At 51.4% G+C, this 230686-nt stretch carries 228 protein-coding genes, 2 tRNA genes, 1 other RNA gene, 5 pseudogenes and 1 other annotated feature (1 of these 237 running past the window's edge); of the genes and pseudogenes, 123 read left to right on the top strand and 113 right to left on the bottom strand.

Translation table 11 applies throughout. The features are described 5' to 3' along the window. The 3 genes in view from potC to potA are tightly spaced (each overlapping or abutting the next) and all read right to left on the bottom strand, a layout consistent with a single transcriptional unit that may run on beyond the window. Positions 1-508, bottom strand: partial view of a spermidine/putrescine ABC transporter permease PotC gene (gene potC, locus AC534G_RS15150; RefSeq protein WP_006684943.1) — the 5' portion only. The gene continues 272 nt to the left of window position 1, outside the view; 508 of the gene's 780 nt are visible here — the first part of the coding sequence; the start codon lies at positions 506-508; the stop codon falls past the left edge of the window. Next, on the bottom strand, positions 505-1362 hold the full coding sequence (gene potB / locus AC534G_RS15145; protein ID WP_038639863.1) for a spermidine/putrescine ABC transporter permease PotB: 858 nt from the start codon (positions 1360-1362) through the stop codon (positions 505-507). The genes potC and potB overlap by 4 nt, the downstream gene beginning before the upstream one ends. Continuing rightward, positions 1346-2482: a spermidine/putrescine ABC transporter ATP-binding protein PotA gene (gene potA, locus AC534G_RS15140; protein ID WP_110498321.1), complete on the bottom strand. Its 1137-nt coding sequence runs from the start codon at positions 2480-2482 to the stop codon at positions 1346-1348. The genes potB and potA overlap by 17 nt, the downstream gene beginning before the upstream one ends. A gap of 250 nt (positions 2483-2732) precedes the next feature. Here potA and pepT point away from each other — a divergent pair, with 250 nt between their 5' ends. Further along, positions 2733-3959 carry a peptidase T gene (pepT, locus tag AC534G_RS15135; protein ID WP_038639867.1) on the top strand — a complete coding sequence of 409 codons (1227 nt, stop codon included), beginning with the start codon at positions 2733-2735 and terminating at the stop codon, positions 3957-3959. Between the two features lie 96 nt (positions 3960-4055). Here the strand turns inward: pepT and roxA are convergent, their stop codons facing one another. The 4 genes from roxA to AC534G_RS15115 all read right to left on the bottom strand — a co-directional run bounded on the left by roxA (position 4056) and on the right by AC534G_RS15115 (position 8152). Continuing rightward, the gene (roxA, locus tag AC534G_RS15130; RefSeq protein WP_038639870.1) at positions 4056-5177 is read right to left on the bottom strand and encodes a [50S ribosomal protein L16]-arginine 3-hydroxylase; all 1122 of its coding nucleotides are present in this window, start codon (positions 5175-5177) and stop codon (positions 4056-4058) included. 91 nt (positions 5178-5268) lie between these two features. Continuing rightward, complete coding sequence (gene phoQ / locus AC534G_RS15125; protein ID WP_069323350.1) at positions 5269-6732, bottom strand: two-component system sensor histidine kinase PhoQ; 1464 nt, start codon at positions 6730-6732, stop codon at positions 5269-5271. Continuing rightward, the gene (gene phoP, locus AC534G_RS15120; RefSeq protein WP_042309337.1) at positions 6732-7403 is read right to left on the bottom strand and encodes a two-component system response regulator PhoP; all 672 of its coding nucleotides are present in this window, start codon (positions 7401-7403) and stop codon (positions 6732-6734) included. Before phoP ends, phoQ begins: the two co-directional genes overlap by 1 nt. Before the next feature lie 512 nt (positions 7404-7915). Then, complete coding sequence (locus AC534G_RS15115; protein ID WP_110498319.1) at positions 7916-8152, bottom strand: DinI-like family protein; 237 nt, start codon at positions 8150-8152, stop codon at positions 7916-7918. A gap of 584 nt (positions 8153-8736) precedes the next feature. Between AC534G_RS15115 and AC534G_RS15110 the strand changes: the two genes are divergently transcribed. The 5 genes from AC534G_RS15110 to AC534G_RS15090 are packed head-to-tail and all read left to right on the top strand — an operon-like array spanning position 8737 to position 12888. Further along, positions 8737-9393: a thermostable hemolysin gene (locus AC534G_RS15110; RefSeq protein WP_110498317.1), complete on the top strand. Its 657-nt coding sequence runs from the start codon at positions 8737-8739 to the stop codon at positions 9391-9393. Continuing rightward, positions 9374-10816: an AMP-dependent synthetase/ligase gene (locus AC534G_RS15105; protein WP_110498315.1), complete on the top strand. Its 1443-nt coding sequence runs from the start codon at positions 9374-9376 to the stop codon at positions 10814-10816. Before AC534G_RS15110 ends, AC534G_RS15105 begins: the two co-directional genes overlap by 20 nt. Continuing rightward, the gene (locus AC534G_RS15100) at positions 10813-11478 is read left to right on the top strand and encodes an iron-containing redox enzyme family protein (RefSeq protein WP_110498313.1); all 666 of its coding nucleotides are present in this window, start codon (positions 10813-10815) and stop codon (positions 11476-11478) included. The genes AC534G_RS15105 and AC534G_RS15100 overlap by 4 nt, the downstream gene beginning before the upstream one ends. Continuing rightward, positions 11465-12271, top strand: coding sequence for an SDR family oxidoreductase (locus AC534G_RS15095; protein ID WP_110498311.1), 807 nt, complete (start codon positions 11465-11467; stop codon positions 12269-12271). The genes AC534G_RS15100 and AC534G_RS15095 overlap by 14 nt, the downstream gene beginning before the upstream one ends. Next, positions 12268-12888, top strand: a complete 621-nt coding sequence (locus tag AC534G_RS15090; RefSeq protein ID WP_110498309.1) for a tetratricopeptide repeat protein — start codon at positions 12268-12270, stop codon at positions 12886-12888. The genes AC534G_RS15095 and AC534G_RS15090 overlap by 4 nt, the downstream gene beginning before the upstream one ends. A 354-nt stretch (positions 12889-13242) precedes the next feature. Here the strand turns inward: AC534G_RS15090 and AC534G_RS15085 are convergent, their stop codons facing one another. Then, complete coding sequence (locus AC534G_RS15085) at positions 13243-13338, bottom strand: hypothetical protein (RefSeq protein ID WP_260454528.1); 96 nt, start codon at positions 13336-13338, stop codon at positions 13243-13245. A gap of 106 nt (positions 13339-13444) precedes the next feature. Here AC534G_RS15085 and AC534G_RS15080 point away from each other — a divergent pair, with 106 nt between their 5' ends. The 3 genes and pseudogenes from AC534G_RS15080 (at position 13445) to AC534G_RS15070 (ending at position 14759) form a co-directional block, all read left to right on the top strand. After that, complete coding sequence (locus AC534G_RS15080) at positions 13445-13603, top strand: hypothetical protein (protein WP_233593778.1); 159 nt, start codon at positions 13445-13447, stop codon at positions 13601-13603. Between the two features lie 207 nt (positions 13604-13810). Continuing rightward, positions 13811-14301: pseudogene (locus AC534G_RS15075) on the top strand (hypothetical protein). 119 nt (positions 14302-14420) lie between these two features. Further along, the gene (locus AC534G_RS15070) at positions 14421-14759 is read left to right on the top strand and encodes a hypothetical protein (RefSeq protein WP_110498305.1); all 339 of its coding nucleotides are present in this window, start codon (positions 14421-14423) and stop codon (positions 14757-14759) included. A 345-nt stretch (positions 14760-15104) separates the two neighbouring features. Here the strand turns inward: AC534G_RS15070 and AC534G_RS15065 are convergent. The 7 genes and pseudogenes from AC534G_RS15065 to rluE all read right to left on the bottom strand — a co-directional run bounded on the left by AC534G_RS15065 (position 15105) and on the right by rluE (position 20734). Then, positions 15105-15357: pseudogene (locus AC534G_RS15065) on the bottom strand (DinI-like family protein). A 78-nt stretch (positions 15358-15435) separates the two neighbouring features. Next, on the bottom strand, positions 15436-16092 hold the full coding sequence (locus AC534G_RS15060; RefSeq protein WP_162620729.1) for a class I SAM-dependent methyltransferase: 657 nt from the start codon (positions 16090-16092) through the stop codon (positions 15436-15438). Positions 16093-16429: 337 nt separating this feature from the next. Further along, on the bottom strand, positions 16430-17800 hold the full coding sequence (gene purB / locus AC534G_RS15055) for an adenylosuccinate lyase (protein ID WP_110498301.1): 1371 nt from the start codon (positions 17798-17800) through the stop codon (positions 16430-16432). 3 nt (positions 17801-17803) lie between these two features. Next, positions 17804-18445, bottom strand: a complete 642-nt coding sequence (hflD, locus tag AC534G_RS15050) for a high frequency lysogenization protein HflD (RefSeq protein WP_032940122.1) — start codon at positions 18443-18445, stop codon at positions 17804-17806. A gap of 34 nt (positions 18446-18479) precedes the next feature. Continuing rightward, the gene (gene mnmA, locus AC534G_RS15045; RefSeq protein WP_162620728.1) at positions 18480-19586 is read right to left on the bottom strand and encodes a tRNA 2-thiouridine(34) synthase MnmA; all 1107 of its coding nucleotides are present in this window, start codon (positions 19584-19586) and stop codon (positions 18480-18482) included. A 53-nt stretch (positions 19587-19639) separates the two neighbouring features. After that, positions 19640-20101 carry an NUDIX hydrolase gene (locus tag AC534G_RS15040; RefSeq protein ID WP_038639907.1) on the bottom strand — a complete coding sequence of 154 codons (462 nt, stop codon included), beginning with the start codon at positions 20099-20101 and terminating at the stop codon, positions 19640-19642. 9 nt (positions 20102-20110) lie between these two features. Beyond that, complete coding sequence (rluE, locus tag AC534G_RS15035) at positions 20111-20734, bottom strand: 23S rRNA pseudouridine(2457) synthase RluE (RefSeq protein ID WP_110498297.1); 624 nt, start codon at positions 20732-20734, stop codon at positions 20111-20113. Between the two features lie 201 nt (positions 20735-20935). Here rluE and icd point away from each other — a divergent pair, with 201 nt between their 5' ends. Continuing rightward, positions 20936-22186, top strand: coding sequence for an NADP-dependent isocitrate dehydrogenase (icd, locus tag AC534G_RS15030; protein WP_110498295.1), 1251 nt, complete (start codon positions 20936-20938; stop codon positions 22184-22186). Between the two features lie 98 nt (positions 22187-22284). Here icd and AC534G_RS15025 read toward each other — a convergent pair. Beyond that, positions 22285-22440 (bottom strand): annotated as a pseudogene (locus AC534G_RS15025) (integrase); the annotation flags it as partial. Between the two features lie 38 nt (positions 22441-22478). Between AC534G_RS15025 and AC534G_RS15020 the strand changes: the two are divergent. The 10 genes from AC534G_RS15020 (at position 22479) to AC534G_RS14975 (ending at position 30262) form a co-directional block, all read left to right on the top strand. Continuing rightward, positions 22479-23207 carry a MerR family transcriptional regulator gene (locus AC534G_RS15020; protein ID WP_038639917.1) on the top strand — a complete coding sequence of 243 codons (729 nt, stop codon included), beginning with the start codon at positions 22479-22481 and terminating at the stop codon, positions 23205-23207. A 204-nt stretch (positions 23208-23411) separates the two neighbouring features. Further along, positions 23412-23846 carry a nuclear transport factor 2 family protein gene (locus AC534G_RS15015; RefSeq protein ID WP_038639921.1) on the top strand — a complete coding sequence of 145 codons (435 nt, stop codon included), beginning with the start codon at positions 23412-23414 and terminating at the stop codon, positions 23844-23846. Beyond that, on the top strand, positions 23843-24562 hold the full coding sequence (locus AC534G_RS15010) for an SDR family NAD(P)-dependent oxidoreductase (protein ID WP_069324322.1): 720 nt from the start codon (positions 23843-23845) through the stop codon (positions 24560-24562). Before AC534G_RS15015 ends, AC534G_RS15010 begins: the two co-directional genes overlap by 4 nt. Next, positions 24559-25815, top strand: coding sequence for an NAD(P)/FAD-dependent oxidoreductase (locus tag AC534G_RS15005; RefSeq protein ID WP_110498293.1), 1257 nt, complete (start codon positions 24559-24561; stop codon positions 25813-25815). The genes AC534G_RS15010 and AC534G_RS15005 overlap by 4 nt, the downstream gene beginning before the upstream one ends. A gap of 1 nt (position 25816) precedes the next feature. After that, positions 25817-26539, top strand: a complete 723-nt coding sequence (locus AC534G_RS15000) for a DUF1365 domain-containing protein (RefSeq protein ID WP_110498291.1) — start codon at positions 25817-25819, stop codon at positions 26537-26539. After that, on the top strand, positions 26536-27756 hold the full coding sequence (locus AC534G_RS14995) for an SAM-dependent methyltransferase (RefSeq protein WP_110498289.1): 1221 nt from the start codon (positions 26536-26538) through the stop codon (positions 27754-27756). Before AC534G_RS15000 ends, AC534G_RS14995 begins: the two co-directional genes overlap by 4 nt. Continuing rightward, complete coding sequence (locus AC534G_RS14990; RefSeq protein WP_110498287.1) at positions 27753-28235, top strand: DUF2878 domain-containing protein; 483 nt, start codon at positions 27753-27755, stop codon at positions 28233-28235. The genes AC534G_RS14995 and AC534G_RS14990 overlap by 4 nt, the downstream gene beginning before the upstream one ends. After that, a complete protein-coding gene (locus tag AC534G_RS14985) occupies positions 28235-28762 on the top strand; it encodes a hypothetical protein (protein ID WP_110498285.1) in 528 nt (175 codons plus the stop codon). The genes AC534G_RS14990 and AC534G_RS14985 overlap by 1 nt, the downstream gene beginning before the upstream one ends. Next, complete coding sequence (locus AC534G_RS14980; protein WP_042308962.1) at positions 28759-29289, top strand: DUF3833 domain-containing protein; 531 nt, start codon at positions 28759-28761, stop codon at positions 29287-29289. The genes AC534G_RS14985 and AC534G_RS14980 overlap by 4 nt, the downstream gene beginning before the upstream one ends. Before the next feature lie 13 nt (positions 29290-29302). After that, positions 29303-30262, top strand: coding sequence for a YbgA family protein (locus AC534G_RS14975; protein WP_110498283.1), 960 nt, complete (start codon positions 29303-29305; stop codon positions 30260-30262). A 130-nt stretch (positions 30263-30392) separates the two neighbouring features. On the opposite strand, the gene yibB is transcribed toward AC534G_RS14975, so the two are convergent. The 4 genes from yibB to AC534G_RS14955 all read right to left on the bottom strand — a co-directional run bounded on the left by yibB (position 30393) and on the right by AC534G_RS14955 (position 32841). After that, positions 30393-31250 carry a protein YibB gene (gene yibB, locus AC534G_RS14970; protein ID WP_110498281.1) on the bottom strand — a complete coding sequence of 286 codons (858 nt, stop codon included), beginning with the start codon at positions 31248-31250 and terminating at the stop codon, positions 30393-30395. A gap of 185 nt (positions 31251-31435) precedes the next feature. Next, entirely contained in the window at positions 31436-31678 is a 243-nt protein-coding gene (locus AC534G_RS14965) for a DinI-like family protein (protein WP_110498280.1), read from the bottom strand. 200 nt (positions 31679-31878) lie between these two features. Beyond that, positions 31879-32418 (bottom strand): cytochrome b, encoded by a 540-nt coding sequence (locus tag AC534G_RS14960; RefSeq protein ID WP_110498278.1) that lies wholly within the window; start codon positions 32416-32418, stop codon positions 31879-31881. 144 nt (positions 32419-32562) lie between these two features. Next, positions 32563-32841 (bottom strand): hypothetical protein, encoded by a 279-nt coding sequence (locus AC534G_RS14955; RefSeq protein ID WP_110498276.1) that lies wholly within the window; start codon positions 32839-32841, stop codon positions 32563-32565. A gap of 237 nt (positions 32842-33078) precedes the next feature. Between AC534G_RS14955 and AC534G_RS14950 the strand changes: the two are divergent. Then, a pseudogene (locus AC534G_RS14950) lies at positions 33079-33605 on the top strand (CSS-motif domain-containing protein); the annotation flags it as partial. Positions 33606-33762: 157 nt separating this feature from the next. Further along, positions 33763-33969 carry a hypothetical protein gene (locus AC534G_RS14945; RefSeq protein WP_038639967.1) on the top strand — a complete coding sequence of 69 codons (207 nt, stop codon included), beginning with the start codon at positions 33763-33765 and terminating at the stop codon, positions 33967-33969. A 128-nt stretch (positions 33970-34097) separates the two neighbouring features. On the opposite strand, the gene AC534G_RS14940 is transcribed toward AC534G_RS14945, so the two are convergent. Then, positions 34098-34388 (bottom strand): Bor family protein, encoded by a 291-nt coding sequence (locus AC534G_RS14940; protein ID WP_110498832.1) that lies wholly within the window; start codon positions 34386-34388, stop codon positions 34098-34100. Positions 34389-34721: 333 nt separating this feature from the next. Continuing rightward, entirely contained in the window at positions 34722-36809 is a 2088-nt protein-coding gene (locus AC534G_RS14935) for a TonB-dependent receptor (protein ID WP_110498274.1), read from the bottom strand. 428 nt (positions 36810-37237) lie between these two features. Here AC534G_RS14935 and AC534G_RS14930 point away from each other — a divergent pair, with 428 nt between their 5' ends. The 10 genes from AC534G_RS14930 (at position 37238) to AC534G_RS14885 (ending at position 45063) form a co-directional block, all read left to right on the top strand. Further along, on the top strand, positions 37238-38824 hold the full coding sequence (locus tag AC534G_RS14930; protein WP_110498272.1) for an ABC transporter substrate-binding protein: 1587 nt from the start codon (positions 37238-37240) through the stop codon (positions 38822-38824). Then, entirely contained in the window at positions 38824-39798 is a 975-nt protein-coding gene (locus tag AC534G_RS14925) for an ABC transporter permease (protein ID WP_085049564.1), read from the top strand. Before AC534G_RS14930 ends, AC534G_RS14925 begins: the two co-directional genes overlap by 1 nt. After that, complete coding sequence (locus AC534G_RS14920) at positions 39788-40600, top strand: ABC transporter permease (RefSeq protein ID WP_069324310.1); 813 nt, start codon at positions 39788-39790, stop codon at positions 40598-40600. The genes AC534G_RS14925 and AC534G_RS14920 overlap by 11 nt, the downstream gene beginning before the upstream one ends. Then, positions 40594-41388, top strand: a complete 795-nt coding sequence (locus tag AC534G_RS14915; protein ID WP_110498270.1) for an ATP-binding cassette domain-containing protein — start codon at positions 40594-40596, stop codon at positions 41386-41388. Before AC534G_RS14920 ends, AC534G_RS14915 begins: the two co-directional genes overlap by 7 nt. After that, on the top strand, positions 41372-41962 hold the full coding sequence (locus AC534G_RS14910) for an ATP-binding cassette domain-containing protein (protein ID WP_110498268.1): 591 nt from the start codon (positions 41372-41374) through the stop codon (positions 41960-41962). The genes AC534G_RS14915 and AC534G_RS14910 overlap by 17 nt, the downstream gene beginning before the upstream one ends. A 127-nt stretch (positions 41963-42089) precedes the next feature. Beyond that, a complete protein-coding gene (gene zinT, locus AC534G_RS14905) occupies positions 42090-42701 on the top strand; it encodes a metal-binding protein ZinT (RefSeq protein ID WP_233593786.1) in 612 nt (203 codons plus the stop codon). Positions 42702-42839: 138 nt separating this feature from the next. Next, complete coding sequence (leuE, locus tag AC534G_RS14900) at positions 42840-43478, top strand: leucine efflux protein LeuE (protein WP_110498831.1); 639 nt, start codon at positions 42840-42842, stop codon at positions 43476-43478. A gap of 173 nt (positions 43479-43651) precedes the next feature. Further along, positions 43652-44014, top strand: a complete 363-nt coding sequence (yeaR, locus tag AC534G_RS14895; RefSeq protein WP_110498266.1) for a DUF1971 domain-containing protein YeaR — start codon at positions 43652-43654, stop codon at positions 44012-44014. 3 nt (positions 44015-44017) lie between these two features. Then, entirely contained in the window at positions 44018-44200 is a 183-nt protein-coding gene (locus AC534G_RS14890) for a DUF1869 domain-containing protein (protein ID WP_003832433.1), read from the top strand. Positions 44201-44418: 218 nt separating this feature from the next. Continuing rightward, positions 44419-45063: a hypothetical protein gene (locus tag AC534G_RS14885; RefSeq protein ID WP_038640005.1), complete on the top strand. Its 645-nt coding sequence runs from the start codon at positions 44419-44421 to the stop codon at positions 45061-45063. A 52-nt stretch (positions 45064-45115) separates the two neighbouring features. Here the strand turns inward: AC534G_RS14885 and fdhF are convergent, their stop codons facing one another. Beyond that, entirely contained in the window at positions 45116-47263 is a 2148-nt protein-coding gene (gene fdhF, locus AC534G_RS14880; RefSeq protein WP_110498264.1) for a formate dehydrogenase subunit alpha, read from the bottom strand. Positions 47264-47626: 363 nt separating this feature from the next. Here fdhF and AC534G_RS14875 point away from each other — a divergent pair, with 363 nt between their 5' ends. Further along, positions 47627-47875, top strand: coding sequence for a GlsB/YeaQ/YmgE family stress response membrane protein (locus tag AC534G_RS14875; protein WP_005120370.1), 249 nt, complete (start codon positions 47627-47629; stop codon positions 47873-47875). 48 nt (positions 47876-47923) lie between these two features. Here AC534G_RS14875 and yoaJ read toward each other — a convergent pair whose 3' ends face one another. The 3 genes from yoaJ to AC534G_RS14860 are packed head-to-tail and all read right to left on the bottom strand — an operon-like array spanning position 47924 to position 49172. Then, on the bottom strand, positions 47924-47998 hold the full coding sequence (gene yoaJ / locus AC534G_RS14870) for a protein YoaJ (protein ID WP_099530266.1): 75 nt from the start codon (positions 47996-47998) through the stop codon (positions 47924-47926). Positions 47999-48000: 2 nt separating this feature from the next. After that, positions 48001-48099 (bottom strand): YoaK family small membrane protein, encoded by a 99-nt coding sequence (locus tag AC534G_RS14865; protein WP_038640017.1) that lies wholly within the window; start codon positions 48097-48099, stop codon positions 48001-48003. Positions 48100-48146: 47 nt separating this feature from the next. Next, entirely contained in the window at positions 48147-49172 is a 1026-nt protein-coding gene (locus AC534G_RS14860; RefSeq protein WP_038640019.1) for a sensor domain-containing diguanylate cyclase, read from the bottom strand. A 186-nt stretch (positions 49173-49358) separates the two neighbouring features. Here AC534G_RS14860 and AC534G_RS14855 point away from each other — a divergent pair, with 186 nt between their 5' ends. Further along, a complete protein-coding gene (locus AC534G_RS14855) occupies positions 49359-49610 on the top strand; it encodes a putative hemolysin (protein ID WP_069324304.1) in 252 nt (83 codons plus the stop codon). 7 nt (positions 49611-49617) lie between these two features. Here AC534G_RS14855 and AC534G_RS14850 read toward each other — a convergent pair whose 3' ends face one another. Beyond that, complete coding sequence (locus AC534G_RS14850; RefSeq protein ID WP_038640022.1) at positions 49618-49965, bottom strand: DUF488 domain-containing protein; 348 nt, start codon at positions 49963-49965, stop codon at positions 49618-49620. A 198-nt stretch (positions 49966-50163) separates the two neighbouring features. Between AC534G_RS14850 and AC534G_RS14845 the strand changes: the two genes are divergently transcribed. Beyond that, entirely contained in the window at positions 50164-50871 is a 708-nt protein-coding gene (locus AC534G_RS14845; protein ID WP_085049526.1) for a CTP synthase C-terminal region-related (seleno)protein, read from the top strand. A gap of 37 nt (positions 50872-50908) precedes the next feature. On the opposite strand, the gene AC534G_RS14840 is transcribed toward AC534G_RS14845, so the two are convergent. Then, positions 50909-52096: a CynX/NimT family MFS transporter gene (locus tag AC534G_RS14840; RefSeq protein WP_110498262.1), complete on the bottom strand. Its 1188-nt coding sequence runs from the start codon at positions 52094-52096 to the stop codon at positions 50909-50911. 99 nt (positions 52097-52195) lie between these two features. On the opposite strand from AC534G_RS14840, the pseudogene AC534G_RS14835 reads away from it, so the two are divergent. Beyond that, positions 52196-52988 (top strand): annotated as a pseudogene (locus AC534G_RS14835) (AraC family transcriptional regulator); the annotation flags it as partial. Here AC534G_RS14835 and AC534G_RS14830 read toward each other — a convergent pair. The 5 genes from AC534G_RS14830 to yeaG all read right to left on the bottom strand — a co-directional run bounded on the left by AC534G_RS14830 (position 52971) and on the right by yeaG (position 59167). Then, positions 52971-53417 (bottom strand): DUF441 domain-containing protein, encoded by a 447-nt coding sequence (locus AC534G_RS14830; protein ID WP_110498260.1) that lies wholly within the window; start codon positions 53415-53417, stop codon positions 52971-52973. The pseudogene AC534G_RS14835 and the gene AC534G_RS14830 overlap by 18 nt on opposite strands. 136 nt (positions 53418-53553) lie before the next feature. Further along, the gene (locus AC534G_RS14825) at positions 53554-54057 is read right to left on the bottom strand and encodes a YbaK/prolyl-tRNA synthetase associated domain-containing protein (RefSeq protein WP_038640035.1); all 504 of its coding nucleotides are present in this window, start codon (positions 54055-54057) and stop codon (positions 53554-53556) included. Positions 54058-54101: 44 nt separating this feature from the next. After that, entirely contained in the window at positions 54102-55592 is a 1491-nt protein-coding gene (dgcJ, locus tag AC534G_RS14820) for a diguanylate cyclase DgcJ (RefSeq protein WP_038640038.1), read from the bottom strand. A gap of 154 nt (positions 55593-55746) precedes the next feature. Then, positions 55747-57030 (bottom strand): YeaH/YhbH family protein, encoded by a 1284-nt coding sequence (locus tag AC534G_RS14815; protein ID WP_038640041.1) that lies wholly within the window; start codon positions 57028-57030, stop codon positions 55747-55749. A gap of 202 nt (positions 57031-57232) precedes the next feature. Then, a complete protein-coding gene (yeaG, locus tag AC534G_RS14810) occupies positions 57233-59167 on the bottom strand; it encodes a protein kinase YeaG (RefSeq protein ID WP_038640044.1) in 1935 nt (644 codons plus the stop codon). A gap of 433 nt (positions 59168-59600) precedes the next feature. Here yeaG and AC534G_RS14805 point away from each other — a divergent pair, with 433 nt between their 5' ends. From AC534G_RS14805 to AC534G_RS14790, 4 genes are all read left to right on the top strand, one after another. Further along, positions 59601-60347: a MipA/OmpV family protein gene (locus AC534G_RS14805; RefSeq protein ID WP_038640047.1), complete on the top strand. Its 747-nt coding sequence runs from the start codon at positions 59601-59603 to the stop codon at positions 60345-60347. Positions 60348-60920: 573 nt separating this feature from the next. Continuing rightward, entirely contained in the window at positions 60921-61163 is a 243-nt protein-coding gene (locus AC534G_RS14800) for a hypothetical protein (protein ID WP_110498258.1), read from the top strand. A 10-nt stretch (positions 61164-61173) separates the two neighbouring features. Next, positions 61174-61524, top strand: a complete 351-nt coding sequence (locus AC534G_RS14795) for a hypothetical protein (protein WP_069324299.1) — start codon at positions 61174-61176, stop codon at positions 61522-61524. Between the two features lie 180 nt (positions 61525-61704). Further along, positions 61705-62559, top strand: a complete 855-nt coding sequence (locus AC534G_RS14790; RefSeq protein WP_110498256.1) for an aldo/keto reductase — start codon at positions 61705-61707, stop codon at positions 62557-62559. A 62-nt stretch (positions 62560-62621) separates the two neighbouring features. Here the strand turns inward: AC534G_RS14790 and AC534G_RS14785 are convergent, their stop codons facing one another. Continuing rightward, on the bottom strand, positions 62622-63506 hold the full coding sequence (locus tag AC534G_RS14785) for a D-hexose-6-phosphate mutarotase (protein WP_087857699.1): 885 nt from the start codon (positions 63504-63506) through the stop codon (positions 62622-62624). Between the two features lie 72 nt (positions 63507-63578). Continuing rightward, positions 63579-64574 (bottom strand): glyceraldehyde-3-phosphate dehydrogenase, encoded by a 996-nt coding sequence (gene gapA, locus AC534G_RS14780; protein WP_003030697.1) that lies wholly within the window; start codon positions 64572-64574, stop codon positions 63579-63581. A 341-nt stretch (positions 64575-64915) separates the two neighbouring features. Here gapA and msrB point away from each other — a divergent pair, with 341 nt between their 5' ends. Continuing rightward, complete coding sequence (gene msrB, locus AC534G_RS14775; RefSeq protein WP_006684886.1) at positions 64916-65329, top strand: peptide-methionine (R)-S-oxide reductase MsrB; 414 nt, start codon at positions 64916-64918, stop codon at positions 65327-65329. 42 nt (positions 65330-65371) lie between these two features. Next, entirely contained in the window at positions 65372-65647 is a 276-nt protein-coding gene (locus tag AC534G_RS14770) for a YeaC family protein (protein ID WP_003030693.1), read from the top strand. A gap of 43 nt (positions 65648-65690) precedes the next feature. Here the strand turns inward: AC534G_RS14770 and yajD are convergent, their stop codons facing one another. Both yajD and chiD read right to left on the bottom strand, forming a co-directional pair. Then, positions 65691-66035 (bottom strand): HNH nuclease YajD, encoded by a 345-nt coding sequence (yajD, locus tag AC534G_RS14765; RefSeq protein ID WP_110498254.1) that lies wholly within the window; start codon positions 66033-66035, stop codon positions 65691-65693. 94 nt (positions 66036-66129) lie between these two features. After that, positions 66130-67383 (bottom strand): chitinase ChiD, encoded by a 1254-nt coding sequence (gene chiD, locus AC534G_RS14760; protein WP_110498252.1) that lies wholly within the window; start codon positions 67381-67383, stop codon positions 66130-66132. A gap of 295 nt (positions 67384-67678) precedes the next feature. On the opposite strand from chiD, the gene AC534G_RS14755 reads away from it, so the two are divergent. The 8 genes from AC534G_RS14755 (at position 67679) to AC534G_RS14720 (ending at position 76417) form a co-directional block, all read left to right on the top strand. Beyond that, positions 67679-68755, top strand: a complete 1077-nt coding sequence (locus AC534G_RS14755) for a zinc-binding dehydrogenase (RefSeq protein ID WP_110498250.1) — start codon at positions 67679-67681, stop codon at positions 68753-68755. Between the two features lie 26 nt (positions 68756-68781). Then, positions 68782-70161 carry an MFS transporter gene (locus AC534G_RS14750; RefSeq protein WP_110498248.1) on the top strand — a complete coding sequence of 460 codons (1380 nt, stop codon included), beginning with the start codon at positions 68782-68784 and terminating at the stop codon, positions 70159-70161. 17 nt (positions 70162-70178) lie between these two features. Then, complete coding sequence (locus AC534G_RS14745; protein WP_069324293.1) at positions 70179-71222, top strand: NAD(P)-dependent alcohol dehydrogenase; 1044 nt, start codon at positions 70179-70181, stop codon at positions 71220-71222. A 20-nt stretch (positions 71223-71242) separates the two neighbouring features. Then, positions 71243-72079 carry a ketose-bisphosphate aldolase gene (locus AC534G_RS14740; protein ID WP_038640077.1) on the top strand — a complete coding sequence of 279 codons (837 nt, stop codon included), beginning with the start codon at positions 71243-71245 and terminating at the stop codon, positions 72077-72079. A 4-nt stretch (positions 72080-72083) separates the two neighbouring features. Beyond that, entirely contained in the window at positions 72084-73031 is a 948-nt protein-coding gene (locus tag AC534G_RS14735; RefSeq protein ID WP_496594418.1) for a carbohydrate kinase family protein, read from the top strand. A gap of 9 nt (positions 73032-73040) precedes the next feature. Then, entirely contained in the window at positions 73041-74024 is a 984-nt protein-coding gene (ydjG, locus tag AC534G_RS14730; RefSeq protein ID WP_110498246.1) for an NADH-dependent methylglyoxal reductase, read from the top strand. 135 nt (positions 74025-74159) lie between these two features. Continuing rightward, complete coding sequence (locus tag AC534G_RS14725) at positions 74160-74918, top strand: DeoR/GlpR family DNA-binding transcription regulator (protein ID WP_003030679.1); 759 nt, start codon at positions 74160-74162, stop codon at positions 74916-74918. A gap of 140 nt (positions 74919-75058) precedes the next feature. After that, positions 75059-76417 carry an MFS transporter gene (locus AC534G_RS14720; protein WP_110498244.1) on the top strand — a complete coding sequence of 453 codons (1359 nt, stop codon included), beginning with the start codon at positions 75059-75061 and terminating at the stop codon, positions 76415-76417. Positions 76418-76454: 37 nt separating this feature from the next. On the opposite strand, the gene pncA is transcribed toward AC534G_RS14720, so the two are convergent. From pncA to sppA, 3 genes are read right to left on the bottom strand one after another with little or no spacing between them, the layout of a single operon-like run. Next, complete coding sequence (gene pncA, locus AC534G_RS14715) at positions 76455-77093, bottom strand: bifunctional nicotinamidase/pyrazinamidase (RefSeq protein WP_369708910.1); 639 nt, start codon at positions 77091-77093, stop codon at positions 76455-76457. Positions 77094-77107: 14 nt separating this feature from the next. Next, positions 77108-78124 (bottom strand): asparaginase, encoded by a 1017-nt coding sequence (gene ansA, locus AC534G_RS14710; RefSeq protein ID WP_038640081.1) that lies wholly within the window; start codon positions 78122-78124, stop codon positions 77108-77110. A 57-nt stretch (positions 78125-78181) separates the two neighbouring features. Next, on the bottom strand, positions 78182-80038 hold the full coding sequence (gene sppA, locus AC534G_RS14705) for a signal peptide peptidase SppA (protein ID WP_087856720.1): 1857 nt from the start codon (positions 80036-80038) through the stop codon (positions 78182-78184). Positions 80039-80212: 174 nt separating this feature from the next. Between sppA and AC534G_RS14700 the strand changes: the two genes are divergently transcribed. The 3 genes from AC534G_RS14700 (at position 80213) to topB (ending at position 83875) form a co-directional block, all read left to right on the top strand. Beyond that, positions 80213-80764, top strand: coding sequence for an NAD(P)H nitroreductase (locus AC534G_RS14700; RefSeq protein WP_038640085.1), 552 nt, complete (start codon positions 80213-80215; stop codon positions 80762-80764). Between the two features lie 116 nt (positions 80765-80880). After that, positions 80881-81924 (top strand): selenide, water dikinase SelD, encoded by a 1044-nt coding sequence (gene selD, locus AC534G_RS14695; protein ID WP_085049511.1) that lies wholly within the window; start codon positions 80881-80883, stop codon positions 81922-81924. Between the two features lie 4 nt (positions 81925-81928). Continuing rightward, entirely contained in the window at positions 81929-83875 is a 1947-nt protein-coding gene (gene topB / locus AC534G_RS14690; protein WP_038640087.1) for a DNA topoisomerase III, read from the top strand. Positions 83876-83964: 89 nt separating this feature from the next. Here topB and gdhA read toward each other — a convergent pair whose 3' ends face one another. Further along, positions 83965-85308 carry an NADP-specific glutamate dehydrogenase gene (gene gdhA / locus AC534G_RS14685; protein WP_038640089.1) on the bottom strand — a complete coding sequence of 448 codons (1344 nt, stop codon included), beginning with the start codon at positions 85306-85308 and terminating at the stop codon, positions 83965-83967. A 252-nt stretch (positions 85309-85560) separates the two neighbouring features. Between gdhA and AC534G_RS14680 the strand changes: the two genes are divergently transcribed. Then, entirely contained in the window at positions 85561-85821 is a 261-nt protein-coding gene (locus AC534G_RS14680) for a YnjH family protein (protein WP_170973239.1), read from the top strand. Here the strand turns inward: AC534G_RS14680 and AC534G_RS14675 are convergent. Continuing rightward, positions 85781-86194, bottom strand: a complete 414-nt coding sequence (locus AC534G_RS14675; protein ID WP_162620741.1) for a pyrimidine (deoxy)nucleoside triphosphate diphosphatase — start codon at positions 86192-86194, stop codon at positions 85781-85783. The two genes, AC534G_RS14680 and AC534G_RS14675, sit on opposite strands and share 41 nt — an antisense overlap. Positions 86195-86273: 79 nt before the next feature. Between AC534G_RS14675 and AC534G_RS14670 the strand changes: the two genes are divergently transcribed. Further along, positions 86274-86843, top strand: a complete 570-nt coding sequence (locus AC534G_RS14670) for a carboxymuconolactone decarboxylase family protein (protein WP_069324284.1) — start codon at positions 86274-86276, stop codon at positions 86841-86843. After that, a complete protein-coding gene (locus AC534G_RS14665; protein ID WP_110498240.1) occupies positions 86836-87459 on the top strand; it encodes a CDP-alcohol phosphatidyltransferase family protein in 624 nt (207 codons plus the stop codon). The genes AC534G_RS14670 and AC534G_RS14665 overlap by 8 nt, the downstream gene beginning before the upstream one ends. 44 nt (positions 87460-87503) lie before the next feature. Here AC534G_RS14665 and AC534G_RS14660 read toward each other — a convergent pair whose 3' ends face one another. The 7 genes from AC534G_RS14660 to xthA form a co-directional block, all read right to left on the bottom strand. Beyond that, positions 87504-88811, bottom strand: coding sequence for a sulfurtransferase (locus tag AC534G_RS14660; RefSeq protein WP_110498830.1), 1308 nt, complete (start codon positions 88809-88811; stop codon positions 87504-87506). A gap of 87 nt (positions 88812-88898) precedes the next feature. Then, entirely contained in the window at positions 88899-89531 is a 633-nt protein-coding gene (locus AC534G_RS14655) for an ATP-binding cassette domain-containing protein (RefSeq protein ID WP_110498238.1), read from the bottom strand. Further along, positions 89531-91066: an ABC transporter permease family protein gene (locus tag AC534G_RS14650; protein ID WP_110498236.1), complete on the bottom strand. Its 1536-nt coding sequence runs from the start codon at positions 91064-91066 to the stop codon at positions 89531-89533. Before AC534G_RS14650 ends, AC534G_RS14655 begins: the two co-directional genes overlap by 1 nt. Further along, positions 91039-92208, bottom strand: a complete 1170-nt coding sequence (locus AC534G_RS14645; protein WP_110498234.1) for an ABC transporter substrate-binding protein — start codon at positions 92206-92208, stop codon at positions 91039-91041. The genes AC534G_RS14650 and AC534G_RS14645 overlap by 28 nt, the downstream gene beginning before the upstream one ends. Positions 92209-92239: 31 nt before the next feature. Continuing rightward, entirely contained in the window at positions 92240-92950 is a 711-nt protein-coding gene (locus AC534G_RS14640) for a TVP38/TMEM64 family protein (protein WP_110498232.1), read from the bottom strand. Further along, a complete protein-coding gene (locus AC534G_RS14635; protein WP_199981173.1) occupies positions 92947-93603 on the bottom strand; it encodes a TVP38/TMEM64 family protein in 657 nt (218 codons plus the stop codon). Before AC534G_RS14635 ends, AC534G_RS14640 begins: the two co-directional genes overlap by 4 nt. Before the next feature lie 223 nt (positions 93604-93826). Further along, on the bottom strand, positions 93827-94633 hold the full coding sequence (gene xthA, locus AC534G_RS14630; RefSeq protein WP_043016615.1) for an exodeoxyribonuclease III: 807 nt from the start codon (positions 94631-94633) through the stop codon (positions 93827-93829). A 444-nt stretch (positions 94634-95077) separates the two neighbouring features. Here xthA and astC point away from each other — a divergent pair, with 444 nt between their 5' ends. The 7 genes from astC to ves all read left to right on the top strand — a co-directional run bounded on the left by astC (position 95078) and on the right by ves (position 102808). Further along, the gene (gene astC, locus AC534G_RS14625) at positions 95078-96298 is read left to right on the top strand and encodes a succinylornithine/acetylornithine transaminase (RefSeq protein ID WP_038640138.1); all 1221 of its coding nucleotides are present in this window, start codon (positions 95078-95080) and stop codon (positions 96296-96298) included. Continuing rightward, a complete protein-coding gene (gene astA / locus AC534G_RS14620; protein WP_038640139.1) occupies positions 96295-97329 on the top strand; it encodes an arginine N-succinyltransferase in 1035 nt (344 codons plus the stop codon). The genes astC and astA overlap by 4 nt, the downstream gene beginning before the upstream one ends. Continuing rightward, on the top strand, positions 97326-98804 hold the full coding sequence (gene astD, locus AC534G_RS14615) for a succinylglutamate-semialdehyde dehydrogenase (protein WP_110498228.1): 1479 nt from the start codon (positions 97326-97328) through the stop codon (positions 98802-98804). The genes astA and astD overlap by 4 nt, the downstream gene beginning before the upstream one ends. Next, positions 98801-100144, top strand: a complete 1344-nt coding sequence (gene astB / locus AC534G_RS14610) for an N-succinylarginine dihydrolase (protein WP_110498226.1) — start codon at positions 98801-98803, stop codon at positions 100142-100144. The genes astD and astB overlap by 4 nt, the downstream gene beginning before the upstream one ends. After that, positions 100137-101102, top strand: coding sequence for a succinylglutamate desuccinylase (astE, locus tag AC534G_RS14605; protein ID WP_199981171.1), 966 nt, complete (start codon positions 100137-100139; stop codon positions 101100-101102). Before astB ends, astE begins: the two co-directional genes overlap by 8 nt. 348 nt (positions 101103-101450) lie before the next feature. After that, positions 101451-101936, top strand: a complete 486-nt coding sequence (spy, locus tag AC534G_RS14600) for an ATP-independent periplasmic protein-refolding chaperone Spy (RefSeq protein ID WP_085049500.1) — start codon at positions 101451-101453, stop codon at positions 101934-101936. 296 nt (positions 101937-102232) lie between these two features. Then, positions 102233-102808, top strand: a complete 576-nt coding sequence (ves, locus tag AC534G_RS14595; RefSeq protein WP_069324272.1) for an environmental stress-induced protein Ves — start codon at positions 102233-102235, stop codon at positions 102806-102808. Here the strand turns inward: ves and cho are convergent. Beyond that, positions 102768-103655, bottom strand: a complete 888-nt coding sequence (gene cho, locus AC534G_RS14590) for an excinuclease Cho (protein ID WP_110498222.1) — start codon at positions 103653-103655, stop codon at positions 102768-102770. The genes ves and cho overlap by 41 nt on opposite strands. A 126-nt stretch (positions 103656-103781) precedes the next feature. Then, the gene (gene nadE, locus AC534G_RS14585) at positions 103782-104612 is read right to left on the bottom strand and encodes an NAD(+) synthase (protein WP_038640152.1); all 831 of its coding nucleotides are present in this window, start codon (positions 104610-104612) and stop codon (positions 103782-103784) included. Positions 104613-104811: 199 nt separating this feature from the next. On the opposite strand from nadE, the gene osmE reads away from it, so the two are divergent. From osmE to chbG, 7 genes are all read left to right on the top strand, one after another. Next, positions 104812-105150 carry an osmotically-inducible lipoprotein OsmE gene (osmE, locus tag AC534G_RS14580; RefSeq protein ID WP_006684842.1) on the top strand — a complete coding sequence of 113 codons (339 nt, stop codon included), beginning with the start codon at positions 104812-104814 and terminating at the stop codon, positions 105148-105150. A 301-nt stretch (positions 105151-105451) separates the two neighbouring features. Beyond that, positions 105452-105772 carry a PTS N,N'-diacetylchitobiose transporter subunit IIB gene (gene chbB, locus AC534G_RS14575; protein WP_003030620.1) on the top strand — a complete coding sequence of 107 codons (321 nt, stop codon included), beginning with the start codon at positions 105452-105454 and terminating at the stop codon, positions 105770-105772. A gap of 87 nt (positions 105773-105859) precedes the next feature. Then, the gene (gene chbC / locus AC534G_RS14570; RefSeq protein ID WP_110498220.1) at positions 105860-107218 is read left to right on the top strand and encodes a PTS N,N'-diacetylchitobiose transporter subunit IIC; all 1359 of its coding nucleotides are present in this window, start codon (positions 105860-105862) and stop codon (positions 107216-107218) included. Between the two features lie 54 nt (positions 107219-107272). Next, positions 107273-107620 (top strand): PTS N,N'-diacetylchitobiose transporter subunit IIA, encoded by a 348-nt coding sequence (gene chbA / locus AC534G_RS14565; protein WP_038640158.1) that lies wholly within the window; start codon positions 107273-107275, stop codon positions 107618-107620. 13 nt (positions 107621-107633) lie between these two features. Further along, positions 107634-108473: a transcriptional regulator ChbR gene (gene chbR, locus AC534G_RS14560; RefSeq protein ID WP_003030617.1), complete on the top strand. Its 840-nt coding sequence runs from the start codon at positions 107634-107636 to the stop codon at positions 108471-108473. Between the two features lie 124 nt (positions 108474-108597). After that, on the top strand, positions 108598-109953 hold the full coding sequence (locus AC534G_RS14555) for a 6-phospho-beta-glucosidase (protein ID WP_038640160.1): 1356 nt from the start codon (positions 108598-108600) through the stop codon (positions 109951-109953). 12 nt (positions 109954-109965) lie between these two features. Beyond that, the gene (chbG, locus tag AC534G_RS14550) at positions 109966-110724 is read left to right on the top strand and encodes a chitin disaccharide deacetylase (protein WP_038640162.1); all 759 of its coding nucleotides are present in this window, start codon (positions 109966-109968) and stop codon (positions 110722-110724) included. A 37-nt stretch (positions 110725-110761) separates the two neighbouring features. Here the strand turns inward: chbG and katE are convergent, their stop codons facing one another. After that, positions 110762-113020, bottom strand: a complete 2259-nt coding sequence (gene katE, locus AC534G_RS14545; protein ID WP_110498218.1) for a catalase HPII — start codon at positions 113018-113020, stop codon at positions 110762-110764. A gap of 213 nt (positions 113021-113233) precedes the next feature. Between katE and cedA the strand changes: the two genes are divergently transcribed. Next, positions 113234-113476 carry a cell division activator CedA gene (gene cedA, locus AC534G_RS14540; protein ID WP_230592298.1) on the top strand — a complete coding sequence of 81 codons (243 nt, stop codon included), beginning with the start codon at positions 113234-113236 and terminating at the stop codon, positions 113474-113476. A 64-nt stretch (positions 113477-113540) separates the two neighbouring features. Here the strand turns inward: cedA and tcyP are convergent, their stop codons facing one another. From tcyP to hxpB, 4 genes are all read right to left on the bottom strand, one after another. Beyond that, complete coding sequence (gene tcyP / locus AC534G_RS14535; protein ID WP_006684833.1) at positions 113541-114932, bottom strand: cystine/sulfocysteine:cation symporter; 1392 nt, start codon at positions 114930-114932, stop codon at positions 113541-113543. Positions 114933-115067: 135 nt separating this feature from the next. Continuing rightward, positions 115068-115667: a metal-dependent hydrolase gene (locus AC534G_RS14530; RefSeq protein ID WP_087050648.1), complete on the bottom strand. Its 600-nt coding sequence runs from the start codon at positions 115665-115667 to the stop codon at positions 115068-115070. Between the two features lie 83 nt (positions 115668-115750). Beyond that, a complete protein-coding gene (gene kduD, locus AC534G_RS14525) occupies positions 115751-116512 on the bottom strand; it encodes a 2-dehydro-3-deoxy-D-gluconate 5-dehydrogenase KduD (RefSeq protein ID WP_069324270.1) in 762 nt (253 codons plus the stop codon). Between the two features lie 138 nt (positions 116513-116650). Beyond that, positions 116651-117319: a hexitol phosphatase HxpB gene (gene hxpB / locus AC534G_RS14520; RefSeq protein ID WP_110498216.1), complete on the bottom strand. Its 669-nt coding sequence runs from the start codon at positions 117317-117319 to the stop codon at positions 116651-116653. A 167-nt stretch (positions 117320-117486) separates the two neighbouring features. Between hxpB and AC534G_RS14515 the strand changes: the two genes are divergently transcribed. After that, positions 117487-118023: a YniB family protein gene (locus AC534G_RS14515; RefSeq protein WP_087856703.1), complete on the top strand. Its 537-nt coding sequence runs from the start codon at positions 117487-117489 to the stop codon at positions 118021-118023. A gap of 56 nt (positions 118024-118079) precedes the next feature. Here the strand turns inward: AC534G_RS14515 and AC534G_RS14510 are convergent, their stop codons facing one another. Together AC534G_RS14510 and pfkB are read right to left on the bottom strand one after the other, a co-directional pair. After that, positions 118080-118940: a fructosamine kinase family protein gene (locus tag AC534G_RS14510; RefSeq protein ID WP_069324267.1), complete on the bottom strand. Its 861-nt coding sequence runs from the start codon at positions 118938-118940 to the stop codon at positions 118080-118082. Between the two features lie 270 nt (positions 118941-119210). Then, positions 119211-120140, bottom strand: coding sequence for a 6-phosphofructokinase II (gene pfkB / locus AC534G_RS14505; RefSeq protein WP_061381454.1), 930 nt, complete (start codon positions 120138-120140; stop codon positions 119211-119213). A gap of 287 nt (positions 120141-120427) precedes the next feature. On the opposite strand from pfkB, the gene AC534G_RS14500 reads away from it, so the two are divergent. After that, positions 120428-121186, top strand: a complete 759-nt coding sequence (locus AC534G_RS14500; RefSeq protein ID WP_038640176.1) for a DUF481 domain-containing protein — start codon at positions 120428-120430, stop codon at positions 121184-121186. Positions 121187-121351: 165 nt separating this feature from the next. On the opposite strand, the gene yniD is transcribed toward AC534G_RS14500, so the two are convergent. Further along, positions 121352-121459, bottom strand: coding sequence for a small membrane protein YniD (gene yniD / locus AC534G_RS14495; RefSeq protein WP_087856702.1), 108 nt, complete (start codon positions 121457-121459; stop codon positions 121352-121354). Positions 121460-121761: 302 nt separating this feature from the next. Here yniD and thrS point away from each other — a divergent pair, with 302 nt between their 5' ends. The 14 genes from thrS to selO all read left to right on the top strand — a co-directional run bounded on the left by thrS (position 121762) and on the right by selO (position 134616). Further along, a complete protein-coding gene (gene thrS, locus AC534G_RS14490; protein ID WP_032939806.1) occupies positions 121762-123690 on the top strand; it encodes a threonine--tRNA ligase in 1929 nt (642 codons plus the stop codon). Positions 123691-123693: 3 nt separating this feature from the next. Continuing rightward, positions 123694-124236 (top strand): translation initiation factor IF-3, encoded by a 543-nt coding sequence (gene infC / locus AC534G_RS14485; RefSeq protein WP_048997935.1) that lies wholly within the window; start codon positions 123694-123696, stop codon positions 124234-124236. Positions 124237-124332: 96 nt separating this feature from the next. Continuing rightward, positions 124333-124530 carry a 50S ribosomal protein L35 gene (gene rpmI / locus AC534G_RS14480; RefSeq protein ID WP_003030583.1) on the top strand — a complete coding sequence of 66 codons (198 nt, stop codon included), beginning with the start codon at positions 124333-124335 and terminating at the stop codon, positions 124528-124530. A gap of 54 nt (positions 124531-124584) precedes the next feature. Further along, a complete protein-coding gene (gene rplT, locus AC534G_RS14475; RefSeq protein ID WP_003030578.1) occupies positions 124585-124941 on the top strand; it encodes a 50S ribosomal protein L20 in 357 nt (118 codons plus the stop codon). A 119-nt stretch (positions 124942-125060) separates the two neighbouring features. Further along, positions 125061-125185, top strand: a sequence feature (Phe leader region). Beyond that, positions 125066-125110, top strand: coding sequence for a pheST operon leader peptide PheM (gene pheM, locus AC534G_RS14470; protein ID WP_001386830.1), 45 nt, complete (start codon positions 125066-125068; stop codon positions 125108-125110). It overlaps the preceding feature by 45 nt. Positions 125186-125350: 165 nt before the next feature. Continuing rightward, the gene (gene pheS / locus AC534G_RS14465; protein WP_003832580.1) at positions 125351-126334 is read left to right on the top strand and encodes a phenylalanine--tRNA ligase subunit alpha; all 984 of its coding nucleotides are present in this window, start codon (positions 125351-125353) and stop codon (positions 126332-126334) included. Between the two features lie 15 nt (positions 126335-126349). Further along, positions 126350-128737, top strand: coding sequence for a phenylalanine--tRNA ligase subunit beta (pheT, locus tag AC534G_RS14460; protein WP_110498214.1), 2388 nt, complete (start codon positions 126350-126352; stop codon positions 128735-128737). 4 nt (positions 128738-128741) lie between these two features. Beyond that, a complete protein-coding gene (gene ihfA, locus AC534G_RS14455) occupies positions 128742-129041 on the top strand; it encodes an integration host factor subunit alpha (protein ID WP_003030571.1) in 300 nt (99 codons plus the stop codon). A 155-nt stretch (positions 129042-129196) separates the two neighbouring features. Beyond that, positions 129197-130177, top strand: a complete 981-nt coding sequence (btuC, locus tag AC534G_RS14450) for a vitamin B12 ABC transporter permease BtuC (RefSeq protein WP_110498212.1) — start codon at positions 129197-129199, stop codon at positions 130175-130177. Between the two features lie 60 nt (positions 130178-130237). Then, complete coding sequence (locus AC534G_RS14445; RefSeq protein WP_038640185.1) at positions 130238-130789, top strand: glutathione peroxidase; 552 nt, start codon at positions 130238-130240, stop codon at positions 130787-130789. Beyond that, positions 130789-131538, top strand: coding sequence for a vitamin B12 ABC transporter ATP-binding protein BtuD (gene btuD, locus AC534G_RS14440; RefSeq protein WP_038640187.1), 750 nt, complete (start codon positions 130789-130791; stop codon positions 131536-131538). Before AC534G_RS14445 ends, btuD begins: the two co-directional genes overlap by 1 nt. A gap of 77 nt (positions 131539-131615) precedes the next feature. Next, on the top strand, positions 131616-132080 hold the full coding sequence (locus AC534G_RS14435) for an NlpC/P60 family protein (protein ID WP_038640189.1): 465 nt from the start codon (positions 131616-131618) through the stop codon (positions 132078-132080). A 318-nt stretch (positions 132081-132398) separates the two neighbouring features. Continuing rightward, positions 132399-133112 carry an EAL domain-containing protein gene (locus tag AC534G_RS14430; RefSeq protein WP_087856700.1) on the top strand — a complete coding sequence of 238 codons (714 nt, stop codon included), beginning with the start codon at positions 132399-132401 and terminating at the stop codon, positions 133110-133112. A 61-nt stretch (positions 133113-133173) separates the two neighbouring features. Further along, on the top strand, positions 133174-134616 hold the full coding sequence (gene selO / locus AC534G_RS14425) for a protein adenylyltransferase SelO (RefSeq protein WP_110498210.1): 1443 nt from the start codon (positions 133174-133176) through the stop codon (positions 134614-134616). Here selO and AC534G_RS14420 read toward each other — a convergent pair. The 8 genes from AC534G_RS14420 to ppsR form a co-directional block, all read right to left on the bottom strand. Then, on the bottom strand, positions 134613-135392 hold the full coding sequence (locus tag AC534G_RS14420; RefSeq protein WP_110498208.1) for a heme ABC transporter ATP-binding protein: 780 nt from the start codon (positions 135390-135392) through the stop codon (positions 134613-134615). The genes selO and AC534G_RS14420 overlap by 4 nt on opposite strands. Continuing rightward, positions 135385-136377: a FecCD family ABC transporter permease gene (locus tag AC534G_RS14415; RefSeq protein ID WP_110498206.1), complete on the bottom strand. Its 993-nt coding sequence runs from the start codon at positions 136375-136377 to the stop codon at positions 135385-135387. The genes AC534G_RS14420 and AC534G_RS14415 overlap by 8 nt, the downstream gene beginning before the upstream one ends. Then, positions 136377-137198 carry a heme/hemin ABC transporter substrate-binding protein gene (locus AC534G_RS14410; protein ID WP_110498204.1) on the bottom strand — a complete coding sequence of 274 codons (822 nt, stop codon included), beginning with the start codon at positions 137196-137198 and terminating at the stop codon, positions 136377-136379. Before AC534G_RS14410 ends, AC534G_RS14415 begins: the two co-directional genes overlap by 1 nt. Further along, the gene (locus AC534G_RS14405) at positions 137195-138226 is read right to left on the bottom strand and encodes a hemin-degrading factor (protein WP_110498202.1); all 1032 of its coding nucleotides are present in this window, start codon (positions 138224-138226) and stop codon (positions 137195-137197) included. Before AC534G_RS14405 ends, AC534G_RS14410 begins: the two co-directional genes overlap by 4 nt. 47 nt (positions 138227-138273) lie before the next feature. Continuing rightward, entirely contained in the window at positions 138274-140259 is a 1986-nt protein-coding gene (locus tag AC534G_RS14400) for a TonB-dependent hemoglobin/transferrin/lactoferrin family receptor (protein WP_199981168.1), read from the bottom strand. 74 nt (positions 140260-140333) lie between these two features. Then, entirely contained in the window at positions 140334-140522 is a 189-nt protein-coding gene (hemP, locus tag AC534G_RS14395; RefSeq protein WP_038640207.1) for a hemin uptake protein HemP, read from the bottom strand. Between the two features lie 170 nt (positions 140523-140692). Further along, the gene (gene aroH, locus AC534G_RS14390; protein ID WP_087856695.1) at positions 140693-141739 is read right to left on the bottom strand and encodes a 3-deoxy-7-phosphoheptulonate synthase AroH; all 1047 of its coding nucleotides are present in this window, start codon (positions 141737-141739) and stop codon (positions 140693-140695) included. Between the two features lie 126 nt (positions 141740-141865). Beyond that, positions 141866-142699, bottom strand: a complete 834-nt coding sequence (ppsR, locus tag AC534G_RS14385) for a posphoenolpyruvate synthetase regulatory kinase/phosphorylase PpsR (protein WP_038640212.1) — start codon at positions 142697-142699, stop codon at positions 141866-141868. A 328-nt stretch (positions 142700-143027) separates the two neighbouring features. On the opposite strand from ppsR, the gene ppsA reads away from it, so the two are divergent. After that, positions 143028-145406 (top strand): phosphoenolpyruvate synthase, encoded by a 2379-nt coding sequence (ppsA, locus tag AC534G_RS14380; RefSeq protein ID WP_110498198.1) that lies wholly within the window; start codon positions 143028-143030, stop codon positions 145404-145406. Between the two features lie 67 nt (positions 145407-145473). Here the strand turns inward: ppsA and fadK are convergent, their stop codons facing one another. The 5 genes from fadK to AC534G_RS14355 all read right to left on the bottom strand — a co-directional run bounded on the left by fadK (position 145474) and on the right by AC534G_RS14355 (position 150549). After that, the gene (fadK, locus tag AC534G_RS14375; protein ID WP_038640218.1) at positions 145474-147111 is read right to left on the bottom strand and encodes a medium-chain fatty-acid--CoA ligase; all 1638 of its coding nucleotides are present in this window, start codon (positions 147109-147111) and stop codon (positions 145474-145476) included. A gap of 81 nt (positions 147112-147192) precedes the next feature. Then, entirely contained in the window at positions 147193-147486 is a 294-nt protein-coding gene (locus AC534G_RS14370) for a ferredoxin family protein (RefSeq protein WP_110498196.1), read from the bottom strand. Next, on the bottom strand, positions 147483-148772 hold the full coding sequence (locus tag AC534G_RS14365) for an FAD-dependent oxidoreductase (RefSeq protein ID WP_110498193.1): 1290 nt from the start codon (positions 148770-148772) through the stop codon (positions 147483-147485). The genes AC534G_RS14370 and AC534G_RS14365 overlap by 4 nt, the downstream gene beginning before the upstream one ends. 55 nt (positions 148773-148827) lie before the next feature. Beyond that, entirely contained in the window at positions 148828-149763 is a 936-nt protein-coding gene (locus AC534G_RS14360; RefSeq protein WP_110498191.1) for an electron transfer flavoprotein subunit alpha, read from the bottom strand. Positions 149764-149784: 21 nt separating this feature from the next. Continuing rightward, on the bottom strand, positions 149785-150549 hold the full coding sequence (locus AC534G_RS14355) for an electron transfer flavoprotein (RefSeq protein WP_085049448.1): 765 nt from the start codon (positions 150547-150549) through the stop codon (positions 149785-149787). A 474-nt stretch (positions 150550-151023) separates the two neighbouring features. Here AC534G_RS14355 and AC534G_RS14350 point away from each other — a divergent pair, with 474 nt between their 5' ends. Continuing rightward, positions 151024-151914 carry an AraC family transcriptional regulator gene (locus AC534G_RS14350; protein WP_085049447.1) on the top strand — a complete coding sequence of 297 codons (891 nt, stop codon included), beginning with the start codon at positions 151024-151026 and terminating at the stop codon, positions 151912-151914. Between the two features lie 54 nt (positions 151915-151968). Here the strand turns inward: AC534G_RS14350 and AC534G_RS14345 are convergent, their stop codons facing one another. The 9 genes from AC534G_RS14345 to ydiK form a co-directional block, all read right to left on the bottom strand. After that, complete coding sequence (locus AC534G_RS14345; RefSeq protein ID WP_038640230.1) at positions 151969-153120, bottom strand: acyl-CoA dehydrogenase; 1152 nt, start codon at positions 153118-153120, stop codon at positions 151969-151971. 13 nt (positions 153121-153133) lie between these two features. Next, positions 153134-154729, bottom strand: coding sequence for an acyl CoA:acetate/3-ketoacid CoA transferase (locus tag AC534G_RS14340; RefSeq protein WP_110498189.1), 1596 nt, complete (start codon positions 154727-154729; stop codon positions 153134-153136). 157 nt (positions 154730-154886) lie between these two features. Continuing rightward, positions 154887-155645 carry a type I 3-dehydroquinate dehydratase gene (gene aroD, locus AC534G_RS14335; protein ID WP_110498187.1) on the bottom strand — a complete coding sequence of 253 codons (759 nt, stop codon included), beginning with the start codon at positions 155643-155645 and terminating at the stop codon, positions 154887-154889. 36 nt (positions 155646-155681) lie between these two features. After that, positions 155682-156548 carry a quinate/shikimate dehydrogenase gene (gene ydiB / locus AC534G_RS14330; RefSeq protein WP_069324249.1) on the bottom strand — a complete coding sequence of 289 codons (867 nt, stop codon included), beginning with the start codon at positions 156546-156548 and terminating at the stop codon, positions 155682-155684. A 21-nt stretch (positions 156549-156569) separates the two neighbouring features. After that, positions 156570-157805 (bottom strand): MFS transporter, encoded by a 1236-nt coding sequence (locus AC534G_RS14325; protein WP_038640238.1) that lies wholly within the window; start codon positions 157803-157805, stop codon positions 156570-156572. Positions 157806-158043: 238 nt separating this feature from the next. Further along, on the bottom strand, positions 158044-159264 hold the full coding sequence (locus tag AC534G_RS14320; protein WP_038640240.1) for an MFS transporter: 1221 nt from the start codon (positions 159262-159264) through the stop codon (positions 158044-158046). Positions 159265-159312: 48 nt separating this feature from the next. After that, the gene (locus tag AC534G_RS14315; protein ID WP_038640241.1) at positions 159313-159669 is read right to left on the bottom strand and encodes a YdiL family protein; all 357 of its coding nucleotides are present in this window, start codon (positions 159667-159669) and stop codon (positions 159313-159315) included. 158 nt (positions 159670-159827) lie between these two features. Further along, an RNA gene (rprA, locus tag AC534G_RS14310) (antisense sRNA RprA) lies at positions 159828-159935 on the bottom strand. Between the two features lie 184 nt (positions 159936-160119). Continuing rightward, the gene (ydiK, locus tag AC534G_RS14305; protein ID WP_069324246.1) at positions 160120-161220 is read right to left on the bottom strand and encodes an AI-2E family transporter YdiK; all 1101 of its coding nucleotides are present in this window, start codon (positions 161218-161220) and stop codon (positions 160120-160122) included. Between the two features lie 213 nt (positions 161221-161433). On the opposite strand from ydiK, the gene ydiJ reads away from it, so the two are divergent. The 3 genes from ydiJ to AC534G_RS14290 all read left to right on the top strand — a co-directional run bounded on the left by ydiJ (position 161434) and on the right by AC534G_RS14290 (position 165163). Beyond that, positions 161434-164490 carry a D-2-hydroxyglutarate dehydrogenase YdiJ gene (gene ydiJ / locus AC534G_RS14300; protein WP_110498183.1) on the top strand — a complete coding sequence of 1019 codons (3057 nt, stop codon included), beginning with the start codon at positions 161434-161436 and terminating at the stop codon, positions 164488-164490. Beyond that, positions 164487-164897, top strand: coding sequence for a 1,4-dihydroxy-2-naphthoyl-CoA hydrolase (menI, locus tag AC534G_RS14295; protein ID WP_110498181.1), 411 nt, complete (start codon positions 164487-164489; stop codon positions 164895-164897). Before ydiJ ends, menI begins: the two co-directional genes overlap by 4 nt. Positions 164898-164974: 77 nt before the next feature. Further along, positions 164975-165163: a YdiH family protein gene (locus AC534G_RS14290; RefSeq protein ID WP_029139522.1), complete on the top strand. Its 189-nt coding sequence runs from the start codon at positions 164975-164977 to the stop codon at positions 165161-165163. Positions 165164-165230: 67 nt separating this feature from the next. Here AC534G_RS14290 and AC534G_RS14285 read toward each other — a convergent pair whose 3' ends face one another. Then, entirely contained in the window at positions 165231-166082 is an 852-nt protein-coding gene (locus AC534G_RS14285) for a Vmh family MBL fold metallo-hydrolase (RefSeq protein ID WP_087856676.1), read from the bottom strand. 122 nt (positions 166083-166204) lie between these two features. Here AC534G_RS14285 and AC534G_RS14280 point away from each other — a divergent pair, with 122 nt between their 5' ends. Next, entirely contained in the window at positions 166205-167092 is an 888-nt protein-coding gene (locus tag AC534G_RS14280; protein WP_110498179.1) for a LysR family transcriptional regulator, read from the top strand. 541 nt (positions 167093-167633) lie between these two features. Here the strand turns inward: AC534G_RS14280 and AC534G_RS14275 are convergent. Beyond that, entirely contained in the window at positions 167634-168080 is a 447-nt protein-coding gene (locus AC534G_RS14275) for a DUF3828 domain-containing protein (protein ID WP_069324241.1), read from the bottom strand. 1 nt (position 168081) lies between these two features. Beyond that, positions 168082-168444 (bottom strand): CHAP domain-containing protein, encoded by a 363-nt coding sequence (locus AC534G_RS14270; protein ID WP_110498178.1) that lies wholly within the window; start codon positions 168442-168444, stop codon positions 168082-168084. Positions 168445-169127: 683 nt separating this feature from the next. On the opposite strand from AC534G_RS14270, the gene sufA reads away from it, so the two are divergent. The 7 genes from sufA to ldtE all read left to right on the top strand — a co-directional run bounded on the left by sufA (position 169128) and on the right by ldtE (position 175775). After that, positions 169128-169496, top strand: a complete 369-nt coding sequence (gene sufA, locus AC534G_RS14265) for a Fe-S cluster assembly scaffold SufA (protein ID WP_110498176.1) — start codon at positions 169128-169130, stop codon at positions 169494-169496. Between the two features lie 8 nt (positions 169497-169504). Beyond that, positions 169505-170992 (top strand): Fe-S cluster assembly protein SufB, encoded by a 1488-nt coding sequence (gene sufB, locus AC534G_RS14260; RefSeq protein ID WP_038640262.1) that lies wholly within the window; start codon positions 169505-169507, stop codon positions 170990-170992. A 16-nt stretch (positions 170993-171008) separates the two neighbouring features. Then, entirely contained in the window at positions 171009-171755 is a 747-nt protein-coding gene (gene sufC / locus AC534G_RS14255) for a Fe-S cluster assembly ATPase SufC (RefSeq protein WP_038640264.1), read from the top strand. Further along, on the top strand, positions 171730-173001 hold the full coding sequence (sufD, locus tag AC534G_RS14250; RefSeq protein WP_110498174.1) for a Fe-S cluster assembly protein SufD: 1272 nt from the start codon (positions 171730-171732) through the stop codon (positions 172999-173001). The genes sufC and sufD overlap by 26 nt, the downstream gene beginning before the upstream one ends. After that, the gene (gene sufS, locus AC534G_RS14245) at positions 172998-174218 is read left to right on the top strand and encodes a cysteine desulfurase SufS (protein ID WP_110498172.1); all 1221 of its coding nucleotides are present in this window, start codon (positions 172998-173000) and stop codon (positions 174216-174218) included. The genes sufD and sufS overlap by 4 nt, the downstream gene beginning before the upstream one ends. A gap of 12 nt (positions 174219-174230) precedes the next feature. Then, positions 174231-174647: a cysteine desulfuration protein SufE gene (sufE, locus tag AC534G_RS14240; protein ID WP_038640268.1), complete on the top strand. Its 417-nt coding sequence runs from the start codon at positions 174231-174233 to the stop codon at positions 174645-174647. A 123-nt stretch (positions 174648-174770) separates the two neighbouring features. Further along, on the top strand, positions 174771-175775 hold the full coding sequence (ldtE, locus tag AC534G_RS14235; RefSeq protein ID WP_038640270.1) for a L,D-transpeptidase LdtE: 1005 nt from the start codon (positions 174771-174773) through the stop codon (positions 175773-175775). Between the two features lie 68 nt (positions 175776-175843). On the opposite strand, the gene lpp is transcribed toward ldtE, so the two are convergent. The 3 genes from lpp to ynhH all read right to left on the bottom strand — a co-directional run bounded on the left by lpp (position 175844) and on the right by ynhH (position 178004). Further along, positions 175844-176080 (bottom strand): murein lipoprotein Lpp, encoded by a 237-nt coding sequence (gene lpp, locus AC534G_RS14230; protein WP_003029373.1) that lies wholly within the window; start codon positions 176078-176080, stop codon positions 175844-175846. A gap of 309 nt (positions 176081-176389) precedes the next feature. Further along, a complete protein-coding gene (gene pykF / locus AC534G_RS14225; protein ID WP_006684766.1) occupies positions 176390-177802 on the bottom strand; it encodes a pyruvate kinase PykF in 1413 nt (470 codons plus the stop codon). A gap of 7 nt (positions 177803-177809) precedes the next feature. Next, positions 177810-178004 (bottom strand): protein YnhH, encoded by a 195-nt coding sequence (ynhH, locus tag AC534G_RS14220; RefSeq protein ID WP_247672768.1) that lies wholly within the window; start codon positions 178002-178004, stop codon positions 177810-177812. A 375-nt stretch (positions 178005-178379) separates the two neighbouring features. On the opposite strand from ynhH, the gene AC534G_RS14215 reads away from it, so the two are divergent. Genes AC534G_RS14215 through AC534G_RS14205 form a run of 3 tightly spaced genes read left to right on the top strand, consistent with a single transcriptional unit; the run spans position 178380 to position 180897 of the window. Beyond that, positions 178380-179402 carry a methionine ABC transporter ATP-binding protein gene (locus tag AC534G_RS14215; protein WP_038640275.1) on the top strand — a complete coding sequence of 341 codons (1023 nt, stop codon included), beginning with the start codon at positions 178380-178382 and terminating at the stop codon, positions 179400-179402. Continuing rightward, positions 179395-180063 carry a methionine ABC transporter permease gene (locus AC534G_RS14210; protein WP_069324235.1) on the top strand — a complete coding sequence of 223 codons (669 nt, stop codon included), beginning with the start codon at positions 179395-179397 and terminating at the stop codon, positions 180061-180063. Before AC534G_RS14215 ends, AC534G_RS14210 begins: the two co-directional genes overlap by 8 nt. A gap of 21 nt (positions 180064-180084) precedes the next feature. Further along, positions 180085-180897, top strand: coding sequence for a MetQ/NlpA family ABC transporter substrate-binding protein (locus AC534G_RS14205; protein ID WP_003029358.1), 813 nt, complete (start codon positions 180085-180087; stop codon positions 180895-180897). 78 nt (positions 180898-180975) lie between these two features. On the opposite strand, the gene ttrA is transcribed toward AC534G_RS14205, so the two are convergent. The 3 genes from ttrA to ttrB are packed head-to-tail and all read right to left on the bottom strand — an operon-like array spanning position 180976 to position 185791. Beyond that, positions 180976-184041, bottom strand: a complete 3066-nt coding sequence (ttrA, locus tag AC534G_RS14200; protein ID WP_110498170.1) for a tetrathionate reductase subunit TtrA — start codon at positions 184039-184041, stop codon at positions 180976-180978. After that, positions 184034-185056, bottom strand: a complete 1023-nt coding sequence (gene ttrC / locus AC534G_RS14195) for a tetrathionate reductase subunit TtrC (protein ID WP_110498168.1) — start codon at positions 185054-185056, stop codon at positions 184034-184036. Before ttrC ends, ttrA begins: the two co-directional genes overlap by 8 nt. Then, positions 185057-185791: a tetrathionate reductase subunit TtrB gene (gene ttrB / locus AC534G_RS14190; RefSeq protein WP_038640285.1), complete on the bottom strand. Its 735-nt coding sequence runs from the start codon at positions 185789-185791 to the stop codon at positions 185057-185059. Positions 185792-186018: 227 nt separating this feature from the next. Here ttrB and ttrS point away from each other — a divergent pair, with 227 nt between their 5' ends. The 9 genes from ttrS to ydhT all read left to right on the top strand — a co-directional run bounded on the left by ttrS (position 186019) and on the right by ydhT (position 194941). Continuing rightward, positions 186019-187752, top strand: coding sequence for a tetrathionate respiration histidine kinase TtrS (gene ttrS, locus AC534G_RS14185; protein WP_496594607.1), 1734 nt, complete (start codon positions 186019-186021; stop codon positions 187750-187752). After that, the gene (gene ttrR / locus AC534G_RS14180; RefSeq protein WP_038640289.1) at positions 187727-188311 is read left to right on the top strand and encodes a tetrathionate respiration response regulator TtrR; all 585 of its coding nucleotides are present in this window, start codon (positions 187727-187729) and stop codon (positions 188309-188311) included. The genes ttrS and ttrR overlap by 26 nt, the downstream gene beginning before the upstream one ends. A 92-nt stretch (positions 188312-188403) precedes the next feature. After that, on the top strand, positions 188404-188613 hold the full coding sequence (fumD, locus tag AC534G_RS14175; RefSeq protein WP_038640291.1) for a fumarate hydratase FumD: 210 nt from the start codon (positions 188404-188406) through the stop codon (positions 188611-188613). Between the two features lie 478 nt (positions 188614-189091). Then, positions 189092-189718, top strand: a complete 627-nt coding sequence (locus tag AC534G_RS14170; RefSeq protein WP_038640293.1) for a ferredoxin-like protein — start codon at positions 189092-189094, stop codon at positions 189716-189718. A gap of 113 nt (positions 189719-189831) precedes the next feature. Beyond that, positions 189832-191934, top strand: coding sequence for an aldehyde ferredoxin oxidoreductase (locus AC534G_RS14165; protein WP_038640295.1), 2103 nt, complete (start codon positions 189832-189834; stop codon positions 191932-191934). A gap of 10 nt (positions 191935-191944) precedes the next feature. Further along, entirely contained in the window at positions 191945-192610 is a 666-nt protein-coding gene (locus AC534G_RS14160) for a YdhW family putative oxidoreductase system protein (protein ID WP_038640298.1), read from the top strand. A gap of 64 nt (positions 192611-192674) precedes the next feature. Next, the gene (locus AC534G_RS14155; protein WP_042308731.1) at positions 192675-193343 is read left to right on the top strand and encodes a 4Fe-4S dicluster domain-containing protein; all 669 of its coding nucleotides are present in this window, start codon (positions 192675-192677) and stop codon (positions 193341-193343) included. After that, complete coding sequence (gene phsC / locus AC534G_RS14150) at positions 193340-194125, top strand: thiosulfate reductase cytochrome B subunit (protein WP_038640300.1); 786 nt, start codon at positions 193340-193342, stop codon at positions 194123-194125. Before AC534G_RS14155 ends, phsC begins: the two co-directional genes overlap by 4 nt. A 3-nt stretch (positions 194126-194128) precedes the next feature. Then, positions 194129-194941, top strand: coding sequence for a protein YdhT (ydhT, locus tag AC534G_RS14145; protein ID WP_110498166.1), 813 nt, complete (start codon positions 194129-194131; stop codon positions 194939-194941). Positions 194942-194950: 9 nt separating this feature from the next. Here ydhT and AC534G_RS14140 read toward each other — a convergent pair whose 3' ends face one another. From AC534G_RS14140 to AC534G_RS14125, 4 genes are read right to left on the bottom strand one after another with little or no spacing between them, the layout of a single operon-like run. Then, positions 194951-195628, bottom strand: a complete 678-nt coding sequence (locus AC534G_RS14140) for an amino acid ABC transporter permease (RefSeq protein WP_038640304.1) — start codon at positions 195626-195628, stop codon at positions 194951-194953. Further along, positions 195618-196403: an amino acid ABC transporter permease gene (locus tag AC534G_RS14135; RefSeq protein WP_038640306.1), complete on the bottom strand. Its 786-nt coding sequence runs from the start codon at positions 196401-196403 to the stop codon at positions 195618-195620. Before AC534G_RS14135 ends, AC534G_RS14140 begins: the two co-directional genes overlap by 11 nt. After that, positions 196403-197221: an amino acid ABC transporter ATP-binding protein gene (locus AC534G_RS14130; protein ID WP_110498164.1), complete on the bottom strand. Its 819-nt coding sequence runs from the start codon at positions 197219-197221 to the stop codon at positions 196403-196405. The genes AC534G_RS14135 and AC534G_RS14130 overlap by 1 nt, the downstream gene beginning before the upstream one ends. Position 197222: 1 nt before the next feature. Next, the gene (locus tag AC534G_RS14125; RefSeq protein ID WP_110498162.1) at positions 197223-198056 is read right to left on the bottom strand and encodes an ABC transporter substrate-binding protein; all 834 of its coding nucleotides are present in this window, start codon (positions 198054-198056) and stop codon (positions 197223-197225) included. A gap of 212 nt (positions 198057-198268) precedes the next feature. Here AC534G_RS14125 and AC534G_RS14120 point away from each other — a divergent pair, with 212 nt between their 5' ends. Continuing rightward, positions 198269-199162, top strand: a complete 894-nt coding sequence (locus AC534G_RS14120; protein WP_110498160.1) for a LysR family transcriptional regulator — start codon at positions 198269-198271, stop codon at positions 199160-199162. Between the two features lie 61 nt (positions 199163-199223). Here the strand turns inward: AC534G_RS14120 and AC534G_RS14115 are convergent, their stop codons facing one another. Then, entirely contained in the window at positions 199224-199364 is a 141-nt protein-coding gene (locus tag AC534G_RS14115; protein WP_003832695.1) for a hypothetical protein, read from the bottom strand. Positions 199365-199696: 332 nt separating this feature from the next. Here AC534G_RS14115 and AC534G_RS14110 point away from each other — a divergent pair, with 332 nt between their 5' ends. After that, complete coding sequence (locus tag AC534G_RS14110) at positions 199697-201178, top strand: APC family permease (protein ID WP_042308718.1); 1482 nt, start codon at positions 199697-199699, stop codon at positions 201176-201178. A 19-nt stretch (positions 201179-201197) separates the two neighbouring features. Here the strand turns inward: AC534G_RS14110 and AC534G_RS14105 are convergent, their stop codons facing one another. Beyond that, complete coding sequence (locus AC534G_RS14105; RefSeq protein ID WP_038640317.1) at positions 201198-201896, bottom strand: cache domain-containing protein; 699 nt, start codon at positions 201894-201896, stop codon at positions 201198-201200. 24 nt (positions 201897-201920) lie between these two features. Then, complete coding sequence (locus AC534G_RS14100; RefSeq protein WP_110498158.1) at positions 201921-202646, bottom strand: FadR/GntR family transcriptional regulator; 726 nt, start codon at positions 202644-202646, stop codon at positions 201921-201923. A 313-nt stretch (positions 202647-202959) separates the two neighbouring features. Here AC534G_RS14100 and AC534G_RS14095 point away from each other — a divergent pair, with 313 nt between their 5' ends. From AC534G_RS14095 to AC534G_RS14080, 4 genes are all read left to right on the top strand, one after another. Next, positions 202960-204387, top strand: a complete 1428-nt coding sequence (locus AC534G_RS14095) for a gamma-aminobutyraldehyde dehydrogenase (RefSeq protein ID WP_038640325.1) — start codon at positions 202960-202962, stop codon at positions 204385-204387. Positions 204388-204398: 11 nt separating this feature from the next. Further along, the gene (locus AC534G_RS14090) at positions 204399-204872 is read left to right on the top strand and encodes an ester cyclase (RefSeq protein ID WP_110498156.1); all 474 of its coding nucleotides are present in this window, start codon (positions 204399-204401) and stop codon (positions 204870-204872) included. An 82-nt stretch (positions 204873-204954) separates the two neighbouring features. Further along, complete coding sequence (locus AC534G_RS14085) at positions 204955-206847, top strand: flavin monoamine oxidase family protein (RefSeq protein ID WP_110498154.1); 1893 nt, start codon at positions 204955-204957, stop codon at positions 206845-206847. A 3-nt stretch (positions 206848-206850) separates the two neighbouring features. Beyond that, positions 206851-208059, top strand: coding sequence for a cytochrome c (locus AC534G_RS14080; RefSeq protein WP_110498152.1), 1209 nt, complete (start codon positions 206851-206853; stop codon positions 208057-208059). Between the two features lie 43 nt (positions 208060-208102). Here the strand turns inward: AC534G_RS14080 and pdxR are convergent, their stop codons facing one another. Further along, a complete protein-coding gene (pdxR, locus tag AC534G_RS14075; RefSeq protein ID WP_110498146.1) occupies positions 208103-209578 on the bottom strand; it encodes a MocR-like pyridoxine biosynthesis transcription factor PdxR in 1476 nt (491 codons plus the stop codon). Positions 209579-209684: 106 nt separating this feature from the next. On the opposite strand from pdxR, the gene puuE reads away from it, so the two are divergent. From puuE to AC534G_RS14055, 4 genes are all read left to right on the top strand, one after another. After that, a complete protein-coding gene (gene puuE, locus AC534G_RS14070) occupies positions 209685-210947 on the top strand; it encodes a 4-aminobutyrate transaminase (protein ID WP_110498144.1) in 1263 nt (420 codons plus the stop codon). A gap of 176 nt (positions 210948-211123) precedes the next feature. Beyond that, entirely contained in the window at positions 211124-212179 is a 1056-nt protein-coding gene (locus AC534G_RS14065) for an ABC transporter substrate-binding protein (protein ID WP_110498142.1), read from the top strand. Then, on the top strand, positions 212166-213170 hold the full coding sequence (locus AC534G_RS14060) for a FecCD family ABC transporter permease (RefSeq protein WP_069324216.1): 1005 nt from the start codon (positions 212166-212168) through the stop codon (positions 213168-213170). Before AC534G_RS14065 ends, AC534G_RS14060 begins: the two co-directional genes overlap by 14 nt. Next, positions 213167-213919: an ABC transporter ATP-binding protein gene (locus AC534G_RS14055; protein WP_110498140.1), complete on the top strand. Its 753-nt coding sequence runs from the start codon at positions 213167-213169 to the stop codon at positions 213917-213919. The genes AC534G_RS14060 and AC534G_RS14055 overlap by 4 nt, the downstream gene beginning before the upstream one ends. On the opposite strand, the gene AC534G_RS14050 is transcribed toward AC534G_RS14055, so the two are convergent. From AC534G_RS14050 to AC534G_RS13985, 14 genes are all read right to left on the bottom strand, one after another. Beyond that, positions 213906-214628, bottom strand: coding sequence for a substrate-binding domain-containing protein (locus tag AC534G_RS14050; protein WP_110498138.1), 723 nt, complete (start codon positions 214626-214628; stop codon positions 213906-213908). The genes AC534G_RS14055 and AC534G_RS14050 overlap by 14 nt on opposite strands. A gap of 4 nt (positions 214629-214632) precedes the next feature. Beyond that, on the bottom strand, positions 214633-216240 hold the full coding sequence (locus AC534G_RS14045) for an FAD-NAD(P)-binding protein (RefSeq protein ID WP_199981165.1): 1608 nt from the start codon (positions 216238-216240) through the stop codon (positions 214633-214635). 215 nt (positions 216241-216455) lie between these two features. Further along, a tRNA-Val gene (locus AC534G_RS14040) sits at positions 216456-216532 on the bottom strand. 4 nt (positions 216533-216536) lie between these two features. Continuing rightward, a tRNA-Val gene (locus AC534G_RS14035) sits at positions 216537-216613 on the bottom strand. 403 nt (positions 216614-217016) lie between these two features. Further along, positions 217017-218021, bottom strand: a complete 1005-nt coding sequence (gene trpS, locus AC534G_RS14030) for a tryptophan--tRNA ligase (protein WP_110498134.1) — start codon at positions 218019-218021, stop codon at positions 217017-217019. A 218-nt stretch (positions 218022-218239) separates the two neighbouring features. Beyond that, positions 218240-220024 carry a diguanylate cyclase gene (locus tag AC534G_RS14025; protein ID WP_110498132.1) on the bottom strand — a complete coding sequence of 595 codons (1785 nt, stop codon included), beginning with the start codon at positions 220022-220024 and terminating at the stop codon, positions 218240-218242. Positions 220025-220142: 118 nt separating this feature from the next. Continuing rightward, on the bottom strand, positions 220143-221252 hold the full coding sequence (locus AC534G_RS14020) for an AI-2E family transporter (protein ID WP_069324210.1): 1110 nt from the start codon (positions 221250-221252) through the stop codon (positions 220143-220145). 236 nt (positions 221253-221488) lie between these two features. Next, the gene (locus tag AC534G_RS14015; RefSeq protein ID WP_038640345.1) at positions 221489-223417 is read right to left on the bottom strand and encodes a putative bifunctional diguanylate cyclase/phosphodiesterase; all 1929 of its coding nucleotides are present in this window, start codon (positions 223415-223417) and stop codon (positions 221489-221491) included. A 17-nt stretch (positions 223418-223434) separates the two neighbouring features. Then, positions 223435-223929 carry a putative pterin-binding protein gene (locus AC534G_RS14010; protein WP_038640347.1) on the bottom strand — a complete coding sequence of 165 codons (495 nt, stop codon included), beginning with the start codon at positions 223927-223929 and terminating at the stop codon, positions 223435-223437. Between the two features lie 399 nt (positions 223930-224328). Continuing rightward, on the bottom strand, positions 224329-224970 hold the full coding sequence (locus AC534G_RS14005; protein WP_110498130.1) for a helix-turn-helix transcriptional regulator: 642 nt from the start codon (positions 224968-224970) through the stop codon (positions 224329-224331). Positions 224971-225094: 124 nt separating this feature from the next. Next, positions 225095-226063 carry a threo-3-hydroxy-L-aspartate ammonia-lyase gene (locus AC534G_RS14000; protein ID WP_038640351.1) on the bottom strand — a complete coding sequence of 323 codons (969 nt, stop codon included), beginning with the start codon at positions 226061-226063 and terminating at the stop codon, positions 225095-225097. 27 nt (positions 226064-226090) lie between these two features. Further along, a complete protein-coding gene (locus AC534G_RS13995; RefSeq protein WP_085049410.1) occupies positions 226091-226486 on the bottom strand; it encodes a RidA family protein in 396 nt (131 codons plus the stop codon). 225 nt (positions 226487-226711) lie between these two features. Beyond that, positions 226712-227020 (bottom strand): monooxygenase, encoded by a 309-nt coding sequence (locus AC534G_RS13990; protein WP_038640354.1) that lies wholly within the window; start codon positions 227018-227020, stop codon positions 226712-226714. A gap of 39 nt (positions 227021-227059) precedes the next feature. After that, a complete protein-coding gene (locus tag AC534G_RS13985) occupies positions 227060-227851 on the bottom strand; it encodes a PhzF family phenazine biosynthesis protein (RefSeq protein WP_038640355.1) in 792 nt (263 codons plus the stop codon). 134 nt (positions 227852-227985) lie between these two features. Here AC534G_RS13985 and AC534G_RS13980 point away from each other — a divergent pair, with 134 nt between their 5' ends. Continuing rightward, the gene (locus AC534G_RS13980; RefSeq protein ID WP_496594417.1) at positions 227986-228684 is read left to right on the top strand and encodes an RluA family pseudouridine synthase; all 699 of its coding nucleotides are present in this window, start codon (positions 227986-227988) and stop codon (positions 228682-228684) included. A gap of 528 nt (positions 228685-229212) precedes the next feature. Here the strand turns inward: AC534G_RS13980 and mdtK are convergent. After that, entirely contained in the window at positions 229213-230586 is a 1374-nt protein-coding gene (gene mdtK / locus AC534G_RS13975; protein WP_496594416.1) for an MdtK family multidrug efflux MATE transporter, read from the bottom strand. Positions 230587-230686 lie beyond the last annotated feature (100 nt).

The raw sequence follows: 230686 nt of genomic DNA, 5'->3' as shown, positions 1-230686 counted from the left end.
CTTCACTGGCGCCCAAATCTTTTGCCGCTTCCAGCATTCGCACATCAAAGCCTTTCAGACGTGAGTAGACCGTCACCACCACAAAAGGCAGACAGAAGGTAATATGCGAAAACAGCAGCGACCAGAAGCCGAGCTGAATGCCAATCAGCATAAACAACACCAGCAGTGAAATCGCCATTACGATATCGGGCGACATCATCACCACAAACAGCATGCCGCTGACAAAGGGTTTCCCGCGAAAACGGTAGCGATAAAGCGCGACCGCGGTGAGTGAACCGATCAGCGTGGCAAACGTTGCGGAGAGCACTGCCATCGTCAGGGAGTGTTGCGCCGCCTGCAGCAGGCTGTCGTTGTTCACCAGCAGACCGTACCACTTGGTAGTAAAACCTTGCCAGTTGATGCCAAAGCGCGAGCTGTTAAAGGAGTTCACAATCAAAATAATGATTGGAATGTACAGATACGCGTAGATAGCGGTCATAAAACCGCCACGAAGCAGTCGACCGATCATTCGAGTTCTACCTTCTTGTTCAGCAAGCGGGAGGCGCGCCAGTAGACCAGCAGCATCAGCCCCATCACGATAGTCAGCGTTATGCTGGTAGCTGCGCCAAACGGCCAGTCGCGAATGTTCAGGAACTGCACTTTAATCACGTTACCAATCAACAGGTTTTTCGCCCCGCCCATTAAATCGGAAACGTAAAACAGCCCCATTGCTGGCAGCATAACCAGCAGACATCCGGCGATAATTCCCGGCATCGTCAGCGGAATAATGATGCGGGTAAAGGTCTGAAGTTTGCTGGCGCCTAAATCGCGTGCGGCTTCCAGCAGCGGTTTATCGAGCTTCTCAATGCTGGAGTAGAGCGGCATCACCATAAACGGTAGCAGGATGTACACCAGGCCGATAATCACCGCGCTGGGGGTAAACATGATGCGAATGGGGGTATCAATAATGCCGAGCCACAACAGAAACTCGTTGAGATAGCCTTTGGTACTGAGGAAAATTTTGAGTCCGTAGATACGAATAAGCGAGTTGGTCCAGAACGGAACAATCAGCAGGAACAGCAGCAGCGGGCGCACTTTTTCCGGCAGCTTTACCAAAAACCAGGCAAACGGATAGCCAAGTACCAGACAGGCGAGCGTGGCAATCAACGCCATATTGAGGGAGTGAACCAGTACCTCAAAATAGAGCGGATCCAGCAGGCGAGTATAGTTTTCCAGCGTAAAGACCATTTTGACGAAATTAGCGTCGTCACGGGTCAAAAAGCTGGTGCCGATGATCATCAGGTTGGGCAGAAAGACAAATAACACAAGCCAACCGACAATGGTGACGATCACCACACTCTGGAATTTACTTGTGTTCTTCATCAGCCAGTACGACCTCCCAGCTTTCTACCCAGTTAATCGCCATTTTCTGGTCGAGCGAGTGGTCGAAGTCAGGATCGTCTTCATTGAAGAATTCACTGACCATCACCATCTTGCCATTTTCCAGTTCCACAACCGACTCCAGCGTCATGCCTTTGTAGTTGCGTTCACGCACGTAGCCGATAAGACCTTCAATATGATTATCGTCGTTGATCTCATCAACGCGCAGATCTTCCGGACGCAATAATACGTGCAGTTTTTGCCCAGACACCACCGCAAAGTTGACGTAAATGTTGCACTCGCGACCTTCCACATTAGCACGAACGCGCTGATCGTCCAGACGCTCAATGACCGTCGCGTTAAACATATTGATTTCGCCGATAAACCCGGCGACAAACAGATTTTTCGGCTCTTCGTAGATTTCGCGCGGCGTACCGTCTTGCTCAATCTTGCCATCGCGCATCACCACGATACGGTCTGACATGGTCAGCGCTTCTTCCTGGTCGTGCGTGACAAAAACAAAAGTGATACCAAGCTTACGTTGCAGCGCTTTCAGTTCGTTCTGCATCTGTTTGCGCAGTTTGTAATCCAGCGCAGAGAGGGATTCATCTAACAGGAGCAAACGAGGTTTGTTGACCACTGCACGGGCAATCGCCACGCGCTGTTGCTGTCCACCAGAAAGTTGATGTGGCTTTCGTTGGGCGAATTCTTCCAGTTGTACCATGCGCAGGGCTTCGGTAACACGAGGAGGGATATCAGCAGCGGGTGTTTTCTGCATGCGTAAACCGAAGGCCACATTTTCAAACACGGTCATGTGGGGAAATAACGCATAGCTTTGGAAGACGGTGTTCACGTAGCGATTTTCCGCCGGAACGTGAGTGATGTCCTGGTTGTCCAATATGATATGACCGGAATCAACCGTTTCCAGACCGGCAATCAGGCGAAGAACGGTTGTTTTACCGCAGCCAGAGGGGCCGAGCAGCGTGAGAAACTCGCCGTTTTTGATGGTCAAATCCAGGCTGGAAATCACCTCTTTACCATCGAAACTTTTGCGAATTCCCGCTAATTGCACCAGTGGAGAAAGCGAACGCGGTTGTTTATTCAATTTTTTACTCTGTCCCATGTAAACGCACCGGATGGCTGACCGATGCGGGGTTTGTGGTTAACCACCTTGATGACTCTTAATGAGGGCCGTTATTCTACGGCAAACCATGGTAATCGCCAATCCTTGTTGCGAATTACTGACTTAGCCCTATAGTCAGAGTGGATGTCATGGCGAAATATTCTTACTTGCGGGGATAAAAGTGACCTGACGCAATATTTGTCTTTTGTTGCTTATTGATAATGTTGTCACAAAAAGTGAGGGTGACTGCATGGATAAACTACTTGAGCGTTTTTTACACTACGTGTCGCTGGACACCCAATCCAAATCGGGCGTGCGGCAAGTACCCAGCACCGAAGGACAGTGGAAGTTATTACAACTGCTCAAACAACAGCTCGAAGAGATGGGGCTGGTCAATATTTCACTCAGCGAAAAGGGGACGCTGATGGCAACGTTGCCTGCTAACGTTGCTGGCAATATTCCCGCTATCGGTTTTATTTCCCATGTGGATACCTCACCGGATTGCAGTGGTAAAAACGTTAATCCACAAATTGTTGAAAACTACCGCGGGGGCGATATCGCGTTAGGTATTGGCGATGAAGTTCTGTCGCCGGTGATGTTCCCGGTACTGCATCAGCTTTTGGGCCAGACGCTAATCACTACAGACGGCAAAACATTGCTGGGCGCCGATGATAAAGCGGGTATCGCAGAAATCATGACCGCGCTGGCTGTGCTGATCCAAAAAGATATTCCGCATGGTGATATCCGCGTGGCTTTTACGCCGGACGAAGAGGTTGGCAAAGGGGCGAAGCATTTCGACGTTGCGGCATTCGATGCGCAGTGGGCCTATACCGTTGACGGCGGTGGCGTGGGGGAGCTGGAGTTTGAAAACTTCAACGCCGCGTCGGTTAATATCAAGATCGTGGGCAACAATGTGCATCCGGGCACCGCAAAAGGGGTGATGGTGAATGCGCTGTCGCTGGCTGCGCGTATTCACGCGGAGGTTCCGGCCGATGAAAGCCCGGAAACGACGGAAGGCTATGAAGGCTTTTATCACCTGGCGAGCATGAAAGGGACGGTTGATCGGGCGGATATGCACTACATCATCCGTGATTTTGACCGCAAGCAGTTTGAAGCGCGTAAACGCAAGATCATGGATATCGCCAAGAAGGTTGGCAAAGGGTTACACCCGGACTGCTACATCGAGCTGGTGATCGAAGACAGCTATTACAATATGCGCGAAAAAGTGATTGAGCATCCGCACGTGCTGGATATTGCCCAGAAGGCGATGCGCGATTGCGATATTGAACCTGTGCTGAAGCCTATTCGTGGCGGAACCGACGGCGCGCAGCTGTCGTTTATGGGGTTACCGTGTCCGAATCTGTTCACCGGCGGCTACAACTATCATGGCAAACATGAATTTGTGACTCTGGAAGGGATGGAAAAAGCGGTGCAGGTCATTGTACGTATTGCGGAGCTGGCGGCGAAACAAAAATAAATGTAGATGCCGGATGGCGCTTCGCTTATCCGGCCTACAAATATCTCATCCCGTAGGCCGGATAAGCGAAGCGCCATCCGGCGCAGTCACAATGATTTACCCTTCGAAGAACCAATACCCGCTGTTAACCAGTGCGGCCAGCATGGCAAGGAAGGATGGATCTTCCAGTGCATCCTCAAAATTCTCGGCCGTCAGTACGATATGACTGGCAAGGGCTTCAAGGGCAGGACGATGCGGCGAGTCAATTTTCTCACCATTGGCGTAGATATCGTCGCCGATGCGCAATACACGCAATCCACCCAGACGCACTAATACATCCCCTTGCTTCAGGGCATCGTAGATTTCGTCAGGCTGATACGGTGGCTCTGGCGGGGCAATATCCAGTTCATGACGAGACTGAGAAATAAACTCACCAAACCATTGTTGGAAATGTTCAGGTTGATTAATCAGCCCCAGCATCATTTCGCGCAGCTTGTCCATCTCCTGCGGCAGAACGTCAGCCGGATGATCGCGGGGCGGAAGATCCGGATCGCTGTAATACGTGCTGCCCAGTTCACGCTGCAAAACGTAATCGGCAAATCCGCTAATCAGTTCGCGAGTGTTTGGCGCACGGAAGCCCACCGAATAGTTCATGGCGTTTTCCAGCGCGTAGCCTTCGTGTGGGAACCCTGGCGGAATATACAGAATATCGCCGGGTTCCAGCTCTTCATCAATGATGGCTTCAAACGGGTCGACCTGCAGCAGATCCGGGTGAGGACAGTGCTGCTTCAACTGTAGTTTTTCGCCCACACGCCAGCGGCGGCGTCCGGTTCCCTGAATAATAAACACATCGTACTGATCCAGATGCGGGCCAACGCCGCCGCCGGGTACGGAGAAGGAGATCATCAGATCGTCAATACGCCAGTCCGGCAGCTCGCGAAACGGACGCATCAGCGCCGCGGTTGGCTCATGCCAGTGATTGACCGCCTGCACCAGCAGCGACCAGTTGTTTTCGCCAAGATGGTCATAGCTTTCGAACGGACCGTGGCTAACCTGCCATTTACCGTCCTGGTGGCTGACGAGTCGGCTGTCGACTTCGCTTTCCATCGCCAGTCCAGCCAGTTCGTCAGGAGAGAGTGGATCAATAAAGTTGTTAAACCCGCGTTTTAAGACCACCGGGCGTTTTTGCCAGTGGCGTTCCAGAAAATCGGGCCAGTTAAGTGTGAGTTGGTATTCCATAATGAGCATCCGCAGGCTGGTATCTGCAACCGATTATAACGGATACTTAACCTCAAGCGTGAAGTCAGTACATATTTATTACATGCGACGATTACTCGTCTTTCTGCCCCGGCTGCTGGCGACCAAAAATAACTTCCATGCGCGCGCCGCCCAACAGGCTGTCACCTGCAATAATCTGCCCGTCATACTGTTCGGTGATTTCACGCGCTACCGCCAACCCGACACCTTGTCCTGGTCGTAGCGTATCGACACGTTGTCCGCGGTCAAACACCACTTCCCGTTTGCTATGCGGAATGCCGGGGCCATCATCTTCAACCAGAATATGCAGTTGATCCTCTGATAGTCGCGCTGAAATCTCGACGAACTCCAGACAATATTTACAGGCGTTATCCAGCACGTTACCCATCACTTCGACAAAATCGTTCTGCTCGCCTACAAAGCTGATTTCAGGTGAGATGTCGAGATTAATGTTAACGCCTTTACGCTGATACACCTTATTCAGCGCCGAAGTAAGTTTATCCAGCAACGGCGCGACCGGATGCAGTTCCCGGCTGAGCAGGGCGCTGCTGCCACGCATGCTGGCGCGATGCAGGTAATAGCCTATCTGCTGGGAAATACGACTGATTTGCTCGAGCATGATGGGCTCCGCGTCGCTTACGTTCATTTTTTCGTTACGCATCGAGCGCATCGTACTTTGCAATACGGCCAGCGGTGTCTTCAGGCTATGCGTGAGATCGGTTAACGTGGTGCGGTATTTGTCGTAGCGCTCACGTTCGCTTTTCAACAGCCGGTTGAGGTTGCGGACCAGACTGGTCAGTTCACGCGTGGTGGCGGGATTCAGCATCTCACGATGATGTTCTTCAAGCTCACGAACTTCACGCGCCAGCGATTCAATAGGCCGCAGGCTCCACCAGGCGGCCACCCATAACAGTGGGATGACCAACAACAGATTAGCGACCAGCACATAAATAAACCAGCTCCAGACCATATACGAGCGCTTTAACTCAATAGGAATGGTATCGACAACCACAATGGTCAATTGGGGCATTCTGGCGGTGGCTGGGTAGACATTTACCGCTACCGAGTGGGTCATTTCAGCGTCGTCGTCGTCTTCTCTGACTTCTTTTAACTGCTGCTGTGCGGAGTGATCTGCACCCAGCAACGTGCTGGTGGCGTCGACATTGGCCTCAATCTCATGAAAACCGTTCGTTTTAAGCCAGTCCGGTTGAATACTCTGGGTCAGCCACGGGACGTTGCGCTGCGCCCACAGCAACTTGCCGTTTTCATCATAAATCAGCGACATTGTGGGGCTTTGCATGTCGAGATTTTCGGGCAACTCGACATTAATTTTACCGTTATCCCATTTCGCCAGGGTATAGAACAGATTACTTTCGCCGCGCAACAGGCGAAACGTGGTCTTATCAAAGCTGACGCTATATCCCACCAGGGCAACGATGCCGTAGGCCAGTGAGAGCACCAACACCACGCCAGCGGTTGCCAGTAAAAAACGTAGCCGTAGCGATAACGGGAAAAAATGACGCAATAGTTTATTCATTAGCGCAATTCAAAAAGATATCCCTGGCCACGCACGGTGGTGATGACGTCGTCAGGATATTGCGCCTGTATTTTTTTGCGCAGACGTCCCATCAGAACATCAATAGTATGACTTTCACGCAGCTCGGCATCCGGATAAAGCTGCAGCATGAGCGAATCTTTACTGACCACTTTGCCGTTATTGCGGATGAGTGTTTCCATTATGGTGTATTCGAACGCCGTGAGCTTGATAACCTCATCATTGACGGATAACTCGCGGCGAGAGAGGTCCACCTGAAAAGGTGGAAGGGAGATAATCTGCGATGCCAGACCGCTGTTGCGACGCATCAATGCCTGCATGCGTGCAGCCACTTCTTCAATGTGAAACGGTTTGGTGACGTAATCGTCGGCGCCGGCGCTGAGCACTTCCACCTTGTCCTGCCAGCCTTCACGGGCGGTTAATACCAGAATGGGGAGTGAAACATCATTGCTGCGCCAGCGGCGGATCAACGACAAGCCATCTTCATCAGGGAGTCCTAAATCAACGATCGCGATATCCGGCAGATGTTCATTAAGGTAATAGTCTGCTTCCTTAGCGTCCTCTGCATCATCCACCTGATGCCCTAAATCCTGTAACTGAACCTTGAGGTGGTGGCGTAGTAAAGCATTATCCTCGACAACCAGTACGCGCATCATCGTTACTCCCTATATGAACGGTATGAATAGTTTAACGCTGATTATGTGGATTGAAAGCAGCGCTATGAAATTAAATAACTTTTCTCATGCTCCCCTGCCCGTGGGGGCGTCCTGGGGGCTATTAGTGCCTGGTACCCATGAAGTCAAAGTGGGTCGGGATAGTTTTTAGATAGCTGGAGTCGCGACACTTCTTCATGAGGAGCATGAAATATAAACTGGCTTCGGTTTGCGGGCTTAAGCATTTCTGATAAAACTGCCATCTGTTTATTGACTGTTGAGGACACTCGGCCTTGCCCGGCAAGATTCGGCATTGCCGGGTTAATAATTGTCCCAGCCAATAACTCTTTTCGGTAATGCAAAATATCGGCATGCTCAGTATCTACCAGACGGGTATTTTCTCTGATTACACGTAGTAACGTATTTACGACCGAAGTAAGCGATAGCAGTGTTGCACCAGATACCTCTACTCGATCTAAAAAATGGCAGCAGGAGCCACCAGCTTAAGGGGGTTAACTAACCAACCACTCATCTGTGCTTCCACAGGTACCCAGGAGAATTGATTCAATTTTCTTTATGTCGTCCTTGTCACCGCCAAGAACGCTGAAACCGTCAGCCCCAGCTCCACGAATGCTCTGGCTACAGTTTTCATCCTGATGCCCCAATCTTTTCAGCAACTTTTTTTCCAATGCTGATACCGTGCCATTTGGAAATTCTTTAGTGTGATCAATGGCTAATTCAACTCTCATAACTGCCTCCAATGCAGGTGCTGTATTTTTGAACAGTATGCCTGTAAGTGGAAATGATCAACGATTTAAGAGCACAAATTGTTAATTTTTGTCAGGATCATAAAAGTGGAAATTCGCTGTAGCGGATTGAATTGGCGATATATTATTAAGCTGCAGTTTTTTTCTACTGGCAAAGCCTAAACAAATTAACCCTGACCAGCGTCTCATCGAACAGCGCAGGTTGAGCCATGAGGTAACACCTTAACCGCCTTTTAGTATCAGCATAGAGTCTGGATCGCGTCATGAGCAGACGTTTTACGTTTCTATTGAGATGGACAAATCCCGGATGCTACTTCCCCCTGAACCAGGATGTTAAAGTTTCGTTAATCATTTTCTTTCAGCTCGACATAACGCCTTATAATTAAAGGCAGCGAAATTATGACTACCCATTTACGTAATGTATTTCCACATCAGGACATTGCGTTTTTTCGGGTCCTACACATTTTTGTCGCGATATTGGATTTAAATTACCTGGCTCATGCTCAACTTAATGTTGACATAATGTTAACTCGCCATACTGGTAAGACTCTAAAAGAGGTCTTCCTATGCGAATCTTATCTCCTTATACGTTGCTCTGGCTTCCTGGTGAACATGAACAGAATGATATTTCAGTGTTTATTCGTGAAAGTTATTCTCAGTTTTATCATGCTTCTCTTCCACGCTGCATGCCATGGTTACTTGGAATGTTCGATGCCAACGGAGAATTAAAAGCAGCCTGTGGCGTCCAGCCGGCCTCAATGGGCAAGATATACCTCGAACGCTATCTTGATGTCCCAGTTGAAGTCGTGCTGTCTGCACGATTGTCACATCCCGTTTCACGCAACTCGATTATTGAAATTGGTAATTTTGCCGCGAGCGACGGGGCAAGCGCCCGAATAATGTATGCGGCTCTATGCCTGCTTCTCAATCAATACAACTATTCGTGGATTGTCTTTACCGGAACTAAAAAAATACGCAATACCTTTTTCCGCCTGAATCTGCAACCAGTCGCATTGATGCCTGCTGACCCGACAAGGCTTGGCGAAGCTGCGCGTGAATGGGGGAGCTATTACGAACATGACCCGCAAATTATGGCGGGGGAGTTACATGGTGGGCAAACCACACTGAGTCAGACCAGCCTGTTGCTGGGAATGTTTGCTGATCCGCCTTCTGCTCCCTGGATAACCCCTTCCGGAGGATCTTATGCTTCTGAACACGCTTGAGAAACAGGCTGCGCTTCAGCCAAATGCCATCGCCCAGCAGGGCGATTCTCGCTCGTGGAGCTGGCAGCAATATCATGAAGCCGTTAAGGCAGTAGCCGAACAATTATCTTCCCTCAAGGTAAAACGGCTGGCACTTGAAATGGAAAACAGCCCGGAATGGGCCATCATCGATCTGGCATGCCTGGTAAGTGGAGTGGTGATCATCCCTGTCCCCTCCTTTTTCAGCGGGCAACAAAAAGCCTGGGTACGATCATCAGCCTCTGTGGATGCACAAATCGGTGGAGAAATCCTGGCGGATTGGCAGGAACACGATTTTGTACTCGGAAGGCTGCAAATCCGTGCAGTAGAGGAGCCCGTGACTCTGCCTGCAGGAACGGCAAAGATAACGTATACCTCCGGTACAACCGGAGAGCCAAAAGGCGTCTGTCTGAGTCTGGATGGTATGGAATGGATGGCTCAAACCTTAGCGACCGCATTGCACCCCCTGAATCTGGAAAAACACCTGGTGACACTGCCCCTCAGTATCCTGCTGGAGAATCTGTGCGGCGTTTACATCCCTCTGCTACTTGGCGCTGAGACGGTGATTCTGCCACCCTCCCGGATTGGGTTTGAAGGTTCCAGCCGCTTTAATCCCGCCCAGTTTCTTCTGGCGCTGACCACCTGGTGTCCACAAAGTCTGGTGCTGGTACCGGAGTTGCTACGTGTGTTACTGCAACTGCACAAGCAGGTACCGGGCAGTACGCAATCTTTACGGTTTGTCGCCGCAGGCGGCGGCAAGGTTCCGGCTTCGTTGCTGACAATGGCGATAACGAGTGGTTTACCAGTATATGAAGGGTATGGCCTCTCCGAATGTGGCTCTGTCGTTGCTCTAAATCTGCCCGACGCCATAAAAGAGAACAGCGTTGGTCGGCCGTTACCGGGTATCCGGCTCCATGTTGATGACCAGCAGCAATTGTGTGTCACCAGCCCGGCCAACGCTCTGGGCTATCTGGGAGACGCGCCTGCCTCACCCACGGTTGCCACCGGCGATCTTGGCAGTGTCGATGAACACGGCTTTGTTCGTATTCAGGGACGCCTGAAGAATGTGCAGATAAATGCCTTTGGTCGTAATTTTTCACCTGAATGGCCTGAGGCAGAGGCCATGACCTGTCCGGCTGTACGCCGGATAGTGATTTTTGGAGAAGGCTTAAGGCATAACGTTGCACTTGTAGATGCCTTCGACGGGCAACAGATGCAGGCCCGCGAGCAGCTGCTGGCCCTTTCCGCACGCCTGCCTGATTATGCGCAGTTCCATCGCTTATTATTCACTTCAGCTATATCAGAGCCAGGCATGCTCACTACAAATGGCCGCCCACGCCGGGAACTCATCCGGCAATCCCTCTGGCAACACATTCTCACCTGTAGTGAAAAGGAGTCATCATGAGCTTTTATAACAAGTTACAACAACAGACTGAGGAGGAACGCCGGAGTTTACTCTCCTCACCTGTCATCGCGCGCTGTCAGGCTGGTGACATCTCGCACGACCTGTATATCGCTTTTCTGACACAGGCTTACTATCACGTCAGCCATACCGTCCCCCTGTTGATGAGTGCGGGTAGCCGCTTGCCAGCCTCACATGAAGCCGTTCGGGGCGCAATTGCTGAATATATTGACGAAGAGTACGGGCATCAGGAGTGGATCCTGAACGATATTCAGGCTTGCGGCGGTGATGCGCAAAGCGTTCGCAATGGCACCCCAGGGATACCGATAGAAATGATGGTTGCCTGGCTCTACTACCGTATTGAACGGGTCAACCCTATGAGTATTTTTGGCATGGTACAGGTACTGGAGGGAACCAGCGTGTCTATTGCTACCGCGATTGCAGCCCAGGTGGAACGGACACTGGGGCTGTCAGAACAGGCGACAACCTACCTGCGTTCACACGGTGAACTTGATCAGGGGCATCTTAAATTTTTCGCCTCACTTATGGACACCGTAACTGATGAAGCCGATCAGGCAGCCATTATCTATGCCGCTCGTCGCGTCTATCACCTGTATACAGAGATGCTTAACCAACTGGGGCAGACCACGTATGAACCTGCATGATAAAACCGTTTTGCTGACCGGCGCCAGCGGTGGTATAGGACAAGAGCTGGCGCAAAGGCTGGCGCACAAAGGAGCCAGACTCTACCTGGTTGGACGAAATGCGCAGGCGATGACGCTTTTGAAAGAGATGCTTCCCAATCCGGAACGGCATCATATTGCGCTGATGAGCAGTTATACTGATGACGAAATCGTCGCGCTGGCCAGCAGATTCAAAGATGAGAACAAACTGGATATCCTGATCAACAATGCCGGAACCAGCCGTTTTGCACTGTTTGAACAACAGTCTTTTGACGATATTCGGGAACAGATTAGAACCAATATCGAAATCCCCACCCTGTTGACCCGCGCCTTGCTGGATAAGTTTAATCCGCAGGGCATCATCCTGAACATTGGTTCGATATTTGGTGAAATTGGCCACCCAGCCTGGAGCGTGTATAGCGCCACCAAAGCGGCTACGCACCGTTTGTCGGAAGCGCTGGGGCGCGAGTTAAAGGGGAATGGTATCAGCGTACTGTATGCTGCGCCGCGTGCCACCGAAACGGCGCTCAACAGTGACGAGGTTTACGCGCTTAACCGCAAACTGGGTAATAGCAGTGATTCCCCGCAAGTTGTCGCCATACGTCTGGTACATCTCCTTGAGACAGAGCAGAAACTCTACCGCTTCGGCGCGATGGAACGTCTGTTCGTTAAAATCAATGCCTGGTTTCCCGGTTTAGTGGACAAAGCGCTGGGTAAAAAATTACCAGTAATCCAGTCCTTTACCCAGGGCACATTCAAAGGTGAAGACAAATGAAAATTGTGAAAACGTTGCTCCTGACAGCAGCTTTTCCCGCCTCTGCCATGGCGACTACCACGTTGGAAAACCTCCAGCACGACTGGTCCGTTTGTCAGTATCGGACCCTTGAAGCAAAAAAAGAGAGCTGCTTTACCACACTGAGTCAACGGGCCCATAGTGCGAGCCTGGCGAAAAATAATGCTGATGCGGCATTGCTTATCTGGTCGGCGATTATCGACAGTAGCTGGGCTGGGGCTAAAGGAGGGCTGGGTGCATTGAGTCTGGTCAAACAGGCCCGTAGCGATCTGGAAAAAGCGAACAGTATTGACCCCAATGCTTTACAAGGATCAGCTTGGACCAGCCTTGGGGCGCTATATTATCAGGTTCCCGGCTGGCCGATTGGATTTGGTGATAAAAACAAAGCCGAAGAAATGCTGAAAAAAGCACTGGCGATAAATCCTGATGGCATCGATCCAAACTATTTTTACGGTGACTTTTTGCTGAAAGAGAAAAAGACTGACGAAGGGAAACGCTATCTCGAAAAGGCTCTTAAAGCACCTGCTCGCCAGGGGCGTGAAATTGCCGACCAGGGACGCCATCGCGATATAGCAAAAGACCTGGAAAGTATTCAGTAAAATATTCAACCCCCTGCGTTGTTATAACGCCTGGGGTTGTTAGTTTGTAAATCCGTGTCACCTTTCCTCAGTTGGCGAAATCTCCGTGTTCGTACTGGTGCCTCAAGGTAGTTTCTTACATAAATTGAGAGTCTGCCCTTGAACAAAGTGGGGGGATGGACAGTGTGGTAATTCGCTTTGTTTCATTGCGCCCGCTCCTGCATCAGTGCGCCATGTTTGCGAATGCTGCGAACGGCTTCACGAAGTTTTTCCAAGTTGGCCAGTTACACTTTTGTGCGGCGAATTTCATTTGAGATACCGCGTACCGTTGGTATCAGCAGAGCATCAGGATGGCTGGCGAAAGCGAGGATTTCCTCAACAATTTCGGTGACAGATTTTTCTGGTACTGGTGGAGTTGACGTCCTGATAACCTTCGTATCGGTACATAACCCGAAGATGAGACACTCTCATTACCGTCACCATGCGTCCGCGTTCGTTGCGGTATTTCATCCCTGGAATCAGTTCATCACTGCGCTCGACTGTTTCCGCCAGTACTTTGTGCTTCATCGCATTTTTCATGCGGTCTGCAGAACTCGACAGGGAACTGGATGCAGCATTTGCCAATAGCGCCTCAAATGAGGGTGAAAAAACGGAAGTAACCGAACAGGAAGACGATCGCCCACTTCTGGATGATCATGAAATTGAGATTGCCCACGCGCTGAATGACCTGCTTTAGGGACGTACTGACATTATGGGTAAGGAAGAAGCGGAAGGCGTTGTGGCATGTACTGGTCATATTATTACTGACATTCTTCCTCTGCTGATCATCGATATTGCCACCACTGAATTTTGTCTGTCGCCCAATTTCAGCGACGAAGAAGTTCACGATGTCGCAACGACGATTCTTGATAGCTGGTCTGATGATGCTGCCGTACGTCAGAAAATCGCCCTCGATGCGATCGTGGAATATCGTCGTCCGGAATCTGGATGGATTAAATCCCTGCTCACCACATGGGGCGAAGGTGTGGGAGGAAAAACTACGCCCCGTATGCCGCGAGGGCACGCGTGCTGGAATCTGTTAAGGAACGGAACTGGTCAGATAAGGCGTTAGAGCGCTTCACTGTAGCGTTGAACCAGGCTCGTGAAGAGGGTTACCGCGGACAGCAGGCAATGAACAGAGCGCACAATATTCTCTGGCCACAGTCAACTGCCAGTGTAATTGACGAATCCCTGCATAATGATGATGTTGATTTTGTTGAACAATGCGTACTGCAGGCACTGGATATAAACGATCCGGTTTATGTCGTTGGTCTTCAGTATTACACCACCCGAAAAAAAATCTCAGACATAACCCGGGAACTGCAGGCGATTGCGCCATGGTTAACCGACGGGGAGGCGAGAAAGCGCGTGCGATGGTGCCTGGAAATATTCTGAGCAAAAACATTCCTTGCGGTTCGTAACCAGAATCACGAAAAGCACATTAAATATTGGCATGGGGTATCAGCAGAGTTTACAGTTGATGTCATAATTTTTACCAAGCAATTGGGGAAAAAATGGCACGCCGAGTTGAATTGCGGGGCATAGCTAATGCTCTTAATGAGAGCTTTGTGAGCCGTAACAACGGTTTTAAAGGATACTGGACTATTGGTCAGTTAAAGTTATTAGCTATCAATAACAACCTGACTACGATGGATTTTTTACTTACTCCCCCTAAAAGCGCCCCGAACTTTAATCTGATACATTATGTTGAACTCCACTATGCAGTCATGCTTGAACGCTTGTTAAGAAAACAACAAATTCCTGATAATTGGGTAAGTGAAGCTAGTATTAGACTCGATTTCAATGTTAATGCTAAAAACGAGCAGTTGAATAAATGCTCAACCTCAGGTTAACCTTTTCAGTGCTGTTGTCAGATAATTGATGATACTGGTCGTGGTTACTCTTCCGTTGTTTATGGCCGGAGCCAAGTTCACTCATCCGTGAAAGAACTAAAACGACTCAAATACTAACTACATAAAAATCTTCTGAACTTCCGCTCTTCGCTCAAAGCAGACTGTCAGATTTGATTGTGTGCTGCTAGTGAAAACCGTCAACTCAACTCTGAGCTAATACATCTAAATGCTCATAACCGCTAACCTCTTAATACAAACCATCTATGGAATATCTAACCTGATTTGAAGTCCTGGGAGCGGAGTTACTTGTTTTCTTCAAAGCCCACGTACGTGGGCACTAGTGCTTCAATCCTGAACCAGCCACATATCAGCCTCTTCAAACATTTCCTGAACAGTGCGGCTTATCAGTTCCTTCTCATGCTTGCTGGCGTCAGTGTTGATCGCCGGCAGTGTCATCAGCGATTTAACCCGAACATCAGCATCGGGAAAGATCCGGTAAACCCTCTTGGTCAGTTCGCCCAGAATGATATCTTTTGCACTGGGCAGCCCATCAAAATTCCCTTTTATCATAAACGAGTTCTATGAACTTATAAGTTATGTGAGAATGGCTGAGTCTAATGTTTGTTCGATGATGTGAGTTGCTGTAACCATATATGTTCAGGATGTGGCCTGGATACTATTTTTTCCCTGAAGCGGAAAACATCACAACAGTACCTTTGACCTTGGTTTTAACATCCTCGAAATGCTCTGAAAGCATTTGTTTTAACCCTTCTTTGGAATCTTCGGTGTTTGAAAAGATGCCTTTCTGATTGTATATGCTCATCAGTTTTTGACCGAAAGTATTATGCACAACGCCGTCACCAACAATTGTGGCTCCATAGAGAGTTCCGTCGTCCGTTAAGGCCTGTGCCGCATTGCGTATTACACAGGTTTTTGTCGATATATTTCCAGGCAGGCAGTGAAGAAGGTAAAACATTGAAATGGAATCAAATTGATCATGTAATGCCGCGGGATAAGGTTCAAAAACATCATGACAAATTTTATGTTGAATTTTTGACTTCCCAGCCCTTGTTGATGCTGCGTTCAGGCTGGCTTCGTTCAAATCCATTAGAGATATCAGACTACTCTCAGGTGCGTGAGTAAGGTAAAACCCAGTTCCAACACCAATATCCAGATGGTTGTTACCTAAATGTTCCAAAAAGTGTGGAAGAAGGTATTCCTTTGTAGGACATCCCCATGCAAGCCGATTTGATACACTCAAAACCCACCAGTCATAAAGTTTTAGTGTGAGTGGTGTGTAAATTTTAGCTCCATCATCTGTGTTTTTTTTCATTAATTTCACCTTGTTATAGTTTTGAAAGTGAATTAAATCAATAATAGCGATGAATTACAAGGGGTTAAATGATGCCACGATGTAATGATATTGAAATAGCTTGGCATGCTTTGATACAGCAAGAACCGAATGGCCGGAAGAGCGGTTTAAACATTCTGCTGGTTGCAATTTCAGAACGTGCATAAATTAGCGGCAGCTTAGACCACCATCGATTGTTACTTTTTGGGGGGCATTATTTGGGGCGAAAAAAGCCGGAAGGCGCTGACGCTTATCCGGCTTCAATATAACATCATCTGGAGGCCGGAACTGACGAAACCGCCGTCCGGCACAAACCAGATTACTTCAGTTCATCAACCATGGTGATGGCGCGACCAATATAGTTGGCTGGTGTCATCGCTTTCAGGCGAGTTTTCTCGTCTTCCGGCAGGGCCAGGCCATCGATAAACTGTTTCATACCTTCGGCGTCAACGCGCTTACCGCGCGTCAGCTCTTTCAGCTTCTCGTACGGTTTTTCAATGCCATAGCGACGCATTACGGTCTGAATAGGTTCGGCCAGCACTTCCCAGTTATGGTCCAGTTCATCAAGCAGATGCTCGCGATTGACTTCCAGTTTGCTCACGCCCTTCAGCGTGGACTGATACGCGATCAGCGCATAGCCAATACCGACACCCAGGTTGCGCAGAACGGTAGAGTCCGTCAGGTCGCGCTGCCAGCGGGAAACCGGCAGTTTGCTCGCCAGGTGTTGCAAAACCGCGTTAGACAGACCCAGGTTACCTTCGGAGTTTTCGAAATCGATTGGGTTAACCTTGTGCGGCATGGTGGAGGAACCGATCTCACCGGCGATAGTTTTCTGTTTGAAATGGTTCAGCGCCACGTAACCCCAGACATCGCGGTCAAAGTCAATCAGGATAGTGTTGAAACGGGCGATGCAATCAAACAGCTCGGCAATGTAGTCGTGCGGTTCAATCTGCGTGGTGTAAGGGTTCCACTGGATGCCCAGCGACGTAACAAACTCTTCGCTGAACTGATGCCAGTCTACTTCCGGATAAGCGGCGATGTGGGCGTTATAGTTACCGACGGCGCCGTTGATTTTACCGAGAATGTCGACCTGGTTAAGCTGGCGGTACTGGCGCTCCATACGGTAGGCCACGTTCGCCATTTCTTTGCCCAGCGTAGACGGGGTGGCGGGTTGACCGTGGGTACGGGAGAGCAGAGGGATATCGCGATACTGTACGGACAGATCTTTCACTGCGTCGATAAGCTTACGCCAGTACGGCAGGACCACTTCGTCGCGAGCGGTTTTCAGCATCAGCGCGTGAGACAGGTTGTTGATGTCTTCTGACGTACACGCGAAGTGAATAAACTCGGAAACGGCATGCAGTTCCGGGATATCAGCCACTTTTTCTTTCAGGAAATACTCAACTGCCTTCACATCATGGTTGGTCGTACGCTCAATGGTTTTGATGCGCGCAGCATCTTCTTCATTGAAGTTAGCGACGATCGCATCAAGGAAACCGATTGCGTCGGCAGCAAAAGCAGGAACTTCCTTGATCGCTGCGTGCGCGGCCAGTTTTTGCAGCCAGCGTACTTCAACCTGTACACGGAATTTCAGCAAACCGTATTCGCTGAAAATCCCGCGCAGCGCGCTGACTTTATCGCCGTAGCGTCCATCGACAGGGGAAACGGCGGTCAGTGAGGATAATTCCATAGATCACAACTCCGGGGTTAAATGAGCAAGAATTTGTTTTGCCTGAGTCGTCAGGCGATTACGAGAAAACATGAGTTGCAGACGGCCTCCACCAACCTGATGCCAGAGCACGGCTGCACGAATGCCAGCCAGTAGCGAAGCGCGTACTTTGGCCTGAACCTGCGGGCTCTGAAGGATGGCAGGAGAACCCGTAACCTGAATACGCGGGCCGAGTGGGCTGATGACGTCAACATAAATGCCGGCCATTGCGCTCATCAGCGTTTCTGACTGCAAATCAAAATGGTCCAACTGGCGCTGCAAGCCGTTGATACGGTCTCCCAGCGTGTCCATAGCGCCTTTGGCAGCTGACAGCTTACGCTCCAGTACCATCAGGCTTAACGTGTAGCGGGTGAGTTCCGCATTCAGCCCCTGACGACTGCTGGCGTTGAGCACGCCGAGCAACGTTTCAAGGCCAAGTCGCAGGTTAGCTTCACTCCCGCCAAAAACCCCAAGCGTAGAGCTGGGGTTCATGTCGATGATACTGTTGAGCGAAACGTGTAACGCATCGGCATCACAATGCCCCTGGTGCGCCAGTTCTTGCACCAGGCGTGCCGACTGGCATATACCTGCCAGGGCGAGGGTGATGTCATAATAGTTCTTTGCCACGTTCACTGCTTCCTTGTATCAAATGTGTAAATAATTAGACCGGCAAAGGCAGGCGTTGTTCGATAATTCCGCCGCCGAGGCAGACTTCGCCATTGTAAAAGACAGCCGACTGACCCGGCGTTACCGCCGCGACAGGTTCGTCGAAAATGACTTCAATACGTTCAGCATCCAGCGCTTTAACGGTGCACGGAATGTCGGTCTGACGATAACGGGTTTTCACCGTGCAGCGCATGGTGCCGGTGAACGGTTCGCGATCGACCCAATGCAGCTGTTGCGCCACCAGACCAACGGACATCAGACGTGGGTGTTCGTGACCCTGAGCGACAACCAGAATGTTGTTCTCAACATCTTTATCCACCACATACCATGGATCTTCCGTCCCTTCTTTTGTACCGCCAATGCCCAGACCTTTACGTTGGCCCAGAGTGTGGTACATCAGCCCCTGGTGCTGGCCAATTTCTTCACCGTCAACGGTGATGATTTTACCTGGCTGAGCGGGCAGGTAGCGACCAAGAAATTCGCGGAACTTGCGTTCGCCGATGAAGCAGATACCGGTGGAGTCTTTTTTCCTGGCCGTAATTAGTCCGAGATCTTCGGCAATTTTACGCACCTGTGGTTTTTCCAGTTCGCCAACCGGGAACAGGCTTTGCGCGATTTGCTCATGGCCGAGCGTGTAGAGGAAATAGCTCTGGTCTTTATTGCCATCGAGCCCTCGCAGCAGGCGGCTTTTTCCGTCGACATCCGCGCGGCGTACGTAGTGACCGGTGGCGATGTAATCGGCACCTAAATCTTCTGCGGCAAACTCAAGGAAGGCTTTAAATTTGATTTCTTTATTGCACAGAATATCCGGGTTCGGCGTACGACCCGCTTTGTACTCTTCCAGGAACAGTTCAAAGACGTTGTCCCAGTATTCTGCAGCAAAGTTAACGGTATGCAGTTCAATGCCGAGTTTGTCGCAAACAGCCTGCGCATCCGCGAGGTCGGCAGCCGCTGTGCAATATTCCTCACCATCGTCCTCTTCCCAGTTCTTCATGAACAGGCCTTCTACCTGATAACCCTGTTGTTGCAACAACCAGGCAGATACGGAAGAATCGACACCGCCGGACATGCCGACGATCACTTTTTTTGGGCTTTCAGACATAGGAATACTCACGACATTGAACTTCAAGGCGGCATATTCTAGCACGCAGCCCTTTACTTGACACCCTCTGTAAACGGCCAGTTAAATTCGCCGATCGTTGCCAGCGGATAGCGCTCTCCACTCTGGTAACAGAGAATGCTCTCGGCAACCAGCGGCGAACGCAGATTTGGCGCTGAAAGAATCTCTTCTGCGCTGACCCAGCGACAGCAATCTATATCACTGTCATGAGGTTCAGTAGCGCACATATTGGCAAGTTCGATAGAAAACAGAAAACGCAAAAAGGGCGTTTTGTCTGGCGCAATCCATTGATGCATTCGAATGAAATGCTGCGGTTGTGCGTTGATGCCTGTCTCTTCCCATAGCTCACGAGCGGCGGCCTGCACCAGAGTTTCGTCCGCTTCCAGGTGCCCGGCAGGTTGATTCCACAAAGCTTTGCCGTTGATGGTTTCCTCAACCACTAAAAATTTATCTTCTGCATGCACAATGCAGGCGACCGTGACGTGTGGTTTGAACATACAGCTTCCTTATACAGTTGCATCCCGCCATTCGCCGTTAGCGAGATTTTCCAGTGTGTAATCGCCCATGGCATAGCGTATGAGGCGCAGCGTAGGAAACCCAACATGCGCCGTCATCCGACGTACCTGACGGTTGCGGCCTTCATATAAGGTGACTTTTAGCCAACTGGTGAGAATATTCTTCCGTTCACGAATGGGCGGGTTTCTCGGCCACAGCCAGGCAGGTTCTTCTACCATTTGAATTCCTGCGGGCAGTGTAGGGCCATCGTTGAGCGTTACGCCAGTACGCAGGGCTTCCAGCGCCTCGGGCGTAGGTTCTCCCTCAACCTGAACATAATAAATTTTCCCCGTGCGCTTGCCGGGCTGCGTTAACCGCGCCTGTAATGCGCCATCGTTGGTCAGCACTAAAAGCCCTTCACTGTCCCGATCCAAACGACCCGCAGCATACACGCCTTGCACGGGAATAAAATCTTTTAACGTTTTGCGTCCGGCTTCGTCAGTAAATTGTGGCAAAACATCGTAGGGTTTATTGAACAAAACCACGCGTTTTGGCTGGTTTTCTTTACGCTGTTTAGTGACTTGTCGTGAGCTGAATCGCTTAACTTGGTGATTTCTAAAAGAAGTTTTTTGCATGGTATTTTCAGATTATATCAATTGCCGCATTATAGCCTAAGAACGAGTGTCTTTCATGGCGACGAACAATAGGGTAGTATTGACACGCTCATTACAAATCATTAACAAAAAATTGCTCTAACGCAGTCGTGCAGCAGGACGCCAATGCACATGCAGCGCGATGACAGACGAGCAAACCAGAAGCGCTCGAAGGAGAGGTGAATGGAAAGCAAAGTAGTTGTTCCGGCGGAAGGTAAGAAGATCACCCTGCAAAACGGCAAACTCAACGTTCCTGAAAATCCGATTATCCCGTTCATTGAAGGCGACGGTATCGGCGTTGATGTAACCCCACCGATGATCAAAGTTGTCGATGCTGCTGTCAAGAAAGCCTATAAAGGCGAGCGTAAAATCTCCTGGATGGAAATCTACACCGGCGAGAAATCCACTCAGGTTTATGGTCAGGACGTCTGGCTGCCTGCTGAAACCCTTGATCTAATTCGTGAGTATCGTGTTGCCATCAAAGGCCCTCTGACCACGCCAGTTGGCGGCGGTATTCGCTCTCTGAACGTTGCTCTGCGTCAGGAACTTGACCTGTATGTCTGCCTGCGCCCGGTGCGTTATTACCAGGGTACGCCAAGCCCGGTAAAACACCCTGAACTGACCGACATGGTTATCTTCCGTGAAAACTCCGAAGATATCTATGCGGGTATCGAGTGGAAAGCGGACTCCGCAGACGCAGAGAAAGTGATTAAATTCCTGCGCGAAGAAATGGGCGTGAAGAAAATTCGCTTCCCGGAACATTGCGGCATTGGTATCAAGCCGTGTTCTGAAGAAGGGACTAAGCGTCTGGTTCGTGCGGCGATTGAATACGCCATCGCGAACGATCGCGATTCTGTGACCCTGGTACATAAAGGTAACATCATGAAGTTCACTGAAGGCGCGTTCAAAGACTGGGGTTACCAGTTAGCGCGTGACGAATTCGGTGGTGAATTGATCGATGGCGGCCCGTGGGTGAAAATCAAGAACCCGAAATCCGGCAAAGAAATCGTGGTTAAGGACGTTATCGCCGATGCGTTCCTGCAACAAATCCTGCTGCGCCCTGCTGAGTATGATGTGATTGCGTGTATGAACCTGAACGGCGACTACATCTCTGATGCGCTGGCAGCACAGGTGGGTGGTATTGGTATCGCGCCGGGCGCGAACATCGGTGACGAATGTGCGCTGTTCGAAGCGACTCATGGTACTGCGCCGAAGTACGCAGGCCAGGATAAAGTGAACCCAGGTTCCATCATTCTGTCTGCTGAAATGATGTTGCGCCACATGGGGTGGGTTGAAGCGGCTGACCTGATTGTTAAAGGTATGGAAGGCGCGATCAACGCTAAGACCGTAACTTATGATTTCGAACGTCTGATGGACGGCGCTAAGCTGCTGAAATGTTCAGAGTTTGGTGACGCGATCATCGAAAACATGTAATCCAGATTCTGGGTTGTGTGAGAACGGGAGCCGAGAGGTTCCCGTTTTTTATGCCTGCAACATTGTTCCCCAAAACGTTTCCCCAAAACCAGGCGTGCTCACCCTGTTTTTACTTCGACAACTGTCCAATCCTTACCCCTGTCGTCGTGATATTTGTCTGTCATTTCTCTTGATTTATGTTCCAATAATTTCTGGATATCAATCCCTTGTGTTTTATATCTTCTTTCTGAAAGTGATTGTTGCTCGTGGTTCGTAGTATATTGAAAGTATTCTTGGTTATTCGGTGCTCTGTATGTCCTATTCCATCGGTGAATTTGCGCGGCTTTGTGGAATAACCGCCACAACGCTGCGCGCCTGGCAACGTCGTTATGGACTTCTCAAACCACAGCGTACGGAGGGTGGGCACCGGTTGTATAGCGATGACGATATCCAACAGGCGCTTAAAATTCTCGATTGGGTGAAAAAAGGCGTACCGATAAGCCAGGTTAAACCGTTGCTGTCCCGCCCTGGTGCCCGGCGAACGAATAACTGGCTCGCTCTGCAAGAGAGTATGCTGCAGCGCCTGAACGAAGGGAAAATAGAATCTCTGCGCCAGCTTATTTATGATGCCGGCCGCGAATATCCCCGCCCTGAACTGGTGAGCGAGGTGCTGCGCCCTCTGCGAAGCCAGGTATCAGCTAACGTGCCGGCTATCATGACGCTGCGTGAAATCCTCGATGGTATTATTATTTCTTACACCTCGTTTTGCCTGGAAGGGGATAAGCGTGCGCCGGGCGATAACTACCTGATTACAGGCTGGCATCTTACCGACCCCTGCGAGATCTGGCTTGAAGCGCTTGGTCGCACTGGACAGGGACATCGCATTGATGTGCTTCCTGTACCGCCCGCGATGCTTGCGCCTGAAATTTTCCCCGATCGCAAATGGCTGTTGGTGACGTCCGGCAAACTCACCGTAGCGCGCAAAAAACAGATAGACCTCTGGCAACAGCAGGTCAACTCCCTCGAAGTGATCCCGCTTTAATCCTCTGTCATTACCTTTCTTGTGTGTTGATTGGCCACTACCTTAGTGGCTTACGAATAAATTCTCTCAAAAATAATAAATTTTAATTTGTTGAATTAAATGAATTTATAATTATTTTTTAGTATAAACTTGGACAAATTAAAGTCTTTGTGTAAGTTTTAATTATACCGCCTACGTAATGTGGTTCACACAAGGGTAAGAGCTATGCGCGCACCGCCATCCGTTATCGACAGGTTTGTGGATTACTACGCCAGTTTGGATCGCCAGCCCGTCCCCGCGCTTGCCGGGTTGTACGACGTGCACGCGGTACTTGTCGATCCCTTCGGGGAACATAACGGGCTGTTTGCCATTCAGCGCTATTTCTCGCATCTCCTGGCGAATGTGAACGCCTGCCGTTTTGCCATTGACCCTCCACTGTGTGAGACCGGGCGGTTTGCCGTGACGTGGACAATGTACTGGTCACATCCGCGTATTGCTGGCGGAGAAATACGATCTTTGCCGGGATGTTCAATGGTCGAGACACATGGCGAGAAGATTTTTCGCCAGCGTGATTATTACGATGCCGGTGAGATGCTCTATGAGCATCTACCGCTGTTGGGTTGGGCCGTTCGCCACGTTAAAAGGAGGGTGCGCGCATGATGACTGTCCTCATTACTGGCGCAAGTTCTGGGATTGGCGCCGGGCTTGCAAAATCATGGGCCGATGACGGCTGTCACGTGATTGCCTGTGGCCGCAATCCCGAAAGGCTGGAACAACTGCGCCAATCCCACGCTAACATCACAGTACGCCTGTTCGATATGACAGACAGGGACGCCTGTCGCCAGGCGTTGGCGGACTGCAAACCCGAACTGGTTATTCTCTGTGCCGGAACTTGCGAATATCTCGACCACGGCTGGATAGATGCAGGGAAGGTTGAACGGGTGATGGCGGCGAATTATCAGGGCCCCATCAACTGCCTGGCAGCGCTTCAGCCGCAGTTAACTTCCGGTAACCGCGTGGTGCTGGTCAGTTCGATGGCGCACTGGCTGCCGTTCCCACGGGCGGAAGCCTATGGTGCGTCTAAAGCCGCGCTAACCTGGTTTGCCAATAGTTTGCGTCTGGACTGGGAGCCAAAAGGTATTGCCGTGACCGTCGTTTCGCCAGGATTTGTTGATACCCCGCTTACCCGTAAAAACGATTTTCCTATGCCCGGGCAGGTGAGTGTAGAGCAGGCGGTGAAGGCTATTCGCCGTGGCCTGGCGAAAGGAAAAAATAGTATTGCCTTCCCGACAGGTTTTGGCGTGTTGCTGCGTCTGTTGGCCGGGCTGCCTGAGAGTCTCCAGCGCGCGTTGCTGCGCAGGATGGTGCGTTCATGAAAATTGCTATCATTGGCAGTGGTATTGCCGGATTAACCTGCGCCTGGCGTCTGGCCGGACATCATCAGGTGACGCTTTTTGAAGCGGCGTCGACCCCGGGCGGTCATACTGCGACGGTAGATATAGCGACTCCACAGGGGAATTTCGCGATTGATAGCGGCTTTATCGTCTACAACGACCGAACTTATCCGCGTTTTATGGGCTTGCTGAGTGAACTCGGTATCCAGGGGCAAAAAACGCAGATGAGTTTTTCGGTGCATAATACGCAAAGCGGTATGGAGTACAGCGGTCATACGCTGACTTCCTTGTTCGCCCAACGTCAGAACCTGCTCAAACCCGCATTTTGGGGAATGCTGAAAGAGATTGTCCGTTTTAATCGTCTGGCGAAACGGGCATTGAATGATGTCGATGCAAACGCCACGCTACAGACCTTTCTCGACCAGCACCACTTCAGCGCGTTCTTTGCGCGTCATTATATTCTGCCGATGGGCGCAGCCATCTGGTCATCTTCGCTACAGGAGATGCGCCGTTTTCCGTTGCCGCTGTTCTTACGCTTCTTTGAACACCACGGCCTGCTGGATATCTGGCATCGTCCGCAGTGGTACGTGGTGCCAGGCGGATCGCGCGAGTACATTCGCGTTATGCTGGCGAAGCTGGGTGAGCGTCTGGCATTGCACCTCAATGCGCCTGTTCAGCAGGTTATTCGTCACGATAGCGGCGTCAAAATCCAGTTGGCAGGATCAGTACAGACGTTTGATCAGGTGATCTTCGCTTGTCATTCTTCGCAGGCTCTGGTCGTGCTTGGTGATGCCACCCCCGCAGAACGCGACGTGCTGGGCGCAATTAGCTGGCAGCGTAACGAGGTCGTATTGCACAGCGATCGCCGCTGGTTACCGGTACGCGAACGCGCGTGGGCAAGCTGGAATTACCGTCTGAGTGGGCAAGATCGCGCCAGCGCCTGCGTCACCTATAACATGAATATTCTCCAGGGATTACCCGAAGGAAGCCCGCTATTCTGCGTGACCCTCAACCCGGACACCCCTATTGACGAGCGATTCGTCTGGCGACGCTTTGTCTACGAGCACCCATTGTTTAATCCCGACAGCTGGCGCGCGCAGGCGCGCCGCACTGAGATCAACGGCCTGCGTCGGACCTGGTTCTGCGGGGCTTATTGGTACAACGGCTTTCATGAGGATGGCGTGCGCAGCGCGCTCGATGTAGTACAAGGCATTGCCGCAGGAGAGGGGGGCTAAGATGAACAGCTGCCTGTACCACGGTGTTTTGCGCCATCGCCGCCTCCAGCCAGCAACACACCAGTTTAGTTATCAGGTGTTTATGGCGTGGCTCGATTTAGATGAACTCGCACAGCTTCCGGGCGTGGGCGTGAAACGCAATCGCTTCGCCGCGGCCGCTTTTCATGATGCGGATTACCCGCTGGGGACACCGTTAAGAGAGAGCGTGTTGAATAAGCTTGCCTGCCTGACGGGCGAACATCCCGGGGGGCGTGTAATGCTTCTGACACAACTGCGCTATTTCGGTTTTCATTTTAACCCGGTCAATTTTTACTACTGCTATGACCGTTCACAGCGTCTGCGCTGGGTACTGGCGGAAGTCCGCAATACGCCATGGAATGAGCGACATTACTACGCTGTAGACGCACAGGAAAAGCGTCCGTTGGAAAAAGCGTTCCATGTATCGCCGTTTAACCCGATGGATATGGTCTATCACTGGCGATTTAACCCGCCGGGTAAAACGCTGCATATGCATATCGAAAACCACCAGGCAGAGAAGATTTTTGATGCCAGCCTGATGCTCAAACGCGAGCCGTTGACGCAGGCGAGTTTACGCGCGTTGCTGCTACGACTGCCGTTAATGACGCTGAAAACGGTGTTCGCGATTTACTGGCAGGCGCTACGCCTGTGGCTCAAGCGAGTCCCTCTCTACAACCATCCCGTCAGCAGGAGTGAACGATCATGACCGATCCCGTCTTTGCGCTTGAACCTGATGTTCCGCGCAACCTGCGTGTGGCGCGTTGGCTTCTTTTCCGCATGCTGAGCGGCCTTCGCCAGGGTTCAGTCACGGTGCGGGAAGGGGAGCAGACCTTACACTTTGGTGATGTTTCAGCTGAATTACGCGCTGAAGTACATATTCTCTCGCCCACGGTGTACTGGCGGGTGCTGAAAGGCGGAAGTCTTGCAGCGGCTGAGGCCTGGATGGACGGAGAGTGGGAAACGCAACAGCTCACGCCGTTACTGCAAATATTTGCGCTTAACAGCACCCTACTGGGACGCCTGGAAAGCGGTTTTCGCCTGCTTGGCCGACCCGCCGAGCGTTTGCGTCACTGGACGCGTCGCAACCATCGACAACAAGCAAGAGAAAACATTGCCGCGCATTACGATCTCGGTAATGCATTTTACGCGCACTTTCTTGATGAGGATTTACTCTATTCCAGCGCCTTATTCACCTGCCCCGAGCAGTCTTTAGCGCAGGCTCAGCAGGCCAAAATGGCGCGGCTTTGCGAACAACTGGCACTGACCGCGAATGACCACCTGCTGGAGATTGGTACTGGTTGGGGGGCGATGGCGGAATACGCCGCCCGCCACTACGGTTGCCGTGTAACCACCACGACCCTGTCTCAGGAACAGTTTGCCTGGGCGAAAGCGCGGATTGCCCGCGCAGGTTTACAGGAGAGAGTCAACGTCCTGCTGTGCGACTACCGCGACCTGACCGGGGAATTCGACAAACTGGTGTCGGTTGAAATGATCGAAGCGGTTGGTCAGCGTTATCTGCCGACGTTTTTCCGTACCTGCCAGGCGCGACTGCGTCGTGGGGGAAAACTGGCGATTCAGGCCATTACCATTCAGGATCAGCGCTATCGCGAATACAGCAAAAGCGTTGATTTTATTCAGCGCTATATCTTTCCAGGGGGCTTTTTACCCAGTATCACCGCGATGAGCGGCCTGATGACAAAGCATACTGACTTTGTGGTTCGTAATCTGTTCGATATGGGGCCCGACTACGCCCGGACGCTTGCGCACTGGCGACAAGGATTTGTTCACGCCTGGCATGACATTGAAAAACTGGGATTTGATGAGCGTTTTCGTCGTATGTGGCTGTACTACTTCGGCTACTGCGAAGCCGGTTTTAACGCCCGCACGATCAGCGTGGTGCAACTGACGGCGGAACGTCCATGAACCGCCATTTACAGGTCTTTATCCTGGCTGTCGGGTTCGAGCTGTACTGGCTCATCGTGGTGTTATTTCGTGAGCGCGGCCTGGCGTTATGGCTTGGGCTGGCTATTCTGGCCTGCTTCTTGCTGCCGTCTGCGCAACGTCTGTACGCGTTAATGCTGGCAGCGGTGGGTAGTGGTCTGGATGCGCTGTGGGCGTTGACGGGGTTGATTAATTTTCACGGCGAAGCATTGTTGCCGTTATGGATGGTTGCGCTTTGGCTCATGTTCGCTGTCCTGTGGACGCACCTTACCTGCTCGACTACCTTGCCGGGATGGCTGCTGGCCATAATGGCCACCGGTGGTGGGCCGATCGCCTATGTGATAGGAGAGCGTTTGGGGGCCATTACTTTTCTGGAACCAACATTTATTGTTGCTGGCTTAATGGCGGCGGGCTGGCTGGTGTTGATGCTGTTTTTTCATATTTTCATGGGGAAACACTAATGAAACCTGCCTTATTGATACTGCTGGGCGTCATGGCGACGGCGCCTTTTGCCGGTGCCGCTGACTGGTTAAGCTGGCGGAAAGTCGGCGATGCGACGCTCTCCTGGGGACCATTCACGATCTATACCTCACAACTGCGCACGCCGGATGGGCGCTATCGCGGGCTGAAAGAGGATCAAGCACTGATTATCACCTATCAGCGCTATATTGAACGGCAAGAACTGGTTAATGCCACCCGCGATCAATGGCGAGCGCAGGGGATTCTCGTGCGGGAAGCGCAGAGTGAGTCCTGGCTTCGCATGTTGAGTGAGATATGGCCAGACGTCGCGCCAGGTACGCAACTGGCTTTTGTATTGCAAGATAAGCAGGGGAAGTTTTGGTATCGCGCTTCAGCGGCTCAAAGGCACTTTATCCCGCTTGGCCCACCGCAGTCGGCGGCGTTCAGCGAAAACTTTCTCTCTGTCTGGCTGGGTTCCCGCACGCAATATCCTGAGCTGCGTCAGCAGCTTACTGGAGGTAAAAAATGAAACGTTTATTGGCCCTGAGCCTGCCCTTGCTGATGCAGGTGGCTGGTTGTAGCGCTGAAATTGCCGACTATCGGCAACAGCAGCCGACGCTGGATATCTTTCAGTATTTTCAGGGAGAAACGCAAGCATGGGGGATGATTCAGGACCGCAGCGGTAAACAGCTTCGTCGCTTCCATGTCGATATTAACGGCGATGTGGTGGGAGACACATTGACCCTCAACGAACGCTTTGTGTACGACGATGGAGAGAAACAGCAGCGGGTATGGCATATCCGTAAAGTTAGCGCCGATCGTTACGAAGGTACTGCCGGTGACATTGAAGGCGTGGCGAAGGGGCAAGCAGCGGGCAACGCGTTCAACTGGCATTACAGCATGAATGTGAAAGCCAGCGGCAGAACCTGGTTGCTGAATTTTGACGACTGGATGTACATGCAGGATGCTAACCATCTGTTTAATAAAACGGAGATGAAGAAATTTGGCCTCACCGTCGGTACGGTGACGCTTTTCTTCTCCCGTAAAACGCGATAGTGAGGAAGAGGTCATGAAAATGCAACCCATCGTTGGGATCAGCGGCTGTTTAACGGGATCTGCCGTCCGCTTTGACGGCGGGCATAAACGGGCAGAATTTGCGATGGAGAAACTAGCCCAGTGGGTGACTTTCCAGCCTGTTTGCCCGGAGATGGCGATAGGTTTGCCTGTCCCTCGGCCAGCGCTGCGCCTGGTGCAAACGACTGTCGGGGATATTCGCATGCGTTTTAGTCACGCACCTCACGAAGACGTGACCGACGAAATGGCTGACTTCTGCCAGCGGTATCTGGCAGGGCTGGACACACTGTCCGGTTTTATCGTCTGTGCAAAATCCCCCAGTTGTGGCATGGAACGTGTGCGCTTATATGACGATAAAGGCAATCGCGGGCGTAAAGACGGGGTGGGACTGTTTACCGCCGCGCTGATGGAGAAATATCCGTGGCTACCGGTAGAAGAAGACGGGCGACTGCACGATCCGGTCCTACGCGAAAACTTCGTCGAAAGGGTTTTCGCGCTACATGAGCTCAATATGCTGCGCAAAAATGGCCTGACACGGCGGGCTCTACTGGATTTTCATAGCCGTTATAAATTGCAATTGCTGGCTCACCATCAGGCCGGATACAGGCAAATTGGCCCATTTGTCGCATCACTGCATGAATGGGAGGATCTGGAGGCTTTCTTTGCGGTCTACCGGGATAATTTAGTGACAATTCTGAAGAAACCCGCCTCACGTAAAAACCACACAAACGTGCTTATGCACATTCAGGGGTACTTCCGTAATCAATTAACAATGCGTCAGCGCGGCGAGTTGCGCGAGGTGATCCTTCATTACCGCGCAGGACTACTGCCCATCCTGGCCCCGATGACGTTGCTGAAACATTATCTGGCGGAATACCCGGACGATTATCTGCTGACGCAGAATTACTTTGATCCCTACCCGCAAGAATTAGCATTGCGACTGAATGTTAATTGATCATGACTGATAAACAGAACCGAGCAGAGTGATAATTTATGTCGTGTTCGAAATCTTTAATTACCGCTCTTCGCTCATAGTAGACGTCAGCTTTACCTTTATCGGTATTGTGTATGTCTACAATTTAATCTTATTTCCCGATAAGTGTTACTTTTAACCTTCGTGAAAAAGAAACAAAATCATTCCTGCCATACAGTTTAAACAAATTGAACCATTGGTTTTTACCGAGATGATTTAGTTTGATTAATTGAGGTTTATAATGGTAGCACATTATAAAAATACCCTGATCATCATCCACAATATTGTTTTTAAGCGTTGTCATTTGGCACTGACAAACCAATTCATAAAATTCTTTCCATTTATTTTGTGTTGCAACAATGGCACCGCCAATAATATAAGAGCGATTATTAATCATGTGATCGAAAACCTGATGAAGCGTTTTGACAGTTAACCCTTTTTTTACTGTGAATAAGTTAACTTTGTTGACGTCAAAACGATAATTCCAGCGAGATAATCCATCTATTACTTGCGCATTACGACAGTAACCAAAATCAACCCATGCAACCATATTATTATTTACAAGGTTTAACTCTATTGCCTTATTTACAAAATATGTCTTCAGGTTGCAAACTAGTACGTAGTCTGAGGACCAGTATTCAGGGTTTATTAGTTGGCGAGTTTCAAGCTTATTTCTAAACTCATCATTTCTCTGGATCTGAGAAATCCTGTTTTTAATGTGTTGGAATTTTTTATTAATATCTAAGGGGATTACAACAGTACGTTTACCATTTCTAATTTTTTCTATTTTTGGTTTAAGATCGCAGGATGTAAATATAACCATGTCATTATCTAACTCAGACAAGTTTTTAAAATAATTGATGTAGGTATCAGATGTTCTCTCTAGATGAGGGGAGAAACCTTTATCACTCGTCCAGTTCCCGCGTCCTATATCGAAAAATGCTGTAACGATGGTAATAGATGAATTCATTTCTATGTAGTCCGTTTTTCAATCCAATAACCATTTGATTATGGGAAATATATTTTTGATATCTGTAATAATACGGTATTCTAACAGTATCAATATGAAGCAGGAAGCATAATGTGCTATGTAAAATGATAAATAATTGTTACCAACCGCGCAGATTGTACTTCTCCGGCAGTGAATTAAGGCGTTTAATCTGAAAGCAGCCACATATCGGCTTCTTCAAACATTTCCTGAACAGTGCGACTAATCTGTTCTTTCTCGTGCTTACTGGCGTCAGTGTTGATCGCTGGTAGAGTCAGCATCGGTTTAACCCGGACATCAGCATCTGGAAAGATTCGCTGTACTCTCTTTCTCAATTCGCCCAGAATGATCTCTTTTGCGCTTGGCAGACCATCAAAATTCCTTTTGTCATAAACGAGTTCCACGAACATTGTTACTTGCCTTTATCTGTATAAACATACAGTGCTTATACTGTGTTTTTATCTGATATACAAGGGGCGACGTCAATACGAATTGACGTCGCCTGGTGATGATAATGTAATGAGGAGAGAGAAAGAAACATAAGCATTATGATGACTCATAAATAAACTAATGCTTTCTTGGTGTTTTAGTGCCTATGTTTCTAAGATTATTATTTCAGGTGTTTATGCTCAGGCATCATTCGCAACAGGGTATTGTCCTTCTGTATGGCGTGATGAAATAATGCCGCGCCAGCATGGGCTGCAATCAGGAAATACCCTACATTTGCCAAAGTTTCATGAATAGTTTTTACGATGGCCTTTATTTCACCGTTGCTATGAAAGAAAGCGGGAATGTTTAGCCCTAAAAAATACCAACTCTTTCCGCCGTAAGCCATCGTTAAGATACCTAATAACGGTAGCGCCAGAAAAGAGACATAGAGCATGATGTGCATTAACTTAGCAGCTATTCTCTGCCAACGGGGGGGCGTAGGTATGATAGCTGGATCGTCATACTTATGTTTGAGAATTAAACGTATTATCATTAAACACCAGACAAATACCCCAGCATTATAGTGTGTTTCTTTCATCAACAGATAGGGAGTGCTGCCTTTGGGAAACCAGCCGCGAAATTCCATTGCGGCATAGGTTATCGCGATTAGCACCAAAGTTAGCCAGTGCAAGTAAATCTGAAGTCTTGAGAATCTGTTCATTATTTTTCCTCGAATGATGCGCCACCACAACCGTATCGTATTAAGCTTAACAAATCCTTATCTTCATTAAGAGATTAGGATTTGGTTATTTCTACTTCGGGTAACTCGATCATATGGTTGATTGGTGTGTTCACTGTGAGTTTGTCACGATTCATTTTTCGACGAGATTTTGTACGGGAAAACGTGTAGAGCATTGGCTGCTAATGGGTAAACGCCGAGGCTTTCAGTTCTGGCTTTGATTTCCTCAAAAGGAAGTGAAGGAGACGGTTCCCGTCCTCCCCAAAGATTGATCCCTTCCGGAATGTTGTCTCTGCCGTATTCCTCGGCTATCTCAATCGTTTTGCCATTATTAAGTTCGATGACGACGCTTTTTCCATCGACAGGGATCAGATTTCCGTCATTATCAGTAATAAATATTTTCATTTGCTCGCCTCCTGGTTATGCCTTCATATGATAGCGCATTAAATGCGCTGCAATACTGCTATTGCACTGAAAATACTCAATGATTATTTACTATTAATCAATACGTTATGATGTGATTTAGAAAATGTGATTGGTTTCATGGCGATTTATGTTGCGGTCTACCATGCTCAGTAGAGACAAACTTGACTCAGTCAATGCCTGCTTTAACGGGTTCATTTTTCGCCACAGGATATAAGAATGCGCAAAGTACCGTTAACGATACTTGCTGCGATATGTCTGTTCGTAATCGGCGTTTTTATTCTCAACATGCTGCTTTGGTATTCCTCATCGATGGAAGCTCTTGGGGAAGCACGATATGCCGCGAAAAATATGGATAACATACTTAATGAAGCTTTCCAGGCAACGGATACAGCTAAGCGCATCGCTGAAAAGAAATGCGATCTGGAGAGCCAATATCAGCTCGGAACTGAAGCCGCGCTTCGGCCTCATCTACGAACGTTGATTATTATTCGGCAAGGGAAGGTTTGGTGCACCTCACTGCCTGGTAATCGGATCCTGCTGAAGCAAATACCGTCATACCTGATACAAATTTGCTGTTGGCCCCAGCACAAAATACGGTGAATGAGATACCTGTTCTGCTTTATTAAACTCATTTTCAAACAAGTAGCATCATTATCACAATAAGTGGTGTGCATATCCGGGGCGCATTGAATGTCCCATTTAAAGGACTGTCCTATTCGTTGCGGGTGGGCGACAAAGTACTTGATTCATTGATGGAAGTGAGAATAGGGTTGAATTGGCCGTAGAAATCCTGTGTTTTTCTTTATCGTGAGATAAATCTCAGATCGCGCTATTCAAAAAATATATCCTTAGTCATGTGGTGGTTATTTGCATTTTTACATACAGCAAACGGATAACAGCATGACTGATATAGCATTTACCAGGGCACGCGATTCAAATCGTGGAGTGAAAGTAGTACATAAGAAAAAATTGGATGTGCGCAGTAACGGTAAGTACACAAACCGCGACCAACTAGCAATCGCCGCTGTTCTGTTTTTAGGCGGTATCGCCGGAGCTATTGTTTTGGCAATGTACTTAATGATGCAGGAGGGCGTTTTTCTGTACTGATTGTTTAATTTTTCTTATGTTTTATTAAGGCGTGTATTGAGTCGCTACTACCATCTCTCAGTAATGTTCAATATTATTAACCATCAATTAAGTTAAGCAGGTATTCCTGAAAATACCTGCTTAAAATATCACTTAGAACAATACACTCTGGCTTCACGAGGGGTATAGATGCCAATCGTGATGATGCGCAAGAAAACATCCATACCCGACTCCTGAACTTCTGTGCGAACAACCTTGTCTGCACCGCCGCAAACAGAAGCTGCATCGATGGTTTGTGACTGGCCAATACCATTAATAAAAAAATTCTGTCTGGTTTCCTGTGTGGATTTTTCTGCAATACCATTGTTAATTTTAAAGGTTTGCTGAGCGCAACCGGATAAAGCTGTTGCAGCAATAATCGCAATCATTAACTTTTTCATTTTTACCATTCTCAGGTGTTGGAAAGTGAGAAAATGATCTTCTTTAATGTCGCTGGTACATATCCGACCAGCGTTTATTCATGACAGTATTGTGCTGGCTGTTTATCTATTATTTAGTTAGATAAATTTTTTGTTTATGCTTTGTAGGTCATTGTTGATAACTTACGGTATCAACTCACATTATTATTAATATCAACATTAAGCACGCACAAAAATATGGGTGTGTTAATGTTGTTTAGACGAGAATATCTAATTCATATACGCGAGGAAGATATCAGTTGCATATTGGAACAGGACTATCAGAGATAGTCCTGCCAATAAAACATTTTAAAATTAGAACTGATAGTTTAACGAAACCCAGTAGTTACGACCTGGATTTACGTAGCCGGTAGTGGATTGTGCAGTCTGATAGTAGTCACCTGCGTAGGTGCTATTGCGACCAACCTGATACAGTTTAACTTCGCTGAAGTCTTTATCCAGTACGTTATTGACTGCCGTATTCAGCGTCAGGTCTTTGGTCAGCTTATAAGACATTCCCATATCGAGAACGGTCCAGGCTTTTAAATTCGCGCCTTTGTCGTCATACACTGCCTTTTGTACCGCGCTGAGGTTCTCATAATTTTCGGTAAAGCGTGGCGCCTTACCGCGATAACGGGCGCTCAACCAGGCGTTCATATCTTCTGTAGCCTGCCAGTTCAGGCGGGCGTTAGCCATATGTTTGGGGGTATAGCTCAACGGTGCGCCTTTATTATCACCATCTTTTTGCTTGCTCTGTGTGTAGGTATAGTTAAGAGATAAACTCAGTACGTCCGACCAGAGAGGGAAGGTGCTGGCGAATTCAATACCATCGGTCCTTGCCTTACCGCTATTGGTATAGCTGTTGGTATTATCATCGATAGAATACGAGACAATTTTATTTTTATATTCGGTATAGAAGCCGGTAACGTTGGCGTTCAGTCCGGCCTCGTTTTCATAATATAGCCCGGTTTCGTAGCTGATACTTTCTTCCGGCTTGAGGTCAGGGTTACCGACAGTATTAACAGTTCCTTGCGCAGTTACGCCGCTAATGCCGTTATGCAACTGGCTGAGTGAGGGCGCTTTATAACCTGTAGTAACACCGCCTTTGAGCGTCCACTCATCGGAGACATCCCAAACCATATAGGCGCGAGGACTCAGGTGGCCGCCAAAGACATCATTATGCTCATAACGGGTACCTGCGGTTAACGCCAGTGAGTCTAGAATATGCCATTCATCTTCCGCATAGGCAGCCCACGTTTTTTGGTGGAACGTCTCGCCGGTATTGGCCAGTACGACACCGTCTTTCATTCGCGCATCCCAGTATTCCCCACCAAGGGTTAACAGGTGTGAGTCACCTAATGGCGTCAGCAGCACCGAGTCCAGAATGACGTTAGTGTTCTTCAGTTCTCGCGCATCACCGGCGCGGCCCGCGTTTTCCGGCGTGAGCGCGGAGGAGACCAGTTGTCGGCCTTTGTTCTCGGTTTCATTCCAGCCGAGGGAAGATTTCCAGGTGCCGAACGTTAAAGCGGTATCGTGGCCGAGAGTCACTTTGTTGCGCTCATAGCGCAGCGTTTTATCATAACCTCCCGTCAGGTTGCCCAACTGTCCATCGTCATTGTCATAGCGCTGTCTGGCAGAGTCGAGATCTAACCACAACGTGTTGTTCTCATTGGTTTTCCAGTCCAGGCGCGTGCCGATATTATAGTTCTCAGATTCAGTTGGATAGGGTACGCGAGTAGAGGCGGTATCGCTCAAAGAGGTGACGCTTGAGCCCTGGCGCTGCGTTGTGCTCCCGCGAACCTGCATATCCAGCACGCCTGCGATTAACGGACCGCTGGACCAAAAGTTGGCCACCGTACTGTTACCCCATTTATTACTCTCTTGCAGGTTAACGCCGGTATTGATGGAGGTGCTCCATTTATCGGTACTTTTTTTGGTAATGATGTTCACCACGCCACCGATTGCGTCGGAGCCATACAGCGTCGACATTGGGCCGCGGATCACTTCGATATGATCGATTGCCACCAGCGGAGGCATAAAGCTGGTATTCATGGCAGAGAAGCCGTTTGGCGTTACATCGCTGCTGCCATTTTGACGAATACCGTCAATCAGTATCAGGGTATAGCTCGCAGGCATGCCACGGATGCTGATCTCCAGACCACCGGTTTTACCGGTGCTGCTTTCGACATCCACGCCCTCTACTGAACGCAGGGCTTCACCTAAATCATTATATTTATTGGTTTGTAACTCTTGCTGCGAAATCACGGAAACACTGGCTGCTGCATTGGTAATTTTCTTTTCGTAACCGGAGGCGGTGACTACCATGACATCTTCGGCAAAAACCAGGGGGCTGGTAAAACCCATACAGGACAGAACGACAGAGGCAATCGGTTTTAAACGCATAGTCAAACTTCCTTTGTTAAAATTCAAAGGCAGTAAGATAATTGATGAAAATGATAATACAAATAATTATCATTATAGATTTACATAACTTGTCATTTCTGGTGTTTTTCTTGAATAAATAGACATAAATTGTCATTGATTTAGCGTAAGGGAATGGTGGTTAAGCCAATAGTCTTAATGGTAATTATTAGAATCGAATTAATATGTTATTGAATGAATGGTTAAATTTTAAACAATTTCTGGGGTTCACATCGTACTCATAACGGAGTATCAGAAAAAAGTATGATAATTTTAGAAAATCGTCATACTTTTCTGCGCCGCATCATTTTTTTCGCCAATTCTCTTCGCCATAATCCCTTTCCCAGGAGACTGCTTAACGACAAGGCATCGTTAAGCGGCATAAACATAACGCAAATCTGGATAAAATAATGATCAAAGGCAAGCTGGCACTCCTGATGTGTGCATTGACTCTCGCATTAACCTCACCACTCCTCGCCGCGCAGAATGCGGGCGCAGGTCAGACGTTAAAACTGGCGATTGGACCGGAGCCAACGGAAGGGTTTGACCCAATGTTGGGCTGGAGTCATGGCAGCTATTTGCTTTTGCATGCGCCGTTATTAAAACAAAATGCAGATATGAGCTGGGGAAACCTGCTGACGGAGAAGGTGGTGACCAGTGCTGACGGCAAAACCTGGACGCTGACGTTAAAACCTGGCCTTAAATTTTCTGATGGGTCGCCGCTAACCGCTGAAGATGTTGTGTTCACTTATAACAAAGCAGCAAAAAGTGGTGGAAAAATTGACATGGGGAACTTCGCTCATGCCAGTTTGAAAGATAACCGCACGGTCGAAGTGACGCTGAGCAGCCCGCAGAGCACCTTTGTGAATGTGCTGGGATCTTTAGGGATTGTTCCGGCAAAGCTTTATAACGAAAAAACATTCGCCAAACATCCGATTGGCGCAGGTCCTTATCGGTTGGTGAGTTTCCAGCCTGGGCAGCAGCTGATTGTGGAGGCTAATCCCTGGTATGCCGGTAAGAAAAATGATTTCAGTAAGCTGGTGTTTGTTTTCCTTGATGAAGATAACGCTTATGCCGCAGCACGCAGTGGGCAACTGGGATTAGTACGTATTGCGCCTTCGATGGCGGTTGCCCCTCAGCAGCAGAATTTGAAACTGTGGGTGCGTGACAGCGTGGAGAATCGGGGCATTGTGTTCCCGATGATTCCTGCAGGTGAAAAAGACGCCAATGGTTATCCGATTGGTAACGATATTACAGCCGATGTCGCGATCAGACGCGCCATCAATTACGCCATTGATCGTAAGCAGCTCGCCGATCAGGTTATGGAAGGTCATGCGATCCCCGCCTATAGCGCGGTTCAGGGCCTGCCATGGCAGGGGCAGTCAGTCGCGTTCAAAGATGGCGACAGCGAAAAAGCACGGACGATTCTGGAAGACGCCGGCTGGAAAGTGGGTAAAGACGGTGTACGAGTGAAAGATGGCAAAGAGGCGCGCCTGACTTTATGGTATGCCAGCGGTGACAGTACGCGTCGGGATTTAGCCGAAGCCGTACGTGCGATGCTGGAGCCTGTGGGTATCCAGGTATCATTGCAATCCGGAAGCTGGGAAACCGTTGAGCGTCATATGCATGCCAACCCGACGCTGTTTGGCTGGGGAAGCCTGGATCCCATGGAGCTGTTCCATCATTACAGCAATCAGGCTGCGGGCGTGGAGTATTATAACCCCGGTTACTACAGTAATTCTGTCGTTGAAGAGCATCTCAAACAGGCTATTGATGCACCGGACTGGCAAAAAGCGCTGCCTTTCTGGCAACAGGTTGAGTGGGATGGCAAGCAAGGCGCTGGTGTACAGGGCGATGCCGCATGGGCATGGTTATTGAATATTCAGCACACTTACCTGGCAAATCCATGTATTGACTTAGGCAAAGGCGCACCGGAAATTCACGGGAGCTGGTCACTGCTCAATAATCTGGATGAATGGACCTGGACCTGCCGTTGATGAAGTCTGTAGTGGGCCATTTTCTCCGGCTGATGGTGTTATTAGTGCTGGTTGCGGCTGGCACTTTTGTGCTGCTCAGCTTTTCTCCGGTCGATCCGATTCGTGCTTATATTGGCAACGATCTCCTGCACGTGCCACCGGAACAATATGCACGTATCGCCGCACGCTGGGGATTGGATCAGCCGCTGTGGGAGCGTTTTGGTAACTGGTTTATACGGGTATTGCAGGGCGATCTCGGCTACTCGATGTTGTTTAATGCGCCGGTTGCCAGCGTGATCAAGGAGCGCTTTGCTACCTCGTTTGCGCTGCTTAGCGGCGCATGGCTGCTCTCCGGTATAGTGGGGACGGCAATGGGATTTGTCGCCGGACGCTACCTGAATCGCTGGCCGGATAAAGCAATTTGTCGCCTCAGCTATCTGCTTTCCTCGTTACCGACCTTCTGGATTGGCATGCTGCTGCTGGCGTTATTTGCCGTTCGTTGGCCGGTATTCCCGGTCTGCTGTGCGTGGGAGCCGGGCAACAACAGCGATATGGCGACACTAACCGAGCGTCTGCGCCATCTGGTGCTTCCCGTTTGCGCGCTAAGTTTACTGGGGCTGGGGCAGATTACGCTTCATACGCGGGAAAGTATCGCCAGCGTAATGAAGAGCGAATTTGTCCGTTTTGCGCGCTCTCAGGGCGACAAAGGTTGGTCACTGTTACGCCATCAGGTTCTGCGCCACGCTATCACGCCCGCGCTGTGCCTGCAGTTCGCCTCGCTGGGAGAACTGTTGGGGGGCGCGCTGCTGGCAGAAAAGGTCTTTGCTTATCCCGGACTTGGGCAGGCGACCATTGATGCCGGCTTGCGGGGCGATCTACCGTTACTGATGGGGATCGTCTTGTTTAGCACCGTGCTGGTTTTTATTGGCAATTCACTTTCTACCTGGTTTGTTCACGTGTTGAACCGTGCTCTGGAGCGACCCGATGCTCTATAATCCGACGCCGACGCTTATTCGTCTGGTGCTCTCTTTTAGTTGTCTGCTATTCATTGCGGTTTATGGCGCGGCCACGCTGGATAACCCGTTGAATGTGAATCTGCTTGCCCGTCATCTGCCCCCTGATGCGCTGTACTGGTTTGGCACCGATAACCTCGGTCGCGATCTGTGGGTGCGTTGCTTTCAGGGGGCGTTAACCAGTCTGCAAATTGGTATTGGCGCAGCCTTGTGCAGCGGCTTCATTGCGTTAATGATGGCGGCGTTGTCGCGCCTGCATCCACGTCTGGACGTGCTTATGCGTCTGATAACTGATGCCATGCTGTCGATGCCGCATCTGCTGCTGCTTATTTTGATTTGTTTTACGCTGGGCGGTGGGAAAAGTGGGGTGATCATGGCAGTAGCGCTAACCCACTGGCCGCGCCTCGCACTGATTCTGCGTGCAGAGGCCGAGCGCGTTGCCCATAGCGATTATCTGACGCTGACATGGCGTCTGGGACATGGTCATTTTTACTGCTGGCGACATCACTATCTACCGGCATTGTTACCCCAATGGCTCACGGGGACATTGCTGATGTTCCCCCATGCGGTGCTGCACAGCGCGGCGTTGAGTTTCCTCGGTTTTGGACTGGCGCCGCATGAACCGTCGCTGGGGCTGCTGCTGGCGGATGCGCTGAGGTTTATCAGTCATGGGGACTGGTGGTTAGTGCTGTTTCCGGGGCTGATGTTATTCAGCCTGGTGATGTTATTCGATCAGCTCGCGAGGGCAGTGCATCGTTTATGGTTGCGAGGTGACATATGTTGAGTTTAAGACAGGTCTCGCTGGACGTGGCGCGTTATCGTTGGTTCGGGGCGAGAAAATGGTCTCCGCTGTTGCAGAATATCTCTTTCGACGTTGCGCCCGGTCAGATGGTGGCCTTAGTTGGGGGAAGTGGTGAAGGGAAAAGTCTGCTCCTGCAATGTCTGCTCGATCTGTTACCGGAAAATTTGCGTCTGCACGGCGCCATAACCCTTGATGGCAAAATGCTGAACAGTCATGACATCCGCGAATGTCGGGGCAATACCTTCAGCTATGTCCCGCAAGGCGTTCAGGCCCTGAACCCGCTGCTCTCAATTGAAAAGCATTTGCGCAGAGCAAGTCAGCTCTCCGGCCAAACCTGGAATGCCGGAAAAATAGAAAAATTGCTCCAGCGCAGTCAACTGGAAACCAGCGTATTAGATGCCTTCCCGCGTCAGCTTTCAGGCGGTATGGCGAAACGTGTTCTGGCCTGTCACGCGTCGCTGAGTCAGGCCCGCTATATTCTGGCTGACGAAATTACCGCCTGGCTTGATGCGCCATTGGCTAATCAACTGCTTGAGCAGTTGCGTAGTTTATGTGAGCAAGGGGCTGGTGTTTTATGGGTGACGCACGATCTCACGCTGGCGGCCCAGCATGCGGATCGCATCGTCGCGCTGTATCAGGGAAGCGTGTCGGATAACGTTAGTCGTGAACAGCTGTTGCGCGGGGAAATTAGCGAGCATCTGCAACGTCAATGGCGGGCTCTGCCTGAGAGAAATCAATTATTTGGAGTGCGCGATGCTGTGCTGTCGTGATGTCGTGATTCGCCAGGGAGGGAAGGTGCTGTGGCAAAACCTTTCTTTCTCTTTGTACCCCGGTGAACGTATTGGGATTTGTGCGCCCAGCGGAACCGGCAAAACGACGTTGGGGCGCGTGCTGGCGGGCTGGCAAAAGCCGACCTCGGGCGACATTCTTATCGATGACCAGCCGCTACCGATGCATCAATATTGCCCGGTGCAACTGGTACCGCAGCATCCGGATTTAACTTTTAACCCACGGCGTAGCACCGGCGATGCGGTTTATGACGCCTGGCGGCCCGGCGCGGAACTCCTTATCCGTCTGCATATCAAGCCGGAGTGGCTAACCCGTCGCCCCGGACAGCTTTCTGGTGGTGAACTGGCGCGAATCGCCATACTTCGCGCGCTGGACCCGCGGACCCGTTTTCTTATTGCCGATGAGATTACCGCCCAGCTCGATCCTTCCATTCAAAGAGATATCTGGGGGCTGCTGCTCGAAGAATGCCAGCGTCGATCGTTAGGCATGCTGATTATCAGCCATCAGCAGGCGCTGCTTGATCAGATTTGCACGCGAGCGCTACTCACGCCGTGATTTTCCCCGTTCCGGTAAGTGACGACGTTGAACAAATGGTTATGTTATATTATAACATATCACTCGCAAACGAATTGAGGGTGAAATTTTGGCTATTCATTTTAAAAAACTGGCAATCGCTCTGGGGATGATTTTGGTCAGTGGTCAGGTTTTGGCTCACGGTCACCATTCACATGGTGTTCCGATGAGTGAAACAGAACAAAAGGCGTCAGAAGGCGTGTTTGATGATGATCAGGTACAGAACAGAGCGCTGACTGACTGGGATGGCATGTGGCAATCTGTCTATCCGTATCTGGTCAGTGGCGAACTTGATCCGGTATTCAAAAAGAAAGCGGAGAAAGATAAAAGCAAAACGGCAGAACAGATTAAAGATTATTACCGTCAAGGCTATGCAACTAACGTAGACACCATCGGCATTGAAAATGGTGTGATGGAATTTCATACCGGTAATCAGGTTACATCATGCAAATACGATTATGCCGGATATAAAATCTTGCACTATAAATCAGGCAAGAAAGGTGTACGTTATTTGTTTGAGTGTAAAGCTGCTGATAGCAAAGCGCCTAAATACGTCCAGTTCAGCGATCATATCATTGCTCCGCGCAAGTCAAGCCACTTCCATATTTTTATGGGAAATACCTCGCAGGCAGCCTTGCTCGAAGAAATGGAGAACTGGCCTACCTACTATCCTTATCAGTTGAAAGGCGAAGAGGTGGTGGATGAGATGCTGCACCATTAATCCGGCCTAAGTTAACGGTACATACCCGCCGCCGGTGGCGGGTATTTTAATTAACAACCTTCTCTTTCCATCCCCTTGCGCATTCGTTAGCATATTGTCTTGCAGCAAGTGCATGTGTTTTTTCAGGAAGAGGTTAACGTGTTTGCAGAGTATGGAGTTCTGAATTACTGGACATATCTGGTGGGGGCTATTTTTATCGTGCTGGTTCCCGGGCCAAATACGATATTTGTGTTGAAGAATAGCGTTGGTCGGGGAGTGAAGGGCGGTTATCTCGCCGCAAGCGGTGTGTTTATCGGTGATGCTGTGTTGATGTTTTTGGCCTATGCCGGTGTTGCCGCCTTGATCAAAACCACGCCTGTTTTATTTAATATCGTTCGTTATCTCGGCGCTTTTTATCTGCTGTATCTCGGTGCGAAGATCCTGTACGCCACACTGAAATCAAAGGCAAGCGACGTCGCGGCTGAGGAAGTCCCGTTTGGCGCCATTTTTAAGCGCGCCTTAATTCTAAGCCTGACTAATCCGAAAGCAATTCTGTTTTATGTTTCGTTCTTCGTGCAGTTCATTGATGTCAATGCGCCGCACTCAGGGCTGTCATTCTTTATTCTGGCTATAACGCTTGAGATAGTGAGCTTTTTCTACCTGAGTTTCCTTATTTTTTCCGGCGCGTTTGTGACCCAGTACATTCGTACCAAGAAGAAGTTGGCTAAGGTGGGTAACTCCCTTATCGGTCTGATTTTCGTTGGTTTTGCTGCCCGTCTGGCGACGCTTCAGTCGTAATCATTGGCCCGCTGAATATGGCGGGCTTCAATATTAAGCTTTTCTTCCCCACACATATCAGCTAATGGTTATAACCAATAAATGGTATTTTAAATGTATATTTTGAGGCGTACTCTGTACACAGCAGCGGTTCAATAAGACTCGCTGGTTGTCGACTGGAAAAGGGAAGAAAAATGCTTCAAATTCCACAGAATCATATCCATACACGCTCAACTCCGTTCTGGAACAAACAAACTGCACCTGCCGGAATTTTCGAACGCCACCTAGATAAAGGCACCCGTGCCGGGGTTTATCCTCGACTGTCAGTTATGCAGGGGGCGGTCAAATATCTCGGCTACGCAGATGAACACAGCCCAGAGCCAGTAGAGGTGATGGTTATTGAGGCCGGTCAGTTTGGCGTTTTTCCGCCGGAAAAATGGCATAACATCGAAGTGATGACCGACGACACTTACTTTAATATCGATTTTTTCGTTGCCCCGGAAGTACTGATGGAGAGTGTAAATCAACGAAAAGTCGTGCGCACTGGCAAGGAGTAAATCATGGGCAAAGCAACCTATACCGTCACAGTAACCAATAACAGCAACGGTGTGTCTGTTGATTACGAGACCGAAGCGCCGATGACATTATTGGTTCCGGATGTCGCGGCAGAAGTGGTCAAAGACCTGGTCAATACCGTCCGTTCATACGATACCGAAAATGAGCATGAAGTCTGCGGATGGTAGGGCTTTCACTTCTGATACCGTTTGAACTGATTGATTCTTAACTTGAAAACCGCACTGCATTTTGATAACGCAGGGCGGTTTTTTATTTGCGCCGGATAGATCGCAGTCCGGAAAAAGATTTCTTAAGAATACCTTAAGAAATTCGCATCGTTTGCTAATAGTTGAACATTCATAGGGGTTATGATCGTGAAATAGTAACAATACAGAACTTCGCGCTTATGAAATTGAATACCCGACTTACATTATCCGCATTCATTCTTGGACTGGTCCTCGTCGCGATCCCGTTCACCGCAAACTGGCATCTTCCTCTGCTCAATGGCGCGGTTGTCACATGGATTGAAAATGGCCAGGCGCTATGGTTATTGTTTGGTGCTGTATTTACTTTCTGCTACATCCGGCCTTTATCGCGTCCTGCAGGCGAGAAGCAATTTTGGCTTTGGGCGGCGGTATGGTGGCTGGTATTACTGGGCCGAAGCACCAGTTGGGGCCGTGATTACTTCCCGGAGCATCCTAAACTGCTGTTCAGAGCTATCTCAGTCGTGTTAATTGCGATGATTATTCTGCCGGTCCTGCTGTCGAAGCACCTACGCCAGGATATTGCCCGGCGCTTGCGTAATGAACCGCTACCGCTGTGGCTACTGGCGATCACCGTCTGCGCATTTTTGATTTCCGATACAGTGGAGCATCATCGCCTGCTGGCGCCTGTCTTTTTGCATAACGCCAGTTACGGCGATTTGATTGAAGAATTATACGAACTGCCGTTTATGGTGGGATTGTTTCTGATGAACCTCGGTTTTATGCAGCGGGATAAACAGCATGAGCCTGCCGCTATTTGCTTCAGTGAACCGCATCTGGCGAAGTAGTTGGAAAAGGCCTGAGTCTGGAAGGCCAGACTCAGGCGGTCAGGACGATAATTTACGCAATGGCCTCACACAAGCGTGATTTCATTTCGCTGTACGTTTGTGCGGCATACTTCTCCGCCCATCCCTGATCGGTAATGTGCTCAATTTTGACAGCACAATATTTGGTTTCCGGCGTTTTCGAGATCGGATCAAGGTTATCCTGTGTTAGCTCATTACACGCGCCAATCCACCATTGATAGGTCATATACACTGTGCCGGCATTAATACGCTCGGAGACATCCGCACGGCTGATGACCTTGCCTCGGCGCGAGCTTACCCACACCAGGTCACGATGACGGATACCCAGTTTTTCTGCATCATCGGTGTTGATTTGAACATACCCTGGCTCATCAGCCAGCGCCTGTAATGCCGCGCAGTTGCCGGTCATGGAGCGGCAGGAGTAGTGTCCGACCTCGCGCACGGTACACAACACCAGCGGATAGTTCTCATCAGGGACTTCAGCAGGAGCGCGCCACGGAGCGGCAAACAGTTTGCCTTTGCCATTCGCGGTATCAAACTGGCTGTGTGCGTAAAGATACGGTGTACCCGGGTGATCAAGATCCGGACAAGGCCACTGAACATGGCCCATCTCACCCATTTTCTCATAGGTCACGCCATAAAATAGCGGGCACAGTTCGCGCATCTCATCCCAGATTTGCTGATTATTTTGATACTGCATCGGATAGCCCATTTCGCTGGCCAACAGACTGATAATTTCCCAGTCACGTTTAACATCCCCGTGGGGTTCAATCGCTTTCTCAAAACGCTGGAAACCACGATCGGCGCAGGTAAAGACACCACCGTGTTCGCCCCATGATGTTGCAGGCAACAGGACGTCGGCCATCTCTGCCGTTTTGGTCATGAAGATATCCTGCACGACGATAAAATCGAGCGCGTTAAATCCTTCCCGGACCAGCCCCAAATCAGCCTCGGTTTGCAGCGGATCCTCACCCATGATGTAGTAGGCTTTTATTTTGCCCTCAATCGCCAGATGCGGAACTTCGGTGATGCGCGTTCCGACCTTGTCATCCATCTGAGTAACGTCAATCCCCCAGGCGGTGGCGAATTTCTCCCTGACGGCAAAATCGGTCACGTCCTGATACCCCGGAAACTGGTTAGGCAGTACGCCCATATCACATGCGCCCTGCACGTTATTTTGCCCGCGTACCGGGCCAACGCCGACGTTTGGACGTCCCAGATTCCCGGTCAGTAAGGCCAGGCTCGACAGTCCACGCACCACATCAACGGCCTGGCCAAACTGCGTGACGCCCATCCCCCACATCACGGTTGCCGATGGCGCCGCGGCAAATGTACGCATCGCCTGACGAACCTGTTGTGCAGGGACGCCGGTTAAATGTTCTACGGCTTCAGGGGCATAGTCCTTAACGGTTTCCCAGTATGTTTCCAGACCTTCGGCATGTTTATGCACGTACTCGCGATCGTAAAGCTGCTCTTCAATAAGCACATGGCCAAAAGCGTTGACCAACGCCATGTTGCAGCCATTTTTTAACTGCAAATGCTGATCGGCGATACGGGCGGTTTCAATACGGCGAGGGTCGCAAACAATGATTTTCGCGCCGTTCTGACGAGCTTTAATCACCCGACGGGCCACTATGGGGTGTGAGTCCGCGCAGTTATAACCAAAGATGAGCAGGCATTTTGAGTTTTCAATCTCGCTGATGGAGTTGCTCATTGCGCCATTGCCCAGCGTTTCCTGGAGACCCGCAACGGAAGGGCCGTGACAGACGCGGGCACAGCAGTCGACATTGTTGGTGTTGAGCACCCCACGGGCGAATTTTTGCATCACGTAGTTGGTCTCATTGCCTGTTCCCCGGGAGGAACCTGTCGTCATGATGGCGCGAGGACCATAGGTATTTTTGATTTCAGATAAGCGTTTAGCGGTGTAACGAATGGCCTCATCCCAGCTAACGGGAGTGAATTTTCCACCTTTTTCATAACGGATCATCGGGCGAGTCAGACGGGGAGTCAGAAGGCGGGTGTCGTTCAGAAAGTCCCAACCATAATAGCCTTTCAGGCATAACTGATTTTGGTTCGTTACACCCTCAGCGGCTTCGGCGCGGATGATTTTGTTATTTTCAACAACAAGCTTGAGCTTGCACCCGGCCCCACAGTATGGGCATACACTGGTGATTTTTTTCATCAATAACAGACCTGTTAAATGCTGAAATAGCGCGAATTGTAGACGAAGCCACGTGAATAGATATCACGGGCTACAATGTGTCGTAGTGACGGGTTGTTAAAGCATAAAGCATGCCAAAAATGAAAACCCAGCATTGGCAAGGGGTGCTGCCCAGAGAGCAGAGAGGAATGACTGTCGATTCGTCACTATTGACGAGAAGCGTCATAAATATCACCGTTTTGTCGTTGGTCTAACTCTATGAAACATCAGAAAAAGATGAAAATTACAGGTGATGCCGATCACAAATTATAATTTTTCAGCGCTATGCTATGCTTTTATACAACGAGTCAATCATTAACTTAGAAAACATAAGTGAGGAAAATAATGGGCATTATTTCATGGGTGATTTTCGGTCTTATCGCGGGGATTTTGGCAAAATGGATTATGCCGGGTAAAGATGGCGGCGGATTCTTTATGACCATTATCCTGGGGGTTGTTGGTGCGGTGGTTGGCGGCTGGATCAGTACCTTCTTTGGCTTTGGCAAAGTTGATGGTTTCAACTTCGGCAGTTTCGTCGTAGCGGTTATCGGCGCGATCGTGGTGCTGTTTATCTACAGAAAGATCAAAAGCTAACTCAATATACAGAGAGGAAAGGCCACTGATATGTGGCCTTTTTATTAGTTACCACCAGCCCAGTTCCGTTCCCAGAACCACGATGATAGCCACGCCAATCATTATGAGCGTTGTTTTTTTCATCGTTATGCACCCGGCGCAGCGTAGCCGCCAACAAAAAACCAGGATAAGAAAACGACAGCGGAAATAAAAATAATGACGGGGAAAATAATACCGAGTCGCATAGGATTATCTGCCAGAGTTATTTAAAGACGAGCCAGCATAGCAGGGCTTAATGTACGACAAAAGTGGTTTTATCCTGTCGCTTTTTATCTTTGTACATTGCGCTGTCTGCCATGTGGAGCGCACAGTTTACATCGGTCTCATGCGGATCAATTTCCACCACGCCCAGGCTGGCGCCAGGATAAAACAGATGGACGCTGCCCAAGTGATAGTCGCCGCAAATGCGCTGTTGCAGCTGATTTTTCACCTTTTGCAGGCGCTCACACCGATCGCTTTCATCTTCCGGCGACAGGCTAACGACTAAAAATTCGTCGCCGCCCAGTCGACCAAGGATATCATTGTCGCTGCATTCGTGGAGCAGGCGCTGTCCGATCTGGATCAGGAACTGGTCGCCAACTTCATGACCAAAGCGGTCATTAATCAGTTTGAAATCATCCAAATCAATATAGGCAACGACGACCTTCTGCCGGAGATGTCGGGCAAGCGAAAATAGGGTTTCAACATTTTCAAAAATCGAGCGCCGGTTCGGTAACCCGGTCAGCGCATCGGTGTAGGAATACGCAATCAGCGCGGCGTTGGCTTCGCGTAACTGAGCGACCAGCGACTCTTTTTGAATAGACTGGGCGATCAGGCCGGCAAACAAATTCAGCACCTGTTCACCTCGCTCGCTCAATGCCTGCTGGCGGCGACTGGTGGCGCAGAGCGTACCGTAAAACGTTCCGTCCGGAAGATGAACAGGCGTGCTGAGAAACGTAGTGATTTCCAGCGCGCGGGCTGCGCTGCATTCCGGCCAGCGTGCGGGCACGTTGTCGCTATACAGACAGTTATCTTCGATGGCGCGTTTGCATAGCGTCTCATCCCACGGGACGGACAGCCCTTCCGGGATCTGCATTTGTTTGCTATTGCGCGCGTACAAAATATGCTGCAGGCGAGCATCTAAATCGACCTTGGTTAAATAGGTTGATTCCATCTCTGTCACCACCTCCAGCATCTCCAGAAGTTGCCGAACCAGACTCTCAACAGACTGCTCCGTGGCTAAGGATTGTGAGACTCTGGCGAGGATCATGTCCGACATGAGGTGTAAATACTCCTGAGTAATGACAAGGCTGGCGTTGCCCGCATGATAGAACATCAAGGTGAAAGATGAAACACGTGCTCCCGGTTAAAATGTAAACATAAAATTGAAGCCCGGTGGTAAAACATGGAGATATATGAGGAGTCGGGGTAATCTTGCCGGATAACGTTCTTAGCAGGAGTTGATATGAAACTGGCGTCTGTTATTTTGCCCGGCATGCTGGTGCTTGCAGGGTGTAGTGCCCCACAACCGGAAGCGCCAATGCCACCGAAAATTGGCATGGCGAATCCGGCATCGGTGTATTGCGAACAAAAGGGCGGCTCGCTGATTACGGTGCAGACTCCGCAAGGGGTAAGGTCTGACTGCAAACTCCCCGGAGGGGAAGTAATAGATGAATGGGAACTCTGGCGTAGAGATCATCCGGCAGCGGGGAAGTGATCCGCTGTTAGCATTGACGTAGCCATTCAGCCAGCACCAGCGCGTGGTTTTGCTGAGTATTCTTCGCCGCATACAGTAGCGTTAAGGTTTGCTGCCGGGCAATCTCTGCGAGGCGCTTCCCTTCCTGCTGCTGTTGGGCCAGTTCGCTACGGTACTGCTGGGAGAAGTGAGAAAAATCAATCAGCTCTGCGTGGAATGCTTTACGTAAATCTGATGACGGCGTCAGCGCTTTATTCCATTCATTGAAAGCAAGGTCGGTCTTTTTTATCCCCCGTGGCCATAACCGATCGACCAGAACGCGATAACCATCGCTTGTTTCTGCCGGGTCATACACGCGTTTACACTGAATATTCATCTTTTCATCCGCTCCATTAAGCCGCCGCGTTGGTATTTAGCATCATTTTTATGACGGTTAAATAAGATCCTAAAACGTGACCATTATAGCATTTTGCCAGCCTGGACTCCCAATTTAAGGGATTGTGATACCGATGAAAAGTCGGTAGGCTGAGGCTCCTTATGTTGTCCTTTATTGTCTGGACATAAGGAAACCTTAATGGACATTTCCCCGATAAAAGATACGCTTCGCATTGCGCTGGTGGGCGATTACAACCCAGATATAGTGGCGCACCAGGCGATTCCCCTTGCCATTGATGATGCTGCTGCCGTGCTGGAGTTGGTGGCTGATTATGACTGGCTAACCACTTCCGATATCAATAGCCGTGAAGACCTGATTGGCTATGATGCCATCTGGGTCGTGCCAGGCAGCCCCTATCGACACCCGGAAGGGGCGCTGATTGCGATACGCTACGCACGCGAGAACAGCATTCCATTTTTAGGCACCTGTGGTGGTTTCCAACACGCCATACTGGAGTATGCCCGAAACGTACTGGGCTGGAGTGATGCCGCGCATGCTGAAACGGATACCGCTGGGCGAATGGTGATCGCGCCGTTGACCTGCTCGTTGGTTGAAAAAACGGATGATATTGAGCTCCGGGCCAATACGCTGATTGCGAAAGCCTATGGACGCGATGCTATCACGGAGGGGTATCACTGCAACTATGGAGTGTCGGACGCTTTTGCCACCGAGCTTGAGAGCGGCGATCTCCGGGTGACCGGTTGGGATGACGCCGGGGATATTCGCGCCATTGAACTGGTAACGCATCCTTTCTTTGTTGGCACACTCTTTCAGCATGAACGTGGCGCGCTGGCGGGAAAACCCGTGCCGTTAGTCCAGGCGATGCTCCGCGCCGCGCGGGGATAAAATGCCGGGCAGGAGGTTAGCTAACCTGCCCGCTACATTATGCGTTCGCGATCTCCCGATCGCGCCCAGCGCACAGACCAAACACGGCCATCAGCATCGCTAACGCGGCGACACCCGCTAATGGAATCAGCCAGCTACCGTTGAGGTCGTGAATTTTACCCATCAAGGGCGGCCCGCAGGCGGCCAGTAAATAGCCGACAGACTGCGCCATTCCGGACAACGCCGCGGCCTGATGTGCGGAACTTGCGCGCAGGCCAATGAAGGTCAAGCCGAGGATCATGGTCGCACCTGAGCCAAAGCCAAACAGAATGGTCCACAGTAAAGCCTGGTCGGGCATTATGGCGAATCCCGCCGCGCCAATGGCGCACATTACTGAAACCAGGGCGGCGATGGCACGCTGATCCTTAAATCTGTTCAGGACGAGGGGAATCAATAACCCTGGCGCGGCGGTCGCCAGTTGCAGCAAACCGTGCAACGAACCGGCCTGCGCCTCGCTGTAGCCGTGGCTGATTAAAATGGCGGGTAACCAGCCGATGATCACGTAATAGATAAGCGAGTTGATTCCCAGAAACAGGGTCACCTGCCAGGCGAGGCTGGAGCGCCAGATAGCACGGGAATGTAATGCGCGTGAGTTACTCAAGCTGGCATTGCCCGTCTGACGACATTGGGGTAACCAGATAACCAGCGCCAGCAGCGGAAAAATCATCAGTACCATCAGTGCGCCGCGCCAGCCAAATCCATTTAACGCCAGCGGAACAACCATGGCTGAACCCAGCGCCGCCGCTGCGCCCATGGTCAGCGAGTAAGCGCCAGTAAGTTTTGCCACATGCTGGGCATAATCACGCTTAATCAGCCCTGGCAACAGGACATTTCCCAGGGCGATTCCGCACCCGATGATAGCGGTGCCGCTAAACAGCAATTCCGGTGAGGGCAGCGAGCGTATCGTAATACCTGCGCAAATCAGCAGCATAGCGGCAAACAGGCTGCGTTCGATGCCCCAGCGGCGCGCAACGGCAGCGGCCAGAGGGGATACCAGCGCGAAGGCCAGCAGCGGAAGGGTGGTCAACAGTCCCGTTTGGGCGGTACTCAGATCGTAGTCGGCACGAATTGCATCTAACAGCGGGGCGGCGCCGGTAAAGGTAACGCGCAGCGTGGTGGCAATCATCAGGATACCCGCGATCAGCAAAGCAGCGTTTTTACCGCGGGAGGAAGGCGTATTTATCATTTTTTTCTCATCTTGTCAGGCGAGGCGATACCTTAGCGTTTTTACGCCATGAGTGAATCAAGCTAAAATGACAGTTTATCGCTAAAATCGGACATTCTTATGTTGGGACTAAGATTGGATGGGTATGAACCTGACCTTCACCATGATGCCGCGGTGGCGTTCTGCATTCAGGCCCGGGAAGATGAACTCTTTAGTCCGCTGCATCAGCATCGTAAGGGGCAGTTGATTCTGGCTTTGCATGGCGCGATTACCTGCGAGGTCGAAAATGCCATGTGGATGGTGCCTCCCCAATATGCGGTGTGGATCCCTGGTGAAATTCCGCACAGTAACCATGTAACCGTAGGCGCACAATTGTGTTTCTTGTTTATTGAACCTCATGCCGTCGTGATGCCTGAGCGTTGTTGTACGCTAAAGATATCTCCCTTGTGCCGGGAGCTCATTCTCTCGCTGGCGTCGAAAACGGACGACCAACGACTGGAACCGTCAACTCAGCGACTGACGCAGGTGTTGTTTGATGAACTCCCGCAGCAACCGCAGGAGCAACTGCAGTTACCGGTTTCCGATCATCCGAAAATCCGCAGAATGGTCGCGACAATGGCGCGAGAGCCTGCCCAATGGCAGACGCTGGGGCAGTGGGCCGACGTATTTGCGATGAGTGAGCGCAACCTTGCCCGGCTGGTCGTCAAGGAAACGGGATTGAGCTTTCGCCGCTGGCGTCATCAGCTGCAGTTGATTCTGGCGCTGCAGGCGCTGATCGATGGTCATAATGTGCAGCAGGTCGCGCAAATGCTCGGTTATGATTCAACCACCGCATTTATCACGATGTTCAAAAAAGGCCTGGGGCAGACCCCAGGCCGTTATCTGAGCTGACTTGCTACTGCTTCCCAACAATCAACGAGACCAGACCTGCCGCAATAAGCGGCCCCACCGGTACGCCGCGAAACAGCGCCACGCCCAGCACCGTACCGACCAGTAAACCGGCCACAAGCTGGGGCTGGCTGCCCATCAACGTGACGCCGCGCCCGCCAAGCCAGGAGACAACCACGCCGACGGCAATCGCGACCAGTGATTTCCAGTTTACAAAGGAGTGAATGAGCGTGGAGGGCGGTAGCGTTCCGCTGGCGATCGGTGCCATTACGCCGACAGTCAGAATAATAATCCCGATGGTCAGTCCCTGTTTTTCAATCCACGGAAAGAACGTATTCAGAGGGGTTACACGGACGATGATCAGCACCAGAATTGAAACAGCGACAGTGGTGTTGTGGCTGACAAAGCCCAGAGCTGCCAGTCCGAGGAGGATCAGCAGAGTGACATCAAACATCGTAGTTTCCTTGCCAAAAGAAAAAATAAGCCTGCTTACTGTACGCGTAAACGCGTGACGGAACAGGCTTTATTTAATAATTATGATTTTTTTGAGCTAATGCACGATGCGGCGTTATTTGCTGCTAACTCGGCTGTTATTGAACGCGGCGGAACGAAATTAATTCCGGTTGTGCAATTCGCAGGTAATCAGCAGTATCCATGATCACGGATTTTTCCAGCATTCCGGCATTGAACGCAATTTCAGTAAAACGTTCAAACAACAGCGGATCGGCGACCAGTTTGAGATTCGGATGGAAACTAAATGGTGGGATGGCGCCAAATACGCAACCCGTCAGTTCATCGACTTCCGCCGGGCTGGCGAGCGACGCTCTCAACCCGCCGATATGGCCGGCCAACAGGCTCAGGTCGGCCTGCTGGTCGGCAGAGAGAATCGCCAGAACATGCTGATTAACGCCGTTACCCTTTACTTTACAGACCAGCGCTTTTGCGCCCTGGCCCAGTGCAGTACCGCGAATTTCAGAGACCGCTTCACATTTGCCGACGGCTTCATGGCTAACCACGCGATACGTCGCGCCTTGTTCTGATAATAACGAAATTAAACGCTGATGCGTTGCGTTACCTTTGTTCACTTCCGTCATGACTTGCTCCTGGTACAACAATGAAAATCCTGGCTGAAAAATGATTACGCATCGGTGCGTTTTTTCTGTTTGTTCAGATAGAGTTGGGCATCCGATGCTTTGTAAGCATCATCAATGGTGTCGTTTGGCTGCATATTATAAATCCCGGCAGAGAAGCTGATTGATATATCTTGCGCAATAATTTGTAAGTTGTAGCGAATCCGTTCCAGCACGCGGTGCGTTAATTCACTGGGATGATTGATGAGGATAATGCAAAATTCATCCCCGCCGAGTCGGATGGCATAGTCGCTTTTGCGAATCGAGGTTTGAATGGCTTTAGCCAGAAGGGTGATAATGCGATCGCCTTCCTTATGCCCCAATGTGTCATTAATCACTTTAAGCTTATCGCAATCAATGGCGATAAAGGTCACGAGGGTTCCCGTGTTCACCAACTGCTGCAAACGCTGTTCGAGCATCGGCGTCAAAATTTTACGGTTATAGAGTCCAGTCATCGCATCGCTGATATTTTCCCGCGTGACGTTGTGATACAACCGAAAATGAGTTCTGACCATATTCAGCAGCAATATCGTTGCCAGAAGATAAAAGGCGAATATTTTCCATGATGAGACAATAAAGTACATAAAATCAAGAGATAACGTGACGCGTATGCCGCCAGGGATGTCCTTCTCGTAGTGAACGTAGCGGAATAAATGGGTCTCACTTTGGTGAACAATAATCTCTTTTCCTGAGCTGATATCCGAGAGCGTCACGTTAAGAAAACGCCAGACGAGAGGGCGATCGCTGGTATAAAAGATATTTTTTAAATTTTCTTTGTTAATATCCACCATCACCACGCCTTTTAGCTTACCGGCATAGTAGACCGGCGTTAAAAAGCTCATCACCTTTTTCTCGGTCAGGTTATCCTCATAAATACTGGAGATCACCGTACGACCAGTGAAAATACCGTCAATATCATTCTGATCGATTCCCAGCGAGCCTTTTTGCAAAAATGTCCAGTTGTGTATTGCAAATTTCCGTGAGTCGATCAGGTCATAGAAATAGACGTAGTTATTTTTCAGATCGACGTAGTAGCGAAATTTATACTCCAGCGTCCCTAATCCCTGCCCATAATCCTTTTGCAGGCGATTGACGTTCACCGCCCGGTCAAAAGAGGGTAACAGGAATACGTCTTCAAGTTGCCCGCTACATTTCGTAGAGGTGGTCTGCAACGTACCGTGTAGTGGCAGATAATTATGCGCTGTGAGATTGAGCCCATGTGTACCGTTAACGCTATCGAAAGCATCGCAGAACGCTTTTTGTTGTTCGACAGATGCGGGTTCCTTAGGGGATGAAAATGTGCGCATCAGATGGGCTGCAATACTCTGATTGGTGTACTTATCATAGAGAAAGGAGGAGTCGGCTTTCTCATTGATATAGCGCATATAGGCATTCATTGCCTTATCGCTGGCAATGAGTTCATAAACTAAAAAAGAAGATGTCAAAACAACAACGCTGACTGAGATAAAGAGCCTGAGCGCTTTATGATGCAACTTCATAATGAATTACAGCCCATAGGTTAGAGATGCGATTTTACCACATGCTCCACATTCGCTCTAACGAAGCGGCGGGATAAACCATTGCAAAATGTCACGATCATGATACAGGGTAATGTAATCAGCCGAAGCCTGAGCCTCGGCCGAAAGTGGTTACTTAATTATTGCTGGTGGTACTTTGCTTATGAAACAGTTCGCGGAATACCGGATAAATATCATCCTGATCGCGGATATGCTGCATCGCAAAATTTTCAAAGGTTGATTGCAGATGTTCATATTCACGCCATAAGGTCTGGTGCGCGCGGCGGGTAATTTCGATATAGCTGTAATATCGCACTACCGGCAACAGTTTTTTCGCCAGAATCTCATGACACAACGGTGAATCATCCGCCCAGTTATCACCATCCGACGCCTGCGCGGCATAGATATTCCACTGAGCAGGGTCGTAGCGGTCTTTCACCACTTCATCCATTAACTTCAGCGCGCTGGAGACAATAGTTCCCCCGGTTTCCTGAGAGTAGAAGAACTCATGCTCATCTACCTCTTTCGCCTGGGTGTGGTGGCGAATATAAACCACTTCCACGTTCTTATAGGTGCGGCTTAAGAACAGGTACAGCAGAATATAAAAACGCTTTGCCATATCTTTGGTCGACTGATCCATCGAACCGGAGACGTCCATCAGACAGAACATCACCGCCTGGCTGGAAGGATCGGGCCGTTTTTCATAATTCTTGTAGCGTAAGTCAAAGGTGTCGATAAACGGCACGCGTTCGATTTTTGCCCGTAGTTCGGCAATTTCTTTGCGTAACCGTTCTTCTTCCAGCAACTGAGCCGGTTCACTTTTCGCGATGGTCTCAAGATCTGCTTCGAGCGCATGCAGTTCGCGACGCTTACCTGCCGTCATTGCCGTGCGACGCGCCAGTGAATTTTGCAGGGAGCGCACCACGCTGATGTTGGCCGGCACACCGTTAGAGGTAAAACCAGCCCGGTGCGTTTTGTACTCCGTTAGCTGACGCTGCTGATTCTGTTTAAGGTTTGGCAGTGCTAAATCTTCGAAAAGCAGATCGAGATATTCATCTTTAGAAATCTGGAAGACGAATTCATCCTGACCCTCGCCATCCTGACTCGCCTGGCCTTGTCCGCTTCCCGAACCGCCGCCTCCGCCCTGTGGACGTTCAATACGGTCATTCTGCACAAAATGGTCATTACCCGGATGCACACGATGGCGCAAGCCACCGCGCCCCTGATGGAACATCGGTTCGCTAATATCATCAGTCGGAATAGAGACAGATTCGCCGCTATCTACATCAGTCACCGAACGCTTGTTAATGGCCTCGGAGATCGACTGTTTAATTTGCGATTTATAACGGCGTAAGAAGCGCTGGCGGTTTACCGTGCTCTTGTTTTTGCCGTTAAGACGCCGGTCAATAAACCAGGTCATAAGCCCCCCGTACTGCATTTGCCAACTTACGCTTCATCCTTCAAGTTGTCTCCGCGTTGGCTGCATTCGCTCACCCAGTCACGTACTTATGTACGCTCCTGGGAATTCACTCATTTGCCGCCTTGATACCTCTTGAATGATTTCGCGTACAGAAGAAATTTTGGCCCGGTAAACGGATAAATTTTCCGGGCCATTTATGCTCTTAAGACGATTTACGTACGCGCAAATACCATTCGCACAGTAAACGCACCTGTTTACGCGTGTAGCCTTTTTCCATCATACGGTCGACAAAATCGTCGTGCTTTTTCTGCTCGTCAGTCGAGGTTTTGGCGTTGAACGAAATAACCGGCAGCAACTCCTCGGTATTGGAGAACATTTTCTTCTCAATCACCGTGCGCAGTTTTTCGTAACTGGTCCAGTTTGGATTGCGACCGCTGTTATTCGCTCTGGCGCGCAGAACAAAGTTGACGATCTCGTTACGGAAGTCTTTCGGGTTACTGATACCCGCTGGCTTCTCAATTTTTTCCAGCTCTGCGTTCAGCGACTCGCGATCGAACAGTTGACCGGTATCCGGGTCGCGGTACTCCTGATCCTGAATCCAGAAATCCGCGTAGGTGACGTAACGGTCGAAAATGTTCTGTCCGTATTCGGAATAGGATTCGAGATAAGCTGTCTGAATCTCTTTGCCAATAAATTCAGCATATTTAGGGATCAGGTAGCCTTTCAGGAACTCAAGATAACGTTCTGCCTGCTCCTGAGGGAACTGTTCACGCTCGATTTGCTGTTCCAGGACGTAGAACAGATGCACCGGGTTCGCTGCGACTTCGGCATGATCAAAGTTAAAGACGCGAGAGAGGATCTTAAACGCGAAACGCGTGGACAGACCGTTCATTCCCTCATCGACCCCGGCGTAATCCCGATACTCTTGATAGGATTTCGCTTTTGGATCGGTATCTTTCAGACTTTCGCCATCGTAAACGCGCATCTTCGAGTAAATGCTCGAATTCTCAGGTTCTTTCAGACGAGAAAGAATGGTGAAACGGGAGAGCGTTTCCAGCGTGCCTGGCGCGCAAGGCGCATGGGTCAGCTCACTGTGATTAAGCAATTTCTCGTAAATTTTGATCTCTTCGGAGATCCGCAAGCAATAAGGCACTTTGACAATGTAAACACGGTCAAGGAACGCCTCATTGTTTTTGTTGTTGCGGAACGTCACCCATTCAGACTCGTTCGAGTGGGCAAGAATAATTCCGTTAAACGGCAGGGCAGAGATACCTTCCGTCCCGTTGTAGTTTCCTTCCTGGGTGGCGGTCAGCAGAGGATGCAGCACTTTAATCGGTGCTTTAAACATCTCTACGAACTCCATAATCCCCTGGTTAGCGCGGCACAACGCCCCCGAGTAACCGTAGGCATCAGGATCGTTCTGGGCGTGGTGTTCGAGTTTACGAATATCCACTTTCCCGACCAGCGCAGAGATATCCTGGTTGTTTTCATCGCCAGGTTCCGTTTTGGCGATAGCGATCTGCTCCAGAATAGACGGCCAGACTTTGACGACGCGGAATTTTGTAATGTCCCCGCCAAATTCGTGCAGGCGTTTCGCCGCCCATGGCGACATGATCGTCCCGAGGTAGCGACGCGGGATCCCATACTCTTTTTCCAGGATCTGCGCATCTTCCTGTGGATTAAACAGGCACAACGGATGATCGTTAACCGGGCTACGTTCGCCATTGGCGCTCAGGACATAAATCGGAACTCTCTGCATCAGCGACTTGAGTCGCTCAGCGAGAGATGATTTCCCCCCTCCCACAGGCCCCAACAGATACAGAATCTGTTTCTTCTCTTCTAACCCCTGAGCCGCATGTTTCAAATAAGAAACAATCTGCTCAATGGCGTCTTCCATGCCGTAAAACTCTTCGAAAGCGGGATAGCGTGCAATTACCCGATTCGAAAAGAGTCGAGAAAGACGAGGTTCGTGGGCAGTGTCAACCATGACAGGCTCACCAATAGCCATTAATAGCCGCTCTGCCGCGTTGGCATAAGCACTGCGATCTTGCCGACAAGTGGTAAGAAACTCCTGCAGCGTGAACTCTTCGTCCTTGGCAGCTTCGTAACGCTGGCGATAGTGATCGAATATATTCATGGTATGCCGTCCTTTCGTTTTTTAGCACATGTTAAGAGCCGTTCATATGAATAGTAGAGGCCCCTGAAGAGGTAAACTGAACGACGTCGCTGCTGAAGAAATAAGCAACTCTCATGCCATTTTGATGGTCAGGAGATCAACGTATTCGGTGATACACCTTCTAAAATTAAGCGTAGATGGCATTTGCAAAACTTGCCTGGGTGCGCAAATGAATTTCAATGGCATATCAATAACTCATCAGCAAAAAAAGCACATCTTATGTAAAGAAATGGGGCGGGATTCATGTGGTGTTCACTATCCTGCAAGCAAAATGTCATCACTCGCTGAGAAATTAGGGGGTTACATTCCTGGACTAATACGTAAAATAGTTGGGCTGAAGCGTATTGGCGGTTACACTTTGACCGCTACACATTTGAATAAGGAATTATGGATTGTGACCAAACTCAAACTTCTGGCACTTGGCGTGCTTGCCGCAACCGCAGTTAGCACCGCACACGCGGAAAGTCAGTGGACTGTTGGTGCAGGTGTCGGCGTGATTAACAGCCCGTACAAACAGTATGACCGCGATGTTTATCCCGTTCCGGTTGTCACCTATGAAGGCGATAACGTCTGGTTCCACGGTCTGGGTGGCGGCTACTATCTGTGGAATGATACGGCAGATAAGCTGTCCATCATGGCGTACTATGATCCGACGCATTTCAAGCCGGGTGACAGCGACAGCCATGCTTTGCGCCAACTCGACAAGCGTAAAAGCAGTCTGATGGCTGGCCTCTCGTATGTACATAACACCCAGTATGGTTTCCTGCGTACCGCTCTGGCGGGTGATACCCTGGATAATAGCAATGGCTTTATCTGGGATCTGGCCTGGCTCTACCGTTACACTAACGGTGCGCTGACTTTGACGCCGGGTATCGGTGTGCAGTACAGCAGCGAAAACTACAACGACTATTATTATGGCGTGTCCAATCACGAGTCTCGCCGCAGTGGTCTGAAAAGCTACAGCGCTGACGATGGATGGGATCCATACCTGGAGTTGACTGCAAGCTATAACTTCCTTGGCAACTGGAACGTATACGGCACTGGCCGTTATGTGCGTTTGAGTGATGAAGTGAAGGATAGCCCGATGGTCGATAAATCCTGGTCTGGCATCTTCTCGGTGGGTGTGACCTACAAGTTCTGATGCTATTGCGTGTCAAATACAAGCCTGCAGAGATGCGGGCTTTTTTATGCTTCGTGGGGATGAATATTGATCTAAAACATGAGATTGCATTTTTATAGTAGTTTTATGTTTCGCCTGGCCGCAACGATTATTTAACCAGGTATTTCTTTTGCCGTTACTAAAAATAAACCTCTCATTTGATTAGCCTGATAGCTATTGTTTTTTTTCATGAGGTAATATCGTCATGCCTTAATGATTTATTGTTGTAGTCTGTCGTTTTCTAGGTTCATAATTTATTGATAATACTGTGGTTTATTGTGTCGCGATGCGCGGGGCATTTATTCTCAAGTGGCATAAAGATAACTGATAACTATTTTGGCTTATTTCGAATGTTAACTTTCAGGTGAAAAAATAAAAAATTAATCATTTGTATTTATTTTACATCCTTTAGGTATTTGTCTGAAAAAAATTTAAATTGACATTAAATATCCTATTGCCGATATTCATTAAACTTTAAAAGTAGTGATAGCAACTCTCGTGGTAAGGCCTTAAATATGCCACGGGGATATCTTGAGTAAAAACCTGGTATAAATAATGAAAAAGTTAATCATGATAGCTGTGATGGGCGGGGTCGTGGCTGGATGCACCAGCGAGGCTTCACGCATGAGTGCATGCGAAAACAAAGGGATCAGCCGCGATGCCTGCTACATCGCCGAACAAAACCGTCAGGCGACAATCAATGCTGCGGCTGAAAAACAGGCCCTGGAAAACGCGCAAAATCTGTATAGCTCTGATGGCACCCATTCCGACCATCACCACAAACACGATAAATACTAAGGTTTAACTCATGAAGAAATTGATTATTATCGCTGCGCTGGTGGCTTCATCTGCTGCGCCTGCTTATGCTATCAGCGAAGCATATCGTCAGCAATTACAGCATGAACACAAAACTCAGGTCAGCGACGCTAATGCCCCGGTGCACGCCAGCAAAACCACATCCGTGCATGTGAATAAGCTGGGCGTGGACTTTACACGTGGCGCTGATGGTATTGCATATATTAATGGCAACCCTGCGGCAAATGATGAAAACAATGCCGATGCACAAACTTACAGTGCGGGTTTGATTTCCGTCATCGTCTATAAAAACGGAAAAATTAACGCCATGAAAGAGGGCAAATATTTAGGTCGGTTGAAATAAGCGCTGGTTAGTGAAAATTTTGCATTATTTAGGTCCGGGATCTGCATCAGATCCCGGGCCTTTGACTTTAATCGCATTAACGGGCGACACGCCAAACTATGATGGTGCAATTTGTGCACCATAACAGGACATATGTCTGTTGTTTTGCTTTACTGTGGTGCATTAACACAGGAGGGTGCGATGACAGCGAAACAGGTGATGTTTACGGAGCAGGTATCGCTTCCTGCGATTGGGCAGGGAACATGGTACATGGGCGAGGATTCAGGCCGACGTCGGGATGAAGTCGCCGCGTTACGGGCTGGGCTGGATCTTGGCCTGCGATTGATTGATACGGCCGAAATGTACGCAGATGGTGCAGCGGAAGAGGTGGTTGGCGAGGCGCTGGCAGGTCGGCGTGAAAGCGCTTTTTTAGTCTCGAAGGTTTACCCATGGAATGCCGCGGGCAAGAAAGCGATTGCCGCCTGCGAAGCCAGCCTGCGTCGTTTGAAAACCGATTATCTGGATCTCTATTTGTTGCACTGGACGGGAGACTTTTCATTTGCTGACACCGTCGACGCTATGGAAACGCTTATTGCGCAGGGCAAAATCCGCCGCTGGGGCGTCTCTAATCTTGATTACGATGATATGCAGGCATTATGGCAGGTTGCGGGTGGACGACACTGTGCAACTAATCAGGTGCTCTATCATTTAGCATCGCGCGGCATTGAATATGATTTACTGCCATGGTGCCAGCAACAGCAGATGCCGGTTATGGCCTACAGTCCGCTGGCTCAGGCAGGGCGGCTCCGGGGGGACTTGCTTTCTAACCCAGTGGTCAATGACATTGCGCGCGCCCACAATGCCAGCGCTGCGCAGATTTTACTGGCATGGGTTATTCGTCTTCCGGGGGTGATAGCCATTCCGAAAGCCGCGAATGTGACGCATGTCGAACAGAATGCCGCGGCACTGGAGATAACGCTCTCTGCCGATGAGCTGAAGCAGTTAGATAAGGCATATCCGGCGCCAAAAGGTAAAACGGCGCTGGATATGGCCTGATTTGCCGCATGGCGCGCTGAGTTGCCTGATGGCGCAAACACTATCAGGCAACTGACACGATCTTAGCGCTTAGCAACACGAATCGTTTGTGCCAGACGAGACGGTTTTTCTTCGGTGGTTTTCTGCGGTGCCGTGGCGTAAGCCGTTTCTACGCAAACAAACGTTTTGTAGCCGTCATCCGGCATGTCGCCCATGCTGACAGACAGCGCCGGGCCTGGGTTCCAGCCCACGACATTCAGATGGTGGTGGTGGATGACGTCAATATTGCGATTCAGCGCATCATCATGAATGACGCTGCACGCTTCCGGATTCAGATAGACACGATCGGTACGGTCCGGGAAGGTCTGGATACCATCAGCCAGTACGTCTTCTTTGGCATCATTCACTTTATCGATCAGACGATCGCCAAGACCGCTGACTTTCACCGCCGCAATATCACCCACATTGAAATAGGTATGCAGCGCGGAGGTGGTTTCAAACTCACCGTGCGCTTCCAGCTCCATCTCGCAGGTGGCGCCCACTTTGAAACGGGCCAGCAGGCAGAACTCGTGCGGCCAAAGCTGACGCGTTTCAGCGCTGCTTTGCAGTTCGAACGTCAGTACGACACCTTTCTCGTCTTCGTTATGCGCCTTCAGCGTCCAGGGCAGGTTACGGGCAAAACCATGAGACGGCAGGCCTGGCTGAGCGGCAGGGCCAAACCACGGCCAGCAAATCGGTACGCCGCCACGCAGCGCAACACCGGTTTTAAACGGCGTATTGTTACTTAACCACAGGACTTCTTCTTCACCGTTTGGTTTCCAGGAAAGAAGATGTGCGCCCTGCAGCGCAAAAGAGGCTTTAACCTGCGGGTGATCGACAACAATGACCTCAAGCTCATCAAGCTGACGGCGGGAGAGTACCGGGGCAATTTGTTCGACTACCGGAAGTGCAAAAATTTTATTAATCATTACGCAATCCTTTCTTCAGGCAAAAAAAAGAGCGACCGTAGTCGCTCTTACAGATTACTGTTTCATCTCAACTTATTTGGAGATGTGAGCAATCAGATCCAGAACTTTGTTGGAGTAGCCGGTTTCGTTGTCGTACCAGGATACCAGTTTCACGAAGTTGTCGTTCAGTGCGATACCTGCTTTAGCATCGAACACGGAAGTGCAAACTTCACCGTTGAAATCGGTAGATACTACGTCGTCTTCGGTGTAACCCAGAACGCCTTTCATCGGGCCTTCGGAAGCAGCTTTGATTGCTTTCTTAATTTCTTCGTAAGAAGCAGCTTTTTCCAGACGAACGGTCAGGTCAACAACGGATACGTTCGGGGTAGGAACGCGGAACGCCATACCAGTCAGTTTGCCGTTCAGTTCTGGCAGTACTTTACCTACAGCTTTAGCAGCGCCGGTAGAGGACGGGATGATGTTCTGGGATGCGCCGCGGCCGCCGCGCCAGTCTTTGTGAGACGGGCCGTCAACGGTTTTCTGAGTAGCGGTGGTCGCGTGAACAGTAGTCATCAGACCTTCGATGATGCCGAAGTTGTCGTTGATAACTTTAGCCAGCGGAGCCAGGCAGTTAGTGGTGCAGGAAGCGTTAGAAACGATGTCCTGACCTTCGTATTTGTCAAAGTTAGCGCCTTTAACAAACATCGGAGTGTTATCTTTGGACGGACCAGTCAGAACCACTTTTTTCGCGCCAGCAGTGATGTGCTTACGAGCGGTTTCATCTGTCAGGAACAGGCCAGTAGCTTCAGCTACTACGTCAACACCAACTTCGTCCCATTTCAGGTTAGCCGGATCACGTTCAGCGGTAACACGGATTTTTTTACCGTTTACGATCAGATGACCGTCTTTCACTTCAACGGTACCGTTGAAACGGCCGTGAGTGGAGTCATATTTCAGCATGTAAGCCATGTAGTCAGCGTCTAACAGGTCGTTGATTGCAACGATCTCGATGTCAGAGCGTTCTTGAGCAGCACGGAAAACAATGCGACCGATACGGCCAAAACCGTTGATACCTACTTTGATAGTCATATATTCCACCAGCTATTTGTTAGTGAATAAAAGGTTGCCTGTAAAATTACAAAAACCTTACGCAGCGTCAAGCGGAATCGTGTCAATCATTGCGACAAATCAATCTGCTGCCTAAGCTTTGCGCAACTGACTCGCCTCACTCTTCCTTTGGGCTTGAAACCACATGGGGTCGGCGGCCCGAATTTTAAAGGGCAATCAAGATAAAAACGTGATTCTGATCACGAATTGCAGGCTGCCATTTCGCAAGGATCAAGTTTAGAACAAAAGTTCGCACTCCGGTGTTAATGTTTTGTTAGAATCTGTCTCGCGATGTGAGTTTAGATAAAGCGAGATGTGAGCAAATGGCTAATCAACCTTCTCCAGAAGAACTGAAAAAAAATTTAACAGAAATGCAGTTCTACGTGACGCAGAATCACGGGACAGAACCGCCATTTACCGGGCGTTTGCTGCATAACAAGCGTGACGGCATCTACCACTGTTTGATCTGCGATAAACCGCTATTTCGTTCCGAGACAAAATATGACTCTGGCTGCGGCTGGCCCAGTTTTTACGAGCCGGTCAGCGAAGAGGCTATCCGTTACATAAAAGATACCTCGCATGGTATGCAGCGCATTGAAATCCGCTGTGGGAACTGTGATGCGCACCTGGGACACGTCTTCCCGGATGGCCCAAAACCTACCGGTGAGCGCTACTGTGTCAACTCAGCCTCTTTGAACTTTACCGATGGCGAAAACGGTGAACAAATTAAAGGCTGAAGAAACGATTCAGCAAATTATTCTACGGAGAGAGGATTTAACATGAATCTTGATGAGATGATCAACAGCATGACGCCGGAAGTTTATCAGCGCTTATCTACCGCCGTTGAACTCGGAAAATGGCCGGATGGCGTGGCGCTAACGGCAGAACAAAAAGAGAACAGCTTACAACTGGTGATGTTATGGCAGGCGCGCAACAACATTGATGCGCAACATATGACGATTGATACCAATGGTGAGATGGTGATGAAGAGCAAGCAGCAGCTAAAGGTTGAATTTGGTATTACGCCTGAGCCTATAGCAACCTTCAAATCCTGATAATCCTGGCCCGGCAGTTATGATGTCGGGCCCGCAGTCGCTGTTATTTTTTGTTCATCATCGCCTTCAGATCGGCAAACGGATTATATTTCGCTTCGCCAACAGCCATCTGCGCATCTTCTCCGGCAATCACCGTTGAACCATACTGGTCCGCTTCCGTATATTTAGAATGCTCATGATCGTGACAATACAGGCACAACATTTCCCAGTTGCTACCATCTTCCGGGTTATTGGAGTGATCGTGATCGATATGGTGTACCGTCAACTCGCGCAAATTTGAATAGACAAACTCGCGGGAACAGCGTCCGCAGACCCAGGGGAAGAGCTTAAGCGCTTTTTCCCGGTAACCAACTTCCAGACGAGCGTAATTTTTAGGGATAAAAGCCATAAAAGCTCATGCCTCCAATAGAAAATGAATAGCTGCGCCAAAGATTGGCGCAGCGTAATTCGGTAATCATAACCTATTGTGTCAGGCGTTGGGATCAGTGTTTGATGCCCAATGAATCGGCTAACTGTTTAGCCAGTTGATTGTTGTCATCCGCACCGTATTCCCAGAACATGGCGCCTCCCAGCCCCTTACTCTTGATGTAGTCGGCTTTAATCGCCACCGAGCGCGGGTTTTCATAGGAGAGGGCAAAGAGCGCTTTCCCGTCTGCTGACTGTACCGACAGCCACGGTACTTTCGCCTCATCATCCCAATGCTGGCTAAAGCGCCTCTGCGGATCGTTGATCAGCTTCGCCACGATATCGTTGTACTTCACATAGGTATCTTTGCTCAGATCGACGCCCAATGATTTGAACAACGCAATTTGTGCTGCTTCGAAATAGGGCTGGGTGGCAGGGTTCTTCTGCGCGTCAGGTTTGCTCCAGTCAATTCCCGGTTCAACGGCGCGTTTTGGTACGCGTCCATAAAAACCAATACCCAGATTCATCTGGCTCGGTTTTAACCCGGCGGCGAGATAGTTATTGACCACAAAATCCGCACTGTACTTATCTGCGGCGACGACGGTCGGCCATTTCGTCGAATCATACAGGTTGGAGTTGAAATATTGAGTGCCGTAGGCCATGTCATAGGTCATCAAATTGATGTAGTCGAGTGATGGCGCAATGGCTTTTACATCCACCCAGCTTTTCGGACTTTCCGCATTCGCGCCCACGGCAATGGTCAGTAGCTTTTTATGCCCTAATGCTGCCCGCAGCTCTTTTAACAGCGCGGTAAAGTTAGCGCGATCGGCTGGTTGGCTTTCGACCAGTCCCCATGCGCCATTGACCGGATATTCCCAGTCGAGGTCGATGCCATCCAGATCGTATTTCTCAATGATTTCCTGCGCAGACTGAATGAATACCGCTCGTGTTTCTTTAGTTGCTGCCGCGCCTGAGAATCCACGCGCCCCCCAACCCCCGACAGAAAGCAGAACTTTCAGATTCGGATTCTGCTTACGCAGCTCCGGGATTTTCTGCAAATCAGCCTGCACTTTCTCTGAAAGCCAAATCTGATGCAGCTTGCTGGCGTCTTTTAGGGCGTCATTGGTTTCGTCTTTCTCGTTGTTGTAGACAAGACCAAACGAATAGTTGAGGTGGGTTATCTGGCGCACATCCAGTTTATTGATATCGCCGCCTGGACCGGCAGTGACATCGCCACCGCCATTAAAGTAGCCAACTGACATCAGTGAATTGGCGGAAACAACGCTGGCGCAGAGCAGGGGGAATGCTGCCAACAAAGGCAATAGTTTCATCGGTGTTCCTCTTTGACATTTAAACAAGTAAACACGCCACGGAAAGGCGTGGCGAAAAAAACAGCTCTTACAGATTAACCGTTTCATAACAGAAAAAATGCGAAGGGGTTCACGGCGTACAGGCGAAGCGGCCTCCACGTTTCTGTAGGTTTCAGTACATCTTTGCACTTATTTGTGATCTGAGTTGTGAAATGCAGATCTTAATCTGTGTTTTAAAGATTTTGTGTTGACCTCAAAAATTACATGGATAAGTATGATGACCACTGATGCAAAACTAAACACAAAGGAAAATTCAATGAAAGCACTGGCAAGATTTGGCAAGGCCTTTGGTGGCTACAAGATGATTGATGTTCCGGAGCCGGTATGTGGTCCGGATGACGTTGTGATTGAAATCAGGGCAGCTGCTATCTGTGGCGCAGATATGAAGCACTATAACGTTGACAGTGGTTCCGACCAGTTTAATTCGATTCGTGGTCACGAATTTGCCGGTCGAATTGTCCAGGTCGGCGACAAGGTTAAGGACTGGAAAGTGGGTCAGCGCGTGGTTTCTGACAACAGCGGGCACGTTTGCGGCGTCTGTCCTGCCTGCGAACAAGGTAATTTTCTTTGTTGTACAGAAAAGGTGAATTTAGGCCTGGACAACAATACCTGGGGCGGTGGGTTTTCGAAATATTGTCTGGTTCCTGGGGAAATCCTCAAAATTCACCGCCATGCGCTGTGGGAAATCCCGCCTGGTGTTGATTATGAAGAGGCGGCAGTCCTGGACCCCATCTGTAATGCCTACAAATCTATCGCCCAACAGTCCAAATTTCTCCCAGGTCAGGACGTGGTGGTTTTCGGTACTGGCCCGCTAGGTCTCTTTTCCGTGCAAATGGCACGCATTATGGGGGCCGTTAATATCGTCATGGTCGGGCTGGAAGAGGATGTCGCGGTGCGCTTTCCTATCGCCAAAGAGTTGGGGGCGACGGCGGTCGTCAACGGTTCGAACGAAGATGTGGTCGCCCGTTGTCAGGAAATCTGCGGCAAAGACAATCTGGGATTAGTTATCGAATGTTCCGGCGCCAATATTGCCCTGAAACAAGCTATTGAAATGCTGCGTCCCAACGGTGAAGTTGTCCGCGTAGGGATGGGTTTCAAACCACTCGACTTCTCCATTAATGATATTACCGCGTGGAACAAAAGCATTATTGGTCATATGGCTTACGACTCCACTTCCTGGCGTAACGCCATTCGTCTGCTTGCGAGCGGTGCGATTAAAGTCAAACCGATGATCACTCACCGTATCGGCTTATCGCAATGGCGCGAAGGTTTTGACGCCATGGTCGATAAAACCGCGATTAAAGTCATCATGACTTACGACTTTGATGAATAACATGTTTATTAAAGGGACGTTATCGCATGGAACAGATTGCAAAACCGCACTGCGGCGCCAGGCTGGACAGGCTGCCTGACTGCCGCTGGCATACGTCGATGTTCGCTATGGTAGCCTTCGGATTACTGGTTTGCTGGAGTAATGCCGTTGGCGGATTAATTCTCGCGCAGCTAAAAGAACTTGGTTGGACCGATAATTCTACCACCGCCACGTTTTCCGCCATTACTACGGCGGGTATGTTTCTTGGTGCACTGGGTGGCGGAATTATCGGTGATAAAACCGGGCGTAAAAACGCGTTTATCCTGTATGAAGCGATTCATATTATTTCCATGGTAATTGGCGCGTTTTCACCCAATATGACCTTTCTGATCGCCTGTCGTTTTGTCATGGGGGGGGGGTTAGGCGCGTTGCTGGTAACCCTTTTTGCCGGGTTTACCGAATATATGCCAGGACGGAATCGTGGCACCTGGTCCAGTCGGGTCTCGTTTATCGGCAACTGGTCTTATCCCCTCTGTTCACTGATTGCGATGGGGTTAACGCCACTGATCAGCGCGGAATGGAACTGGCGCGTACAGTTGTTGATTCCGGCTGTGCTGTCGCTCATTGCAACCGTTATTGCATGGCGCAGTTTCCCGGAGTCGCCCCGCTGGCTGGAGTCTCGCGGACGCTATCAGGAAGCTGAACAGGTGATGCGGGCCATTGAAGACGGTGTCATTCGACAGACAGGTAAGCCACTACCGCCGGTCGTGACAGAAGATGATGACAAACAACCGCGTTCAGTGCCGTACTCCGCCTTATTAACGGGAGTTTTATTAAAGCGGGTGATTCTGGGCTCCTTTGTTCTGATTGCCATGAACGTTGTGCAGTACACCTTAATTAACTGGTTACCGACAATATTTATGACTCAGGGGATTAATCTGAAAGACTCCATAGTCTTAAATACCATGAGTATGTTCGGTGCGCCGTTTGGGATTTTCATCGCCATGCTGGTAATGGATAAAATTCCGAGGAAAACGATGGGGGTGGGGTTATTAGTGTTAATTGCCGTGCTGGGTTATATCTATTCGCTGCAAACCAGCATGTTGCTAATCACATTAATTGGTTTCTTCCTGATTACCTTTGTGTATATGTACGTTTGCTATGCCTCCGCGGTATATGTTCCAGAGATATGGCCGACTGAAGCGAAGCTGCGCGGGTCTGGGCTTGCTAACGCGATAGGGCGTATCAGCGGTATCGCCGCTCCTTATGCGGTCGCTGTATTACTTAATAGTTATGGCGTGACGGGCGTATTTGTACTGCTGGGCGCAGTCTCAATTATTGTCGCTGTTGCTATTGCCACCATTGGAATTGAAACAAAAGGCGTCTCTGTCGAGAGTCTCGGTATTGATGCCGTTACCAGCAAATAATATTGACGGGAAATAAAATGAAAAATTCAAAAGCGATATTAAAAACGCCGGGCACGATGAAAATCATTGCCGCCGATATTCCGGTACCTAAAGAGCATGAAGTGCTAATTAAAGTTGAATATGTTGGTATTTGCGGTTCAGATGTTCACGGTTTTGAATCGGGCCCCTTTATTCCGCCGAAAGATCCCAATCAGGAAATAGGTCTTGGGCATGAATGCGCCGGTACGGTGGTGGCAGTGGGAAGTCGCGTTAGTAAATTTAAACCGGGCGACCGGGTCAACATTGAACCCGGCGTGCCGTGTGGCCACTGCCGCTACTGTCTGGAAGGGAAATACAACATCTGTCCTGACGTCGATTTTATGGCCACACAGCCAAATTATCGCGGTGCGCTAACGTACTATCTGTGCCACCCGGAAAGCTTTACTTACAAGCTGCCGGACAATATGGACACCATGGAAGGCGCTCTGGTAGAGCCTGCGGCGGTAGGGATGCATGCCGCAATGCTGGCGGACGTTAAGCCGGGCAAGAAAATCGTCATTCTGGGGGCTGGCTGTATTGGTTTAATGACCCTGCAAGCCTGTAAATGTTTGGGGGCTACCGACATCGCTGTTGTTGATGTCCTGGATAAACGTCTGGCGATGGCCGGGCAGCTTGGCGCGACGGTCGTGATTAACGGTGCGAAGGAGGACACCGTTGCCTGCTGCCAACAGTTTTCCGGCGATATGGGGGCTGACATTGTTTTCGAAACTGCCGGTTCGGCCATCACGGTTAAGCAGGCGCCATATCTGGTAATGCGCGGTGGGAAAATCATGATCGTGGGCACGGTGCCTGGCGATTCAGCGATTAACTTCCTCAAAATTAATCGTGAAGTATCAATACAAACTGTTTTCCGCTATGCCAATCGCTACCCGGTCACCATTGAAGCCATCTCCTCCGGGCGTTTCGATGTAAAGTCGATGGTGACGCATATTTATGATTATGCAGATGTTCAGCGCGCGTTTGACGAATCCGTCAATAACAAACGCGAGATTATTAAAGGCGTTATTAAAATTAACCATTAATTTAAATAGGGAGAAACACCATGCTGGCAGATATTAAATATTGGGAAAACGATGCTCAGAATAAACATTATGCGATTGCTCACTTTAACGTGTGGAATGCGGAAATGCTAATGGGGGTCATTGATGCGGCAGAAGAGGCTAAATCGCCGGTAATTATCTCTTTTGGCACCGGATTTGTGGGGAATACCTCGTTTGAAGATTTTTCGCACATGATGGTTTCGATGGCGAAAAAGGCCTCGGTACCGGTTATTACTCATTGGGATCACGGACGTAGCATGGAGATTATTCACAACGCCTGGGTTCATGGCATGAACTCTCTGATGCGCGATGCCTCCGCCTTTGATTTTGAAGAGAATATTCGTCTGACCAAAGAGGCTGTGGACTTCTTTCATCCGTTAGGCATTCCGGTCGAAGCGGAGCTGGGCCACGTGGGCAATGAGACGGTCTACGAAGAGGCGCTGGCGGGTTATCACTATACCGACCCGAGCCAGGCGGCGGAATTTGTCGAGCGTACCGGCTGTGACTCTCTGGCGGTGGCGATTGGCAACCAGCATGGCGTATATACCTCCGAGCCGAAACTCAATTTCGAGGTGGTTGAGCGCGTACGCCGAGCGGTTTCTGTTCCGCTGGTGCTGCACGGGGCATCCGGCATTAGCGATGCGGATATTAAAAAAGCCATCTCATTAGGCATCTCTAAAATCAATATTCATACCGAACTGTGTCAGGCGGCAATGGTGGCGGTGCAGGAGAACCAGAACCAGCCATTCCTGCATGTTGAACGTGAAGTTCGTAAAGCAGTAAAAGAGCGAGCGTTGGAAAAAATCAAACTGTTTGGCTCTGACGGTAAAGCGGAATGATAATATGGATAATATCGAGGTTATTTGTATAGGGGCGGCAATTGTTGATATCCCCTTACAGCCAGTGAGTAAAAATATTTTTGATGTAGATTCTTATCCGTTAGAACGTATTACGATGACCATCGGGGGCGACGCGATTAATGAAGCGACTATTATTTCTCGCCTTGGGCATCGTACTGCGTTAATTAGTCGGGTAGGGGATGATGCGGCAGGTCATTTTATTCTCGACCACTGTCGTCGGGAGAACATTGATATTCAAAGTCTGAAACAGCATGCGGATATTGATACTTCTATTAACGTGGGTTTGGTTACAGCTGATGGCGAACGCACCTTTGTCACCAACCGCAATGGTAGCCTGTGGAAGCTGAATATAAACGATGTTGATTTTGACCGCTTCTCTCAGGCAAAGCTGCTGTCGCTGGCGAGTATTTTTAACAGCCCGCTACTCGACGGCGAAGCATTAACGACGATCTTCACTCAGGCGAAAGCACATCGGTTAATTATTTGTGCCGATATGATTAAGCCACGACTTAATGAAACGCTGAACGATATTCGCCAGGCTTTGAGCTACGTAGACTATCTGTTTCCTAATTTTGAGGAAGCAAAACAGCTTACCGGCAAAGAGACGCTGGATGAAATTGCCGACAGTTTCCTGAGCTGTGGCGTAAAAACGGTAGTGATTAAGACCGGTAAAAGAGGCTGCTTTATCAAGCGTACCGATATGAAAATGGAGGTCCCGGCGGTTTCAGGAATTACCGCTATCGACACCATCGGCGCGGGAGATAATTTTGCCTCGGGATTTATCTCCGCGTTACTTGAAGGCAAGTCGCTGCGCGAGTGTGCACTGTTTGCTAACGCAACGGCAGCAATATCGGTACTGAGCGTGGGCGCCACAACGGGCGTAAAAAACAGAAAGCTGGTTGAACAACTTCTTGATGAATATGAAGGGTAATAACGGCAGATGAAAAAGATTCCTTTAGGCAGTACGGATATTATGCTTTCCCGCATGGGATTAGGGACATGGGCCATTGGCGGCGGTCCGGCATGGAACGGCGATCTCGATCTACAGGTTTGTATCGATACCATTGTCGAGGCGCATCGCTGCGGTATTAATCTGATTGATACCGCTCCTGGCTACAACTTTGGTAATAGTGAAATCATTGTTGGGCAGGCGCTGAAAAAGTTACCGCGTAAAGATATCGTGGTTGAAACTAAATGCGGCATCGTCTGGGAGCGGACAGGCAGCCTTTTTAACAAAGTGGGCGATCGCCAGTTGTATAAAAACCTCACGCCCGAGTCGATTCGTGAAGAGGTCGATGCCAGTTTGCAAAGGTTGGGTATAGAAAGCATTGATATCTATATGACCCACTGGCAATCGGTCGAACCCTGTTTTACACCGATTGCGGAAACCGTAGACACGCTGAACGCACTTAAGAAAGAAGGCAAGATTCGATCTATCGGTGCCGCCAACGTGGATGCAGGGCATATCAGGGAGTATCTCAAACACGGTGAGCTGGATATCATCCAGGCTAAGTACAGCATCCTTGATCGCGGACTGGAAGCTGAATTGTTGCCGTTATGTCAGCAGCATGGCATCGTCGTGCAGGTTTATTCACCGCTCGAACAGGGTTTACTGACTGGAACAATCGCGCGGGATTATATTCCTGGCGGCGCACGGGCCAACAAAGTCTGGTTCCAACGGGAAAATATGCTGCGGGTGATTGATATGCTCGAGCAATGGCGGCCATTGTGTGAAAAATACCGTTGCACGATCCCCGCGCTGGCGTTGGCGTGGATTTTGAAGCAAAGCGATTTAATCACCTTACTGAGCGGAGCGACCGCGCCTGAACAGGTTCGCGAAAACGTCGAGGCGCTGACCGTTGCCCTGACTGATGGCGATTCGTTATTGATGAGACAAATGGCAGAAGCGTTGGATATAAAATAACCCAGCTGGCAATGACCTCTGTTTCTGTGTAAAAGAGTACTAAATCTGTGATTCAGACATGTTCTTTTGAAAATAAACATAGCCTGTGAGATACTAGGGTCTTATTATTACTTTGCAGGAAACAGAGGTGTCATCGTGGCGGCAAAAGACAGGATTCAGGCCATTAAGCAAATGGTGGCTAATGATAAGAAAGTGGTGGTATCTAATTTAAGTTCCATCTTTCAGGTAACTGAGGAAACAATTCGCCGCGATCTCGAGAAGCTGGAAGATGAAGGTTTTTTGACCCGAACATATGGTGGTGCGGTACTTAATACCACCGCGTTGTCTGACAATATTCATTTTTATAAACGTGCAAAGTCTTTTTTTGAAGAGAAGCAGATCATTGCTCGTAATGCATTACCGTTTATTAAAAATAAGACCACAATGGCCGCTGACTCCAGCAGTACGGCGATGGAATTATTAAAGCTGTTAAAGGAAAGAAACGATCTGACGCTGCTAACCAACTCGGCTGAAGCATTTCATGAACTGGCGCAGTCAGAAATTAACGTCGTTTCTACTGGCGGCGAGCTGAATAAGAATACGTTGTCGTTGCAGGGAAGGATCACCAAGGAGATCATCAGTCGCTATCATGTTGATATTATGGTGATGAGCTGCAAAGGCCTGGATATGCAAAGTGGGGCGCTTGACTCTAACGAAGCAGAAGCGGAAATCAAAAAAACCATGATCCGCCAGGCGACTGAGGTGGCCCTGTTGGTTGATCACTCAAAGTTTGATCGTAAAGCTTTCGTCCAGCTCGTGGACTTTAGCCATATTAACTACCTTATAACCAATAAGGCACCGGGTGCAGAGTGGATTGCGTTTTGTAAAGAGAATAATATTCAACTCGTTTATTAATTTTAACGTTACTCGTGTCGATATTATTTTAGTTTGCACCTGGATAATGCCATAAAAATCTAATGATGATGGATGGCGCGGCAAAATTACTACTGCCGCGATCGCCATACTTTCTATTTAGTTGAATTTGAGGCATCCAGATGGAACAATGTGACCCTATCGGTGCAAGATTAGATCGTTTACCCTTATCGCGATTTCATTTTCGTATTTTTGGCATTATAAGTTTTAGTTTATTAGTCACCGGTTTCCTCAGTTATTCCGGGAATGTGGTATTGGCAAAATTAGTCAGTACCGGTTGGTCTAACAATTATCTCAACGCAGCATTTACCTCGGCGCTGATGTTTGGCTATTTTGTCGGTTCGCTAACCGGGGGCTTTATTGGTGATTATCTCGGTCGACGCAAGGCATTCCGCATTAATTTGCTGATTGTTGGGGTCTCTGCTTGCGCGGCAACGTTTGTGCCCAACATGTACTGGCTTATTTTTTTCCGTTGCCTGATGGGGATCGGGATGGGGGCGCTGATTATGGTGGGCTATGCTTCATTTACCGAATTTATTCCGCCTGCAGTACGTGGAAAGTGGTCTGCCCGCCTGTCATTTGTTGGTAACTGGTCGCCGATGCTGTCCGCGGCTGTTGGCGTCGTGGTTATTGCCTGGTTAAGCTGGCGGGTGATGTTTCTGCTCGGTGGCGCGACAATGCTGTTGGCCTGGTATCTGTCCGGAAAGTACTTTATCGAATCTCCCCGTTGGCTGGCTGGTAAGGGACAGAGAAGTGAAGCTGAAAAACACCTGGTACTGGTGGAGTCGCAGATTGAGACAGAGAAAAATATCACCTTACCCTCCTGTCAGAGCCATTGCCTGGTGGTGCACTCTGGCGTGGAAAGTGGTTCATTTTGGCTACTGTTCAAGGGGCCGATGTTGCGCTGTACGCTGGTGGCGATCACTGTGCTTATCGCGATGAATATTTCGCTCTATACCATCACGGTATGGATCCCAACGATTTTTGTTAATTCGGGAATCGATGTGACGAAGTCTATCTTTATGACCGCGATAATTATGATTGGCGCGCCCGTTGGAATATTTATTGCTGCGATGATTATCGATCGTTTTCCACGGAGGCTGTTTGGTTCATTCTTACTCGTTATTATCGCGCTGCTCGGATATTTCTATTCGATTCAAACCGAAGAGTGGGCCATTTTGAGCTACGGGTTGGTGATGATTTTTTTTCTGTATATGTATGTTTGCTTTGCCTCTGCGGTATATGTCCCGGAGTTATGGCCGACACATCTGAGATTGCGTGGTTCGGGTTTCGTGAATGCGGTGGGCAGGATTGTCGCGGTATTTACGCCTTATGGCGTCGCTATTCTGTTGACACGCTACGGCTCGACCACTGTCTTTATCGTGCTGGGCGTTATGCTGGTGCTCTGCGCACTGATTCTGTTGTGCTTTGGCATCGAAACACGCAAAGTTTCTCTGGAAGAGATTTCAACCCTGGCCTGAAATAACGTGCCGACAGGAGCGATCCTGTCGGCGTCGCTTACGGTTGGGTTTCCAGCCAGTCATCCAGCGTATACAACGTCGCACCCGCCGCCGCCATTTCCATAAAGGCGTTTGCACTGTCCTGGGGGGAAATATTGACGCCACGACAACCGTCGGTAATGACGCTGACGGCGTAACCCAGATCGAGCGCATCCAGAACGGTAAATTTTACGCAATAATCGGTCGCCAGCCCCATGATGATGAGCTCGGCAACGCGATGTTCGAGCAGCCATGCGTTCAGTGCGGTTGCCTGACGACGACCATTATCAAAAAACGCACTATAACTGTCGACCAGCGGGTTTTCGCCCTTAGTGAAGGTTTGCGCTATCGCGCGCTGGTTCAGCAAAGGATGCAGGGCTGCCCCTTCGCTGTTTTGCACGCAATGGTCGGGCCAGAACGTCTGCGCCAGGCCGTCCAGTTGCCCCTGACTGTAAGGTTCAACCTGGTGCTGGCTGGCAAAACTACCGTGATTAGCCGGATGCCAGTCCAGACTGGCGACGACGGTGTCGCCGCGCGGGGCGCACCAGTCGATCAGGCGGTTAGCAATATCGATGGTGCTGTCGCCTTGCGGGACGGCGAGGGCGCCGCCGGCACAAAAGTCGTTCTGTAAATCGACCAACAGTAAGGCTCGGGCCATGGGCATTAACTCCTTTATTCGTCTGGCGTGAGCTCGCCACGCAGATTTTGCGACATGGCTTGACGAATGCTCTGCGTGTCCAGCCCCTGACTCAGCAAATAGTGCAGTTTGGTCAGCGTTGCTTCGACCGTCATATCCGCGCCGCCGATAACGCCAGCATGCGCCAGCGCGTTCCCCGTCGCATAACCGCCCATGTTCACCTTGCCGGACATACACTGCGTAAGGTTAACCACCACTATGCCGCGTGAGCTGGCATCTTCAAGCTCTTGCAGAAACTCTTTATTTTGCGGCGCATTGCCCACGCCGTAAGAGCGTAAAATTAACGCTTTAACCGGCTGGCGCAAGAAGTTGCGTACCACATCCGCAGAAATCCCAGGATAAATAGTCACCACGCCAATCGGTTGTGGCGTGATAGGGTGAACAATCAGTTCGCCCGTACCGTGTGGCGCAGGTGGTGTTCCCAGTCGACGGATATGGATACCCGCTTCCAGTAGAGGGGAAAGATTGGGTGAGGCAAAGGCGTCAAAACCATCGGCATGCGCTTTGGTGGTACGGTTGCCGCGAAACAGTCGATTATTGAAGAACAGGGTCACTTCGTTAATCGGATAATTCGCTGCAACGTAGAGCGCATTCAGCAAATTAATTTGTCCGTCGGAGCGTAATTCTGCCAGTGGTATTTGTGACCCTGTCACAATCACCGGCTTGCCGAGATTCTCCAGCATGAAAGAGAGTGCCGAAGCGGTAAACGCCATGGTGTCGGTACCGTGGAGAATGACAAAACCATCGTAATCGTCATAGTGCGATTTAATGTCTTCCGCAATATGCTGCCAGTCTTCCGGCGTCATATCGGAAGAATCCATCAGCGGATCGTATTCATGGATGGTGAAGTCTGGCATCTCAGGGCGGTGGAATTCTGGCATCAATGCCAGCTGGCGCTGAAGATGACCAGAAACGGGGATATAACCCTGTTCTGAGCGCTGCATACCAATGGTACCGCCGGTATAGGCAACGTAAATCGATTTCTTTTGCATGGATGTTTCTTCTGTCCCAAAGAAAAACCCCTCTTCATCCCGAAGAGGGGTCAACAGTTAACGAACGTTGGCGCAGGTCAGGCAAAACGCATAGCGGTTTTGCGGATCGTTAAACGCGGCCAGCTTATCGCTTTCAGCTTTTACCGTACTTGCCGCAGAAGCCAGCGGAGCCGGAAGCATTGCCTGAATGGCAGCGGGCAGCATGGCGCGAACCGAACCTGACATACTGTCCATGACCATATCCACGAATGTGGGTTCGTCCTGGTAATACTCAATGTGCCATTGTTTCAGTTTGGCCAGTTCAGCCGCTTTCGCGACGGCGTCGTCAAAATCCCCCAGACTGTCGACCAGACCGTTGGCTTTCGCATCCTGGCCGGTCCAGACGTGGCCCTGAGCGATTTTGTCAATCTGCTCTGGCGTTGTCTTACGTGCATTCGCGACCAGCGTGATAAAGCGCTTATAGCCGTTCTCGATGCTCAGTTGCATCATTTGCTGTACTTCAGGCGGTAACGCTTTAGTGATGGAAATGTCCGCCAGCGGGGAGGTGGCTACGCCGTCGGTATGTACGCCTATGGAATCCAGACTGTTTTCCACGGTGTTGATCACGCCAAAGATCCCGATTGAACCGGTCAGTGTGCTGGGGTTAGCCACAATGTAACTGGCTGGCGTGGAGATCCAGTAACCGCCTGATGCCGCCATACCGCCCATCGACACGACGACCGGTTTGCCCGCTGCTTTGGCCGCAGCCAGTTCAGCGCGGATCACTTCGGAGGCGCTGACGCTGCCGCCAGGACTGTTCACTCGCAGAACAATGGCTTTCACCTTCGGATCAAGACGCGCTTCGCGGATTTGTGCGGCAGTGGTGTCGCCGCCCACATTCCCTGGGGTTTCTTCACCGTCCATAATCGCGCCATTCGCGAAGATGACGCCAATGCTCTCTCCGGTATCCGCTGGGGTTTTCAGCGAATAATCGTAGTAGCTGACGGCGCGGAAGTTTTTATCCGCTTTGCTCCAGCCGAACTGTTTGGTCAGCATTTTTTCGACTTCAGCGCTGGAGGCGAGTGCATCCACCAGTTTGTTGTCGAGCGCGTATTTTGCGGTATCACCCTCGACTTTTGTCAAACCGTCCAGCATCGCTTGCGCGCCGGGGAACACCTGCTGGGCTGGGATCTGACGGTTTGCGGCTACCGTATCGAGATAGTTCTGCCACAGCTCGCCGATCCAGCGGCTATCGGCCTCGCGCGCGGCAGGGGACATATCATCGCGGATGAAGGGTTCTACCGCAGACTTATAGGTACCGACGCGGAACACGTGCGTTGAGACTTTCAGTTTATCCAGCAGGGACTTGTAGTACAGACCGTTAGTGGCAAAACCGTGCAGATCAACGGAACCCTGCGGAGAAAGGTAAATTTTGTTGGCAAAACTGGCGAGGTAATATTGCCCCTGGCTGAAGTTATCGCCCACGGCAAAGACCGGTTTGCCGCTGTCGCGGAATTCCCGCAGCGCTTTACCGATGTACTGCATTGAAGGCTGGTCGGCCCCGGCAAAGTTTTTCAAATCCATCACGATGCCGGTGATGTTGCGGTCATCTTTCGCCTGGCGAATGGTATTCACGATATCAAACAGGGAGTTTTCCTGCAGTCGGTCAGAACTGGCGCCAAACAGTTGACGACCAATGGCGCTCAAGCGACTGGTGCTTGAAGGCTTGTCGACAATCACGCCCGAGATATCCAACAGCAGCGCGCCACGTTCAGCATGTTCACTGGTGTTGCTGCTACTGACCTGCATCCAGATCCCCACGCCAACAAGCACCAAGAAGATAAAGAACAGGTTAAGCACAAATTCACGGACGAAATTGAGTAATCGCCATGTCCATTTAAAAAATCCGGCAATAAATCGCCACAGGGTTCGCATGTATTCTCCCTACCGATTAACAACACGCCACCCGGTTATCCCGAAAAAGGCGTTAAGATGTGGCTATCGTAATGACCCAACGGGCACTTGTCAGCAGGAATCACCGCCTGTGCTGTAACAAAATCCGCTCACGTGTTAATTTTGTGAATAAATCTCATTGTTGGAGTTAAACAAATGGATGCACTCGAATTACTCATCACCCGTCGTAGCGCTTCTCGTCTTGTCGAACCGGCACCGGCGGGAGAGCAACTGCAAAACATTCTGCGGGCGGGAATGCGCGCGCCAGACCACAAAACGCTGCAACCGTGGCAGTTCTTTGTCATTGAGGGCGAAGGGCGCGAGCGCTTTAGCGCCGTGCTTGAAAAAGGCGCTATTGCCGCAGGCAGCGACGAGAAAGCTCAGGAAAAAGCGCGGACGGCGCCGTTTCGCGCCCCGCTGATCATTACCGTCGTCGCGAAATGTGAAGAAAACGACAAGGTTCCGCTGTGGGAACAGGAAATGTCTGCCGGTTGCGCGGTAATGGCCATGCAGATGGCCGCTGTTGCTCAGGGCTTTGGCGGTATCTGGCGTAGCGGCGCATTAACGGAAAGCGCGGAAGTTCGCGAAGCGTTTGATTGTCGTCCGCAGGATAAGATCGTCGGTTTTCTCTATCTGGGTACGCCGCAGCTAAAAGCGTCCACGACCATTAGCCTGGCCGATCCGAGCGCTTTTGTTCGTTATTTCTGATATCAACGGCAAAACTGTCTGGATTATGAGCAAAGACACCTGAATTCAGACAGTCACTCTTACCACATCATGGAATGAGCGCTACCATATCCGAATTGCAATGACAGGAGATGTCCATGAGCGAGCAAGCTATTCGTTTAACGCAATACAGCCACGGAGCCGGTTGCGGTTGTAAAATTTCCCCTAAAGTGCTGGAAACCATCCTGCACAGCGAGCAGGCGAAGTTCGTTGATCCAAACTTACTCGTGGGTAATGAAACCCGCGATGACGCCGCTGTCTACGATTTGGGTAATGGCACCAGCGTTATCAGCACGACCGATTTCTTTATGCCGATTGTCGATAATCCGTTTGATTTTGGCCGTATTGCCGCCACCAACGCCATCAGCGATATTTTTGCTATGGGCGGCAAACCGATTATGGCAATTGCTATTCTGGGCTGGCCGCTGGATAAGCTGGCGCCGGAAATCGCCCGTGAAGTGACCGAAGGCGGACGCTTTGCCTGCCGTCAGGCGGGTATCGCGCTGGCGGGCGGTCACTCTATCGATGCCCCGGAGCCTATCTTCGGTCTTGCGGTTACCGGCGTTGTGCCGACTGAACGCGTGAAGAAAAACAGCACCGCCGAGGCGGGATGCAAGCTGTTCCTGACCAAACCTCTGGGCATTGGCGTCCTGACAACCGCAGAGAAAAAATCGCTGCTGAAGCCGGAGCACAAAGGGCTGGCGACGGAAGTGATGTGTCGGATGAACATTGCTGGTGCGGCATTTGCCGATATCGAGGGCGTGAAAGCCATGACCGACGTTACCGGTTTTGGTCTGCTGGGACATCTGAGCGAGATGTGTCAGGGCGCAGGCATTCAGGCGCAGATTGTCTACCAGGATATTCCTAAGCTTCCTGGTGTTGAAGAGTACATCGCGCAGGGCGCGGTGCCGGGCGGTACCCAGCGTAACTTTGCCAGCTACGGACACCTGATGGGTGAAATGCCGCAGCCGGTTCGCGACCTGCTCTGCGATCCGCAAACTTCCGGCGGTTTGCTGCTGGCGGTAACGCCACAAGCGGAAGCCGAAGTGAAAGCGGCAGCGGCGCAGTTTGGTATCGATCTCACTGCGATTGGTGAGTTAGTGGAAGCTCGTGGCGGTCGCGCCATGGTTGAGATCCGTTAACTCGATGCGGTTGTTTATTGCCGAAAAACCGAGTCTGGCGCGCGCTATCGCCGATGTGCTGCCAAAGCCGCATCGCAAAGGTGACGGCTTTATTGAATGCGGAAATGGACAAGTGGTGACCTGGTGTATTGGTCACCTGCTTGAACAGGCGCAGCCAGACGCCTACGACAGCCGTTATGCGCGCTGGAGTCTGGTTGATCTGCCGATTGTCCCGGAAAAGTGGCAACTGCAGCCACGTCCTTCGGTGACCAAACAGCTCAACGTTATCAAGCGCTTTTTACATGAAGCCAGCGAAGTTATTCACGCGGGAGACCCCGATCGTGAAGGACAACTGCTGGTGGATGAAGTGCTGGATTACCTGCAACTGGCTCCCGAAAAGCGCCAGCAGGTGCAACGTTGTCTGATTAACGACCTCAATCCGCAGGCCGTCGAACGGGCTATTGAGCGTCTGCGGGCCAACAGTGAGTTCATCCCGCTGTGCGTGTCGGCCCTGGCGCGGGCGCGGGCCGACTGGCTGTACGGCATCAATATGACCCGCGCTTACACCATTCTTGGGCGTAATGCGGGCTATCAAGGGGTACTCTCGGTCGGGCGCGTACAGACGCCGGTGCTCGGCCTGGTTGTGCGTCGCGATGAAGAGATTGAAAACTTCGTCGCCAAAGATTTCTTTGAAGTGAAAGCGCATATCGTGACGCCCGCCGATGAGCGGTTTACCGCTATCTGGCAGCCCAGCGAAGCATGTGAGCCGTATCAGGACGAAGAAGGGCGCTTGCTCAATCGTACGCTGGCCGAACACGTGGTGAACCGTATTAGCGGGCAGCCGGCGCTCGTTACCAGCTATAACGATAAACGGGAATCAGAATCCGCGCCGCTGCCGTTTTCGCTGTCGGCGTTGCAGATTGAAGCGGCGAAACGCTTTGGTTTGAGCGCGCAGAACGTTCTGGATATCTGCCAGAAACTGTATGAAACCCATAAACTGATTACCTATCCGCGTTCGGATAGCCGTTATCTGCCGGAAGAACATTTTGCCGGACGTCATGCGGTAATGAACGCAATTAGCGTTCATGCGCCGGATCTGCTTCCGCAACCCGCGGTGGATCCCGATACGCGAAACCGCTGCTGGGACGATAAAAAGGTGGATGCCCACCACGCCATCATTCCTACCGCGCGCAGTTCGTCCATCAACCTGAATGACAACGAAGCGAAAATTTACAACCTGATTGCCCGTCAGTATCTGATGCAGTTTTGTGCGGATGCGGTATTCCGCAAGTGCGTTATTGAGCTGGATATTGCCAAAGGCAAGTTTGTCGCCAAAGCGCGTTTTCTGGCGGAGGCCGGATGGCGCACGCTGCTTGGCAATAAGGAGCGTGATGAAGATAACGACGGGACGCCGTTGCCGGTGGTGGCTAAAGACGATGAATTGCTGTGCGAAAAAGGCGAAGTGGTTGAACGTCAGACTCAGCCGCCACGCCATTTTACCGATGCGACGTTGCTGTCAGCGATGACCGGGATTGCGCGCTTTGTGCAGGATAAAGATCTGAAAAAGATCCTGCGCGCCACGGATGGATTGGGTACGGAAGCGACGCGCGCCGGGATTATCGAGCTGCTGTTTAAACGCGGATTCCTGGTGAAAAAAGGGCGCTATATCCATTCGACCGATGCCGGAAAAGCGTTGTTTCACTCGCTGCCGGAAATGGCGACGCGTCCGGATATGACCGCGCACTGGGAATCTATTCTGACCCAAATCAGCGAAAAACAGTGTCGTTATCAGGATTTCATGCAGCCGCTGGTGGGAACGCTGTATCAGCTCATCGATCAGGCGCGCAGTACGCCGGTACGGCGCTTCCGGGGAATTGTCGCGCCGGGTGGCAGTGGTGGCGATAAGAAAAAGAGCGCGCCGCGTAAACGCCCGGCGAAAAAAAGCCCGCCATCCGAAGAGGCAGGCGTGTAAGTCTGTAGGCCTGATAAGCGTAGCGCCATCAGGCTTTGCCGGATGCGGCACCCGTGCCTTATCCGGCCTACGGTTCTACAGAGACAATATTAAATCACACCCTGGCCCAGCATCGCGTCGGCAACCTTCACGAAGCCCGCGATATTGGCGCCACGTACGTAGTTGGTTTGTTTGCTTTCGCCGCCGTATTCAACGCAGGCATGGTGAATATCCAGCATGATGTGGTGCAGGCGCGCGTCCACTTTCTCCGCTTTCCAGCCCAGACGTGCGGCGTTTTGCGCCATTTCCAGACCGGAGGTCGCTACGCCACCGGCGTTGGCGGCTTTACCCGGCGCGAACAGAACACCCGCTTCGAGGAACAGGTCGGTGGCTTCGATGGTGGTCGGCATGTTTGCCCCTTCGGCGACAGCTTTCACGCCGTTGGCGATCAGTACGCGCGCCGCGTCGACATCAAGTTCGTTCTGGGTGGCGCACGGCAGGGCGATATCGACCGGAACCGACCACGGCTGCTTGCCTTCGAGATAGGTCAGGCCAAACTCCCGGGCGTAATCCGCCACGCGACCGTCACGGCTGTCTTTGATCGCGCACAGACGCGCCAGTTTTTCTTTGGTAAATCCACTTTCGTCGACCACTGTGCCGCTGGAGTCGGAAGCGGTCACCACCCGGGCGCCAAATTCCATGGCTTTCTCAATGGCGAATTGTGCAACGTTACCGGAGCCAGAGACCGCCACGCGCATGCCTTCAAAGCTGAGGCCATGACGTTTAAGCATCGCTTCGGTGAAGTACACCAGACCATAGCCGGTCGCTTCCGGGCGGATCAGGCTGCCGCCGAAAGAGAGACCTTTACCGGTAAAGACGCAGGCGCTGTTGTTGGACAGTTTTTTCATCATCCCGGCCATAAAGCCGACTTCACGACCACCCACGCCGATATCGCCCGCCGGAACGTCGGTATCGGGACCTAAATGGCGGAACAGCTCGGTCATCAGCGCCTGGCAGAAACGCATCACTTCACCTTCGCTTTTACCTTTCGGGTCGAAGTCACTCCCGCCTTTACCCCCGCCCATCGGCAGCGTGGTGAGGGCATTTTTAAAGGTCTGCTCGAAACCGAGGAATTTCAGGATCGACAGGTTTACGGAAGGGTGGAAACGCATACCGCCTTTGTATGGGCCAATGGCAGAGCTAAACTGCACGCGCCACGCACGGTTAACCTGTACCTGATTACGATCGTCGAGCCAGACTACGCGGAACTGGATCACGCGCTCCGGCTCAACCAGACGCTCCAGCAGCGACATCTGGCGATAACGTGGGTTTTGCTCAAGGAAGGGCCACAGCGTCGTCATCACTTCACGAACGGCTTGCGCGAACTCGGTTTGGTTTGGGTCGCGCTTTTGTACATGGTTAAGAAACGACTCCAGAGAACATGTCTGATCCATAGATATAAAAACCTCTTATGTATTGATATGGTTATATTTTTGATATTTGTGTTAAGTGTTTTGCAGTTTTTGACTATACCACCAGCAGCGTGACGGGACGCAAGAAAAAATTAACCCCGCTAAGTAAATTAATATCGCGGCGTGGGTCATAACCAAAAACGATGACGGGCGGGACTAAAGTTTCTGCCGATTTATACCGTTATACTGAGCATAACTGTCAGTCACAAAGGAAAGAATATGCGCCGTTTAATCATGGCAGGAGCGTTGGTACTGGTGTCCAGCGCGACGCTGGCAAATCAGCTTTATCGCCCGGATGTGCAGGTGAATGTGCCGCCGGAAGTGTTCAGTTCCAGCGGGCAGCGAGCGCAGCCTTGTAGTCAGTGCTGTATTTATCAGGATCAAAACTATTCCGAAGGGGCGGTGATCAAAGCGGATGGTGTGCTGCTTCAGTGCCAACGCGATGATAAAACGATCAGCACGAATCCGCTGGTCTGGCGGCGCGTAAAAGAATAAAGGCTTCTAACAGCGGGATATCGGCAGGTGCCAGCGGATAACGCCGCGCCTCTTCGGGTGAACACCAGACCATATCCTGGTGTTCATACGCATTCAGTTCTCCCTGAAAAGACGGTACATGCCAGGCATGTAAATGAATCAGCCGGCCTGAAACCTCACGTTGATGGCTGGCGATATAGCGCCCAACGACTGCGTCGATGCCTAATTCTTCACGCAGTTCACGCACCAGAGCCTGAGACTGACTTTCGCCCGACTCAACTTTACCGCCAGCAAATTCCCACATGCCTGGCTGATCCGCATCCGGCGAACGCTGAGCCAGTAAAATTTTGCCATCACGTTCAATGATAGCGGCGACCACGTCGAGGGTTTTCATCATATTCATCAAGATCTAACAGCAGAAAATGACATACTATATTTATCTTTGAGTTATCTAAAGTATTCAGGAGTCATCGTTGAACGATCCTCACTCGTGGGTAAGTCCGTTAACGCGTATTCCCTCCAGTTTGCAACCGCTCGTCGCGACGCAGAAAAAACATTATGGCGATGTGCTGCATCCCACGCGTTGGTGGGGGCGGATGCCGTTTCTGTTCTGGCTGGTGGCGCTGTTTGTCGGGTTTCTGGAGCGTAAAAAGGCGCGCTTAACGCCGGTGATGCGCGCATTGTTAATGACCCGCGTTTCTCAGGTATGTCATTGCGCCTTCTGTGTTGATGCCAACAGCTTACGGCTGGCGGAACGCTGTGGCGCGCTGGATAAAGTCTTGCAGGTCGCCAACTGGCAAGAATCAGCGCTGTTTAACGCAGAAGAGCGCATAGCGCTGGCCTATGCGGATGCGGTGACCGCCACGCCACCGCAGGTAGACGATGCGCTGAAAACGCAAATGAAGCAGCATTTTACCGATGACGTCATTACTGAAATGACCGCGCTGATTGCGTTTCAAAATCTCTCGGCGCGTTTTAATGCCGCCCTCGATATTCCTGCGCAAGGATTGTGCGACAGTTTTAAAGGACGCCCACATGCTTGACCGTCATCTTCATCCACGGTTAAAACCGCTGTTGCATCGCTGTGTGGGCATTATTGATAAACCTGCGATTACCCCGGATGGCCTGACGCTGGTTGGTTTTACTATTGGCGTGTTGGCCCTGCCATTTCTGGCGTTAGGCTGGTATCTGGCGGCGCTGGTGGTCATTGTGCTTAATCGCTTGTTTGACGGGCTGGACGGGGCGCTGGCGCGGCGCAGAGGGCTAACCGACGCGGGAGGATTTCTCGATATCTCACTCGATTTTCTGTTTTACGCCTTAGTACCGTTTGGTTTTATTCTTGCCGCACCTGCGCAGAATGCACTGGCTGGGGGCTGGCTGTTGTTTGCGTTTATTGGCACTGGCAGCAGCTTCCTCGCCTTCGCGGCCCTGGCAGCGAAACACGATATTGATAACCCAGGCTACGCGCATAAATCGTTTTATTATCTGGGGGGGCTAACCGAAGGCACTGAGACTATTTTGCTGTTTGTTTTGGGCTGTTTGTTCCCGGATTCTTTTGCCGTGCTGGCGTGGGGCTTTGGCGCGCTGTGCTGGATGACGACGTTCACTCGGATCTGGAGCGGATATCTGACGCTGAAAGCGGTTCAGCGTCAGGTGTAATGTCTTGTGTTGCCGGATGCGCTTATCCGGCAATGGTGACCATTTTACTTGCTGCTGTCCGGACCCCGTTCACCGCTGGCGACCGGGTTTTTCGGATTGCTGCTCCACTCATACCAGCCACCGTCGTAAACAGAGACGTTTTTCCAGCCCATCGCGCGGGCATACATAAACGTTTCTGAAGCACGCCAGCCGGTGCCGCAGTAGAAAGAAACCTGCTGGTCTGGCGTGATATTCCACTGTTTCCACATGGCGGCGATATCATCCGCGCTGCGCATGGTGCCGTCCGGGTTATGAAAATCTTCCATATGCGTGGAATCACTCCCCGCGTGGCCCCAGCGTGCGCCTGCGATCTCACCTTTTGGCTTGATGTAGCTATAGCCGCTGGTGGTACCAATAAACTCAGGCCACGAGCGGATGCTGACCAGCGACGCATCCTGGCGATGCAGCAGGCCGCGAGCCTGTTCCGTATTCAGCATCAGTTGTGGTTGGGCAGGGATAGCAACGCCAAAATCAGGAGCCGCTTTCACCGTCGGCGGCGTTCCGCGTTCCACCGGTAAACCTGAATCTGACCAGGTTTGCCACCCGCCGTCGAGCAGACGCACATCTTTCACGCCTGCATACAACATGATTTGCGCCACGCGCGCGGCGGCATAGACATCACGACCGTATAAAATCACCGTGGTGTCGTGGCGAATACCATGTTTTGCCAGCATGGCTTTGAGTTGCGCGTCGGAAACTTTATTCCACAGTGGTTCGCTCTCGACTTCGTTGGTATCAATGTATCCTGCACCGGGAATATGACTGAGCAGATACAGCTTCGGCGCGCCCCAGGCGGCTTCAATCACTTTCCAGTCACCCGAAGGTTTGGCGGTCACTTCTTTTCCCTGCTGCAGGTCGTGCAGCCACTGCGGGTAAACCAGTTGTTCGAAGTGCGGCAGACGTTGCAGGCGGCCAGGATCCGCAAGGGCGTCGCTGAGGGTTGAAATATGGCTAAAACCGACTTTCTGCAGGCGGGATTTAACGGCCTGCATCTCGCTATCGCTACCATACAACGCCACCGGCGCATCGGTTTTTAGCTGATGCGCCTTCACCCAGGCATTGAGTTGTTCATCATTCATTTTGTCGAGCCAGGCGGCAGACAGATTCAGTGCGGAGGGTTCGTGTCCGGAAGGACCATTGAGCGATTGTGGCCAGCCGTTGTAAAAAGCGCTCTGACGGGTATCGATCGCCGCGCCTTGCTTTTGCTGTAACTGGTTGAGGGTGAGCGTCTGTGCTGTTTCAGCAGCCCAGGAAGAAGCGCAAGCGAGCCCTAAAGCCAGTGCCAGCGCGGTCATTTGAGAAACACGTTTCATCGAATAGCCCGACGTTGAAAAAAGAAGACGACATTCTGTGCCGCCGGTTAAGTAAAAACCTTGCGTTAACGCAGCATATCGCCACATTCACGCCCAGTTTTCCATCTGTAATACACGGCCTGCTGACGGGACATCCTGCGCGTCATGCGTAACTTGTACCACCGGAATATTCAGCTTGCGCACCTCGGTAAAGACCCACTGGCGAAAGGTATCGCGTAGCGACGCATCCAGTCTGCTAAAGGGTTCATCGAGCAGCAACGCCTGAGGCTGAGCCAGCAGGGCGCGCAGCAGGGCGACACGCGATCGTTGGCCGCCGGAGAGCGAGGCCGGATCGCGATGATAAAATCCAGCCAGGTCCGCGCGCGTAAGGGCGTTTTCAACAGTATGGCGTCTGGCGGATCCTTGCAGGCTGGCGGGTAAGGCTAGCAGTAAATTCTGCCCAACGCTGAAATGGTCAAACAACAACGCATCCTGGAACAGAATGCCAATCTGGCGCTGCGCGGTGGGCAGCATGTCTATACGCCGTTCGTTGAGCCACAGTTCGCCTGAAGCCTGAAACTGAGGAGACAATGCGCCGACCATCCACGAAAAAAGCGAAGACTTACCGCTACCGGAAGGTCCCATAATAGTGACAATGTCACTTTTGCTAACCTGGAAGTTCACATCTTTCAGTAGCGTTGTCGCGCCCCGGTACACTGAAAGGCTTTGAACGATGAGCATTAACGGAGTCCTTGTCGAAAGCGGCCGAGCCACGCGGCGAAAAGCGCCGCCAGTACGAAAACGAATAGCGGTAACAGAAGCTGCCATAGCGCCTGTGTCGCTAAAACAGCCGTGCTGCCGCCGCTGCTTAATGCCACCGCCTCGGTGGTCAGGGTGGGATAGCGTCCGGCCCCTAACCATAGCGTTGGCATATATTGGGCAATACTGACCGAGAACCCAACCGCGAAGGCGACCAGTGCCGGGCGTAACAGCAATGGGCATTTTACCCGCCAAAATATGCGACCTCGTGTCCAGCCCAGCGTTTGTGCAATCAAAATCAATCGTGGGTCAATGCGTTGCCACGCCGGTTTGAGCACAAACAGCATCCACGGCATCACCCACAGCAGGTGGCCCCAGATGATGGTCGTCATCAGCCCATCTTGCCCGGTATATAACGCCAACAGATACTGTCCGGTGACCAGCGGCAGCGCGGGCAGGATAATGGGCAGCCAGATCCAACGGTGTCCGGTTTGCGGTCCCCATTCCAGCCACGCAAAGAGCATCAGTAACCCCAGCACGCTGGAGATGAGCCCCAGTTGCAGACTATTGCTGAGCGCCTCACTGTTGAGCGATGAAGAGTTGGCGGAAAGCGTCAGCACCAGGGTGCATACTACTCCGCTGATGGGCAAAAGTTGTACCAGCGGCTGTGCGATTGTTGTGGACGAAAAACGCAGGCGTATTCCGTTTACTGCCGGAATTGTGCGCCGCCAGCCACGCCAGAACAGATAGCCCACCAGCGCGAAGATAAATAGCAACAACACCAGCAGCAGGCTGGCGAGTGCGCCTTTGGCCTGTTGTTCGGCATCGCCCTGGCTGAGCCATTGCCAGCTCAGCACAGCAAGCGTGGGCGGGTTGCCGGGGCCAAGGACGATGGCCACATCCACAACGGAGAGTGACCAGGCCACGACGGCCAGCATGGCTTTGCCTAACGCAGGAGCGATGGAGGGCAGTACCAGCCATTTCAGGCATTGCAAACGGCTGTAACCCAGCGAATCCAGGACGATAACCTGCTGTGAAAGTTGTTTTTCACTCAGCAGGGCTGAGAGGATCCACAACAAAAAGGCGCTCTCTTTCACCGCCAGCGTTATGCCAAGCCCAACCCCATAGCGGTCCGGTTGCGAGTTGAGAAAGGGCAGCCACTGCCAGAGCATGCCGCCTTCGGCAAAAATCAACAGCATGCTGGTCGCGAATGCGACGTGCGGGATCGCCAGCAGCAAGGGCAGGCGCGTGCACAATCGCGCCCAACCAGCGCCAGGCCACAAAAAGAGGATCGCCAACAGCGTAATGGTCAGGGCACCCAGAGCCGCGAGGCTTACGGAAACCACTGTTGCCAGCAACGCCTGCGAGAGTTGAGGATCGTCAAAGAGCGCCAGCCAGTGCGTGGTGCGAAGCGCTGGGGCTAGCAGAGAGAACGTTGCTGGCACCAGCGGCAGATAAACTGCCGTCATGATGCCCCACAGCAACAGAATTAATGCGTACCGTAGCGGCGTAGCCATTCTTGTTCCAGTGCATTTATCCAGGCAGCATGTGGTTCCGGCAGTACGGCAGGGAGTCCTTGCGGGGTGTACGCCAGCAGTGCGTTACGCTGTTCGTTGGGCAGTTTTTGCGGATCAAGTACCGAAGGGTCTCCCCAGATAGCAGGGTCAGCTTTACGCAACTGCGCTTCGGGAGAAAGCAGGAAGTTTGCCACGACTTTTGCTCCGGCGCTGGCGCGAGCATTCGCCGGAATAGTGACAAAATGCACGTTGCCGATCATGCCCTGTGAGAAACCAAAACTATAGCTGGTTTTAGGCAATTCGCCGCTGGCCATTTTTTGCTGCGCGTGGGCTGGGTTAAAGGTCAATGATAAGCGCAACGTACCGGTATTCAGCAACGCATCCATCCGCGCAGGCGTGGGAGGAAAATCTTTGCCTTCACGCCATAGTGAAGGGTGTAGAGCGTCAAGATAATGCCATAACGGAGCGGTAACGTTGGCGAATGTGGCGGCATCGGGCGCAACTTTCAATGCTTGCGGTTCCATGGTGAGCATAATCAACAACTGCTCGAGAAAAGCCGTTCCGGTAAAGTCTGGCGGGCGCGGGTAGGTAACTGTGCCAGGGTGTGCCTGCGCAAATTCAAGCAATGTCTGCGGGGATTGCGGCGGCTGGGTGGTGAGATCGCGCCGGGCAATGAAGGTTAGCTGTGCGCCGCCCCATGGCGATTCTGCCCCTTCCGTGGGGATGGCAAAATCTTCACTGACCGGTTTCCGGGTATCAACATAGCGCCAGTTAGGTAACGCCTGCGCCCACTGGGTTTGCAGCAGACCCGCTTCTTTTAATGTGCGGAAGTTTTCACCGTTTACCCACAATAAGTCGACAGATCCGCCGGTTGTTCGCCCGGACGCCGCCTCGGTCTGGATGCGTTTAACGGCGTCGGCGGCATCCGCCAGCCGCACAATTTTCAGGTTAATGGCATAGTGCGTTTTCATCTCGCCGCTAACCCAGTCGAGATACTGATTAACGGCGTTATCGCCACCCCAGGCGTTGAACCATACCGTCTGACCGCGGGCGTCATTTTTGATTTGCTGCCAGCTGGCGTCCTGGGAAAAAGCCGCCAGCGGGCAGAGCAGCAAACTCAGGCACAATAAGCAGTAACGCATAATATCTCCATTGCTAAAAATGGCGTATGTCTCAGGTTTTTTTCCGTTGACGCTCCAGGTAAAGGCTTCTTGCTACTGAAATCACCACGCTCAGGGCAAACAGGATGAACAGGCCGGTAACAAACCAAAATGTACCGCCGGTTAACAGGCTACCGGCCCACGAATAGACAATCGTGGCGGGTAACTGACCGAGGCCGGTGGCGAGGAGAAAGTGGCGAAAACGAATCGAGGTCAGGCCCGCGGCATAGCTTACCGGGTCGAAGGGCACAAAAGGCAACAGGCGACAGATGAGAATAGTGTGCTTGCCATAACGTTCGAAAAAAGCGTCCATGTTGTTCAGCACCGTTTTCCCGGTCAACTTTTCCACCGCACTGCGACCCAAAACGCGGGCAATAAAAAAGCACAGCGCTGCGCCGACCATCGCGCTGCTCCAGGACAGTACACCGCCCCAAAACGTGCCAAACAGCGAGGCATTGGCAAACGTAATCACAAAGGCGGGAAGCGGCGCGACGATGGCCTGTAAGATCATCAGGAAGAACGATACAACCGCCGCCTGGGTCCCATACGAACGAATGAAGTTCTCGAGCGCGTGTTGATCCAGCGTAGTAAACGCCGCCAGGCTGCCCCGGAGAAAATCACTGACGCCAGGTATCCACGCCCATGCCATCAGCGCGAGCAGCAGCACAACTATCAATCCTGCCCGGTAATAGTGGGTTAATCGCGCTTTGTTCAGCTTTGTCATTTACCTGCACACTCGTGGCTGGACGACGGATTGATATGTTTATATCTGGCCCAGGCTTTTGCCGCCTGAATAAGAATGAATAACGCCAGGCCCGCAACGCTGAGTTTGCCGATAAATGCCAGAGTCATGCCTTCGCTGGCCAGTTCGTGCGACATCAGCGTATAGATAAAGATGCCGGGCAAGGTGGTTACCGCAGATATCACCGTAAATGACCAGAACGGAATCGCCGTCAGTCCATAGGCGTAATTTTGAATATTATAGGGGAACAATGGTACGAGTCGGGTCAGGATCAGAAAGTCCAATCCGCTATGGGCAATGCCTTTTTCGATAGCCTGAAAAGTCGCCGTGTGCCCGACGTATTTCAGCAGTAGTTCCCGACCAAGCCAGCGAGCCAGCAAAAACGACAGCGCCGAGGCGACGGTTGCCGCCACTAACGAGACAAGCGTCCCTGCCACAGGGCCAAACAGCACACCGCCGACGATCACCAGAATACTGCCGGGGATCAGACACAGCGCAGCGATGATAAACAGCAAGATGTAAAGCGTATAGCCGAACATACCGCTTTGGCGGATGACGTTTTGTAAATGCTGGAAATTGGTTATCAGGTCGGTCAGGCCGAAATAATGGAAAACTCCCGCCAGAATGCAGAACAGGACTGTGACAATCAGCAGTCGATATTCTGCGTTATGCGAACTTCTTTTTCATGGGGGTTCTCCTGTAAAACCGAGTGTAACGCAGCGTTTTCGTCAGCGAAAAGTGCGCGCGAAGATATAATAAATTCCCGGACACAACAATGTATTACCGTCGATTTATTGATTTTACACAGAATAAACAGACTCTCCAGGCGAGGCCCGGAGAGTGAATAATCGCAGGAGGTCAGACGCGGAATTTAGCCCATACAGGCGCATGATCGGACGGTTTTTCCATGCTGCGGATCTCATAGTCTATGCCGGTTTCTTCACAGCGCTCCGCCAGTGGGTTGCTCGCTAACAGCAGATCGATACGCAGGCCACGGTTATCATCAAAGCCTTTGGAGCGGTAATCAAACCACGAGAACTGGTCATTTTTTTCAGGATAAGCATGACGATAGGTGTCCACCAGGCCCCAGCCCAGCAGGCGCTCCATCCACTCACGCTCTTCCGGCAGGAAGGAACATTTACCGGTACGCAGCCAGCGTTTACGGTTTTCCTCGCCAATGCCGATATCGAGATCGGTTGGGCTGATGTTCATATCGCCCATGATCAAGACCGGATTGTCGCGTTTCAGTTCAGTCTCCAGATAGTTTTGTAGATTCTGGTAAAACGCGGCCTTGGCCGGAAATTTGGTTTCGTGGTCACGGCTTTCGCCCTGCGGGAAATAGCCGTTGATCACGGTAATGCTGCCCAGAGGGGATGGGATTTCCGCCATGATGATACGGCGCTGCGCTTCTTCGCCATCGCCCGGGAAGCCACGACGCACCGCGATTGGCGTTTCTTTCGTTAACAGCGCCACGCCGTAATGACCTTTCTGACCGTGATAAAAGACGTTGTAACCCAGCTTTGCAACCTCTTCGAGAGGGAACATGTCATCGTGGACTTTTGTCTCCTGTAAGCCAATCACATCCGGTTGGTGTTTTTCGACAATGGCTGCCAGTTGATGAGGACGGGCACGCAGGCCGTTGATATTAAAAGAGACAAATTTCATAGTCGCTGCCGTTTTGCAAGATGAATAGTGCAAGGATGGTAGCAGAATTTCCGCTGGCTGACTGCTTCTTGTCACCTGATTCCAACAATGATTGCCAATGGTGTTAACGATGGAGCAAAAACTGCACCGTTTTGGCGCGAAGCGCGTCAGAACAGAGCAATAATTTCCGATAAATTTCGTATACGATCACAATTCCAGAATTATATTTGGCAACTGAATAAAACTGCGGTTTTTCCTCTATTTAGTCGCCTGGTGCGCAAACATATTCACTTTATATGCACATTAAGTGAATATCGCCACGTTGTAACCTGTTGATATTCCGTCACCGACCTTTGTTTATGCACTTTTTTTGCTGGCTGGCACGAACCCTGCAATCTACATTTACACCGCAAATACTATATTTATTAACATATAAATAACCTTTTATTTACCGTTGAGGTCGCTATGTCTCTGTCAATTACGCGTGAAAATTTTGATGAATGGATGATGCCCGTATATGCCCCGGCTCCTTTTATTCCGGTGCGTGGTGAAGGTTCACGTCTGTGGGATCAGCAGGGTAAAGAGTATATCGATTTCGCGGGAGGCATTGCGGTTAACGCGCTGGGGCACGCCCATCCGGCATTGCGCGAGGCATTAAACGACCAGGCGAGCAAATTCTGGCACACGGGAAATGGCTACACCAACGAGCCGGTGCTGCGTCTGGCGAAAAAGCTGATTGACGCCACCTTCGCCGAGCGTGTTTTCTTCTGTAACTCCGGCGCGGAGGCTAACGAAGCGGCATTAAAGCTGGCGCGTAAATATGCTCACGATCGTTTTGGCAGCCAGAAGAGCGGCATCGTGGCGTTTAAAAATGCTTTCCATGGCCGCACGCTGTTCACCGTCAGCGCCGGAGGGCAGCCCGCTTATTCACAAGATTTCGCGCCGCTGCCGCCGGATATCCGCCATGCCATCTACAACGATCTCGACTCAGCCCGCCAACTGATTGATGACACCACCTGTGCGGTCATCGTTGAACCGGTGCAGGGTGAAGGTGGCGTCGTACCGGCAACAAATGACTTCTTACAGGGTCTGCGTGAATTATGCGATCGCCACAATGCGCTGCTGATTTTTGACGAAGTCCAGACAGGTGTGGGTCGTACCGGCGAACTGTATGCCTATATGCACTATGGCGTTACGCCAGACCTGCTGACGACAGCCAAAGCGTTGGGCGGCGGTTTCCCCATCGGCGCGTTATTGGCGACAGCAGACTGTGCCAGCGTGATGACGGTTGGTACGCACGGTACAACATACGGCGGAAACCCGCTGGCCACGGCGGTGGCGGGCAAACTGCTGGAGATTGTTAACACCCCGGATATGCTCAACGGTGTTAAGCAGCGTCACGACTGGTTTGTGGAGCGTATTAACGCTATTAACGAACGTTTTGGACTGTTTAGTGAAATTCGTGGGCTCGGCCTGCTGATCGGCTGCGTACTGAACGCGGAATTTGCCGGGAAAGCGAAACTCATCTCGCAAGAGGCGGCCAATGCCGGAGTGATGGTGCTGATCGCCGGCGCTAACGTGGTGCGCTTTGCGCCAGCGTTAAACGTCAGCGAAGAAGAGGTTGCTAGCGGACTGGATCGCTTTGCGCTGGCCTGCGAACGCATTAAAGCAGGAGGTTCATCATGATGGTGATTCGTCCTATTGAACGCGCTGATATCACCGCGCTGATGCAACTGGCCGGTAAGACCGGCGGTGGGTTGACTTCGCTACCGGCTAATGAAGCCACGCTGATGGCGCGTATCGAACGCTCGCTACAAACCTGGCGCGGTGAGTTGCCGAAAAGTGAGCAAGGCTATGTTTTTGTACTGGAAGACAGCGCCAGCGGAACCGTGGCAGGGATTTGCGCCATCGAGGTGGCGGTAGGGCTTAACGATCCCTGGTACAACTATCGGGTTGGCACGCTGGTGCACGCCTCGAAAGAGCTGAACGTATATAACGCGCTGCCGACGCTGTTTCTGAGTAACGATCACACGGGCAGCAGCGAGCTTTGCTCTCTGTTTCTCGATCCCGACTGGCGTAAAGAGGGCAACGGCTATTTGTTGTCTAAATCGCGCTTTATGTTTATGGCGGCATTTCGTGACCGGTTTAATGAAAAGGTCGTGGCCGAGATGCGCGGCGTAATCGATGAGCACGGTTACTCTCCCTTCTGGGAAAGCCTCGGCAAACGCTTTTTCTCCATGGAATTCAGCCGGGCGGATTTTCTCTGCGGCACCGGACAAAAAGCCTTTATTGCTGAACTGATGCCCAAGCATCCTATTTATACCCATTTTCTGTCTGAGGAAGCGCAAAGCGTAATTGGTCAGGTACATCCGCAAACCGCTCCGGCGCGGGCGGTGCTGGAGAAAGAAGGATTTCGCTACCGTAACTATGTCGACATTTTCGATGGCGGGCCGACGCTGGAATGCGATATCGACCGCGTTCGCGCTATCCGTAAAAGCAGGCTGGTGGAAGTGGCGGAAGGTCAGCCAGCGATCGGCGATTACCCGGCCTGTCTGGTCGCTAATGAAAACTATCAAAACTTCCGCGTCATGTTGGTTCGCGCTGACCCGGATACCCAACGTCTGGTACTGACGGCGGCGCAACTGGACGCCCTGAAATGCCACGCGGGCGACCATGTACGTTTTGTGCGTCTTTGTGCAGAGGAGAAAACAGCATGACATTATGGATAAACGGCGACTGGGTGACGGGGCTTGGCGAGCGTCGGGTGAAAACGAATCCGGTAAGCGGTGATGTGCTGTGGCAAGGTAATGATGCCGACGCGACTCAGGTGATGCAGGCGTGCCGTGCTGCGCGCACCGCCTTTGCCGGTTGGGCTAAACACCCCTTTAGCACGCGTCAGGCTATTGTCGAAAAATTTGCTTCATTGCTGGAAAGCAATAAAGCCGAGCTAACGCAGATTATCGCCCGGGAAACCGGCAAGCCGCGCTGGGAAGCCGCCACTGAACTGACGGCGATGATCAATAAAATTGCTATTTCCGTGAAAGCTTACCATGCCCGTACCGGGGAGCAGCACAGTGAACTACCGGATGGCGCGGCGACGTTGCGCCATCGGCCGCACGGCGTGCTGGCGGTATTTGGCCCGTATAACTTCCCTGGCCATTTGCCCAATGGCCATATTGTTCCGGCTCTGCTGGCGGGCAACACGTTGATTTTCAAGCCCAGCGAGCTGACGCCGTGGACCGGTGAAGCCGTGACAAAGCTGTGGGAACAGGCGGGATTGCCGCCGGGCGTGCTGAATCTGGTGCAGGGCGGACGCGAAACGGGGCAGGCGCTGAGCGCGTTGGATGATCTGGATGGTCTGCTGTTTACCGGCAGTGCCAATACCGGTTATCAGCTGCATCGACAGTTATCCGGCCAGCCGGAAAAAATCCTTGCGCTGGAGATGGGCGGCAACAACCCGCTGATCATTGAGAACCCGGAAGATATTGATGCGGCAGTACATCTGACCATTCAATCCGCATTTGTTACCGCCGGGCAGCGTTGTACCTGCGCCCGTCGCCTGTTGATTAAAAACGGCGCGCAGGGAGACGCGTTCCTCGCGCGTCTGGTGGAAGTCAGCCAACGACTAATGCCAGCTCACTGGGATGCGGAACCGCAGCCGTTTTTAGGCGGGCTGATTTCTGAACAGGCCGCACAGCACGTTTGTGATGCCTGGCAACGTCTGGCGTCGTTGGGGGGGCGCACGCTGCTGGCGCCACGCATGGTGAAAGCCGGAACGTCGCTGCTGACCCCCGGTATTATTGAACTGACCGACGTGGCAAACGTACCCGATGAAGAGGTTTTTGGTCCACTGCTCGGCATCTGGCGCTATGACAGCTTTGATGACGCGATTCGTATGGCGAACAACACCCGCTTTGGGTTGTCATGCGGGCTGGTTTCACCCGATCGCAGCCAGTTTGATCAACTCCTGCTGGAGGCGCGGGCCGGGATTGTTAACTGGAATAAACCGTTAACCGGCGCGGCAAGCACCGCACCGTTTGGTGGTGTGGGCGCGTCCGGTAACCATCGCGCCAGCGCGTGGTATGCCGCAGATTATTGCGCCTGGCCGATGGCGAGCCTGGAATCTCCGGCCTTAACCCTGCCGTCGGCGCTCAGCCCCGGTCTGGATTTCTCTTGCGGGGATAAACGATGAAAGCGCGTGAGGTCAATTTCGATGGTCTGGTGGGACTCACCCACCACTATGCGGGACTGTCATTTGGTAATGAGGCTTCGACCAGCCACCGTTTTCAGGTGTCGAACCCTCGTCTGGCGGCAAAGCAGGGTTTGTTAAAAATGAAAGCGCTGGCTGATGCGGGATTCCCTCAGGCGGTGATCCCGCCTCATGAACGTCCCTATATCCCGGCGCTGCGTCAGTTGGGCTTTTGCGGCAGTGATGAGCAGATTCTGGACAAGGTGGCGCGTCAGGCGCCGCACTGGCTCTCCAGCGCCAGCTCCGCATCACCTATGTGGGTGGCGAATGCGGCAACGGTCTGTCCTTCGGCAGATTCACTGGACGGGAAAGTGCATTTAACGGTGGCGAATCTGAATAATAAGTTCCACCGTTCGCTGGAAGCGCCGACGACCGAAGCGTTGTTACGCTCGATTTTTCGTGATGAAAATACCTTTGCGATTCACGGCGCATTGCCTCAGGTTGCGTTATTCGGTGATGAAGGGGCGGCAAACCATAACCGCCTTGGTGGGGATTATGGCGATCCCTGCGTACAACTGTTTATTTACGGTCGTGAAGAGGGGAATGCGTCACAGCCGAGGCGCTATCCGGCGAGACAATCTCGTGAAGCCAGCGAGGCTGTAGCCCGACTGAATCAGGTCAATCCGCATCAGCTTGTTTTTGCTCAGCAAAACCCGGACGTTATCGATCTTGGCGTGTTTCATAACGATGTGATTGCGGTGTCGAATCGTCAGGTGCTGTTTTGTCATCAGCAGGCGTTTGTCAGACAGCAAACGTTGTTAGAGCAACTACGCCGTCAGGTGGACGGTTTTACCGCGCTGGAAGTCCCGGCCGCGGAGGTGTCGGTGCAGGATGCGGTAACAACCTATTTGTTTAACAGCCAATTACTGAGTCGTGACGACGGTTCGATGATGCTGGTTTTACCGCAGGAGTGTCGGGAGCATGCGGGCGTGTGGCGATATCTGAGCCGCTTGCTTGCAGATGACAATCCGATCGATGACCTGCGGGTCTTTGATTTGCGCGAAAGCATGTCCAACGGCGGCGGCCCTGCCTGTTTACGCCTGCGAGTGGTGCTTACCCCACAGGAGCTGCAGGCCGTGAATCCGGCGGTTATCATGAACGACACGCTGTTCAATACGCTGAATAACTGGGTTGACCGCTACTATCGCGATCGCCTTGTCGCAACGGACCTCGCGGATCCGCAGTTGTTGCGCGAAGGGCGTGAAGCGTTGGATACGCTGACGCAATTGCTCAATCTCGGCTCTGTTTATCCCTTCCAGCAGGAGAGAACGAGCCATGGATAATTTTCTGGCCCTGACGCTCGCAGGTAGCGCACCTGCGAAAACGCAGGGCACAATTCACGGTTTTGTCTGGCAATGGCTTGGTCACGGGGTACTGGAACTGACACCAACTGCGCCGGTTGAACAGTCGCTGGTGCTTTCTGCGGGAATTCATGGCAATGAAACCGCGCCGGTAGAAATACTTGATTCATTGCTGACCAGGCTGTTTAACGGTGAGCTGGCGCTAACATGGCGGCTGCTGGTCATTCTTGGTAACCCGCAGGCGCTGGCCGCGGGAAAACGTTATTGTCATAGCGATCTGAACCGGATGTTTGGTGGCCGGTGGCAGAGTTTTGCCAAGAGTGAAGAAACGCAAAGAGCCCATGAGCTTGAACTGTGTCTGGCAGATTTTTACTCGCGCGCGAAAGAGCCTGTGCGCTGGCATCTGGATCTTCACACCGCCATTCGCGGCTCACAGCATTTGCGCTTTGGCGTGTTGCCACAACGCAATGTTGCCTGGGACGAAAACTTTCTGGGTTGGCTGGGGGATGCGGGGCTGGAGGCATTGGTTTTCCATCAGACCCCAGGCGGTACGTTCACCCATTTTAGCGCTGAACATTTTGGCGCGCTGGCCTGTACGCTGGAACTGGGTAAAGCGCTGCCGTTCGGGCAAAACGATCTGACCCAGTTTGCACACACAGCAGATGCGATGGCGCAGCTGCTGCGGGGCGAGCGAGTGCCTACGGTAGAAACATCTCCGTTGCGCTACCGTGTGGTCTCGCAGATTACGCGGCGTAGCGACGATTTTATTCTCCACATGGATAACCAGACGCTCAATTTTACCCCCTTTACCGAGGGAACGTTACTGGCGCAGGACGGAAATGAACGTTTTATCGTCACCCATGACGTTGAATACGTTCTTTTTCCGAACCCAAATGTGGCCTGTGGTTTACGTGCCGGATTGATGCTCGAAAGATTTTGATAAATATAACCGCCCTCAGATTGATTTCTGAGGGCTTATTTTTACGTGCGCTTTAGATTTATTACAGATTATTCCTGGTAAGTTGCTTTCTTAATAATCACAGTTCAGGTATAGTTCTTCATAATCCTTTCAAAATCATCTTGTTGTAATTTTTCATTTCAACTCTGCGCAATTTATTCTTTTTTTCTCCATAATTGATGAATGTTTGTTTTTTACACTTTCATTGTTTTACCGTTGCTCTGATTAATTGACGCTTAAGCCGGTAAAGTTAATCTCGTCAACACGACATCACATTGCATAAGAATCGCATGAATGTCGTAAAAATAACTGAAAGAAAGGATAGAAATTATGCGTAAACTGACTGCTCTGTTTGTTGCCTCTACCCTGGCGCTGGGCGCTGCAAACCTGGCCCATGCTGCTGACACCACAACAACTGCGCCAGCGGATGCCAAACCAATGATGCATCACAACGGGAAGTTCGCCCCGCATCACGACATGATGTTCAAAGACCTGAACCTGACCGACGCGCAGAAACAGCAGATTCGCGAAATTATGAAAGGCCAGCGCGATCAAATGAAGCGTCCGCCGCTGGAAGAACGCCGCGCCATGCACGATATCATCGCCAGCGATAGCTTCGATAAAGCGAAAGCCGAAGCGCAAATTGCGAAGATGGAAGAACAGCGTAAAGCCAACATGCTGGCGCACATGGAAACGCAGAACAAGATTTACAACATTCTGACGCCGGAACAGAAAAAGCAGTTTAATGCCAATTTTGAGAAGCGTCTGACAGAACGTCCGGCGCAGAAAGGTAAAATGCCAGAAGCTGCCGAGTAATCGCCAGTCGTCTACACTAAATCAGTCATGCTGTGTCGGCGTTCAGCGCCGCACAGTGTGCAACAAACTCAAGACCGCCGCTCTTGTCCACAACACGTTTAACGATGTGGGCAGGATCGGCGGTTTTTTCTTTCCCGCCAGGAGAAGCGTTAATTTTTTTGCAAAATACCCTATTCAGCACTAAGGCAAATCAACCCTGTTGCCGATAACGATACTCTGCAGGGTAAATATCACAATGATGATTTATGGCTGGCTGTTCACGGCAGGTTGCCGTGCTACGCCTTTCTGGAGGGGTGATGGAATATTTCGATATCCGCAAAATGCCGGTCAGTCTGTGGCGCAATGGGGCGGGAGAAACGCGAGAGATTTGCTGTTTTCCGCCAGCAACACGCGATTTTCACTGGCGGGCGAGTATCGCCTCTCTTGCAGCAAACGGAGAGTTTTCTCTTTTCCCGGGCGTAGAACGCGTTATTACCTTGCTGGAAGGAGGTGAAGTGACCCTGGAAGAGGCGAACATCTTCACTCACACCCTGAAGCAGCATCAACCTTTTACTTTTGCTGGTGACAAGGTAGTAAAAGCAAAGCTGACGGAAGGGCGGATGTCGATGGATTTTAATATCATGACCCGACGAGATGTTTGCCAGGCGAAAGTCAGAGTTGCCGATCGCACTTTTACGACCTTTGGTTCTCGTGGCGGCGTCGTGTTTGTTATCAGTGGCGCCTGGCAATTGGGTGAGAAGCTGCTGACGGCCGATCAGGGCGCGAGCTGGCACGACGGTAAACACACCCTGCGCCTGTTGGAGCGCGAGGGAAAACTGCTGTTCAGCGAGATTAACTGGATGCCGGGATACTCTCCGGATTCAGTTCAATAATGTCATATTTGCCAGACAGAACAGGCCGGCAGAGAATTTTGTAGCCATCATGGTCAAAGCCAGCCGGCATTCTCGCCAGGCTTGTCGCCTCATCCAGCGTTGCAACGGCGCCCAGCCAAAACCAGTTATTGATGATATGGTACTGAGTCATTTCAGCGCGGGTTTCTTGCAGCGCAATGGCATTGTTCCACGGCCAGCAGATGACGCGCACTCTTTCCAGCGCTTCCAGCAGGCGCGAATGATGCGCCTGCGGGCTCTCTTTCCCACAGCACGCTCCGGCGCAGCGCTTTAGCGCTGAGCGAAAGCAGGCGCGCCCGCGACTCAGGGGTTCCAGCCCCAACAGGCCGTAGCACAGTTGCTGTTCATCGGCGATGCTTTGCAATGTTTGTAGCGCGGCACGGCGATTGGCAAACAAACCAAACAGATTGGGGGCATGGGAGAAATCAATATCTCGTGCGTAAACAACCTGAACAGTCTGGTCGGTAAGCTGCAGGGCGCAAAGCTGACGATTGCGTCGCAACCGTTTATTAAACAGAGGCTGCTGCTCTTTGATAAGCCGCGCTTCTAACAGTAGGGCGCCAATTTCTCCAGCCGTACAAATCCAGCTAATGCGTTTGGACTGGCGCAGCATTGCCGCTTCGTCCGTGGTACGCAGGTGTGACAACACGCGGCTGCGAATATTGACGCTTTTGCCTATATAAAGCGGCAGGGTGTCGCTTTCGCTATGAAACAGATAGACGCCGGGCACCGCGGGAAGCGCACTCAAAAATGGGCGCAGATGCTCGGGGTATTCATAAATTGCTGCTGCCTCTAATGTCAGGCGAGGGGCTGATTGACGCCGTACCACTTTTCACTCCGCTGCTGGTTATCCATCCAGTATAACAGCTGAGGGGCGATTAAAAAAGCGGCATGATCAGGCTGCTAAGGCCGGAGAGCAGCAATAGGGGCGCTACCCGGCCTTAGGCAGAAAAAATTATGCTTTTTTCCAGAAATCATCAAACACGGTGATGGGTGGGCGACGTTTGTGCTCAGTCTTCAGATACCAACCTTCGATTTTTTTAGCTATTTCAGCATCCAGCGTTTTTCCTTCCAGATAATCGTCGATGTTGTCATAGCTCACGCCCAATGCGGCTTCATCCGGCAGAGAGGGGCGATCGTCTTCAAGGTCTGCGGTGGGAGCTTTCTTATATAAATGCTCCGGGCAACCCAGCGCAGCAAGCAGTTGTTTACCCTGGCGCTTGTTCAGACGGAATATTGGGTTGATGTCAGTACCGCCATCGCCATATTTAGTGAAGAAACCGGTGATCGCTTCTGCTGCATGATCGGTACCCACGACAACGCCGCTGGTCATGCCCGCGATACTGTATTGCGCCTTCATACGTTCACGGGCTTTTTCGTTGCCGCGCACAAAATCACTCAGCTCAATTCCCGCCTCACGCAAAGCCTGCTCGCTGGCCAGCACTGCGCCTTTAATATTGACGGTGAGTACGCGGTCCGGTTGTATAAAGGCGATGGCATCCTGGCAGTCCTGCTCGTCAGCCTGAACGCCATACGGTAAACGCACCGCAATAAATTGTAGCGCGTCATTCCCCGTTTCCTGGCGGAGCTCGGAAACGGCCATTTGGCAGAGTTTTCCGGCGAGGGTAGAGTCTTGTCCGCCGCTAATGCCCAACACCAGTGATTTCAGAAAGGGGTAGGTTTGCAGGTATGATTTCAGGAAATCTACGCTGCGACGAATTTCCTCTTCTGCATTAATGTGCGGTTTTGCGCCAAGCGCTTTGATTATCTCTTGCTGCAGAGTCATGCAACCCCCTGTGAAAAATAAAATGATATGTTAAAGCTAACGCGTTGAGGCCCAAACGACAAGGGATGCAGGCCTGATATAACATCATTTTGTTTTAATAGAATTTTCCGAAACGGCCTAAGTATCATCTGATTGCTTGAAAAATGCGTTGTTGTGCTCCAGGCTTACATAACACGCTGAAAAACAAGAGGACGAAAAAATGAACAAGAATCTAACAGGAATTCTGGGTGCAGCGGCTGTTTTGACTATGCTGGCGGGGTGTACGGCCTATGATCGTACCAAAGACCAATTTGTTCAGCCCGTAGTGAAAGATGTGAAGAAAGGGATGAGCAGGGCGCAGGTCGCGCAGATTGCCGGTAAGCCTTCTTCAGAAGTGAGCATGATCCATGCGCGCGGGACCTGTCAGACCTACATCCTGGGTCAACGAGATGGTAAAGCTGAAACCTATTTCGTTGCTTTAGACGATACCGGTCATGTGATTAACTCTGGCTACCAGACCTGCGCAGAGTACGACACCGACCCGCAGGCAGCGAAGTAGTAACAACTGTTTATTGCCTGAGCACTCTGAACAACCGGCCATCGCGCCGGTTTTTTTGTGCCGCACGATCTTATTTATTGCCGCGAATTATTTGCATAAAATGTGAGGGGGGTCATAACGACAGGTCAAGGAGAGACAATTTAGTTGGTCAAGGAAATACCATCAACCGGTACAATCCCGTATACTCGTTTCAGCCACCTAAAAAAGTAATTTAGCTGACGCAGGTTACCCAGAGCATGGATGCAGGTTATGGCTTGCGGAGTGTCTGGTTGACAGATAATCGCACATGAGGATCGTTTTAATGGAAAAGAAACACATTTATCTGTTTTGTTCTGCGGGCATGTCGACTTCATTGTTGGTATCGAAGATGCGTGCTCAGGCCGAAAAATACGAAGTGCCGGTTATTATTGAAGCGTTTCCTGAAACGCTGGCCGGAGAAAAAGGCCCGGCGGCCGATGTTGTGTTATTAGGTCCGCAAATTGCTTATATGTTGCCCGAAATTCAGCGTTTGTTACCCAACAAGCCTGTGGAAGTGATTGACTCGCTGCTGTATGGCAAAGTCGATGGTTTAGGCGTGCTTAAGGCTGCTGTTGCAGCAATTAAAAAAGCCGCAGCAAATTAATTATTTTATTTTAATTTTTCCCGTCAAAGAGTTATTTCATTAACATTCACCGCAATTATTAATTGCGGTATTTAAGGGTATTTTTCTATGAGTAACGCTATTGCTTCACTTGAAAAGGTACTCCTTCCTTTTGCTGTAAAAATTGGAAAGCAGCCGCACGTTAATGCAATCAAAAACGGTTTTATTCGTTTAATGCCGTTAACCCTCGCAGGGGCAATGTTTGTATTAATTAATAACGTTTTCCTGAGCTTTGGGGAGGGGTCGTTTTTTTATTCGATGGGCATTCGACTTGATGCTTCAACTATTGAAACGCTGAATAGCTTGAAAGGCATTGGTGGAAACGTCTATAACGGTACGCTGGGTATCATGTCATTGATGGCGCCGTTCTTTATCGGCATGGCGCTGGCGGAAGAACGCAAGGTCGACTCACTGGCTGCCGGGTTGTTATCTGTCGCCGCATTTATGACCGTCACACCGTACAGCGTGGGTGAAGCCTATGCGGTTGGCGCTAACTGGCTGGGCGGCGCGAATATTATTTCCGGTATTATTATCGGCCTGGTGGTCGCGGAAATGTTCACTTTTGTGGTCCATCGTAATTGGGTGATCAAATTACCTGATAGCGTACCGACATCCGTATCGCGTTCCTTCTCTGCGCTGATTCCTGGCTTTCTTATTCTCTCCATTATGGGGATCATCGCCTGGGCGCTGAACATCTGGGGTACCAACTTCCATCAGATCATTATGGATTCCATTTCAACGCCGCTGGCATCGCTGGGTAGCGTAGTGGGTTGGGCCTATGTGATTTTTGTTCCGCTGCTGTGGTTCTTTGGTATTCACGGTTCTTTGGCGCTGACCGCGCTGGACAGCGGAATCATGACGCCATGGGCGCTGGAAAATATCTCTATCTACCAACAGTTTGGTTCCGTAGACGCTGCGCTGGAAGCCGGTAAGACGTTCCACGTCTGGGCGAAACCGATGCTCGACTCCTATATTTTCCTTGGGGGTAGCGGGGCAACGCTGGGTCTGATTATCGCTATCTTCCTGGCATCGCGTCGTCCTGACTATCGTCAGGTTGCTAAGCTGGCACTGCCGTCAGGCCTCTTCCAGATTAACGAACCTATCCTGTTCGGTCTGCCGATCATCATGAACCCGGTTATGTTTATTCCGTTCATTCTGGTTCAGCCGATTCTGGCGGCGATTACGCTGGCAGCTTACTACTCAGGCATTATTCCACCGATTACCAACATCGCACCGTGGACTATGCCAACCGGTTTGGGCGCGTTCTTTAACACCAACGGTAGCGTCGCCGCTCTGCTGGTCGCGCTGTTCAACCTCGGTATTGCAACGCTGGTTTACCTGCCGTTCGTGGTAGTAGCCAACAAAGCTCAGAACGTTATTGATCAAGAAGAAAGCGAAGAAGATATCGCTAACGCATTGAAATTCTAAATTTAATCCGGCGTGGCTTCGCGGTCATGCCGGACTGAACCAGAGGATAAAAGTATGTTGGATATCGAGAATATCGTCGACACGCAGTCAGAAGCAGAAGAACTTGAAGAAGTGGTGATGGGGCTCATCATTAATTCTGGTCAGGCGCGTAGCCTGGCATACGGCGCGCTCAAAATGGCCAAGCAGGGGGATTTTGAAGCAGCGAAGACCATGATGGACCAGTCTCGCCTGGCGCTGAACGAAGCGCACCTCGTGCAAACAAAACTGATTGAAGGCGATCAGGGCGAAGGTAAAATGAAAGTCAGCCTGGTGCTGGTCCACGCACAGGATCATCTGATGACCTCGATGCTGGCGCGCGAGCTGGTCACTGAACTGATTGAACTTCACGAGAAGCTGAAATAGCGAGGAGTGCAAAATGCAGCTACAGATTAACGCACCGGAAATCAAAACCGTCTATGAACAGCAGCTGTTTAATGGCAAAAATTTCCATGTGTTCATCTATAACAAAACTGAGAGCATCAGTGGGCTGCATCAACATGACTACTATGAATTTACGCTGGTTTTAACCGGACGCTATTATCAGGAAATCAACGGTAAACGCGTATTGCTTGAGCGCGGGGACTTTGTTTTTATCCCGTTGGGATCGCATCACCAGAGTTTCTATGATTTCGGTGCGACAAGGATCCTCAACGTCGGTATCAGTAAACGTTTTTTTGAACAGCACTACCACCCGCTGCTGCCGTTTTGTTTCGTTGCATCGCAGGTCTATCGGGCGAATAACTCGTTTCTTACCTACATTGAAACGGTTATTGCATCACTGAACTTTCGTGAGAGCGGACTCGATGAATTTGTAGAAGTGGTCACCTTCTATATTATTAATCGGCTGCGCCATCATCGCGAAGAGCAGGTGCTGGATGATATTCCTCAGTGGCTCAAAACCACCGTCGAGACCATGCATGATAAACGGCAGTTTAGCGAGAATGCGCTGGAAAATATGGTACACCTGTCCGCGAAATCCCAGGAGTATCTGACCCGCGCGACCCAGCGTTATTACAGCAAAACGCCGATGCAGATCATTAATGAAATTCGCATTAATTTTGCTAAAAAACAGCTGGAAATGACTAACTATTCTGTAACGGATATTGCTTATGAGTCTGGTTACAGTAGTCCAAGCCTGTTTATTAAAACATTTAAAAAGCTGACGTCGTTTACGCCAAATAGCTATCGTAAGAAATTAACTGAATTTAATCAGTAGATATTATTTTCCAATAACTCATTTTTTATAGCTTGCCCTAAATAGCGTCGGGACAGCCACGCTATACCTGACAAACGGGTTGAGCATAATACATGTCAGTGTTTTGACACTGAAGGGAGAACGTATGAGCCAGAAATTAAAAGTCGTCACTATCGGTGGCGGGAGCAGCTACACCCCTGAGTTACTTGAAGGCTTTATTAAGCGCTATCATGAATTACCGGTTTCTGAATTGTGGCTGGTTGATGTAGAGGGTGGTAAAGAGAAGCTGGACATTATTTTTGACCTTTGCCAGCGGATGATCGACAAAGCTGGCGTTCCGATGAAGTTGTATAAAACGCTGGATCGCCGCGAAGCGTTGAAAGATGCTGATTTCGTTACCACCCAACTGCGTGTAGGACAACTTAAAGCCCGTGAGAAGGATGAGCGTATCCCGCTGAGCCACGGTTATCTGGGACAGGAAACGAACGGTGCGGGCGGTCTGTTCAAAGGTTTGCGTACCATTCCGGTTATTTTTGACATTGTAAAAGATGTGGAAGAACTGTGCCCGAATGCGTGGGTGATTAACTTTACTAACCCGGCAGGGATGGTGACTGAAGCGGTCTATCGCCATACGAATTTTAAGAAATTCATCGGCGTGTGTAATATTCCCGTCGGCATGAAAATGTTCATTAGCGATGTGCTGGCGCTGAAAGAGAGCGATGATTTATCTATCGATCTGTTCGGTCTGAACCATATGGTCTTTATCAAAGATGTGCTGGTGAACGGCGTGTCACGTTTTGATGAACTGCTGGACGGCGTCGCATCGGGCGAGTTGAAAGCGTCTACCGTGAAGAACATCTTTGACCTGCCGTTTAGTGAAGGACTGATTCGTTCGCTGAAACTACTGCCGTGCTCTTACTTGCTCTACTACTTCAAGCCAAAAGAGATGCTGGCGATTGAGATGGGCGAATACTATAAGGGCGGGGCACGCGCTCAGGTGGTACAGAAAGTTGAGAAACAACTTTTTGATCTCTATAAAAATCCTGAGCTGAACGTTAAGCCGAAGGAGCTGGAACAGCGCGGTGGCGCTTATTACTCCGACGCGGCCTGTGAAGTGATCAACGCTATCTACAACGATAAGCAGACCGAACATTATGTCAACATTCCGCACCATGGGCATGTCGATAACATTCCTGCGGACTGGGCGGTAGAAATGACCTGCACGTTGGGACGCAACGGCGCCACGCCACACCCACGTATTACTCATTTTGATGAGAAAGTCCTCGGTCTTATCTATACCATTAAAGGCTTTGAAGTGGCGGCGAGCAATGCGGCATTGAGCGGAGAGCTAAATGATGTGCTGCTGGCGCTGAACCTTAGCCCGCTGGTGCATTCTGACCGCGACGCTGAAGTCCTGGCGCGTGAATTGATTCTGGCGCATGAACAATGGCTGCCAAATTTCGCCGGGTGCATCGAGAAACTGAAAAGCGAACAACACTAACTGAGGTCGGCTATGGAACGCGTACTGATTGTGAATGCGGATGATTTTGGCCTGAGTAAAGGCCAAAACTACGGCATTGTTGAAGCCTGCCGCAATGGCGTGGTCACCTCGACGACGGCGTTGGTAAATGGCGCGGCGATTGACCATGCGGTACAACTGAGTCGTGACATACCTGCACTTGCCGTCGGGATGCACTTTGTTCTGACGCTGGGCAGACCGTTGACGCCAATGCCAGGCCTTACGCGTGACGGATTGCTGGGGAAATGGATCTGGCAAATGGCAGAAGAAGATGCTTTGCCGCTGGATGAAATTTCGCAAGAGCTGGCCGCGCAGTATCAGCGTTTTATAGACCTGTTTGGGCGGGAACCGACGCATCTGGATAGCCATCACCATGTGCATATGTTCCCGCAGATTTTCCCCATTGTCGCGAGCTTTGCAGCCGAACGAGGGATTGCATTGCGTATCGATCGTCAGGCGGTGTGCCAGTCGTCTGATTTACCCGACACGTTGCGTTCTTCCCAGGGATTCAGCAGCGAGTTTTATGGCGAAGCGATTTCTGAGGCGCTGTTTTTACAAACGCTGGATGCCTCAGCAGACCGGGGAGAGTCCTCACTGGAAGTCATGTGCCATCCAGCCTTTATCGATGACACTATTCGTCAAAGTGCCTACTGTTACCCCCGCTTAACTGAGCTTGACGTACTGACGTCTTCGTCACTGAAATATGCTATTGCGGAGCGCGGTTATCGTCTTGGCAGTTTTCTGAACGTGTAATTCCTGAGTTTGCGGCGCAATTATGCGCCGCATTTTTTTAGGCAGGGATCGCGTCGATTTTTCCGGCTCGCGACCAGACACGATGCGCAGTCATCAGTGTCAGTAAGGTATCCATAAACTGTGCGTCTGCACTGTCCGCTTCTACCACGCCTTCCTCACTCTGATTTGTGATATTCAATGCAGCTTTAAACTGGCGAGCATCTCCAGCCAGGGCGATAGGTTTCAGGTGCTTATACGCTTCCAGTAAGTAATATTTCGCATCGCCATTCATGGCGATATCCGCGATATTCCCACCCGGAACGATAACCGCATCGACCGTCAGCGACGGCGAGCCGGCAAAGGTACCCGCGATCGTCAGGACGGAGCCATCGTCGGCAACCACATTACCCATTCTGGAATAGAGCAACCTGGCATGAACGCCTTTCGACTGCAGGGCCTGCATAATGGTGAGCAGATCGTCTGCCTTTACCTGATCATTGAGCAGAATGGCGACCACGCGGCCTTTGATATCACCTTTTGATCCCGCATATAAACTAAGCGAAGGCGCATTGGTTAACCCGTTGACGTCCGGTGGAGGGGAGATCTGGGTTTGCTCTTCGGTCAGTTCAAAACCGAGGTTGCTGGCCACGGACTGCGCCAGAGTGGTATCAATATGCGCCAAATGATCGACCACTCTTTCGCGAATATAAGGCCGGGTCACTTTGCTGAGTTCGAAACTGAATCCGCCAATAATATGCTGTTGCTCTATTGGCGTCTGGCTTAGCCAGAACAGGCGAGGGTGGGCATAGTATTCGCCGAAAGAGGGGCTACGCTCACGAATTTTATTCCCGTCAATGCGCTCCTGATACGACTCAAATCCACCACGTTTTGGCCCGGGCGGCGTTTCTCGTGGCCAGTTGTCATTGATGGAGTTAGGTTCATAGTTGGCGGGATTGGTATCAATATCCATGCGATGCATGCCGTCGCGCTGGAAGTTATGATACGGGCAGGTAGGGCGATTGATCGGGATTTCATGGAAGTTGGGTCCCCCCAGACGGCTGATCTGTGTGTCCGTATAGGAGAACAGTCTGCCCTGTAACAGAGGGTCATTGGTAAAATCGATGCCCGGAACGATGTGACCGGGATGAAATGCCGCCTGTTCGTTTTCCGCGAAGAAATTGTCCGGGTTGCGGTTTAGTACCATTTTACCGACGCGCTGAACCGGAACCAGCTCTTCCGGGATGAGTTTTGTCGGGTCGAGCAGGTCAAAATCGAATTTAAACTCATCTTCCTCCGGAATTAACTGCAGGCCAAGTTCGTATTCCGGGTAATCGCCGGCTTCAATTGCCTCCCACAGATCGCGGCGATGGAAATCAGGATCGCGACCCGTCAGTTTCTGTGCTTCATCCCATACCAAAGAAGCTTTGCCAGCCAGCGGTTTCCAGTGGAAGCGGACGAAAGTGGCTTTCCCCTGCGCATTAATCAGCCGAAAAGTATGGATGCCAAAACCTTCCATCGTGCGATAACTGCGCGGGATCCCCCGGTCAGACATCGCCCACATCACGTTGTGCAGGGTTTCAGGCTGCAATGAGACATAATCCCAGAAGGTATCATGCGCGCTTTGGCCCTGTGGGATGGCCCAATGTGGCTCCGGTTTTACGGCGTGGACGAAATCCGGGAATTTATGTGCATCCTGAATAAAAAAGATCGGCGTATTATTCCCTACCAGATCAAAGATGCCCTCTTCAGTATAAAATTTTGTCGCAAATCCCCGAATATCCCTGACCGTATCCGCTGAGCCTGCGCCGCCCTGGACTGTTGAGAAACGGACAAAAACGGGTGTTATCTTGTTTTCTGCGGACAAGAAATCGGCTTTTGTCGTTGCGCTTAAATCGGTATAGGACTGAAAGTAACCGTGCGCGGCTGACCCTCGGGCGTGAACGATACGTTCTGGTATACGTTCGTGATCAAAATGGGTGATTTTTTCTCGCAGGATAAAATCTTCCAGTAATGTTGGCCCGCGATTTCCGGCGCGCAGCGAGTTTTGATCGTCTGCAATGCGTACGCCCTGATTGGTGGTCAGGGCAAATTCTTCGCTTCCTTTGCGAAAACTGTCCAGCGCGTTGAGTTTGTCACTTCTGATGTCAGGCGCTTTTAAGCTGCCGGACGTGGTGGGTTGCATGCCCGGAGGCGTGGGTTCAGGCGTTGGACGATGTGAACCGTCTGCTGGCGCCAGGGAATCAAGACCGGGTTTGGACTCGCTGGCATCATGAACCGGCGCAGTGTGATGGAGCGGATGCTTATCTTTCTGTGACATTAAACTCGTCTCCTGTATTCATCGCTGAAAGGGTCGTTGTTGCTGTCAAAAGCTTTAACTATAGACCACTCACTCAGCCCTGCAGGAATATACCGGGGAAGTAAAGCGCGATGAGACAGGCAAACCGCGCACGCAAGGCAGGACGCGGGAGGGGAAAATCGGCTAAGATAGCGGTTTTCTGATTTTTAGAATTTGTCTTTAGTGAAACAACTGATTATGAAACCTCTTCGCCAACAAAATCGTCCGGTTATTAGCTACGTGCCCCGCGTGGAGCCTGCTCCGCCAGAGCATGCGGTTAAAATGGATGCGTTTCGTGACGTATGGATACTGCGCGGTAAATATGTCGCTTTTGTCTTAATGGGGGAGTCGTTTCAGCGTTCGCCTGCATTTACGGTTCCGGAATCAGCGCAACGCTGGGCTAATCAGATTCGCCAGGAAAATGAACTGAGCGATTAACTGGATATAAAAAAACCGCCGGAGCATGACACGCCGGCGGTTTTTTGTTTATCAGCAAACAGGCTTAGCGATGCGCCAGTTCGGCGTTATCATCGCTGTCCAGAATCGTTTTGTCGGTCTGCTTCAGCCACTGGCTGGTCAGCGTACCGGCAGTCATGGAGCCGCTAACGTTCAGCGCCGTACGACCCATATCAATCAGCGGTTCAACGGAGATCAGCAGCGCGACCAGCGTTACCGGCAGACCCATGGCAGGCAGAACGATCAGCGCGGCAAAGGTCGCGCCACCGCCCACACCCGCAACGCCTGCGGAACTCACGGTCACGATACCTACCAGCGTGGCAATCCACATGGGATCCAGCGGGTTAATACCGACAGTTGGTGCGACCATCACCGCCAGCATGGCCGGGTACAGGCCGGCACAGCCGTTCTGACCAATCGTGGCGCCAAAAGAGGCGGCAAAACTGGCAATGGATTCAGGTACGCCCAGACGACGGGTTTGTGCTTCAACGTTCAGCGGGATGGACGCGGCGCTGGAACGGCTGGTGAAAGCGAAAGTCAGGACAGGCCAGACTTTGCGGAAGTATTTCAGCGGGCTAACGCCGTTAACTCCCAGCAGGATCCCGTGTACCACAAACATAATGCCCAGACCAAGATACGAAGCGACGACGAAGCTGCCAAGCTTGATGATGTCCTGCAGGTTGGAGCCTGCAACCACTTTAGTCATCAGCGCCAGAACACCGTACGGTGTTAACTGCATAACCAGACGAACCAGCTTCATCACCCAGCTTTGCAGGGTATCGATAGCGACCAGAACACGCTCGCCTTTTGGGGCGTCATCTTTCAGCAGTTTCAGTGCGGCTACACCGAGGAATGCTGCGAAGATAACCACGCTGATAATTGACGTCGGGTTCGCTCCGGTCAGATCGGCAAACGGGTTTTTCGGGATGAACGACAGCACCAGTTGCGGAACGCTGAGGTCGGCTACTTTGCCAACATAATTGGTTTCAATGGCATTCAGGCGCGCGGTTTCAGCCCCGCCTTGTACCAGACCTTCGGCGGTCAGGCCGAACAGGTTGGTCACCAGAACACCTACCAGCGCGGCAATCAGCGTGGTAAACAGCAGCGTGCCGATGGTCAGGAAGCTAATTTTACCTAACTGAGAGGCGTTGTGCAGACGCGCAACGGCACTGAGAATAGAGGCAAAGACCAGCGGCATAACAATCATTTGCAGCAACTGGACGTAACCGTTGCCGACAATGTTGAACCACTGTACGGAATCTTTAAGAACCTGGCTGTCGGAGCCATAAATGGTGTGCAGCGCGAGGCCGAACACCACACCCATGACCAGACCGACCAGTACTTTTTTTGCCAGACTCCACTGTTTGTGACGGGCTTGCGCCAGCACGAACAGCAGCACTACGAACACGATAATGTTCGCGATTAATGGAAAGTTCATCCCCGTTCTCCTGATCTTATTATGCGGATCACCGTACGATGGTGATTCAGTTGGCGCAAGATTAGCAGAACTGTGACATGCCTCTTATATTCAAATGGAATTGTTTATGCCAAAAATGACATTTCGGCTGATTTATTAGTCAACCTGGTGCGTTATGAAACGATTAAACTGCATTTGTAGCGTATTTATCATTTGCGATGACCAGCGTACTGCACTGTTTTCTTGTACGGTCTGTGGCATCCAGATGGCCCAGGCAAACAGCGCCATACACAGGAATCGCTCCAGTTGATTCCCTTTTTGCGGTACAAGGATCGGCAGGCGAAAGCGCCAGCGACAGGGCCAAAGCAGGGGGACGCCTGCCGGGGTCAGCATGTCGGCCAGAATGTGGCTGAGATAACCGAGAACCATGCCCTGTAAGGCATCAGCTGGAATTATCCAGGTATCAGGGACTTTCAGGTAAAACGTGGCCAGCAGGGCAAAGACTGCCAGCAGGCTATGCGTAAACCCGCGATGGCCAAATGCGCGGGCAATGGGTTTCGATATCCACTTCAGACGCTGTCCGAGCAGAGATTTTGGATGATCGATATCCGGTAGCAGACATGTCAAAATGGCTGAAGGAACAATATGCCACCAGTCACCCTGCGCAAGAACGGGCGTTAGTTCGGCATTTTTGGCAAATACCGCACAGGCAATAGAAAAAAGAAGGTGGCCTTCCGCCGTCATGATAAAACCCAATAAACTGTCGATTCATACAGTATAGGGGTTTTATACAGTAGGCGGAAGAGGTGACGTTGTAACCCTTTGTCACAAGTGCGACATTACCGCGCCAGCCAACCACCATCCACGGCCAGCGTATAACCATGAATATAGTCAGAGGCTGAACTTGCGAGGAAAACGACCGGGCCTTTCAGATCGTCTGGCTTTCCCCAGCGTCCGGCTGGAATACGATCGATAATCTCCTGATTGCGCTCGCTGTCTTCACGTAGTTGCTGCGTGTTATTGGTCGCCATATAGCCGGGCGCAATAGCGTTGACATTAATACCTTGTGCGGCCCATTCATTAGCCAGCAGGCGGGTGATACCCAGTACACCGCTTTTCGATGCGGTATAGGAAGGAACGCGGATCCCGCCCTGAAATGAGAGCATTGAGGCAATATTAATTATTTTCCCACCGTTACCCTGCGCCACAAACTGGCGCGCCACGGCCTGCGACAGAAAGAACACGGATTTGAGATTCAGGTTCATCACGTCATCCCAGTCTTTTTCGCTGAAGTCCAGCGCATCCTGGCGACGTATGGTGCCCGCATTATTGACCAGAATATCGATCCGACCAAATGCCTCCACCGTTTGTGTCACAATGCTGGCGAGTACGTCCTGTTGGCTGAGATCGGCCTGAATCGCCATAAAGCGTCGACCGAGCGCGTTAATTTTCTCTGCGGTATCATGCGGGGTTTTACGATTCACTCCGACCACATCACAGCCAGCTTCAGCCAGCGCCAGTGCCATACCTTGTCCAAGGCCGGTATCACATCCGGTGACGATGGCAACTTTACCTGCGAGACGAAAAGCATCCTGAATCATATTCACCTCAATTATTCATTCCATTCACACTTTACCATGCGGAAAGAATAGGAGAGGCTGAGCAGAAATACAATGAAAATGAAACGCTGTTTTAAAAAATAATCTCACGGGCAATGATTCGCATTGCCCGTGAGAGGATTAGCCGCGCAGATGAACGGCTGTAAGCTCGGTGAGCGAGGACAGTTTTACGTCGGCCAGTACATAGCGAGGATCGTCCTGATGTTCATGTGCAGGCACCACGATAGAGCGCATGCGAGCCGCTTTCGAGGCGATCATGCCGTTGACTGAATCTTCCAGGGCAACGCAACTCAAAGGATCAATGCCCAGTTTCGCTGCGCAATCGAGATACACCTGCGGGTGCGGTTTGCTGTAGGGAAGTTTCTCTGCGGAGGCCAGTGCATCGAAGCTGTCGCGCAGATCAAACATGGTCAGCACTTTTTCCAGCATATGCAACGGTGATGCGGATGCCAGCCCGACCAAAAGTCCCTGCGATTTGCACAACGCCACGGCTTCACGTACGCCAGGCAGCAGCGGTCTTGTTTCTTCAACTAACGCAATAGCCCGCGTGATGATACGTTCAGTCACTTCCTGACGTGTGGGGCCATTCCACGGTTGCTGCGCAAACCACAAATCAACCACCATGTCGATGCGTAAGCCAAGGGTATCGGGAAGCTCATGGCGGCGAGTGATATCAACGCCTAAACTTGCCATCACATCCAGTTCGGCCTGATCCCAGAGCGGTTCTGAATCGACCAGTAATCCATCCATATCGAAAATTGCAGCAAGAATTTGACGCGGGGTTGACATCACAACCTCTCCTTTAGGGTGATAAAAGGGATTTCGAGCCAGTCATAACAGGCTCTGAGCGTTCATTATGGCTAATTCTCTATTATACCGCCTTTAAAGATCAGGCGAAAACGGTTATCAACGGGTAAACTTAGGCCAAAATGACACGTCTTTATCAAGGGGAACTCATGACGTATCAACAAGCTGGACGCATTGCCGTCTTGAAAAGGCTGGTGGGATGGGTGATTTTCATTCCCGCGCTGATTTCAACACTGGTTTCTGTACTGAAGTTTATGTATGCGCACAGCGAAAAGCAGGAGGGGATTAATGCGGTGATGCTCGATTTTGCCCATGTAATGATCGACATGATGCGGGTGAACACCCCCTTTCTTAACGTATTTTGGTATAACTCGCCGACACCCGATTTTCAAAGTGGACTCAATTTCGTTTTTTGGCTGATTTTCATCCTGATTTTTGTCGGCTTAGCGTTGCAGGATTCAGGTGCAAGAATGAGCCGTCAGGCGCGTTTTTTACGCGAAGGTGTTGAGGATCAACTGATTCTGGAACAGGCCAAAGGCAGTGAAGGGTTATCACGCGCACAAATTGAATCACGTATCGTGGTACCGCACCATACGATCTTTTTACAAATTTTTCCGCTGTATATATTGCCGGTGATCGTTATCGTCATCGGCTACTTCTTCTTCTCATTACTGGGCTTTTTGTAAGCGTTGAAACATCAGGCCTGCCGCATTGTGTAACGTCAGGCCTGATAAGCGCGTTGTTAAGCCGCCAGTAACCTATCCATCGCTTTCTGCGCCACAACCAGATGCTGCCCTCCGAACAGAATAGCCCGATTCAGCAGCGTATAGAGCTGGTAGACAGGCTGTCTGTCAAGAAAATCCAGGGGGAGCGGCGAGACGGACTGATAACCATCATAAATTTGCGGCGGCTGCTCGGTATGTAACGGCAGCATTGCCAGATCGCACTCTCTGTCTCCCCAGTAGCAGGCAGGGTCGAAGATGTAAGGACCGTTCGGGCCGAGCGCGCAGTTTCCCGACCACAAATCCCCATGCAGGAGAGACGGCTGCGGCTGATGGGACGAGAGGCGTTGCTGAACATGCTCGACAATGGCGTCAATATTGCCAAACGCAATACCTTTTTCAGCGGCGAGTTCCAGTTGCCAGCCAATGCGCTGCTCGGCAAAAAAAGTTGACCAGCGACGTTGCCAGGCATTGGGTTGCGGCGTGGTCGAGAGCGCATTGTCGAAGTCGAGTCCGAACTGCGGCTGATCGCTCCATTCATGCAAATGCGCAAGCTGTTGGCCGAGGATAAATGCATTGTGCGCGTCAAGCGGACGGGGAGGGAGGAAGTCCATCACCAGGAAACTGTAATCTCTGTCTGCGCCTACCGCCCAAACTTTAGGTACAGATACGGTTTGACTGCGGGAAAGTAGCTCCAGTTGATCGGCTTCCGCCGTAAAGCCGGTCAACAGCTCTCTTTCATCGCATTTGACGAAAAAATCGCGCCCCGCATAGCGTAAATGCCATGCGGCGTGGATCTCTCCGCCGGGCAGTTCATTACGCAGTTCGATTTCGCCTTCACCTAATTGCTCGCTTAAAAGACGACTGATAGCCTGCCACATGATGTCTCTCCCCATGTTGTCTGCCAGATCATAAGGTTAGCGCAAGAATGCGGTTAAAAAACACGAACTGACGCACACCACGGACGCGTCATCGCTGGAAAGGCACTTAATGTTTGTCGTTCTTCTTCATCTCGCACAGTTGTGGAGACGTCTGTTTGCACATGATTCACTTCTTTGTAATCACGTGATTTTTTATCATAGACGTATAACAACCATGCCGACAGTTTTACCGGAAAATCCCCCTTCCTGGTAAGAAGGGGGACGGTGGCATTACTGCGCAAGGTATGCATATATTTTTTGCGTATCGTCCAAAGCGCACAGACGCGTCCCCTGATTCAGGGTTGCTGCGCTACCGGCGGCAACCCCGAAACGAACAATATCGTCAAAAGGTGCGTTCTCAGCCAGTTTAAGCGTCATGGCGCCGACCATGCTGTCGCCTGCGCCTACGGTACTTTGACTTTTCACCGGTGGTGGAACCACCTGGACGCAGGTGTCGCGATCAACGCCCAGCGCCCCTTGTGGCCCAAGAGAGACCACGACGCGGTGTGCTTTACCCGATTGCACAATCTCCTGCGCGGCTTTACGCACGTCATCAGGTTGGGTGAGTTCGCGGTTCACCAGCGCGCTCAGTTCTTTAAGGTTGGGTTTGACCAGTTCGATATTGCCGATGGCTAACGCCGCCGTTAGCGCCTCGCCTGAGCTATCGACGATGCAGCGAATACCCTGTTTTTGTGCTGAGGTAACGAGTCGGGTCAGCTTCTCAAGTTGTACGCCAGGCGGCAAACTGCCGCTAATCACCAGCAGCGCGCCGGACTCAATTTCCAGCACCTGATCCTGAAGTTGATAGAACTCATCATCGGTCAGCGCAGCCCCGGGCATAACGAAGCGATACTGCTCACCGCTGGACTCAACGTGGACGTGCAGATTTTGGCGGGTCCAGTCTTTGGCTTCGACTGTAGAGACGGGAACATTTTCGTCGGCGAGCAATGCAACAAGATGCTCTCCCGTGGCCCCGCCCGCGGGGAAGATAGCCGTCGCAGTACCGCCAAGATGCGCTATTGCACGAGCGACGTTGATGCCGCCGCCACCGGGTTCAAAAACCGGCGAGGTACAGCGAAGTTTACCCTCAGGGTAGATTTGCGGAGTAATTGTTGCGCTATCGAGAGAGGGCGCAAGTGTTAACGTATAGATACGTACCATCTTTACCTCCTGTTAGGCTGCCTTCAGTCTGGCACTTAACATCCCGAAAGTGAAGTAATTAACAACATGATTTTTCATATCTTTATTTAAAATTATCGGGTCAAAGTTATATAAATAAAATATCGATTTAAGAACGCTCTTATTCAAAAAATGAAATAAGAATTTATTGCTATGTTATTCGAGTCTTTTTATAATTTGTTACCTTTCAAGGGTCTTTTGTCATTGATCCATATGAAAGTTTCCGAGACCGTTATGGTCTCTTTTTTTGTTGTACGGACTCTTAATAAATGAAGCTTTTGAAGACAGTGCCCACAGCATTCATGCTGATGGGAGGCCTGCTTGCGTCAATGCATGCTGCCGCCGATGATTCCGTTTTTACTGTCATGGATGATCCTTCCAGCGCGAAAAAACCCTTTGAAGGTAACCTGAACGCGGGATATCTCGCCCAGTCAGGCAACACAAAAAGTTCTTCTTTAACTGCAGACACCAACATGACCTGGTATGGTCAAACTACGGCGTGGTCTCTGTGGGGAAATGCCAGCAACACCTCCTCAAATGATGAGCGTTCATCAGAGAAATATGCCGTAGGGGGCCGTAGTCGTTACAACATGACCGACTATGACTATCTCTTTGGGCAGGCAAGCTGGTTGACCGACCGCTACAACGGTTATCGCGAGCGTGACGTACTGACCGCAGGTTACGGTCGTCAGTTCCTTAATGGACCGGTGCACAGCTTCCGTTTTGAATTCGGTCCTGGTGTTCGTTATGACGAGCACACTGATGGCACCACCGAAACGCAGCCGTTGGGCTATGCGTCCGGGGCGTATGCGTGGCAGATGACGGATAACACCAAATTTACTCAGGGTGTATCGGTATTCGGTGCTGACGATACGACACTCAACTCTGAAACGGCTTTGAACGTTGCCATCAATGAACACTTCGGGTTAAAGGTGGCTTACAACGTGACCTGGAACTCTGAACCGCCGGCAACGGCGCCGGAGCATACCGATCGTCGAACGACTGTTTCGCTCGGTTATCGTATGTAATGACAAGCCGGGTCAAATAATTGGCCCGGTTTTCCCAGTTAAAGTTAAGTTTATTTAATATTTACTCTACGTTTTATTTTTACCACGTACCAATAACGCGCTATTTTTCAGGTAAATTCTATTTAATAGATAAATAAACGGAACCGTACTGCCGGTGCCAATAATTTAACCCCAGATCATTGCGGCCCAACGCAGCATCAGCATGGCCGCACAAATAACAAGCAGAATCACAACTATTTTCCAGTGTTTCTTCGCAAAGCGATTTGTTGGCATAGTTCTTTCCCGCTCATATTCGATGACTTTCGGCAAGTGTAACAAAGACGTCAGGGTGTCAGTGAATTGATTTACATCATACAGTGCGCGTTGATTGCTGCTTTGATCGGCTCGTAACACCGTGTACACTGTCAACGGTGTTATCAAAAAAAGGGCGTAGGTCCAGCGTCGCCACCAAGGCAACCCGTGACATATTTCGCAGAGTGAAGCGGGAATCAGCCCACACCTTTTTGATAATTTTAAATATTGAATCTTTGTATGTGCTCTTACGTGTGGGGCACCACTGCAAATAAGGATATAACATGCCTGTTATTACTCTTCCTGATGGCAGCCAACGCCATTACGACCACGCTGTAAGCCCCATGGATGTTGCGCTGGACATCGGTCCAGGTCTGGCGAAAGCCACGATTGCTGGCCGTGTTAACGGTGAGCTGGTAGATGCTTCCGATCTGATTGAACATGATGCGAAGCTCTCCATCATCACCGCGAAGGATGAAGAAGGTCTGGAGATCATTCGTCACTCCTGTGCGCACCTGTTAGGGCACGCGATCAAACAACTCTGGCCGCACACCAAAATGGCGATCGGACCGGTTGTTGACAACGGTTTTTACTACGATATCGATCTTGACCGTACGTTAACCCAGGAAGACGTCGACGCGCTCGAGAAGCGGATGCACGAGCTCGCTGAGAAAAACTACGATGTCATTAAGAAGAAAGTCAGCTGGTACGAAGCGCGTGAAACCTTCGTGAAGCGTGGCGAGACCTATAAAGTCTCTATTCTTGATGAAAACATTGCCCATGATGACAAGCCTGGCTTGTACCATCATGAAGAATATGTCGATATGTGCCGTGGCCCGCACGTGCCGAACATGCGTTTCTGCCATCACTTCAAACTGATGAAGACCGCTGGGGCATACTGGCGTGGCGACAGCAATAATAAGATGCTGCAGCGTATTTATGGTACTGCATGGGCAGATAAAAAAGCCCTCAACGCCTACCTGCAACGTCTGGAAGAAGCCGCCAAACGCGATCACCGTAAAATCGGTAAACAGCTTGACCTGTATCATATGCAGGAAGAAGCGCCGGGTATGGTGTTCTGGCACAATGATGGCTGGACTATCTTCCGTGAACTGGAAGTCTTCGTTCGTTCGAAACTGAAAGAATATCAGTATCAGGAAGTTAAAGGTCCGTTCATGATGGACCGCGTGCTGTGGGAAAAAACAGGTCACTGGGATAACTACAAAGATGCGATGTTCACGACGTCTTCAGAGAACCGTGAATACTGCATTAAGCCCATGAACTGCCCGGGCCACGTACAGATCTTTAATCAGGGTCTGAAATCTTATCGCGATCTGCCGCTGCGTATGGCTGAGTTTGGTAGCTGCCACCGTAACGAGCCGTCAGGCGCGCTGCACGGTCTGATGCGCGTTCGTGGCTTCACTCAGGATGATGCGCATATCTTCTGTACTGAAGAACAGATCCGTGATGAAGTTAACGCTTGTATTCGTATGGTCTACGATATGTACAGCACCTTTGGCTTCGAGAAGATCGTCGTCAAACTGTCCACTCGCCCCGAAAAACGTATCGGTAGCGATGAAATGTGGGACCGTGCTGAAGCTGACCTGGCCGTTGCGTTGGAAGAAAACAACATCCCGTTTGAGTTCCAACTGGGTGAGGGCGCATTCTACGGTCCGAAAATTGAATTTACCCTGTATGACTGCCTCGATCGTGCATGGCAGTGCGGTACTGTACAGCTGGACTTCTCTCTGCCGTCCCGTTTAAGCGCCTCTTATGTTGGCGAAAACAACGAGCGTCAGGTGCCGGTTATGATTCACCGCGCAATTCTTGGGTCGATGGAACGTTTCATCGGTATTCTGACCGAAGAGTTTGCTGGCTTCTTCCCGACCTGGCTTGCGCCGGTTCAGGTTGTGGTCATGAACATTACCGATTCTCAGTCTGAATACGTTAACGAATTAACGCAGAAACTACAAAATGCGGGCATTCGTGTAAAAGCAGACTTGAGAAATGAGAAGATTGGCTTTAAAATCCGCGAGCACACTTTACGTCGTGTCCCTTACATGTTGGTCTGTGGCGACAAAGAGGTTGAAGCAGGCAAAGTTGCCGTGCGCACCCGTCGTGGCAAAGACTTGGGCAGCCTGGACGTAAATGAAGTGATTGAGAAGCTGCAACAAGAGATTCGCAGCCGCAGTCTTCAACAACTGGAGGAATAAGGTATTAAAGGCGGAAAACGAGTTCAAACGGCACGTCCGAATCGTATTAATGGCGAGATTCGCGCCCTGGAAGTTCGCTTAACAGGTCTGGAAGGCGAAGCTTTGGGTATTGTGAGTCTGAGAGAAGCAATCGAAAAAGCTGAAGAAGCTGGAGTAGATTTAGTTGAAATCAGCCCTAACGCCGAACCGCCAGTTTGTCGTATTATGGACTACGGCAAGTTCCTTTATGAAAAGAGTAAGTCTTCTAAGGAACAGAAGAAAAAGCAAAAAGTTATCCAGGTTAAGGAAATTAAATTCCGTCCTGGCACCGACGATGGCGATTACCAGGTAAAACTCCGCAGCCTGGTACGCTTTCTGGAAGATGGCGATAAGGCTAAGATCACGCTGCGTTTTCGCGGCCGTGAGATGGCCCACCAACAGATCGGTATGGAAGTGCTCAACCGCGTCCGTGACGATCTGAGTGAACTGGCAGTAGTCGAATCCTTCCCTACGAAGATCGAAGGCCGTCAGATGATCATGGTGCTCGCTCCTAAGAAGAAACAGTAAGGCCTTCAAGTAGCAATGTCTGTGGAGCCTGCGGGTTCCACAGCTGTTGTTCGCCTACGTTTCGTTTATTAACAATGCGAAGTGGAAGTTATTAAAATGCCAAAAATTAAGACCGTACGCGGTGCTGCTAAGCGCTTCAAAAAAACCGGTGGTGGTGGATTTAAGCGTAAGCACGCAAACCTGCGTCATATTCTGACCAAAAAATCTACTAAGCGTAAACGTCACCTGCGTCCAAAAGGCCTGGTTTCTAAAGGCGATCTGGGTCTGGTTATCGCGTGCCTGCCGTACGCATAAGCCGTTAACGTTTAATTAATTTTTTACTAAGAATATAGATACAGGAGAGCACATATGGCTCGCGTAAAACGTGGTGTAGTTGCCCGTGCACGTCACAAGAAAATTTTGAAACAAGCTAAAGGCTACTACGGTGCGCGTTCTCGCGTATACCGCGTTGCCTTCCAGGCTGTTATCAAAGCTGGTCAGTACGCTTATCGTGACCGTCGTCAGAAAAAGCGTCAGTTCCGTCAACTGTGGATTGCGCGTATCAACGCAGCAGCACGTCAGAACGGTATTTCTTACAGCAAATTCATCAACGGCCTGAAAAAAGCCTCTGTTGAAATCGACCGTAAGATCCTGGCTGACATCGCAGTATTCGACAAAGTAGCGTTCACCGCTCTGGTCGAAAAAGCGAAAGCAGCTCTGGCATAAGCCGGTGAAAAGAGGGAGCCTGGCTCCCTCTCTTTTATTGTAGCGCAATCAATTAGTTGACATTTTACCCGTAAGCCTTTTCAATAAAGGTTGTCCGGTTTTTACCACATAAGGTAATGCAAGCATGAATGCTGCTATTTTCCGCTTCTTCTTTTACTTTAGCACCTGAATCCAGGAGGCTTGCGCGTGAAAGAAGAAACGGAAAACAGCGCCTAAAAGCCTCCCTGGTGGAGGCTTTTTTTATACGCGTCATCCTTCAAGTTGTCTCTGTGTTGGCTGCATTCGCTCACCTCAGTCACGTACTGATGTACGCTCCTGAGGATTTGCTCTTTTGCCGCCTTGATACAACTTGAATGATTTTGCGTATAGACGAGCGACTAGTGAATATCGCCACATAACGAGGAAAACCATGTCACATCTCGCAGAGCTGGTTGCCAGTGCAACGGCCGCCATTAACCAGGCTTCAGATGTTGCCGCGTTAGACAATGTCCGCGTCGAATATTTGGGCAAGAAAGGGCACTTGACCCTTCAAATGACAACCCTGCGCGAGCTGCCGCCAGAAGAGCGTCCGGCAGCAGGTGCGGTGATAAACGAAGCCAAAGAGCAGGTACAGCAAGCGCTGAACGCACGTAAAGCCGAATTAGAAAGTGCTGCGCTGAATGCCCGTCTGGCTGAAGAAACGATCGATATCTCTCTGCCGGGACGTCGTATCGAAAATGGCGGTCTGCATCCGGTAACACGTACTATCGATCGTATTGAAAGCTTCTTCGGTGAGCTGGGCTTTACCGTGGCGACCGGTCCGGAAATCGAAGATGACTATCATAACTTCGACGCACTGAATATTCCTGGCCATCACCCGGCGCGTGCTGATCACGACACTTTCTGGTTTGACGCGACCCGTCTGCTGCGTACGCAGACTTCCGGCGTGCAGATCCGCACCATGAAAGAAAAACAGCCGCCGATCCGTATCATCGCCCCTGGGCGCGTATACCGTAACGATTACGATCAGACGCACACCCCAATGTTCCATCAGATGGAAGGGCTGATTGTTGATACCAACATCAACTTCACCAACCTGAAAGGTACGCTGCACGATTTCCTGCGCAACTTCTTTGAAGAAGATCTGCAGGTTCGCTTCCGTCCTTCTTACTTCCCATTCACCGAACCTTCTGCGGAAGTTGATGTGATGGGCAAAAACGGCAAATGGCTGGAAGTGCTGGGCTGCGGGATGGTTCACCCGAACGTGCTGCGCAACGTGGGTATCGATCCGGAAATCTACTCCGGCTTTGCATTCGGTATGGGTATGGAGCGTCTGACCATGCTGCGTTATGGCGTGACCGATCTGCGTTCTTTCTTCGAAAACGATCTGCGTTTCCTCAAACAGTTTAAATAAAGGCAGGATAAAACAATGAAATTCAGTGAACTGTGGTTACGCGAATGGGTAAACCCGGCGATTGATAGCGATGCGCTGTCAAACCAAATCACGATGGCGGGTCTGGAAGTTGACGGTGTGGAACCTGTTTCGGGCGCGTTCAACGGCGTTGTGGTGGGTGAAGTGGTTGAGTGCGCTCAGCACCCGAACGCTGACAAACTGCGCGTTACCAAAGTGAATGTAGGCGGTGACCGCCTGTTGGATATCGTCTGTGGCGCGCCGAACTGCCGTCAGGGCCTGAAAGTGGCGGTGGCAACCGTGGGCGCCGTACTGCCAGGCGACTTTAAAATTAAAGCAGCGAAACTGCGCGGTGAACCGTCTGAAGGCATGCTGTGCTCGTTCTCCGAGCTGGGTATTTCCGACGACCATAGCGGCATTATCGAACTGCCCGCCGATGCGCCAATTGGCGCCGATATCCGCGAATACCTGAAGCTTGACGACAACACTATCGAAATCAGCGTTACGCCGAACCGCGCCGACTGCCTGGGTATCATCGGCGTGGCACGTGATGTTGCCGTACTGAACCAGGCTCCGCTGGTTGAACCGGAAATGGCGCCAGTAGCCGCAACCATTAGCGATGTCCTGCCGATTCAGGTCGACGCGGTGGAAGCCTGCCCACGCTATCTGGGGCGCGTGGTGAAAGGCATCAACGTTAAAGCGCCAACCCCGCTGTGGATGAAAGAAAAACTGCGTCGCTGCGGCATCCGCTCTATCGATGCCGTGGTTGACGTAACGAACTATGTGCTGCTCGAACTGGGTCAGCCGATGCACGCGTTCGACAAAGACCGCATTGAAGGCGGGATTGTTGTCCGGATGGCAAAAGAGGGGGAAACCCTGGTTCTGCTGGACGGCAGCGAAGCTAAACTAAATGCGGATACGCTGGTGATTGCCGACCATAACAAAGCGCTGGCCATGGGCGGCATCTTTGGTGGCGAACATTCCGGCGTGAATGATGAAACGCAAAACGTCCTGCTGGAATGCGCGTTCTTCAGTCCGCTGTCTATTACCGGTCGCGCGCGTCGTCATGGCCTGCACACCGATGCTTCTCACCGCTATGAGCGTGGTGTCGATCCTGCGCTGCAGTACAAAGCGATGGAGCGCGCTACCCGTTTGCTGATTGATATCTGCGGCGGTGAAGCCGGTCCAATTATTGATGTAACCAACGAAGCGACGCTGCCAAAACGCGCGACCATTACGCTGCGCCGCAGCAAACTGGATCGTCTGATCGGACACCATATTGCTGATGACCAGGTGAGTGATATTCTGCGTCGTCTGGGTTGTGACGTCACGGAAGGTCAGGATGAGTGGAAAGCGGTAGCGCCGAGCTGGCGTTTCGATATGGAAATCGAAGAAGACCTGGTCGAAGAAGTTGCCCGCGTTTACGGTTATGACAATATCCCGAATACGCCAATTCAGGCAGGTCTGATCATGGGTACGCATCGTGAAGCGGATTTATCGCTGAAACGTGTAAAAACCATGCTGAATGACAAAGGCTACCAGGAAGTTATCACCTACAGCTTTGTCGACCCGAAAATTCAGGCATTGCTGCATCCGGGTGAAGAATCGCTGCTGCTGCCAAGCCCAATTTCTGTTGATATGTCGGCAATGCGCTTATCGCTGTGGACCGGTTTGCTGTCAACGGTGGTGTATAACCAGAACCGTCAGCAGAACCGTGTGCGTATTTTTGAAACGGGTTTACGTTTCGTACCGGATACGCAGGCCAACCTCGGGATCCGTCAGGATCTGATGCTGGCAGGCGTGATCTGCGGTAATCGTCATGATGAACACTGGAATCTGGCAAAAGAGACCGTTGATTTCTATGATTTGAAAGGCGATCTGGAAGCGGTTCTCGACTTGACCGGCAAACTGGCGGACATTCAGTTCAAAGCTGAAGCGAATCCAGCACTGCATCCGGGTCAGTCTGCGGCGATTTATCTGAAAGGTGAACGTATTGGTTTCATTGGGGTTGTTCATCCTGAGCTGGAACGTAAACTGGATCTGAACGGTCGCACTCTGGTGTTTGAACTGGAGTGGAACAAGCTCGCAGACCGCGTGGTGCCTCAGGCGCGTGAAGTTTCTCGCTTCCCAGCGAACCGTCGCGACATCGCAGTCGTTGTGGCAGAAAACGTTCCCGCTGCGGATATTTTATCCGAGTGTAAGAAAGTTGGCGTAAATCAGGTAGTTGGCGTAAACTTATTTGACGTGTACCGCGGTAAGGGTGTTGCGGAGGGCTATAAGAGCCTCGCTATCAGCCTGATCCTTCAGGATACCAGCCGTACACTTGAAGAAGAGGAGATTGCCGCTACCGTCGCCAAATGTGTAGAGGCATTAAAAGAGCGATTCCAGGCATCATTGAGGGATTGAACCTATGGCGCTTACAAAAGCTGAAATGTCAGAATATCTGTTTGATAAGCTTGGGCTTAGCAAGCGGGATGCCAAAGAACTGGTCGAGCTGTTTTTCGAAGAGATTCGTCGTGCTCTGGAAAATGGTGAGCAGGTAAAACTCTCTGGTTTTGGTAACTTCGATCTGCGTGATAAGAATCAACGTCCGGGACGTAACCCGAAAACGGGCGAAGATATTCCCATTACAGCACGGCGCGTGGTGACCTTCAGACCCGGACAGAAGTTAAAAAGTCGGGTTGAAAACGCAACGCCCAAAGAAGAGTGATTTAACGATTCGTTAAACCACTTGCGTTGCCATCAAAGCGGCAGCGTAAAGCATGACGTATATAACTAAAAAGGCCGCTCTGCGGCCTTTTTCCTTTTCACTACCGAAACAGCACCGTAGAATCACCCCCATCTCTTTTCAGCAGAATGGAAAACATGCTGACTTTCGCCCATCAACAGCAGCGACGAAACGTGCGCTGGATACTGTCACTGTCAGTGCTGATGTTACTGGCAACGATTTTAAGCCTGTGCGCAGGAGAACAGTGGATCGCTCCTGGCGACTGGTTCAGCGCCCGCGGCGATCTGTTCGTCTGGCAAATCCGCTTTCCACGTACCCTCGCCGTTTTGCTGGTAGGCGCTGCGTTGGCTTTATCCGGTGCGGTAATGCAGGCCCTCTTTGAAAATCCACTCGCGGAACCGGGTCTACTGGGCGTGTCTAACGGCGCAGGTGTAGGACTTATTGCTGCTGTGCTGCTCGGCCAGGGGCAGCTTCCCGGCTGGGCGTTGGGCTTATGTGCCATCGCCGGGGCGCTGATTATTACTCTCATTCTGTTACGCTTTGCCAGTCGTCATTTGTCTACCAGTCGCTTGCTGCTGGCGGGAGTGGCGCTGGGCATTATCTGTAGCGCGTTGATGACGTGGGCCATCTATTTTTCCACCTCTTTTGACTTACGACAACTGATGTACTGGATGATGGGGGGCTTTGGCGGCGTCGACTGGCATCAGGCCTGGCTGATGGTGGCGTTGATCCCCGTACTGATATGGATCTGCTGTCAGTCTCAGCCGATGAATATGCTGGCGCTGGGGGAAACTTCTGCGCGCCAACTGGGGTTACCATTATGGTTCTGGCGCAATCTGCTGGTGGTCGCCACAGGATGGATGGTCGGCGTAAGCGTGGCTCTGGCGGGTGCGATTGGTTTTATTGGATTGGTTATCCCCCACATTTTGCGGTTGTGTGGTTTAACCGATCACCGTGTTCTCCTGCCTGGCTGCGCGTTGGCTGGCGCAATCGCATTATTGTTTGCTGATGTTGTCGCGCGTTTGGTGTTGGCTTCGGCTGAACTGCCCATCGGCGTGGTGACGGCTACCATGGGAGCACCGGTATTTATCTGGCTATTGTTGAAAGCCGCGCGCTAGAAAGCGTTGGTTCGGTCTATGATTAAAAACTGAAAATCAACCTGTTGTTCTGGAGATGCTATGCAAGACACTATCCTCAATACCGAAGTGACGACCATTGACGGCGAGGCGACTACGCTGCAACCGTATTCTGGCAATGTACTGTTAATCGTCAACGTTGCTTCGAAATGTGGACTGACGCCGCAATACGAACAACTGGAGAACCTGCAGAAAGCCTGGCATCAACAGGGCTTCAATGTGCTTGGTTTTCCCTGCAATCAGTTTCTGGGCCAGGAACCGGGCAGCGAAGACGAAATCAAAACGTACTGCAGTATGACCTGGGGCGTTACTTTCCCGATGTTCAGCAAGATTGACGTCAACGGCGAGGGGCGTCATCCGCTGTATCAGAAGCTGATTGATGCCGCGCCAACGGCTGTGGCGCCAGCAGACAGTGGATTCTATGAACGTATGGCCAGTAAAGGCCGGGCGCCGCTCTACCCGGACGATATCCTGTGGAACTTTGAGAAGTTTTTAGTGGGACGGGATGGGCAAGTACTGCAACGATTCTCTCCGGATATGACGCCTGAGGATCCGATGCTGGTGCAAAGCATCAAGAAGGCGCTGGCAAACTAATGTCTCGATTGATGCAGCTACAGGATGTAGCGGAATCGACCCGGCTCGGCCCGCTTTCTGGTGAAATAAAAGCAGGGGAAATCCTGCATTTGGTGGGGCCTAACGGTGCGGGGAAAAGTACGCTGTTGGCGCGTATGGCGGGTTTGACGACCGGGGAGGGCAGCATCACCTTCGGCGACATGCCGCTTGAAGAGTGGCCGGCAGCAAAGCTGGCGCAATATCGTGCTTATCTTGCGCAACAGCAAAACCCGCCTTTTGCCATGCCGGTCTGGCATTTTCTGACGCTGCATCAACCCGACAAAGCGCGTGCCGATCTGTTACAGGAGGTCGCCGATGCGCTTGGTCTGGGGGATAAGCTGGGGCGTGGCGTTAATCAACTCTCCGGCGGTGAGTGGCAGCGTGTGCGCCTGGCGGCCGTTATTTTGCAAATTTGCCCGCAAGCTAATCCATTCGGTCAGCTTTTACTGTTGGATGAGCCGATGAACAGCCTGGACGTCGCGCAACAAAACGCCCTGGACAGGTTGTTGGGCCAACTGTGTTTGCAGGGAATAGCGATTGTGATGAGCAGCCATGACCTCAATCATACCTTGCGCCATGCGCATAAAGCCTGGTTGCTCAAACGTGGGAAGCTGCTTGCCAGTGGCTCACGTGATACGGTCCTGACACCAGCTAATCTGTCTGCGGCTTACGGCGTGAACTTCCGTCGTTTGGATATCGAAGGCCACAGAATGCTCATATCAACCACTTAAGTTAAATGGGTTCTTGAAAATCCTGTAATTTCCACGCTAAATTGGCATAAAAATAAAATCCAGAGGATTCGTCCTGAATGCGCTTTTGGCTCCTTTTCATCACAGCATTGTTTTTGGCGGGCTGCAGCAGCCATCGTGCTCCTGCGCCAAATGCCCATTTGTCGGATTCTATCGCCGTTATCGCCGGTCTTAATGACCAGCTACAAACCTGGCATGGTACACCTTATCGTTATGGTGGTATGAGCCGTAGCGGGGTGGATTGCTCAGGGTTTGTTTTGATGACGATGCGGGATAAATTCGATCTACAGCTCCCGCGCGATACGCGCATGCAATCAAAGATTGGTACCGAAATCGATAAAGATGATTTGCTGCCAGGCGATCTGGTTTTCTTTAAAACCGGATCCGGAGAAAGTGGTCTGCATGTCGGCATTTACGACACCAATAATCAATTTATTCATGCCTCAACCAGCCGCGGAGTGATGCGCTCGTCACTGGATAATGTCTACTGGCGTAAAAACTTCTGGCAGGCTCGACGTATTTAACCCTCACAACTGACGAGGCTGCTAACGACTGTGCAGCCTCGACATTTTCATTTGAATGCTAACTGTTATTACTGCTTCCAGCCGATCAATAACCCTGTGTGCTAAGAGTGTATCTTGCTAAAAATATGATTTATGCCGGGATATTAAAAAGTGCAAAGCTGGATATTCGCTTATAATCACGATAAGCTAAAAAAAAGGATTCGATTTACTGGCTATAAAGGGACAAATGAAAGAGCCTCTACTTGCATCAGCAGTAACGTATTTCTCCATCCTTTGCTACAGGATGCCGGATAACACCTATGCAGAGGGGCTGGTACGATGATTGTTTCACTGGATAATCTTTATCAATCGGAGTTGTCTTTTCTTCCTGCGAGAAGTGAAAAAGGCGATCTTGAATTCGTAGATATCATCACCAGTTTTGCCAGCCTGCAGGGGGATGTGCGTATACCAACCGAGCTGGTCTTACCTCGGATGTCGGACGATGAACAATGTCGTTTATTTACAGAGAAACTGGAATTAATCGAAACGTGCCAACATTTTTTTATTCAGCGAAAAGTCTCAGTCTGGATTAATTTAACCCCGGCAGTTGCTCATACTTTATTATCAGACGCTGAATATGCTTCACAAATTGAACGATTTTCATTTCTGGAACTGGCTATTAATGAAAGCTATCCAGAGTTAAACAAGGGTAAAGACAATCCAACGCTGACTGCACTTGCGGCAAGATTTCCATTAATTCTGCAAAATTATGGCGCTGGCGGCATATCAACGCGGGCAATTTTTGATGGCCTGTTCAAACGTGTGGTGTTGGATAAAAACTTTGTTCAACAAAGGATTGCACATATTTCATTTGAACCATTTATGCGCGCTATCCAGGCGCAAATATCACCCTGCTGTGAGTCAATCATCATTAGCGGTATTGATACGCAAGAAATGTTGGCACGAGTACTTCCCCTCGGTTTCAGCGCCATGCAGGGAGGATTGTGGCCTGCGGTACCGCCCGCGCAGATAATTTCGTTATCGAGGATATAACCCTTTTATTTGCTGGTGTTTAACAGGCTATTAACAGTCTACACTAGAGACAGGAGGCCCTATGACCCTGTCTTTTACCACCCGCTGGCGTGATGAATTACCAGCAACCTATACAGCACTCTCGCCTACGCCCCTGAAAAACGCGCATCTTATCTGGCATAACGATGCTCTGGCTGAGCAATTGGCTATTCCTGCGGCGCTGTTTACTATTCCAGAGGGTTCAGGGGTTTGGGGAGGCGAATCCTTGCTTCCCGGGATGTCGCCTTTAGCGCAAGTTTATAGCGGACATCAGTTCGGCGTTTGGGCCGGTCAGCTTGGTGACGGACGTGGGATCCTGCTGGGCGAACAACAGCTTGCTGATGGCTCGACGCTTGACTGGCACCTGAAGGGTGCCGGACTGACGCCTTATTCCCGCATGGGGGATGGGCGCGCCGTGCTGCGTTCAACCATTCGCGAAAGCCTGGCTAGCGAGGCGATGCACTATCTGGGAATACCCACCACGCGGGCATTGTCGATTGTCACCAGCGACACGCCGGTATATCGCGAAACGGTAGAGCATGGGGCGATGCTCATTCGCGTGGCGCAAAGCCATATGCGCTTTGGCCATTTTGAACACTTTTACTATCGTCGCGAGCCGGAGAAAGTCCGTCAACTTGCAGACTTCGCGATTCGTCATTACTGGGCGCATTGGCAGGAAGAAGCCGATAAATATCAGCTGTGGTTTAGCGATATTGTCACGCGTACCGCAAGCTTAATCGCCGACTGGCAGGCGGTAGGGTTTGCGCATGGCGTTATGAATACGGACAACATGTCTATTCTGGGGCTGACGATGGATTACGGTCCGTATGGTTTTCTTGATGACTACGTGCCGGATTTTATCTGTAACCACTCCGATCATCAGGGACGATACAGTTTCGATAATCAACCTGCAGCCGCGCTGTGGAACCTGCAACGTCTGGCACAAACCCTGTCGCCATTTATCCCGGTCGAGGCGCTCAATGATGCGCTGGACAATTACCAACTGGCGCTGTTAACGCGTTACGGTCAACGGATGCGGCAAAAGCTCGGCTTCTTTAGCGAGCAGAAAAACGATAACGAGCTGCTGAGTGAACTGTTTAGCCTGATGGCGCGAGAAAGAAGCGACTATACGCGAACGTTTCGCATGCTCAGTCTGACGGAACAACACAGTGCGCTATCTCCGCTACGCGATGAGTTTGTGGATCGTGCGGCGTTTGACGACTGGTTCACACGGTATCGCTCGCGCCTGGAACAGGACAGCGTTGTTGACGATGTCAGACAAACGCAGATGAAGGCGGCAAACCCGGCGATGGTTTTACGCAACTGGCTGGCGCAACGGGCGATTAGTCAGGCGGAGCAGGGAGATTACGCCGAGCTACATCGGCTGCACCAGGCGTTGCGTACCCCGTTTGTCGATCGCGATGATGACTATGTCAGCCGGCCGCCTGACTGGGGCAAACGGCTGGAAGTGAGCTGTTCAAGCTAAGGCGCCAGAAACACCTGGGGGGACACGTTGGCCGGATGATGGCCAACGTGAACCTCAGCACCGTACCAGCGCATCAGATCATCGGCCCGTAACACGGTCTCCGGCGTCCCTTGCGACGCCAGCCTGCCATTATGCAGTAACACTATTCTGTCAGCCCATAAAGCAGCCAGATTCAAATCGTGAAGCACAATACACACATGCAGCTCTCCTGAAGCGACAAGCGTTTTCAGTAACCGCAGCAGATGTTGCTGGTGGTAAAGATCCAGCGCCGAGGTGGGTTCATCAAGAAATAACCAGCCGCGAGGCGCTCCGTCGCACCAGAGTTGTGCCAGGGCGCGGGCTAACTGCACGCGCTGTTGCTCGCCGCCGGAAAGCGTGGCGTATTGCCGACCTGCCAACGGCGCGCATCCGGTCATCTCCATCACCTGCGCGATAAGGCGAGGTTCCGAACGCTGGGTCCAGGGCGCACGGCCCATCGCGATAACGGCCTCTACCGGCCAGTCAAATCCCAGTTGCGTTTGCTGACGCATCACCGCCCGATGGCGCGACAGCGTCTGCGTATGCCACTCATCCAGCGCTTTGCCCGCCAGCATGCAGCGCCCGGCAACCGGTATGAGAAAACCGGTCAACAGGCGCAGCAGGGTAGATTTCCCCGCACCGTTTGGGCCGATGAGCGCCACCAGTTCACCTTTTGCGAGGGCAAGCGATACATCAGCAATCACCGACCTGCCCGCCACGCGATAGTGAAGTCCTTCAGCAACGAAATGTTCAGCCATGCGATCCTCGCTGACGAAAAATAAGCCATAAAAACCACGGGGCGCCGAGCAGACTGGTTAACAGACCGACCGGCATTTCCGCTGGCGCAACTGAAGTGCGGGCCAGCGTGTCGGCAATCAGTAATAAAAACGCGCCCGCCAGCACGGAACCGGGGATAACGGCCCGATGGTCTGCGCCGAGCCACATACGTATTAAATGCGGGATAACCAGCCCGATAAAGCCAATTACGCCGCTTACTGCCACCGCTGCGGCTACCAGCAAGGCGCTGCAAAGCAGCAAAATACGCTGGATTGTACGCACATTCACGCCAAGATAATGCGCCTCTTCCTCGCCCAGTTGCAGCAGGTTCAGGGCCGAAGCCAGACGCCAGACGATCAGCACCGTCGGGATAGCCAGCGAGGTAACTGCCAGGAGCGCGGACCATTGCGCAGCGCCCAGACTTCCCATCCCCCACAGCGACAGCTGGCGCAGTTGCGCATCATTACTGACCCACGACAGAACGCCAACAGCCGCCCCGCAGAGCGCGTTGATCGCAATACCGACCAGCAGCAGCCGCGAGAGTGAACCGTCGCGCTGTTGGCTGAGGATAAAAATCACCACGGTTGCCGCCAGTGCACCGACAAATGCAGCCAACATTGGCGCATACAGCATCAGTAGCGCGGGCAAAGAGACAGGCAGTACCACCCACAGGGCGACGGCGCAGGCCGCACCGCTGCTAATTCCGAGTAATCCCGGGTCGGCAAGTGGGTTGCGAAACAGTCCCTGCATCACACAACCGGATAGCGCCAGAGAACCGCCAATCACCAGCGCCAGCAGAACACGGGGCAGGCGAATAGTGAGCCAGATTTGACGCAGAGTTTCATTGTCATCACGCCAGAGCAGACTTACCGGCAGGCGCAACGCGCCAAAACCGGTAGCCAAAATTGTCATTACGACCAGCATTAGCGCCATGACCCACAAAGAACAAGTGATTCGTCGGGACATCAGGGCAATTGCTCTGCTTTCGCGCGTAGCTGCAAAATGGCCTGCGGCGTGCGGATACTGAAGCCAAGCAGTGCCATATCATCAACCTGCAATACCTGTTTATTCCGTCCCGCAGGTGTTTGCGCCAGCCCCGGCAGCGCCCACAGGCTCGCCTCGCCACCCATTGCCCTAACACTTTCCCGTGAAATCACCACCAGGTCCGGCTGGCTGGCAATCACACCTTCTTGTGAAAGAGGTTGATAACGGTTAACCCCCTGCATCGCGTTGCGCAAACCGGCGGCGCGAATAGCGGCATCGGCTCCGGTTTGCTGGCCTGCAGCCATGGCGGTCATCCCACCATGATTAAGAATAAACAGGACGCGTTTGTTAAGTTCAGATGACGGGAGCGCCGCCAGCTCCTGACGTAAGGTTGCACGCAACGTTTCGCCATCGGCCTCCCGGTGAGTCGCCTCGGCAATGACGCGAATTTTTCCATCAATCGCGTTAAGGTCGTTGTTTGCCGGGATCGTAACAACCCTGACATTGCTCTGCTCGACCTGTTTTAGCGCCAGAGAAGGCTGCGCCTGCGCACTGGCAAGGACCAGCGTCGGACGGGTGGCAAGGATCCCTTCGGCGTTAAGCTGGCGTAAATAGCCGACGTCAGCCAGGGCGTTTGCGGCTTCAGGCCACTGGCTGGTACTGTCTCGCGCCACAAGCGTTGACTGGGCCCCCAGCGCGTACACAATTTCGGTGACGTCGCCCCCCAGAGTAACGACTCTTTCCTCGGGGACCGCCAGCGCAGTAACGGGCAGCAACGCAATCAGGAGCAGCAATTTGTTCATGCGGCCAGCCCTTTCGGCGTCAGTGCGTCAATTTGCGCGCGCCATTGCGTTTGCTCCGGTTCGCCTTCCGTACGTTGACCATACAGTTGGGCAATCTGTGTGCCATCGGCCGCAAACAGTTCCAGACTGGTAACGTGTCCATCGGCGGTTGGTTTGCGCGTTACCCACGTTTCAGCCACGCTTTCTTCCAGCAGATGTAATGTAAATGCTGGATTGAATATATTCAGCCAGCCTTTCATCGGTACCAGTTTTTCTATCACGCCGGTAAAAATTTGTACGCAGCCGCGATTACCCACAAACACCATAATTTCATTGCCATCCTGACGCGCGGTATTGAGTAACTGCGCCAGTGCGCCATTGGTTACTTTACAGGCCAGGTCATCGCCTACCAGATTAAACGCCTGTTGGCGAGTGAGATCGTGGCGTTTCAGCAGACCGAAGAACTGGTGGACATCGGTCATGGCTCGCCACTCTTGATCCACGGCCTGTGCATCAACGGTGACGGTAGCAGGAGCAGGGTTTTTAGCGGATTGCAGTGCCAGTGGCGGGTTTTCAGTGAAGATGAAACGGCTCAGTAACGCTGCCCATTCTTCAACGAGGGTATTTTGTGTGGCATAGACCTTCAGTAATGCATCACCCTGATGGTCGAAAAACTGAATGCTCTGACGCTCGCCGTGAGCGGTTGTTTCTCTGATATGAAAGGCGCTTGCCCATTGATTCAGGAACAGACGCAGATCGAGGGCGCGTGGATTGAGTACCAGCCCGGCATGCCCGCTCAGGTGCTGGTTGGTAAATGCGCCGACCTGCTCATGCACCGCATATTCGTTGCGGCAAATACATTTGGTTTCGCCTACGGCTTCCAGCGCGCCGAGGATTTCGCGGACTTCGCCACGTAAGCGCCAGGCGTCATGACCGACGCGCGCGAAGGTCAGTTCTGCCTCGCTGATGTGCATCATAGCCGCGATGTCACGTGCGTATTTGCCAGGGTTTTCTTTTTTCAGTTCCAGCCAGCGTGTGTGGTGATTTATTGTCTCTTCCTTCCAGATTGCTGCCCCGGCGAACCGGGGAAAAGTGATTACCACTGATAACTCACGAAAATTTTGCCATTGCGGCCATCCTGCGGAATGCCCTGCGGCGACCAGTACTCTTTGTCGAAAGCGTTGCCCAGGACCAGTGTGGTGGTCATGCCTTTTAGCGCCTGTTGCCCCTGATAGCTCACGTAGAAGTCGTTTACCGCATAGCCGGGTTGTTTGGCGTAGCTGCTGCTGATGTGCGTTGAGCGGTCAGCAAATGTACCTATCCAGCCAACGGAGAAACCGCTGTGTGCAACCGGCACGTTCAGTTTGCTGGTGACGGTGTCCGGGTTAATGCTGGAAATGTACTCGCCCGTGTCAGTATCTTTACCCCGCGTGCGGTTATAGGCCATATCGAGGCTGAACAGATCGGCGGTGTATTTCGCCATCATGTCCCAGCCCCAGATTTTGGCGTTGGGTACGTTATAGGACATGGTCGTCGCAGCGGCAAAATCGACGCTGGTGGAGATGTAATCTTTGGCTTTGGTGTCGAAATAGCTGGCTTTAAATTCGAGCGCATCGCTCGCCATCAACAGATCGTCAAAGCGCAGGCCAAATCCGTATTCCTGTGTTTCGTTGGTTTCCGGACGCAGGTTCGGGTTTGGCACCCAGTAATTGGTGTAAAAACGGCCAATCGAGAAGTGTTTCGCGTCGTTATACATCTCGCCCATGGTTGGAGCACGGAAGGCCTGAGCGTATGAACCGAAAAGCATCAGCCAGTCGGCAGGCGCAACGGTGAGTCCAGCGCGGGACGACCATTTATCGGCATCGACATCTTCATAACCGTCGCTGCTACCGCGATAAGAGTCATACCGTGTCCCCCCCAGCAGCGTAACCGGCAGGTCGCGCAGGGTGATTTCATCCTGTAGCCAGCCGGAGCTAAAATCGATTTTTGCCTCCGGGAAACCGGTGGTTGCGCCGCCCGGTTGTTGTTCCTGACGATAGTATTCACCGCCGTAGGTCAGTAAGTGAGAAGCAAATGAATCGGTAAACAGGCGGCTACGGTTGTCGACTTTCCCGCCTTTGGTGGTCTGCTTGCGAAATTCGCCGGTGCTGTCCGTGTTTTGTGCATTAATGCGCGCTTCGGACCAGTAGATGCGGGCATCCGCGTTTAGCCAGTCATTATCCGCCGGGGCGAGGGAGTAGGTCAGTTGCGCATCGCGCTGGATGGTTGAGCGATCGGTCATCGGATTGCTGGTGGTATCCGCCGCGCTGGTTTGTGGATTTTTAGGTTCCCGGGCATCATTGTTGTAATAACGCAGCGAGCCGGCCAGCGTCTGGGCGCTGTCAATTTTCCAACTGCCTTTCGCCAGCATATTGTTAATCGCTTCATCGTTCGGGGCGGTAGTGCCGTCGCTCTGGCGCAAATTACCGCGATCGCGACTGGACCAGGCCAGCAGCCCGTCGAGGGTATCGGTGCGGCCAAATGCGCTGGCGCCCATACCGAGGCTGTGATCGCCGGTAGCCGCGGTACCGAACACGCGATAACCGCTATTCTGACCCGCCTCCAGTAAGTCTTTAGCATCCGCAGTGTCATAGGCGATTACGCCGCCCAGCGCGCCGCTGCCATACAACAGTGCGGAAGGGCCGCGCACCACTTCAATCCGCTTGATTAGCGCCGGATCGAGGAAGGTACTGTTCAGGTGCCCGGTATCGGTTCCCTGGCGAACGCCATCCACCAGCACCAGAACGCCGCGACGGTCATAGCCGCGCAGATTGACGTCCTGACCATTTGTCCGCCCCGTACCGTCAAGGGTCAGGCCCGGAACCTTTCGTAACAGGTCGGCTGCCGAGCTGGCTGTCTGGTTTTCAGGTGCAGTAGCGTCGATAACGCTGACCATCATCGGCGCTTCAAAGGCGCTACGGGGATTACCGGTGGCGGTGACGGTCATATCCTCTACTGCCGCCCAGGCAACGACGGGAAGATTACTGACAATCGCCAACGCCAGGAGCGACGGGCGCAAGGATGCGGTGTGCAGGTGGGGCATAGCAACTCTCCATTAGAAAATCGAAAAGCGCTGGCTGCCTGGGTATCACCTGGGTGGCTGGCGAAAAGTGTCGTTTATTTAGTCAGAATGAGTTTTCCAGCATGGGTCTGGCGCAGCAGGTAGTGCTGGCCATCGTGCTCTATAATCACGCGTCCTTCTTTGCCCAGCAAACTTTTACTGTCAATGCGACGCTCGGTTGCGGCGACGGCAGGCGGTGTTTTTTCTTTTGCAGGCGTAGCTGTTGTGTTATCCATACGTGACATAGAGTTTAAAAATAGCAATCAATGTAACAATGATAATCATTATCATCAAACTGCAAATGTGCGGCAAGCGTTTTTGTGAAATAATTGTGACGGGAACAGTTTTTGCACAACAATGAAGGGAAAAACAAAGAATTACCACCGGGCAACGTGGTGTTACCCGGTATACAGCGTTAAAAACGGCTATCAACCGCCGAGGCGAGTTTGTCCACCAGTAGTTCAGTATCTTCCCAGTTCAGGCACGGGTCGGTAATCGACTGACCGTAAACCAGCGGCTGACCGCTGACGATTTTTTGCGTGCCTTCACGCAGGAAACTTTCCGCCATGATCCCGGCAATCGCCGTCGAACCGTTGCGAATTTGCTGGCATACGTCATCACACACTTCCAACTGACGGCGATGCTGCTTCTGGCAATTACCATGGCTGAAATCGACGACCAGATGCTCAGGCAGGGAAAATTCGTGCAAGGTATCGCAGGCGGCGGCAATATCTTCAGCAAAATAATTCGGCTTTTTACCGCCGCGCATAATGATATGCCCGTATGGATTACCGCTGGTCTGATAAATGGTCATCTGGCCGGTTTTATCCGGGGAGAGGAACATATGGCTGGCGCGGGAGGCGCGAATCGCATCGACGGCGATACGGGTATTACCATCCGTCCCGTTCTTAAACCCAACCGGGCAGGAAAGAGCAGACGCCATTTCGCGGTGGATCTGGCTTTCGGTGGTGCGCGCGCCAATGGCGCCCCAACTGATTAAATCAGCAATAAACTGGCCGGTCACCATGTCGAGAAATTCAGTCGCCGTGGGGACGCCCAGTTCGTTGACCTGCAGCAGCAGTTTACGCGCCAGCTCAATGCCGTGGTTCACACGGTAGCTGCCGTTCAGGTCCGGGTCGGAAATTAAGCCTTTCCAGCCCACGACGGTGCGTGGCTTTTCAAAATAGGTACGCATCACGATTTCCAGACGCGTCTGGTGCTTTTCGCGCAGCGCCTGCAGGCGCGTCGCGTATTCCACGGCGGCATCGAGATCGTGAATTGAGCAAGGGCCTACGATCACCAGCAAACGGGGATCTTCGCCATTCAATATTTTTTCTATCCGGCGTCGGGAGTCCGTAACATGACGGGCGACGGAGGACGAAACAGGATGCCGCTGCGCAAGCTCTGCTGGAGTGACCAGGTTGTCAATACGCGCAGTACGGAGTTCATCGGTTCTGTTCATTACTTGTCTCAGAAATTTGTTGCTTCAACGGCAGGACTACCGGGAAGTGATGTGCATCACAATATCACACTCATCCGGCCTGGTGGCGAGCATAATAACAAAAAATTGAACCAATGCACTAGCATTCTAGTACATGCGGCGATTCAGCCCCATAATGTCGAGGATCTTGGTAGCAATCTCTTCTACCGAATAGTTGGTACTGTTTAACCATGGGATCTGATTTTTCCGGTACAGCGCTTCCACTTCGGCAACTTCCATCCGACACTGGCGTAGCGAGGCGTAACGGCTGTTCTCTCGTCGCTCTTCGCGGATCGCCGCCAGGCGTTCGGGGTCGATGGTCAGACCGAACAGTTTATGCTGCAGCGGCTTCAGGGATGTGGGCAGCACCAGATTATCCATATCATCGGCAATAAAGGGGTAGTTGGCCGCGCGGATACCAAACTGCATGGCCAGATACAAACTGGTCGGGGTTTTGCCGCAACGGGAAACACCGAGCAGGATCACCTGCGCCTGATCGAGGTTGCGCAACGAAATACCATCGTCATGGGCAAGGGTGTAATCAATAGCGGCAATACGCGCATCGTACTTGTTGAGGTTGCCGGGATTCAGGCCGTGGGTACGATGGGCAATCGGCGTTGGGTCGAGCTTCATCTCTTGCTGCAATGGAGCGACCAGCGCCTGTACGATATCCTGACAAAACCCCTCGCTTTGCAGAATGATCGAGCGGATTTCCGGCAAGACGATGGAGTAAAACACCAGAGGACGCACGCCGGTTTGTTGGTAAATGGCGTCAATCTGGTCTTTAACCGCGCGCGCGCGGCTCTCGTTTTCAACAAACGGCAGCGTAATGCTGTTGATAGTGACCGGAAATTGCGACATTACCGCGTGGCCCAATACCTCGGCGGTGATGGCCGTACCATCAGAAATATAAAAAACGTGACGATCAACAGCATTATCCATTTTGCGCATCCTGGGGCAGACATAATTCTCTGAAAGCATAAATTAAAATTCGCCAGAAGCGAATATTGCGCCATCACTTTTATAAAGTGAAACGCTATTTTTATATTTAATGAAAAGTGCATTTCATTTTTCGGAACAAATGTTTATACCGGTAGTTTTTGTGGTGATCCCGTGTCGCTCGCGGGTTTGCGCAAATGCGGAAACAATCTTAAAAAATAAAAAATAAAGTTGCTTGAACGATTCACCGTTTTTTTCGCCGCGGTAAATATGCAAAGATAAATACGCAAAATTGAGTTTCCTAACCTCGTTCATATATAAGGATTGTTCGATGTCCAACAATGGCTCGTCACCGCTGGTGCTTTGGTATAACCAACTCGGCATGAATGATGTAGACAGAGTTGGGGGCAAAAATGCCTCCCTGGGTGAAATGATTACTAACCTTTCCGGTATGGGAGTTTCCGTACCGAATGGTTTTGCAACAACCGCCGATGCGTTTAACCAGTTTCTGGACCAAAGCGGTGTAAACCAGCGCATTTATGAGCTGCTGGATAAAACGGATATTGATGATGTTACCGAGCTTGCGAAAGCCGGGGCACAAATCCGCCAGTGGATTATCGACACTCCTTTCCAGCCGGAGCTGGAAAATGCCGTCCGCGATGCCTACGCGCAGCTGTCAGCAGACGATGCCCAGGCATCTTTTGCCGTGCGTTCTTCCGCCACCGCAGAAGATATGCCAGATGCGTCATTTGCTGGTCAGCAGGAAACCTTCCTTAACGTCCAGGGCTTCGATGCTGTCCTGGTCGCTATCAAACACGTATTTGCTTCGTTGTTTAACGACCGCGCGATCTCTTACCGTGTTCACCAGGGCTATGACCACCGTGGCGTGGCGCTTTCTGCTGGCGTCCAGCGGATGGTGCGCTCTGACCTTGCGTCCTCAGGCGTTATGTTCTCCATCGATACCGAATCCGGTTTCGACCAGGTAGTGTTTATCACTTCCGCATGGGGTCTGGGCGAGATGGTGGTGCAGGGTGCCGTTAACCCGGATGAGTTCTACGTGCACAAACCGACTCTGGCGGCTAACCGTCCGGCGATCGTTCGTCGCACCATGGGATCGAAAAAAATCCGTATGGTCTACGCGCCAACCCAGGAACACGGTAAGCAGGTGACCATTGAGGATGTGCCGCAGGAACAACGCGATATTTTCTCTCTGACCAATGATGAAGTGCAGGAACTGGCGAAGCAGGCGGTACAGATCGAGAAGCACTACGGTCGTCCGATGGACATCGAATGGGCGAAAGACGGTCATACCGGCAAGCTGTTCATTGTTCAGGCTCGTCCGGAAACCGTGCGTTCTCGCGGGCAGGTGATGGAGCGGTATACGCTGCACGCCCAGGGTAAAATTATTGCTGAAGGTCGCGCCATCGGTCACCGCATTGGCGCCGGCCCGGTCAAAGTTATTCACGACATCAGCGAAATGAACCGTATTGAACCCGGCGACGTACTGGTGACTGATATGACCGACCCGGACTGGGAACCGATCATGAAGAAAGCGGCGGCGATTGTGACCAACCGTGGCGGTCGTACCTGCCATGCGGCGATCATTGCCCGTGAACTGGGGATCCCTGCCGTGGTTGGCTGCGGCGATGCCACCGAGCGCATGAAGGATGGTGAGAAGGTCACTGTCTCCTGTGCCGAAGGCGACACCGGTTATGTTTACGCTGAGATGCTTGATTTCAGCGTGAAGAGCTCCAGCGTGGAGACCATGCCGGATCTGCCGTTGAAGGTGATGATGAACGTCGGCAACCCGGACCGGGCTTTTGACTTTGCCTGCCTGCCAAACGAAGGTGTCGGCCTTGCGCGTCTGGAATTTATTATCAACCGCATGATCGGCGTGCACCCTCGTGCGCTGCTGGAGTTTGATGACCAGACGCCTGAGCTACAAAATGAAATCCGCGGCATGATGAAAGGTTTCGACTCTCCGCGTGAATTCTACGTTGGTCGTCTGACGGAAGGGATCGCGACGCTGGGTGCGGCGTTTTATCCGAAACGCGTCATCGTGCGTATGTCGGACTTTAAGTCCAACGAATATGCTAACCTGGTCGGCGGTGAGCGTTATGAGCCGCACGAAGAGAACCCGATGCTGGGCTTCCGCGGGGCGGGCCGTTACGTTTCAGACAGCTTCCGCGACTGTTTCGCACTGGAATGTGACGCGGTGAAACGTGTCCGTAACGATATGGGTCTGACTAACGTTGAAGTGATGGTACCGTTTGTACGTACCGTTGCCCAGGCGAAAGCGGTGGTTGAAGAGCTGGCGCGCCAGGGGCTGAAACGCGGCGAGAATGGCCTGAAGATCATCATGATGTGCGAGATCCCGTCTAACGCCCTGTTGGCTGAACAGTTCCTTGAGTACTTCGATGGCTTCTCCATCGGCTCAAACGACATGACGCAGCTGGCGCTGGGCCTGGACCGTGACTCGGGTGTGGTTTCTGAACTGTTTGATGAGCGTAACGACGCGGTGAAAGCGCTGCTGTCGATGGCGATTCGCGCTGCTAAGAAACAGGGCAAATACGTGGGTATTTGCGGTCAGGGACCTTCTGACCACGAAGACTTCGCGGCCTGGCTGATGGAAGAGGGGATCGACAGTCTGTCGCTGAACCCGGATACCGTCGTACAGACCTGGCTGAGCCTGGCTGAACTGAACAAGTAACATTATGCCTTATCCGGCCTATTCAACGTAGGCCGGATAAGATGCGTTAGCCTCGCCATCCGGCACTTTATCCTGCAACACTCTCCATGCTCAAACGTTTAATAATATCCTGACGAAGCTGGTATTTTTGTACCTTGCCGGACGCTGTGCGCGGTAACTTCTCGACAACCACGATATGCTCCGGGTATTTATACTTTGCTACACGTTTGCGGCTAAAAAAGGCGACGACAGATTCCAGCGACAGCGAATGATGCGGGGCTTTTAGTACCACATAAGCGCATGACCTTTCACCTAACCGTTCGTCCGGCATCGCGACAACGCAGGCATCATGAATGCGTGGATGTTGCAATAAAATATCCTCTACCTCGCGGCTGCTGATATTTTCCCCTCCGCGCACAATAATATCTTTTTTACGCCCGGTAATTTTGATGTATCCCGCGTCATCCATCCGGCATAAGTCGCCACTGTAATACCACCCCTCTTTATCCAGCGCGCGGGCGGTCAGTTCGGGTTCATCGAGGTAGCCCATAAAAACATTGGGGCCACGCGAGGCCTCTTCACCTTCTACTCCTGCAGGCAGGGTATTGCGCGCTTCATCGACGACTTTAATTTCGACCCCTGCGGCAGCATAGCCGTCGGTGGTCATCATGCGGGAAGGTGAATCATCGAGATTGACCAGCGCATGCGGGGAGCTCTCCGTTGAACCATAAATGCTTAACAATTTAATGCCGAGCCGTTGGCAGTCACGGGCAATCTTTTGCGGAATGGTGGTGCCTCCGCATAAAAAAAAGCGTAGCGATGAGAGATCGCAGGCGCGTTTTTCCATGCGACACAACATGTCATAGACAAATGGCGTTGCGCCGAGTACGCAGGTGCAGTGCTGTTGCTCCAGCAGATCGAGACAGGCGTCTGGGGTAAAAATATCCAACAACACGCTGCGTGCGCCGATTAAAAACGGTGCGGTAACGCCATGCAGAAAACCGGTAGCATGTCCAAGCGGCGCGGGCATTAAAAACACATCTTGCCAGGTGAGATTGAGACGGGCGCAGTAGGCGCGTTCGCTGGCAAGGATATTGTTGTGGGTTAACATTACGCCTTTCGGCATTCCCTCGGTTCCGGAGGTAAACAGTACCGCTGCCAGTTCATCCGCGTGAACGTTAATCGTTTGATTTAACGGCGGTGCTAAAAGCAGTTGGCTGAGTGCCTGTGAGGTGGTTGCCGGCGCCAGTTTATCCACGGCGACAATCTGTTGCAGATGCGGTAACTGGTTTTGTAAGGGGAGGATCAAATCGACCGGCCGGGTTTGTTTAAACAGGGTAGGTGCGAAAAAAATCTTCGCTTTACATTTATTTAATACCCATACTAACTCCGCTTCGCGCCAGGCGGGTAGTAACGGGACGGAAACGGCTCCGGTTTTCAGGCAGGCCAGATAAATAATGGTAAATTCGCACCAGCCCGGCAACTGGAAAGCGACGCGATCGCCGGGTTGAATACCGCAGGCTAAAAACCAGCTCGCCAGACTGCTGGCGGCACCGTCGAGTGCGGCGTAGGTATATGAAGCGCCATGGTTATCAACCACGGCGATTTTATCCGGCATGGCTCTGGCTGTTTGGTTCCAGTAATCGCCAAGCGAAGCATCTCCCCATAAACCTTGTTGTCGCCAGGCATCGCGACGTTCGGCGTTAAACGTTAGTGTGATACTCATTCGTTATTCCCTGGAAAATATCGACATACGTCTGACCGGATTGGCCGTGGAGGCCGATCCGGGGTACAACGGCTCAGTCCATTAGCCGTAGCGAAAATCAATGCCAAATGTTCCTGCCGGATACTCCCATTGTTCGAGGATCGTATCGCCGCACAGCACCCGACAGGTGCCACACTCCAGGCAGCCAGCAGAATCAAAATGAATATTCCCACTCTCGTCCTGCTTATACAGTCCGGCGGGACAGGCCTTCAGCAGTTTGCGAAATTCATTCAGATCGGGATGTGCGGCCAGAATAATGTGCGGGTGACCTTCATCGACATTGAATTTATTGACGCCCAGCTTGACGTCGACGTTAACGGTATTGTCCTGACTCATAGCGCAGTTGCCCCCTTGATGCCGTCTTTCAGTAAGTTCATCAACCCAATTTTCTTCGCATGGGACATCATCATCTTACGAATCGGTTGGTTCGGGCGTCCGTCAACGGTGAACATATCGTTCATGATATCTGCGACAATGCGAGGGTATTGGGTAAACAGGCGCGGGTTTTCCATCAGCGCCGGGATCTTGCGAAAATGCTGTAAATCACGCATCACACAGCCCTGTTCGAGGGCGCGTTTGTAGTCCATCAGGCTGCTGGCGGAGAAGTCCTGGCGTTCTTTGGCTGCAATGGCGGTTTGGGCAGCGGCTTCTGCGGAGGCTATTGCTAAATCCATACCACGCACCGTGTAACCCAGATTCAGACAGAAACCCGCGGCATCGCCGACGATCATTACGCCGTCATCAACCAGTTTGGGTACCATTGCCAGACCGCCTTCCGGCACCATATGCGCGGAATACTCCAGCAGTTCTCCTCCCGCAATCAGTGGACGAATAGTCGGGTGTTGCTTAAAGTCTTCCAGCATTTGTGGAATACTTTTCGTTGCGTGAGCAATATCCCCCAGCCCGCATACCAGCCCCAGAGAGACCGAGTCCTGGTTGGTATACAGAAAGCCTCCCCCCATCAGTCCATCAGACGGTGAACCGGCAAACAACCAGGCAGCGCCTTCATCGCCTGAGAGGTTGAATCGATCTGCAATCACAGCCGGAGGTAAGCCGATCAACTCCTTTACGCCAACGGCATAGTGGTGAGCAGAAGAGGGAGGGACCATCCCCAGCGACCGTCCTAATATTGAGTTGACGCCATCGGCCAGGATGACAATATTGGCTTCCAGGATATCGTCACCAGCTTGCACGCCGGTGACCTTATTACCTTCGCGGATCAGCGCATCAACGCGGACGCCGGGGATGAACTGCGCGCCGGCCTGTTCTGCTTTTTCCATCAGCCAGGGATCAAGTCGGTTGCGCAACACGGTGTAAGAATCCTGCGCTGGCGCGTTGTCTTTATCCCGATGAAAGTCGAGCGTTACGGCGCTCTCTTCGGTCAGGAAGGATATTTTTTCGCGGGTCACTTTACGTTCGAGTGGTGCTTCCTGCGCGAATCCCGGCATGATGCGTTCCAGACTATGCGCATAGAGTCGCCCACCGGTCATATTTTTACTGCCCGCACTGTTTCCGCGTTCGATGACCAGCACGTCCAGTCCGGCCTGCGCCATAACGTAGCCTGCAACTGTACCCGCCACGCCAGCACCGACCACAATGGCATCGAATTTTTCATCTGACATGCTTTATGCTCCTTTCCCGCCGCGAAGCAGCGGGAGATGTGCGTTAAATGGGGGGTTAGCGGCTGAGATGTTCGATAAGGGCCGGAACAACTTTGTAGATATCGCCTACCAGGCCGTAATCGGCGTAATTGAAAATAGGGGCTTTTTTGTCTTTATTGATAGCGACAATGACTTTCGCGCCGTTACCGCCGACCATGTGTTGAATTTGTCCTGAGATGCCTAACGTGAGGTAAAGGTCTGATTTCAGTAACACACCAGAAACGCCAATGTAGCGTTCGCGCTCCATCCAGTTTTCGCCTTCGGCAATCGGGCGTGAACAGCCCACTTCTGCACCCAGTACCGCTGCCAACTGGTGCACCATCTCCAGATCGTGTTGCGCAACCAGGCCGCGCCCCACGCCAACCACACGTTTGGCTTTACTGAGGTCCACGCTGCTCACGGATTTGGCGCGACGTTCCTGGCACATAATTTCATGAAGCGGTGCGATGTAAGCTGCCGAGACAACAGGACAGGTGTGCGATGCGTTTTCCGCTACGGGTTCAAGCACCCCTGGGGCTAGCGTGATAATTGCCAGCGCGCTTTTGATTTTTTCTTTGCCGAATGCCAGACCACCATACATGCGGTGCTCTGCGAACACGGTGTCATCCTCAAGCGTCACCGATATTGCGTCGTTCACCATTGCGGCATTGAGTTGGATGCTTAACCGTGCCCCAAGTGATTTCGCGCGCTTTGTAGCGGGCATCAACAGCATTCCGGCGTGTTCTTGCATCTGCGCTGCAATGGTTTCGGCGTAATTTTCAACACGCTGTAAACCGGAGGGGGCTTCGAGCACGATTATCTCATCGGCACCCAGAGGTTTAACCTGATTAGCTTGTTCGCTGCCTTGTACAATAAGATGGACGTGTTCACCCCACTGACGCGCGCCGGCCATTAATTCTGCGTAGCGTTCTACGTTATCGCTGAACACCCATACGTTAGCTAATTTACTCATGATAATTTCTCTCCGTTGAGCTTAGTTCAGGGCTTTTTTCAGGTGTTCCGCCAGTTCGGCAATGGCTTCAGCCGAGTCATTTTCCAGAATGATGTGCTTACGTTCTGTTTGTGGCGGTACCGTAAGGCTTACCAGTTCCGCTAACGGTGACGCCGGCGTCCAGCCAATATCGCTGGCTTGCCATGTTGTGACGGGCTTTTTACCCGCGCCGAGAATGGCTTTCATTGAGGGAATACGCGGCGTGTTGATATCCGAGGTTACGCAGAGTACAGCGGGGAGCGGCAGGTCAATCACTTCGACTTCATCTTCCAGCGTACGCTCAACCACAATGCGGTCGCCATTACGTTGGATGTTGCTGACGGCGCTAATCACCGGGAGTTGCAACAGTTCGCCAACCAGTAAGCCAACCTGTTGGGCGTAGATATCCCCCGATCCTTCGCCGAACAGCATCAGGTCGAAATTCATATTTTTGGCCGCGCAGACCAGCGCCTGAGCGGTGTCGCGGGGCAATGAATGCTCCAGCTGTGGATCCTGCACCATGAACAAACTGTCCGGTCCACGCGACAGCACGTCTTTACGCACTTTGGAATTTTGCAGTAGCGAGCCGCCCACGGTTAAAGCGACGATTTCATCACCCTCCGTACTCAGTTGCGCCGCGGCCTCAATCGCATTCAGATCAAACTGGCTGATTTTGGCGTCGGCCCGGTCAAAGTTAAGCGAACGCTGTGGGGTAACAACAATGTCCTGTTCTTCAGGCACCAACTTAAAGCAGGTTATTATTTTCATGGCATCTCCAGTCATCCACAGTAGGGAAAATTAACTGAAAATAGTGTGCGGCAGAGAGGGGACTGTTTTCGACGGGGCAATCTGTTTTCATTCCCAACAATCTTGCAAAAAAAAGTGCGGCGGGAATGCTTGTTTCATAAACGAGAGCCCGGGGTTGTGTACTGAAGAAAAAAAATAGCAAACACACCAGGAAAGGATAATTGCGAAATGCATCCTGTTTTTTATCGTTTCTACGCTTAATTTGTTTCTGATATGTAAATTGTTAATGTTGAATTAATAACATTTACTCTTATCAGTTTTTATAAAACGGGAATAATCGTAGAGAACAGCGAGATAGCGCCGGAGGTATCATCTTGCAGTCGACGCAAATAATTTTGTTTCGCCAGCAAGGAATAACGTTGTATAACATCATTATTGTTTTCGCTTTCTGATATTAATTATTCGCAAAATTACTGCCTTTAGGTGGAGGTTGTCATGTATCAACGCTGCTTTGATAATGCCATGGAGACCCTTTTTGAGCAGGGGAAAACGCCGAGACTTTCCCGATTCGTTATTAGCGATGATCCTAACTGGGAGTCCGGCCATCATGTTCATGATAATGAAACGGAGCTTATCTATGTTAAAAAGGGGGTTGCAAGATTAATCATCGACTCTTCGCTGTATGTCGCGCATGCCGGGGACATTGTGGTGATTGAACAAGGGCGATTGCATGCGGTTGCATCTGATACCAGCGCACCGGCTACCACTTACACCTGCGCGCTCTACGGTTTCCGGTTTAACGGCTGGCAGGATAATCAGCTATTGCAGACGCACTCGTGTCCGGTCATTAACGTCAGTCAGGGTAAAGAGGTTATTAAGAGTATTTTTAATGAACTGGGGGTGATGCTCCCGCAGAGCAAGAACAACCTGACATCTTCCGCTTATGACGCATTCGCGTATGCATTAACCGTGTTATATTACGAAAACTTTAAAAATGCTTACCGCTCTGAACAAGGATATATTAAAAAAGATGTCTTAATTAAAGATGTACTGGTCTATTTAAATAACAATTTCCGCGAAAAAATCACTCTCGAACAGTTATCTAAAAAATTCCGCGCCAGCGTGAGCTATATCTGCCATGAATTTACCAAGGAGTATCGTATTTCACCCATCAATTATGTTATTCAGCGACGAATGACGGAGGCGAAATTTTCCCTGACTAATACCGAGGCCTCGTTGGCGGAAATTTCGTGGCGGGTAGGGTATGAAAACGTCGATCATTTTGCCAAACTTTTTCAGCGGCATGTGGGATGTACTCCCAGCGATTATCGTAGGCAGTTTAAAAATAACCTTGCTGAGCAAGAATGCCTGATGCCTGAAGTCTGATTCCCCCGCACCGTCCCGGATAGCGCATCTGCGCTATCCGGTCAGTTATACCGCTTACTTATTTTGATAATCTTTCAGGATTTGGCGACCCGCGACGTAAATCATGATTTCATCGGTACCACCGCCAATGCGCTCACAGCGGACATCGCGCCAGAATCGGGATACGCGTGCTTCATCGGTGTAACCCAGCCCGCCCATAATCTGAATCGCGTCGTCAATCACTTCCATTGCCGTACGGGCGCAATACAGTTTTGCCAGCGCCGCACTGGTGCGCAGCGACTGTTCCTGATCGGCCTGCCAGGCGACCTTCAGCACCATATTACGCATGTTTTCGATTTTTATTGCCATCAGAGCCAGTTTTTCCTGGATCATCTGGTTATGACCAATTGGCTTACCAAATGCGATGCGTTGGTTAGCGTAACGAGCGGCATCTTCGAAGGCGCATTCGGCAAAACCCGTGCTGCGCGCGGCGTTGATCAGGCGTTCCATTTCAAAGTTGTACATTACATTAAGGAAGCCCATGCCTTCTTCGCCGACCATATCGCTTTCGTCCACTTCAACGTTATCAAGATAGACTTCGCAGGTGCTTAACATGTGCCAGCCGATTTTATGCAGCGGGTTAACCTTAATGCCAGGTTTCTTTGAATCCACCCACCATAGCGTAAAGGCTTTCTTCGGATCTTTCGGCTCCGGGTCGCGAGCCAGTACCAGCATGTACGGATACTCTTTAGCGCCGGTGATAAATGTTTTTTGCCCGTTGAGATACACCTTGCCGTTTTTGCGGGTATAGCTGGTGGTGGCGCTGTTATTATCGGAGCCTGCTCCCGGTTCGGTTAATGCCAGCGCATACGCTGGATCGCCCGTTTCCATGGTGCTTTCTGCCGTTTTACGCAGCTGCTCGGCGGAGCCAAAACGTCGCATGCTGTGGATGCACTGGCCATTGGTGATCAAAAATGCGGGCGCGCCACATTTTGACACTTCCATCAGCGCCAGCATCTGGGTGACGTAATCAGCCGGGATGCCGCCAAACTCTTCCGGAACACCCAGCATCGAAATACCGTTGTCCGCAAGGGCTCGCATAAATTCCTTCGGATAAGTCGCCGTCTGATCGCAGGTGCGGAAATACTCTTCCGGGAAATTGCTGGTAATCAGTTCGCGAATGCTGGCAAGCAACAGTTCTTGTTCTTCAGTTAATGAAAAGTCCATCAGGGTACTCCTTTTAATTGGCTGCGTCGGGTAATACAAAGCCCATCGAGGCATCGATAAATAATCTTTCGTCCATCAGTTTCAGGTCTGGGGAAATAATCGGAGTGAAGTCCATTTTGTCGAGAATGTCTTCCTGTAAAGAGACCCCTGGCGCAATTTCAACTAAATGGAGGCCATCTTCTTTTAACGTAAATACAGCGCGTTCGGTGATGTAGCGCACATCGAGACCACGCTCAAGGGCAATTTTTCCACTGAACGTGACTTCAGGTAATTCGTTAACGAATTTTTTCACCCGACCTTCCTGCACGATATTTAACTTGCCGTCGGCAACTTCCGTTTTCAAACTTCCGGCAGTTAACGTGCCGCAAAAAATAATTTTCCTTGAGGTGGCGCTAATATCGATAAAACCGCCGGTGCCCATGATTTTGCCATTGAATTTATGTACGCCGACATTGCCGTGCCGATCCACTTCAGCAAAACTTAAATAACACACATCCAGCCCGCCGCCGTGGTAGAAGTCAAACTGGGAGGTCATATCCAGAATGGCGCGGGTGTTGACGTTGGCACCAAACGCGATACCCTGAGACGTAATACCGCCAATCGGGCCGGTTTCGACCGTCAGAATAAAATCGTCGGCACAACCTTCTTCGCGTGCGACAAGGCCAATCCCGTCGGCGATGCCCACGCCAACGTTGCCGACCGCGCCTTTACGCATTTCGAACAGCGCGCGTCTGGCCACCAGTTTACGCTGGTTAAGCGGCAGGGCTGTTTGCTGGCTGTCATCGAGGACAAAATCGCCGGAAATAAAACGGTTAACCGGCGCGCCACCGTACAGTTGCGTTTGGTCGGGGTCGATGACCACAATATCGACCAGATAGCCCGGAATACGCACCGCTTTCGGATGCAACGTGGCTTTCTTCACCATTTTTTGTACCTGCATCATGACGATGCCGCCGTTGTTGTGTACGGCCTGAGCAATCACCAGCGCATCGAGATACATCACTTCATCTTCAAAGGTGGCGTAGCCTTCGCTATCGCAGGTAGTCGCGCGAATAAACGCGATGTTTGGCGCAATGGCTTTATAATAGAGGTACTCTTTGTTATCGATTTCCACCAGTTTGATCAGATCTTCGGTCGTTACCTCATTCAGTTTGCCGCCCTGTTGGCGAGGATCGACAAACGTACCGATGCCGATATCACTCAGAATGCCAGGCTGGTGGGCTGCTGATGCTCGCAGAGCTTGGGTTAATACGCCCTGAGGATAGTTATAGGCGGCGATTTTATTCTGCTCCGCCAGGTCGGAGATTCGTGGCGATTGTCCCCAGTGGCCGCAGAGCGCCCATTTGACTAAACCTTCCTGCGCCAGCGGGCTAATTCCGCGGTCGGCGCGGTCGCCTAAACCCGTTGGGCTAATTAATGATAAATTACATGGTGACTGCGTGTTTTTGTATTTTTCTGCCAATGCATTAATTAATGTGGTTGCTTCAAGAATACCGCCGCCTGCGCCTAATACGCAGAGGGTTGCTTCATCAGGAATATAATTAATGGCTTCTGCTGCGGATAATACAGGTACCCGACCATCGATACGGTTTGGTCTTGGAAATTTCATATAAACTCCAGATTATATGCGTGCGACTACCTGTCGCTATAGTCGACAATAATATTGTGAGTTAATTTAATCAGGCTTAGCTGCCAGCCAGATATTCGTGGTTAAGCGAATATCTGGGGCAGGGCATTGCTAATAGTGATGTGGATATATTCTGCTATTAAGCCTGATGCAATATTGTTAATACAGTACGCAGATCGGCGACCGAAATTTGTCCCGGGGCCGACGCTTTTTTCACGGCGCCAAAGGTGGCTGCTGAACCGAAAACCTCGCCGGAGAGACGTGAAATCACCCCAGTTTTAGCCATCGACATGGTAATTATCGGCCGGTCCGCATAGCGCTCTTGCATTTCCAGCGTAGCGCCCAACAGTGTCAGCACATCCGTTTTGTTTTGCGGCATCAGGGCGATTTTAGGAATATCCGCGCCAAGTTCCTGCATTTTACGCAGACGCTGGATGATCTCCTCTGCGGCAGGTGTCTTATGGAAATCATGATTCGACATAATCACGCTGACATTTTTCGCGTGGGCATGTTCGACGGCCGCTTTAACCAGCTCATCACCGGTGAAAAGCTCCAGGTCGATCATATCCACCAGACCGCTGTCTATTGCTGCACGGTTAAGTGCAATATAGTTTTCGACAGACAGTGCCTGTTCACCGCCTTCTTTGGCGCTGCGGAAGGTGAAAAGTAGCGGTTTGTCCGCTATCACATCGCGGATGGCGCGAGCCGCTTCCAGCACGGCATCTGTGGAAGAGACATCGCTGAAATGGTCAACGCGCCATTCCAGAATGTCGAAATCCGCTTCGCGATAGGCCAGCGCTTCGCTTTTTACCGTGGCGATGTCTTTACCCATCAGCGAGACAATGATCTTCGGCGCACCCTCGCCAATGACGAGGTTTCTTACGGTTACGGTTTTCATTGATTACCCTTTAAATATATTACAAATGCGTGCCCGTCAGGCTGCAAAACCCATAACCTGTTTCACATACTCCAGTGGGAAATCTTTCCCGGTCCAGAGTTTGAACTGTTCAGCCCCTTGCCATAACAACATGCCGTAACCATCAATTGTTTTGCAACCCGCAAGTTGCGCCTGTTGCAATAATTTGGTCATATGCGGGTTATAAACGCATTCAGTCACCAGCAGCTCCGGGCGCAGCAGGGAAACGTCGGTCACGAGAGATTCGTTGTCCAGCGGCTTCATGCCGACTTTTGTGCCGTTGGTCAGAATATCCGCGCTGGCGAGGGCATCGGCAAATGCTTGCCGATCGGCGAGATCGATAACGGTCACGACGCAATCGGTGTTTTCATTGACGCGTTTGGCGAATGCCTGCGCCTTTTCAAAGAATTCATCTTTACGGTTAAACAGCTTAATTTCTTTGATGCCTTCAATGGCCGCCTGCGCGCCAATGGCTGTCGATGCGCCGCCCGCGCCCAACAGTACCATGGTTTTACCTTTAATATCGAAGCCGCTTTCTTTAATGGCGCGAATATGACCGGTGCCATCGGTATTGTAACCGCGCAGGTAACCATCATCGTTCACGATGGTATTGATTGCGCCGACCAGTTTGGCCGCAGGGGTCAATTCATCAACATATTCACATGCCAACTGCTTATTGGGCATAGAGACCCCGGTGCCGCGCATCTTCAACGCTTTCAGTCCGGCAATGGCATTGGCAAACGTTGAGTTATCGACTTCAAATGCCATGTAGGTAAAAGGTAGTCCCGCTTTTTCTAATGCCTTGTTTTGCATTTCTGGTGACAGACTATGTCTGATAGGGTAGGCCATTAAGCCAATCAGTTCATATTTAGCAGTTACGTCCATTTGATACTCCTTCTAAACAATTTATTGAAAATAACGTTCGCCCAACCGCACATCATTTTTGGGAATATCAAATACGCGGTAGTAACGAATAAAGACGATGATGGCGGTGATGAAGGCCAGCAGAGCAAATGCAAAGTCCAGCAAAATGATGTATTGCAGGCCAATGTTAGAAAGGTATCCGGTGATTAATGGGATAATAAAATTGGCCACGCCACCCATCATCATATAAACACTGGTGACTTTGGCTTTGCTCCTGGGGAAAAACTCTGACATCACCGAGACGCCAAGCTGTAAAATACCGCCAGCGGCAGAGAAACCAATCAGAAATGAACCGGCGTTACACACCAGCGGAGAGGGATATAAATAGATGACCGCTGCGGTGATGGTTGCCAGCGCGGCGTTAAACACATTTGCCCATATCGGTCGAACCATTTTTTTCAGCAGGGCGGCAAAAATAAATACGCAGACCAACGAGCCCATACTGTAGTAAGAGATCGTTTTCAGGGCATCGGCTTCCGCCATGCCGGCAAACGCCATGGCGTATTTCGGCATCCAGACCACGATGACGTAAAAGGTTGAAAACGCCGCGACACCGAACATCACGGAAGCGACGCCTTCCAGCCAGACCAACGGTTTGCTGTTCATCTGTGGCAGCTCTTTGGCGATACCGGCATCCACCATCTGGCTGGGAAAGCGGCTTTTTAACAGCATCAGGGTGATAACGACGAACAGTACGCCAGGGATAATGACCGCATAGCCGTACCAGATATGGTTGAGCAGCATGGTGCTGACGACAATGGGGTAGAGCATCTGCCCGAACGAGACCATCGCTTTAACCAGGATAACAGCCGATCCTGATGCTTTGGGGAAGCATTCCATTAATGCCGGATAGCCACCGGTATCCAGCGCCGAGTTAGCCACGCCAACGCAAACAGCCAGAATAAAGGCAATCAGCAGATTAGGGCTGGCGGGAATACCGAAGAAAAACAGCATATACAGAATAGCGCCTAACAGAATGATCGCCCGGCGGCCAAACTTATCTGAGAGCACACCAAAGAATAAAATACTCACCAGTCGCCCCAAACCAATGCCTGAAATTAAATAGGCAATCCCGGCATTGTCGGTGGAGAACTTTTCTGCGAGAGACGTCATATTTTGCGCCAGCGTAATGACGCTAATGCCGTGGAGAAAATAACTTAAATAAATACAGATTATCGCCAGAAGAAATGGCGTGTTAAAGGTCTTGTTTTGAGACATTTTCACAACTCCTTGCGGATTTTAAAATTATTTCGTGCTTGACGATATTTTTAAATTTCGGCGACCTTGTGCTTAATATACCGTTCAGTAGACACATTACCTACATAGCATGGCGTTTAACTTACCAGGTATTTTGCATCTTAAACTGTGAATTTAATTCTTCCTGATGACTTTTCGCTGATAATTTAAAAGGGCAGCCAATTATGTTGCAGAAGGGATGAACAATATTGCATCCCCGTTATTCTGCGACCGTCGCCATTTTTAGTTGATGTTTTAATGCGGCGCGGCTGCGATACCCAATAAACAGCGCCAACAGGAAACCGACAGCGGCGATACCGGCATCAAACCACATGATATGAGCAATGCTGGTCTCTGAGATTCTTGCTGTGATCAGCGGAATGGTGAAAGTCGCAATGCTGCCCGCGCTGTAGTAAATGCCGGTCGCTTTACCCTTTGCATGTGGAAAGCGTGCCGCCATCAGCGTTAAACCGATTTGCACCACGCCTCCGGCTGAAGAAAATCCAATGACAAACGCAAAGGTGATAACCACGTAGGGTGTCGGGTGCAGGCAAACCACCAGCAGCGCAATAAATGAAATAAAGGTGTACAGCATCAACAACAATGTCGCGCGTTCCGCTTTGCGCGCCAGTGGAGCAGTAATCAATACGCACAGCAAAGAGCCGCAGGTGTAAATGCTTAACAATTTGATAGATAACGTATAAGGCATGCCAGCAACAAACTGTCCGTACTGCGCCAGCCACTGGCTTACCAGATAAAATGTCGCCATGGCGATATAGCCATACAGAGTGTAACAGGCAAGATCGAGAATCGAGCAACGATGTTCAGATTGTTGTGTTTCCCGTTTAGCAGGTAATGCCTTGATGGAAGTTTGATTTCCTGGATGCGCCGGGAAGCGACAGCGAAACAAAAACACGCCGTTGATTATCATAATGGCGGCCGCCAGCAGGAAGGACCAGCCAAACCAAAGCTCGGCCCACACCAACAAACTGATAATCATAGGAAGCAGAAACTGGCCGCTGGAGACGAAGGCTTTTATTAATATATTGGCTGTACTGGGCGAGCGGGGAAACGCCTCCATCAGGCTGGGATAGGTTCCGGCATCGAGAAAACTGTTGGCCATTCCCGCCAGAAAGCCAAAGGCATAGGCGATAAAAATACTATGCGTATTGATGATGCCAACAAAGAAAATCAGGTAGCAGATCATGCCGAAAATAATAAACGGTCGGCGGCCATAGCGATCGGAGAGCATGCCAGCCATTAATAAGACACTTAAACGACCGATGCCCAGCGAGGAAATAACGATCGAGACGCCCGCGGCGTTGGTTTGCCACTGGTGTTCAAGCGAAGACATATTGAGGCTCATCAGAATGACCCCCATGCCGTGAACCAGGTAATTAAAGTACAGCCCTATCGCAGTGGAGAAATAGGTGTTTTTCATAATGTGTTACTCAGCGAAGAGGCTAAATTGGTATGGCGTTGTAAATGCTTAACACAAACGCTCAAGGTCGTGAGCGTAGAGCTCAACGGCAGCCGATTGATAGATTTTCCAGTCGAGGAAATCGTTGTGGTGATAAACCGTCTGAAATGAGTTCAGATCGGGGAAAAAACGCATAGTGTTATTACCAATGCGGTTATTAATTTTGTCGATAACTGCATTAATTCTTACTTTCCGTCTGGCTTTCATTTCTTTACAAATGTGCGCGATGTACTCCGGGATTTCCCTTTCGCCATTTTCCCATTGTTGCCATGCGGCAACATTATTATCACGCGAGATATACATCGCGCTTTCTTCCACCGTCATAGCAAAAATATGGCGGATAGCCTGCAGTTCCAATGCGTTCATTATTTGATCACCTCATAAAAGACGGTGGAATAGTAATAGCATTGCTGTGGATATTTCGGCTTGAAGAGAGTCACAGTATCTTGTGCAATATTATTTGTTGTATAGCAGGGAAGAGGTACTGAGTTTTGCAGCCAGTCGAGTGCAGAGGTGAGTGAAGGACAAAAAAAAGCCCATCGTGGGAGATGGGCAAAGACTACACACAGCAATTCGTTGTTTCACTCAGGGGAATTCCATGCTTATAAATCAATGTGTTGATCTACAGCCTTGAGCTAATAGTAGGCATACTGATTTTTCGCGTCGATCAGATTCATCTCAATAGTTTAAAAACTGTAAAGAATTTGCGACATAAATGAGTGCTGCGAGGAGAGTACCGTTCGGTTTAACTCAGTACCGGGACGGGATAGATTAACATTGCTAAACAATCAGGCGGCAATGCCGCCTGACGTTGGATTACTTATTGCTTTCAATTTCTGCGAGGAGTTCGTCTGGATCGCTCCCCGGCGCAGGCGCTTCATTCACCCAGGCAGAGAACAGACGCCAGGACACGGCCAGGACTACCGGGCCGATAAACAGACCAATCATGCCGAATGCAATTAATCCGCCGATGACCCCGGAAAGGATAAGGATCAGCGGCAAATCGGCGCCCATACGAATCAACATTGGGCGAATGACGTTATCCAGCGTTCCGACCACACCGCTCCACACCAGCAGTACGGTGCCCCAGGTTGAATCCCCGGTCCAGTACAGCCAGATAATGGCCGGGACCAGCACCGGCAGCGGCCCCAGTTGTACCAGGCAGGAGAGGATCATTAATACTGCCAGCAGCGTCGCATACGGCACGCCGGTTACCGCCAGACCAATGCCGCCGAGGACCGCCTGTACCAGAGCCGTAACCACAACACCTAACGCAACAGCGCGAATGGCCTGCGCCGCCAGCAGAATGGCGGCATCACCGCGTTTAGATGCCAGTCGACACGCGAAATGACGGATCCCTAACGCCACCTGCTCACCACGCCAGTACAGCAGGGCGCTGAATAGCAGCATCAGGCCACAATGCATCATAAAGCGGCCGATATGCGCAGCCTGGCCGACAAACCAGGTCGTTGTGGCGCCGACATAAGGCCGAACTTTGGCCATAATGGCTGCGCCGCCCATATCCAGCAGGCTGTGCCATGCGCCATACATTTTGGCGCCCACCAACGGAATGCTGTTCAACCACGCCAGATCCGGCAGCGTCATATCGCCAGCGGTGACGGCATGGATCAACGGTCCGCTGCCATCAACAATGCTATTAACCAGCAGCGCAATAGGAATGATAAACAACATTACTAACAGCAGGGTCATTACCAGCACCGCCAGTGAACGGCGTCCCCACAGCAGTTTTTGCAAGCGTAACAGGATAGGCCAGGTTGCGATGACCACCGTACCCGCCCATGCAAAACCGAGGATAAAGGGCTGCACAATCCAGAGACAGGCCACAATCATGATGGCTAAAAACAGCACCGTTAGCAGCACTTGCGCAATATCCCTGGGCTGACGAAAATTTACCATAAATACTTTTCACCTTTGTCTTTGCGTCAGAACGTTGACGCGACGTGAACACTTAAATCACACCCTATAATGATGAGCAATTTCAGCGGTTTTGAACAGGCGGATTCTGCCTGTAAATCTGCTGAGCGTATTAGAAAAAAATGTGATACAACAAACAAAGAAACACGCAAACGATTAAATTCACAACACAGACCGCAGGAAAGGGTCACTATAATGATTCCACAAATTTCTCAGGCGCCAGGTGTCGTTCAACTGGTGCTCAATTTTTTGCAGGCGCTGGAGCAGCAAGGATTCACGGGCGATACGGCAACGAGCTACGCCGATCGGCTGACAATGTCGACGGATAACAGTATCTATCAGCTGCTTCCTGATGCTGTGGTTTTCCCGCGTTCAACGGCAGATGTGGCGCTGATCGCCCGTCTGGCGGCTGAACCTCTTTTTTCGTCGTTGATTTTTACCCCGCGCGGCGGCGGTACCGGGACGAACGGTCAGGCGCTGAATCAGGGCATTATTGTTGATATGTCCCGTTATATGAGTCGCATTATTGAAATCAACCCGCAGGAAGGTTGGGTGCGGGTCGAAGCCGGGGTAATCAAAGATCAGCTCAACCAGTTTCTGAAGCCTTACGGCTATTTCTTTGCCCCGGAATTATCCACCAGTAACCGGGCAACGTTGGGCGGGATGATCAATACCGACGCATCCGGACAAGGTTCGTTGGTTTACGGTAAAACCTCCGATCACGTGCTGGGTATCCGCGCGGTGCTGATGGGCGGCGATATTCTTGATACCCAGCCAATGCCGATCGAACTCGCCCAAACGCTGGGCAACAGCAATACCACTATTGGCCGCATCTATAAGACGGTGTATGAGCGGTGTCGTGATAACCGGCAGCTTATTCTTGATAAATTCCCCAAACTCAATCGCTTCCTTACCGGTTACGATCTCCGACACGTCTTCAACGACGAGATGACCGAATTTGATTTAACCCGCATTCTTACCGGCTCAGAAGGTACGCTGGCGTTTATTACCGAAGCGCGCCTGGATATCACGCCGTTGCCCAAAGTCAGGCAATTGGTCAACGTCAAGTATGACTCGTTTGATTCAGCATTGCGTAACGCCCCGGTTATGGTGGAAGCGCGCGCACTGTCTGTAGAAACCGTTGACTCCAAAGTGCTTAATCTGGCGCGGGAAGATATCGTCTGGCATTCGGTAAGTGAGTTGATAACCGACGTACCGGATAAAGAAATGCTGGGCCTGAATATCGTCGAATTTGCGGGTGACGATGAAGCATTGATTGATGCTCAGGTCAGGGCGCTGTGCGAACGCCTGGACGGCTTAATTGCCCGTCAGGAAGCCGGTGTCATTGGTTGGCAACTGTGTACTGAACTCGCGGGCGTGGAGCGCATTTACGCCATGCGTAAAAAAGCCGTCGGTTTGCTGGGAAATGCGAAAGGTTCCGCGAAGCCTATTCCGTTCGCTGAAGATACCTGCGTTCCACCGGAGCATCTGGCTGACTACATTGCAGAGTTCCGTGCGCTGCTCGACAGCCACGGTCTGAGTTATGGCATGTTTGGCCACGTGGATGCCGGCGTGCTGCACGTCAGACCGGCGCTGGACATGTGTGACCCGCAGCAAGAAGTGCTGATGAAACGCATTTCTGACGATGTGGTCGCGCTGACGGCAAAATATGGTGGTTTGCTGTGGGGCGAACATGGGAAAGGTTTTCGTGCAGAATACAGTCCGGCGTTTTTCGGTGACGAACTGTATCGCGAATTGCGCAAAGTGAAGTCGGTATTTGATCCGCAAAACCGGCTGAACCCGGGGAAAATCTGTCCACCGGAAGACGTTGACGCGCCAATGATGAAAGTGGATGCCGTTAAGCGCGGGACTTATGACCGACAGATCCCACTGGCGGTGCGGCAAGAGTGGCGCGGAGCAATGGAGTGTAACGGCAACGGGTTATGCTTTAACTTTGATGCGAAAAGCCCCATGTGCCCGTCGATGAAAATCAGCCTCAACCGTATCCACTCGCCGAAAGGCCGTGCCACGCTGGTACGTGAATGGCTGCGTCTGTTGGCGGATCGCGGAATTGACCCGATACAGCTGGAAAAAGAGCTACCGGAAAAACGCGCCAGTTTACGCACGCTGATTGCCCGCACCCGCAACAGCTGGCATGCGCGTAAGGGCGAATACGATTTCTCGCATGAAGTCAAAGAGGCGATGTCCGGTTGTCTGGCGTGTAAAGCCTGTTCCACACAATGTCCGATTAAAATTGATGTACCGGAGTTCCGCTCGCGCTTCCTGCAACTGTACCACACGCGTTATCTGCGACCGTTGCGCGATCATATGGTGGCGACCGTTGAGAGCTATGCGCCGCTCATGGCGCGTGCGCCCAAAACGTTTAATTTCTTCATCAATCAGCCGCTGGTGCGTAATCTGGCTAAAAAGCACATCGGTATGGTGGATTTACCGTTGTTGTCTGCGCCGTCGCTGCAACGTCAGTTGGTTGGTCATCGTTCTGCCAACATGACACTGGAGCAGCTCGAATTACTCAGCCCGGAACAAAAAGCCCGTATGGTGCTGGTGGTACAGGATCCGTTCACCAGCTATTACGATGCGCAGGTGGTGGCTGATTTTATCCGTCTGGTAGAAAAACTGGGCTTACAGCCGGTACTGCTGCCGTTCTCGCCAAACGGCAAAGCGCAGCACATCAAAGGCTTTTTAAACCGTTTTGCCAAAACAGCGAAAAAGACATCTGAGTTTCTCAACCGGGTGGCGAAGCTGAATATTCCAATGGTGGGCGTTGATCCGGCGCTGGTGCTCTGTTATCGCGATGAATACAAGCTGGCGCTTGGAGAACAGCGGGGGGATTTCCATGTATTGCTGGTCAACGAATGGTTATCTACCGTTGTGGCGTCACAGCAGCCAACTGCTATTGCCGGTGAGCCGTGGTATTTCTTTGGTCATTGTACCGAAGTGACGGCCCTGCCAGGCGCGCCTGCGCAGTGGGCAGCTATTTTTGCCCGTTTTGGCGCCAGGCTGGAGAACGTCAGCGTGGGGTGCTGCGGCATGGCTGGCACTTATGGGCACGAAGTGAAAAATCACCAGAACTCACTGAGGATCTATGAGCTATCATGGCACCAGGCAATGCAACGACTGCCGCGAAATCGTTGTCTGGCTACCGGATATTCCTGTCGTAGCCAGGTTAAACGCGTTGAAGGCACGGGCGTTCGCCATCCATTACAGGCACTGCTGGAGATTATAGGATGATCTGGAAACGTGAAGTCACTCTTGAGGCGCTCAATGCCATGGGTGAAGGAAATATGGTGGGGTTGCTCGACATTCGCTTTGAACATATTGGCGACGATACCCTGGAGGCCACAATGCCGGTGGACCATCGCACCAAACAACCTTTTGGTTTACTACATGGCGGTGCATCGGTGGTGTTGGCGGAAAGCATGGGTTCGGTGGCCGGTTACCTGTGCACTCAGGGAGAGCAAAAAGTGGTGGGCCTTGAGGTTAATGCCAACCATGTTCGCTCTGCGCGGGATGGGTGTGTCAGAGGCGTGTGTAGCGCCATTCATACCGGCTCTCGCCATCAGGTATGGCAAATCGAAATCTTCGATGAGCAAGGGCGATTGTGTTGCACATCGCGTCTGACGACCGCTATTTTGTGATGCATATTGCTTTTGGTCATTATCTGCGCAGTGAATGGTGTTATACTGTGCAGGTTTTGAACACAAGCGAGGATGATATGTCTACCCAATTAGACCCGGCCCAACTGGCAATAGAGTTTTTACGTCGTGATAAAACCGATCTTTCACCGGCTCAGTACCTGAAAAGACTGAAACAGCTTGAGCTGGAGTTTGCGGATTTATTGACGCTCTCTTCAACAGAACTGAAAGAAGAGATCTATTTTGCCTGGCGCATGGGCGTTCATTGATTCCGGTATGCTTATTGTAATGTAACCCCGACATGCGTTCGGGGTTATTTTTGGCGTTAAATCTTGTTTACCACTTCATCTCACCGGTATTGACCTTCGCGCTTAGCTCCAGAGAGCTGGCGTCCGCCAGACCTGGCCATGCCGCCGTCATGGTTTTAATCACGTAAGCTGAACCTTTATTCGCGCTTAACGCCTGCTCAAATGACTGCAAATAGTCTCGGGTGAAGCGAATCGCTTTATCGCCTGTCGGGCGTTCGCCAATGTAATGCCCCGGAACCACCTGAGCGGGCTGTAAGTTCTGCATCTCGCTTAACACATTGCGCCACGCGGAACGCTGTTCAGCAGACTGCGTATCCGCCGTCCAGACATGAATACCCGAAGCCACGCCGGTACCGCCAATGATTGCGCGGTTCGCCGGGATCCAGACATACGCCGCATAATCGTTGGGATGGCGAAGTTCCAGCGTTTCGCCATCAACCGTGAAACGCGTTTGTGTGGTGGCTTGCGGCACGGTGAGTGATGTTGGCGCGCCGTCCTTCATTTGCGGGCCCCAGAACTGCAGTTTGGCCTCTTTCGTGGCGCGGATATGCTCAACCACATGCGGTGTTGCCAGCACTTTTACCTGTGGGAAGGCGTTGACGAGGGGCTGCAGACCGAAATAGAAATCCGGATCGCCGGAGGTGATTACGATGGCTTTCAGCGTCTTACCGCTGGCGCGAATCATCTGTACCAGTTGTTCGCCATCTTTGGTGCTGAACTGCGCATCAAACAAAATCGCCTCTTTCGGTCCTGAAACCAGCGTCGAGGAGACCGGGAAAATAGCCTTATCCTGCGGGTTGTAGACGTCCAGCTGGAGCGGGGCGGCAAAGAGTGAAGAGGAGAACAGGGGTAACAGCAGAGCCAGAGTTTTAACATTCATACCAGGTAACCTTGTGCAGGAAATTGTCTTTTGATAGTTCGCGTATTTTAAGGATATTTGCATCTGTTAGTATTCCTGTATCAGGGTATGCTGAGTTTCTTAAAACGATCGGATGGGATGCAATGGACAGAGTAATGGCGGCAACGGTATTCAACCATATCTGTGATTTGGGCAGCTTAAGCGCCGCCGCGCGAGCGCTGGGGCTTTCCAGACCGATGGTTAGTCGTTACCTCGACGAAATGGAAAAATGGGCGGGGGCAAGGCTTATCCATCGGTCGTCGCGTCGCCTGACGATCACGCCAGCCGGAGAAGAAGCGTTAGTGAAAACGCGTTCTCTGGCGCAACTTTCGCTGGATATTGCTGCCGCCAGTGCCGCGCAAATACCTTCCGGTACGCTACGTGTTGCTTGCGCGCACTATACCGCGATGCATATTCTTGCTCCGGTGCTGCCCACTTTTCTGGCGCGGTATCCGCAACTGCGCATTGAGGTTGAGATTAATAATCAACCGGTAAGTCTGGTCGGGGAACGCATCGATGTGGCGATCCGCATTACGGATACCCCCGAGCCTGGGACCATCGCCCGTCGATTGGGGGACTGTGAATCCGTGCTGTGTGCGTCTGTCGATTATCTGCATCAACATGGCACTCCTGAAACTCTCGACGATCTTACGCAGCATAACTGCCTCTATTACAGCGGTTTTGCCGGAAAATCCTGGCACTTTGTCGATGTACAAGGGCAGATGGTTTCTGTTGCGATCAAAGGGAATTTGAGCGCCGGGATCTCTTCGCTGCTCTGTGAGTCGGCGCTGGCGGGTATGGGCATTGCGCTGGTACCGGAGCCGGAAGCGCGAGAAGGGTTGGCGCAGGGAAAGTTAGTTCGGTTACTGCCAGAGCTACAGCCTAAACGCCTGCCAATATACGGGTTGTATCTTTCTCGTGAGCATCAGCCTGCGGGGTTACGCTTGTTGTTAGACGCAATTAGTGAAACAACGCGCGAATTATGTCATTGACTGCGCTCAAAAAACAATCAAACCGCAATTTGTGTTAAACAAAACTTATCCGGGAGTGAGATTATTCTTATGCCCCTTCAAGAGCTAAGCCATTACGAGTGCCGGAGATAAGCGCCGGATGGGGCCGGAACCCTTAAGCCTGCCAGCAAGCAGACTTAAGGGTTTTTTGTTATCAATGGGTCACGTACAAAACAGAAAAAATGGGACGGAGGCCCACCGTCAGGCATACACCTGAATACCTCCGTATGCGCGAATGCTGGGGGTAACCAGCATTCGTGGAGTGTTTAAGAGAGATTGATAGTATTAGCATCAGAGCTAAAATTCGTCCACGTTAGCAAAATCTGCCCTTGGGAATGGCGTCCAGGAATCAGTAATGCGAACAACCGCGCCATGTGTTTTTTATATGCGTCAAATATTGCCACATTCGCATTATGGTGAGAGGGATGGCGTAGAAGTTCGCGCAGACCTTTTTCTTTCCGGCGATATGGCAGGAGTATTCGCGAACGTGCCATGACACAGAACTCCTGTCATATCTCCGACCTCAGTGCCGTTCCAGGTTGCGTATGAATTGGAGGCTGGTGACAGATTGCACTTTCCAGAATCCGCTCTCTTTGACCATGCAATCAATGACAATATGTTTTTGTTCTTTTCCAAACGCTACGTAAACATTCACGCAAACCGGATCCGTATCACCCGCAATGGCGCTTACATTGCCTGGCCAATCTTCGCCTATGTCTTGAGCCTTTAAAAAAAAATCAGCATCATAAAAAACCTCATCATCATAATTTGGATCTTGTGTTCGCCTTAGTTTCTGCATCGTTGATGCAGTAACGTATTTATCAATATCCTTACCGTCGGTAATCGGAAAATTATTATTGTTAATTTGATTCACGTACCAGTTGTTAAATACAATAGCCTGATTAACAGGGTCGTTGGTTTTTGCCATTGCAGATGATGCCATGAGCAGAAAAAGCAGTAATTTTTTCATATTACTTGTGCCTGTATATGGTAACAGCGGGCTGGATTTCTCTGTACTGCGGCCCAGGGTATAAACTACGCTGTACGAAATCGGAGTACCAGGTCCCGGACCCATCGTAAATACAGGCGTGCCCATACTGGTTTGGGCCTGGTAAAGCATCAATAACCGCTATATCACCCTCTATTGGGGTGCCGTATGATTTGCTGAATCCTGCTTTTTCCAGTGATCTTGAAAAATTGTTGGCGTTAGCACTCTCGATCTTGACGCCATCAGCACGAATTGCTGCAGCTACTGCCCGAGCGCAATAACCTTGGCTTTTTTGATGCGCATGACTTCGCGCATACGAGACCGCATCGTGTTTGTTCCATGACATACATTTCCCTTAATAACATAATGAATCATAAGATAACATTACTCCGACACTTAATTCGAAATTGTATTTTATGGTGAAATTTAATTAACCAATATATATGTTGTTAATATTAATTATTAAATTGATAATTAAAGCGTATGACAATATTCAGGATTCAACATAATTAATGGATCTCATCGTAATTTGTGCAATAACGGTCAAGTGTGTACCTGTTCGACTGGCTTGTAAATGATGGGGTATAAATCTGGTAAGCGACTCGCATAATATCTTTTTTAAGAATCAATGGCGGAGAGTTTGGCGAAAATTTTGGGGACGCAGGAGGCGATATTTGGGCGCGTTAAATAATCCGCATTTGTCTATCACGATAAAAACTAAGATTACTGACTATATCATAATCGCAGGATTTCATTAAATTTTCAAAACCAATCCCTTAAATAGGTATTACCTATACATCTTTTGGCGTTTAACCTGCCTGAACGATTGGATTTTCATAATCCATTATTAATCAATGCATTGAAGAAAATAATCCATCTCTGATAACCCGCGCTGCAGGGTCTATGCTTATTAAAAGTAGCCAAAAATGGCGATTAACCCGAATGCCCCTGCTGTTGAGGGGTTGAAGTGATAATCATTATCACTAACATGATGTTATAGCTTGAAAGCTAATGACTCGAGGTAACCCTATGGAATTGCATTCAGGAACATTTAACCCGGACGATTTCGCATGGCGTGGTTTGACGTTAACGCCGGCAGCTGCGGCGCACATCCGCGAACTGGTGGCAAAACAACCCGGTATGTTGGGCGTGCGTTTAGGTGTGAAACAAACCGGATGCGCGGGATTCGGCTACGTGCTGGACACCGTCCGTGAGCCGGAAAAAGAGGATCTGCTGTATGAATCGGATGGCGCCAGACTTTATGTGCCGTTACAGGCGATGCCGTTTATCGACGGGACGGAAGTCGATTTCGTACGCGAAGGATTAAATCAGTTATTTAAATTTCATAACCCGAAAGCCCAGAACGAATGCGGCTGTGGCGAAAGTTTTGGGGTATAGGCGGTACTATGTCTCGTAATACTGAAGCAACTGATGATGTCAACACCTGGGCTGGCGGGCACCTCAATTATAAAGAGGGCTTCTTCACCCAACTGCAAACCGATGAGCTGGCAAAAGGGATCAATGAAGACGTTGTGCGCGCGATTTCGGCAAAACGTAATGAACCCGACTGGATGCTGGAGTTTCGCCTGAATGCCTTTAACGCATGGCTCACCATGGAAGAGCCGCACTGGCTCAAAGCGCACTACGACAAGCTGAATTATCAGGATTACAGCTATTACTCTGCGCCGTCCTGCGGCAATTGTGATGAAACCTGTGCTTCTGAACCGGGGGCTGTTCAGCAAACAGGGGCGAATGCCTTTTTAAGCAAAGAGGTAGAAGACGCCTTTGCACAGCTAGGGGTGCCGGTTCGTGAAGGAAAAGAGGTGGCGGTTGATGCTATTTTCGACTCGGTGTCGGTGGCGACAACCTATCGCGACAAGCTGGCAGAGCAGGGCATTATTTTCTGTTCGTTCGGTGAGGCGATTCATGACCATCCCGAGCTGGTGAAACAGTATCTTGGAACCGTCGTTCCGGGTAATGATAATTTCTTCGCCGCGCTGAATGCCGCAGTGGCATCTGATGGCACCTTTATCTATGTGCCGAAAGGCGTGCGTTGTCCCATGGAACTCTCGACCTACTTCCGGATTAATGCCGAAAAGACCGGGCAGTTTGAACGCACTATTCTGATTGCGGATGAGGGCAGCTACGTCAGTTATATCGAAGGTTGTTCAGCTCCGGTACGCGACAGCTACCAGCTACATGCGGCGGTGGTGGAAGTTATCATCCATAAAGATGCTGAAGTGAAATACTCGACGGTGCAAAACTGGTTCCCCGGTGATGGTAATACCGGCGGCATTTTGAACTTCGTCACCAAGCGCGCGCTGTGCGAAGGCGAAAACAGCAAAATGTCGTGGACGCAGTCGGAAACCGGCTCGGCCATTACCTGGAAATACCCAAGCTGCATTCTGCGTGGCGATAACTCTATCGGTGAATTCTACTCCGTCGCGCTGACCAGCGGTCACCAGCAGGCCGATACCGGCACCAAGATGATCCACATTGGCAAGAACACCAAATCGACCATCATCTCGAAAGGGATCTCCGCCGGTCAGAGTCAGAACAGCTATCGCGGCCTGGTAAAAATCATGCCGACCGCCACCAACGCGCGTAACTATACCCAATGCGACTCCATGTTGATCGGGGCGGACTGCGGGGCGCATACCTTCCCGTATGTCGAGTGTCGAAACAACAGCGCCCAGCTTGAGCACGAAGCCACGACGTCACGCATCGGTGAAGACCAGCTGTTTTACTGTCTGCAACGCGGCATCAGCGAAGAGGATGCCATTTCGATGATCGTCAACGGTTTCTGTAAAGACGTGTTCTCTGAACTGCCGCTGGAATTTGCGGTGGAAGCGCAAAAACTTCTCGCCATAAGTCTTGAACACAGCGTCGGTTAAAATTTAAGGAAAGCACATGTTAAGCATTAAAGATTTACAGGTCAGTGTTGAAGATAAGGCGATTCTGCGTGGGCTCAGCCTTGAGATTCGTCCCGGAGAAGTCCATGCCATTATGGGGCCGAACGGTTCCGGGAAAAGTACGCTGTCCGCCACGCTCGCCGGTCGTGAAGACTACGAAGTCACTGGCGGGACGGTTGAATTTAACGGTAAGGATTTACTGGAACTGTCGCCGGAAGACCGGGCCGGTGAAGGGATCTTTATGGCATTTCAGTATCCGGTAGAAATTCCCGGCGTCAGTAATCAGTTTTTCCTGCAAACGGCGCTGAATGCGGTGCGCAGTTATCGTGGGGAGGAGTCGCTGGACAGGTTCGACTTCCAGGATCTGATGGAAGAAAAAATCGCGCTGCTGAAGATGCCGGAAGACTTACTGACGCGTTCGGTAAACGTCGGTTTCTCTGGCGGTGAGAAAAAGCGGAATGACATTCTGCAAATGGCGGTGCTGGAGCCTCAGTTGTGCATTCTCGATGAGTCAGACTCCGGGCTGGATATCGATGCGCTGAAAATCGTCGCCGATGGTGTGAACTCGCTGCGCGACGGGAAACGCTCATTCATTATCGTCACTCACTATCAGCGCATCCTGGACTATATCAAACCCGATTATGTTCACGTTCTCTACCAGGGGCGAATTGTGAAGTCCGGCGATTTCACGCTGGTCAAACAACTGGAGGAGCAAGGATATGGCTGGCTTAGCGAACAGCAGTAACGTGCTGCAACAGTGGCACCATCTGTTTGAGACCCAAGGGGAGACCCGTTCGCACTATGCGCAACAGCATCTGCAACAGATGCTGCGTCTGGGGCTGCCAACGCGTAAGCATGAGGACTGGAAATACACGCCGCTGGAAGGATTAACCAACAGCCGGTTCGTCAGCAATATCACCGCGCTAACGCCAGCCCAGTTTGAGGCGCTGGCACCAGCGATTGATGCGGTACGATTGGTGTTTGTCGATGGCAAATTTTGTCCAACGCTCAGCGACAGCGTGGAAGGTAGCGGATTTGATATTACCGTTAATGATGAGCGTCAGATGCTGCCTGCGGCTATCCAGCCGGAAGTATTTCTGCATCTGACCGAAAGCCTGTCCCGCAGCGTAACGCACATTTTGGTCAAGCGTAACCAGCGACCAGCGAAACCGCTGCTGCTGCTACACATTACCCAGGGAGCGACGGGCGATGCGGTGAATACGGCGCACTATCGTCACCATCTGGAACTGGCGGAAGGCGCAGAAGCCACCGTTATTGAGCATTATGTCAGTCTCAGCGAGCTTCGCCATTTTACCGGGGCGCGCTTAACGATGAACGTCGCGGCCAATGCACATTTGCACCACATTAAACTGGCGTTTGAGAATTCGCTCAGCCACCACTTTGCCCATAATGATATTCAGTTGAGTGCAGATGCCTCGGCAGTCAGCCAAAGTTTCTTGCTGGGTGATGCCGTGTTACGCCATAACACCAGTACCCAGCTCAACGGCGAAAATACCACGCTGCGCCTTAACAGCCTGGCGATGCCGGTGAAAAACGAAGTTTGTGACACCCGGACCTGGCTTGCGCACAACAAGGGCTATTGCAACAGCCGCCAGTTGCATAAAACGATTGTCAGCGATAAGGGGCGGGCGGTGTTCAATGGCCTGATCAACGTCGCCCAACACGCCATTAAAACCGACGGTCAGATGACCAATAACAATTTACTGCTCGGAAAACTGGCGGAAGTGGACACCAAGCCTCAGCTCGAAATTTATGCCGACGACGTGAAATGCAGTCACGGGGCGACGGTAGGGCGGATTGACGACGAGCAGATGTTCTATCTGCGTTCGCGCGGGATCGGTCAGCAAGATGCTCAACAGATGATTCTCTATGCGTTTGCCGCTGAGCTGACGGAAGCCCTGCGCGATGAAACGCTTAAACAACTGGTACTGGCGCGGATCGCTCACCGCCTGCCGGGAGGCGTAGCATGACATTTCCCATTGAAAAAGTGCGGGCTGATTTTCCGGTCCTGACGCGTGAAGTGAACGGTTTACCGCTGGCGTATCTGGACAGCGCCGCCAGCGCGCAAAAGCCTAATCAGGTGATCGATGCCGAAGCCGAGTTTTACCGTCACGGCTATGCGGCGGTTCACCGTGGTATCCATACGCTGAGCGCGCAGGCCACGGAAAAAATGGAGAATGTGCGCAAGCTCGCCTCGCTGTTTATTAACGCTCGTTCCGCTGAAGAGCTGGTGTTCGTTCGCGGTACCACGGAAGGCATTAACCTGGTGGCGAACAGTTGGGGCAACAGCAATGTCAGGACTGGCGATAACATCATCATCAGCGAAATGGAGCACCATGCCAACATTGTTCCCTGGCAAATGCTGTGCGCCCGCGTGGGCGCAGAACTGCGGGTCATTCCGATCAATGCCGACGGCACATTGCAACTGGAAGCGTTGCCAGCGCTGTTCGATGAGCATACGCAACTGCTGGCAATTACCCATGTTTCAAACGTACTGGGCACCGAAAACCCGCTAAGTGAGATGATTGCGCTGGCGCATCAATACGGCGCAAAAGTACTGGTGGATGGCGCACAGGCGGTTATGCATCATCAAGTGGATGTGCAGGCGTTAGATTGCGATTTTTATGTTTTCTCCGGACACAAGCTCTACGGGCCAACCGGTATTGGCGTGCTGTATGCGAGAGAGGCGCTGCTGCAGGAAATGCCGCCATGGGAAGGCGGCGGTTCGATGATTGCGACCGTGAGCCTGAGCCAGGGGACGACGTGGGCCAAAGCGCCGTGGCGTTTTGAAGCCGGTACGCCTAACACAGGAGGAATTATCGGGCTTGGCGCGGCTATTGAGTATGTTTCAGCGCTGGGGCTGACTGAAATTAGCGAATATGAACAGTTCATGATGCGCTATGCGTTGGAACAGTTGGCGGACGTGCCGGATTTGACGCTTTACGGACCGGATAACCGCCTGGGGGTGATTGCCTTTAACCTCGGCAAACATCACGCCTATGACGTCGGGAGTTTTCTCGATAACTATGGGATTGCCGTGCGGACGGGGCATCACTGCGCAATGCCGCTGATGGCCTACTATCACGTTCCCGCCATGTGTCGGGCGTCGATTGCCATGTACAACACCCATGAAGAAGTGGATCGCCTGGTGACAGGTCTCAAGCGTATTCATCACTTACTGGGATAACAGGGAGGCGTTATGGCTGCGCTACCGGATAAAGAAAAATTGTTGCGTAATTTTCTGCGTTGCGCTAATTGGGAAGAGAAATACCTGTACATCATTGAACTGGGTCAGCGTTTGCCGGAATTAAACGCCGACGATCGCTGCCCCGAAAATAGCATTCAGGGATGTCAAAGTCAGGTATGGATTGTTATGCGTCAGAATGCTGAAGGGATTATTGAATTTCAGGGCGACAGCGATGCGGCAATTGTGAAAGGGCTTATCGCCGTGGTCTTCATTCTGTACGACCGCATGACGGCCCAGGATATTGTGAATTTTGATGTGCGTCCGTGGTTTGAAAAAATGGCGCTCGCACAGCATCTCACACCGTCTCGTTCACAGGGGCTGGAGGCAATGATTCGGGCTATCCGCGCCAAAGCCGCAACTCTTAGCTAAACTGATAAAACACGTCAACTTTCAGACCGACTTGAAATCGATCGTGTAAGGCAACGCAGTGACTCGTAAGCCGGATCTGGCGCTCGCCGTCGTCCGGCAGGAACGCCAGGGGGGTGAGTGAGTATGAAACGCGCGTCTGTTATTACCTTAATGCTAATCGGCGCTTACAGCGCTATTCAGGCCGCATGGGCGGTCGATTATCCGTTGCCCCAGGCAAACAGTCGTCTTGTTGGGCAAAATCAAACTTATACCGTGCAGGAAGGGGATAAAAACCTACAGGCGATTGCCCGTAAGTTTGATACCGCCGCAATGCTGATCCTCGAAGCCAATAATACTATTGCCCCTGTTCCCAAACCCGGAACCCTGATTACCATTCCCTCGCAATTACTGCTGCCTGATGCGCCACGCGAAGGCATTATTGTGAATCTGGCGGAGCTACGTCTGTATTACTACCCGCCGGGAGAGAATATCGTTCAGGTATTCCCGATTGGTATCGGTTTGCAGGGACTGGAAACTCCGGTGATGGAAACCCGGGTAGGGCAGAAAATACCGAATCCTACCTGGACCCCTACAGCAGGCATCCGTAAACGCTCTCTGGAACGTGGCATAACATTACCTCCGGTAGTGCCCGCCGGGCCAAATAACCCGTTAGGACGCTTTGCACTGCGTCTGGCGCATGGAAACGGTGAATACCTGATCCATGGCACCAGCGCGCCGGACAGTGTCGGTCTGCGCGTGAGCTCCGGGTGTATTCGCATGAACGCGCCGGACATCAAGGCATTGTTTGCTCAAGTCCGAACAGGAACGCCGGTCAGGGTGATTAATGAGCCGATCAAATATTCGATTGAGCCGAACGGCATGCGGTATGTCGAGGTGCATCGCCCACTGTCGCCGGAAGAGGAACAAAACGTTCAGACCATGCCGTATGTGCTCCCAGCCGGTTTTACTCAGTTCAAAGACAATAAAGCCGTTGATAACAGCCTGGTGGAGCGCGCGTTGTATCGCCGTGCGGGTTATCCGGTCACGGTGACGGCCAGCCAGGCCTCGGTCGTTAGCAATGGTGCGGAAGTGAAGTCTGCGCGAAATGGTGTGCCGGGAGAGAATGCAGAGGTGCGCGCTACGCAATAACAGGGAACGAGAAATTCAGGGCAAAAAAATGGCGCACAATGTGCGCCATTTTTATTACACAGATACTATTACTTGCGGTATTTAGTAGCTGCGTTGTCCAGACGCTGGTTAGCGCGAGCTGCGTCGTCTTTAGCAGCCTGAACGTCGGAACGCATTGCGTTCACGTCGTTGCTCAGCTGGTCAACTTTAGCGTTCAGAGTCTGAACGTCAGAAGACAGCTGATCGATTTTAGCGTTGCTGGAGCAACCTGCCAGCAGAGTAGAACCCAGGATTACCGCGCCCAGTACCAGTTTAGTACGATTCATTATTAATACCCTCTAGATTGAGTTAATCTCCATGTAGCGTTACAAGTATTACACAAAGTTTTTTATGTTGAGAATATTTTTTTGATGGGAATGCACTTATTTTTGATCGTTCGCTCAAAGAAGCATCGAATTGTGCAAAAACGGCTAAAAAACCGAGTGAAAACAGAAAGCTTCCATCGGATTCATCTTAGATAATCACGGATTAGATAGTGAAATCCGATTTGATTTTTTATTAATTGTGGCTATCGATAAAATAAAAAAAGCGCCACGAGGGCGCTTTTATAAGCAAATTAATTCGCGGCGGAATTATTACAGTACGTGAACGGATGCGGTGTTGGTCGTGCCGCTTGGAACCAGCGCGCCAGAAACCATAACCACAACGTCACCTTTCTGCGCCAGACCGCTCTCCAGAGCAACTTCTTTGCCCAGACGGTAGAAATCATCGGTGGAGCTGATTTCTTTAACAACCTGTGCCACAACGCCTTTGCTCAGTACCAGCTGACGCGCGGTAGTTTCGTTAGTCGTCAGCGCCAGGATGGTGGCATCCGGGAAGTATTTACGCACTGCGCGAGCAGATTTACCGCCCTGGGTTGCAACGACGATCAGCGGAGCGTCCAGTTTTTCCGCAGTTTCAACCGCGCCACGGCAAACGGCTTCGGTGATGCGCAGTTTGCGGCTGTCGTTGTTGAAGTCCAGACGGCTGGTCATCACGCGGTCGGTACGTTCGCAAATGGTCGCCATGATGGTCACGGCTTCCAGCGGGTATTTACCTTTCGCGGATTCGCCAGACAGCATGACTGCGTCGGTGCCATCGAGGATTGCGTTCGCGACGTCGCCGGCTTCAGCGCGGGTCGGACGCGGGTTTTTGATCATGGAGTCCAGCATCTGGGTCGCAGTGATAACGACTTTGCGCGCGCGGATACATTTCTCGATGATCATCTTCTGCGCGAAGATAACTTCTTCAACCGGGATCTCAACGCCCATGTCGCCACGAGCAACCATGATACCGTCAGACGCTTCGAGGATTTCGTCGAAGTTGTTCAGGCCTTCCTGGTTTTCGATTTTGGAGATGATCTGGATGTTTTCGCCGCCGTGCGCCTTCAGGTGCTCGCGGATTTCAACCACGTCAGAACGTTTACGGATAAAGGATGCCGCAACGAAGTCAACGCCCTGTTCGCAACCGAAGATCAGGTCCTGTTTGTCTTTCTCAGCCAGTGCTGGCAGCGCGATAGAAACGCCTGGCAGGTTAACGCCTTTGTTTTCGCCCAGGTCGCCGTTGTTCAGCACTTTACAGATAACTTTGTTACCTTCGATCGCGGTAACTTCCATGCCGATCAGGCCATCGTCAACCAGTACGGTGTTGCCGACAGACAGATCTTTAGTGAAGCCTTCGTAAGTCACAGCAACGATTTCGCTGTTGCCGACAACAGATTTGTCGGTGGTGAAGGTGAAGGTCTGGCCTGCTTTCAGAGAAACGTCGTTACCGCCTTCCAGCTTAATGGTACGGATTTCCGGACCTTTGGTATCCAGCAGGATAGCGGCTTTTTTACCGGTTTTGCTCATCACGTTGCGCAAATTTTTGATGCGCTGACCGTGTTCTGCGTAATCGCCATGAGAGAAGTTCAGACGCATGACGTTCATGCCCGCGTCCAGCATTTTGGTTAACATCTCTTCGGATTCGGTTTTCGGACCGATGGTGCAAACAATTTTCGTCTTTTTCATGACAGTCTTAGTCTTTAAGTTGAGAAGGATTGGGAAATCTGGCTCCCATCGCGCACGGATGGGAAGCTAAACCTGAGTTACGAAAGTGGTGATGTCTCGCTCTAAGGATAGGTGACATCGAAAGAGCGTGCAGAGGAATGTGTGCTTGCGTTTCAGCCCAACGGGAAGGTGAGTTTTGTAGTCGTTGAGTTTTACAGGTCAATGTGCTGAAACCATTCAAGAGACAATTGGCGCGCATTATACGCTGAATTTTATCTAAAAGGAAAATGGAAACGCTGTTTCAAAACAGTTCTGTGCGGTTTTACAAAAAATATTCATTAATTTGTTCATCGGTATGGATAAAGGCGTTGGGCTCAGCGACAGTTTGTTGCGCAACAAACTGCCCTGGCTAGCCAAATAAACAGATTTAGGCGGGCGTTTTCAATGTACAGATCATATTCCTAAAAATTATATCAAATTCGTTTTAATTCATTCTAAAAGCCAATTTCACTCATTACACTCGTTTGGACATCCATACTGCTAAACAGCTAAAAGCGCTAGCAGGATTACAAAAAGCAGCAGCGGATACCCAAACGACATGATTGTCCTGAAAAATATTTCAAAAGTGTTTACGCCAGGCAGGCTATCCATTACCGCTGTCGATAACGTCAACCTGACGGTTGAGCAGGGACAGATTTACGGAATTATTGGTTACAGCGGGGCGGGTAAGAGCACCTTAATTCGCTTGCTTAATGGTCTGGAAAAACCGACCTCCGGCAGCGTGACGATTAACGGCCACGATATCTCTGCCGCCCGCGGAGAATCTCTGCGTCAGGCGCGACTGAAAATCAGCATGGTGTTCCAGCACTTCAACTTACTGTGGTCGCGCACGGTTAGCGAAAATATTGCTTTCTCTATGCAAATCGCGGGTGCGCCAAAGGCGTCCATCAAAGCGCGGGTTGCCGAACTGATTACGCTGGTTGGGTTGAGTGGTCGCGAGAATGCTTATCCGTCTCAGCTCAGCGGCGGGCAAAAACAGCGGGTGGGAATTGCCCGCGCGCTGGCGAACAATCCTGACGTACTGCTATGCGACGAAGCCACCTCGGCGTTAGATCCGCAAACTACCGATCAGATCCTTGATTTACTGCTCGATATTAACCGTCGCTTCAAATTAACCATTGTGTTGATCACCCATGAAATGCACGTGGTGCGCAAAATCTGCGACCGCGTGGCGGTGATGGAAAACGGTAAAGTCGTTGAAGAAGGCGACGTGCTCAGCGTCTTTACCCATCCGCAGCAGCCGATCACCCGACAATTCGTGCGTCAGGTCAGCCAGTACGCCGAAGAAGATGAGTTCAACCCACAGCTGGCACGCGAACTGGGCGGCGTGGTGATCAAGCTAACATTTACCGGGCAACGCACCCACCGTCCCGTCGTTGGAGAATTGACCCTGCGCTACGGCCTGCCGTTTAACATTTTGCACGGCAAGATGACGCAAACCGCGCACGGGGTGTTTGGTCAGCTATGGGTGCACGTTGTGGCTACCGAGGAGCAACTGAGCAATATTCTGGCCGACCTGCGCGATAGCGACATTGAAGGTGAGGTGATTCAACATGGCTGAAGGACTGTTCCCCCATCTGAAATGGGATCAATTATTAGCAGCAACGCAGGAAACGCTCTATATGACCGCGCTTTCTGGCGTGGCGACCTTTGTCCTTGGGATCGCCCTTGGCCTGGCGCTGTTTCTGACGGCGCGTGGCGGACTGTTCCACAATCGCGCCGTGTATAGCGCGATTTCGCTGGTGGTGAATATCTTCCGTTCGATCCCCTTCATCATTTTGATCGTGCTGCTGATCCCATTTACCAAAGCGATGGTTGGCACCATTCTCGGCGCTAATGCCGCGCTGCCTGCGTTAATTGTGGGAGCCGCGCCGTTTTATGCGCGTCTGGTCGAAATTGCCCTGCGTGAAGTGGATAAAGGCGTTATTGAAGCGACACGTTCGATGGGCGCGCGTCTGAGTACGCTTATTTTTCGGGTTTTACTGCCGGAATCTTCTCCCGCTCTGGTGTCCGGGATCACCGTGACGCTGATTGCGCTGGTCAGCTACAGCGCGATGGCGGGAGTCATTGGTGCCGGGGGTTTAGGGAATCTGGCCTATCTGGAAGGATTCCAGCGCAACCACAGCGACGTCACGCTGGTGGCGACGGTGACGATTCTGCTCATCGTCTTCATCATCCAGCTTTGCGGCGATGTGATCACCTCTCTGTTAGATAAACGCTAATAAAATACGGAAACCATTATCATGAAAAAATCACTGACATTACTCGCCGCAGCAACCTTAAGCGCCCTGAGCTTCGCCTCCTGGGCTGATACGCTGACCGTTGGCGCATCAAACGTACCGCACGCGGAGATCCTTGAGCAGGCCAAACCGATTCTGGCAAAGCAGGGGATCGACCTGGAAATTAAGCCGTTCCAGGATTACATCCTGCCGAATACCGCGCTGGCTGGCCGTGAAATTGACGCTAACTACTTCCAACATATTCCGTATCTGAACAGCGTGATTAAAGATCATGCTGGCGATAAAACCTATGACTTCGTCAGCGCCGGAGCGATTCACATTGAGCCGATCGGCATCTATTCGAAGAAAGTTAAATCGCTTAAAGATCTGCCGGAAGGCGGCAAGGTCATCATGCGCGATGCGGTATCTGAGGAAGGCCGTATCCTGTCGATTTTCGAAAAAGAGGGGGTGATCAAGCTGAAACCGGGGGTGGACAAAGTCACCGCGCGCATTAGCGACATCGTGGAAAACCCGAAAAAACTGAAGTTCCTGCCTAACGTGGAAGCGGCGCTGTTACCGCAGATGTACAACAACGACGAAGGCGATGCGGTGGTGATTAACGCGAACTACGCTATCGACGCGGGGCTGGATCCGGTGAAAGATCCGATTGCCGTCGAAAGCGGTGAAAACAACCCGTATGCCAACATCATTACCGTACATCGCGGCGATGAGAAGAAAAAGGATATTGTGGCGCTGGTAGACGTGCTGCATTCAAAAGAGATTCAGGACTGGATCCGCACTAAATATAAAGGCGCGGTGATCCCGGTGAATAACTGATCCGCTTTTTGCCTTATCCGGCCTACAGGACGTTGTAGGCCGGATAAAATGCGTTAGCGTTGCCACCGGACGCGCGAGTTACACGCGCTCAATTCTCGCTGGCAGCCCCTGGCGTACCGCCGCACCCGACACCCAGTCAAGCCAGGTATTGGTTACCTGCCGGGTAGGATCCGCAAAGCCCAAATCATTGAGATTAATTCCCGACCTTATCTGCGCGTCAAATGGCATCGGCTCGCCGTCGAGCGTATGCTGCGCCGCGCCCATTTCTTTATGTCCATAGCCATGTTCAATGGCGATAACTCCCGGCATAACACCATGAAGCAGGCTTATTTGCGCCTGTGCCTGACCGCCAGGCGTAGTGATACGTACCGTATCGCCATGTGCTAAGCCGTACCGCTTACCATCCTGCGGGTTGAGCGCCACCAGATTAACCGGCTTCAGATGATGCAGGCGCGGGATGACCGCCGTAGCGCTGGACATGGTATTGGATTTAAAGGAGATCAATTTCAGCGGCCATTCTTGTTCCGGGAACAACTCCTCGACCGCACGTCCGTCTGACAGACGCGAAGGATACCAGGCCGGGCAGCCGCTGTAGCGCTCGCCGGTAATCGCATGGCGGTGCGCGGCGACATTCGCATTCCAGATTTGCAGCGGTTTTTCCCACGCATTGCCGACGCGATCCTCCACCCGGCCACTGCTGGCTGGGGCGAAACGCCCGCCGCGTGAATACACAAATGCCACCCGGCTGGCTTCATCGGCTTTCAGCGTTTGCGTTATCACCGGCATGATCCGTTGCACCCCGGTCAAGGCAATGTCTTCCGGCTGAGCCTCCGGGACCGGTGATTTACCCATAAACGCAATATTGGCGGCGAGGCGCAGATAATAATCTTCCGCACGATTTAACGGATACTGATTGCCCTGTGGGTCGGTAATCGCATTATCACCAAAACCAGGCAAACCAATGCGTTTTGCTACCGCAATACAGAAAGATTCCATTGAGGCCGGTTGACCGTCAGCGGTACTGCTGGTTGCGGCTCTGACCACGGGCCAGCGAGCGGTGGTAGCTTTGCTGGCGACGCCCGCCCACGGGGCGCTGAATCCCCAGCTTTCGAAGTTATGGGTATCCGGCACGATGTAATCTGCCAGCGCCGTGGTTTCGTTCATAAAGGCATCAATGGCGATAAATAGCGGCAAACGCGCAGGATCTTTAAGCTTTTCTTCCGCCACGCCGCGCAACCCTGCGATGCCGTAAAACGGGTTGGTCATGTTAGAGATCCAGGCTTTTAGCGGATAAGGGTAGCCTTCGAGTGCCGAGACAAGAAGTTCAGTAAGTTGACCTGCCACAAACGGATACCAGGGGGCTTTTGCCGGGAAGGGCGATTGTCCGGCGGCTACTTTATTGCGGTACTCTTCGGAAGACTCATACGCGGTTTTACTGCGTGCGATGCTTAATCCCTTTGGTTTAATCTTCCCGGTGAAACTGTCCATGTTGTAGCGTGGTCCATCGGTGGCGCCATTGAACTTGCCGCCGCCGACAAACACGCCGCCTTCAAGACTCAGGTTGCCAATCAGCGCATTGAGCATCATTACCGACCAGGCGTTATAAAATCCATTACCTGCCATCATGCCACCGTGGGCGATCACCGCCGCTTTACGTCCGTGACGGGTAAACGCGTCGGCCAGTGCGCCAATGTCTGCTTCAGACACACCGCACTGCTGGCTGTATTGCGCCAGCGTGAGTTTTTCGGCGGATTCTTTCAGGCACTGGAGGCTGCTTTTTACCGTCACCGTCTGGCCGTCTGCCAGCGTCACCACGCGGGTGATAAACAACTGCGCGCGTGGGCAACCGCTGGCGGCGACGATTTCTCCGGCTTCGTTAACGACCACCGGCTCCTGGGCGGCGTTTGCGTTCAGATGCGCGAGGGTTAAATGCTGCCCGGCAAGATTTGGGATCTCATCGGTGATCACCAGATGCGTGGCGTTGCTCCAGCTTTTTTCACCGGCTTGCTGCATGGCCTGTACGCCGGGAATCGCAAGGTAATCGGTGTTATAGCGCTGTTTTTCGATTATCCAGCGGATCATACCCATCGCCAGCGCGGAGTCACTTCCCGGACGCACGGGCTGCCAGTGGCCGCGATCGTCAGCCAGTACCGTGGTTAATGGCAGGGCTGGCGCCACCACCACATAGCGGAAGTCGTCGCGTAAACGGGCGCTGGCGAGCTGGCGAGCCTGGCGTTTAAACGGGTTGCCGGATTGCGCCGGAGAGGTTCCCATAAACAACGCGAATTCGACATTATCCCAATCGGGCTTCACGTGGGTATTTTTATCCAGATCGCCCATTAGCGCACCAGAACCGGCCCGGTAGGCCAGACCGCAGTAAGCGCCATGCGCGCCGAAGTTTTTACTGCCGAAACTGTTCAGCGCGAAGCGACGTAAAAACGTATCACGTCCTTCATCGCTGGTATTGGTGACCAGCAACTGATTGGATTTTGGCCCAAAGCCGGGATGTCTGGCATCAAGCGGCGTATCGGGATCGTGAATTGCCCGCAGGCCATCAACATGGCCCTCACCAAACAGGTCACCGCCTTCCACCACCTCTGTGATTAATTGTTCGAAGCTGATGCGCTGCCATTTTCCCTCGCCGCGTTTGCCGACGCGTTTCATGGGCTGCAGAATGCGCTGTGGGCTGTACAGACCTTCAAGTAAGGTTGCGCCACGAGCGCAGGCGGTGGAGCGCGCGTCCAGACCCGACTCGCCCGCCAGTTGCGCCATTGCCGTGGCAAAGGGAACCGAGGCGTCAATATGGTGCTCGTGAGATAATGGATGATAAGGGTTACCGGCAATGCGCAGCACCTTGCCTTGCTCACTATCAACGCGTACCCGCACACCGCACTGCGTCCAGCAGCCAAAGCACTGCGTCATTGAGATCACCTGCTGCGGATTTTGCTGCCATTGCGGCCGGGCATTGGCTTCAGGGATGAGCGCATTACCAAAGATGCGGTCGCGGGTAATTTTACCAGAGGTACCGTCCAGCAAACCGTCCAGCGCGCGCTTTGCTACATCCCGATAACTGAGACCAAACGTCACCATGCCACCTACTGCAAGACCGACTTTAAGCCACTGACGACGGGTTAAATTAGCCATGTTGCATTCTCCTTGCGATCGCGTTCAGGGCTTCACGAACAATAATAATCAGTGCTATCCACAGGCCGAAGGTGCCCACAATGGCCAGCCAGCCATCGGTGCCGCCGGGCAGGGTGTAAGGATTAAATTGGGCGTTAAATTTCGGTACGGTCTGTACCTGGATGAGTAACGTCCAGCGCATCAGCCAGCACAGCGCCATGGCGCTAAACGCCAGTAATATGCGCAGCAGCCGCGATAATGGAAAACGCAGCACCAGCCCGCAAAGGCCAAGCGAGACAAGCCATAACACAACCCAACCGATGGCGTAGTGTCGTGCCGAAGAGGCGACATCCAGCCACTGGCGAATTGCTGAACCGGAGAGCGTATTGCCGCTCACCCAAATTGCCACCACGATAGCCAGCGCGCTCAAGGCGACAATTTGTCCCCACGCCAGTTTGCGCAGCAAAGATCCTTCACTGTTTGTTGCAGCGATGAGCAGGGCGAGGAACGTTTGTAGCGCGCTGAGGAACATTGCAATCGGAAAGGCGTAGCTGAACCAAATGGGACGCGCCTGCACCACCGACACTTCGCGACCGGTGTAAACCAGTAATCCGATGGCGGATAAGGCGCTACCGACGGCCAACCATTTAGTTACGCTGTAACTTTTAAGCGTTATCCGCTTAACGTGCTGCGCCAAAAACCACAGGCCCAGGAAGCCGGTGAACAGCGGTAAAAACAGCGCGCCCCATGGCATCCAGGACCATGGCGTTGGATAAGCATAAAAATGCCAGACGCGGGCGGTTTGGTGTAAATCGGCGGTTAGCGCCAACGGGGCGGTTATTGCACAGGTCAGGGCGATCAACAGCGTCAGGTTTTCCAGGTCCGGCGTCTCATGTTTGCGCCAGTGCAGCACGCAGGCGAACAGCGCGGCGCAGGCGGCAATACCGATGAAAAAGAAATACTGTACGGCCCAGGGTAACCAGCTTACATGTTGCGGATGGGCCAGAACCTCTTCGATAATCAGTGAATGGTTCATTTAAACCTCCTGCCAGAGCGCGGGTTGAGCGCGTCCCATTAACGGGGTGACAAACGCTTCATCCAGACCCAGATAAAACACGTGCGGTGATGTTCCGCTTTCGGGTTTCAGCACTTTGATGGCCTCATGGTGTTCATGCAGCATTTGAGAAATCCGGCTGTGCGGATCTTTGATATCGCCAATGATGCGTGCGCCGCCGACGCAGGATTCCACGCAGGCCGGGAGCAGCCCCGCTTCCAGACGGTGTACGCAAAATGTGCATTTATCGGCGGTTTGCGTTTCATGGTTGATGAACCGCGCATCGTATGGGCAGGCCTGCACGCAATAAGCGCAACCCACACAGCGGGTGTTGTCGACGACCACAATACCGTCTTCACGTTGGAAAGTGGCCTGCACCGGACAAACGGGTACGCAAGGGGGATTATCGCAATGGTTGCACAGGCGCGGCAGCAGGACGTTGGTGACGCTTTGCTGGCCTGTAAGCTGCACCTGATACTGGTTAACGAGGGTTCTGAATTCTCCCTGCGGCGTCTGGTTTTCAATAGCGCAACTGACGGTACAGGCCTGGCAGCCGATGCAGCGTCGCAGGTCAATCAACATGGCGTAGCGATGCGCGAGTGAGCCTTCATGGCGTTCAGGCGAGAAGGGGAATTGCGCCTGCGCCAGGGGGACCAGTGAAGCGCCAGCGGTCAGGACGCCCAGTTGCTGGAGAAACTGCCGTTTACTGCTGTCCATATTTTCTCCCGTCACGGTACAACAACGAAACATTGGTCACGCCGTTGATTTGTGTGTGATGAATAAAGAATCTCAATGATTTACAGTGTAAAAATCGTGACGGGGGGTACTCTATTGTGGTTAACCACATACCCGGCTTGTTGTTGATCTAAAACAACATAATTGACAGGGATAATTGAGTGGGACGCAACGTAGTAAGATGCCTGACGGTACTGGCGTCGCTGTGGATGCTAAGCGGCACGGTCGCGGCGCAGACATGGAACATTGGCGTGTTGGCAATGCGTGGGGAGATCTCCACACGTCAGCACTGGCAGCCGTTGGAAACCCTGTTGAATCAGCAAATTTCCGGTGAGCAGTTTCATATACAACCGCTGGATCTGCACCAGATGCAGGAGGCGGTGAATCGTGGTACGGTACAATTTGTAGTCACTAATCCGGCGCAGTTTGTGCAGCTAAACAACCGCTCTGCGTTACGTTGGCTGGCGTCATTACGTTCTACCCGGGGAGGCAAAGCCGCCAGTAACGTGATCGGTAGCGCGATTCTTGTCAGGCGCGATAGTGGGATCGCTTCCGCGCATGATCTGATCGGTAAAACGGTTGGCGCCATTGATGCTCAGGCTTTTGGCGGCTATTTGTTGGGGTATAAAGCACTTAGCGATGCCGGTCTGCGACCTGAGCGCGATTTACGCCTGACGTTTACCGGTTTTCCTGCCGATGCCTTACTCTATTTACTACGCGAAAAAGCTGTGCAGGCGGTGATTGTGCCGGTGTGTCTGCTGGAAAACATGGATGAGGAAGGGCTCATTCATAAAACGGACTTTAGGGCTGTACTCAACCATCCGACCTCGATTCCCTGTTTAACCAGTACGCCGCTCTATCCTGACTGGTCATTTGCGGCACTGCCTGCAGTGAGCGACGAGCTCGCCGATCGCGTCACACGGGTGCTGTTCAATTCTCCGCAGAATGCAACGTTTCGCTGGGGAGCGCCTGCTTCGACACGCGAAGTAGAAGCGTTGCTACGCGATGTCCGCCAGCATCCTCAGCAGCGTCAGCTCTGGCTGGACGTCAAAAGTTGGTTTATCCAGCACCAGCTCGCTATGGGGGCTGTGGCCGTTGTGCTGTTGCTACTGACGCTCAATTATATCTGGGTGATGCTGCTGGTTCGTCGTCGCGGCAGGCAACTGGAGCGGAACAGCATTCTGCTGCGCAAACAAGAACAGGCGCTGGAAACCGCTCGCCAAATGAGTGTGCTTGGCGAGATGACCTCCGGGTTTGCCCACGAACTTAATCAGCCGCTGTCGGCTATCCGCCATTATGCGCAGGGCTGTTTGATCCGCCTGCGCGGTCAGGATAAGCAGCACCCGTTGTTGCCTGCGCTGGAGAACATTGATGCTCAGGCGCAGCGGGGCGCTGATACGTTGCACAATCTGCGCCAGTGGGTCAGCCAGGCGCAGGGTAATCCGGTGATGACCGATGACTGGCGGACCGTCAACGTGCATGATGCAATTCATCACGTCTGGCAATTATTGCGCATGCCCCAGCAATTCCCGGCGGTGGCGCTGCAAACGCGTGTCGGCAAGACGTTAACGCTGACTCTGCCAAGCGTTCTGCTCGAGCAGGTGCTGGCCAATCTGGTGCTCAATGCGGCCCAGGCCGGGGCAACCACGGTGTGGTTTAGCGCTCAGCGTGAGGAGGGGGATGTGCGTATTCAGGTGCAGGATAACGCTGTCGGTATTGATGAGGCGCAGTTGTACCAGGCTTTTCAGCCGTTTATGACCACCCGTAAAGAAGGCATGGGGCTGGGATTAGCCATTTGTCAGCGGCTGGTGCGTTACGCAAATGGCGACATTGAGATCAAAAATCATCAGGCTCCTGATGAAAAAGCGGGGGCGGTAGTGACATTACATTTTAAGCAAAACCAGGAGGGAGGCCGTAGTGGCATTAATTCATCTGCTGGATGACGACATTGCCGTCACCCAGGCCTGTGCGTTTTTACTGGAAAGTCTGGGATATGAGGTATGTTGTTGGGAGCAGGGTGAAACATTCCTCGCAGGGGCAAATCTGCACCAGGTGGGCGTGCTTTTGCTGGACATGCGTATGCCGGTACTGGATGGGCACGCTGTACATGAAGCGATGCGCCAGCGAGAAAGTACGCTGGCGGTGGTGTTCCTCACCGGGCATGGTGATGTGCCGATGGCGGTTGAGCAAATGAAACGTGGAGCAGTCGATTTTTTGCAAAAGCCGGTGTCCGCCGGGCCTTTGCAGACAGCGTTAGAACACGCTTTGCAGGTTTCTCGCGCCGCCTTCTCGCGACAAGAGATCGTGGCCTGCTATCAGATGCTCACGCCAAAGGAGCGAGAGTTGGCGCAACTGGTTGCAAAAGGGTTAATGAATCGGGAAATTGCGGACGCTATGAATATTGCCGTGCGCACGGTTGAAGTTCATCGCGCGCGGGTGATGGAAAAAATGCAGGCGCGGAGCCTTGCGGAACTGGTAAATCGACTGCAGCGGATCCGATAGATTTATGACATTTGTTTGATTTTCATTGAATTTTGTCTAATTAGCCAGAGTGATATATGCTGTTGGTTTGAGTTAATGACGAGCGGGCAAATATGGGAAATCAGACCAAAGACGATGAGTTGTACCGGGAAATGTGCAGAATAGTCGGTAAAGTAGTACTGGAAATGCGCGATCTGGGACAAGAGCCAAAGCATATCGTCATTGCGGGTGTGCTGAGAACCACCCTCGCCAACCAGCGTGTAAAGCGCAGTGAACTAGAAAAACAGGCCATTGAGACCGTTATTAAAGCATTGGCCGGATAATCCATAAAAAGAGGAGGGCAGTCATTTGCGCCATCCTCTTATTCTCGTCACGTTATTCTATCAATATATATAATTTAGGACTGCAATTAGAGAAACACACATCGCTGTATATTTTGTTGTATATCGATTGATATATAAAAATATATTTGAGAGTGGAGTCACAAATATTTGCAAGCCATATGAAATATTGTTTCAAATTATCTTAATGATAATAAATCTCACTCCGCATTAATTACTTTCCTTCCGTTTTTTAATTGATGACGATCAAAACGACGGGCGCTGAATAACCACATTATCATTGTGCCTAACCCTAAAGGATTAGATTCATTTAGTTTAACCGCCGTCATTTATACGATCAGGTTAGGGCAAATATTCACGTGTTGTTGGCAACATTAGTGGCCGAATTGGCCCGATCTGTGCGTAAAAATTAGCCTTGATGTGTTGCCGCTACTGCGTTTGCGAAGAGGATGCGAAATAAATGAACCAGGTTGATCGTCCATTTTTAGATTGTGGCTTAACGCGGCTTGAATTCCTACGTATATCCGGAAAGGGTCTGGCAGGACTGACCATTGCACCCGCGTTGTTATCACTTTTTGGTTGTAAGCAGGAAGATATCGACAGCGGTACCGTTGGCCTTATCAATACGCCGAAAGGGGTGCTGGTAACGCAGCGAGCACGCTGCACTGGTTGTCATCGCTGCGAGATTTCCTGTACCAATTATAACGATGGGGCCGTTGGCACCTTCTTTTCCCGCATCAAAATTCATCGTAATTACTTCTTTGGCGATGATGGCGTCGGGTCCGGTGGCGGACTGTATGGTGATTTAAACTATACCGCGGATACCTGCCGCCAATGCAAAGATCCGCAATGCATGAAGGTCTGCCCGATTGGCGCCATTACCTGGAAGCAGGAAGACGGTTGTATTGCCGTGGACCATAAACGTTGCATTGGCTGTAGCGCTTGTACCACAGCCTGCCCGTGGATGATGGCGACCGTCAACACGGAAACGAAAAAATCCTCAAAATGTGTGTTATGCGGGGAATGCGCCAATGCGTGCCCGACTGGGGCATTAAAAATTATCGAGTGGAAAGATATTACCGTTTGATAGAGGGCAGGCATGCCTGATACGCGTCATTAATTGCCAAAAATAGCGCAGTTTTGAATAAAAAAGCTGCCTGACGGGTATATCTATTGAACCTTCTTGCAAAGGAAAACATGATGGCTAACGGTTGGACAGGTAATATTTTACGGATCAATCTCACCACGGGTAATATCACCCATGAAGATTCCAGTAAATTTAAGAAATTTATCGGTGGGATGGGCTTTGGGTATAAAATTATGTACGACGAAGTCCCGCCAGGCACCATGCCTTTTGATGAAGGGAATAAACTGGTTTTCGCCACCGGGCCATTAACGGGCTCGGGCGCACCCTGTAGTTCCCGCGTCAATATCACCTCCTTGTCAACATTTACCAAAGGTAATTTAGTCGTAGATGCCCACATGGGCGGTTTCTTCGCCGCACAAATGAAATTTGCCGGTTACGACGCCATTATTATCGAAGGTAAGTCCGCGTCGCCTGTCTGGATCAACATCAAAGACGATAAAGTCAGCATCGAAAAAGCCGATTTCCTGTGGGGCAAGGGCACGCGCGCCACAACCGAAGAGATTTGCCGCATTACCAGCCCTGAGACTTGCGTCGCCGCGATTGGCCAGGCGGGGGAAAATCTGGTACCGCTCTCCTGCATGATCAACAGCCGCAACCACAGCGGCGGCGCCGGTACTGGCGCGGTGATGGGCTCGAAAAATCTGAAGGCCATTGCGGTAGAAGGGACCAAAGGTGTCAACATTGCCGACCGCAAAGAGATGAAGCGGCTTAATGACTATATGATGACCGAGCTTATCGGTGCCAACAACAACCACGTTGTGCCGAGCACCCCGCAGGCCTGGGCAGAATACTCTTCGCCAAACTCGCGTTGGACGGCCCGCAAGGGACTGTTCTGGGGCGCGGCGGAAGGCGGGCCAATTGAAACGGGTGAAATCCCGCCGGGCAACCAGAATACCGTCGGTTTCCGTACCTATAAATCCGTGTTCGATCTCGGACCTGCCGCTGAGAAATACACGGTAAAAATGAGCGGCTGCCATTCGTGCCCGATTCGTTGTATGTCACAGCTCAATGTCCCGCGGGTGAAAGATTTTGGCGTACCGAGTACCGGTGGCAACACCTGCGTGGCGAACTTTGTGCACACCACTATTTTCCCCAATGGCCCGAAAGATTTTGACGATAAAGACGATGGGCGCGTGGTGGGAAACCTGATTGGTCTGAACCTGTTCGACGATTATGGCATCTGGTGTAACTACGGGCAGTTGCACCGTGATTTTACTTATTGCTACTCGAAAGGCGTTTTTAAGCGCGTACTGCCGGCGGAAGAGTATGCGGAGATCCGCTGGGATCAGCTGGAAGCGGGCGATCCTAATTTTATTAAGGATTTTTACTATCGGCTGGCGCATCGCGTGGGAGAACTCAGCCACCTTGCGGACGGTTCATATGCCATTGCTGAACGCTGGGATTTGGGCGAAGAGTATTGGGGTTATGCCAAGAACAAACTGTGGTCGCCGTTTGGTTTTCCTGTCCACCATGCTAACGAGGCTTCAGCGCAGGTTGGGGCGATCACCAACTGTATGTTTAACCGTGACTGTATGACGCATACCCATATTAACTTCATCGGTTCCGGTTTGCCGCTGAAATTACAGCGCGAAGTGGCGGGCGAATTGTTTGGTTCGCAGGATGCCTACGACGAAACCAAAAACTACACCCCGATCAATGCCGCGAAGATCAAATATGCCAAATGGACGTTGCTGAAAGTCTGTTTGCATAACGCGGTCACGCTATGCAACTGGGTCTGGCCGATGACGGTTTCGCCGCTCAAGAGCCGTAATTATCGCGGAGATTTGGATCTGGAAGCGAAATTCTTCCAGGCGGTTACCGGCGATGAAACCACGCAGGCGAGTCTGGATCTGGCCGCTGAACGTATCTTTACCCTGCATCGTGCCTATACGGTCAAACTGATGCAAACCAAAGATATGCGCAATGAGCACGATCTCATTTGCTCCTGGGTGTTTGATAAAGATCCGAAGATCCCGGTCTTCACCGAGGGGACCGACAAGATGGACCGGGAGGACATGCGCCTGTCACTGACGATGTTCTATCAGGAAATGGGTTGGGATCCGGAGCTGGGCTGCCCTACGCGCGAAACGCTGAATCGACTCGGACTTGAGGATGTGGCAGCCGATCTGGCGGCACAAGATCTGTTGCCAGCGTAAGGAACGCGAGATGACTAATGTGAGCAACGTTCAGGCACCCATTGAGGCGTTTCCTGATGAGGTAGATAGCCAAAAGAGACACTGGCTGCAGGCGCTACAGTCGCCTGCCGAACAGGTGAACGCGCCGCAGGTTCAGGAACCTGCCAGCCCGGAGTCGATAGTGGCGGAATTTATCCGCCAACATTCAGCATCGGGTCAGTTGGTGGCTCGCAGTGTCTTCCTGCAGCCACCGTATTCGGTTCCTGAGACTGACTTAACCGTGCTGCTGGATACCCTGTGTCAGGGCGCGAATGGGGCGGATATTACCTGTGTGCATGGCGCTGAAGAGGCGTATTTCTTTTCGACGCAAACCATGACGGCAAACTACGCCAGCATGTGTGTGCAGGTGGTGGAGAACGACATCTGTCGCGCGATTGCCGAGGCGGTACGCTTCGACTGTCAAACGTATCCACGCCCCTATAAGGTCGCCATGTTGACGCAACCGCCGTATAGCTTTGGCGATCAGCAGGTTGCAGCGGCGCTCTCGGCAATGGAAACGCACCCGGATTACGCAGATATACGCACTGTGGAATCGTCAAATGCGGAGCCTTATTTGTTCAGCGAACGTTTTATGAGTTATGGCAAAGCGTACGGCCTGTGCGAATGGTTTGAGGTTGAGCAGTATCAGAACCCCTGAATTCTTCAGGTTGATGTCATGGAATGTGTGGACGACCACTGTCACAGCATTAGAGGATAACCCGATGTCCTTCACCCGACGTAAATTTGTCATTGGCATGGGGACGGTGATTTTTTTTACCGGCCCAGGTCAAAGTTTGTTAGCAAGTCCCAGGAGCACTAAAGGCGTTCGTTATGTCATGATCCACGACGAATCACTGTGTAACGGCTGTAATATTTGCGCCCGCGCATGCAGGAAAACCAATCATGTTCCTGACCAGGGCAGCCGTTTGTCGATAGCGCATATTCCGGTTTCGGATAACGACAACGAAACGCTGTATCACTATTTTCGTCAGTCCTGCCAGCATTGTGATGATGCGCCCTGTATTGAGGTCTGTCCAACCGGCGCCTCCTGGCGAGATGAGAACGGCATTGTCCGGGTCGACACGTCTTCGTGTATCGGCTGCAGTTACTGCATAGGCGCGTGCCCTTATCAGGTCCGCTATCTCAATCCGCGCACCAAAGTGGCTGATAAATGCGACTTTTGCGCTGAATCACGTCTGGCGAAAGGTTTTCCACCGATCTGTGTTAACGCCTGCCCGGAACACGCGCTGATTTTTGGTCGTGAAGATAGCCCGGAGATTCAGACCTGGCTGCGGGAAAACAAGTATTACGAGTATCAACTTGCAGGCGCCGGGAAACCCCATCTGTATCGTCGGTTCGGTCAACATTTGATTAAAAAGGAAAATGTATGAACGCGTCGCAGAATGCCGAACAGTTTCACGCCCAGCTTGCGCAATATGTCCCTATGTTTTCTCCTGACTACTGGCCAGTGTGGCTGGTCATCGCCGGATTAATGCTGGTGGGAATGTGGCTGGTGCTGGCGCTACACGCCATGCTGCGCTTTCGTGCCGCGCATAAAGCGTCGGCAGGGCACGGTGAGAAGATCTACTTATACTCGAAGGCTGTCCGCTTGTGGCACTGGTCGAACGCGCTGTTATTTCTGCTACTTCTGGTCAGTGGACTCGTCAATCACTTCTCGGCCGTTAGCGCGTCGGTGATGAAAAGCCTGCTTACCGTACACGAAGTCTGTGGCTTTTTGCTGCTCGCCTGCTGGATTGGTTTTGTCCTGATCAACCTGATTGGCGGTAACGGACATCACTATATTATTCAGCGGCAGGGTTGGATCGGACGCGCGCAAAGACAAACGCGTTTTTACCTGTTTGGCATTATGCAGGGAGAGTCACATCCATTCCCGGCATCAAAGCGTTCGAAATTCAATCCGCTACAGCAGGCGGCCTATGTTGGCGTGATGTATGGTCTTCTGCCGCTGTTGTTGATATCGGGTCTGTTATCGCTCTATCCGGCGGTAGTCGGCGATCTGTTCCCCGGTGTGCGTTACTGGTTGTTACAGGCACATTTTGCGCTGGCAATAATCAGTTTGTTTTTCATTTTTGGGCATCTTTATCTTTGCACTACGGGCCGCACGCCGGGCGAAACCTTCAAGTGCATGGTGGATGGCTATCACCGGCATTAAGCGATGATGATTACGCGTGATGACTTACGGGCCTGGCGCGTTGGGCCCGTAATGTATCGCTGGTTTCTACGTACTTTTCCCGCCGGGGGAAGTTATGCCGATGTACATCGTGCGCTCCAGCGGGAAGGGTATATCGACTGGGCAAATAGTCTGGTGGAATACGGCTGGTCAAAATGGCGGGAAGAGGAGAGTTTTGTCCGGCAGGATATTCGCGCGATGGGAAATATTTCCCGCGTGAAAACAACGGGGGGGACCAGCAGCCCGCTGGCGAGTGCGGAAGATAATGTCAGCTTTGGCTGTGCGGATGATAACGTTAAAATCGCCAGCGCTGGCTATGCCGCGCAAATTGCCAGTGCAGGTTACAGCGTACGTATAGGCAGCGTAGGCTATAACGCGCATATCGGCAGCGCGGGCGATCGCGGGCGAATTGCGGTCGCGGGAAATTCAGCGCGTATCAGTAGCGTGGGTGACGGTACGCGCATCGCCAGTGCCGGTATGCGTGTACGCATCAGTGCACTGGGCGACAGAAATCGGATCGCCTGCAGCGGTGATTTAACCCAGCTAGCTTGTTTCGGCGCGGAATCGAAAATCGCCAATTGCGCAGACAATATCCATATTATTGCCAGCGGAGAGAACGCCGTTGTTGCCAGTACAGGCACTGTCGATTCGATAATACTCGGTCCTGGCGGATGCGCGGCGCTGGCCTATCATGATGGCGAAAGAATGCGTTTTGCGCTTGCCGTTGAAGGTGAAAAAAATATCCGGGCTGGCGTGAAATATCGGCTCAACGAAGACCACCAGTTCGTGGAATGTTGAGCCTTGAGGTCATTTTAGCGCGAATCGTCGCTGGGTGAATTTTTCCAGGCTAAAGCACAGCAGGTAATAGACCAGTCCGGTAAAGATAAAAATGGCCGCCGGATAGATTTGCACCCGGCTATTAACCTGACCGGCAACCGTCGTGAGTTCTGGCACATTGACGATAAACGCCAGCGACGTGTCCTTCAGTAGTCCAATAAAAATCCCGGTCAATGACGGCATAATGTTGCGCAGCACTTGCGGCAATAAAATAAGCCACAGGGCCTGGTACGGGCGAAAACCCTGCACCACTGCAGCTTCATATTGCCCGCCAGGTAAGGCGCTAATTCCTGCATACACCGAGTGCATCACCGAGGCGGCGGTGAACCATGCCAGCGCCAACGTCACGGTAACTGCGCCAGGCAGATCGCTTCCAGTCAGCATGGGGAGCAAATACCACATCCAGAAAATCACAAAGATTAACGGAATGCCGCGAATAAACTCGGCCCAGATAAACAGTCCTTTGCGCATCGCGCCAGGAAAACGCCAGGCGCAGCAGGCAAGAACTATCCCACCGGGCAGTGCCAGCAATGCCGCGCCGATAGCCATCAGCAAAGTAAGCAAAACGCCGCCGGGTTGGCCTTCGGTCACGCGTCCCCACAGAAGATAGTCAAGATTGTCAGTAATGACCGAAATATTAGCGATCATGCGATATGCTCCTGACGCTGAACAGACGGGCTTTTGCCCTGAACGGTTTACCTGACACAGTTTTTGGTCCAAGACGCGTAAGCAGCATACCTGACACGATACCGATGAGCAGATAGAGCACTGTTCCAACGGCAAAGGCTTCCAGTGCATGTGCGTTATAGCTCTCAATTTGCCGCACCTGATAGGTCAACTCTGCAAATCCAATACCGCTGGCAAGCGAGGAGAGCTTCATCAGGTTGAGATATTGCCCAACGATGGGCTGCCATGCGTTCGCCAGTCCCTGGGGAAGGAGAATGTGACGAAAAACCGCCCATGAGGAAAAGCCCTGGGCAATGGCCGCCTCGCGTTGTCCGGCAGAAACCGCCTGCAAACCAGAGGCAATCTCCTCGACCAAAAAGGCTGAAGTAAAAACACCCAGCCCCCAGGCAGAACAAAGAAACTCCGGCGTTAACCACCAGACGTCACCCGGCAGAACTGACCATGGGTGTTCAGCATTAATAAAGGTAATCACGTCACGGGGTAGCCAATTCCATGCGGCGAAATACCAGAACATCAGTTGCACCAGTAAAGGCGTATTGCGAAAAGCGGAGACCCACACGCCGACCACCGCGGTGGCAATGCGATTGCCTGTCAAACGTAAGCCGAGCAGTAGGAGAGCGAAGAGAGTGGCGAGCGTGACGCCTGCCAGCGTCACCCATAGCGTGGTGAGAAAACCGGAAATTATCCATTGTAGGGGTTGCCCGCTCAGCACCCCCTGCCAGTCCATTAGATGCATTATAACGGTAACTCCTGGTGTAACGGGTCGAGCACTTTTTTCAGGAAACGCTGAGTTCTGGGATGTTGTGGGCGGGTGAAGAAATCCTCCGGCGAGGCGACCTCCAGGATATCGCCGCCATCAATGAATACCACACGATCGGCAATCTCACGAGCGAAGTGCATTTCATGAGTCACGACGATCATCGTGATACCGCTGTGAGCCAGATTTTTCATCACTTGTAACACCTCGCCGATCATTTCTGGATCCAGCGCGGAGGTGGGTTCATCAAACAAAATGATTTGTGGCGATGAAGCCAGCGCGCGGGCAATGGCAACGCGCTGTTGCTGCCCGCCGGATAACTGAGCGGCATAGGCATCGGCTTTCTCGAGCAGTCCCACTTGATCCAGCAATTCGAGTGCCCGGCCTTTTGCTTCCGCTTTGTTCCAGCCGTGAACATATTCCAGCGCCAGCGCAATGTTTTGCAGCGCGGTCAGATGCGAATAGAGATTGAATTGCTGAAATACAAAACCGATACGGCTGCGTAACTGGCGTAATGAAGCGCCGCGCAACTGACTAATCGGTTTACCATCAATGAAAATTTCGCCACCGCTGAGCGACTCAAGCTGGTTGATAAGACGTATAAGAGTGGATTTTCCAGAGCCAGAAGGACCCAAAATGGTCACCACTTCACCAGGTTCAACTGCCAGGCTGACGCCGTTAAGTACGGTATGAGCGTCATACTGTTTAAACACATTGTGCAGTTTGACGCTTGCCTGACCCAATTGGGCAGAATCCGCAGCCGAAGCTGCGGAACGATGAAAAAGAGCTGAGAGCATATTACTTGGCTTCTATTTTAAAGGCGCGGGGCTGCGGGGTTTTGGTTTCAGGGCCGAACCACACATCATAAATTTTTGCTGCCTGACCAGTAGACTCCAGCTTCAAGAGTTCATCGTTGACGGCTTTTAACAGCGCGGGTTCGCCTTTTTTTACCCCCACGCCGATCTCTTCTTTACTCAGCAGGTCCGGCAAAATTTTGAAATCTGCTTTATCCGGCGCACCGCTTAACAAGCCCGCCAGGATTGTACTGTCCTGGGTGATGGCCTGCACATTACCGTTGCGTAAGGCGGTTAATGCCAGGGGGATATCGTCATAGGCCAGTACGCGCGACTGCGGGAAGCGCTGATGTAACGCCTGCTCACCGGTAGTACCTTTTACCGCGCCGATTCGCGCTTTGCTGTATTCATCGAGCTTGTCCGGGGATTTTGCTGGCACAAGGAACTGCTGGCCGGTGACAAAATAGGGCACGGAGAAATCGATCACTTGTGCACGCTCAGGTGTGATCGTGATATCCGCTACGATTAAGTCGGCTTTACCGGATTGTAATAGCGGAATACGGTTGGCCGGATTGGTGGCCACCAGCTCCAGTTTTACCCCCAGGGACTTGGCCAGCGCTTCGGCAAAATCGACGTCGTAGCCGACAATCTTATGCGTTTTTGCATCAACTGAACCGAACGGTGGATTGGCGTCGAATGTCGCCACTTTAACGACGCCGGCGGCTTTGATGTCGGCCAATTGGTCAGCCTGAGCCTGAGAAACGCTAATGCCAGAGGCCAGCAGCACGCTGAGTGCCAGAAGTGTTTTTTTAGCGCTGTGAATTTTCGTTGCCATCATTGTATGAAATCCCTGTAGTTTTTGGTTTGTGCTTTTTACGCTCCCATAACTTACGATTCAGACAAAATAAGAAAAAATTCTTATCTATATACAAAATGTTATTAGTGAAAGGGGGGAGAACAGGAGTGATGTGCGCGAACGTTGAGAAACGCTACGTGATTACCCTCATGACCTGTACCATACGTCAATAAAGTTAATGGCTGGGGACAAGCATGCTGCGTGATAATTTTAACGATCTTTATTATCTCATTATCGTCGCCCGCGAGCGGAGTTTTACGCGGGCTGCGGCAAAGCTCGGGGTCTCGCAGTCAGCGTTAAGCCATGCGATACGTGGACTCGAAGAGCGGCTGGATGTTCGACTCCTGACCCGTACCACGCGCAGCGTCGCGCCGACTGAAGCCGGAGAACGGCTCATCAACAGTATCAGTCCGCGTTTTGATGACATTGAAACGGAGCTGCTGGCATTAACCGACATCCGTCAGCGGGTGGCGGGTAACATTCGCCTTACCTTGGGTGAACATGCGTTGCAATCGACCGTCTGGCCAGCGCTGGCGCCTTTTTTGCAGGCTTATCCTGAAGTGAAAGTGGAAATGACCCTCGACAACAGCCTGACGGATATTGTGGCTGGCCGTTATGACGCGGGTATTCGTCTCGGCGAGCAGGTGGCAAAAGATATGGTTGCTGTCAGAATTGGCCCGGACTGGCGCATGGTGGTGGTCGGTTCACCCGCTTATTTTGCCCGCCATGGTAAACCACTCACCCCACACGATCTGCAAAACCATAACTGCATCAACATGCGCATGCCGACGTTGGGCGGGCTGTATGCCTGGGAATTTAGCAAAGGCGGACAAGATTTGCGCGTGCGGGTTGAAGGGCAGCTTATTTTTAACAATCTCCCCCCGCGGATTAGCGCAGCGATTGCCGGGATGGGGCTGGCATTTGTGCCGGAAGATACTGTCGAACAGGCGGTGACTGACGGTGCGCTGGAAAAAGTGCTGGAGGACTGGTGCGAACCCTTCCAGGGCTATTATATATACTACCCCAGCCGCAGGCAGCACACCGCCGCCTTTGCCAAATTGATTGAGGCTTTACGGTATACGGGCTGAAACGGGAAGGGGTGAAGGGGTAACAGGCGATAAAAAAACCGGCATTGCGCCGGTTCAGAAATCAGATTTTGCAGGCGTCGCCGCAGTCATTATCAGCAATAATTTCCTGCGCTTTCTTATCTGCATCTTCCAGACGTTCAGCATTACGCTCTTGCGCTTCTTCCAGTCCATCAAAGACCAGATTATCGAGATCAATTTCCATCATTCACCTGCTCAGGTTCAGCGTTTAACATCACACTATTATATTGCAAAAATGTTGCTTAACAGCAGCGATTATTGCTACTTAGCCCCGAACTTAAATCAGATGCGCATATTTTTCCGCCAGCGTAGCCCACGGTTGGCGGCTGCGAAGATCCATTGGTCATAAATACTGCTAAATGCCAGCGCTTTCTACCATTTTGCCCTCACTTTTTCATTAACGTGACATGCGATCATTTTTAACAACTCCGCGACAAAATCACTATACATATAACTTAATATCTTTTATACATTAATTGTTCAACCCTGCGACTATTCCACAAAAGAGAAAGATATATGGAACAGACACCTGATAAGAAAAACGATAATTTTCAGAAAGATGGCAAAGAACAGTTCAATCGCTCAATCGGTTTAATTTCTAATTTCGCGTTGGGGTTTACCTACCTTTCGCCGCTCACTGCCGTCTATTCGCTGTTTGCGCTGGCTGTAACGCTGGCGGGGCCGCCCGCAGTATGGTGGATTTTAATCGTCGCATGTGGCCAGCTTTTAGTGGCGTTGGTATTTGGCGAGGTCGCTTCCCAGTATCCGATAACCGGTGGACTGTATCCCTGGGCGAGAAGATTATGGGGCAAGAAATATGCCTGGATTGCCGCCTGGATTTACCTGTGGGCGCTGGTGGTCACCATTACGTCAATTGCGGAATATACCTCGACGTTTGTTGAGTCACTGTTTCACTATGGCCAAACGCCTGCCACCATGTTGCTGACGTCTGTCCTGCTACTGCTGTTGATGATGGCTGTTAACATGTCCGGGACCAAAAACCTGGCCAGAGTCGCCAAAATTGGCTTCTGGTGTGAAATTGTCAGCGTGATTGCGCTGGGAATTTACCTGCTGATCTTTCACCGTTCTCAGCCTTTCTCCGTCATCTTCGACTCGATGGGCGTGCTTGCTCAGGACGGAAGCTACTCCACCGCGTTTATGTCCGCTGCGCTGATGGGGCTGTTTATGTTCTTTGGCTTTGAAGCCTGCGGTAACGTAGCGGAAGAGGTGCAGAACCCGAGCAAAAAGATCCCGGTCGCGATGATTTTAAGCATCGTATTTGGCGCAATTTCCGCCATCATTTCCGTGATGGGTTATCTGCTGGCTTCACCGAATCTGGTCAGTATCGTGAATGGTAAAACGTCCGATCCAATCCCCGCCATTCTCAATGAAGCCCTGGGAGAAACCGGCGCAACTATCTTTATCATCGTCGCGATTGTGGCGATGTTGTCGTGCATTTTGTCTCTACAGGCTGCGTTAAGCCGTCTTATTTTTTCGTTCTCTCGCGACAGAATGCTGCCGGGAAGTGAATGGATGTCCAAAATCTCGAAAAACGGCGTTCCGGATAATGCGATGGTCGTCAGTTGCTTGCTGCCGGTGATCATCTGCGTTTGGGTCTATTTCCAGCCAGACAACCTGTCGCGTATTACCGCGTTTGCCGTAATCGGTATTTATATCTCGTTCCAGATGGTCGTACTTGCCGCGTTGCGTCAGCGTCTGAAGGGCTGGAAACCGGCCGGGGAGTGGACCATTGGCGGTTGGGGCGTGATTGTAAACGTGCTGGCCTTAGCCTATGGATTATGCGGGATCTGGTTGCTGGCCCAACCAGCAGACAGCAGCGATTTCATTGATCGTTGGACAGTGCTGTTCGGCCTGGCGATTGTCGTTGGATCGGGGCTTATCTATATGTTCCTGACCCGACCGTTTGGGCGCTCTGCGGCGCCGGAAAACGACGCCATTGCTTACGCCAATAAGCTCAATATGGGGCAGGACAACTAAAACAAGGGCCTTCGGGCCCTTAGTTTTGATAGTGATAAAGGATAAAGTAGTCGCTCTGATATACCACGGTGCTGTTGGCGGGCGACAGTAACTCACCCACGCGAAAGCGTGGCCAACTGGAGAAGATAATCCTGTTTTCCAGATTGGTCAGTATGACATAGTCAGGATGAGCGCAGGAGAGCAGTTCGGCTTCGATTTGGCTGACCAGCAGATCGACGGCGGCGACGCCAAGGAACTGATCGTTGTAGTAGACCGGCACTGCCGAAGTCAGGGTATAGGAGATATTGCAGATATAATCGACGTACGGGCCGTGGATATAGGCTTTGCCTGCCGGTGGCGAATGTTTAAACCACTCGAAGGTTCTGAAATCCAGTCGTTGCTGCGTGGCCTGATCCAAATCGAGATGCGCCTGGCTCAAACCATTATCTTTCTTATACCACCACTCCAAAAGCCAATACTCTTTGGTGGTGGCGGTGCTCTCTATATGGCTGGCAAATCCGGCTCCAGAGCAGTAATGGTTGTCATTGAGCGTACGCTTAATATGCTGTTGAACGGTAGATCGCACAGAGGGATCGAGGACAACCTCGGCCGAAGCTTTCTGTATCCCGGCAATCGCCTCATGGATGCTCCTCGCCAGCGCCACGGTAGAATCTACCGTAGAGACAGTAATATCATCAATTTTACGGATTAATGCGCTTAAAGATGTCGAAGAGCTCATTGTCTGTCCTACCTTCACGGATTGTCAGTTCGAGTTATATTTCAGCTTTTTTTCGATAAGGTAATAGGTAAAGGTGTCGATGATCCGCGTGGCAAGCTGTACTGATTCCGTCTCGTTGTGGGCGGCCAGCGCATCGGCCAGTGCTGAATAAAGCGCGATAATTTCGGCATGAATGCTGTCCGTGCGATAGAGGATCGCCACCAGCGATGCCCATTCAGCTTGCACCTGAAGCTCCTGGTTCGCCAGCCGTGCCGAATGTGAACTGGCGGCTATTGCCAGCAGGCATCGCATATCGGCCTGGGTCATCAGCTCAGGTGATTTTGCCTGTCTGAGCACCTCAACAAACTCGCGAAATTTGGCGATATCCGCGCCGGTCATTCGTCTGGAAGCAAGTCTTGCGCTATGGCTAATGATGGCGCAATGCATTTCCCCCAGATCCGAAAGATAATCGGTACTGATCGCTTTGAACGGATGCAGGGGGCTATTTTTGCCATCAATATTTTCGCAAACGAAGCTGCCACCATTACGGCCACGAACAGTATGGATAAGATTATTAGCCCGAAGCGTGTTTAGCGCTTCTCTGATAGTGATATGTGAGACACCCATCATCTTTGCCAAATCAGTTTCGTTGGGCAGCTGTTCTTTCGGCTCCAACAATCCCGTGATAATGGCATTTGAAAGGCGTTGCACTATCTGGTCTGAACGACTGACCTGCCCGATAGGCGCAAATATGACCGCGTGAGTAATCATAATCTTTTCTGCACTCAATTCCCTGAAACAACGACCCTTTCTAACACATGCCTGCTGGGCAAGGAAGGTAAGAATGGCCGCGTTATTTTACATGCCCATGCGCAAAAGCTGCCGCACAGACGGATGTGTGTCCCAATAACCATTGGAGCTGCGCGCGCCGCGTCAGCTAACAATGACAAGCCTTCCTCTGAATAATGTAAAGAACAAGTTAAAAATGAGAGGCTTATCATAGTGTCAATGTTGCGTATTTGAAAAGTTTTTACAATATATATATTACATAAGATTCTTTATGTATTAACGGGTGGAGACAGACATGAAAACCCTGAAGCATTTTATTAATGGGCAATATGTAGCAGGCGGCAGCGAAGAGACCTTCGAACTGGTGAGTCCGGTCGACGGTGAAACGTACGCATTATCTCCTAATGCCAGCGCGGCAGAGGTGGAGCAGGCTTACTCTGCTGCTGAAGCGGCGTTTAGCATCTGGAGAAAATCGACACCGGCCCAGCGACAAATAGCGTTATTGCGCCTGGCGGACGAAATAGAACGCAACGTGGAGCGACTGGTCAATGCCCAGAGCCAGGAGACGGGCCAGCTTCGCCATTTTATTGAGAAGGAAGAGATCGCGGCATCCTGCGATGCCATCCGTTTTTTTGCCGGGGCTGCGCGTTGTCTTGAAGGCAAGGCAGCAGGCGAATATTCCGCTGGATTTACCTCGACTATTCGCCGGGAACCGCTGGGTATTGTCGGGCAAGTTACGCCGTGGAATTACCCATTTATGATGGCGGTATGGAAGATTGCACCGGCACTGGCGGCGGGTAACACGGTAGTGTTAAAGCCAAGCGACACCACCCCGGTCAGTACGCTGCTGTTGGCGGAACTGGCGGCACCCTTGTTCCCGAGAGGGGCGTTTAACGTGGTTTTAGGCAAAGCCAGTACCGGTTCTCTGGTGGTCTCAAACCCGAAAGCCTCACTGGTTTCGATTACCGGTTCGGTCCGCGCAGGTCTGCAGGTTGCGGCCTCGGCAGCGGCGAACCTGACCCGGGCGCATCTGGAATTGGGTGGGAAGGCGCCCGCGGTGGTATTTGCTGATGCGGATATGGACAAGGCGGTTGCGGCGATTGTCACGGCTGGCTTTTTCAATGCCGGGCAGGACTGCACGGCGGCCACGCGTATTCTGGTCGAACAGTCCATCTACGCTGAATTCCTGGAAAAACTGGTACAAAAAACAAAGAGTATTAAATTTGGGCCGCCAGAAGACCAGGATGCGCTGTATGGCGCATTGAATAGCCGGAATCAACTGGAACAAGTGAAAGGCTTTATTGAGCGTTTACCGGCGCATGCAAAAATTGAGACCGGCGGGCGCGCCGGATCTGGCCCTGGCTTCTATTTTGAGCCGACGATCGTCTCTGGTCTGCAACAGCACGATGAAGCTATCCAGCATGAAGTATTTGGTCCAGTAATGACTATTCAGCCGTTTTCTGACGATGAAGATGCATTACTTAAGGCCAATGATGTGGAATATGGTCTGGCGGCGAGCGTCTGGACCAGCAATCACAGTCGCGCGCAGCGCTTTTGCATTGACCTTGATTTTGGCACGGTATGGATTAACAGCCATATTCCCCTGTGCGCCGAAATGCCGCACGGCGGCTTCAAAAAATCAGGTTATGGCAAAGATCTCTCATCTTATTCACTCGAGGAATACACTCGGGTGAAACATATCATGTGCGACATTTCTGAATAGAGAGGGTGGTGATGAAAACATTAAAAGTGGCGGTGCTTTCATTGGTGATGCTCTCGGGCTATAGCCTGGCAGAAAGTACCTCGCTGAATACCGTGAACGAGTATATGGCGGCGTGGAATGCGCATGATGCTTCGCGAGCGGCTCAATATCTTGCAGATGATGCTGTCTATTATGATGCCGCCGCGGGAGAACCGATTACCGGCAGGGAAAAAGCAGAAAAAGAAGTTATTGGGGCCTTTATTAAGGCGGTCCCGGATCTGACCTGGAAAATGATCGGTAAACCCGTTTATGACGAGGATACCGTGGCTTTTTGTTGGCAGTTCTCAGGAAAAAATAGTGGTGAATGGGCAGGGAGCCCACCGACAAATAATCTGATAAGATTTGAAGGTGTTAGCTATATTCATGTTAAAGCAGGAAAAATCACCTGGCAGGGTGATTATTATGATTCTAAGAAACTGGATGAAGAATTAAAGCCAGTGAAATAGATGGCGATCCCCTTTTTGCTGAGAAGGGGATGCCTCTTATTTGTGTCGTGTTAAGGGCAGTGTAGCAATAAGGAAAAAGTTAATGGCAATTACCCGACGTGATTTTCTCAACGGCGTCGCGGTGACCGTTGCGGCGGGGCTTACCCCGCTGGAATGGGTCAGGGCGGCAGGGAAGGAAAACGCATTTATAGATGGAAGTTATTATCCGCCTGCGCTGACGGGGCTGCGGGGCAATCATCCTGGATCGTTTGAAATGGCGCATGCCGTGGGCCGTGAGCATAAACATTTTGATTTAAACGCCTTGCCTATTGAGGAAGAGTACGATTTGGTGATTGTGGGCGGCGGTATTAGCGGCCTGGCTGCCGGTTGTTTCTGGCGTCAACTTGCCGGACAAAAGAGCCGGATTTTGATCCTCGATAATCATGACGATTTTGGAGGACATGCCAAACGGAATGAGTTTACCAGCTCGGGCAAGAAACTACTCGGCTATGGCGGCAGCGAAGCATTCCAGTCTCCGGCGCATAATTTCAGTTCCGAAGTGCAAAAGCTGATGGAAACCGTGGGCGTCAGCGTCACGCGGTTGAAAGAGAGTTTTGACGTAAACTTCTATCCCGACTGGCAGCTCAGTCGCGGCGTTTTCTTCGATAAAAAGAATTTTGGCGAAACAAAAATCGTCAGCGGCGATCCGGGACGGGCGGTATCTGATGATATTCCGCCGGACAGACTGAATGGACGCAAGATCGAAGACTTTATCAATGATTTTCCGCTAAGCGAGAACGACAGAAAAGCGTTAATCGATCTGCATGTACATCCTGCGGACTACCTTCCGGGTATGACGATTGATGAGAAAACTGAATGGCTGGATACTCACAGCTACAGTGAGTTTCTGGCGACAAAAGTCGGTTTGAGCAAAATGGCGCTGCTCTATTTTCAGCAGCGTTCTAACGACTTCTTTGCCATTGGCATTGAAGGGATTTCCTGTAGCGATGCCCGGGCGTGCGCCTTACCGGGTATGGAAGCGCTGGGATTACCCCCGCTGGACGGAGAGTCGCTGGCAGACCTCGAAGAGCCGTATGTTTACCATTTTCCGGATGGAAATGCCGGTCTGGCCCGACTGCTGGTCAGGTATATGCTACCGGATGCGCTACCGGGTACCACCATGGAGGACTCGGTCCTCGCCAGACTGCATTATGAAAAACTGGACCTGCCGGAAAACACCACGCGTCTGCGCCTGAACAGCACAGTAATTAACGCCGCCAACGTACCGGATGGCGTGGTTGTCAGCTATCTGCGGGACGGAAAAATGCATCGCGTTCGTGGTAAGAACACCATTATGGCGGGTTATAACATGCTGATTCCGTATCTGGTGCCAGAGATGCCGGAACAGCAGCAGGCGGATCTCAAACTGAACGTGAAAGCGCCGCTGGTATACACCAACGTGGTGGTTAAAAACTGGCAGGCATTTAAACAGCTTGGCGTGCATGAATTTTACTCTCCGGCAGCACCTTACAGCCGGGTTAAGCTCGACTATCCGGTCAGCATTGGCGGGTATCAACACCCAGCCTCACCGGACGATCCGATGGTGATTCATATGGTCTACGTCCCCACGTATCCTGGCAGTAACCTCTCGGCCAGAGAGCAGTTCCGTTTGGGGCGGGCCTATTTGCTGGGAACGACATTTGCGGCGCATGAAGAGATGATTCGCGCCCAGTTGCAGGAGATGTTTGGCGCAACAGGCTTTGATAATCAACGCGATATTGCCGCCATTACGGTTAACCGCTGGGCGCATGGCTATGCCTATTACCCTAACTCGTTGTTCGACGATATGGACAAAATGCCCGAGATTATCGAGCGGGCGCGCAAGCCAGTCGGTCGTATTGCCATTGCTAACTCCGATTCTGACTGGGGGGCATATGCTCATACGGCGATCGATCAGGCATGGCGAGCGGTTAATGAACTCAAGGAGATGGGGTGATCTATGCGTAATGTAACCGTTCTTGCCGCCTGTTTATTTACCGCCACGGTTTCTGCGGCTGAAACTCATGGCGAATACATCGCGAGGATTTCTGACTGCGTAGCCTGTCACACGACGGAAGGTGGCGCGGCGATGGCAGGGGGCAAAAAGTTTCCCACTCCGCTTGGGGATATTTATTCGACCAATATAACTCCAGATAAGACACAGGGGATTGGTAGCTACGCATACGAGGATTTTGAAAAGGCGGTACGTCAGGGGATTGCCAAAGATGGTCATCCGCTTTATCCCGCCATGCCTTATCCCTCTTACGCGAAGCTTTCTGACGAGGATGTTCAGGCGCTGTACCGCTATTTTATGCATGACGTCACGCCGTCGGCACAACCCAATAAAGAGAATGCCATTCCGTGGCTACTCTCCGCCCGCTGGCCGCTGCATATCTGGAACTGGTTGTTTACCGACGCGCCAGAGACGGCTGTTGCGAGCGCGAAAACGGATGAAAACGCGGCCCTGCTAAAACGAGGCGCTTATCTGGTGGAAGGCCCGGGCCACTGCGGATCATGCCATACACCGAGAGGTGTGGCGATGAACGAAAAAGCGTACAGCAATGCCGATCCCGAGTATCTGAGCGGCGCGATGATCGACGGCTGGTATGCGCCGTCGCTGCGGGGCACCGGAATGTCGGAGTCGGAGTTAAAATCGCTGTTGCTGACCGGTAAAAGTAAACATGCCGCGGTTTCTGGTTCGATGGCTGAAGTCGTTACGCAAAGTACACAGTATCTGACGGACGAAGATGCCACGGCGATCGCACAATATCTGCTGAGCCTGAAAAGTACGAAGCCTGAAGCGGGGCGTACCGCAGCGACTACGGCATCCTGGTCGAATTCAGCCGAGGCGGGCAAAGTGACCTATAACCGCTACTGCTCAACGTGTCACGGTCTGGAAGGCAAAGGTACGGATGATAATGCACCTTCGTTGATCCGCAATCCGCTGGTGATGGTGGATGACCCGACGCCGCTGTACAGAGTGATTGCCTATGGCGCAGAAACCCCGACAACGCGGGGCAGCGTCTCCTTTAAGATGCCAGCCTACGGCGGCATGTTAAGCGACAACGAAATGCGCGACGTAATTAACTACGTGCGTAAAAGTTGGGGCGAAGGGAATGGTGAAGTAAGCCAGCAGGATCTGGCTGGCGTTAAAAAAGCGTCACATTAAACAGCATGCCGGATAAGGTGCGAGCACCGCTATCCGGCAGTGCTTATACGGCGTTTTCCCTGATAATAGCCGCGAGTCGGGTAAACGCCGCCGCCATTTCATGTTCTTCAATACTGGCAAACCCCAGCAGCAGGCCGCTGCATTTCTTTTCATTCACGTAGTAACGAGACAGCGGACGCACCAGCAGATCTTGCGCGTTCGCCTGCTGAGCAATGGCGACGTCATCACTTCCGGCGGGTAGCTGTAAAATCATATGCAGCCCGGCGTTGCTGCTAAAGGCGCCAAGATATTGCTCACCAAGTTGGCGGGTAATAAGTTCCACCAGCATCTGGCGACGACGACTGTACAGCTGGCGCATTTTTCGAATATGCGCCGCGTAGTATCCCTCGCGGATAAACTCCGCCAGCGCGGCCTGAATCAATAAATGTCCGCCGCGATAGAGGTCGTTATGAACCTTTTTAAGCGGCGCGGCTAGTGGTTTGGGCAGTACTACATATCCGAGTCGCAGTGCGGGATAAAGTGTCTTACTGAATGTTCCGATGTAGATAACCGGCGTCTCTTCCTCCAGTCCCTGTAATGACGGAATAGGCTGCCCGGAAAAGCGAAACTCGCTATCGTAATCATCTTCTATTATCCAGCTTCGCGTTTCACGGGCGCGCAAGAGAAGCTGTTGCCGACGGCTAAGACTCATTACCGAACCGAGCGGATACTGATGTGACGGTGTCACAAAAATCAGCTTCGGTGCGGGTTCTGTTGGGCCTGGCGGAATCATACCTTGCTCATCAACCGGGATTGCCGAAAAGTGAACCGCGTTGATGCGTAGAATGTTTTTTATCCCCCAATAGCCTGGCTCCTCAATCCAGGCACTGTCACCCGGATTGCACAACGCACGCGTTACCAGATCCAACGCCTGGTGAATACCTTCAGTAATCAGAATTTGATCAGGCGAACAACGTACACCCCGGGCGGTGCGCAGATAGTCTGCCAGCGCTTCTTTCAATTCACTCACCCCGCCTGCGGCATCGTAAGTGAGAAACGCCGGGCGCAGTCGCCTTGCCAGCCGATCCTGGATTTTTTTGAGCACCCGATGAGGAAAATGCTGAACATCAGGCACGCCAGGAATAAAGGCTCCCCATTGCCGGGGACTGGCGCTGGCATGCCCCAGCAGTTCAAGGCAGCGGGCAGATAAGCGGGTGTGATCCTCAAGCGCAACAGCCACTGGCTCTTTGTTGGGGCGGAGGTCGAGATTGTCGAGCACGCTGTCGCTAACGAAGGTGCCGCTGCTGGTGCGCGCAGAGATATAGCCTTCGGCCTGCAACTGCTCGTAAACCCGCAAGACGGTGTTTCGCGATAACGTCAGTTCGCCCGCCAGATCCCGCGAGGGAGGCATGCGGGTAGCCGGTTTCAGGCTGCCCTCAAGGATGCAACTACAGATGGCGGCATACAGGCGACGATGTAATTTTTCATCTGTCTGCTGGCTAAATGCTTGCTTGATCACATCTCCGGCAAGTGAACGCATTTGGATCCTTAAAATAAAACGATTTGGCTCTCGATTAAAGTACCAGATGGCGTCTAAATTTAAAGGGTAATTCAACTGAAATGTATTTATGGACAAGGTGTAGAGAATGAACAATAAAAACCTGCAACAACGTCGTCTGGATGCCACCCCGCGTGGCGTGGGTGTGATGTGTGATTTTTACGCCCAGTCGGCAGAAAACAGCACGATTACCGATATTGAGGGTAATCAGTATATTGATTTTGCCGCCGGGATTGCCGTGCTGAACACCGGGCACCGTCATCCTCGTCTGGTGCAGGCAGTCGAAGCGCAACTGCAGGCTTTTACCCACACGGCTTATCAGATTGTGCCGTACGAAAGCTATGTGTCTCTGGCTGAGAAAATCAACGCCGTTGCGCCGATTGACAGTAAACGCAAAACCACATTCTTCACTACTGGCGCAGAAGCCGTGGAAAATGCGGTGAAAATCGCCCGCGCGCATACCGGTCGTCCCGGAGTTATCGCTTTTGGCGGCGGTTTTCATGGACGTACTTACATGACGATGGCGCTGACCGGCAAAGTAGCGCCCTATAAAAAAGGGTTCGGCCCGTTCCCGGGTTCCGTTTACCATGCGCCATATCCTTCTGAGTTGCAGGGTGTCTCCACGGCGGATTCGCTAAAAGCGATTGAACGCCTGTTTAAAGCCGACATCGATCCAACTCAGGTTGCGGCGATTATCTTCGAACCGGTCCAGGGCGAAGGCGGTTTCGTGGTGGCGCCGTCGGAGTTTGTTGCCGGGATCCGCCGTATCTGTGATGAGCATGGCATCGTGATGATTGCCGATGAGGTGCAAAGCGGTTTTGCGCGTACGGGGAAACTGTTTGCGATGGATCACTACGCCGACAAAGCGGACCTGATGACGATGGCAAAAAGCCTTGCGGGTGGGATGCCGCTGTCTGGCGTGGTAGGCAAGGCAGAAATTATGGATGCGCCTGCGCCGGGTGGTCTGGGTGGTACCTATGCCGGCAACCCGTTGTCGATTGCGGCGGCGCATGCGGTACTGGATATTATTCGTGATGAGCAGTTGTGCCAACGAGCAGCGGCTCTCGGCGAACAACTGCGCGCCACCCTGACTGACGCGCAAGGATGGTGCCCTGAGCTGGCCGAAGTGCGCGGCTTAGGCTCAATGGTTGCTGCTGAATTTTGCGATGCAGCGACGGGGGAGCCCAGCGCTGCCGTCGCGCAACGCGTGCAGAAGAAAGCCCTTGAGCAGGGATTGCTGCTGTTAACCTGTGGCCAGTACGGCAACGTTATTCGTTTCCTTTACCCGCTGACAATTCCGCAGGATCAGTTTGCCAAAGCGCTCGATATCATTAAAGCTGCGACGAAATAGTTTAGCCACTCAGTATCAACAAAAGCCGACGGTGGTCATTGCCGTCGGCTTTATTTTTGCCCACAAAAATTGATCTTCCTCGTGTGTAGCGCGGTAATTATCGCTAATGGGTTGCCAGTTATATCGTTATATAATTTAATATATATCGTTTTTATTCCTCATCCAGATGGTACCCCATGTTAACTCTCCGTTCTTTTGTGCTGGTTTGCGCCAGCTTCCTGGTGGCGTTCTCCGCGCAGGCCGAGCGTACGATTACCGATCAGCTTGGTCGTCAGATCACGATTCCAGACCATGTCGACAACGTGGTTGTGCTGCAACACCAGACGCTGAATATTCTGGTGCAACTCAACGCCCAGCAAGACATTGTTGGTGTAATGTCGAGCTGGAAAAAACAGCTCGGACCTGAATTCGCGCGTTTCATGCCGAAGATAACGACATTGCCGACGCCGGGCGATCTCACCAGCGTGAATATCGAGAGTCTGCTGGCGATTCACCCACAGGTCGTCTTTGTTGCCAACTATGCGCCTGCGGAGATGATTCAGCAGATTCAGAACGCCGGTATTCCGGTGGTCGCGATCTCATTGCGTCAGGATGCTGATGGTCAGCAGAATAAAATGAATCCGACTATGGCCGATGAAGAGCAGGTCTACAACGAAGGGTTAAAGCAGGGAATTCGCCTGATTGCGGATGTTGTGGGGCGCAAAGCGCAGGCAGAAACGTTGATCGATTACGTTTTTGCGGCGCGGGCAAAGTTCAACGCGCCAGTTGCCAACATTCCTGATGCGAAAAAGGTGCGTATTTATATGGCTAACCCTGATCTGATGACTTACGGCTCCGGGAAGTATACGGGACTGATGATGCAGCATGCGGGGGGATTAAACGTAGCGGCGGCCAGTGTGAAAGGCGCCCGTCAGGTCGCGCTTGAGCAGGTATTAGCGTGGAATCCGCAGGTGATTTTTGTTCAGGACCGTTACCCGCAGGTGGTGACGGAGATCCAAAACGATCCCAACTGGCAGGGGATTGATGCGGTGAAAAATCATCGCATCTGGCTGATGCCGGAATACGCCAAAGCCTGGGGGTATCCGATGCCGGAAGCCTTGGCGATAGGTGAACTGTGGATGGCCAAAAAACTGTATCCGGACGCCTATAAAGACGTGGATGTCGATGCGCAGGCGCAAGACTACTATCAGCGTTTTTATCGTGTGAACTGGCAGTCTGATGCAGCTAAGTAACCGCATTTTACCCCAGCAGCCGCTGCTAATGGCGGCGGTCTTATTACTGGGCGTCAGCTCGCTGTGCCTCGGACAATATCCGCTGTCGTTAAGCGAGGTATTTTACCATCTGACGCACTATAGCGACGCCGCAGGGATTGCCAGCCAGATTGTCTGGACGGTGCGGTTACCACGAATTCTGATCGCGTTGCTGGCGGGGGGCGCGTTGGGTTTATGCGGCGCGACGCTGCAAGGGGTATTTCATAATCCACTGGTCGACCCGCATATTATCGGCGTAACGTCGGGGGCTGCTTTTGGCGGTACGCTGGCGATTCTGCTCGGTCTTTCGCCGTGGCTGATGATGGGCTCAACGTTTTTCTTCGGTCTGACGGCGCTGATTCTGGTGTATGCCATCGCTACATTGCAGGGGCTGGAGAATACGCTGGTGCTGATCCTGTCGGGTATCATTCTGAGCGGTTTCTTTGCCGCACTGGTGAGTCTGATTCAGTATCAGGCGGATACCGAAGAGACGTTACCGAACATTGTGTTCTGGCTGCTGGGGAGTTTTGCGACGGCCAACTGGCATAAAGTTCTGCTGTTGGCGATTCCGGTGGGTATCGCCGCGACGGTTTTGTATCAGTTACGCTGGCGGATAAATCTGCTATCGCTCAATGATAAAGATGCCAGAGCGCTGGGCGTGGCGGTGGTTCCTCTGCGACGCAGCGTGCTGGTGTGCTGCGCTTTTTTAGTCGCCGCTCAGGTGGCGGTAAGCGGCAGTATTGCCTGGGTCGGTCTGGTTATTCCGCATCTGGCACGTTTGCTGGTGGGTGTCGATCATCGTCGGTTGCTCCCTTGTGCCTTCTGGCTGGGGGGCGGTTTTATGATTGTGGTGGATGATATTGCGCGCACCCTGATGCCTGCGGAGATCCCGCTGGGGATCATCACTGCATTATTTGGCGCGCCGCTGTTTGCTCTTTTACTCATCCGCAACAGCCGTCGGAGGAAACAATGAAATCTGTCGCACTGCGCGTGAATCGGCTGACTTACGGGTATCGCGCACCGCTATTTGAGCCGCTTACGTTCAGTTGCCGGAAAGGTGAGGTCTGGGCGGTGCTGGGACGTAACGGTCTGGGTAAAAGTACGCTGCTCGATACGCTAACCGGCACGCTGCCTGGTTTGGGCGGCAGTATTGAGAATGCCGGTGGAATTGGGATTGTGGCGCAACATTGTCATCTGCCGTTTCCCTATACGGTCAGCGATGTGGTACTGATGGGGCGGGCACAACACGTGAAGTTATTTGCGCAGCCCAGCCAGCAGGATCAAAAAAGGGCAGCGCAGGCGCTGGAGCAACTTAATATCGCACATCTTGGCGCCTGCTCGTTTGGTTCACTCTCTGGCGGGCAACAACAGTTAGTGATGATAGCCAGGGCATTGGTCACGGAATGCCAGACGTTATTGCTTGATGAACCATGTTCCGCGCTGGATCTCGCTAATCAGCAGGTGGTGCTGCAGCTCATCAGCGATCTGGCTCGCCAACAAGGCTGCAGCGTGCTGTTTTCAACCCACGATCCGCTGCATGCGCTACAGATAGCCACGCATACGCTGCTGCTGCTTCCTGAAGGAAAATGGCGGGCAGGGCCGACGGACAGCATCGTGACGGAAGATAATCTGTCCCAGGCCTATGGATTACCGTTGCGAAAAGTGAACGTTGACCATTACCAGACGCCGTTTATTGCGCCGCTGTTTTCTATTCGTCGGTAAGTGGTATAAAACCGGCGGCGATCAGAAATTCCTGACCGCCGTTGCCGAGCATAAACTCAACCAGCGCCAGCGCATCTTTGGATGCCTCCAGCAGCGCCAACTGGTATTCACATTGAATGTTATATTCAGCCGGAATCGCTACATAACGAACGTTGGGTAGTGTGCGGAGCGTTTTTGCATAATGCGCGTAGCCGATAAACAGATCGGCCAGTCCCTGACGCAGGACCCAGGCGCTGGCCAGTTCTCCCTGCGGGATCCTCACGGTGTCTCGACCACCAACCAGGGGAATGGCCCTTTCGCGAAGCTGCTGCCCAAGGCCCCTCTCCAGCGCATCCATCTTGTCAAAAAATGCCCAGGTATAATCCCCGGAAGGGTCACAGCCGGGCGTAGAGGTACCAATTCGCAGGGTAGGGCTTCGCAGCAAATCCAGCCATTCACCGGTCCGGTTGGTAACCAGACCCAGTTGGTTCCAGCAAAAGGTGTGCGTTGAGAGAGCTTTATGCTGAGCCAGAAGGCGTTGCGGATGCTCCCGACTGGCCGAAGCAAACAGCGCACAGGGTTCGCCTGCTTCAATCCGCTCGCGCAATAAACCGGCTGGACCATATTCCACTTTCACATCTATTCCACTTATGTGCGTGAAATGGGTTATCAGCGGAGTCAGTGCCGGACGTAAACTGCCGGCTGCAAGCAGAGTGATGGAAGAAGACATCGCGTCACGCCTCGTAATAGGGTAAGCGTCGACGAAGACGCGTGGCTGGCCGGGAAATGGCACGCGCGACGCACTGGCCAATTTCTGCGCAGGCAGTAAGCCCTTGCACAAACGGTTGATCGTGCATCAGCCAGGGAAGTGCGGCGAGCGCAATGCGGCCCCGGACGATATCAGGCGCCTGTAACGTATAGTCATCGCCGACATCCGGTATTTCCTCACTCGCGGATTGCAGTTGATCCCGCAGCGATGGAAATGGCAGATCTTTAATTTTTAACGCTTTCTGGCCTCTGGCATCGATAAAAACGTCAAACTTATAGGTTTCGCCCTGAGCGCGTATCACCGTCATTTTCTCTTTTTGCTCTAACTGATAATCCTGACCGAGCGCGCGAATATTCAGGATCCCGGCCTCACGCAGCGCCAGTAATCTACGGATCGACTGTGAAGGAATGGCTGCATAGTTATCGATAAAGACGCGAGCAAGTCCATTGTTAAACCGCTCTCTGTCTTTCTCATCCAGCCACGGGACAATTTCCTGTACGGCCTCATGCAGTCGCAGAATAGCGTAACGCCAGGCAACCGTGTGTTTTTCACGTTTATTGCGTTCGACTTCTTCAAGATTGGCTGCGGCCCAGTGAAACGGATCGTGCTTTTTACGGGCAGCGAACCAGACATCCGTAAAGCTGTCGGCGTTCAGGGAAGAGAGGGCGACTTCTTTGCTCCAGACAGGGTCTGCCAGCTCAATTTCTTTGACTATGAGCATAAAGATCCTGTCCAGCAGCCCAGCAGAACCAACTGCAATACATTGTTCCAGTGCCTCAGTAGTCACAATGGAGAGTGGTTCATAGGGGAGAGGGCAGTAAAAATCGGCTTCCGGTAGAATGCCAGAACGGGACATGAGGAGAATGTTGAGATCCTGACTGCCTTCATTTCTTTCGAAATGAACACCCTGCGCATCATCTAATACAAACCTGCCGTGTTGTGCGACGACGGCCATAGCCGCATCGATAGCGCTCAGCGATGTACCCAAAATTCCTACATTACACGCCGGGATTTTGGCCTCCATAAGCCCGGTCCACGGACTCGGGAAGAAGGTACGTGACGCGCTTTGTGCGTCAGGCCAGACGTGACCCGTGGCGATGACAGCAAGATCAAAATGCTCCGGGTCGTTATGATCGCTGCAAATAACAACGCCATCCGTTGTGGCTTTGACATCCTTGACCTGACAGGACTCGTGTACGGTGACGTTAAACCCCTGTTTGTCCGCAAGGTCTACAAGGCGTAAAAACTGGTCACGAAAATATTCACCAAGCAGAATTCGCGGCAGAAATTGTCGGTCATGCAGCGAGGCGTGTTTCACGCCATAACGGGCTAAATGTTCAACGCTCTGTTGGCGTAACCAGTCGAGATAAGAAGAGGTAATGGGGGGTATTTCAATACTGGCGATATTTGCCAGCATCAATCGCGAGTTTTCCTCATCGCTATAGGGCATGCCTACCCCAGCTTCATTCGATTGTTCGTAGAGGCTAATTGAAAGCGGGGTTTGATGCTTGAGAAGCGCGAGTAACGTATAGATTCCTGTCGGTCCCGTACCGACGATAGCGATCTTGTTCATCTTATCCACCTGATATTATTTTTATGCCCTGTGATCGATGTTCTGTGTCGGCATTGTGCCGAAAACAAGCGAAGCAGGATAAGTGTGGTCGATAACGGCGCAGGAGACAAACGGGATAGACGGCAAGAATAGCGAAATCGCTCAGGACGGCAACAACAATTAGGGGATTTTATCGAGAATAATGTAAGGGGAAAGGCACCACATCAAAAGTGATATGGTGCGTCCGAGTGGACTCGAACCACCGACCCCCACCATGTCAAGGTGGTGCTCTAACCAACTGAGCTACGGACGCAATATGGTGCGTTCAATTGGACTCGAACCAACGACCCCCACCATGTCAAGGTGGTGCTCTAACCAACTGAGCTATGAACGCAACGTTGTAGGTGACAACGGGGACGAATATTAGCGGCACAGACCGAATGAGGCAAGAGGGAAATCGCATTTTTCTTCCTGATCTCACGCGTTTGCAGAGTAATTAAGCAAGTTGATTATATTTTGTTGATTTTGCAGCGTGTTTTTTATTCAGGGGGGGAGATGGACTGGACATTAGTGGTTAACTGATATCCGAAAAGTTGATAGTGAAAAAAAGCCTGCATGGGCACGGACCCTGGCAGGCGTAAAGAAGAGAATTCGAACTTTTTATAATGAGGCGTAATAATAAGATAGTTACATCTCACTCTCTTAGTAGCGGTTATGCTATTGAAAAACTTAAGCGTAACCACATTTTTTAATGTTTAGCGGGAGTTATCAGTCATCCTGTATTTTTCTATTCGTGTTCAGAACACCGGTAAACCCAGCCCTTGTTTCACTTCTCTTAATGTCTGCTGTGTGACTTCGTGCGCCTGTTCACTGCCTTTTTTCAGCATCGCCATCAGCATGCCTTTATCCTGAATGTAAGTTGCCCGACGCTCACGCATCGGCGCGATGAGTTCTTGCAAGCACATCTCCAGCTCATTTTTGCATGCCCTGTCACCTAATCCGCCGCGCTGATAATGCGCTTTCATCTCCGCCACTTTGATTTTATCTGGGTGAAACGCGTCGAGGTAGGTGAATACGATATTGCCGTCAATCTGCCCCGGATCGGACACTTTCAGATGATTAGGGTCGGTGTACATTGCGCTGACGGCGCGATGAATGGTTTCCTCGCTGGCGGACAACAGAATTGTATTACCTAGTGATTTCGACATCTTGGCGTTACCGTCGATACCGGGCAGACGACTGGTTTCACTCAGCAACGCTTTACAATGCGACAAGACTGGGGCAGGTAATAAGCTGTTCATTTTATGCACGATTTCATTGGTCTGTTCAATCATCGGCAGTTGATCGTCGCCGACCGGAACCACTTCAGCTTTGAAGGCTGAAATATCTGCCGCCTGACTGATGGGATAAACCAGAAAGCCAACCGGTAACGAGCGGGCGAACCCTTTCTGCGCAATTTCGTTTTTGACCGTAGGATTACGTTCCACGCGCGCCACGGTAACAATGTTCATATAAAGCGCGGTCAGTTCGGCAAGGGCGGGCAAGGCCGATTGCAAACAAATGGTGGTGAGTGAGGGGTCTATGCCCGCGGCGAGATAGTCAGCCAGCACTTCGGGAATGTTGTTTTGGATCTTTTGTGGCGTACTGCCGTTATCGGTCAGTCCTTGCAGGTCCGCGACCAATATAAACTGCTGATAATCGTGCTGCAGCGTGGCGCGTTGGCGCAACGAGCCAACATAGTGGCCGAGGTGCAGCGGGCCAGTAGGACGATCGCCAGTGAGGATGATGGTTTTGTTGTTCATATAAGACTCCTTGATCGTAAAACCGAAAGGGGTCTTCAAATGCAAATAACCGCCTTTCGGCGGTTATTTAAAATGGGGGAAACACATTCTGACCGCCTTTAAGAAGGCAGCCACCACAGATTATGAGTAAAAGCGTTGATATCGTGTCTGGTGTTCATCCCGTCAACTTACCACTACCTGACGTAGAGGTAAAGCAATGCGCCGACAACTGACATAGTTCAGCTTGCTTCCAGCATGCCAAAGCTCACAATGCGCGAGCGCCCCAGTTCTTTTGCGCGATACAGCGCGACGTCTGCGGCACGCAGCAGATTATCGCTTTGGGCATGCTGCGGGTAGCTGGCAACACCGATAGAGACATCCACGTGACCAATATCGGATACGCCAAAGCGCAGTGACAATTCGCGTACGCCGTTGTAAATATCCGTTGCAAAGCTATTGGCCGCCTGTTCATCCGCACCTGCCAGCAGGACCAGAAACTCTTCGCCACCGTAACGGAAAGCCATGCCGCTGTCGTGGACAACGCGCTGAATAATGGCGGCGATACTTTTTATCACACTATCGCCAGCCTCATGGCCAAAGCGATCATTGATGTTTTTGAAATGGTCGATATCGATCATCAGGCAACTGATCGGTTCTTGGGTACGAACCGCCTGGCTCATCTGGGTACGGAGAGTATCTTCAAGATGATGACGATTGCGCAGACCGGTTAGGGGGTCGTATAGCGCTTTCTCCAGCAGCGCATCGCGCAAGCGTTGGTTGGCTAATGCCAGGCCGAGTGCTTCTGCCATCAGTTCCAGGTAGGCGCGAGATGAGGTGGAATCCTCGCTGAGATTCTGAAATGAGAGCAGGCCGATGGCTTCACCCTGGGCAATCAGCGGCACGCATAAGGTATGCCGCTGGCACGACTCTGGCAGGTGGTAGCAGGCGATATCCGGTTCGTCTTGTACCGGTGGATGGCTCTGGCCGCGGCGTACCGCCCAGCATTCGTCCGGGTGAAACGCATCGGCTTTACCCTCTGGTGAGAGCCACTGCGCAACGCAGCGCATCTGCCAGGGCTCCCGATCCAGTATGTACAGTCGGCCGGCGATACCTGGAGCAATATTCGGCGCGAACAGTTCCGCCACATTAATAACATCGGCAAAACTTTCGCACCCCTGCAGACGCTGCGTCATGCGAGCCAGTAGTTCGCGGATCCCCCAGTCGGCGTCTCTCTCTTTCTCCAGCCGCTGACGGGCCAGCCCGTTCTCGCGAAAAATCCGGATCGCCTGGGCCATATCGCCAATTTCATCGATCTGGTTAAAGCTGGGTGTCTCGACAGCATAATCTTGCGATGCCAGACGGTTAACTACATCGCTCAAACGCACCACCGGGCGCAACACACGGCGCTTCAATATAAACCCAAGAACGAACAAAAATAGCAGCGCCGTAAGACCGACCATCACTTCAGAGGCTGTGCGCAGTGTACGTGACGCCTGAGTGGCATCTTCAATGGCATTGAGTACACGGTTGTCGAGCAACTGGCGGAAATGGTCAATCCGGTCCTGTGCCCGCTCCAGTTCCTGTTCATAGGTTTTGCTGAAGAGCAGGGCAATCGCTTGTGTGTGTTCTCCCCGCGCGACGCTGGCCAGCGCTGCGGTTTGTTCGTCCTGCAGGGCATCAACAATCTGCAATCCTTCATGCAATAGCGCCAGTTCTTCACCTGTCGCTCCGGCATCTTTCAACGCTGCCAGGCGATGCTCAACGGCTTTCAGTGACGCCTCTTTCTGACGATAGTTGTTCAAAGCATCAGGGTCTTTACTGACCACGTAGAGACGCGCCATATCAGACAGCGACCAGGCGTCGAGTTCCACTTCTTCGGTCAGTTGGTCAAATTTATAACGTTGTTCCACCACCTGGCGTTCGGTGTTATCGGCGTTGGACGCCATCAGCATGACAACGCCGGAGGCGATGGTCAGGCATACCGTCGCGCTGTAGGCCCAGTTGGTGATTGTGGCTATTCGCACTGATTAGTTCCTTCTGCGACGATTAATCAATTAGCATGATTGAAATTATAGGAAACGTATGATTTTGCGTGAAAATAAAAAAGGCGGCTCTGGGCCGCCTTCTGTTATCGTCCTGACATCATAAATCTGGAGGATTTTTTCCTTCTTCCATAAAGGCTTCGTCGATACCTTCCACGTTACCGGCATGATCGCGCCCGGAAAACAGGTTCCAGCAGGTAATGAACAGCGCGGCGATCAGCGGGCCAATCACAAACCCGTTAATGCCGTAAATCTCCATCCCGCCGAGGGTGGTTATCAGAATCAGGTAGTCCGGCATTTTGGTGTCTTTTCCTACCAAAAGCGGGCGCAGGATGTTGTCCACCAAACCGACGATAATCACGAAGAACCCGACGATAAACAGCCCTTGCCACAGTTGGTGCGTAGCGAAGAGGAATATGGCTGCGGGTACCCAGACGATTGCCGAGCCGACGGCAGGCACCAGAGAGAGAAATGCCATTAATGCGCCCCACAGAACGCTGCCGTCGATATCCACAATCGCAAACGCGATGCCGCCAAGAATCCCCTGAACTAAAGCCACAACCGCTGTGCCCTTGACGGTTGCGCGCGTTACACCGACAAATTTGGCGAACAAATGCTGTTTGGCAAAATCAGAAAGTGGTAATGAGTCCAGAATCTGGCGTACCAGATAAGGTCCATCTTTTAACAAGAAAAACAGCAGATACAGCATGATGCCAAAGCTGATGGCAAAGCCGAATGTCCCTTTACCGATCAGAAACGCGCTGCCCGCAAGGTACTGGCCGCCTTGCAACACAATGTCGGACAGCTTTTTCTGGATTTCTGCAACATTATCCAGATTGTGTTCTGCGAGGAATCCTCGCGCCCAGCCAGGAAGATACGAAAGAATAGAGGTGACGACTTCGGGAAACTGCGTGTCGTTTTGTTGCAGTTTGTTGTACACCACATTGAGTTCAATGGCCAGCGATGACAGGATCACCATGAGTGGGATAAAGACAATTAAACAGATAATGGCGATGGTTATTAACGATGCCAGCCCGTTGCGTTCGCCAAGTGCGCTGCGCAACCTGTTTTTTACCGGGTTAAAAATAGTCGTTAAGATCGCGGCCCACAAAATGGCGGAAAAGTAGGGGGACAGCACGTCGAAGAACGCCCAGGTAACGAGGGCAAGTATGAAAATGAAGAAACCTTTGGTCAGTCCGTTAAATCGCATCGGTGAATCCTGTAATGAGAAGCAGTCCCGACTATAGAACCGTTCTGAGGATTTACCAACTTTTGCTGAAGATCTCTGCTCATTACTTGCGGATACCGACTCACGTAAGCTCAGAGAGGATATCGTCCCATCATTTTTTTTAAACAGGTAATGAAACAGGTCATTTCCGTAAAACCTACATAGTGGGGCAACAGTGTTGTTGCCCCAATTTAGCGGCCAGGGATATCCGTTCAGATTTAGCCGTGTCTGATTTTCCCATCAATTCCCGGTTGAGGTTTACCAAACAGATATCCTTGCGCGAAATCACAGCCCAGTGCCTGAAGTTTTTCCAGTTGTTCCTGTGTTTCAACGCCTTCTGCAACAGCCTTCATATTAAGGGATTTCGCCATGCCTGTAATGAGTTTGATAATATTAAGGGCATCGTCCTGGGTAGATAGTGAATGTACAAAGGACTTATCTATTTTTATTTTATCGAAGGCCAGCCGGCTCAACCGGGAAAGAGAAGAATACCCGGTACCAAAATCATCGATGGAGATTTTCACGCCCAGCGCCCTGAGTTTATTCAGCGTATTCATCGGCGTATTACTCTCAGTAAAGATAGAGGATTCAGTGACCTCCAGTTCAAGGCGTTGAGCGGGGAGTCCTGTTTCTTTCAGAATAGTCAGCACTATTCCGGCAAAGGCTTTGCTGCTTAGCTGTACCGGCGAGACATTGACTGAAATTTTGGCCGGAATCGTCCAGGAAGCCGCTTCCGTACAGGCCATTTCCAGCACAAATTTTCCCATCTCGTTAATCATGCCTGTTTTTTCAGCAACAGGAATAAAGCTATCCGGCGACAGGAGGCCCTTTAGAGGGTGAACCCAACGAATAAGGGCTTCATAGCTGTAAATTTCCCGGCTGAAAGAATCCACAATAGGCTGATAATAAACCACGAATTCTTTATTCACTATGGCCATCGCCATATCATGCTCAAGCGTTCTGCTTTCTTGCAGCTTTTCTAACATCCATTGCCGGAAGACTTTTATCTTACCTGAACCTTCATTTTTAGCTTCATACAGGGCCAGATCTGCAAATTTATAAAGATAATCGGAGCGGCGTTCTGTTTCTGATATAACAATCCCAACACAGGTAGTTATGTTTATAATTGTGTTATAAATCGTGTAGGGTTGGCTGATAAAATCGCATATCTTTTGGGCGCGCGAAACGGCCTGGCTCTCTGTCAGGCCACTTGAGAGAAACGCAAACTCATCTCCACCTAAGCGATACAGCGTATCTGAAGTGTGGCTCATTGAAATCAGACGGTCCGATATCTGGCGTAATAAAATATCACCGGCATCATGACCATAGGTATCATTTACCTCTTTGAATCGGTCTAAATCAAACAGCATCACAGTCACGGAATCGTTGTTTTTTTCTGCCATCTCGATTGTTTGATTTAAATTCCCCCAGAAGAATTGGCGGTTATTCATATCAGTAAGCGAGTCATGGTAGACGTCATATTCCAGTTTTGCATTCTGGATTTGCAACTTTTCTTTAGAACTCTGAAGTTCTTCAGCGAGACTCTTTACCTGAAGATGCGCTCGCAGAATATTTCTGTTCTGAAAGAATATCAGTACACCCAGTATCGCACTCAGTATGATCAGCAGAACAGAGGTTGCCGAGTAAATATAGTACAGCGTTTGAATTTTAAGGTTGGCGTTATTGATCGAGTTAACATCCTTATTTAACGCGCCGGATGAAAGGCGGCCAAGTTGCGAATCCAGCGCATGCATTTTTTTCAGGTATGCCTGGAGTTCTGAACGGTTCATCTTCTCGAGGTTAAGGTCCAGATAGTTAAGCGTATTTTCAAGTTTTAACGCCAGTTCACTGTGCGCCTGATTGCTCGCTATATAGTGCCCTAAATCACCTTCTTTTATCAAATCACTCTGGCTAAGCATAATGTCGAGGCGCAAGCGCACCTCATCGAGGTTCATCGCTTCATCGATAGTGTAGAGACCAAGCAATGATTCGAATCGGTAATATTGCGATACCATTTGCGCAGCGGACCATGAATCGGTGTAATGCGTTAATTTCTGTAACTCTTGCTGCCTTTCATGCACCAGGAAGGAAATATACCCAGTAGATATAAAAAGAAAAAATATGATGCCAGCCAGTATTCTGTTCATGATGTTCCTCTGAACGCTTACTCAATATCCATTCTACTGACCTGCCATGCTGACCTTGAGTAATAAATCTGATTATTCAGTTCAGATATGCTGTCATAGGGATACACAATGAATAACGGCCCTTTATCACGGATTTGCATATATTTTCCGTTGATTTTTAAAGCAAGAATGACATTGTACTTCTTGAAATCATTGAGAGGGATAACGGTGGTGTAGTCATTGAGCGCAGTAACTTTTACAACCGTGCCTTTCGCCCCAACAAAATCCATGAGCTTTTGTAGTGGAATACCCGTAAAAGTCGTGCGTCCATTATACCAAGGAGAAGTGGTCTGAAAACTTACCATGCCCAGTTTCTCGAGGCTGGCGGTATCAAAAGTGGCTTTCCCGTCTTCATTTGTATTTTCTATATTACCGGACACGGTTAAAAGGACTTTGCCCGTAGGTTTGGAAAGTTCACCCGCCCAGAGCTGTGTGGAGACGACCAGGCTTAACAACATGACAAATAACCGCATTCTGACCTCACCTGACTTCCGGATGTAAAAAGATTATAATTTAGATATTATGCTATTTATATATACTGTATGGACATTATTTTACAGTACGCCTGTTTCTCTTTTAACTTAATGAAATCAGTAGGTTAGTATGGGCCATTTTATGCATTGATTAAGTAAGGCCGATGCTGTCATTTAAAATACCGCTAAAATTTACCCCGTCTGTATAAAAATAATCTATCAATTCAGTCAGCGCAAATAAATACCTACGAATGCCAAGGTTTATTTTTTGCAGTCATAAGGTGTCGTTTTTTCGTTGGATGATAATTTCTGGCTGTAAAGCAGCCCCGTAAGTGGGCTTGCTGCGTGCCAGCAATGATTGACAGGCAAGTTGAGGCAGTTATGCCTGTCTGAATCAGCTTAATCGCGCATGTGTGCCGACTGGCGCGCATACAGGTAAGCGGTGGCTCGCGACACGCCTAAATGCTGCGCGACGGTATCCATTGATTTTCGTACATTCAGCAAACCTTCTTTACGGAGTTGTTGAATCAATAACTTACGGTCTTCAGGTTTGAGTGCGCGCGCCGTGGTCGCGCGTTTAGCGGCAAAGTCATCAATACGCTGGCGAATAACTTCATTACTACCGGGATCGATATGTTCTTTTATGGGGGAGTCTTCGGTTTCAGTAAATTGTGCAAGCGCGCTCTGCATACCCCGAAACAACGTCATATCAACATTAAGGCACAGCGCCGCGACGTATTTACCGTCCTCATCCTTGATACCAATGGAAGTGCTTTTTACCGGACGACCATCAGCAAACTGATTGCTGTAGTTGGCGATGATGCTGGGAAAGTCTGGTGATGCTATGCGCGCCAGACCCAGTTCTGTTGCTGGTTGGCCTGGTTTACGTCCGGAAAGATTATTATGGATGGACAAAATGGCATGTTCAGGTTTTTTGAGGTCGTGAACAACCACTTCACAAAAGGGAGAAAAGGTCTCGCTTAACCCTCTGGCGATAGTATCAAGTTGGCTGAGAAGCGAGTTATTGTCGGTTTTTGGCATGCCAGTCTCCTGCAGTGGTGCCTTTTGCCACGATGACGAGCAGTTTACAGTGAGCAGGGCTCGCTTTTCCAGACGGGAATGTACAGACAGGAATAAGGTATCTGCATGGCAGATACCTTGCTTATCATCCAGCCAGCAATTCACCATAGCGGCTGATGTCCACGTTTCCACCGCTGATAATAATGCCGATTTTCTTACCCTGAAGTTCAGATTTCCGTGCTCTGGCGGCGGCAAAACCCAGACAGCCAGTTGGCTCTACGACGATTTTCATTCGTTCTGCGATAAATTTCATCGCGGTGACTAATTCAGTATCTGAGACAGTCAGAATATCGTTCACGTTTTGCTGAATAATCGCAAACGTATACTGCCCAAGGTGTTGAGTCTGAGCGCCATCGGCTATGGTTTTCGGTGTATCAATATGAACAATGTTGCCGCTGCGAAACGACTGCTGACCGTCATTGCCTGCCTCAGGTTCTACGCCATAGACCACACAGTCAGGGGAAAGATGCCTCGCTGCCAGTGCGGAACCGGATAGCAGGCCGCCGCCACCCAGACATACGAAAAGGACGTCTAACGGTCCCACTTCCTCAATCAACTCTTTCGTTGCGGTGCCCTGGCCCGCAATAACGTGCGGATGATCGTAAGGAGGGATCAGCGTCAGCCCTTGTTTCTCAGCCAGGTCCTGACCAATTTTTTCTCTGTCTTCAGTATAGCGATCGTAAATCACTACATTTCCGCCATACCCTTTGGTCGCGGCAACTTTGGCAGCCGGGGCATCATGCGGCATGATAATTGTCGCCGGAATCCCCAATAATTTTGCCGACAAGGCTATGGCTTGCGCATGATTCCCCGAAGAAAAGGTCACGACGCCCGCAGCCCGTTGTTGTGGCGTGAACTGGCGTAGCGCATTCATAGCGCCGCGAAATTTGAACGCGCCCATTCTCTGGAAGTTTTCGCATTTAAAGAAGACTTCAGCGCCAAATTCTTCATTAACCGTGCGGGACGTCATTACCGGCGTTTTGTTGGCATAATTTGCGATGCGCTCTGCCGCAGCGACAATATCGTTATAATCAGGCAGTGTCATATCAGTCATTTTTATTCACCTGTATGCAGTTAAAAATCAGGCCTGCGCGGCCAAAGCCATCGCTTCGATTTCTACGGCAAAACCGTAATGAAGTTCGGCAACGCCAGCGACAGCACGGGCAGGGCGAAAATCACCGATCCACTCACCATAGATCCTGTTAAATGTCGGCCACTGGTTGATATCCGTCACATAGACACGCACTGAAACCAGATGTTGCCGCGAGACTCCAGCACCAGCCAGACAGGCATCGACATTTTGTAAGGCCAGTCTGGTTTGTTCTTCAAAAGACGCATCGGCTTTTTTTTCGCCATCCAGGGTGACTGGCAGTTGCCCGGAAATGAACACAAAACCGCCTGCCGTTGTACTGTGCGAGTAATGACCCGCCGGGGGGAAACTTCCTGGTGAAGCATTGAGCGTAATGTCTGGGGACATAAGCGATCTCCTGTGTTTTTAGTAATTCAATTTGTATAAAATAATACTGTTTGTATTATTTATACGCCTTCATGCTCCGGTCGGCTAGTGATAGTTTTCATGGGCGCTGATTTTGTGAACTAAAACAAACGTGACACACGCTATATAGCGGATGTTGGGATATGAGTGAGGGGAAAACTGGGGGAGGAGGTATCGCCCCAGAACGGGGCGTTTAAGCCAATAACGTTAGCCAATATGACCGTGGTTAATCTTACTCAATGGCTCATTGATATCGAAGATTTTGAAAAACACTTCTTCCACACCCAGATGCTTCAGGCGGGCAGTATGTTTTTTGATATAAGCCTGTGCGGAGTCTTGATCCTGAAACAGATAGATGCCACCAGCTTCATGATTGGCTTCGTTCTCGGTCCAGATTTTCCAGATAAAGCCCGGCTCCTGATTGATGGATTCGGCCAGTTCGACAAGTTGCTGCGACATCTCGGCGCCAAACGGACCATGAAAATTAAAGTGAATCTGCACCAGTTTGTTCGACATATATCCTCCCTGGATTGGGTTGTGTAACGGATAAGAGGGTTAGCGTAGCAGCACTTTACCCGTCAGGTAAGTGGTTGCCTGCCCGCCAATATAAACGCGAGAGTCCGCCAATTGACAGCGTAAATCTCCCCCGCGTTCAGATACCTGACGCGCCAACATTTCTGTTTTATTCAGTTTTGCGGCCCAGTAAGGAATGAGCATGCTATGCGCCGAACCCGTTACGGGATCTTCTGCGACGGCCTCGCCCGGGCAGAAGAAACGGCTGACAAAATCATATTCCCCGTCGCCAGGCGCGGTAATACAAACCATTTTGCCTAGTGGAACCATGGCGTGGATATTCGGACGTACAGCCTCGACCTGGTGCTGATCCTCCAACACCACCATGTAATCGCGCCCCACGCGAACTTCTTTATATTCTGTGATGCCCAACGCTTCCAGCAGTAAGGCGGGCGGTACGACAGGCTCGCTTTGCCAGGCAGGAAAATCAAGCGTCAGCCATTCACCGCTGCGTGTGACCATCAGCGGACCTACAAATCGGGTGGCAAAATGGATCGTCGTGTCCGGGTAATCCAGATGTTCGAAAATCACATGCGCCGCGGCAAGCGTGGCATGCCCACAGAGATTAATTTCTCCCTGCGTGGTAAACCAACGTAGCTCAAAGCCATTATCATTGGCGACAAAGAAAGCGGTTTCCGACTGGTTATGCTGCTGCGCCATTTTTAATAATGTTTCATCGGGCAGCCAGTCCGTGAGGGGACATACAGCGGCGGCATTACCAGCAAACGTCGTGGTGCTAAAGGCGTCTACCATATAAAAATCGATTTGTTGCACTGTGTAACCCTCTCTTTGCACTCGGGATAACCTCCACTCTACCATGTAATGATTGCCATTAGTTACGCGGGTCGATTCGCCAGTGCAGTGAAAATTCGTTATCATCCATGCCCACATTCCATCCTGGCCGTCTGATGTCTACAATCCTTGATACCTTTATTGCCCCGCCTTGTCATGACCAGATAGAGATTCTCTATCAGGACGAGCATCTGGTGCTTATCAATAAACCCACAGGGCTGCTTAGCTTGTCGGGGAAAAATCCGCAGAATCTCGATTCGGTACATCACCGGCTGGTACAGATTTATCCCGGTTGCACGTTGGTCCATCGGCTTGATTTCGGCACCTCCGGGCTGATGGTGGTGGCACGTAACAAGGGTATTAACGCCGCGCTGTGCCAGCAGTTTAGTCAGCGCATGGTGACGAAGGTATACAGCGCGCTGTTATGCGGGCATTTGGAAAACAATGCAGGGATTATCGACGCAGCGATTAGCAAAGATCCGGCGCGGTTTCCGCTGATGACGATTTGCGCCGTTAACGGCAAGCCCGCGCGTTCGCGTTATCAGGTTGTTGAGCGTTTTCTCCATCGCCAGAAGGACGGGGGATTACTCCCCTTAACGCAGGTACAACTGACGCCTGAAACCGGGCGTACCCATCAACTCCGGATCCACTGTCAGCAGTTGGGACATCCTATTTTGGGGTGCGATTTGTATGGTGGGCGTTTGCTGCCAGGTACTGAACTCACCCCGCGACTGATGCTGCATGCCAGCGCATTGCGTTTCAGGCATCCTGTCAGCGAACAGTGGGTGAATGCCGAAAACGCCAGTCCCTTTTGAAGGCGTAAAAAAGCCGCCTGACGGCGCAATACCGTTCAATTAAGTATGTATGGTGAACATGTGATTCGTGATCAGGATTCCGTTCACCTCAGCCGTATCACTTCTCTAAAGCACAGATACCCGTGAACGTGCAAGGGAGGCTCACTGCCGCCTCCCTTGCATCCCAGGCTCCCGGCGGGAAAATTGCCGACGTGTTTCCGTAAGGCCGGGAGAGCCAGCATGGATGCTGGCTCAGGGCGCGCTTTGCAGGGACGCTACCTCGCGCCCGGCCCGGTAGCCTGGAGGAATGAGCGGAGGGGACCGCGGAGCGGCAATTTTCCCGCCGGGAGCCGGGATTGTAAAGGGCGTGGCGAAGAACGCCCTTTACACGTTCACGGGTATCGATGCTTCAGAGAAACGATGAACATGAGGTGAACGGAATCCTTTCTCTGGGATGGCATATTCATTACTTCCGCCAACACAGGTTGATACTTCCTGAAACTTAAGCGTTAACTGAACGGCATTGGCCTGACGGCGGCTATTGTGAGCCTATCGTGCAGCGCGTTGCAAAATGACGGCAGACGGCTGGCGTTGCAGATAACGCATCCGCAGCATCATTAATACGGCCGCAGAGGTCAGACCGATAATAAAGCCCATCCAGAAACCTGCAGGTCCCATCCTGTCGACCACCAGATCGGTAAGCGCCAGAATATAGCCGCTTGGCAGACCCAGCACCCAGTAGGCTGTAAAGGTGATAAAGAAGATAGAGCGCGTGTCTTTATAACCGCGCAGGACACCGCTGCCAATAACCTGGATAGAGTCCGATATTTGATACACCGCGGCCAGCAACATGAGTTGCGCCGCCAGAGCGACAACTTCCGGATTATCGTTGTAGAGCAGGGCAATGTGCTCAAGGAAGGTCACGGTGAAAATCGCCGTTATTACCGCCATGCAGACACCAACGCCCAAACCCGTTCTGGCCGCCGTTTGTGCCTCAAGCGTGGAACCTTGACCCAAACGATAACCGACACGAATAGTGACGGCGGCAGCCAGCGACATCGGCAAAACGAACATTAACGAACTAAAGTTCAGCGCGATTTGGTGCCCGGCCACATCGACGATCCCCAGCGGGGAAACCAGTAGCGCAACCACAGCAAACAACGTCACTTCAAAAAATAACGCCAGCGCGATGGGTAAACCCAGCTGTACCAGACGCTTCATCACTGCAGTGTCTGGCTTCTGGAACCCTCGCTCATTACGGATGTCACGCATTGAACGCGCGTGTTTGACGTAAGACAGCATGGCGGCAAACATCACCCAGTAAACCGCCGCCGTGGCCACGCCACAGCCTACGCCGCCAAGTTCCGGCATCCCTAAATGACCATAGATGAAAACATAGTTAACCGGGATGTTCACCAGCAGGCCGATAAACCCCATCACCATCGCCGGTTTAGTCTTGGCCAGGCCTTCGCATTGGTTACGGGCTACCTGGAAAAACAAATATCCCGGCGCGCCCCACAGCAATGCGCGCAGATAACCGACGGCTTTATCGGCCAGCGCCGGGTCGATGTTATGCATGGAGCGGATGATATAACCCGCATTCCACAGCACGACCATAATCAAAACGGAGACGCTACCAGCCAGCCAGAACCCCTGGCGTATCTGATGGGCGATACGATCGCGGCGGCCGGAGCCATTGAGTTGGGCGATTACCGGCGTCAACGCCAGCAGGAGTCCGTGGCCAAACAGAATAGCCGGCAGCCAGATCGACGTACCAATGGCGACGGCCGCCATATCCGTCGCGCTGTATCCGCCCGCCATGACGGTATCGACGAACCCCATTGCGGTTTGAGCGATTTGCGCAAGAATCACCGGTATTGCCAGAGCTAATAACTGACGCGCTTCACTTACATACTTTTGCACGTGTACACCACTATATTGTTGTTATTTGAGAGACTAAAAAAGCCGCCTTATATGGCAGCAAGGAGAAAAAGCTGGGGAAATTTCAGTCTATTGTAGCGAG

Source organism: Citrobacter sp. CRE-46, from assembly GCF_059615875.1.
The sequence above is the reverse complement of the archived record's forward strand: the minus strand, read 5'-3'. Positions and strand labels throughout refer to the sequence as shown.

Excerpts from the sequence above, each read along its gene's own strand:
- potB (WP_038639863.1), bottom strand. The coding sequence starts at position 1,362 with ATGAAGAACACAAGTAAATTCCAGAGTGTGGTGATCGTCACCATTGTC.
- potA (WP_110498321.1), bottom strand. The coding sequence starts at position 2,482 with ATGGGACAGAGTAAAAAATTGAATAAACAACCGCGTTCGCTTTCTCCA.
- pepT (WP_038639867.1), top strand. The coding sequence starts at position 2,733 with ATGGATAAACTACTTGAGCGTTTTTTACACTACGTGTCGCTGGACACC.
- roxA (WP_038639870.1), bottom strand. The coding sequence starts at position 5,177 with ATGGAATACCAACTCACACTTAACTGGCCCGATTTTCTGGAACGCCAC.
- phoQ (WP_069323350.1), bottom strand. The coding sequence starts at position 6,732 with ATGAATAAACTATTGCGTCATTTTTTCCCGTTATCGCTACGGCTACGT.
- phoP (WP_042309337.1), bottom strand. The coding sequence starts at position 7,403 with ATGCGCGTACTGGTTGTCGAGGATAATGCTTTACTACGCCACCACCTC.
- AC534G_RS15115 (WP_110498319.1), bottom strand. The coding sequence starts at position 8,152 with ATGAGAGTTGAATTAGCCATTGATCACACTAAAGAATTTCCAAATGGC.
- AC534G_RS15110 (WP_110498317.1), top strand. The coding sequence starts at position 8,737 with ATGCGAATCTTATCTCCTTATACGTTGCTCTGGCTTCCTGGTGAACAT.
- AC534G_RS15105 (WP_110498315.1), top strand. The coding sequence starts at position 9,374 with ATGCTTCTGAACACGCTTGAGAAACAGGCTGCGCTTCAGCCAAATGCC.
- AC534G_RS15100 (WP_110498313.1), top strand. The coding sequence starts at position 10,813 with ATGAGCTTTTATAACAAGTTACAACAACAGACTGAGGAGGAACGCCGG.
- AC534G_RS15095 (WP_110498311.1), top strand. The coding sequence starts at position 11,465 with ATGAACCTGCATGATAAAACCGTTTTGCTGACCGGCGCCAGCGGTGGT.
- AC534G_RS15090 (WP_110498309.1), top strand. The coding sequence starts at position 12,268 with ATGAAAATTGTGAAAACGTTGCTCCTGACAGCAGCTTTTCCCGCCTCT.
- AC534G_RS15085 (WP_260454528.1), bottom strand. The coding sequence starts at position 13,338 with ATGAGAGTGTCTCATCTTCGGGTTATGTACCGATACGAAGGTTATCAG.
- AC534G_RS15080 (WP_233593778.1), top strand. The coding sequence starts at position 13,445 with ATGCGGTCTGCAGAACTCGACAGGGAACTGGATGCAGCATTTGCCAAT.
- AC534G_RS15070 (WP_110498305.1), top strand. The coding sequence starts at position 14,421 with ATGGCACGCCGAGTTGAATTGCGGGGCATAGCTAATGCTCTTAATGAG.
- AC534G_RS15060 (WP_162620729.1), bottom strand. The coding sequence starts at position 16,092 with ATGAAAAAAAACACAGATGATGGAGCTAAAATTTACACACCACTCACA.
- purB (WP_110498301.1), bottom strand. The coding sequence starts at position 17,800 with ATGGAATTATCCTCACTGACCGCCGTTTCCCCTGTCGATGGACGCTAC.
- mnmA (WP_162620728.1), bottom strand. The coding sequence starts at position 19,586 with ATGTCTGAAAGCCCAAAAAAAGTGATCGTCGGCATGTCCGGCGGTGTC.
- AC534G_RS15040 (WP_038639907.1), bottom strand. The coding sequence starts at position 20,101 with ATGTTCAAACCACACGTCACGGTCGCCTGCATTGTGCATGCAGAAGAT.
- rluE (WP_110498297.1), bottom strand. The coding sequence starts at position 20,734 with ATGCAAAAAACTTCTTTTAGAAATCACCAAGTTAAGCGATTCAGCTCA.
- icd (WP_110498295.1), top strand. The coding sequence starts at position 20,936 with ATGGAAAGCAAAGTAGTTGTTCCGGCGGAAGGTAAGAAGATCACCCTG.
- AC534G_RS15020 (WP_038639917.1), top strand. The coding sequence starts at position 22,479 with ATGTCCTATTCCATCGGTGAATTTGCGCGGCTTTGTGGAATAACCGCC.
- AC534G_RS15015 (WP_038639921.1), top strand. The coding sequence starts at position 23,412 with ATGCGCGCACCGCCATCCGTTATCGACAGGTTTGTGGATTACTACGCC.
- AC534G_RS15010 (WP_069324322.1), top strand. The coding sequence starts at position 23,843 with ATGATGACTGTCCTCATTACTGGCGCAAGTTCTGGGATTGGCGCCGGG.
- AC534G_RS15005 (WP_110498293.1), top strand. The coding sequence starts at position 24,559 with ATGAAAATTGCTATCATTGGCAGTGGTATTGCCGGATTAACCTGCGCC.
- AC534G_RS15000 (WP_110498291.1), top strand. The coding sequence starts at position 25,817 with ATGAACAGCTGCCTGTACCACGGTGTTTTGCGCCATCGCCGCCTCCAG.
- AC534G_RS14995 (WP_110498289.1), top strand. The coding sequence starts at position 26,536 with ATGACCGATCCCGTCTTTGCGCTTGAACCTGATGTTCCGCGCAACCTG.
- AC534G_RS14990 (WP_110498287.1), top strand. The coding sequence starts at position 27,753 with ATGAACCGCCATTTACAGGTCTTTATCCTGGCTGTCGGGTTCGAGCTG.
- AC534G_RS14985 (WP_110498285.1), top strand. The coding sequence starts at position 28,235 with ATGAAACCTGCCTTATTGATACTGCTGGGCGTCATGGCGACGGCGCCT.
- AC534G_RS14980 (WP_042308962.1), top strand. The coding sequence starts at position 28,759 with ATGAAACGTTTATTGGCCCTGAGCCTGCCCTTGCTGATGCAGGTGGCT.
- AC534G_RS14975 (WP_110498283.1), top strand. The coding sequence starts at position 29,303 with ATGAAAATGCAACCCATCGTTGGGATCAGCGGCTGTTTAACGGGATCT.
- yibB (WP_110498281.1), bottom strand. The coding sequence starts at position 31,250 with ATGAATTCATCTATTACCATCGTTACAGCATTTTTCGATATAGGACGC.
- AC534G_RS14965 (WP_110498280.1), bottom strand. The coding sequence starts at position 31,678 with ATGTTCGTGGAACTCGTTTATGACAAAAGGAATTTTGATGGTCTGCCA.
- AC534G_RS14960 (WP_110498278.1), bottom strand. The coding sequence starts at position 32,418 with ATGAACAGATTCTCAAGACTTCAGATTTACTTGCACTGGCTAACTTTG.
- AC534G_RS14955 (WP_110498276.1), bottom strand. The coding sequence starts at position 32,841 with ATGAAAATATTTATTACTGATAATGACGGAAATCTGATCCCTGTCGAT.
- AC534G_RS14945 (WP_038639967.1), top strand. The coding sequence starts at position 33,763 with ATGACTGATATAGCATTTACCAGGGCACGCGATTCAAATCGTGGAGTG.
- AC534G_RS14940 (WP_110498832.1), bottom strand. The coding sequence starts at position 34,388 with ATGAAAAAGTTAATGATTGCGATTATTGCTGCAACAGCTTTATCCGGT.
- AC534G_RS14935 (WP_110498274.1), bottom strand. The coding sequence starts at position 36,809 with ATGCGTTTAAAACCGATTGCCTCTGTCGTTCTGTCCTGTATGGGTTTT.
- AC534G_RS14930 (WP_110498272.1), top strand. The coding sequence starts at position 37,238 with ATGATCAAAGGCAAGCTGGCACTCCTGATGTGTGCATTGACTCTCGCA.
- AC534G_RS14925 (WP_085049564.1), top strand. The coding sequence starts at position 38,824 with ATGAAGTCTGTAGTGGGCCATTTTCTCCGGCTGATGGTGTTATTAGTG.
- AC534G_RS14920 (WP_069324310.1), top strand. The coding sequence starts at position 39,788 with ATGCTCTATAATCCGACGCCGACGCTTATTCGTCTGGTGCTCTCTTTT.
- AC534G_RS14915 (WP_110498270.1), top strand. The coding sequence starts at position 40,594 with ATGTTGAGTTTAAGACAGGTCTCGCTGGACGTGGCGCGTTATCGTTGG.
- AC534G_RS14910 (WP_110498268.1), top strand. The coding sequence starts at position 41,372 with ATGCTGTGCTGTCGTGATGTCGTGATTCGCCAGGGAGGGAAGGTGCTG.
- zinT (WP_233593786.1), top strand. The coding sequence starts at position 42,090 with ATGATTTTGGTCAGTGGTCAGGTTTTGGCTCACGGTCACCATTCACAT.
- yeaR (WP_110498266.1), top strand. The coding sequence starts at position 43,652 with ATGCTTCAAATTCCACAGAATCATATCCATACACGCTCAACTCCGTTC.
- AC534G_RS14890 (WP_003832433.1), top strand. The coding sequence starts at position 44,018 with ATGGGCAAAGCAACCTATACCGTCACAGTAACCAATAACAGCAACGGT.
- AC534G_RS14885 (WP_038640005.1), top strand. The coding sequence starts at position 44,419 with ATGAAATTGAATACCCGACTTACATTATCCGCATTCATTCTTGGACTG.
- fdhF (WP_110498264.1), bottom strand. The coding sequence starts at position 47,263 with ATGAAAAAAATCACCAGTGTATGCCCATACTGTGGGGCCGGGTGCAAG.
- AC534G_RS14875 (WP_005120370.1), top strand. The coding sequence starts at position 47,627 with ATGGGCATTATTTCATGGGTGATTTTCGGTCTTATCGCGGGGATTTTG.
- AC534G_RS14865 (WP_038640017.1), bottom strand. The coding sequence starts at position 48,099 with ATGCGACTCGGTATTATTTTCCCCGTCATTATTTTTATTTCCGCTGTC.
- AC534G_RS14860 (WP_038640019.1), bottom strand. The coding sequence starts at position 49,172 with ATGTCGGACATGATCCTCGCCAGAGTCTCACAATCCTTAGCCACGGAG.
- AC534G_RS14855 (WP_069324304.1), top strand. The coding sequence starts at position 49,359 with ATGAAACTGGCGTCTGTTATTTTGCCCGGCATGCTGGTGCTTGCAGGG.
- AC534G_RS14850 (WP_038640022.1), bottom strand. The coding sequence starts at position 49,965 with ATGAATATTCAGTGTAAACGCGTGTATGACCCGGCAGAAACAAGCGAT.
- AC534G_RS14845 (WP_085049526.1), top strand. The coding sequence starts at position 50,164 with ATGGACATTTCCCCGATAAAAGATACGCTTCGCATTGCGCTGGTGGGC.
- AC534G_RS14840 (WP_110498262.1), bottom strand. The coding sequence starts at position 52,096 with ATGATAAATACGCCTTCCTCCCGCGGTAAAAACGCTGCTTTGCTGATC.
- AC534G_RS14830 (WP_110498260.1), bottom strand. The coding sequence starts at position 53,417 with ATGTTTGATGTCACTCTGCTGATCCTCCTCGGACTGGCAGCTCTGGGC.
- AC534G_RS14825 (WP_038640035.1), bottom strand. The coding sequence starts at position 54,057 with ATGACGGAAGTGAACAAAGGTAACGCAACGCATCAGCGTTTAATTTCG.
- dgcJ (WP_038640038.1), bottom strand. The coding sequence starts at position 55,592 with ATGAAGTTGCATCATAAAGCGCTCAGGCTCTTTATCTCAGTCAGCGTT.
- AC534G_RS14815 (WP_038640041.1), bottom strand. The coding sequence starts at position 57,030 with ATGACCTGGTTTATTGACCGGCGTCTTAACGGCAAAAACAAGAGCACG.
- yeaG (WP_038640044.1), bottom strand. The coding sequence starts at position 59,167 with ATGAATATATTCGATCACTATCGCCAGCGTTACGAAGCTGCCAAGGAC.
- AC534G_RS14800 (WP_110498258.1), top strand. The coding sequence starts at position 60,921 with ATGAAAAAGTTAATCATGATAGCTGTGATGGGCGGGGTCGTGGCTGGA.
- AC534G_RS14795 (WP_069324299.1), top strand. The coding sequence starts at position 61,174 with ATGAAGAAATTGATTATTATCGCTGCGCTGGTGGCTTCATCTGCTGCG.
- AC534G_RS14790 (WP_110498256.1), top strand. The coding sequence starts at position 61,705 with ATGACAGCGAAACAGGTGATGTTTACGGAGCAGGTATCGCTTCCTGCG.
- AC534G_RS14785 (WP_087857699.1), bottom strand. The coding sequence starts at position 63,506 with ATGATTAATAAAATTTTTGCACTTCCGGTAGTCGAACAAATTGCCCCG.
- gapA (WP_003030697.1), bottom strand. The coding sequence starts at position 64,574 with ATGACTATCAAAGTAGGTATCAACGGTTTTGGCCGTATCGGTCGCATT.
- msrB (WP_006684886.1), top strand. The coding sequence starts at position 64,916 with ATGGCTAATCAACCTTCTCCAGAAGAACTGAAAAAAAATTTAACAGAA.
- AC534G_RS14770 (WP_003030693.1), top strand. The coding sequence starts at position 65,372 with ATGAATCTTGATGAGATGATCAACAGCATGACGCCGGAAGTTTATCAG.
- yajD (WP_110498254.1), bottom strand. The coding sequence starts at position 66,035 with ATGGCTTTTATCCCTAAAAATTACGCTCGTCTGGAAGTTGGTTACCGG.
- chiD (WP_110498252.1), bottom strand. The coding sequence starts at position 67,383 with ATGAAACTATTGCCTTTGTTGGCAGCATTCCCCCTGCTCTGCGCCAGC.
- AC534G_RS14755 (WP_110498250.1), top strand. The coding sequence starts at position 67,679 with ATGAAAGCACTGGCAAGATTTGGCAAGGCCTTTGGTGGCTACAAGATG.
- AC534G_RS14750 (WP_110498248.1), top strand. The coding sequence starts at position 68,782 with ATGGAACAGATTGCAAAACCGCACTGCGGCGCCAGGCTGGACAGGCTG.
- AC534G_RS14745 (WP_069324293.1), top strand. The coding sequence starts at position 70,179 with ATGAAAAATTCAAAAGCGATATTAAAAACGCCGGGCACGATGAAAATC.
- AC534G_RS14740 (WP_038640077.1), top strand. The coding sequence starts at position 71,243 with ATGCTGGCAGATATTAAATATTGGGAAAACGATGCTCAGAATAAACAT.
- AC534G_RS14735 (WP_496594418.1), top strand. The coding sequence starts at position 72,084 with ATGGATAATATCGAGGTTATTTGTATAGGGGCGGCAATTGTTGATATC.
- ydjG (WP_110498246.1), top strand. The coding sequence starts at position 73,041 with ATGAAAAAGATTCCTTTAGGCAGTACGGATATTATGCTTTCCCGCATG.
- AC534G_RS14720 (WP_110498244.1), top strand. The coding sequence starts at position 75,059 with ATGGAACAATGTGACCCTATCGGTGCAAGATTAGATCGTTTACCCTTA.
- pncA (WP_369708910.1), bottom strand. The coding sequence starts at position 77,093 with ATGGCCCGAGCCTTACTGTTGGTCGATTTACAGAACGACTTTTGTGCC.
- ansA (WP_038640081.1), bottom strand. The coding sequence starts at position 78,124 with ATGCAAAAGAAATCGATTTACGTTGCCTATACCGGCGGTACCATTGGT.
- sppA (WP_087856720.1), bottom strand. The coding sequence starts at position 80,038 with ATGCGAACCCTGTGGCGATTTATTGCCGGATTTTTTAAATGGACATGG.
- AC534G_RS14700 (WP_038640085.1), top strand. The coding sequence starts at position 80,213 with ATGGATGCACTCGAATTACTCATCACCCGTCGTAGCGCTTCTCGTCTT.
- selD (WP_085049511.1), top strand. The coding sequence starts at position 80,881 with ATGAGCGAGCAAGCTATTCGTTTAACGCAATACAGCCACGGAGCCGGT.
- topB (WP_038640087.1), top strand. The coding sequence starts at position 81,929 with ATGCGGTTGTTTATTGCCGAAAAACCGAGTCTGGCGCGCGCTATCGCC.
- gdhA (WP_038640089.1), bottom strand. The coding sequence starts at position 85,308 with ATGGATCAGACATGTTCTCTGGAGTCGTTTCTTAACCATGTACAAAAG.
- AC534G_RS14680 (WP_170973239.1), top strand. The coding sequence starts at position 85,561 with ATGGCAGGAGCGTTGGTACTGGTGTCCAGCGCGACGCTGGCAAATCAG.
- AC534G_RS14675 (WP_162620741.1), bottom strand. The coding sequence starts at position 86,194 with ATGAAAACCCTCGACGTGGTCGCCGCTATCATTGAACGTGATGGCAAA.
- AC534G_RS14665 (WP_110498240.1), top strand. The coding sequence starts at position 86,836 with ATGCTTGACCGTCATCTTCATCCACGGTTAAAACCGCTGTTGCATCGC.
- AC534G_RS14660 (WP_110498830.1), bottom strand. The coding sequence starts at position 88,811 with ATGAAACGTGTTTCTCAAATGACCGCGCTGGCACTGGCTTTAGGGCTC.
- AC534G_RS14655 (WP_110498238.1), bottom strand. The coding sequence starts at position 89,531 with ATGCTCATCGTTCAAAGCCTTTCAGTGTACCGGGGCGCGACAACGCTA.
- AC534G_RS14650 (WP_110498236.1), bottom strand. The coding sequence starts at position 91,066 with ATGGCTACGCCGCTACGGTACGCATTAATTCTGTTGCTGTGGGGCATC.
- AC534G_RS14645 (WP_110498234.1), bottom strand. The coding sequence starts at position 92,208 with ATGCGTTACTGCTTATTGTGCCTGAGTTTGCTGCTCTGCCCGCTGGCG.
- AC534G_RS14640 (WP_110498232.1), bottom strand. The coding sequence starts at position 92,950 with ATGACAAAGCTGAACAAAGCGCGATTAACCCACTATTACCGGGCAGGA.
- xthA (WP_043016615.1), bottom strand. The coding sequence starts at position 94,633 with ATGAAATTTGTCTCTTTTAATATCAACGGCCTGCGTGCCCGTCCTCAT.
- astC (WP_038640138.1), top strand. The coding sequence starts at position 95,078 with ATGTCTCTGTCAATTACGCGTGAAAATTTTGATGAATGGATGATGCCC.
- astA (WP_038640139.1), top strand. The coding sequence starts at position 96,295 with ATGATGGTGATTCGTCCTATTGAACGCGCTGATATCACCGCGCTGATG.
- astD (WP_110498228.1), top strand. The coding sequence starts at position 97,326 with ATGACATTATGGATAAACGGCGACTGGGTGACGGGGCTTGGCGAGCGT.
- astB (WP_110498226.1), top strand. The coding sequence starts at position 98,801 with ATGAAAGCGCGTGAGGTCAATTTCGATGGTCTGGTGGGACTCACCCAC.
- astE (WP_199981171.1), top strand. The coding sequence starts at position 100,137 with ATGGATAATTTTCTGGCCCTGACGCTCGCAGGTAGCGCACCTGCGAAA.
- spy (WP_085049500.1), top strand. The coding sequence starts at position 101,451 with ATGCGTAAACTGACTGCTCTGTTTGTTGCCTCTACCCTGGCGCTGGGC.
- ves (WP_069324272.1), top strand. The coding sequence starts at position 102,233 with ATGGAATATTTCGATATCCGCAAAATGCCGGTCAGTCTGTGGCGCAAT.
- nadE (WP_038640152.1), bottom strand. The coding sequence starts at position 104,612 with ATGACTCTGCAGCAAGAGATAATCAAAGCGCTTGGCGCAAAACCGCAC.
- osmE (WP_006684842.1), top strand. The coding sequence starts at position 104,812 with ATGAACAAGAATCTAACAGGAATTCTGGGTGCAGCGGCTGTTTTGACT.
- chbB (WP_003030620.1), top strand. The coding sequence starts at position 105,452 with ATGGAAAAGAAACACATTTATCTGTTTTGTTCTGCGGGCATGTCGACT.
- chbC (WP_110498220.1), top strand. The coding sequence starts at position 105,860 with ATGAGTAACGCTATTGCTTCACTTGAAAAGGTACTCCTTCCTTTTGCT.
- chbA (WP_038640158.1), top strand. The coding sequence starts at position 107,273 with ATGTTGGATATCGAGAATATCGTCGACACGCAGTCAGAAGCAGAAGAA.
- chbR (WP_003030617.1), top strand. The coding sequence starts at position 107,634 with ATGCAGCTACAGATTAACGCACCGGAAATCAAAACCGTCTATGAACAG.
- AC534G_RS14555 (WP_038640160.1), top strand. The coding sequence starts at position 108,598 with ATGAGCCAGAAATTAAAAGTCGTCACTATCGGTGGCGGGAGCAGCTAC.
- chbG (WP_038640162.1), top strand. The coding sequence starts at position 109,966 with ATGGAACGCGTACTGATTGTGAATGCGGATGATTTTGGCCTGAGTAAA.
- katE (WP_110498218.1), bottom strand. The coding sequence starts at position 113,020 with ATGTCACAGAAAGATAAGCATCCGCTCCATCACACTGCGCCGGTTCAT.
- tcyP (WP_006684833.1), bottom strand. The coding sequence starts at position 114,932 with ATGAACTTTCCATTAATCGCGAACATTATCGTGTTCGTAGTGCTGCTG.
- kduD (WP_069324270.1), bottom strand. The coding sequence starts at position 116,512 with ATGATTCAGGATGCTTTTCGTCTCGCAGGTAAAGTTGCCATCGTCACC.
- hxpB (WP_110498216.1), bottom strand. The coding sequence starts at position 117,319 with ATGTCAACCCCGCGTCAAATTCTTGCTGCAATTTTCGATATGGATGGA.
- AC534G_RS14515 (WP_087856703.1), top strand. The coding sequence starts at position 117,487 with ATGACGTATCAACAAGCTGGACGCATTGCCGTCTTGAAAAGGCTGGTG.
- AC534G_RS14510 (WP_069324267.1), bottom strand. The coding sequence starts at position 118,940 with ATGTGGCAGGCTATCAGTCGTCTTTTAAGCGAGCAATTAGGTGAAGGC.
- pfkB (WP_061381454.1), bottom strand. The coding sequence starts at position 120,140 with ATGGTACGTATCTATACGTTAACACTTGCGCCCTCTCTCGATAGCGCA.
- AC534G_RS14500 (WP_038640176.1), top strand. The coding sequence starts at position 120,428 with ATGAAGCTTTTGAAGACAGTGCCCACAGCATTCATGCTGATGGGAGGC.
- yniD (WP_087856702.1), bottom strand. The coding sequence starts at position 121,459 with ATGCCAACAAATCGCTTTGCGAAGAAACACTGGAAAATAGTTGTGATT.
- thrS (WP_032939806.1), top strand. The coding sequence starts at position 121,762 with ATGCCTGTTATTACTCTTCCTGATGGCAGCCAACGCCATTACGACCAC.
- rpmI (WP_003030583.1), top strand. The coding sequence starts at position 124,333 with ATGCCAAAAATTAAGACCGTACGCGGTGCTGCTAAGCGCTTCAAAAAA.
- rplT (WP_003030578.1), top strand. The coding sequence starts at position 124,585 with ATGGCTCGCGTAAAACGTGGTGTAGTTGCCCGTGCACGTCACAAGAAA.
- pheS (WP_003832580.1), top strand. The coding sequence starts at position 125,351 with ATGTCACATCTCGCAGAGCTGGTTGCCAGTGCAACGGCCGCCATTAAC.
- pheT (WP_110498214.1), top strand. The coding sequence starts at position 126,350 with ATGAAATTCAGTGAACTGTGGTTACGCGAATGGGTAAACCCGGCGATT.
- ihfA (WP_003030571.1), top strand. The coding sequence starts at position 128,742 with ATGGCGCTTACAAAAGCTGAAATGTCAGAATATCTGTTTGATAAGCTT.
- btuC (WP_110498212.1), top strand. The coding sequence starts at position 129,197 with ATGCTGACTTTCGCCCATCAACAGCAGCGACGAAACGTGCGCTGGATA.
- AC534G_RS14445 (WP_038640185.1), top strand. The coding sequence starts at position 130,238 with ATGCAAGACACTATCCTCAATACCGAAGTGACGACCATTGACGGCGAG.
- btuD (WP_038640187.1), top strand. The coding sequence starts at position 130,789 with ATGTCTCGATTGATGCAGCTACAGGATGTAGCGGAATCGACCCGGCTC.
- AC534G_RS14435 (WP_038640189.1), top strand. The coding sequence starts at position 131,616 with ATGCGCTTTTGGCTCCTTTTCATCACAGCATTGTTTTTGGCGGGCTGC.
- AC534G_RS14430 (WP_087856700.1), top strand. The coding sequence starts at position 132,399 with ATGATTGTTTCACTGGATAATCTTTATCAATCGGAGTTGTCTTTTCTT.
- selO (WP_110498210.1), top strand. The coding sequence starts at position 133,174 with ATGACCCTGTCTTTTACCACCCGCTGGCGTGATGAATTACCAGCAACC.
- AC534G_RS14420 (WP_110498208.1), bottom strand. The coding sequence starts at position 135,392 with ATGGCTGAACATTTCGTTGCTGAAGGACTTCACTATCGCGTGGCGGGC.
- AC534G_RS14415 (WP_110498206.1), bottom strand. The coding sequence starts at position 136,377 with ATGTCCCGACGAATCACTTGTTCTTTGTGGGTCATGGCGCTAATGCTG.
- AC534G_RS14410 (WP_110498204.1), bottom strand. The coding sequence starts at position 137,198 with ATGAACAAATTGCTGCTCCTGATTGCGTTGCTGCCCGTTACTGCGCTG.
- AC534G_RS14400 (WP_199981168.1), bottom strand. The coding sequence starts at position 140,259 with ATGCCCCACCTGCACACCGCATCCTTGCGCCCGTCGCTCCTGGCGTTG.
- hemP (WP_038640207.1), bottom strand. The coding sequence starts at position 140,522 with ATGTCACGTATGGATAACACAACAGCTACGCCTGCAAAAGAAAAAACA.
- aroH (WP_087856695.1), bottom strand. The coding sequence starts at position 141,739 with ATGAACAGAACCGATGAACTCCGTACTGCGCGTATTGACAACCTGGTC.
- ppsR (WP_038640212.1), bottom strand. The coding sequence starts at position 142,699 with ATGGATAATGCTGTTGATCGTCACGTTTTTTATATTTCTGATGGTACG.
- ppsA (WP_110498198.1), top strand. The coding sequence starts at position 143,028 with ATGTCCAACAATGGCTCGTCACCGCTGGTGCTTTGGTATAACCAACTC.
- fadK (WP_038640218.1), bottom strand. The coding sequence starts at position 147,111 with ATGAGTATCACACTAACGTTTAACGCCGAACGTCGCGATGCCTGGCGA.
- AC534G_RS14370 (WP_110498196.1), bottom strand. The coding sequence starts at position 147,486 with ATGAGTCAGGACAATACCGTTAACGTCGACGTCAAGCTGGGCGTCAAT.
- AC534G_RS14365 (WP_110498193.1), bottom strand. The coding sequence starts at position 148,772 with ATGTCAGATGAAAAATTCGATGCCATTGTGGTCGGTGCTGGCGTGGCG.
- AC534G_RS14360 (WP_110498191.1), bottom strand. The coding sequence starts at position 149,763 with ATGAGTAAATTAGCTAACGTATGGGTGTTCAGCGATAACGTAGAACGC.
- AC534G_RS14355 (WP_085049448.1), bottom strand. The coding sequence starts at position 150,549 with ATGAAAATAATAACCTGCTTTAAGTTGGTGCCTGAAGAACAGGACATT.
- AC534G_RS14350 (WP_085049447.1), top strand. The coding sequence starts at position 151,024 with ATGTATCAACGCTGCTTTGATAATGCCATGGAGACCCTTTTTGAGCAG.
- AC534G_RS14345 (WP_038640230.1), bottom strand. The coding sequence starts at position 153,120 with ATGGACTTTTCATTAACTGAAGAACAAGAACTGTTGCTTGCCAGCATT.
- AC534G_RS14340 (WP_110498189.1), bottom strand. The coding sequence starts at position 154,729 with ATGAAATTTCCAAGACCAAACCGTATCGATGGTCGGGTACCTGTATTA.
- aroD (WP_110498187.1), bottom strand. The coding sequence starts at position 155,645 with ATGAAAACCGTAACCGTAAGAAACCTCGTCATTGGCGAGGGTGCGCCG.
- ydiB (WP_069324249.1), bottom strand. The coding sequence starts at position 156,548 with ATGGACGTAACTGCTAAATATGAACTGATTGGCTTAATGGCCTACCCT.
- AC534G_RS14325 (WP_038640238.1), bottom strand. The coding sequence starts at position 157,805 with ATGTCTCAAAACAAGACCTTTAACACGCCATTTCTTCTGGCGATAATC.
- AC534G_RS14320 (WP_038640240.1), bottom strand. The coding sequence starts at position 159,264 with ATGAAAAACACCTATTTCTCCACTGCGATAGGGCTGTACTTTAATTAC.
- AC534G_RS14315 (WP_038640241.1), bottom strand. The coding sequence starts at position 159,669 with ATGAACGCATTGGAACTGCAGGCTATCCGCCATATTTTTGCTATGACG.
- ydiK (WP_069324246.1), bottom strand. The coding sequence starts at position 161,220 with ATGGTAAATTTTCGTCAGCCCAGGGATATTGCGCAAGTGCTGCTAACG.
- ydiJ (WP_110498183.1), top strand. The coding sequence starts at position 161,434 with ATGATTCCACAAATTTCTCAGGCGCCAGGTGTCGTTCAACTGGTGCTC.
- menI (WP_110498181.1), top strand. The coding sequence starts at position 164,487 with ATGATCTGGAAACGTGAAGTCACTCTTGAGGCGCTCAATGCCATGGGT.
- AC534G_RS14290 (WP_029139522.1), top strand. The coding sequence starts at position 164,975 with ATGTCTACCCAATTAGACCCGGCCCAACTGGCAATAGAGTTTTTACGT.
- AC534G_RS14285 (WP_087856676.1), bottom strand. The coding sequence starts at position 166,082 with ATGAATGTTAAAACTCTGGCTCTGCTGTTACCCCTGTTCTCCTCTTCA.
- AC534G_RS14280 (WP_110498179.1), top strand. The coding sequence starts at position 166,205 with ATGGACAGAGTAATGGCGGCAACGGTATTCAACCATATCTGTGATTTG.
- AC534G_RS14275 (WP_069324241.1), bottom strand. The coding sequence starts at position 168,080 with ATGAAAAAATTACTGCTTTTTCTGCTCATGGCATCATCTGCAATGGCA.
- AC534G_RS14270 (WP_110498178.1), bottom strand. The coding sequence starts at position 168,444 with ATGTCATGGAACAAACACGATGCGGTCTCGTATGCGCGAAGTCATGCG.
- sufA (WP_110498176.1), top strand. The coding sequence starts at position 169,128 with ATGGAATTGCATTCAGGAACATTTAACCCGGACGATTTCGCATGGCGT.
- sufB (WP_038640262.1), top strand. The coding sequence starts at position 169,505 with ATGTCTCGTAATACTGAAGCAACTGATGATGTCAACACCTGGGCTGGC.
- sufC (WP_038640264.1), top strand. The coding sequence starts at position 171,009 with ATGTTAAGCATTAAAGATTTACAGGTCAGTGTTGAAGATAAGGCGATT.
- sufD (WP_110498174.1), top strand. The coding sequence starts at position 171,730 with ATGGCTGGCTTAGCGAACAGCAGTAACGTGCTGCAACAGTGGCACCAT.
- sufS (WP_110498172.1), top strand. The coding sequence starts at position 172,998 with ATGACATTTCCCATTGAAAAAGTGCGGGCTGATTTTCCGGTCCTGACG.
- sufE (WP_038640268.1), top strand. The coding sequence starts at position 174,231 with ATGGCTGCGCTACCGGATAAAGAAAAATTGTTGCGTAATTTTCTGCGT.
- ldtE (WP_038640270.1), top strand. The coding sequence starts at position 174,771 with ATGAAACGCGCGTCTGTTATTACCTTAATGCTAATCGGCGCTTACAGC.
- lpp (WP_003029373.1), bottom strand. The coding sequence starts at position 176,080 with ATGAATCGTACTAAACTGGTACTGGGCGCGGTAATCCTGGGTTCTACT.
- pykF (WP_006684766.1), bottom strand. The coding sequence starts at position 177,802 with ATGAAAAAGACGAAAATTGTTTGCACCATCGGTCCGAAAACCGAATCC.
- AC534G_RS14215 (WP_038640275.1), top strand. The coding sequence starts at position 178,380 with ATGATTGTCCTGAAAAATATTTCAAAAGTGTTTACGCCAGGCAGGCTA.
- AC534G_RS14210 (WP_069324235.1), top strand. The coding sequence starts at position 179,395 with ATGGCTGAAGGACTGTTCCCCCATCTGAAATGGGATCAATTATTAGCA.
- AC534G_RS14205 (WP_003029358.1), top strand. The coding sequence starts at position 180,085 with ATGAAAAAATCACTGACATTACTCGCCGCAGCAACCTTAAGCGCCCTG.
- ttrA (WP_110498170.1), bottom strand. The coding sequence starts at position 184,041 with ATGGCTAATTTAACCCGTCGTCAGTGGCTTAAAGTCGGTCTTGCAGTA.
- ttrC (WP_110498168.1), bottom strand. The coding sequence starts at position 185,056 with ATGAACCATTCACTGATTATCGAAGAGGTTCTGGCCCATCCGCAACAT.
- ttrB (WP_038640285.1), bottom strand. The coding sequence starts at position 185,791 with ATGGACAGCAGTAAACGGCAGTTTCTCCAGCAACTGGGCGTCCTGACC.
- ttrS (WP_496594607.1), top strand. The coding sequence starts at position 186,019 with ATGCTAAGCGGCACGGTCGCGGCGCAGACATGGAACATTGGCGTGTTG.
- fumD (WP_038640291.1), top strand. The coding sequence starts at position 188,404 with ATGGGAAATCAGACCAAAGACGATGAGTTGTACCGGGAAATGTGCAGA.
- AC534G_RS14170 (WP_038640293.1), top strand. The coding sequence starts at position 189,092 with ATGAACCAGGTTGATCGTCCATTTTTAGATTGTGGCTTAACGCGGCTT.
- AC534G_RS14165 (WP_038640295.1), top strand. The coding sequence starts at position 189,832 with ATGGCTAACGGTTGGACAGGTAATATTTTACGGATCAATCTCACCACG.
- AC534G_RS14160 (WP_038640298.1), top strand. The coding sequence starts at position 191,945 with ATGACTAATGTGAGCAACGTTCAGGCACCCATTGAGGCGTTTCCTGAT.
- AC534G_RS14155 (WP_042308731.1), top strand. The coding sequence starts at position 192,675 with ATGTCCTTCACCCGACGTAAATTTGTCATTGGCATGGGGACGGTGATT.
- phsC (WP_038640300.1), top strand. The coding sequence starts at position 193,340 with ATGAACGCGTCGCAGAATGCCGAACAGTTTCACGCCCAGCTTGCGCAA.
- ydhT (WP_110498166.1), top strand. The coding sequence starts at position 194,129 with ATGATGATTACGCGTGATGACTTACGGGCCTGGCGCGTTGGGCCCGTA.
- AC534G_RS14140 (WP_038640304.1), bottom strand. The coding sequence starts at position 195,628 with ATGATCGCTAATATTTCGGTCATTACTGACAATCTTGACTATCTTCTG.
- AC534G_RS14135 (WP_038640306.1), bottom strand. The coding sequence starts at position 196,403 with ATGCATCTAATGGACTGGCAGGGGGTGCTGAGCGGGCAACCCCTACAA.
- AC534G_RS14130 (WP_110498164.1), bottom strand. The coding sequence starts at position 197,221 with ATGCTCTCAGCTCTTTTTCATCGTTCCGCAGCTTCGGCTGCGGATTCT.
- AC534G_RS14125 (WP_110498162.1), bottom strand. The coding sequence starts at position 198,056 with ATGATGGCAACGAAAATTCACAGCGCTAAAAAAACACTTCTGGCACTC.
- AC534G_RS14120 (WP_110498160.1), top strand. The coding sequence starts at position 198,269 with ATGCTGCGTGATAATTTTAACGATCTTTATTATCTCATTATCGTCGCC.
- AC534G_RS14115 (WP_003832695.1), bottom strand. The coding sequence starts at position 199,364 with ATGGAAATTGATCTCGATAATCTGGTCTTTGATGGACTGGAAGAAGCG.
- AC534G_RS14110 (WP_042308718.1), top strand. The coding sequence starts at position 199,697 with ATGGAACAGACACCTGATAAGAAAAACGATAATTTTCAGAAAGATGGC.
- AC534G_RS14105 (WP_038640317.1), bottom strand. The coding sequence starts at position 201,896 with ATGAGCTCTTCGACATCTTTAAGCGCATTAATCCGTAAAATTGATGAT.
- AC534G_RS14100 (WP_110498158.1), bottom strand. The coding sequence starts at position 202,646 with ATGATTACTCACGCGGTCATATTTGCGCCTATCGGGCAGGTCAGTCGT.
- AC534G_RS14095 (WP_038640325.1), top strand. The coding sequence starts at position 202,960 with ATGAAAACCCTGAAGCATTTTATTAATGGGCAATATGTAGCAGGCGGC.
- AC534G_RS14090 (WP_110498156.1), top strand. The coding sequence starts at position 204,399 with ATGAAAACATTAAAAGTGGCGGTGCTTTCATTGGTGATGCTCTCGGGC.
- AC534G_RS14085 (WP_110498154.1), top strand. The coding sequence starts at position 204,955 with ATGGCAATTACCCGACGTGATTTTCTCAACGGCGTCGCGGTGACCGTT.
- AC534G_RS14080 (WP_110498152.1), top strand. The coding sequence starts at position 206,851 with ATGCGTAATGTAACCGTTCTTGCCGCCTGTTTATTTACCGCCACGGTT.
- pdxR (WP_110498146.1), bottom strand. The coding sequence starts at position 209,578 with ATGCGTTCACTTGCCGGAGATGTGATCAAGCAAGCATTTAGCCAGCAG.
- puuE (WP_110498144.1), top strand. The coding sequence starts at position 209,685 with ATGAACAATAAAAACCTGCAACAACGTCGTCTGGATGCCACCCCGCGT.
- AC534G_RS14065 (WP_110498142.1), top strand. The coding sequence starts at position 211,124 with ATGTTAACTCTCCGTTCTTTTGTGCTGGTTTGCGCCAGCTTCCTGGTG.
- AC534G_RS14060 (WP_069324216.1), top strand. The coding sequence starts at position 212,166 with ATGCAGCTAAGTAACCGCATTTTACCCCAGCAGCCGCTGCTAATGGCG.
- AC534G_RS14055 (WP_110498140.1), top strand. The coding sequence starts at position 213,167 with ATGAAATCTGTCGCACTGCGCGTGAATCGGCTGACTTACGGGTATCGC.
- AC534G_RS14050 (WP_110498138.1), bottom strand. The coding sequence starts at position 214,628 with ATGTCTTCTTCCATCACTCTGCTTGCAGCCGGCAGTTTACGTCCGGCA.
- AC534G_RS14045 (WP_199981165.1), bottom strand. The coding sequence starts at position 216,240 with ATGAACAAGATCGCTATCGTCGGTACGGGACCGACAGGAATCTATACG.
- trpS (WP_110498134.1), bottom strand. The coding sequence starts at position 218,021 with ATGAACAACAAAACCATCATCCTCACTGGCGATCGTCCTACTGGCCCG.
- AC534G_RS14020 (WP_069324210.1), bottom strand. The coding sequence starts at position 221,252 with ATGCGATTTAACGGACTGACCAAAGGTTTCTTCATTTTCATACTTGCC.
- AC534G_RS14015 (WP_038640345.1), bottom strand. The coding sequence starts at position 223,417 with ATGAACAGAATACTGGCTGGCATCATATTTTTTCTTTTTATATCTACT.
- AC534G_RS14010 (WP_038640347.1), bottom strand. The coding sequence starts at position 223,929 with ATGCGGTTATTTGTCATGTTGTTAAGCCTGGTCGTCTCCACACAGCTC.
- AC534G_RS14005 (WP_110498130.1), bottom strand. The coding sequence starts at position 224,970 with ATGCCAAAAACCGACAATAACTCGCTTCTCAGCCAACTTGATACTATC.
- AC534G_RS14000 (WP_038640351.1), bottom strand. The coding sequence starts at position 226,063 with ATGACTGATATGACACTGCCTGATTATAACGATATTGTCGCTGCGGCA.
- AC534G_RS13995 (WP_085049410.1), bottom strand. The coding sequence starts at position 226,486 with ATGTCCCCAGACATTACGCTCAATGCTTCACCAGGAAGTTTCCCCCCG.
- AC534G_RS13990 (WP_038640354.1), bottom strand. The coding sequence starts at position 227,020 with ATGTCGAACAAACTGGTGCAGATTCACTTTAATTTTCATGGTCCGTTT.
- AC534G_RS13980 (WP_496594417.1), top strand. The coding sequence starts at position 227,986 with ATGTCTACAATCCTTGATACCTTTATTGCCCCGCCTTGTCATGACCAG.